Source organism: Paenibacillus sp. FSL P4-0176, assembly GCF_037975265.1.
Lineage (GTDB): Bacteria > Bacillota > Bacilli > Paenibacillales > Paenibacillaceae > Paenibacillus > Paenibacillus amylolyticus.
On sequence record NZ_CP150242.1, the window covers coordinates 6,339,511 to 6,570,196 of the forward strand.

Annotated in this window: 176 protein-coding genes, 14 tRNA genes, 7 rRNA genes, 1 pseudogene and 1 other annotated feature (2 of these 199 running past the window's edge); of the genes and pseudogenes, 13 read left to right on the top strand and 185 right to left on the bottom strand. The window is 46.9% G+C overall.

Going from position 1 to position 230,686, the window contains the following annotated elements; translation table 11 throughout:
- The 14 genes from MKY95_RS29145 to ppc all read right to left on the bottom strand — a co-directional run.
- Positions 1-2,511 carry the 5' end (the start) of a non-ribosomal peptide synthase/polyketide synthase gene (locus MKY95_RS29145; protein ID WP_339195699.1) on the bottom strand. The gene continues 16,383 nt to the left of window position 1, outside the view, so only the first 2,511 of its 18,894 coding nucleotides appear in the window; the start codon lies at positions 2,509-2,511; its stop codon lies beyond the left edge, outside the window.
- 85 nt (positions 2,512-2,596) lie between these two features.
- Positions 2,597-4,330, bottom strand: coding sequence for an ABC transporter ATP-binding protein (locus MKY95_RS29150; protein WP_076320418.1), 1,734 nt, complete (start codon positions 4,328-4,330; stop codon positions 2,597-2,599).
- Entirely contained in the window at positions 4,327-6,153 is a 1,827-nt protein-coding gene (locus tag MKY95_RS29155) for an ABC transporter ATP-binding protein (protein ID WP_076320419.1), read from the bottom strand. The genes MKY95_RS29150 and MKY95_RS29155 overlap by 4 nt, the downstream gene beginning before the upstream one ends.
- Positions 6,143-9,421, bottom strand: a complete 3,279-nt coding sequence (locus MKY95_RS29160) for a non-ribosomal peptide synthetase (RefSeq protein ID WP_339195702.1) — start codon at positions 9,419-9,421, stop codon at positions 6,143-6,145. The genes MKY95_RS29155 and MKY95_RS29160 overlap by 11 nt, the downstream gene beginning before the upstream one ends.
- A gap of 165 nt (positions 9,422-9,586) precedes the next feature.
- Positions 9,587-24,541, bottom strand: a complete 14,955-nt coding sequence (locus MKY95_RS29165) for an amino acid adenylation domain-containing protein (RefSeq protein ID WP_339195705.1) — start codon at positions 24,539-24,541, stop codon at positions 9,587-9,589.
- 208 nt (positions 24,542-24,749) lie between these two features.
- Positions 24,750-24,872 carry a hypothetical protein gene (locus MKY95_RS29170; RefSeq protein WP_256721367.1) on the bottom strand — a complete coding sequence of 41 codons (123 nt, stop codon included), beginning with the start codon at positions 24,870-24,872 and terminating at the stop codon, positions 24,750-24,752.
- Positions 24,873-25,295: 423 nt separating this feature from the next.
- On the bottom strand, positions 25,296-26,579 hold the full coding sequence (gene ectB / locus MKY95_RS29175; RefSeq protein ID WP_036668147.1) for a diaminobutyrate--2-oxoglutarate transaminase: 1,284 nt from the start codon (positions 26,577-26,579) through the stop codon (positions 25,296-25,298).
- Positions 26,580-27,775: 1,196 nt separating this feature from the next.
- A complete protein-coding gene (gene glmS / locus MKY95_RS29180) occupies positions 27,776-29,608 on the bottom strand; it encodes a glutamine--fructose-6-phosphate transaminase (isomerizing) (RefSeq protein ID WP_036668148.1) in 1,833 nt (610 codons plus the stop codon).
- A 922-nt stretch (positions 29,609-30,530) separates the two neighbouring features.
- Positions 30,531-31,871 (bottom strand): phosphoglucosamine mutase, encoded by a 1,341-nt coding sequence (gene glmM / locus MKY95_RS29185; protein ID WP_017692121.1) that lies wholly within the window; start codon positions 31,869-31,871, stop codon positions 30,531-30,533.
- Positions 31,872-31,944: 73 nt separating this feature from the next.
- Positions 31,945-33,438, bottom strand: a complete 1,494-nt coding sequence (locus MKY95_RS29190) for a CdaR family protein (RefSeq protein ID WP_076254977.1) — start codon at positions 33,436-33,438, stop codon at positions 31,945-31,947.
- Positions 33,431-34,267, bottom strand: coding sequence for a diadenylate cyclase CdaA (gene cdaA / locus MKY95_RS29195; RefSeq protein WP_017692119.1), 837 nt, complete (start codon positions 34,265-34,267; stop codon positions 33,431-33,433). The genes MKY95_RS29190 and cdaA overlap by 8 nt, the downstream gene beginning before the upstream one ends.
- A 315-nt stretch (positions 34,268-34,582) precedes the next feature.
- Positions 34,583-35,197 carry a zf-HC2 domain-containing protein gene (locus tag MKY95_RS29200; RefSeq protein WP_036614042.1) on the bottom strand — a complete coding sequence of 205 codons (615 nt, stop codon included), beginning with the start codon at positions 35,195-35,197 and terminating at the stop codon, positions 34,583-34,585.
- 136 nt (positions 35,198-35,333) lie between these two features.
- On the bottom strand, positions 35,334-35,900 hold the full coding sequence (gene sigW / locus MKY95_RS29205; protein WP_036614044.1) for an RNA polymerase sigma factor SigW: 567 nt from the start codon (positions 35,898-35,900) through the stop codon (positions 35,334-35,336).
- 260 nt (positions 35,901-36,160) lie between these two features.
- A complete protein-coding gene (gene ppc, locus MKY95_RS29210) occupies positions 36,161-38,953 on the bottom strand; it encodes a phosphoenolpyruvate carboxylase (RefSeq protein WP_100529907.1) in 2,793 nt (930 codons plus the stop codon).
- Positions 38,954-39,530: 577 nt separating this feature from the next.
- On the opposite strand from ppc, the gene MKY95_RS29215 reads away from it, so the two are divergent.
- Entirely contained in the window at positions 39,531-39,878 is a 348-nt protein-coding gene (locus MKY95_RS29215) for a WGxxGxxG family protein (RefSeq protein ID WP_339195711.1), read from the top strand.
- Between the two features lie 234 nt (positions 39,879-40,112).
- Here the strand turns inward: MKY95_RS29215 and MKY95_RS29220 are convergent.
- The 19 genes from MKY95_RS29220 to MKY95_RS29310 form a co-directional block, all read right to left on the bottom strand.
- Positions 40,113-40,183, bottom strand: a tRNA-Gly gene (locus tag MKY95_RS29220).
- A 10-nt stretch (positions 40,184-40,193) separates the two neighbouring features.
- Positions 40,194-40,267 (bottom strand) — tRNA-Pro (locus tag MKY95_RS29225).
- A gap of 15 nt (positions 40,268-40,282) precedes the next feature.
- Positions 40,283-40,359, bottom strand: a tRNA-Arg gene (locus MKY95_RS29230).
- An 8-nt stretch (positions 40,360-40,367) separates the two neighbouring features.
- Positions 40,368-40,442 (bottom strand) — tRNA-Gly (locus MKY95_RS29235).
- Between the two features lie 10 nt (positions 40,443-40,452).
- A tRNA-Leu gene (locus MKY95_RS29240) sits at positions 40,453-40,533 on the bottom strand.
- A 6-nt stretch (positions 40,534-40,539) separates the two neighbouring features.
- Positions 40,540-40,615: transfer RNA gene (locus MKY95_RS29245), tRNA-Lys, on the bottom strand.
- Between the two features lie 9 nt (positions 40,616-40,624).
- Positions 40,625-40,699: transfer RNA gene (locus tag MKY95_RS29250), tRNA-Gln, on the bottom strand.
- A gap of 9 nt (positions 40,700-40,708) precedes the next feature.
- Positions 40,709-40,784: transfer RNA gene (locus MKY95_RS29255), tRNA-Val, on the bottom strand.
- A gap of 7 nt (positions 40,785-40,791) precedes the next feature.
- Positions 40,792-40,863: transfer RNA gene (locus tag MKY95_RS29260), tRNA-Glu, on the bottom strand.
- Between the two features lie 10 nt (positions 40,864-40,873).
- Positions 40,874-40,946: transfer RNA gene (locus MKY95_RS29265), tRNA-Thr, on the bottom strand.
- A 3-nt stretch (positions 40,947-40,949) separates the two neighbouring features.
- A tRNA-Asn gene (locus MKY95_RS29270) sits at positions 40,950-41,025 on the bottom strand.
- Between the two features lie 84 nt (positions 41,026-41,109).
- Positions 41,110-41,226, bottom strand: a 5S ribosomal RNA gene (gene rrf / locus MKY95_RS29275).
- Positions 41,227-41,371: 145 nt separating this feature from the next.
- Positions 41,372-44,297 (bottom strand): 23S ribosomal RNA (locus tag MKY95_RS29280).
- Positions 44,298-44,503: 206 nt separating this feature from the next.
- Positions 44,504-44,579: transfer RNA gene (locus MKY95_RS29285), tRNA-Ala, on the bottom strand.
- A gap of 22 nt (positions 44,580-44,601) precedes the next feature.
- Positions 44,602-44,678: transfer RNA gene (locus MKY95_RS29290), tRNA-Ile, on the bottom strand.
- Positions 44,679-44,714: 36 nt separating this feature from the next.
- Positions 44,715-44,831, bottom strand: a 5S ribosomal RNA gene (gene rrf, locus MKY95_RS29295).
- Between the two features lie 158 nt (positions 44,832-44,989).
- Positions 44,990-46,542: ribosomal RNA gene (locus MKY95_RS29300) — 16S ribosomal RNA — on the bottom strand.
- The 16S, 23S and 5S rRNA genes sit together here with 13 tRNA genes alongside, the layout of an rRNA operon.
- A 479-nt stretch (positions 46,543-47,021) precedes the next feature.
- Complete coding sequence (locus tag MKY95_RS29305) at positions 47,022-47,252, bottom strand: hypothetical protein (RefSeq protein WP_017692114.1); 231 nt, start codon at positions 47,250-47,252, stop codon at positions 47,022-47,024.
- A gap of 155 nt (positions 47,253-47,407) precedes the next feature.
- On the bottom strand, positions 47,408-48,025 hold the full coding sequence (locus tag MKY95_RS29310; protein WP_036607221.1) for a stage II sporulation protein M: 618 nt from the start codon (positions 48,023-48,025) through the stop codon (positions 47,408-47,410).
- A 122-nt stretch (positions 48,026-48,147) separates the two neighbouring features.
- On the opposite strand from MKY95_RS29310, the gene pdaB reads away from it, so the two are divergent.
- The gene (gene pdaB, locus MKY95_RS29315) at positions 48,148-48,924 is read left to right on the top strand and encodes a polysaccharide deacetylase family sporulation protein PdaB (RefSeq protein WP_036607219.1); all 777 of its coding nucleotides are present in this window, start codon (positions 48,148-48,150) and stop codon (positions 48,922-48,924) included.
- A gap of 98 nt (positions 48,925-49,022) precedes the next feature.
- Here pdaB and MKY95_RS29320 read toward each other — a convergent pair whose 3' ends face one another.
- Positions 49,023-49,655 carry a KinB-signaling pathway activation protein gene (locus tag MKY95_RS29320; protein WP_036607218.1) on the bottom strand — a complete coding sequence of 211 codons (633 nt, stop codon included), beginning with the start codon at positions 49,653-49,655 and terminating at the stop codon, positions 49,023-49,025.
- A 125-nt stretch (positions 49,656-49,780) separates the two neighbouring features.
- Here MKY95_RS29320 and gerD point away from each other — a divergent pair, with 125 nt between their 5' ends.
- On the top strand, positions 49,781-50,530 hold the full coding sequence (gene gerD, locus MKY95_RS29325; RefSeq protein WP_339195714.1) for a spore germination lipoprotein GerD: 750 nt from the start codon (positions 49,781-49,783) through the stop codon (positions 50,528-50,530).
- 88 nt (positions 50,531-50,618) lie between these two features.
- Here gerD and MKY95_RS29330 read toward each other — a convergent pair whose 3' ends face one another.
- The 4 genes from MKY95_RS29330 to MKY95_RS29345 all read right to left on the bottom strand — a co-directional run bounded on the left by MKY95_RS29330 (position 50,619) and on the right by MKY95_RS29345 (position 54,508).
- The gene (locus MKY95_RS29330) at positions 50,619-51,719 is read right to left on the bottom strand and encodes an Mrp/NBP35 family ATP-binding protein (protein WP_282320145.1); all 1,101 of its coding nucleotides are present in this window, start codon (positions 51,717-51,719) and stop codon (positions 50,619-50,621) included.
- 79 nt (positions 51,720-51,798) lie between these two features.
- Positions 51,799-52,554 (bottom strand): N-acetylmuramoyl-L-alanine amidase CwlD, encoded by a 756-nt coding sequence (gene cwlD / locus MKY95_RS29335; RefSeq protein WP_036607212.1) that lies wholly within the window; start codon positions 52,552-52,554, stop codon positions 51,799-51,801.
- A 68-nt stretch (positions 52,555-52,622) separates the two neighbouring features.
- Complete coding sequence (gene sat, locus MKY95_RS29340; RefSeq protein WP_339195719.1) at positions 52,623-53,792, bottom strand: sulfate adenylyltransferase; 1,170 nt, start codon at positions 53,790-53,792, stop codon at positions 52,623-52,625.
- A 23-nt stretch (positions 53,793-53,815) separates the two neighbouring features.
- Positions 53,816-54,508 carry a phosphoadenylyl-sulfate reductase gene (locus tag MKY95_RS29345; RefSeq protein WP_076320297.1) on the bottom strand — a complete coding sequence of 231 codons (693 nt, stop codon included), beginning with the start codon at positions 54,506-54,508 and terminating at the stop codon, positions 53,816-53,818.
- Positions 54,509-54,711: 203 nt separating this feature from the next.
- Between MKY95_RS29345 and MKY95_RS29350 the strand changes: the two genes are divergently transcribed.
- Positions 54,712-54,903 (top strand): hypothetical protein, encoded by a 192-nt coding sequence (locus MKY95_RS29350; protein ID WP_339195723.1) that lies wholly within the window; start codon positions 54,712-54,714, stop codon positions 54,901-54,903.
- A 407-nt stretch (positions 54,904-55,310) separates the two neighbouring features.
- Here the strand turns inward: MKY95_RS29350 and rpsI are convergent, their stop codons facing one another.
- The 59 genes from rpsI to MKY95_RS29645 form a co-directional block, all read right to left on the bottom strand.
- Positions 55,311-55,703: a 30S ribosomal protein S9 gene (rpsI, locus tag MKY95_RS29355; protein ID WP_017692105.1), complete on the bottom strand. Its 393-nt coding sequence runs from the start codon at positions 55,701-55,703 to the stop codon at positions 55,311-55,313.
- Between the two features lie 19 nt (positions 55,704-55,722).
- The gene (gene rplM / locus MKY95_RS29360; RefSeq protein ID WP_024633564.1) at positions 55,723-56,160 is read right to left on the bottom strand and encodes a 50S ribosomal protein L13; all 438 of its coding nucleotides are present in this window, start codon (positions 56,158-56,160) and stop codon (positions 55,723-55,725) included.
- A 205-nt stretch (positions 56,161-56,365) separates the two neighbouring features.
- Positions 56,366-57,139 (bottom strand): tRNA pseudouridine(38-40) synthase TruA, encoded by a 774-nt coding sequence (gene truA, locus MKY95_RS29365; RefSeq protein WP_339191218.1) that lies wholly within the window; start codon positions 57,137-57,139, stop codon positions 56,366-56,368.
- 159 nt (positions 57,140-57,298) lie between these two features.
- Entirely contained in the window at positions 57,299-57,664 is a 366-nt protein-coding gene (gene rplQ, locus MKY95_RS29370) for a 50S ribosomal protein L17 (protein ID WP_017692102.1), read from the bottom strand.
- 34 nt (positions 57,665-57,698) lie between these two features.
- Positions 57,699-58,643, bottom strand: a complete 945-nt coding sequence (locus MKY95_RS29375; RefSeq protein WP_017692101.1) for a DNA-directed RNA polymerase subunit alpha — start codon at positions 58,641-58,643, stop codon at positions 57,699-57,701.
- Positions 58,644-58,779: 136 nt separating this feature from the next.
- Positions 58,780-59,175, bottom strand: coding sequence for a 30S ribosomal protein S11 (gene rpsK / locus MKY95_RS29380; RefSeq protein ID WP_017692100.1), 396 nt, complete (start codon positions 59,173-59,175; stop codon positions 58,780-58,782).
- Positions 59,176-59,194: 19 nt separating this feature from the next.
- Positions 59,195-59,563, bottom strand: a complete 369-nt coding sequence (gene rpsM, locus MKY95_RS29385; protein WP_036607200.1) for a 30S ribosomal protein S13 — start codon at positions 59,561-59,563, stop codon at positions 59,195-59,197.
- Positions 59,564-59,583: 20 nt separating this feature from the next.
- A complete protein-coding gene (gene rpmJ / locus MKY95_RS29390) occupies positions 59,584-59,697 on the bottom strand; it encodes a 50S ribosomal protein L36 (RefSeq protein ID WP_003333770.1) in 114 nt (37 codons plus the stop codon).
- 152 nt (positions 59,698-59,849) lie between these two features.
- Positions 59,850-60,065, bottom strand: a complete 216-nt coding sequence (infA, locus tag MKY95_RS29395; protein ID WP_017692098.1) for a translation initiation factor IF-1 — start codon at positions 60,063-60,065, stop codon at positions 59,850-59,852.
- A gap of 3 nt (positions 60,066-60,068) precedes the next feature.
- Positions 60,069-60,377, bottom strand: coding sequence for a KOW domain-containing RNA-binding protein (locus MKY95_RS29400; RefSeq protein ID WP_036607194.1), 309 nt, complete (start codon positions 60,375-60,377; stop codon positions 60,069-60,071).
- 10 nt (positions 60,378-60,387) lie between these two features.
- Entirely contained in the window at positions 60,388-61,140 is a 753-nt protein-coding gene (map, locus tag MKY95_RS29405) for a type I methionyl aminopeptidase (RefSeq protein ID WP_036607191.1), read from the bottom strand.
- A 3-nt stretch (positions 61,141-61,143) separates the two neighbouring features.
- Complete coding sequence (locus MKY95_RS29410) at positions 61,144-61,788, bottom strand: adenylate kinase (protein ID WP_036607188.1); 645 nt, start codon at positions 61,786-61,788, stop codon at positions 61,144-61,146.
- A gap of 90 nt (positions 61,789-61,878) precedes the next feature.
- Complete coding sequence (secY, locus tag MKY95_RS29415) at positions 61,879-63,177, bottom strand: preprotein translocase subunit SecY (RefSeq protein WP_017692094.1); 1,299 nt, start codon at positions 63,175-63,177, stop codon at positions 61,879-61,881.
- The gene (gene rplO / locus MKY95_RS29420; RefSeq protein ID WP_017692093.1) at positions 63,177-63,617 is read right to left on the bottom strand and encodes a 50S ribosomal protein L15; all 441 of its coding nucleotides are present in this window, start codon (positions 63,615-63,617) and stop codon (positions 63,177-63,179) included. Before rplO ends, secY begins: the two co-directional genes overlap by 1 nt.
- A gap of 43 nt (positions 63,618-63,660) precedes the next feature.
- The gene (gene rpmD, locus MKY95_RS29425; RefSeq protein ID WP_017692092.1) at positions 63,661-63,846 is read right to left on the bottom strand and encodes a 50S ribosomal protein L30; all 186 of its coding nucleotides are present in this window, start codon (positions 63,844-63,846) and stop codon (positions 63,661-63,663) included.
- Positions 63,847-63,859: 13 nt separating this feature from the next.
- A complete protein-coding gene (gene rpsE / locus MKY95_RS29430; protein ID WP_017692091.1) occupies positions 63,860-64,357 on the bottom strand; it encodes a 30S ribosomal protein S5 in 498 nt (165 codons plus the stop codon).
- Positions 64,358-64,384: 27 nt separating this feature from the next.
- A complete protein-coding gene (gene rplR / locus MKY95_RS29435) occupies positions 64,385-64,753 on the bottom strand; it encodes a 50S ribosomal protein L18 (protein WP_017692090.1) in 369 nt (122 codons plus the stop codon).
- 117 nt (positions 64,754-64,870) lie between these two features.
- Positions 64,871-65,413, bottom strand: coding sequence for a 50S ribosomal protein L6 (rplF, locus tag MKY95_RS29440; RefSeq protein ID WP_017692089.1), 543 nt, complete (start codon positions 65,411-65,413; stop codon positions 64,871-64,873).
- 30 nt (positions 65,414-65,443) lie between these two features.
- Positions 65,444-65,842: a 30S ribosomal protein S8 gene (rpsH, locus tag MKY95_RS29445; RefSeq protein ID WP_017692088.1), complete on the bottom strand. Its 399-nt coding sequence runs from the start codon at positions 65,840-65,842 to the stop codon at positions 65,444-65,446.
- 32 nt (positions 65,843-65,874) lie between these two features.
- Complete coding sequence (locus MKY95_RS29450; protein ID WP_013312154.1) at positions 65,875-66,060, bottom strand: type Z 30S ribosomal protein S14; 186 nt, start codon at positions 66,058-66,060, stop codon at positions 65,875-65,877.
- 73 nt (positions 66,061-66,133) lie between these two features.
- A complete protein-coding gene (gene rplE, locus MKY95_RS29455; RefSeq protein WP_017692087.1) occupies positions 66,134-66,676 on the bottom strand; it encodes a 50S ribosomal protein L5 in 543 nt (180 codons plus the stop codon).
- A gap of 32 nt (positions 66,677-66,708) precedes the next feature.
- Positions 66,709-67,062, bottom strand: coding sequence for a 50S ribosomal protein L24 (gene rplX / locus MKY95_RS29460; RefSeq protein WP_017692086.1), 354 nt, complete (start codon positions 67,060-67,062; stop codon positions 66,709-66,711).
- A 39-nt stretch (positions 67,063-67,101) separates the two neighbouring features.
- On the bottom strand, positions 67,102-67,470 hold the full coding sequence (gene rplN / locus MKY95_RS29465) for a 50S ribosomal protein L14 (protein ID WP_017692085.1): 369 nt from the start codon (positions 67,468-67,470) through the stop codon (positions 67,102-67,104).
- Positions 67,471-67,505: 35 nt separating this feature from the next.
- Positions 67,506-67,772 carry a 30S ribosomal protein S17 gene (gene rpsQ / locus MKY95_RS29470; protein ID WP_017692084.1) on the bottom strand — a complete coding sequence of 89 codons (267 nt, stop codon included), beginning with the start codon at positions 67,770-67,772 and terminating at the stop codon, positions 67,506-67,508.
- Between the two features lie 48 nt (positions 67,773-67,820).
- On the bottom strand, positions 67,821-68,018 hold the full coding sequence (gene rpmC, locus MKY95_RS29475) for a 50S ribosomal protein L29 (RefSeq protein ID WP_017692083.1): 198 nt from the start codon (positions 68,016-68,018) through the stop codon (positions 67,821-67,823).
- On the bottom strand, positions 68,008-68,442 hold the full coding sequence (rplP, locus tag MKY95_RS29480; RefSeq protein WP_017692082.1) for a 50S ribosomal protein L16: 435 nt from the start codon (positions 68,440-68,442) through the stop codon (positions 68,008-68,010). The genes rpmC and rplP overlap by 11 nt, the downstream gene beginning before the upstream one ends.
- A 2-nt stretch (positions 68,443-68,444) precedes the next feature.
- On the bottom strand, positions 68,445-69,110 hold the full coding sequence (gene rpsC, locus MKY95_RS29485; protein ID WP_036607182.1) for a 30S ribosomal protein S3: 666 nt from the start codon (positions 69,108-69,110) through the stop codon (positions 68,445-68,447).
- A 15-nt stretch (positions 69,111-69,125) separates the two neighbouring features.
- Positions 69,126-69,458: a 50S ribosomal protein L22 gene (gene rplV / locus MKY95_RS29490; protein WP_036607180.1), complete on the bottom strand. Its 333-nt coding sequence runs from the start codon at positions 69,456-69,458 to the stop codon at positions 69,126-69,128.
- A 35-nt stretch (positions 69,459-69,493) separates the two neighbouring features.
- Positions 69,494-69,772, bottom strand: coding sequence for a 30S ribosomal protein S19 (gene rpsS, locus MKY95_RS29495; protein ID WP_017692079.1), 279 nt, complete (start codon positions 69,770-69,772; stop codon positions 69,494-69,496).
- A gap of 71 nt (positions 69,773-69,843) precedes the next feature.
- Complete coding sequence (gene rplB / locus MKY95_RS29500; protein ID WP_017692078.1) at positions 69,844-70,674, bottom strand: 50S ribosomal protein L2; 831 nt, start codon at positions 70,672-70,674, stop codon at positions 69,844-69,846.
- A gap of 30 nt (positions 70,675-70,704) precedes the next feature.
- On the bottom strand, positions 70,705-70,995 hold the full coding sequence (gene rplW, locus MKY95_RS29505) for a 50S ribosomal protein L23 (protein ID WP_017692077.1): 291 nt from the start codon (positions 70,993-70,995) through the stop codon (positions 70,705-70,707).
- Positions 70,995-71,618 (bottom strand): 50S ribosomal protein L4, encoded by a 624-nt coding sequence (gene rplD / locus MKY95_RS29510; RefSeq protein WP_017692076.1) that lies wholly within the window; start codon positions 71,616-71,618, stop codon positions 70,995-70,997. The genes rplW and rplD overlap by 1 nt, the downstream gene beginning before the upstream one ends.
- A gap of 25 nt (positions 71,619-71,643) precedes the next feature.
- Complete coding sequence (rplC, locus tag MKY95_RS29515) at positions 71,644-72,267, bottom strand: 50S ribosomal protein L3 (RefSeq protein ID WP_017692075.1); 624 nt, start codon at positions 72,265-72,267, stop codon at positions 71,644-71,646.
- A 46-nt stretch (positions 72,268-72,313) separates the two neighbouring features.
- Complete coding sequence (gene rpsJ / locus MKY95_RS29520) at positions 72,314-72,622, bottom strand: 30S ribosomal protein S10 (RefSeq protein ID WP_017692074.1); 309 nt, start codon at positions 72,620-72,622, stop codon at positions 72,314-72,316.
- Positions 72,623-73,058: 436 nt separating this feature from the next.
- Positions 73,059-74,249: an elongation factor Tu gene (gene tuf / locus MKY95_RS29525; RefSeq protein ID WP_017692073.1), complete on the bottom strand. Its 1,191-nt coding sequence runs from the start codon at positions 74,247-74,249 to the stop codon at positions 73,059-73,061.
- Between the two features lie 95 nt (positions 74,250-74,344).
- Positions 74,345-76,423, bottom strand: coding sequence for an elongation factor G (gene fusA, locus MKY95_RS29530; protein WP_036607177.1), 2,079 nt, complete (start codon positions 76,421-76,423; stop codon positions 74,345-74,347).
- A 49-nt stretch (positions 76,424-76,472) separates the two neighbouring features.
- A complete protein-coding gene (gene rpsG / locus MKY95_RS29535; protein WP_017692071.1) occupies positions 76,473-76,943 on the bottom strand; it encodes a 30S ribosomal protein S7 in 471 nt (156 codons plus the stop codon).
- Between the two features lie 87 nt (positions 76,944-77,030).
- Complete coding sequence (gene rpsL / locus MKY95_RS29540) at positions 77,031-77,453, bottom strand: 30S ribosomal protein S12 (protein ID WP_017692070.1); 423 nt, start codon at positions 77,451-77,453, stop codon at positions 77,031-77,033.
- 150 nt (positions 77,454-77,603) lie between these two features.
- Positions 77,604-77,855, bottom strand: a complete 252-nt coding sequence (locus MKY95_RS29545) for a ribosomal L7Ae/L30e/S12e/Gadd45 family protein (protein WP_036607175.1) — start codon at positions 77,853-77,855, stop codon at positions 77,604-77,606.
- A 204-nt stretch (positions 77,856-78,059) separates the two neighbouring features.
- A complete protein-coding gene (gene rpoC / locus MKY95_RS29550) occupies positions 78,060-81,674 on the bottom strand; it encodes a DNA-directed RNA polymerase subunit beta' (protein ID WP_036607173.1) in 3,615 nt (1,204 codons plus the stop codon).
- Positions 81,675-81,787: 113 nt separating this feature from the next.
- A complete protein-coding gene (gene rpoB, locus MKY95_RS29555) occupies positions 81,788-85,333 on the bottom strand; it encodes a DNA-directed RNA polymerase subunit beta (protein ID WP_036607171.1) in 3,546 nt (1,181 codons plus the stop codon).
- Positions 85,334-85,727: 394 nt separating this feature from the next.
- A complete protein-coding gene (locus MKY95_RS29560; RefSeq protein WP_036607169.1) occupies positions 85,728-86,348 on the bottom strand; it encodes a class I SAM-dependent methyltransferase in 621 nt (206 codons plus the stop codon).
- 96 nt (positions 86,349-86,444) lie between these two features.
- Positions 86,445-86,804 (bottom strand): 50S ribosomal protein L7/L12, encoded by a 360-nt coding sequence (gene rplL, locus MKY95_RS29565; RefSeq protein ID WP_017692065.1) that lies wholly within the window; start codon positions 86,802-86,804, stop codon positions 86,445-86,447.
- 72 nt (positions 86,805-86,876) lie between these two features.
- Complete coding sequence (gene rplJ / locus MKY95_RS29570) at positions 86,877-87,380, bottom strand: 50S ribosomal protein L10 (RefSeq protein WP_036607167.1); 504 nt, start codon at positions 87,378-87,380, stop codon at positions 86,877-86,879.
- 23 nt (positions 87,381-87,403) lie between these two features.
- Positions 87,404-87,551: a sequence feature (ribosomal protein L10 leader region), on the bottom strand.
- 68 nt (positions 87,552-87,619) lie between these two features.
- A complete protein-coding gene (gene rplA / locus MKY95_RS29575; RefSeq protein ID WP_017692063.1) occupies positions 87,620-88,312 on the bottom strand; it encodes a 50S ribosomal protein L1 in 693 nt (230 codons plus the stop codon).
- A 94-nt stretch (positions 88,313-88,406) separates the two neighbouring features.
- On the bottom strand, positions 88,407-88,832 hold the full coding sequence (rplK, locus tag MKY95_RS29580) for a 50S ribosomal protein L11 (protein WP_017692062.1): 426 nt from the start codon (positions 88,830-88,832) through the stop codon (positions 88,407-88,409).
- A gap of 68 nt (positions 88,833-88,900) precedes the next feature.
- Positions 88,901-89,434 (bottom strand): transcription termination/antitermination protein NusG, encoded by a 534-nt coding sequence (gene nusG, locus MKY95_RS29585; RefSeq protein ID WP_036607165.1) that lies wholly within the window; start codon positions 89,432-89,434, stop codon positions 88,901-88,903.
- A 21-nt stretch (positions 89,435-89,455) separates the two neighbouring features.
- Positions 89,456-89,647, bottom strand: a complete 192-nt coding sequence (gene secE / locus MKY95_RS29590) for a preprotein translocase subunit SecE (protein WP_017692060.1) — start codon at positions 89,645-89,647, stop codon at positions 89,456-89,458.
- A 17-nt stretch (positions 89,648-89,664) separates the two neighbouring features.
- Positions 89,665-89,814, bottom strand: coding sequence for a 50S ribosomal protein L33 (gene rpmG, locus MKY95_RS29595; RefSeq protein ID WP_072735843.1), 150 nt, complete (start codon positions 89,812-89,814; stop codon positions 89,665-89,667).
- 304 nt (positions 89,815-90,118) lie between these two features.
- Positions 90,119-90,763, bottom strand: a complete 645-nt coding sequence (sigH, locus tag MKY95_RS29600; protein WP_017692059.1) for an RNA polymerase sporulation sigma factor SigH — start codon at positions 90,761-90,763, stop codon at positions 90,119-90,121.
- A gap of 171 nt (positions 90,764-90,934) precedes the next feature.
- Positions 90,935-91,456 carry an NYN domain-containing protein gene (locus tag MKY95_RS29605; protein WP_036607162.1) on the bottom strand — a complete coding sequence of 174 codons (522 nt, stop codon included), beginning with the start codon at positions 91,454-91,456 and terminating at the stop codon, positions 90,935-90,937.
- A gap of 5 nt (positions 91,457-91,461) precedes the next feature.
- Positions 91,462-92,208, bottom strand: coding sequence for a 23S rRNA (guanosine(2251)-2'-O)-methyltransferase RlmB (gene rlmB, locus MKY95_RS29610; RefSeq protein ID WP_017692057.1), 747 nt, complete (start codon positions 92,206-92,208; stop codon positions 91,462-91,464).
- Positions 92,209-92,251: 43 nt separating this feature from the next.
- Entirely contained in the window at positions 92,252-92,731 is a 480-nt protein-coding gene (locus MKY95_RS29615) for a Mini-ribonuclease 3 (RefSeq protein ID WP_339195741.1), read from the bottom strand.
- Complete coding sequence (cysS, locus tag MKY95_RS29620; RefSeq protein ID WP_339195744.1) at positions 92,728-94,128, bottom strand: cysteine--tRNA ligase; 1,401 nt, start codon at positions 94,126-94,128, stop codon at positions 92,728-92,730. Before cysS ends, MKY95_RS29615 begins: the two co-directional genes overlap by 4 nt.
- A 42-nt stretch (positions 94,129-94,170) precedes the next feature.
- Positions 94,171-94,830: a serine O-acetyltransferase gene (gene cysE, locus MKY95_RS29625; protein ID WP_036607155.1), complete on the bottom strand. Its 660-nt coding sequence runs from the start codon at positions 94,828-94,830 to the stop codon at positions 94,171-94,173.
- Between the two features lie 538 nt (positions 94,831-95,368).
- Positions 95,369-96,826, bottom strand: coding sequence for a glutamate--tRNA ligase (gene gltX / locus MKY95_RS29630; protein WP_339195748.1), 1,458 nt, complete (start codon positions 96,824-96,826; stop codon positions 95,369-95,371).
- A 33-nt stretch (positions 96,827-96,859) separates the two neighbouring features.
- Positions 96,860-97,336, bottom strand: coding sequence for a 2-C-methyl-D-erythritol 2,4-cyclodiphosphate synthase (gene ispF / locus MKY95_RS29635; RefSeq protein ID WP_339195750.1), 477 nt, complete (start codon positions 97,334-97,336; stop codon positions 96,860-96,862).
- On the bottom strand, positions 97,333-98,028 hold the full coding sequence (gene ispD, locus MKY95_RS29640; RefSeq protein WP_338707132.1) for a 2-C-methyl-D-erythritol 4-phosphate cytidylyltransferase: 696 nt from the start codon (positions 98,026-98,028) through the stop codon (positions 97,333-97,335). Before ispD ends, ispF begins: the two co-directional genes overlap by 4 nt.
- 82 nt (positions 98,029-98,110) lie before the next feature.
- Positions 98,111-99,196: a PIN/TRAM domain-containing protein gene (locus MKY95_RS29645; RefSeq protein WP_047841132.1), complete on the bottom strand. Its 1,086-nt coding sequence runs from the start codon at positions 99,194-99,196 to the stop codon at positions 98,111-98,113.
- A gap of 173 nt (positions 99,197-99,369) precedes the next feature.
- Between MKY95_RS29645 and MKY95_RS29650 the strand changes: the two genes are divergently transcribed.
- Entirely contained in the window at positions 99,370-99,765 is a 396-nt protein-coding gene (locus MKY95_RS29650; protein WP_017692049.1) for a hypothetical protein, read from the top strand.
- 126 nt (positions 99,766-99,891) lie between these two features.
- On the opposite strand, the gene pssA is transcribed toward MKY95_RS29650, so the two are convergent.
- The 12 genes from pssA to MKY95_RS29710 all read right to left on the bottom strand — a co-directional run bounded on the left by pssA (position 99,892) and on the right by MKY95_RS29710 (position 115,047).
- Positions 99,892-100,623, bottom strand: coding sequence for a CDP-diacylglycerol--serine O-phosphatidyltransferase (gene pssA, locus MKY95_RS29655; RefSeq protein ID WP_017692048.1), 732 nt, complete (start codon positions 100,621-100,623; stop codon positions 99,892-99,894).
- A gap of 45 nt (positions 100,624-100,668) precedes the next feature.
- On the bottom strand, positions 100,669-101,745 hold the full coding sequence (gene disA / locus MKY95_RS29660; protein WP_036607144.1) for a DNA integrity scanning diadenylate cyclase DisA: 1,077 nt from the start codon (positions 101,743-101,745) through the stop codon (positions 100,669-100,671).
- A 13-nt stretch (positions 101,746-101,758) separates the two neighbouring features.
- Complete coding sequence (gene radA, locus MKY95_RS29665) at positions 101,759-103,126, bottom strand: DNA repair protein RadA (RefSeq protein WP_339195754.1); 1,368 nt, start codon at positions 103,124-103,126, stop codon at positions 101,759-101,761.
- A 272-nt stretch (positions 103,127-103,398) separates the two neighbouring features.
- Positions 103,399-105,861: an ATP-dependent Clp protease ATP-binding subunit gene (locus MKY95_RS29670; protein WP_036607223.1), complete on the bottom strand. Its 2,463-nt coding sequence runs from the start codon at positions 105,859-105,861 to the stop codon at positions 103,399-103,401.
- A gap of 185 nt (positions 105,862-106,046) precedes the next feature.
- Positions 106,047-107,117 carry a protein arginine kinase gene (locus MKY95_RS29675; protein ID WP_339195757.1) on the bottom strand — a complete coding sequence of 357 codons (1,071 nt, stop codon included), beginning with the start codon at positions 107,115-107,117 and terminating at the stop codon, positions 106,047-106,049.
- A gap of 28 nt (positions 107,118-107,145) precedes the next feature.
- Positions 107,146-107,670, bottom strand: coding sequence for a UvrB/UvrC motif-containing protein (locus tag MKY95_RS29680; protein ID WP_036607138.1), 525 nt, complete (start codon positions 107,668-107,670; stop codon positions 107,146-107,148).
- Positions 107,671-107,701: 31 nt separating this feature from the next.
- Complete coding sequence (locus MKY95_RS29685) at positions 107,702-108,163, bottom strand: CtsR family transcriptional regulator (RefSeq protein WP_036671579.1); 462 nt, start codon at positions 108,161-108,163, stop codon at positions 107,702-107,704.
- Between the two features lie 461 nt (positions 108,164-108,624).
- A complete protein-coding gene (locus tag MKY95_RS29690) occupies positions 108,625-109,800 on the bottom strand; it encodes a GNAT family N-acetyltransferase (RefSeq protein ID WP_076320296.1) in 1,176 nt (391 codons plus the stop codon).
- 178 nt (positions 109,801-109,978) lie between these two features.
- A 5S ribosomal RNA gene (rrf, locus tag MKY95_RS29695) occupies positions 109,979-110,095 on the bottom strand.
- Between the two features lie 79 nt (positions 110,096-110,174).
- A 23S ribosomal RNA gene (locus MKY95_RS29700) occupies positions 110,175-113,100 on the bottom strand.
- A gap of 210 nt (positions 113,101-113,310) precedes the next feature.
- Positions 113,311-113,386: transfer RNA gene (locus tag MKY95_RS29705), tRNA-Ala, on the bottom strand.
- 108 nt (positions 113,387-113,494) lie between these two features.
- Positions 113,495-115,047 (bottom strand): 16S ribosomal RNA (locus MKY95_RS29710).
- A gap of 712 nt (positions 115,048-115,759) precedes the next feature.
- On the opposite strand from MKY95_RS29710, the gene MKY95_RS29715 reads away from it, so the two are divergent.
- Positions 115,760-117,133, top strand: a complete 1,374-nt coding sequence (locus MKY95_RS29715) for a molybdopterin-dependent oxidoreductase (RefSeq protein ID WP_076319171.1) — start codon at positions 115,760-115,762, stop codon at positions 117,131-117,133.
- Positions 117,134-117,266: 133 nt separating this feature from the next.
- Here MKY95_RS29715 and ligA read toward each other — a convergent pair whose 3' ends face one another.
- From ligA to uvrB, 16 genes and pseudogenes are all read right to left on the bottom strand, one after another.
- Positions 117,267-119,288 carry an NAD-dependent DNA ligase LigA gene (gene ligA, locus MKY95_RS29720; protein ID WP_047840609.1) on the bottom strand — a complete coding sequence of 674 codons (2,022 nt, stop codon included), beginning with the start codon at positions 119,286-119,288 and terminating at the stop codon, positions 117,267-117,269.
- Between the two features lie 211 nt (positions 119,289-119,499).
- Positions 119,500-121,854 carry a DNA helicase PcrA gene (pcrA, locus tag MKY95_RS29725; RefSeq protein WP_036612363.1) on the bottom strand — a complete coding sequence of 785 codons (2,355 nt, stop codon included), beginning with the start codon at positions 121,852-121,854 and terminating at the stop codon, positions 119,500-119,502.
- A 531-nt stretch (positions 121,855-122,385) separates the two neighbouring features.
- Positions 122,386-123,081: a heptaprenylglyceryl phosphate synthase gene (locus tag MKY95_RS29730; protein WP_076319172.1), complete on the bottom strand. Its 696-nt coding sequence runs from the start codon at positions 123,079-123,081 to the stop codon at positions 122,386-122,388.
- Positions 123,082-123,196: 115 nt separating this feature from the next.
- Positions 123,197-124,072 carry a phosphatidylinositol-specific phospholipase C/glycerophosphodiester phosphodiesterase family protein gene (locus MKY95_RS29735; RefSeq protein ID WP_339195764.1) on the bottom strand — a complete coding sequence of 292 codons (876 nt, stop codon included), beginning with the start codon at positions 124,070-124,072 and terminating at the stop codon, positions 123,197-123,199.
- Positions 124,073-124,206: 134 nt separating this feature from the next.
- Positions 124,207-125,088, bottom strand: a complete 882-nt coding sequence (gene rfbD, locus MKY95_RS29740) for a dTDP-4-dehydrorhamnose reductase (protein ID WP_339195766.1) — start codon at positions 125,086-125,088, stop codon at positions 124,207-124,209.
- Positions 125,085-126,110 (bottom strand): dTDP-glucose 4,6-dehydratase, encoded by a 1,026-nt coding sequence (gene rfbB / locus MKY95_RS29745; protein ID WP_339195769.1) that lies wholly within the window; start codon positions 126,108-126,110, stop codon positions 125,085-125,087. The genes rfbD and rfbB overlap by 4 nt, the downstream gene beginning before the upstream one ends.
- Before the next feature lie 54 nt (positions 126,111-126,164).
- Positions 126,165-126,713 carry a dTDP-4-dehydrorhamnose 3,5-epimerase gene (gene rfbC / locus MKY95_RS29750; RefSeq protein WP_127551787.1) on the bottom strand — a complete coding sequence of 183 codons (549 nt, stop codon included), beginning with the start codon at positions 126,711-126,713 and terminating at the stop codon, positions 126,165-126,167.
- A gap of 181 nt (positions 126,714-126,894) precedes the next feature.
- The gene (galU, locus tag MKY95_RS29755) at positions 126,895-127,773 is read right to left on the bottom strand and encodes a UTP--glucose-1-phosphate uridylyltransferase GalU (protein ID WP_076209856.1); all 879 of its coding nucleotides are present in this window, start codon (positions 127,771-127,773) and stop codon (positions 126,895-126,897) included.
- A 296-nt stretch (positions 127,774-128,069) separates the two neighbouring features.
- Positions 128,070-129,653: a DEAD/DEAH box helicase gene (locus MKY95_RS29760; protein WP_339200071.1), complete on the bottom strand. Its 1,584-nt coding sequence runs from the start codon at positions 129,651-129,653 to the stop codon at positions 128,070-128,072.
- A pseudogene (locus MKY95_RS29765) lies at positions 129,648-131,702 on the bottom strand (SNF2 helicase associated domain-containing protein); the annotation flags it as partial. The pseudogene MKY95_RS29765 and the gene MKY95_RS29760, both read right to left, overlap by 6 nt.
- Before the next feature lie 122 nt (positions 131,703-131,824).
- Positions 131,825-134,338 carry a U32 family peptidase gene (locus MKY95_RS29770; protein ID WP_017692029.1) on the bottom strand — a complete coding sequence of 838 codons (2,514 nt, stop codon included), beginning with the start codon at positions 134,336-134,338 and terminating at the stop codon, positions 131,825-131,827.
- Between the two features lie 328 nt (positions 134,339-134,666).
- Positions 134,667-136,562: a stalk domain-containing protein gene (locus MKY95_RS29775; RefSeq protein WP_339195775.1), complete on the bottom strand. Its 1,896-nt coding sequence runs from the start codon at positions 136,560-136,562 to the stop codon at positions 134,667-134,669.
- 43 nt (positions 136,563-136,605) lie between these two features.
- On the bottom strand, positions 136,606-137,775 hold the full coding sequence (locus tag MKY95_RS29780; RefSeq protein ID WP_339195777.1) for a trypsin-like peptidase domain-containing protein: 1,170 nt from the start codon (positions 137,773-137,775) through the stop codon (positions 136,606-136,608).
- Positions 137,776-138,054: 279 nt separating this feature from the next.
- On the bottom strand, positions 138,055-138,267 hold the full coding sequence (locus tag MKY95_RS29785; protein WP_017692026.1) for a hypothetical protein: 213 nt from the start codon (positions 138,265-138,267) through the stop codon (positions 138,055-138,057).
- A 338-nt stretch (positions 138,268-138,605) separates the two neighbouring features.
- A complete protein-coding gene (gene uvrA, locus MKY95_RS29790; RefSeq protein WP_036667714.1) occupies positions 138,606-141,464 on the bottom strand; it encodes an excinuclease ABC subunit UvrA in 2,859 nt (952 codons plus the stop codon).
- A gap of 506 nt (positions 141,465-141,970) precedes the next feature.
- Positions 141,971-143,962, bottom strand: a complete 1,992-nt coding sequence (gene uvrB, locus MKY95_RS29795) for an excinuclease ABC subunit UvrB (protein WP_338707140.1) — start codon at positions 143,960-143,962, stop codon at positions 141,971-141,973.
- A gap of 169 nt (positions 143,963-144,131) precedes the next feature.
- Here uvrB and MKY95_RS29800 point away from each other — a divergent pair, with 169 nt between their 5' ends.
- Both MKY95_RS29800 and MKY95_RS29805 read left to right on the top strand, forming a co-directional pair.
- Positions 144,132-144,929: a flagellar motor protein gene (locus MKY95_RS29800; RefSeq protein ID WP_036612388.1), complete on the top strand. Its 798-nt coding sequence runs from the start codon at positions 144,132-144,134 to the stop codon at positions 144,927-144,929.
- A complete protein-coding gene (locus MKY95_RS29805) occupies positions 144,913-145,755 on the top strand; it encodes a flagellar motor protein MotB (protein ID WP_338707142.1) in 843 nt (280 codons plus the stop codon). Before MKY95_RS29800 ends, MKY95_RS29805 begins: the two co-directional genes overlap by 17 nt.
- 100 nt (positions 145,756-145,855) lie before the next feature.
- Here MKY95_RS29805 and MKY95_RS29810 read toward each other — a convergent pair whose 3' ends face one another.
- Genes MKY95_RS29810 through MKY95_RS29820 form a run of 3 tightly spaced genes read right to left on the bottom strand, consistent with a single transcriptional unit; the run spans position 145,856 to position 149,171 of the window.
- Positions 145,856-147,034, bottom strand: a complete 1,179-nt coding sequence (locus MKY95_RS29810) for an ABC transporter permease (RefSeq protein WP_338707143.1) — start codon at positions 147,032-147,034, stop codon at positions 145,856-145,858.
- Entirely contained in the window at positions 147,027-148,223 is a 1,197-nt protein-coding gene (locus tag MKY95_RS29815; RefSeq protein ID WP_338707144.1) for an ABC transporter permease, read from the bottom strand. Before MKY95_RS29815 ends, MKY95_RS29810 begins: the two co-directional genes overlap by 8 nt.
- Positions 148,224-148,235: 12 nt before the next feature.
- Positions 148,236-149,171 (bottom strand): ABC transporter ATP-binding protein, encoded by a 936-nt coding sequence (locus tag MKY95_RS29820; RefSeq protein ID WP_076319181.1) that lies wholly within the window; start codon positions 149,169-149,171, stop codon positions 148,236-148,238.
- Positions 149,172-149,382: 211 nt separating this feature from the next.
- On the opposite strand from MKY95_RS29820, the gene MKY95_RS29825 reads away from it, so the two are divergent.
- The gene (locus tag MKY95_RS29825) at positions 149,383-150,594 is read left to right on the top strand and encodes a sensor histidine kinase (protein WP_076319182.1); all 1,212 of its coding nucleotides are present in this window, start codon (positions 149,383-149,385) and stop codon (positions 150,592-150,594) included.
- Between the two features lie 21 nt (positions 150,595-150,615).
- Positions 150,616-151,305, top strand: coding sequence for a response regulator transcription factor (locus MKY95_RS29830; RefSeq protein ID WP_076319183.1), 690 nt, complete (start codon positions 150,616-150,618; stop codon positions 151,303-151,305).
- Between the two features lie 94 nt (positions 151,306-151,399).
- Here MKY95_RS29830 and MKY95_RS29835 read toward each other — a convergent pair whose 3' ends face one another.
- From MKY95_RS29835 to ftsE, 5 genes are all read right to left on the bottom strand, one after another.
- Positions 151,400-152,728 carry a PDZ domain-containing protein gene (locus MKY95_RS29835; RefSeq protein ID WP_076319184.1) on the bottom strand — a complete coding sequence of 443 codons (1,329 nt, stop codon included), beginning with the start codon at positions 152,726-152,728 and terminating at the stop codon, positions 151,400-151,402.
- A gap of 64 nt (positions 152,729-152,792) precedes the next feature.
- On the bottom strand, positions 152,793-154,265 hold the full coding sequence (locus MKY95_RS29840; RefSeq protein WP_076254092.1) for a S41 family peptidase: 1,473 nt from the start codon (positions 154,263-154,265) through the stop codon (positions 152,793-152,795).
- Between the two features lie 135 nt (positions 154,266-154,400).
- A complete protein-coding gene (locus tag MKY95_RS29845; RefSeq protein WP_036612408.1) occupies positions 154,401-155,681 on the bottom strand; it encodes a M23 family metallopeptidase in 1,281 nt (426 codons plus the stop codon).
- 187 nt (positions 155,682-155,868) lie between these two features.
- Positions 155,869-156,786, bottom strand: coding sequence for a permease-like cell division protein FtsX (gene ftsX / locus MKY95_RS29850; RefSeq protein ID WP_047840643.1), 918 nt, complete (start codon positions 156,784-156,786; stop codon positions 155,869-155,871).
- Entirely contained in the window at positions 156,776-157,462 is a 687-nt protein-coding gene (ftsE, locus tag MKY95_RS29855; protein WP_024631580.1) for a cell division ATP-binding protein FtsE, read from the bottom strand. The genes ftsX and ftsE overlap by 11 nt, the downstream gene beginning before the upstream one ends.
- Before the next feature lie 254 nt (positions 157,463-157,716).
- Between ftsE and MKY95_RS29860 the strand changes: the two genes are divergently transcribed.
- Entirely contained in the window at positions 157,717-159,150 is a 1,434-nt protein-coding gene (locus MKY95_RS29860; protein WP_076319185.1) for a VanW family protein, read from the top strand.
- A gap of 231 nt (positions 159,151-159,381) precedes the next feature.
- On the opposite strand, the gene MKY95_RS29865 is transcribed toward MKY95_RS29860, so the two are convergent.
- The 4 genes from MKY95_RS29865 to MKY95_RS29880 form a co-directional block, all read right to left on the bottom strand.
- Positions 159,382-160,935 (bottom strand): MDR family MFS transporter, encoded by a 1,554-nt coding sequence (locus MKY95_RS29865; protein ID WP_036667723.1) that lies wholly within the window; start codon positions 160,933-160,935, stop codon positions 159,382-159,384.
- A 72-nt stretch (positions 160,936-161,007) separates the two neighbouring features.
- Positions 161,008-161,691, bottom strand: coding sequence for a hypothetical protein (locus MKY95_RS29870; protein ID WP_076328758.1), 684 nt, complete (start codon positions 161,689-161,691; stop codon positions 161,008-161,010).
- A gap of 34 nt (positions 161,692-161,725) precedes the next feature.
- A complete protein-coding gene (locus MKY95_RS29875) occupies positions 161,726-162,454 on the bottom strand; it encodes a polymer-forming cytoskeletal protein (RefSeq protein WP_076328757.1) in 729 nt (242 codons plus the stop codon).
- A gap of 14 nt (positions 162,455-162,468) precedes the next feature.
- Entirely contained in the window at positions 162,469-163,092 is a 624-nt protein-coding gene (locus MKY95_RS29880; protein WP_074096600.1) for a YhbD family protein, read from the bottom strand.
- A gap of 274 nt (positions 163,093-163,366) precedes the next feature.
- Between MKY95_RS29880 and MKY95_RS29885 the strand changes: the two genes are divergently transcribed.
- Positions 163,367-164,155, top strand: coding sequence for an alpha/beta hydrolase family protein (locus MKY95_RS29885; RefSeq protein ID WP_076328756.1), 789 nt, complete (start codon positions 163,367-163,369; stop codon positions 164,153-164,155).
- A gap of 206 nt (positions 164,156-164,361) precedes the next feature.
- Here MKY95_RS29885 and argH read toward each other — a convergent pair whose 3' ends face one another.
- The 7 genes from argH to argC form a co-directional block, all read right to left on the bottom strand.
- Positions 164,362-165,765 (bottom strand): argininosuccinate lyase, encoded by a 1,404-nt coding sequence (gene argH / locus MKY95_RS29890; protein ID WP_036612430.1) that lies wholly within the window; start codon positions 165,763-165,765, stop codon positions 164,362-164,364.
- Positions 165,766-165,872: 107 nt separating this feature from the next.
- Positions 165,873-167,108, bottom strand: a complete 1,236-nt coding sequence (locus tag MKY95_RS29895) for an argininosuccinate synthase (protein ID WP_017692004.1) — start codon at positions 167,106-167,108, stop codon at positions 165,873-165,875.
- A 325-nt stretch (positions 167,109-167,433) separates the two neighbouring features.
- Positions 167,434-168,399 carry an ornithine carbamoyltransferase gene (argF, locus tag MKY95_RS29900; RefSeq protein ID WP_338707146.1) on the bottom strand — a complete coding sequence of 322 codons (966 nt, stop codon included), beginning with the start codon at positions 168,397-168,399 and terminating at the stop codon, positions 167,434-167,436.
- Between the two features lie 198 nt (positions 168,400-168,597).
- On the bottom strand, positions 168,598-169,851 hold the full coding sequence (locus MKY95_RS29905) for an aspartate aminotransferase family protein (RefSeq protein WP_169479733.1): 1,254 nt from the start codon (positions 169,849-169,851) through the stop codon (positions 168,598-168,600).
- A gap of 371 nt (positions 169,852-170,222) precedes the next feature.
- The gene (gene argB / locus MKY95_RS29910; protein ID WP_017692001.1) at positions 170,223-171,062 is read right to left on the bottom strand and encodes an acetylglutamate kinase; all 840 of its coding nucleotides are present in this window, start codon (positions 171,060-171,062) and stop codon (positions 170,223-170,225) included.
- 336 nt (positions 171,063-171,398) lie between these two features.
- Entirely contained in the window at positions 171,399-172,625 is a 1,227-nt protein-coding gene (gene argJ, locus MKY95_RS29915; RefSeq protein ID WP_339200072.1) for a bifunctional glutamate N-acetyltransferase/amino-acid acetyltransferase ArgJ, read from the bottom strand.
- Between the two features lie 143 nt (positions 172,626-172,768).
- Positions 172,769-173,818, bottom strand: a complete 1,050-nt coding sequence (gene argC / locus MKY95_RS29920) for an N-acetyl-gamma-glutamyl-phosphate reductase (RefSeq protein WP_076319192.1) — start codon at positions 173,816-173,818, stop codon at positions 172,769-172,771.
- Positions 173,819-174,148: 330 nt separating this feature from the next.
- Here argC and cls point away from each other — a divergent pair, with 330 nt between their 5' ends.
- Positions 174,149-175,597, top strand: coding sequence for a cardiolipin synthase (gene cls / locus MKY95_RS29925; protein WP_036612449.1), 1,449 nt, complete (start codon positions 174,149-174,151; stop codon positions 175,595-175,597).
- 280 nt (positions 175,598-175,877) lie between these two features.
- Here the strand turns inward: cls and MKY95_RS29930 are convergent, their stop codons facing one another.
- From MKY95_RS29930 to MKY95_RS30130, 41 genes are all read right to left on the bottom strand, one after another.
- Positions 175,878-176,786, bottom strand: a complete 909-nt coding sequence (locus tag MKY95_RS29930) for a YitT family protein (RefSeq protein ID WP_338707149.1) — start codon at positions 176,784-176,786, stop codon at positions 175,878-175,880.
- 132 nt (positions 176,787-176,918) lie between these two features.
- Positions 176,919-178,032, bottom strand: a protein-coding gene (prfB, locus tag MKY95_RS29935; RefSeq protein WP_101313559.1) for a peptide chain release factor 2 whose coding sequence is annotated in 2 segments (ribosomal slippage) — positions 176,919-177,959 and positions 177,961-178,032 — 1,113 coding nt in all. Because the reading frame shifts where the segments join, the coding sequence is not laid out codon by codon here.
- Between the two features lie 242 nt (positions 178,033-178,274).
- Complete coding sequence (gene secA / locus MKY95_RS29940; protein WP_339195787.1) at positions 178,275-180,779, bottom strand: preprotein translocase subunit SecA; 2,505 nt, start codon at positions 180,777-180,779, stop codon at positions 178,275-178,277.
- Between the two features lie 786 nt (positions 180,780-181,565).
- Complete coding sequence (gene raiA / locus MKY95_RS29945) at positions 181,566-182,129, bottom strand: ribosome-associated translation inhibitor RaiA (RefSeq protein WP_047840659.1); 564 nt, start codon at positions 182,127-182,129, stop codon at positions 181,566-181,568.
- Positions 182,130-182,550: 421 nt separating this feature from the next.
- Complete coding sequence (locus MKY95_RS29950) at positions 182,551-182,748, bottom strand: cold shock domain-containing protein (protein WP_024631599.1); 198 nt, start codon at positions 182,746-182,748, stop codon at positions 182,551-182,553.
- A 192-nt stretch (positions 182,749-182,940) separates the two neighbouring features.
- A complete protein-coding gene (locus tag MKY95_RS29955) occupies positions 182,941-184,125 on the bottom strand; it encodes an aminotransferase class I/II-fold pyridoxal phosphate-dependent enzyme (protein ID WP_338707153.1) in 1,185 nt (394 codons plus the stop codon).
- Between the two features lie 7 nt (positions 184,126-184,132).
- Positions 184,133-184,771: an acetyltransferase gene (locus MKY95_RS29960; RefSeq protein ID WP_192135138.1), complete on the bottom strand. Its 639-nt coding sequence runs from the start codon at positions 184,769-184,771 to the stop codon at positions 184,133-184,135.
- Positions 184,772-184,826: 55 nt separating this feature from the next.
- Positions 184,827-185,966 (bottom strand): UDP-N-acetylglucosamine 2-epimerase, encoded by a 1,140-nt coding sequence (gene neuC / locus MKY95_RS29965; protein WP_192135048.1) that lies wholly within the window; start codon positions 185,964-185,966, stop codon positions 184,827-184,829.
- Positions 185,963-186,991 (bottom strand): N-acetylneuraminate synthase, encoded by a 1,029-nt coding sequence (gene neuB, locus MKY95_RS29970; RefSeq protein ID WP_338707154.1) that lies wholly within the window; start codon positions 186,989-186,991, stop codon positions 185,963-185,965. Before neuB ends, neuC begins: the two co-directional genes overlap by 4 nt.
- Before the next feature lie 50 nt (positions 186,992-187,041).
- The gene (locus tag MKY95_RS29975; protein WP_192135044.1) at positions 187,042-187,743 is read right to left on the bottom strand and encodes an acylneuraminate cytidylyltransferase family protein; all 702 of its coding nucleotides are present in this window, start codon (positions 187,741-187,743) and stop codon (positions 187,042-187,044) included.
- Positions 187,740-188,759, bottom strand: coding sequence for a UDP-N-acetylglucosamine 4,6-dehydratase family protein (locus tag MKY95_RS29980; RefSeq protein ID WP_192135042.1), 1,020 nt, complete (start codon positions 188,757-188,759; stop codon positions 187,740-187,742). Before MKY95_RS29980 ends, MKY95_RS29975 begins: the two co-directional genes overlap by 4 nt.
- A gap of 395 nt (positions 188,760-189,154) precedes the next feature.
- On the bottom strand, positions 189,155-189,427 hold the full coding sequence (locus MKY95_RS29985; protein ID WP_338707155.1) for a hypothetical protein: 273 nt from the start codon (positions 189,425-189,427) through the stop codon (positions 189,155-189,157).
- A gap of 163 nt (positions 189,428-189,590) precedes the next feature.
- Complete coding sequence (locus tag MKY95_RS29990) at positions 189,591-190,061, bottom strand: hypothetical protein (protein ID WP_339195791.1); 471 nt, start codon at positions 190,059-190,061, stop codon at positions 189,591-189,593.
- A gap of 671 nt (positions 190,062-190,732) precedes the next feature.
- Positions 190,733-191,068, bottom strand: coding sequence for a hypothetical protein (locus tag MKY95_RS29995; protein WP_338707157.1), 336 nt, complete (start codon positions 191,066-191,068; stop codon positions 190,733-190,735).
- Positions 191,061-191,456, bottom strand: a complete 396-nt coding sequence (gene fliS / locus MKY95_RS30000; protein WP_338707158.1) for a flagellar export chaperone FliS — start codon at positions 191,454-191,456, stop codon at positions 191,061-191,063. The genes MKY95_RS29995 and fliS overlap by 8 nt, the downstream gene beginning before the upstream one ends.
- A gap of 29 nt (positions 191,457-191,485) precedes the next feature.
- A complete protein-coding gene (gene fliD, locus MKY95_RS30005; RefSeq protein ID WP_338707159.1) occupies positions 191,486-193,042 on the bottom strand; it encodes a flagellar filament capping protein FliD in 1,557 nt (518 codons plus the stop codon).
- Between the two features lie 36 nt (positions 193,043-193,078).
- The gene (locus MKY95_RS30010; RefSeq protein ID WP_338707160.1) at positions 193,079-193,465 is read right to left on the bottom strand and encodes a flagellar protein FlaG; all 387 of its coding nucleotides are present in this window, start codon (positions 193,463-193,465) and stop codon (positions 193,079-193,081) included.
- A 1,153-nt stretch (positions 193,466-194,618) separates the two neighbouring features.
- Positions 194,619-196,436, bottom strand: a complete 1,818-nt coding sequence (locus MKY95_RS30015) for a 6-hydroxymethylpterin diphosphokinase MptE-like protein (protein WP_338707161.1) — start codon at positions 196,434-196,436, stop codon at positions 194,619-194,621.
- 131 nt (positions 196,437-196,567) lie between these two features.
- Positions 196,568-198,235, bottom strand: coding sequence for a flagellin (locus MKY95_RS30020; protein WP_338707162.1), 1,668 nt, complete (start codon positions 198,233-198,235; stop codon positions 196,568-196,570).
- Between the two features lie 145 nt (positions 198,236-198,380).
- Complete coding sequence (gene csrA, locus MKY95_RS30025) at positions 198,381-198,626, bottom strand: carbon storage regulator CsrA (RefSeq protein WP_074096614.1); 246 nt, start codon at positions 198,624-198,626, stop codon at positions 198,381-198,383.
- A 1-nt stretch (position 198,627) separates the two neighbouring features.
- A complete protein-coding gene (gene fliW, locus MKY95_RS30030) occupies positions 198,628-199,110 on the bottom strand; it encodes a flagellar assembly protein FliW (RefSeq protein ID WP_338707163.1) in 483 nt (160 codons plus the stop codon).
- Between the two features lie 51 nt (positions 199,111-199,161).
- The gene (locus MKY95_RS30035) at positions 199,162-199,731 is read right to left on the bottom strand and encodes a DUF6470 family protein (protein ID WP_076254060.1); all 570 of its coding nucleotides are present in this window, start codon (positions 199,729-199,731) and stop codon (positions 199,162-199,164) included.
- Between the two features lie 19 nt (positions 199,732-199,750).
- Positions 199,751-200,671, bottom strand: a complete 921-nt coding sequence (gene flgL / locus MKY95_RS30040) for a flagellar hook-associated protein FlgL (RefSeq protein ID WP_338707164.1) — start codon at positions 200,669-200,671, stop codon at positions 199,751-199,753.
- Positions 200,672-200,694: 23 nt separating this feature from the next.
- Positions 200,695-202,248 (bottom strand): flagellar hook-associated protein FlgK, encoded by a 1,554-nt coding sequence (flgK, locus tag MKY95_RS30045; RefSeq protein ID WP_338707165.1) that lies wholly within the window; start codon positions 202,246-202,248, stop codon positions 200,695-200,697.
- Between the two features lie 19 nt (positions 202,249-202,267).
- Positions 202,268-202,771 carry a flagellar protein FlgN gene (locus tag MKY95_RS30050; RefSeq protein WP_338707166.1) on the bottom strand — a complete coding sequence of 168 codons (504 nt, stop codon included), beginning with the start codon at positions 202,769-202,771 and terminating at the stop codon, positions 202,268-202,270.
- A gap of 11 nt (positions 202,772-202,782) precedes the next feature.
- Complete coding sequence (flgM, locus tag MKY95_RS30055; RefSeq protein ID WP_047840678.1) at positions 202,783-203,067, bottom strand: flagellar biosynthesis anti-sigma factor FlgM; 285 nt, start codon at positions 203,065-203,067, stop codon at positions 202,783-202,785.
- A 174-nt stretch (positions 203,068-203,241) separates the two neighbouring features.
- The gene (locus MKY95_RS30060; RefSeq protein ID WP_076328744.1) at positions 203,242-203,649 is read right to left on the bottom strand and encodes a TIGR03826 family flagellar region protein; all 408 of its coding nucleotides are present in this window, start codon (positions 203,647-203,649) and stop codon (positions 203,242-203,244) included.
- Positions 203,650-203,799: 150 nt separating this feature from the next.
- Complete coding sequence (locus tag MKY95_RS30065; protein WP_338707167.1) at positions 203,800-209,217, bottom strand: fibronectin type III domain-containing protein; 5,418 nt, start codon at positions 209,215-209,217, stop codon at positions 203,800-203,802.
- Between the two features lie 376 nt (positions 209,218-209,593).
- On the bottom strand, positions 209,594-210,400 hold the full coding sequence (locus MKY95_RS30070; protein WP_338707168.1) for a ComF family protein: 807 nt from the start codon (positions 210,398-210,400) through the stop codon (positions 209,594-209,596).
- A 150-nt stretch (positions 210,401-210,550) separates the two neighbouring features.
- Positions 210,551-211,783: a helicase-related protein gene (locus tag MKY95_RS30075; RefSeq protein ID WP_339195798.1), complete on the bottom strand. Its 1,233-nt coding sequence runs from the start codon at positions 211,781-211,783 to the stop codon at positions 210,551-210,553.
- 1,114 nt (positions 211,784-212,897) lie between these two features.
- A complete protein-coding gene (locus MKY95_RS30080; protein WP_143781457.1) occupies positions 212,898-213,302 on the bottom strand; it encodes a hypothetical protein in 405 nt (134 codons plus the stop codon).
- 330 nt (positions 213,303-213,632) lie between these two features.
- Positions 213,633-214,355: a response regulator transcription factor gene (locus MKY95_RS30085; RefSeq protein ID WP_026081439.1), complete on the bottom strand. Its 723-nt coding sequence runs from the start codon at positions 214,353-214,355 to the stop codon at positions 213,633-213,635.
- A 7-nt stretch (positions 214,356-214,362) separates the two neighbouring features.
- A complete protein-coding gene (locus MKY95_RS30090) occupies positions 214,363-215,523 on the bottom strand; it encodes a sensor histidine kinase (RefSeq protein ID WP_076319204.1) in 1,161 nt (386 codons plus the stop codon).
- Positions 215,524-215,570: 47 nt separating this feature from the next.
- Positions 215,571-218,294: a stalk domain-containing protein gene (locus MKY95_RS30095; RefSeq protein ID WP_076319205.1), complete on the bottom strand. Its 2,724-nt coding sequence runs from the start codon at positions 218,292-218,294 to the stop codon at positions 215,571-215,573.
- A gap of 231 nt (positions 218,295-218,525) precedes the next feature.
- Complete coding sequence (locus MKY95_RS30100; RefSeq protein WP_076319206.1) at positions 218,526-219,752, bottom strand: stalk domain-containing protein; 1,227 nt, start codon at positions 219,750-219,752, stop codon at positions 218,526-218,528.
- Positions 219,753-219,868: 116 nt separating this feature from the next.
- A complete protein-coding gene (locus MKY95_RS30105; RefSeq protein ID WP_076319207.1) occupies positions 219,869-223,651 on the bottom strand; it encodes an S-layer homology domain-containing protein in 3,783 nt (1,260 codons plus the stop codon).
- A gap of 209 nt (positions 223,652-223,860) precedes the next feature.
- Positions 223,861-225,063: a methionine adenosyltransferase gene (metK, locus tag MKY95_RS30110; protein ID WP_036612510.1), complete on the bottom strand. Its 1,203-nt coding sequence runs from the start codon at positions 225,061-225,063 to the stop codon at positions 223,861-223,863.
- A gap of 255 nt (positions 225,064-225,318) precedes the next feature.
- Entirely contained in the window at positions 225,319-225,591 is a 273-nt protein-coding gene (locus tag MKY95_RS30115; protein ID WP_017691962.1) for an alpha/beta-type small acid-soluble spore protein, read from the bottom strand.
- A 148-nt stretch (positions 225,592-225,739) separates the two neighbouring features.
- On the bottom strand, positions 225,740-226,333 hold the full coding sequence (locus MKY95_RS30120; RefSeq protein ID WP_339195803.1) for a hypothetical protein: 594 nt from the start codon (positions 226,331-226,333) through the stop codon (positions 225,740-225,742).
- 135 nt (positions 226,334-226,468) lie between these two features.
- On the bottom strand, positions 226,469-229,117 hold the full coding sequence (locus tag MKY95_RS30125) for a hypothetical protein (RefSeq protein ID WP_339195806.1): 2,649 nt from the start codon (positions 229,115-229,117) through the stop codon (positions 226,469-226,471).
- Positions 229,118-229,253: 136 nt separating this feature from the next.
- Positions 229,254-230,686, bottom strand: the 3' portion of a protein-coding gene (locus MKY95_RS30130; protein WP_339195808.1) for an S-layer homology domain-containing protein. 2,107 nt of this gene lie beyond the right edge of the window; the window shows 1,433 of its 3,540 coding nt (coding positions 2,108-3,540); the start codon falls outside the window, past its right edge; the stop codon is at positions 229,254-229,256.

Genomic DNA, 230,686 nt, shown 5'->3' on the forward strand with positions numbered 1-230,686 from the left:
CTCGGTGGTTAGGTCCGGACGGTTCCAATACCCGCGCGCCACCCCGGCGCCGCCGATGACAAGCTCCCCCGGAACCCCTACAGGAACCGGCTTTAACCCGGCATCTACAATGTAAAACCGGGCGTTCAGCCAGGCTTTGCCGATCGGCACATGACCCAACGATGGCAGCTTGTCCAGCGGCTCATCGTAAAAGCTGCTGTCAATGGCCGCTTCGGTAACGCCGTAGCTGTTGATGATGCGGAATTGTCCGCCGAATCTTTCCTGCAGCAATCGGTAATCGGTGACACTGCAAGCATCCGAGCTGGTAATCAGCAAATGCATGGAGCTGATGTCCAGCCCTTCTTCATAAATATGCTGCATGAACGGCAGGATAAGCGCAGGTGTCGATTCAAATACCGTAATGTTTTGGTCCCGAATCCAGCCGTATAAGCGGTTCGGATCAATCCGGTCATCCTTTGGCACAATTACCATCGTTCCTCCGTTATACAGCGTCCGCGCGATGTCTCCAACGAACACGTCAAACGAGAAGCTCGCCAGTTGCAGCAACCGCACCGGGAACTGATCCAACCGGTACTCACGGCGGTACGCATCCGCCGTATTCACGAGACTACCATGCTCGATCATGACGCCTTTTGGGCGTCCCGTCGTACCGGAGGTGTAAATCACATAAGCCAAGTCTTGTGGCGCACTGTCAGCAGATTCAAATTCCACGGCTGAGGTATCCCCGTTATACATCTGTTCATCGTCCATCGCATAGACAACTTGAAGCTTCAGCCGGTCATCGGCCAGCCAACCTCCGGCCCCCTCCAACAGATGACGCTGCGTAAGCAGCACCGATGCCTCGCTATCGCTGAGCATGTACTCAATCCGCTCCGCCGGATAATCGGGGTCCAGCGGTACATAAGCTCCGCCGGCTTTCCATACGGCGAGCACACCGACCAGCAGTTCCACCGAACGCTCCGCCCAGATCCCCGTAATCGACTCCCTTCCCACGCCCTGTTCACGAAGCAGCGCAGCCAGCCGCTCAGCGCGTTTGTTCAATTCGCCGTAAGTCAGCTTTTTGTCCATGTAAACAACTGCCGGGTGATCCGGAATGTCTCGGGCAAACTTTTCGACATACCGATGAAACGCTATTCCCTCGCTCAGTGCTGCCACCGGCGGGTTAAACACGTCCAGAATACGGTGTCTCTCCTCATCGCTCAACAGAGAAATCTCGCTCACCCGCAGTTCGGGAGTCTCAAGAAACTGGTCCAAAACGGTTACATACTGTTCCATAATGCGATCAATCTCGGTCGTCTCGAACAGGCCGGTACGATAGGAAGCATGGAGAATGACATGGCCTTCATTCAGCATATGGTCGAAGCGCAGCAGTAGATCGTCCATCTCGTGTCTAGCAAAGTGAGCCTCCAGACGTACCTTGATTTCTTCGTACTCCACGATTTTCAAAGGTAGATATTCCAGAGACGTGCGGAACAACTCCGAAAGATCGTTGCGGCCGTGTTGTTCGCGTAAATCCTGAATCAATTGGTTATAAGGATATTTCTGATGCCGCAGATCCGCCGTATTTTCCTTGGAAACCGTTTGGATCAAGGAAAGCACGGACCCAACTGGATTCAGACTAATCCGCGTAGCCACGGTGCTGACGAACATACCGATCGTTTCTTTTTCCTTCTTGCTCGTGCGATTGGCAAAAACCGTGCCGACTGGAACATCGGTGCTGTCGGTCAGCTTATACAATAAGACGTACATGGCGGACAAAAATAACGTATATAAACTAACCTGATATTGTTCGCTAAAAGCCAGAATGCGGTCATAGCGGGAACCATCCAAAGTGATGGAACGTTTATTCGATTCGCTACCAATCGAGAATGGCGGAACCGCTTTAATGCCGCTCGTTTCAGGCAAAGTCTTGTACTTGGTTAGCCAATATTCCTTGCCTTTTTGATAACGCTGCGATTGCTCATATTCATGCTCAGTTGAAATATAATCCAGATAGGATGGGGCCTGGTAACTGCTGAAGATGCCATTGCGCAGTTCCAGGTATTTTTCCATCACCGCATGCAACAAAGCAGTGACGGACAAGCCATCGGCGATGATATGATTTATAGTCAAATTAAGCCATACTTGGCCGTTCGCAAAATGGATCATCGTAAATTGATAGAGGTGTTCGTCGAACACACTCGCCGGTTTTTCGGTTACTTCTTTCACCCAAGCATAGAATTGTTCGGTTGTGCCTATTTCGAGGTGGCTTATCCTGGTTTGGACATTCTCCAGCTCTTCGAACCACTGCGTTGGATTTTGCATATCCCCGCTAATGCGGATTCGGAAAGCGTCATAGGTTTTGACAATCTCTGCCGCCGCTTGCTCAAGCAGCTTGGTGTCGATCTCGCCCGTAATCTGGTAGGTCGCGGAAAGCATCGTGATGGATGTGCCCGGATTCATAATTTCCATGAACCATATCCGGCGCTGGGCTTGCGTTAATCCATATTGCTTGTTCGTATTCTCTCTCACATCGACACACTCCCGTATTAGAGATTGTTTGTAGATAGGCTTTATACCTGAATATCAGCAGGAAGCCGCCCGCCGAAAAGCGGGTCTAGCCGTACAGCCGCGCGTAGTAACCTCCGAGCGCCAGCAGTTCCTGATGGCGGCCCCGTTCCACGACCGTTCCTTGATTCATGACCGTAATCAAATCCGCATGTTCCACAGTGCTGAGACGGTGAGCAATCAGAATGGTGGTGCGCCCCTTCATCAATACGTTCAGAGCTTGCTGTACCCAATGCTGGGATTCGTTATCCAATGCAGAAGTCGCTTCGTCCAGCAGTAGAATCGGGGCGTTTTTGAGAATCGCCCGGGCGATCGCAATTCGCTGCCTTTGTCCACCTGACAATGACGCTCCCCTCTCTCCCACTGGCGTTTTATACTGTTCAGGAAGTTCCTGAATAAAATGGTGAGCGTACGCCGCTTTGGCCGCTTCAACCACTTCTTCATCCGTTGCATCCGGGTTGCCATAGCGGATATTTTCCTCAATCGTGCCGGTAAACAAAAACGGTTCCTGCGGAACGTATGCAATCTGCCTGCGGATTTCTTCCAGCGTGTAATGGCCGAAAGGTTTACCCTGAAGCAGGATATCTCCGCTGTCCACAGGATAAAAACCGAGCAACAGCTTAATCAGCGTACTTTTGCCGCTGCCGCTGGCTCCCACGATCGCAGCGACCTGACCAGGAAACACCTGCATGGACATGTCGACAAGCACCTTTTTATCTGCCTGATAGGAAAATTCCACATCGCGAAACTCCACCGCAGCCTCCGATAAAAGCTCGCTACGAGAAGATCCCAAACGCTCCGGTTCCTCTTCCTCACTTAGTACCTCTTGAATCCGGTGAGCGCCCGCGAGCGAATTTTGGGTCATCGACAGAACCATCCCCAGGTTCAACAAGGCGTGCGTCAGATTCACTTGCAAAACTGCCAGAGCGGCGACACTTCCCATTCCCATCAATCCGTAAGCATAAAGAAGACTGCCGATGACGATGATGCCGCAGAACGTGACGTAGCTGATAAAATGGTTCACCGCAGCCTGCATACCGTTCTTCTTCGCCGTTTGCCGAAGCGTTTGCGTCATTTGCTCGTTCAACGCCTCGTACTGGCCGTAAATCGTGCGGATGCGGAACAACTTCACAATTTGAATGCCACCCATAAAATCTTTAAACTTTTCGGTCATTTTACCGAGCGTACGCAAGCCTTGTTCGGACAAAGCGCGGATATCCCGTGCAAATTTCAGGCTGACCAGAGAAGACAGCAGCAGAATGACGAAGGATACGCCAGCAAACCGCCAATCGATCACCGCCATAGAGACAATGGAGCCGATGCAGAAGACAACTTGAAGCAGCAAAACGAAGTAAACCTGCGAGAATGTAAACTCAACGGTCGTTACGTCGTTGTTCACTCGCGACAGCAAGTCCCCATGGTGGTTCTGCTCCAGGAATCTCGGCCGCACCCGGCACAGCTTGTCATAAAGACGTTTGCGGATATTCAGCACAGTCAGCTCGACACTGCGCTGGTATAAGTAAATGAACCAGGGAGAAATTATATTTTCCAGGAACAGGGCCGCGCCCAAAATAACAAAAGCTTCTACCATCAGGGACGTATCTCGGGACACGGCGAAATCAACCAAGTTATGTACGACCAAGCTGAAGGCGATCAGAAACAATGTCTGGGTGAGCGCCGTTACAGCAAGGCCAATCGCGTACTGGGTTTTGCGCTTGCGGTTCATAAACGTCAGCAAGTAGCCGAGTTCTTTCACTTGTGATAGCCTTCCGCCCTTTTTCATGTGTACGACACCTCCCTGCGTTCGGCAGACTCGGTAAACTCCTGGTAATACGACTGGGCGTACAGTCCCTTCCTCTCGAGCAATTGTTCATGAGTGCCCTTTTCGACAATACTTCCTTGTTCCATAACCCAAATTTCATCGGCGTTTTGTACCGTAGAGAGCCGGTGGGCAATAACCATGGTCGTTCTCTTCTTCATCAATACGCCCAACGCTTCCTGAACCGCGCTTTCCGACTCCGGATCAAGTGCCGATGTGGGCTCGTCCAACAGCAGAACGGGAGCATCCTTCAGAAACGCCCGAGCCATTGCAATGCGCTGGCGTTGCCCACCAGACAAAAACCCGCCGCGCTCTCCGACATACGTCTGGTAACCGTCCTCAAGCTGCAAAATGAAAGAATGAGCCTGAGCGGCTTTGGCGGCTTCGATAATCTCGTCCATCGACGCTTCTTGCCGCCCATAGCCGATATTTTCGGCGATCGTACCGCTAAACAAATATGAATCTTGGGTTACCACGGAAAAATGCGACCGAAGCTGCTCCGGATCTGCACCGTGGATCAGGCTTCCGAACACGCGGATCTCGCCCTGATCCTCCGGAAGTGGATAAAAGCCGCATACCAGCTTAAACACCGTACTCTTCCCTCCGCCGCTCGCTCCGACAAGTGCAATCGTCTTGCCTTCTGGCACAGAGAAGCTAACATTCCGCAGAATCGGGGAACTCTCTTCATACCCGAAGGTTACGTTCTGAAACTGGATGGGGGCGGCGCTCGCTTTTGGAAGCAAACGGCCATTTTCCGTTTCGGTCGGCTGCTCGACGATTTCGGAGACCCTTCTCAGGGCACCGGTCATTTCGAACGTGCGCGTGATGAGCTCGGGAATATGCTCCAGCGGCTCCAGACACAGATTAAGCAAGTACAGGAAGGCGATCAGTTCTCCCGCGCCTAGCTGCCCGTTGTAGATCAAATAGCTTCCGTAACTGACGGCGAAAATGATCGGGCTAATCATCAGCGTAGAAAGCAGCGGGTTGACCCAGGCTTCCCGCTTTTTCACGGCCAGCTTTTTTTGAGCCGTCAATTGTAGCAGCACTTGGTAGGAGCGAGATAACATACCGGATAGCAGGTAGCTTTTTACAATAGGCATCCCCCCAAGCGTATCCTGGAGGTTGACGTTCATTCGGCCCATGTTCGCTTGGGCTTCCTCCGTCAACTGTTCCAACTGCTTGCCGATCCATTGGGAAACCAGCAGTGCTACGGGAAATAACAGCAGGCTGTACAGCATCAGCTCCCATTGGAGATACATCAAATAAGCGAAACAGCCGATAAATAATAGCGGATGATAAAACCACTGGGCGAGGTCCCGAATCATAAATTGCTGGATGAGCTGCAGATCGTTGTTGATCCGCGACAACACGTCGCCGGAGTGCTGCTTTTCCAAATAGGGGACCGGGAGTTTGCCGATATGACGCATGACATGGTTGCGGATATCCTGCACCGCAGAGGCACTGCTTCGCTCCACACCAAAGCTCATGAAAAACTTCGCCGGCACACCGATCAAGATGACCACAAAGACCGTGTACACGATCGGCAGAACGATTGGCCCCGCCCCATTCTCGGCCTGTGTGGTCAGCTGCTCGACCAAACGTCCCGTCCATATCTCAATAACAGCGGCGGCAATTGCGGACAGGATACCGACGATCATCCAGCCTTTGTGACGGCTTACATAGGACATCAGCCAGCGGAACGCTTTCCAGGTGGCATAAGCGGTTCGGCGCTTGGAAGGCGCCGCTGTGCCTTGTCCTTGAACAGACGTCTGCCAGTCAGCTCCCATGCAGGACCCCTGCCTCCGCTTCGATCTGCTGCTTGATTTGCACTAAGATGTCACGGATGACAACGGCCGTTTCGTCCACGCGCGTGAGTTCCAGTAACTCCTCGTGTGCGCCCTCCAGCCGGTAATCGGCGTAAGCTTGCGTCGTTGCCCTCTGCCAAGACGGCAACTGGTGCTCCAGGCGGAACGCTTCACTGTCCTTCGCAATCAGTTCGTAAATCCGGGCAGTTATCGTTCCTGAATTAATAAGCTGCGCTTCGTACGTCAATGTGGCTTTGATCTTCCGATGAACACGCTCCCGCACGAGCGGATTGCTCATTAATTCCTTCTCTTCTTCGTCGAAATCCGCAAGCATCTCTTCAAGCTCTTTCTCAGACGTTTCATAAGGTGTGAGTGTGTCCTTAATCCACGAGTCCACCATGAGCATGTCCGTTACGGAGTACCCTCTTCTTTCCATCGATTTGGCTACCTCGAACGTCAGGTTGCCTCCGAAGCAGTAACCGAGCAACACGTAAGGTCCTTCAGGCTGGATACGAACAATCTCATCCACATAACGGTTCAGCATGGCCTCGTAATCGATGATATCGTCGATAAAATCAATGCCGTAAAGCACGAATCGGCCGTCTAGTCTGCTTGCAAGCTCTCGGTAACCGATGCCGAAGCCGCTGCCTGGAGGGAAGCAGAACACGTTCAGATCCCCTGTTTTATTTAGCTTAATGAAGGAGTCTCCCCCTTTATCCAGACCCAGATCCTCCTCTCCAAAAGCCATGGCTTCAACGGTTACATGATGGAATTGGCGATTCAGCGGTATCTCGATGCCCGTTTCATCGTAAACGGCTTGAACAAGCCTAATCAGACTTAAGGAATTGCCTCCCAGCTCAAAAAAGTTATCCTTTACGCCAACCTGTGGAATGCCAAGTGTATCCTGCCAGACACGGACAATCTTCATCTCGAGCAGCGTTCTCGGCGCGACATATTCCGTTCTTCCAGTGGCGGCTTCCTCTGGCGCGGGTAGCGCTTTGCGGTCGATTTTCCCGTTCGGGGTCAGCGGCATCCGCGAAAGCTGCACGAGGTACGAAGGAATCATATATCCCGGAAGCTGCTTAGCGAGCTGCTCCTTGAGTTCATGCGCCGCCAGCCTCGTTTCCGCAACGTAATAAGCAACAAGCTGCTTATGGCCGTTTGCGTCGTCGCGGGCGAGTACCACCGTTTCTTGCATAGCGGCGATCTTCAGCAGCTGCTCTTCAATCTCGCCGATTTCGATCCGGTAGCCGCGGATTTTCACCTGATGATCGATCCGCCCCCGGTATTCGATGTTGCCGTCCGGCAGCCAGCGGGCGAGATCTCCCGTCCGGTAAAGGCGTTCTCCCGGCACAAACGGATGTTCCACAAACTTCTCTGCCGTTAGCTCCAGATGGTTCAGGTAACCTCTCGCAAGCCCTACGCCTGCCACGCATAACTCGCCGTCCACTCCTGGAGGCACAAGCTGCAGGTGGGCATCCAAAATGAAAATCCGGTGATTGGACAGCGGGCGCCCGATCGGAATAACTCTGCGCTCCGGCTGCTGCTCATCTGCATCCCAAAGCGTCGTAACAATCGAAGCTTCGGTAGGCCCGTAAGCATTGAAATAGTGGACCTTCTCCTTCCACTGCTGTACAAATTCGGCCGATACCGCCGAACCTCCCGTTACAAGCTTCGTTAAGCTGGGAAGGTGGTCCGGGTTCAAATATGCGCTGTACGTCGGAGGCAAAATCGCCGCCGTAATCGCATGCTCGTTCATATAACTCTCGAACAGGCGGTTGTCGAGAATCGTCTCGGCCGTCGGGATGTACAAAGTCGCGCCAAAATAGAGCGCTTTGAACACTTCCCAGCAGGACGCGTCGAATGACAGGCTGGCGAATTGAACGATCCGGTCATGCTCCGTGATGCCCAGCCTGTCCGCGAACATCAGCTTCAAGCTGACCAAACCACGATGCTCCAGCATGACCCCTTTGGGTTTGCCCGTCGTACCTGATGTATAGATGACATAAGCCAGATCATTCGGACCGCTGGCCGGCTCCAGATTCGAAGCATCCAGCACACCAGTGGATTCCGCCCCGCTATCGCCCCAAACAAAATTGTCTAATTCAAGGCGTGTTCCTTCAAAGTCGGTCTTCTCGTGCAGATGTTTTTGAATCAGCAATAACGGTGCGCCTGAATCCTCGATCATGAAGCGGATGCGCTCCTCCGGGTAGTCGGGATCGACAGGCACGAAGGCTCCGCCCGCTTTAAGAATTGCCAGAATGCCGACGACCATATCAAGCGAGCGTTCGACCAGAATCGCTACCAGCTGGTCTGCTTCTACTCCTTTTTCCCGCAGCTTCCGCGCAAGGCGGTTGGATCGCTCGTTCAGCTCGCGGTAGGTCAATTGCCGCTCGTTCATGACGACGGCCACGTTATCCGGGCGATGCTCCGCCTGTTCTTCGAACAAGCCATGAATCGTTTTCCCCCGCTCCAACTCGGTTTCGGTGTCATTAAATCCCTTGAGCAGCATCTCCCTCTCGACTGGGAACAGCATATCGACTTGTCCAAGCTCCAGATCCGGCTGAAATAAAAGCATGGACAGCAACCGAACAAGATGGTCGGCCGCCTGCTCCATAAATGCCCGCTCGTACCGCTGTCCGTCAAAGCTTATTTCCAGCTCGATGGAGTCGTTTTGGCGGTCGAAGCGAAAAACGGTATCAGCCGCCACACGGTTACCCAGCAGTCCCGGATGAATCGGGGCGAAGGATGCGATGGTGTTGACGACCGGGAGGCCATGCCCCGTATAGTTCAGATGGAGCGGCTCCACCATTTTTCGAAAAGGCAGGTGCTGATGCTCCAGCGCCTCGCCGATGGAGCCTTTGATGCCCCCAAGCAGCGTTTTCAGCGTAGTCTGGCTGCTTACCGATGTCTTGATCACGAAGATGTCATGCGGCGGCGTCTCGCTCTGGTCTGCGCTATACGAAGGCATGCCGACCAGCACTTGGTCCCGCCCGGTATATTTGAACAGCAGGCTTTTGACTCCTGCCAAAACAATCATGTACAGAGCCAAATCCGAACCGCTGGCGAGGCCAATGATTCTCTCCGAGAGTTCGCTCGGCAGAGTACGGTGAAGCAAGTCCGGCTCTGCCGCAAATTCCCCGCCCTCGAATAATTTGGAGGATTGACTGTAGGGAAGGAAGCTCAGGCTATCATCTGCGTCAAACTTGCCGCTCCAGTACCGTTCTTCCTTTTCAAATAAAGATTTCATTCGTACCTCCCCTAAAAATGAAGTGACCGCATACCCCCACGCAGGTCCGAAAGAGCTTGCTTTCAACCTGCGCGTTTACGGGCTTGATTTACGGACTTGCAAGTTGTTCGCCGTCTTTCTTGGATGCGCACCACTTTCGGTTGACGGCGGAGCGCGCTTGTATTATTAGAACGCGAATTCGATCGTATCGACGGCACTCTTTGCGCCTGCCGCCGGTTTATGACATTCAATCCGGCTTAGCTCAAGTTGTGGATTTTCCACAATTTGAGACAGTACCCGTAGGTAATCCTCAGTCAAGGTACGGATCATCGTTTCTTTGAACAGCTTGGTGGCGTAGAAAAAGCCCCCGCTCAGTGCCCCTTCGTTTTCATACATAAACAGCGTCAGATCAAACTTCGCTTCTTCCAAATGGTCAAGCTCGTAATTCTTCAGGCTGACCCCTTCCAGCTCGGCATCTCGTTCTTCGATATTTTGCAAGTCGAAGACGGCATCGAACAGCGGGAAGCGGCCCGGCTCCCGTTTCACATTCAACCGCTCCACGAGATCCTCGAATGGATAATCCTCGTTCTCAAAAGCACCCAAAGCCGTTTCCTTTACTTCTTCCAGGTAGGACAAGAACGTTTTATCGCCAGACGGACGATTGCGGAGCGCCAGCGTATTAACAAACATGCCGATGACCCGCTCCAAATCGGCGTTAGTTCTTCCAGCCACAGGGGTGCCCACGATCAAGTCCTCCTGACCGCTGTACTTGGACAGCAACACAGTATAGGCCGCAAGCAGCACCATGAACAGTGTGCTTTCACACTCGGCAGCCAATTCGCGTAACTGCGCAGAGAGAGAAGCTTCAACGTCGAACTCCACATGCGCGCCTTCGTAGCTACGAACGGCAGACCGTTCGTAGTCCATCGGCAGGTCCGCCGTGGGCAGCTCGCCTTCGAAGGTATGCAGCCAGTACGCTTCCTGCCGCCCGATTCGCTCTCGGTGGGCCTTCGACTGCTGCCAAACGGCATAATCCTTGTAATGAATGCGCAGGGGTGGCAGGTGTTCTCCGGCGTAGAAACTCGAGAACTCCTCCATCACAATCGCCATCGATACACCGTCGGACACGATATGGTGCATATCGAAAAGGAGAATACGCAGGTGCGGCTCCAGCTCGATGACCCCGGCGCGCAGCAGCGGCGGTTGGCCGAGATCAAACGGACGAACAAAGTTGCGGACGATCTGCTCGATTTGATCTGAATCCTCTGTATCCGCTTGATGATGCTCGATAGCAAAATCGACCTGTGGGTATATCCGCTGAACCACTTCGCCCTTCATCATCTCAAAACCGGTGCGCAGCGATTCATGCCGTGTTATCAATTTTCGCAAGGCGGCTTCCAACCGGTCTAAATCAAACTCACCTTCCACCTGCACCAGTTCCGGCATGTTGTAAAGCTGATCTGCTCCATCCAGCGTGTGCTGAATGAACAGCCGTTTCTGCGCTGAGGACAGAGGGTAGTACTCTCTCTCTTCCGCTTGAGGAATGGCCTCATGCTCCCGCCGTTCCATCCCGGTGATCGCCTCGGCCATCGCCGCAATCGTTGAGTGACGGAATACGTCGCGCAGCGGCAGGTTGACGTTTAATTCCTTAAATACCTTGCCTGCCAGCGTCGTCGCCCGCAGGGAGTGACCGCCGATGTCGAAGAAGTTGTCGTGAACGCCAATCTGCTTCGCAAGCCCCAGCACCTCCTGCCAAATCACCGCTAGCTCCGTTTCCAGCTCATTGCGCGGTGCAACATACTCCGTTCCACTTCCCGCTTCCCCTTCCGGCGAGGGCAGCGCCTTCCGGTCTATTTTCCCGTTCGGTGTCAGAGGCAAGCGATCCAGCTCCACGAAGTACGACGGGATCATGTAACCTGGCAACTCCTGCGCCAGCGCACTGCGCAGATCGTTCACTACCAGCTCAACTCCAGTATCCGGCGTGTAATACGCACATAGCGCTTTCTGCCCGTTCGAGTCACTTCGAACCAGCACCACCGCTTCGCGCACACCTTCCACCCGCAACAGCTGCGACTCGATCTCCCCCGTCTCGATCCGGTAGCCCCGGATTTTTGCCTGATTGTCGATCCGGCCGATGAAGTCCACGTTGCCATCCTCCATCCACCGCGCCAAATCTCCCGTGCGGTACAACCGCTCGCCCGCAGCGAACGGACTGTCTACGAACTTCTCTTCCGTCAGCTCCGGTCGGTTCAAGTACCCACGCGCCACGCCGACGCCGCCGATGACCAGTTCGCCCAGCACGCCGATTGGTACGGGATTCAGATGTGCGTCCACGATGTGAAATTTCGCATTCAGCCACGCTTTGCCGATCGGCACATGGCCTGTATGCGGCAGCTTCGTCAGCGGTTCGTCATAGAAACTGGAGTCGATCGCCGCTTCCGTCACACCGTAGGCGTTGATGATGCGGAACGACGAGCCGAAGCGTTCCTGTAAGGTTCGGTAATCCGCCACACTGCAGCTGTCCGAGCTTGTAATCAACAGCTCCATCCCGCTGAACTCCAACCCCTGTTCATGTACGTATTCCATAAACGGCACGATCAGCGCCGGTGTTGATTCGAAGATCGTCACTCGCTCTCGCTCTATCCAGTAGTGCAGACGAGAAGGATCGATCCGGTCGTCCTTCGGCACAATCACCATCGTGCCTCCGTTGTACAGTGTCCGGGCGATATCGCCCAGGAACACGTCAAACGAGAAGCTGGCGAGTTGCAGCAGTCGCACCGGGAACTGGTCCAACCGGTATTCCCGTCGGTAGCCTGTTGCTGTGTTCACCAGGCTGCGGTGCTCGATCATCACACCTTTTGGCTTGCCCGTCGTTCCCGATGTGTAGATCACGTACGCCAGATCCTGTGGGCGGGCTTCATGGAAGCTGTCCATGCCAACATCATTCAAAACATCCAGATGGTTCCGATCCGCACCGTTCACAGCCCCCGTTAGTTTGCCAGAGTCCCGGCTGGAAGCCATGCTGGAGCCTTGATCAAAGCACATCGGAGCATTTGCCCGATCTTCGCTGTACGACACTTCGTCGTCGAGGTACAGCACCGACATCAGCGCCAGCTCCTCTTCGCGGAGCCAGGCCTCGGCACGTTCTCGCAGCGGCGTTTGTGTCAGCAGTACCTTCGCTCCGCTGTCTTCGAGCATAAACCGCACGCGGTCCGCCGGATAATCCGGGTCGAGGGGTACATACGCCCCGCCGGCTTTCCAGACGGCCAGCACGGCCACCAGCAAGTCCACCGAACGCTCGGCGAGAATGCCAACGATTGACTCCCGGCCGATGCCATTTGCACGCAGCGTGACCGCTAAGCGGTTCGCTCGCTCGTTCAGCTCCACATACGTTAGGCGGTTATTTTCATACACAACGGCCTCCGCTTCCGGCGTACACTCTGCCTGTTTCTCAAACAGACGGTGGAACGTAGCCGCAGGAGCCGCTTCTAGCTGCGCTGGATTAAACGCATTGAGAACTTGTTCTTTTTCCTCTATTGTCAGCAAGTTCAGCTCGGCAATCTTCGCATCTGGACGGTTTACAATTGTCAGGAGCAACTGCTCGTAATGTTTTGCCAGCCGTTCAATCGTCTCCCTTTTGTAAAGAGCTGTCGCATATTCAAAGCTGTAATCCAAGCCGCCGTTATCCTCGCCCACATCCAAGCTGATATCAAACTTCGCAGTATCAAGTACGCTCGGATAAGGAATCAGGCGAAGCCCTTCCAGCTCAAATTGCTCGTTCTCCGTATTCTGCATCGTAAACATCGTGTCGAAGAGCGGATTGCGGCTTAAATCACGGGTGACTTGCACCTTGTCCACCAATTGTTCAAACGGATAGTTCTGATGCTCAAAGGCACGTAGAGTTGTTTCTTTGACTTCGTTCAGATATGACAGGAATGTTTTCTCCGAAGACGGATAACTGCGAATCGCCAGCGTGTTTAGGAAAATCCCGATCAACGGCTGCACATCTCCATGATTCCTTCCGGCAATCGGCGTACCAACGATTACGTCTTCCTGACCTGAATATTTATGCAAAAGCACGTTATACGCCGCAAGCAGCACCATAAACAGCGTCGTGCCCGTTTCCGAAGCCAGCTGTTTCAGGCCGCCGGTTTCTGAAGCGTCGAAGGAAAACTCCAGCGTTTGACCTTCGTAGCTCTGTACAGCCGGACGTGGATAGTCGGTCGGCATTTCCAGCACCGGAAGCTCGCCCTGGAACATGTCCAGCCAATACGCCCCCTGATGCTGAAGCCGTTCCTGCTGCTCCTGCGAATGCTGCCAAACGGTGTAGTCTTTGTACTGAATGCGCAGTGGCTCCAATTGCTCTCCACCATACAAACGCACGAATTCTTCAACAAAGATTTCCATTGAAACGCCGTCAGAAATAATATGATGCATGTCGTACATCAGAATATGGCGTTCCGGAGCCAGCTCAACAAGGCCTACCCTCAACAGCGGTGGCTTAGCCAAGTCAAACGGACGGACGAAACCGTGAACCACCGCTTCGACCTCTTGCTCATCCGCTTGATAGAACTCCACCGCAAAATTCACGTCCTGGTAAACCCGCTGTGATGCTTCTCCATCCACCATTTCGAACCCGGTGCGCAACATTTCATGCCGCGCCACGAGCTTACGGAACGTTTCTTCGAACCTTGCCCGGTCCAAAGCACCCTCCAGCAGCATCGCTTCCGGCATGTTGTAGCTAAGCTCCGCAACTTCCAGCTGATTCAGAATAAAGAGACGTTTTTGAGCAAAAGATTGCGGGTACACCTCTCGGCCATCCGTCACCGGAATGGAAACAAATATCTGCTGATCCAGCCGAGAAATGGCGGTAGCCATGCTCTCGATCGTGGAATGGCGGAACACGTCGCGCAGTGGCAGATCCACGTTCAACTCTTTATGAATCTTGCTGACCAACGTTGTCGCGCGCAGGGAGTGGCCACCGATGTCGAAGAAGTTATCGTGAACACCAATCTCCTTCGCAAGCCCCAGCACCTCCTGCCAAATCACCAGCAGCTTCGTTTCCAGCTCATTGCGCGGTGCGACGTACTCCGTTCCGCTTCCCGCTTCCCCTTCCGGCGCTGGCAGCACCTTCCGGTCTATCTTTCCGTTCGGTGTCAGAGGTAGACGCTCCAGCTCCACAAAGTACGACGGGATCATGTACCCAGGCAACTCCTGTGCCAGCGCCCTGCGCAGATCGTTCACTACCAGCTCAACTCCGGTATCCGGCGTGTAATACGCGCATAGCGCCTTCTGCCCGTTCGCGTCACTTCGGACCAGCACCACCGCTTCGCGCACACCTTCTACCCGCAACAGCTGCGACTCGATCTCCCCCGTCTCGATCCGGTAGCCCCGGATTTTTGCCTGGTTGTCGATCCGGCCGATGAAGTCCACGTTGCCGTCTTCCATCCACCGCGCCAAGTCTCCCGTGCGATACAACCGCTCACCAGCGGTGAAAGGACTGTCTACAAACTTCTCTTCCGTCAGCTCTGGACGGTTCAAGTACCCACGTGCTACCCCAACTCCGCCGATAACCAATTCGCCCAGCACACCGACTGGAACAGGATTTAGATGTGCATCCACGATGTAAAACTTCGCATTCAGCCATGCTTTTCCGATTGGCACATGACCTGTCTGCGGCAGCTTCGCCAACTCCTCGTCATAGAAACTGGAGTCGATCGATGCTTCCGTCACGCCGTAGGCGTTAATAATGCGGAACGATGAGCCAAAGCGCTCCTGCAAGGTCCGGTAATCTGCCACACTGCAGCTGTCCGAGCTTGTGATGAGCAGCTCCATCCCGCTCAACTCCAGCCCTTGCTCGTGCACGTATTCCATAAACGGTACGATCAGTGCTGGTGTTGATTCAAAGATCTTCACTTGCTCCCGCTCTATCCAGTGGTGCAGGCGAGACGGATCAATCCGATCATCCTTCGGTACAATGACCATGGTGCCTCCGTTGTACAACGTCCGCGCGATATCACCCACGAACACGTCAAACGAGAAGCTGGCGAGTTGCAGTAGCCGGACTGGGAACTGATCCAACCGGTATTCCCGCCGGTAGCCCGCTGCCGTGTTCACCAAGCTGCGGTGCTCAATCATTACGCCCTTCGGCTTGCCTGTTGTCCCCGACGTGTAGATCACGTACGCTAGGTCCTCAGGACGAGCTTCATGGAAGCTGTCCAAGCCAGCAACCTTCAGATGACTCGGATCATCGCTGTTCACAGCACCCGTCAGCTCGCCGGAGACTTTACCGGAAACCATGCTGGAGCCAAGCGGTGCATTCTCCCGGTCTTCGCTGTATGACGTTTCGTCGTCGAGGTACAACACCTTTGCAAGTGCCAGTTCCTCTTCGCTGAGCCAAGCTTCGGCACGCTCTCTCAGCAGCGTTTGTGTCAGCAGCACCTTCGCTCCGCTGTCTTCAAGCATAAACCGCACGCGGTCCGCCGGATAATCCGGGTCAAGCGGTACATATGCCCCGCCTGCTTTCCAGACGGCCAGCACGGCCACCAGCAGGTCAACCGAGCGCTCGGCGAGAATGCCAACAATCTCCTCCCGGCCGATTCCACTTGCGCGCAGCGTGGCCGCTAAGCCGTTCGCCCGTACGTTCAGCTCCGCATACGTCAGCCGAACGTTCTCGTAGACAACGGCTTCCGCTTCCGGTGTACGTTCCGCCTGTTCCTCGAACAGTCGGTGGAACGCGGCCACAGGAGCCACTTCCGATTGCATCGGGTGAAACGCGCCGAGAATCTTCTCTTTTTCATCTGCCGTCAACAAGTTCAGCTCAGCGATCTTTGCATTCGGATGGCTTACAATCGCCGCAAGCAAATGTCCAAAATGAATCGACAGCCGCCGGATCGTGCTTTCTTTATAAAGAGCCGTTGCGAATTCAAAGTTGCACTCCAGTCCGCCATTTTCTTCCGTAACATCCACACTCAGGTCGAACTTGGCCATACCATATTCGCTAGGGTACGGGGACAATTTCAGCCCTTCCAGCTCAAACTCTGACTCCTCCAGGTTTTGCAGGGAGAACATTGTGTCAAACAGCGGGTTGCGGCTCAAATCCCGGCTAACCTGCACTTTATCGACGAGTTCTTCGAACGGATAATTCTGATGCTCGTAAGCGCCTAAAGTCGTTTCTTTCACTTCTTCCAAATACGACAGGAAGGTCTTCTCCGAAGCCGGATAATTGCGGATCGCCAGCGTGTTGACGAACATTCCGATCAAAGGCTGCGTGTCGCCGTGCGTTCTGCCCGCAATCGACGTTCCGACAATCAAATCGTCCTGACCTGTGTATTTATGCAAAAGCACGGTATATGCGGTAAGCAACACCATATATAGCGTCGTTCCTCTTTGAGCGGCCAGCTGTTTCAAGCCTTCGTTCGTTGCCTCGTCCACGAAGGACGTCAGCGTATGTCCCTCATAGCTCTGTACAGCAGGACGCGGATAGTCCGTTGGCATTTCCAGAACCGGCAGCTCGCCCCGGTATCGGTCCAGCCAGTAAGCTTCCTCGCGTTTCAATTGAATTTTTTGCTCGTCCGATTGCTGCCATACCGCATAGTCCTTGTACTGAATGCGCAGAGGTTCTAATGACTCGCCGCCATACAGACGTACGAGTTCCTCAACGAACACGTCCATCGAAACCCCGTCGGAGATGATATGGTGCATGTCAAACATCAGTAAATAACGATCGGCGGCCAGCTCTACGAGCTCGGCGCGCAGCAGCGGCGGCTTCGCCAAGTCGAAAGGTCGGATAAAAGCCTGCACGACTGCAGACGCTTCTTCCTCGTTCGCATGTCGACACACGACGGAAAAATCAACGCTCTCGTAAATACGCTGTACCGCTTCGCCTTGTACGACCTCAAATCCGGTTCGCAACGTTTCATGACGTTTGATCAGTCCGCGGAAAGCTTTCTCCAGCAGGCTATGGTCAATTGACCCTTCGAGCAGCAGCACACCCGGCATGTTATAGCTCTGCTCGGCTCCTTCCAGCTGATTCAGGATAAACAGCCGCTTCTGAGCTGAGGAAAGTGGATAATACGCTCTTGCGCCTACCAACGGAATCGACGAGAACGAATGTTCTTCGATCCGGGAGATAGCTAGAGCCATCTGTTCGATCGTCGAGTAGCGGAATACGTCGCGCAGAGGCAACTCGACGTTCAACTCCTGATGCACCTTGCTCACCAGTGTTGTTGCCCGCAGGGAATGGCCGCCCAAGTCAAAGAAGTTGTCATGAACCCCGATGTGCTCCAATCCAAGCACACTTTTCCAAATTTCAGCCAAGCTGGCTTCGAGCGGAGTCCTAGGCAGAGTATGTCCTTCGCCCGGTTGCAAGCTCTCCTCAGGTGCCGGGAGGGAGCGGCGGTCAACCTTGCCATTCGTCGTCAGCGGGAGACGCTCCAACTGGATCAGGTACGTCGGGATCATATAGGCCGGCAGTTCCTGAGACAGCACGCTCTTCAGCTCGGCCGCCGGAAGCTCACAGTCCGCTTCATAATAGGCGCAAAGCTGCTTTTCGCCGGACACGTTTTCCCGCGCAAATACTGTCGTTTTCCGAATTCCCTCCACTTTCTGAAGCTGAGTTTCGATCTCGCCCAGCTCTATGCGGAAGCCACGGATTTTCACTTGGTCGTCCGTTCGTCCCACATATTCAATCGTGCCGTCCGGTAGCCATTTCGCCAAATCCCCCGTCCGGTACATGAGCTCTCCTGACGTAAAAGGATTGTGCACAAATTTCTCCGCCGTCAGTTCCGGCCGGTTATTGTAGCCCCGTACCAAACCTTCTCCGCCGACACATAGCTCCCCGACCACGCCGATCGGCAGCAGCTTATTCCAGCTGTCGACGATATACACCGTTGTATTGCTGATTGGTCGTCCGATAGGAACGGTAAGCGCCGACTCATCAACGAAGTCGACCGGAAGGTACGTGGTAAATATCGTGCTTTCCGTCGGTCCGTAAACATGGTTGAGCCTACCCGCTCCAAGATGGGCGAGTGCTTTACGTACATGACCAACCGAGACACGCTCTCCTCCAAACAAAATCGCCCGGACATCCCGAAAACAATTGACATTCACATCTACAAGCACGTTGAAGAAAGCCGTCGTAATAAACATGACCGATATGCGCTGGCGCTGGATGAGATCCGCCAGTAGACCAATTTCCAGCAACGTCTCGCGGGGAACCAGCACCAGCCGCGCCCCGTTGGTCAAAGCACCAAAAATATCGAAAATCGCTCCGTCGAACGAATAGCTCGAAAGCTGGAGGACATGATCGCGATTGGTGATGTCGATATAATTTGTATTTTGCACAACGCGCACGATGTTGCGGTGCGAAACAAGGTTTCCTTTTGGCTTGCCCGTCGTGCCTGACGTATAGATCACGCAGGCCAGATCTGTCGCTTCAATCCCTTGATTTAGGTTTGTTCCGTCCTCGTGATAGAAAGACTCGTCATCCAGTAAGATCACCGAGTCCAAACCCGCCAGTCGCTCGCGCAAGCGGCTTTGTGTCAGCATGACCTGCGCTCCTGAATCCTCTATCAAGAAACGGATACGCTCCTCTGGATATTCCGGGTCAATCGGTACGTAAGCGGCTCCGGCTTTGTGTGCTGCCAGTATACCTATAACCATTTCAATGGAACGCTCAGCCATAATGGCGACCAGACGTCCTTGGGATATCCCGTGGCTGCGCAAGGTACGGGCAAGGCGGTTGACACGTTCGTTCAGCTCGCGGTAAGTCATCTCTTGCTCATTAAAGGAAATGGCGGCTGCATCCGGGATGTACTCCGCCTGCTCTTCGAACAATTGAATGAGTGTCTTCCCGCGCGGAAATTCCGTCGTGGTGTCGTTAAAACGTCCGAGAAGTTCGGCCTTTTCTGCCTCCGTCACAAGTTCCAGCTCGCCCACGGTAATTTCCGGGTTATCCGTTACCTGCTCCAGCAGATGCACGAGATGCCCCTTGAGCCGCTCGATGCTGTCTTTATCGAACACTTCGGCGTTAAAGTCGAATCGAATTTCGATCTCGGCTCCCGGCACCACAGTCACGTTGAAGTTATAGTTCGTCTGCTCCTCCATCTGAACGTCAGCAATTGTCAGGCCGCCGTGCTGCTGGTCCCCCGCCTGCTCCATCTGCTCGTCCACCGGATAGTTCTCGAAAGCGATGATATGGTTGATCAGATTCTGCTTTTGCACGCTACGAGCTTGAATTTCATACAGCGGATAGTAATCATAACGCCCGGAATCCAGCGCCCTCTCTTGGAGCTTCGCCATCAGGTCGGCGAACACGGTGTCCACTTCGCTATTGACGCGGACCGGCACCGTATTGATGAACAGCCCGATCATAGACTCAATGCCCGGGATTTCCGCCGGTCTTCCGGCAACGACACTGCCGAATACGGCATCGTTTGTTCTGTTATATTTTTGCAGCATCACGCCCCAAACGGCTTGCAGCAGCGTATTGACTGTAACCAGGTGCTGTTTCGCCACCCGGTCCATCCGTTTGCTCAAGTCCTTGCCCAGTTCGACGGTGACGTGATCAGCCGTAAATCTGCCGCTCGGCGCTGGTTCCTTTTGCCCCGGAAGTACGGTTTGCCCTTCGTAGCCTGCCAGGAACGCTGTCCAATAGCCGGATGCCGCCTGATCGTCCTGTTTCTCCAACCATTCGATATAATCGCCATAATCCGATCCTTTACCTCCCGCTGGCTGCTTCCCAGAGGTCAGGGCCGAGTATATCTCAAACAACTCCTGCGTCAGTTGAGCCAGGCACCAGCCGTCCATTAAAATATGCTGGAAACTCCACAGAACGTGATAACTTTGCTCTTCGGTGCGCAGAATCGTAAACCGAACGAGCGCATCATGTTCCATGTCGAAGCCACGAAGCTTGTCCTCCTCGGCCTTTTCATCCAAGTAAGCTTGTTTCTCGTGTACCTGCAAATGAAGCAGCTCTTCATATTCAAAGCCGACTGGCTTATCGCGGTATATGATTTGCAGCGGCTCGCCCGCTGGTCCATTCACAAAATTCGCCCGCAGCACCAGATGACGTTTTGCAAGCTCCATCCAGCTCCTCTCAAAAAGCTGGACGTCGAGCGCTCCCCGCATCGTAAACCGCGTCTGCTCAAAGTAAGCTGCCGTTTGCTGGTCAAGCGCGCTGTGGAACCACATACCCTTTTGCATCGGCGTCAGCGAGTAAATATCTTCGATTTCCCCGAGATGACTCGAGCGCTGGGCGATTTGCTCCAATTCTGTGATGGTCAAGCCTTTAAATTGCACGTCGCTTGGCGTCAATTCGGTGTTCTCTTTGCCTGCACAGTGGGTAATGAGCTCTCGGAGACTTTGCTCAAGCCGCTGAGCGAAGGCTTCCATCGTTTCCTTGCGATACTGCTTCCGGCTGTAGCTGAGATCGAGCGATAAAGCACCGTCCAGCACCATACCGTTGATATCCAGCACAAAGCTGCGCGCCTGCCGGTCGCTAGCCGGGCTGCCACTGGAATAAGAAGATATGCCGATCTCGCCCTGGTTGACATCATCGTCGAACTGGCCGAGATAGTTAAAATTAATTTCCGGCTCTGCGCCCCAAACCAAGCCATCCTCCGATTTCGAAAGATAGCGGCATATGCCGTACCCAAGCCCCTTGTTCGGAATGCGGCGCAAGTTTTCCTTGACCTGTTTAATCTGATAGGTCACATCCCGGTCGGTTTCCGGCTCCAGGACGACCGGAAACTTGGTCGTAAACCAGCCGACTGTACGCGTGATATCGATATCCGTTCCGATCGATTCACGTCCGTGTCCTTCGAGATTTATCCGCACCCGTTCGTGCCCCGTCCATTTGCGTAAGGCTATGCCGAGCGCCGTTACCAAAATATCATTCATTTCGGTGTTGAAGGCACGGTGAACCCGCTTCAGTAGCAGCTCCGTTTCTTCGGGAGCCAAACGGACAAACAGCGATTCGCTGTCCTGCTGCGTCGTAACGTCCGCCTCCATATCCTTCGGCATGGCCAGAACCGCCATTTGTTCAACAGCCTGCCAATAGGCCCGTTCTTTTGCCATCTCCGGGCTTTGCGCGTAAGCAACCAGCTGCTCGGACCAAGTGCGGTACGCATCTGTTTTCGACGGGAAACGAATTTCTTCGCTTTTGCCAATCTGCTCGTAACCTAGAGCGAAATCCTCCATCAAAATGCGCCAAGACACGCCGTCTACCACGGCATGATGAACCGCGAGCAGCAAATGATCTCCATCCTCGCACTGGAACAGTCCCGCCTTCATGAGAGGCCCGTTCTCCAGATCGATGCCTGCTTGAATGTCCGTTGCCTTCGCTTCCACAGCCTGCGTGGGATTCTCCGCATCCTTAAAGTCGAACACGTCCAGCGTGAACAGCCCACCATCCTGAATAGCTCGGGTTAACGCACTAAACCCTTGTTCCGTCTTGCAGAACACCATACGCAAGGCGTCATGATGCTCTGCCAGCTTTTGCAGCACCTGACGTATCATCTCTTCGTCGAAGCGTTCCTTCCGGTACAGCATCACCGACTGGTTGAAATGATGCGGGTCCGCAAAGGAGCTCTCGAAAAACCAATGCTGAATCGGCGTGAGCGCCGTTTCACCCGTAATTTCGCCTTGATCAATGGTACGTCCGATCGGTATCACATGCAGGCTAAGCTGTGAGATCGTCGGATATTTGAACAAATCCCGAATTTCCAGCTTGTACCCGGCTTGATGAAGCCGCGAAGATACTTGAATGGACTTGATCGAATCTCCGCCCAGCTCGAAGAAATGATCCGTTACCCCAACGCGATCGGCGTTCAATACCGCCTGCCACACATCGGCAAGTGTCCGCTCGGCTTCATTGCGTGGAGCTACGTACTCGCCGCCGGTCAGTGCGTTTCCTTCCGGGGCAGGCAAAGCCTTGCGGTCGATTTTGTCGTTCGGGGTGAGCGGCATCTGCGGAAGCTGAACAAAATGTGCCGGAATCATGTAATTCGGCAATTTTTGCGCCAGCGCGCTTCTCAGCTCGCCAAGCGTAAGAGGGAGACTAGCGACCAGGTAAGCGCACAGTTCTTGCCCGCTTTTGCCTTCCCGCGCAATCACAATCGTCTCCTGCACCGAGTCGATCTTCAGAAGCTGCTCTTCAATCTCACCGACCTCGATTCGGAATCCACGGATTTTCACCTGATGGTCGATCCGGCCCAAGTACTCCATATTACCGTCCGGCAGCCAGCGGGCGAGATCTCCTGTCCGATAAAGCCGTTCTCCCGGCGCAAACGGATGTTCCACAAATTTCTCTGCCGTCAGCTCCGGTTGGTTCAGGTAACCTCTCGCAAGTCCCACGCCTGCCACGCACAGCTCGCCGTCCACTCCCGGAGGCACAAGTTGCAGGTGGGCATCCAAAATGAAAATCTGATGATTAGACAGCGGGCGCCCAATCGGAATGACTCTGCGCTCTGGCTGCTGCTCATCCGCATCCCAAAGCGTCGTAACAATCGAAGCTTCGGTAGGCCCGTAAGCATTGAAATAGTGAACCTTCGCTTTCCACTGCTGCACGAATTCGGCCGATACCGCCGAACCTCCCGTTACAAGCTTTGTTAAGCTGGGAAGACGGTCCGGGTTCAAATGAGCGCTGTACGTCGGGGGCAGAATCGCCGCCGTAATCGCATGCTCGTTCATATAACTCTCGAACAGACGAGTGTCGAGAATTGTTTCGGCTGTCGGGATGTACAAAGCCGCGCCAAAATAGAGTGCTTTGAAAACCTCCCAGCAGGATGCATCGAAGGACAAGCTCGCAAATTGAACGATCCGGTCATGCTCCGTGATGCCCAGCCTGTCTGCGAACATCAACTTCAAGCTGACCAAACCACGATGCTCCAGCATGACCCCTTTGGGGTTGCCCGTTGTACCTGACGTATAAATGACATAAGCAAGATCATGTGGACCACTGGCCGCCTCCAGGTTCGAGCCATCGTCGCTATAGGCCTGCTTGTCATCTAGCGCCAATACGCTCCCTTCGAACGGGACTTGCTGTAACAGCTCTCTTTGAGTCAGCAGCAGCTGCGCGTTCGAGTTCTCCAGAATGTAGCGAATACGTTCTTCCGGGTACTCCGGGTCGATCGGCACGTAGGCACCGCCAGCTTTCAGAACCGCCAAAATGCCAATGACCGTCTCCAGCGATCTCCTAACCATCAAGCCTACCAACTGATTGGGCAGCACACCGACCGATCGTAGCGTACGCGCCAGCTGGTTCGCCCGTTCGTTCAACTCTGCGTATGAAAGCCGCTGCCCCTCAAAAACAACCGCCGTCGCCTCGGGCACACGCTTCGCTTGCTCCTCCACAAGCTGATGAATCGTCCGATCACGAGGATAGTCCTTCTCGGTATCGTTGAAGCTTTGTATTAATTGAAATTTTTCGTCCTCCGACAGCATATCCGCTCGCACGATGTCCAGCTCCAACTCATGAAGCCCCACGGACAGTAGGCGATTCAGATGGCCGACGACCCGATTCATGAACTCGGAGTCATATAAGTGCTCGTTATATGACAGCGCTAGCTGTATCGTCCCGCCAACTAAACTGAATTCAAAGGAACAGTCCGTGACCACGTTTTGCCCAATTTCGTCCAGATGCAACTCCTTAAGGGATACTAGCGTATGGACGAAGGGTATCCCTTCTGCATATTGCAGATCCAGCTTCTCCGTCATTTTCAAGAACGGAATATGTTGATGCTGAATGGCTTCCGGCAAGGAAGTCCTCAGTTCGCTCAGAAGCGTCTTAAAAGTTGCCCCCACCGAAAGCGAGTTTTTCAAAATGACCGTATGATTAACGGATCGACGCGTCTCCCCCTTTTTCGGCACAACCGGCATGCCAACCAGAATGTCTGAAGAACCTGTATATTTATGCAAGAGTGCCTGAACACCTGCGAGCAAAATCATAAAAGCAGCCAGCGGAGCACCCTTGCTCATTTGAAGGACCCGCTGCGCCGCTTCCTCCGAAAGCGAACCGCCAACGGTTTTCACATTGGGCACCAGGGAGTTTGGAGCTTTGCTGTAAGGCAACCGCGTCAAGGTATAATCGTCACTACCGAATTTTTCGTTCCAAAACAACGTTTCTTTTTCAAAAGCCATCTGGATCGTTCCCCTCTCTTCATCGGTAAAAGCAATCCGGCAGAGCATATGCCGAAGCAACGCTCCACTCCTTTTCAAACATCTGACAACAATATCAATGGCTTACGCCATGTCACCGCTTGGATTGCCCGGTTGATCGCATACGGCAATCCTCTGCCTAGCAGCTGTACCGCTCGGCTCCCATGCGTAGAGGACAACAAACATCGTTCTACGCAAGAGATGCGGCTACTTCGGACTCCTCTGCTTCAATAAGATTGCTGCGGACGAGCCACCCGAAGACGGGATTTGGTTTAACTTGGGGTTCGGAATTGGATTTGGGGATAGACGACAAGGAATGTTCCTCCTGTCGATGTAAGGCTTGCCGCAGGGTTCCGGCCGTCCAGCAGGAAGTCGATCGTACCTCCTGATTTGGTACCCGAGCTACCTTTGACGAAGCCTATGTTTAAGGGGTATTGATACACTCTATGTACGATTTGATTATTCCCCCACAGCCCTGGTGTGGATAAGTAAAGATTCGGCTGCGGGGTAGTGAGCTTTTCCTGACGATTAAATTTAACGAGGGTACTGCATGAGGCTCAAAGAATGCTCCGTATGGCACGAACGGGACTGCGCTTGGATTGCCGGAGAATTCCATGCTGATTGACGTTACCGCAGGTAGCATGAGGTTAAAGCGCTACCTTAACATCAAGTCCGCACGCCCTCCGGAAGGCACTATCGTGCCTCTTGCCGGGGGCGACCATCGGCTTGGCCAAGCTTAGGTCGTTACTAGTAAATCCTTGGTCTCCTGAGAGATCACCTGCTGCATACTGGACTTGATAATGTCGCAGCCGGCGGCCAGATGCTCCATCGAGACGGTCAGCGGAGGCATGATCTTCAGCACACAATCTCCTCTGCCGGCTCTTTCAATGATGAGCCCGTTCTCGAAGCTGATATCCGCCACCCGCTTCGCCCCGGCTTCATCCATGAACCCCGAGACGTCAATGCCCCAGATCAGGCCGAGTCCGCGGATGGCGATGGACGGATGCAGAGGCTTAATTTCTTGATCAAGGAACGAGCGCACATATTCTTCCTTCTGCTTCACCTGAGCTTCCAGTTCGGTTCTGTCCCGGAACTCGAGAGCAGCCTTCGCGGCCACAAAAGCCAGCTGGTTGCCGCGGAAGGTGCCGTTGTGCTCGCCCGGCGTCCAGATATCCAGTTCGGGCTTCAGCAGCAGGAGGGACATTGGCAGGCCGTACCCGCTGATCGACTTCGACAGGGTAATGAGATCCGGCTCGATCCCCGCACGTTCGAAGGAGAAGAATTCGCCTGTCCGGCCGCATCCTACTTGAATCTCGTCTGTAATGAGCAGAATATCGTGCCTGCGGCAAAGCTGCTGCAGCTCACGTAGCCACTGTGCGTCGACAACGTGAATTCCGCCTTCGGCTTGTACCGTTTCAAGCAGGATCGCGGCCGGCTTGTCGATTCCGGAGTGCGAATCAGTCAGGATATTCTCGATATAACCGAGCGTATCCATTTCTGCGAAAGCCCCGCTCGGGTGCGGCATGAACGTAACTCCGTCCAGAGGAAGCCCCGCCCCTTCTCTCATGGACTTGGAGCTTGTCGCCGACAGACTGCCGAGCGACATGCCGTGGAAGCCACCCATGAATGCGAATATTCCACTTCTCTTCTTCGCCTTGCGTGCGAGCTTCAGGGCCGCTTCCACCGCATTCGTCCCTGTTGGACCGCAGAATTGAAGCTTGTAATTCAGCTTCTTCGGCTCCAGGATCCGCTCGGAGAAGCTCTGGATGAATTCACGCTTGGCCATTGTATACATATCCAGACCGTGCATAATCCGGTCGGAGGTCAAGTAATCGAGAACCCGGTCTTTAATATAATCGTTGTTATGGCCGTAATTGAGTGCCCCGGCACCTGCAAAGAAATCAATATATGCTCTTCCGTCCTCAGAATATAAAAGGTCTCCCTTGGCCCGGTCGAATACCACCGGAAAGCTTCTGCAGTAAGATCTTACGTTGGATTCCAGCTTTTCAAAAATGCTCACTCGCTTCATCCTCCATCGGAATTGGGATAAGGTTGGCTCTATCTATCCGAACCTTCCTTTCTAAACCTTCTGACGTCATGGAGTAACATATTCTAGGCTGTCATTTTCCACAATTGTTGGTCCCCACATGCCGGCTTGTTGGTTAGCCAGTATACTGGTCTCTCGCACACAGCTTGGATGGGTATAAAAAACCCTACAATTCCATTTATTAGAATAATAGGGAATAAGACCTAGGTTGAATTATATCAAAATTTACAAGAATGTATAGTGAAATTTTTGTTAAATATAGTCATTATATTGTTAAATTTGGTTCATAAAACATTATGTGTTAACATTTTTCGTTAAAAAGAGCGAATGTAGAAGAAACGTTGGGAATGATTTGACATCAATCGAGGAATTCGACGAGTGTTGACATTCAGTCATTTAACAGGTAAATTTGGTACATATTCCCTTTAAATATTCTTTGCCGGTGTTCCGATTCCTTGCACTTTGTAATAACTTAACATGATTACCTGACCAATTTCTGAAAGCCTGGCTGGAAACTGGCCACAGCGTCCACACGGATGGTAGCCGACATCGTTTTGTATCACGCCTTCTTCTCTACGCCTCTGTTAGAGTAAAGGGTAAATATATTCTTCTCCTCCTCATCAAACCGTAGGTGAGGTTTTCCCTTATACGCTTTCCGATGTCCTTCACTCATTTACATGCAGATTACAATCGCGTTCTGAGTCCGAATTGAACGGTCAATAATTTTACTTCGCGTAATAAGCTTCTTCATCGAGCGCATTGTTGCTTCTTGGCATACCATTTTGTGAGTTGCTGAAAGATGTACCCGTCACGTTCAGTCATCTTCCTTTACCATTCAAATGATCTTTTATGCCCGATCCGCATCCTTCTTGGGGATATATTTGCACTTACGAGTTGCGAATGTTAAGGACTCTCTTTAAGAAATTGATTACATTCGTGCACGAAGAATATTTCAATGTGAGAATTACAAAAAGTACTCTTCCTAAGGTGCTCTATAATCTGGTGGATTTTCGTTCAATGACTGACCGCAATTTACAATGCAAAAACACAAATAAGGTGGTTCTAATATTCAGAACCACCCTCCTGAAACATCAAAAAAGTCCTGATGACTTAGAGTCATCAGGACCATTATTTTGTCCATACTTTATTAGTTTACTGAATTCCTTACCTTACTCAACCGTTACACTTTTCGCCAGGTTACGTGGTTTATCTACATCATGACCCAGTGCCAGGGAAGCATAGTATGCCAGCAATTGCAGCGCAACTACAGACAAAGCAGGGCTAAGCAGTGGCAGCGTCTTAGGAATCGCAAACGCTTGGTCTACGGATTTCAGCAATGGTGCTACGTGCTCTTCATACGTAATTGCCAATACATCTGCGCCACGTGCTTTTACTTCCTTAATGTTGCTCACTGTTTTCTCAAGTACGTTCTCCTGCGTTGCCAGGGCAATAACAGGGATACCGTCTTCGATCAATGCAAGCGTACCATGTTTCAACTCACCCGCAGCATACGCCTCGGAGTGAATATAAGAGATCTCTTTCAGCTTCAAAGATCCTTCTTGAGCTACTGCATAGTCAAGACCACGGCCAATGAAGAAGAGATGTTCATGTTTGGAGATTTGCTCTGCATATCCTTTGATTGCTTCCGCTTGCTCCAACATGGATTCCACTTGCTCAGGCAATGCTTGCATTGCTGCCAGCGTGTGTTCAATCTCTTCTGCAGATTGAGTACCACGAACTTGTGCAAGGTACAGACCAAGCAAGTTAAACGCGATCAATTGCGAAGTATACGCTTTGGTAGAAGCTACTGCAATTTCAGGACCTGCCAATGTTGCGATAACATCATCTGCATCACGTGCAATGGAGCTGCCCACTACGTTTGTGATTGCCAGTACATGTGCACCATTGGATTGTGCTTCACGCAATGCAGCAAGCGTATCGGCAGTTTCACCGGATTGGCTCACTACAATTACAAGTGTATCTTTGTGCACGATTGGGGAACGGTAACGGTACTCGGAAGCCACATCTGTTTCAACCGGAATACGTACCAATTGCTCAATCACTGTACGTCCAACCAGACCTGCATGGTACGCTGTACCACATGCAATGATTTGAACGTTACGGATATTTTTAATTTGTTCTTCAGTCATTTTCAACTCAGGAAGTTGAACTTTTTTGCCTTCATTATCGATGCGACCCAGCATAGTATCACGATATGCTTTTGGTTGCTCATGAATTTCTTTCAGCATGAAGTGCTCAAATCCGCCTTTTTCTGCGGTTACAGCATCCCAATCGACACGAATCATTTCCCGAGAAATAAAGTTGCCTTCAATCGTCATCAATTCGACAGCATCATGTGTCAATACAGCCATTTCGCCATCATTCAGAATGTACACGTTACGTGTATGTTCCAGAATTGCCGGGATGTCGGAACCAATGAAGTTCTCGCCTTCACCAATACCAATAATCAATGGGCTTGCTTGACGCACTGCTACGAGTTTCTCTGGCTCATGCTCTGTCAATACACCCAGTGCAAATGCGCCACGCAACAACGTGATCACTTTTTGAACTGTTTTGACGATATCACCATTGTATTCACGTGCGATCAAGTGAGAGATAACCTCAGTATCTGTCTCGGAAGTGAACGTGTGACCTTGAGCCATCAATTCGTCCTTCAGATCCAGGTAGTTCTCAATAATACCGTTATGCACAACAGAGAACTTCTGGCTTCCATCTGTGTGTGGATGAGAGTTCTCATCCGATGGTTTACCATGAGTTGCCCAACGTGTGTGTCCGATTCCGGCATTACCTACCAGTGGTGCACCATCCAGCTTGGCTTCAAGGTTCGCAAGACGACCAAGAGCTTTCGTGATTTGCAGACCTTCCGGTGTGAATACTGCGATACCTGCAGAATCATAACCACGATACTCGAGTTTCTTCAATCCTTCAACCAATACCGACTGAGTGTTCTTATTACCAATATATCCAACAATACCGCACATAATTTATTTCCTCCGTTTGTATATGAATACTGTGTCACGAAGAGAAACAGGCAGAGGCGGCATATCGGAAAAATGAGTGATTGCCTAGCGTTTCATGAATACTTGGTACTTATTCAATTATCAATGATCAGAGCGACCTCGTGTCGCCCCGCTGTCATCATAAGCTGTAATGAATGCAATCATGAATGTACATCATTTTCCCGTCCGCGTACTGTTTACGCTCTTCACGCACATTCATTTGAATTTTAGTTTAGCTCTTGCACCTGCACCGGCGCGTTGTGTGGACAGTCACCTATCCATTTTCCGCAATCCGGTTTACGGCTCTGGTGCTTCACCGGGAGGTCCCCGCCGAACAATCCGAACACCTCCACCTCGTCAGCTTGATTGCCGTTGATCTTAATCAGCGTTCTTCAACCTAGAAGAAATCCTGATCAACATCATCCCGCGCAACTCCAAGCTCTGGCGCTTGTATAACTGTAACCTTACGTTCCTCACTTTCTGTGTCTGAATGACGACTCCACTCATTATATGCACGTCAGGTCCATTTTGCAATGGAGCAAAGTACCTGTGACAATTTTAGCATATTTACCTACAATCCCGACCGGATAAACGGACCTATGGTCTCATCAGGCCGGGACGCAGGAATATCCATCTTTAGAGGAAATTCAAAAAGTCCGCTTTTGATTACGAATCATGCCTATTGGCATAATCAGCATCGAATATGAAATTCAGCCGAAATGTCCGTTGCTCACGTAGTTTCCCTACGCTCCGCTACTCCATTTCTATCTTCATTCCATCTTCTCGGTACTGAAAACCAAACTTTTTGAACACGCACTATATGTCCTAAATCCTGTTATATCATACCCTTTATACACAACAATTCCCTTTAGAAAACCGTATGCACATGGGATTTCTTCCGGTCCTATACCAGTTCTTTTTGCACTACATCTGCGATTTGAGACACAAATTGTTCAAGTTCGTCTTTATCTGGTCCTTCCGCCATAACACGGATCAGAGATTCAGTACCTGAAGCACGAACGAGTACACGTCCATTATCCCCGAGTTGCTGTTCTACTGTAGCAATAGCTTGCTCGATTGCAGCATTGCCCTCGTATTTGCTCTTATCTTCAACACGCACATTCACCAATACTTGTGGGTACTGGGTCATTAGCGCTTTTAGTTCACTCAGTTTTTTACCGGAAGCCTTGAGCGTATCCACGAGTTGAATCGCAGTCAGCATACCGTCTCCAGTTGTATTGTAATCCAGGAAAATAACATGGCCAGATTGTTCTCCACCCAAGTTGTAACCGCCACGACGCATTTCCTCCATCACATAACGATCACCTACTGCCGTTTTAGCTGTTTTCAGTGCAAGTTTCTCTGTTGCTTTGTAGAATCCGATGTTACTCATAACGGTCGATACAACAGTACTGTCCTTCAACTTGCCTGCACGATTCATCGCATCACCACAGATACACAGAATGAAGTCTCCATCCACCTCAGCGCCTGTCTCATCAATAGCAATCAGACGATCCGCATCCCCGTCAAAAGCAAGACCCAGATCTGCTTTATGTTTGAGCACTTCTTGTTTCAGGTTCTCTGGATGAGTTGATCCACATTGCTCATTAATATTCAGGCCGTTAGGCTCAGCGCCAATGGCAATGACTTCTGCACCTAGTTCACTGAACAACTTTGGTGCCAGTTCATAAGCTGCTCCGTTTGCACAGTCCAAAACAATTTTAAGTCCAGAGAACGATTCATTTACAGTCGTTTTCAGGAAATCAAGGTAACGATAACGGGATTCTTCATCTGTCGTTACAGTACCCAGCCCGCCACCAACTGGCCGTGGCAATTGATCTGTCTCCGCATCCATCAGTTCTTCAATCCGGTTCTCTGTTTCATCAGACAGCTTGAAGCCATCTCCACCAAAGAACTTGATTCCGTTATCCTCAACTGGATTGTGGGAAGCCGAGATCATCACGCCCGCGTCAGCTTTCAACAAACGTGCAATATACGCCACTCCCGGAGTGGATACAACGCCCAGACGGATCACATCAGCGCCAATGGACAACAGACCTGCAACCAGTGCGGATTCCAACATCAATCCCGAGATACGAGTATCCATGCCGATAACCACTTTTGGTCTTTCCACACCACCTGCAAGCACGTAACCACCACAACGTCCAATGCTGTAAGCCAGCTCTGCCGTTAACTCTTTATTGGCAACCCCTCTTACACCATCTGTACCAAAATATTTCCCCATGATTTAACTCCTTCTATTCGCATCATATACGAGCACTATTATTATTTTTTTGAGAATTTTAAAATTAGAACGTTTACGGATTCGCGCCACTTTTACTGCCAGTACCGCTGTTATTATTATTTAAATTACCTCGACTGCTTGTGCTCCCCTGTTGACCCTGATCCTGAGTATCCGTATTCGATTCCGTTTCTTCTTCATCAGGAACAGGCTCTGTTTCCCCATTTTCAACCTCTGCTGGTGTTGGGTCAGGTGCTACCGTTCCCTCGTCCGTCGGTTCTTCGCCAGGAGTGGTCGTGGTATCTTCAGCCTTTTCGCTAATTTTGACCGTCGCACTCAATGCAGTGGATGATTCATCCAGTTTGGCATAACGGGGCAGGTCGGCTTCAAGCTTGATCTCATGCGTTCCGACCGCAAGTCCAGCAAGATCCCCGGTTAACGTGAGATCATCACTACTCAGACCCTCAAGCATACTTGCTGAGCCTGTAAGTGTGAGGTTCAGACCGCCGCTTCGAGGCGTAACCAGCGTCCCTTCCAGTCCATTCCCCGCACCGGTAAGTGTGATGGGGACGTTCGGAAAGACTTTGGTTGTCTCCTCTGCCTCGTCAAATGGTGATATGGTTACCTTGATCTGAATCGAACTAGGCTCGATTTTCTCAAAACCGGAAGGCGGCGTCAAGTCCACGTTAACTGTCGATGTACCCGACTGATCAAACTGTGTAAGATCAAGGGTTACTTGGTCGTAGGACTGTATACCTGCAAGCGCATCCTCTGATCCATAAACCGAGACTTCTTTCACGTTTGGCTCTACCGTGGAGAGTACCAGGCCTTCCGGAAGCTGTCCCGAATATTTGATTCTTAAGGGTACAGATGTATAGGGCTGATTGACCGGAACTCGGACTTCAACCGTTTGAGGCGTTATAATCGCATTTTCAAGGACCTTGCCTTCAGCATCGTATGCTTGAAGTTTCACTTTTTTCTGTATGACATCTTCCTTGGCATCTTTCACGCTCACACTACCCTGGACCTTCGCTACAGCCTCGAGTTGCCCTTCGGGCAGAGTTACCTTAACCGGCGTCGAAGGTTCAGTTACGGGCGTTCCAGCGCTGTATCCGGCGGATGGTTCCCCTTCGGGTACAATATTCACATTGAAGGATTTGGTGCCCAATTTTTCTACGTTCACCGTAACCATGGAAGGTTCCATGCTGACCACTTCTACCCCGGAAGGCAAATCAGGTACAAGTGGCAGTGTATTGGACCCATCTTTCACCTGACTCAGATCGACCAGTACCTTGTAATCGTCATTCGTAAAAATCGATGTTAGCATCGAGCGCTGTCCTTTAATCTCCAGCCGGACCTCGTCCGTACTTAATGAAGTGAGCACATAGCTGTTGCTGTCTAATCCATAAGGTTGAACAGGCACCGTACGTTCCACAATTTTGTTGGTTGTCCCTGTTGTAATCGTAGGGGTGGTTGGTACTTCATCCAGATGAATCATGAACCAGAGCAGCAGGCTCACCGCAAGCGCAAGTATTTTGGCAAAGTTATTATTGTTAAACCACTTATCCATTGTTACGTCCTCCCTTCCGTTTCCAGAAGGTTGTCCAGCCATTCTTTTTCAGATTGGATGTTGGGCGCAACTCCTCATACAGTTTGGCAATCAGCGATTCTTCCTTAATATCACGAACGACCTGTCCATTCATTGCCAGTGACACTTGTCCTGTCTCCTCGGAGACAACCAAACAGATCGCATCTGCAACTTCGGTAATCCCGATTGCTGCACGGTGACGTGTTCCCAATTCCTTACTAATAAAAGGATTCTCTGATAATGGCAAATAACAAGCTGCCGCCGAAATCTGTTTTCCCTGTATAATAACGGCTCCATCATGGAGCGGTGTATTTGGAATAAAGATGTTAATCATCAGCTCCGAGCTAACCAGAGAGTGCATCTTAATGCCCGATTCCGTGTAATCGTTCAGACCTGTTTCACGTTCAAATACGACCAAAGCGCCAATTTTACGCCGTGACAAATAATTAACTGACTTAATAATCTCACCAATTAACACGGTTAGTTCTTCATCACTCGCTGCCGCTGAACGTCCAAACAGCTTACCGCGTCCCAATTGCTCCAGACCACGACGCAGTTCCGGCTGAAAGATAATGAAGACCGCAACGACACCAAACGTAAACATCTGGTTCATTAACCATTTGAGCGTATACAGGTTTAGCCACGTACTTAATGCCCAGATCAACACAAGGAACAGAATCCCTTTTAGGAGCTGAACCGCACGTGTCCCCCGCACAAGCAAAATCAGTTTGTACATAATATAGGTAACGATCAATATATCGATAACGTCCTTAATGGACTCTGTCCACGTTAAGTCAGCAAAATAATTCATAAGCCAGCCCCCGCTATCCCCATTGATGAGTAAACCCTGATCTCATATTAACCCATTAGGATTTTATATAATCCTTTGTCTCCGCATTTTTGCATTATTTGATTTGTGCAAAATGCTTATCTATATGTAGTAGTATGTTCTCTTTAGTATCTAGGTTATAACGTTAACGTTCAGGTTGCAAGTTACGGCAGTCTCAAACTGCACATAAACATCACATTTACCATGAATTACAAAGTTTGCGTATAAAAAAAGAGTACCCCATGCAATCTGGAGGTACCCTGCTTGGTATATACCATTGAAGAATTTTACCCTGTTCTAGCGATAAGCCACTTCATTTACCATATTGGTTATTTTGTACCAGAACCAGTCCAGCGCCTGATCAATACTTTTCACCTGACCTGAAATATGCGCCGTTGAAGCCTGAAACAGTTGTCCGTCGATAACCGTCAGATTGCCGTTCACATCACCATATACTTGTGCGGTTCCATTTTCTATCGTAAGATCGCCTGCAATTGACTTACCTTCAGGAACAATAACCGTGTTACCCTGAATCACGATCTGGTCCAGATTATTTCCCTTAACAACCATTTCGTTATTCTGATTCCAGAAATTCAAGGCGCTAAAGAGCATCACGACCAAAAAGAAGGCTGCCGCCGTCAGCGCGGGATGTCCTTTGACCCATTTGAGCCATGCTTGCTGTCTCTTGGGCTGGGGCAGAGCATTCATAATTCGATTGGTCAGCTCATCAGAGGCAGACGGTGAATAGTGTTTCATGGCAAAGAGTAACATTTCCGTCTGTTCCAACTCTTTAAAGCGCATGCGACAATCCGGACAGATCACAAGGTGACTTTTCAGTTCAACCTTCTGGGCCGGGGACAACGACTCATCCAAACATTCATGCATTAAAGAGACGGCCGAGTTGCAATCCATATGAGAGCCAATCCTTTCTTAAATCACTTAGTCCATGTGCCATTAAAAAGCACGCATAAGACTTGCATACATTACATACGCATCCGTTTCGGATATGTTTCAAATAATTTCGCCCATATTTAAAGGCGCTTAACATTTATAACTTATACTCCAATTTTTTACGTAGAAAATCACGGCCCCGATGAACGCGTGTCTTGATCGTTGTTACGGGCATACCTGTCACATCACTGATTTCCTGTAGCGACAAGTCCTGTAAATATCTCAGAATCATAACGGACTTATACTTGGCTGGCAAACTGTCAATGGCCTCACGAATGAGTGTCTGCGTTTCTGACAGGAGCGCTTCACTCTCCGGTGTACGATCATCACTCGGGAGCATCGCATAACCATCAGATCCTTCCTGATCATTCAGTTCAGCATCCAATGAGTATGAAGGTTTCTTTCTGCGCAGTCGGTCAATACACAGATTCGTTGCGATCCGGTATATCCAGGTTGAGAACTTCTGGTTCGGATCGTACTTCTCCATATTACGAAACACACGCAAAAACGTCTCCTGCACAACGTCTTCAGCTTCATGACGATTGTTCAGCATCCGGTATGCCAAATGAAATAGCTTGTCCTTATATAGTTCAACGATTTCTGCAAAGGCTCTCTGGTCGCCCTTGAGCACCAGTTTAATAAGCCTATTCTCCAAATTGTCCACCCTTATTCCCCCAGACATGCTGATGGGTCTTCCGTCTTCTGATACCCGTCCACACTTGTAATTCACCAATCAAATCGTAAATCAACTTTGGTCAAAAATCAAGACTGTATGACAAATATCCGCCAAAAACAGTAAAAACGGGAACTCCCGCAGGAGTCCCGTTTCATCTCTTACTCCGTAGAGCAGAGAATAGAGCTTTTTAGTTAACAAAGTAATGGGTACTTTGTTACATATAATCATCATTCACAACAAATTGATAATCAACCTGTATTACGAAGTCCTGCAGCGATTCCATTGATTGTCAGCAACACTTCTCTAAGCAGTTCCGTATCATCCTCACCACGTTCACGCATATCTCTGAGCTCGCTCAGAAGTTGAACCTGCATGTAGGATAACGGATCCACATAAGGGTTACGAAGGCGGATGGATTCTTGAATAACCGGTACATCATCCAGAATTTCAGCTTCTCCGGTAATTTTCAGAATCAGCTCTTTTGTGAGCTTGAATTCGGCTTCAATCTGACCGTAGATGCGATCACGGGCTTCCTTGTTCGAAGTCATGGCTGAATATTCTTTGGCAATGACCAAATCAGCCTTGGCTACGGCCATCTGTACCGTATCAATTAATGTACGGAAGAATGGGAAGCTTGCATACATTTCTTTCAGGACAACCAGATTTTCCTCTTTATCCTGATAGTAACTTTGCAATCCTGTTCCTGCCGCATACCATGCCGGAAGCAGATAACGACTTTGAGTCCAGGCGAATACCCAAGGGATCGCTCTCAGATCTTCAAACTTATCGCTATTTTTACGCTTGGATGGACGAGAACCAATATTCAGCTCACCAACCTCCGGAAGCGGCGTTGATTCTTTGAAGAAGGTGAAGAAGTCTGGATCACGGAAAATCAGATCCTGATATTTCGTCAGAGATACTTCCGAAATCTCTTTGATGATGCTGTCCCAATGACGTTCGGATGCTGACTCTTGCGGCTCAAGCCCATTAAGTGCTGCTGTGATTAGAGCCGAAGTTGCCTGCTCCAGACTGCGGTATGCAATCCCCTGAAGGGAATAACGGGAAGAAATAACCTCTCCCTGCTCCGTAATCTTGATGCCCCCACCAATCGTATGTGGTGGTTGAGCAAGAATACTGCGGTTGAGTGGCATGCCGCCACGTCCAAGAGCCCCGCCACGTCCATGGAAGAACTTCAGCTTAACGCCGTGTTCATTACCTACAGCCGTGATGGCATTCATTGCTACACGCAATTCCCAGTTGGCTGTAACCACGCCGCCATCCTTGTTACTGTCTGAATAACCAAGCATGATTTCATGCAGTTCATTCCGTCCTTTTACGCTTGCGCGGTATACAGGAAGGTTGAACAGCTTCTGCATAATGTCCGAAGCCGCATGTAGATCATCAATCGTTTCAAACAGCGGTACCGCTTGAAGTGTAGATACAACGTCACCGTTGTGACCTTTGGTGAATAAGCCCACTTCTTTGGCAAATACCATAACCTCCAGCAAATCACTTGCGCCCTGCGTCATACTGATCAGGTAACTTGTGATACAGCCGTTCCCAAATTCGTTCTGGGCACGCTTAATGGTACGGAAGACATCCAGACATTCTTTGGTTCCCTCCGTGTATTGGTGATAAGGAGAAGTAAGCGGACGTGGATCATCCAGCAAACGAGCGAGCAGATCGATTTTACCGTCTTCAGTCAGACGCGCATAATCCTCTACAATGTTCATTTTCGCCAAAATCTCAGACATCGCATTTTCATGTTCCTTACTGTGCTGACGCACATCCAATGCTGCGGTATGGAAACCAAACAACTCGACTTGACGAATCATTTTGCGAATGGTCGTATCTGCTACGTAATCGGCAAAATGATGGCGCAGACTTCGATCAATAATCATCAGTTCATCAATCAAATCCTGTGCGCTATGATAACGGTCAGGCTGACCTAATTTGTTCTCATCCAGTACATTGTTCAGTTTGGCAATCATATAGGCCAATTTGATGCGGTATGGCTCTTTTTCATTCCGCCAGATATCCACTTTTTTCAGTGTAACAGAATTACGGTCCTGCTCAATCGACTGCACCAGCTCATCCGATACATGAATGATGTTTGTGCTGAAGCTGAGATGGCCCATAAGTTCAATCATAATCCGTTGGTATTCACGTAAAGCGAGCTTGCGTTGCATCAACAGCGTCTGCCATGTTACATCTGAAGTTACCGAAGGATTTCCATCCCGGTCTCCACCGATCCAGGAACCGAACCGCAAATACGTCGGCACATGCCAGTCATGGTCAGGATAAAATTTGTTCAGGCAGCGTTCCAGCTCCTGATATACATCCGGAAGTACGTGGAACAACGTTTCATGAAAGTAATACATCCCGTTCCGCACTTCATCGAGTACAGTCGGTTTGCGGTCGCGAAGTTCATCTGTCTGCCAGAGTGTAATAACCTCATTCAGCAGCTTCTCACGCAACTGTTCACGTTCACGCAACGTCAGCGTAGGATTATCAAGTGACATGACATCTTCGGATATCCGTTTATGGATGTCCAGAATAACCCGGCGCATAGCTTCGGTTGGGTGAGCTGTCATAACGAGTTCCAACGACAAATCGTCGAGAATCTCTTCCACCTCTGTATGAGACAGTCCACGTTCCTTAAGATCCTGTACTGCTTTCTCAATCGATCCTGGCTGCACAGCGTCCCCAGCAGAACGTTCATAATCCCGTTTACGCCGGATCCGATGGTTTTGTTCAGCAATATTAACTAATTGAAAATAAATAGCGAAAGCCCGAATAACCTGGTGACGATTGTCCGAGTCTAATTCCTGGATCATCGTTTTGAACTCTGCATAGAGTTCTGGCAGAAATTCTGCACGCAACGACTTGCTCGTTTCCCGAATCTTCTCAACGATATCTAGAAGCTCCGTGCCGCCTTGATGGACAAGAACTTCTCCGAGTATATTGCCCAGGAACCGCACGTCTCGCCGAAGCAGGTTGTTGGATTGGCTTTTGCTGGCGGTTACCATAGTTTCAGTCATGCTTATCCTCCCATCTGATCGTTCCATTCGTACACGTAAATTTGACACCTTCATAACATCATACAATAAAATGGTACGAAAATCTTTATTTTTCTACTAGAAAAAATGGGGATTATCCCCGATTTACAGCACAAAAACACGCTTTTTTATTCATTTTCTTGTTCTGCTTCAATTAATGGTCATATACTGTCGCATGATACCTTTTTCACGTACTTTAGATAAATCAAAAGTCTCATACCTATTCTTAAAAACTCATAAATATACAGTTCTTTTAGATATGATCCCATGTACCTGATATTAAGGTTAAACCGCATAATTTCATTGTTTGAGAACAGATGATATACAAAGAAACATGACCGGCAAAGCAAGCTTTTGTATACTTTACCACAGTGACGCAATAAATTAAAGGTGTAATTATAATTTTCTTCCCACTACAGTCTGCTTACTAGGCAAGTTTCTTATGTATGTTGTTATTCAATTGGACTCAAAGGTATATCTTAACAGACTTTTTCTACATATTGTACTTGTCTTCTTGGGCAGATTAATCTGTAGCTCTTACTAAAAAGGAGGAATCCACATGATGAAGAAAGGTACAACAATTATTGCTTCCGTGCTTCTGGTGGCCGCGATGGCTGGCCCTGCTGCTGCTGATGGTCATATGTCCAAAGGAATGGATACAACCGGCTCACGTGTCCGGTCTTATCAGGACACCAACTACATGGACCGCACAAAAACTAATTCTAACATGAATATGAACATGGATGGAAACTACCGCAACAATGGTGACTATCGTACCAACAATGTTCGGGCAAACGCCACAACAACCGACCGTGACAACGGCATGGATTGGGGCTGGCTTGGTTTGTTGGGACTGCTTGGATTAGCAGGCATGCGTAAAAGAGTGACGGACCACAACGAACGTTAAATTGTGCGCTCTTCACTATACAATAGCTGCTACGTCTTAGAGGCAGCTCATCCACAAAGATAAACCGAAGAGCCAAGACCTCCCTATTTGGATAGTAAAGGGGTCTTGGCTCTTTTTTAAATAAACCTGTATTATACTTTACATAAATTATTATATAAAATAACTGCTGATTATTTCGTTAAATACAATAAAAAAGCCTCTGCATCTGCAAAGGCTCTTTCATTGTATTCTGTAAGCGGGTGATGGGAATCGAACCCACGCTATTAGCTTGGAAGGCTAAAGTTCTACCATTGAACTACACCCGCATAACAACAATCGGGATGACACGATTTGAACATGCGACCCCCTGGTCCCAAACCAGGTGCTCTACCAAGCTGAGCTACATCCCGATACTAAAAAAATAATGGCGCGCCCTGAGAGATTCGAACTCCCGGCCTTTTGATTCGTAGTCAAACGCTCTATCCAGCTGAGCTAAGGGCGCAGAAATATTGGAGCGGAAGACGGGAATCGAACCCGCGACCCTCGCCTTGGCAAGGCGATGCTCTACCGCTGAGCCACTTCCGCAAATAAAGGATGCGCGTGGAGGGACTTGAACCCCCACGTCAAAGACGCTAGATCCTAAGTCTAGTGCGTCTGCCAATTCCGCCACACGCGCATATGATGGTGAGTCATGAAGGGCTCGAACCTTCGACACCCTGATTAAAAGTCAGGTGCTCTACCAACTGAGCTAATGACTCATACTAAAATGGCTGGGGATATAGGATTTGAACCTATGCATGACGGAGTCAAAGTCCGTTGCCTTACCGCTTGGCTAATCCCCAATAAAAATATGGTGGAGGCTGAGGGGATCGAACCCCCGACCCTCTGCTTGTAAGGCAGATGCTCTCCCAGCTGAGCTAAGCCTCCAACTATATGACCCGTAGGGGATTCGAACCCCTGTTACCTCCGTGAAAGGGAGGTGTCTTAACCCCTTGACCAACGGGCCCCATTTCCAAAGCTCTCAACCGGGATCGAACCGGTGACCTCATCCTTACCATGGATGCACTCTACCTACTGAGCTATGAGAGCAAATGGCTCCCCGAACAGGGCTCGAACCTGTGACAACTCGATTAACAGTCGAGTGCTCTACCAACTGAGCTATCAGGGAATAATATGCATTTGCAGGGCAAATGCAATTCATCGTACAACGTCCACATGCAGAGCCTGTTTTCTATGTATGATGAAAGAGTTCGCTTGGCGGCGTCCTACTCTCCCAGGACCCTGCGGTCCAAGTACCATCGGCGCTAGAGGGCTTAACGGTCGTGTTCGGGATGGGTACGTGTGGAACCCCTCCGCCATCGCCACCAAACGCGATTTGTCGAAGCATAGCTTCTTAAAATCAGATATGGAACTGAAAATCATACACACGTTCTGTGATGTACCAATTTTCATTTCAGAGTTGTTGTTCTCTGAAAACTAGATTCGAAACGAAACACGCGAATTACAACTTGCTATTGGATAAGCCCTCGACCGATTAGTACTGGTCAGCTCCATGCATTGCTGCACTTCCACCCCCAGCCTATCTACCTCGTCGTCTTCAAGGGGTCTTACATACTGGGAAATCTCATCTTGAGGGGGGCTTCACGCTTAGATGCTTTCAGCGTTTATCCCGTCCGTACATAGCTACCCAGCGGTGCTCCTGGCGGAACAACTGGTACACCAGCGGTACGTCCATCCCGGTCCTCTCGTACTAAGGACAGCTCCTCTCAAATTTCCTACGCCCACGACAGATAGGGACCGAACTGTCTCACGACGTTCTGAACCCAGCTCGCGTACCGCTTTAATGGGCGAACAGCCCAACCCTTGGGACCTACTTCAGCCCCAGGATGCGATGAGCCGACATCGAGGTGCCAAACCTCCCCGTCGATGTGGACTCTTGGGGGAGATAAGCCTGTTATCCCCAGGGTAGCTTTTATCCGTTGAGCGATGGCCCTTCCATGCGGTACCACCGGATCACTAAGCCCGACTTTCGTCCCTGCTCGACTTGTAGGTCTCGCAGTCAAGCTCCCTTATGCCTTTGCACTCTTCGAATGATTTCCAACCATTCTGAGGGAACCTTTGGGCGCCTCCGTTACTCTTTAGGAGGCGACCGCCCCAGTCAAACTGCCCACCTGACACTGTCCCCGCACCGGATTACGGTACCAGGTTAGAACCTAGATACGATCAGGGTGGTATCCCAACGTTGCCTCCACGCAAGCTGGCGCTCACGTTTCAAAGGCTCCCACCTATCCTGTACAGATCGTACCCAAATTCAATATCAAGCTGCAGTAAAGCTCCATGGGGTCTTTCCGTCTTGTCGCGGGTAACCTGCATCTTCACAGGTATTAAAATTTCACCGGATCTCTCGTTGAGACAGCGCCCAAGTCGTTACGCCATTCGTGCGGGTCAGAATTTACCTGACAAGGAATTTCGCTACCTTAGGACCGTTATAGTTACGGCCGCCGTTTACTGGGGCTTCGGTTCACAGCTTCGGATTGCTCCTAACCACTCCCCTTAACCTTCCAGCACCGGGCAGGCGTCAGCCCGTATACTTCGCCTTACGGCTTCGCACAGACCTGTGTTTTTGCTAAACAGTCGCTTGGGCCTTTTCACTGCGGCCCCCTCGTGCTATTCACACTACCGGGGCACCCCTTCTCCCGAAGTTACGGGGTCATTTTGCCGAGTTCCTTAACGAGAGTTCTTCCGCGCGCCTTAGAATACTCTTCTCGCCTACCTGTGTCGGTTTGCGGTACGGGCACCATCACCTGGCTAGAGGCTTTTCTTGGCAGTGTGAGATCATGACCTTCGCTACTATAATTTTCGCTCCCCATCACAGCTCAGCCTTACAATGTGCGGATTTGCCTACACATCAGCCTTACTGCTTAGACGGACATCCATCAGTCCGCGTCACTACCCTACTGCGTCCCCCCATTGCTCATAACGGCTTACGGTGGTACAGGAATTTCGACCTGTTGTCCTTCGACTACGCCTTTCGGCCTCGCCTTAGGTCCCGACTTACCCTGAGCGGACGAGCCTTCCTCAGGAACCCTTAGGCTTTCGGCGGATCAGATTCTCACTGATCTTTTCGTTACTCATACCGGCATTCTCACTTGTATAATGTCCAGCGCTCCTTACGGTACACCTTCAACCCTTATACAACGCTCCCCTACCCCTGATGCAAAGCATCAAGCCATAGCTTCGGTGGTGTGTTTAGCCCCGTTACATTTTCGGCGCAGAGTCACTCGACCAGTGAGCTATTACGCACTCTTTCAATGATGGCTGCTTCTAAGCCAACATCCTGGTTGTCTGTGCAACTCCACATCCTTTCCCACTTAACACACACTTGGGGACCTTAGCTGATGGTCTGGGCTGTTTCCCTTTTGACAATGGATCTTAGCACTCACTGTCTGACTCCCGGAAGTAAGTCTATGGCATTCGGAGTTTGACTGAGCTTGGTAACCCTTGCGGGCCCCGCACCCAATCAGTGCTCTACCTCCACGACTCTGTTTTCCGAGGCTAGCCCTAAAGCTATTTCGGGGAGAACCAGCTATCTCCGAGTTCGATTGGAATTTCTCCGCTACCCCCACCTCATCCCCGCATTTTTCAACATGCGTGGGTTCGGGCCTCCAGTGCGTGTTACCGCACCTTCACCCTGGACAGGGGTAGATCACCCGGTTTCGGGTCTACGTCCACGTACTAAGTCGCCCTATTCAGACTCGCTTTCGCTGCGGCTCCGGCTCTTCACCTTAACCTTGCACGGGAACGTAACTCGCCGGTTCATTCTACAAAAGGCACGCCATCACCCCTAAAACGGGCTCTGACTTTTTGTAAGCACACGGTTTCAGGTTCTATTTCACTCCCCTTCCGGGGTGCTTTTCACCTTTCCCTCACGGTACTGCTTCACTATCGGTCGCTAGGAAGTATTTAGCCTTGGCAGATGGTCCTGCCGGATTCATACGGGGTTTCACGTGCCCCGCACTACTCGGGATCCGTCTCGGAGGGAACAGACTTTCAACTACAGGGCTTTTACCTTCTTTGGCGGGCCTTTCCAGACCTCTTCGCTTAACCGGTTCCTTTGTAACTCCATGTGAGACGTCCCACAACCCCAAAGAGCAAGCTCTCTGGTTTGGGCTTCTCCGCGTTCGCTCGCCGCTACTGACGGAATCACTATTGTTTTCTCTTCCTCAGGGTACTTAGATGTTTCAGTTCCCCTGGTATGCCTCTACACAACCTATGTATTCAGTTGTGAGTAACTGGAAATTACCCCAGCTGGGTTTCCCCATTCGGACACCCCCGGATCAAAGCTTGCTTACAGCTCCCCGAGGCAGTTTCGTTGTTCGCCACGTCCTTCATCGGCTCCTAGCGCCTAGGCATCCTCCGTGTGCTCTTAGTAGCTTAACCATTTTGTTCCGGTTTCGGTCGCTCGCTTCCCTTGTTTTGCTTGCGCAAAGCCAAAAGTCGCTCTCACCCGATACCCTCACAAAAGCAATTTAACTACCTTTATACACTTGACTTGTTTGCACAAGTTCAGCTTAAAGGAATGTTCTAATTCGCGTTTGTTTCGTTTCGATATCTAGTTTTCAAAGAACAAACTTGTAAAACTTTTTTGGTGGAGCCAAGCGGGATCGAACCGCTGACCTCCTGCTTGCAAGGCAGGCGCTCTCCCAGCTGAGCTATGGCCCCATATAAAGTTTAAAGGTATATATGGTGGGCCCTGGTGGACTCGAACCACCGGCCTCACCCTTATCAGAGGTGCGCTCTAACCAACTGAGCTAAGGGCCCACATTACATATACTATTTGAACCCAAAATGGGTTACGCTTGGCGGCGTTCTACTCTCCCAGGACCCTGCGGTCCAAGTACCATCGACGCTGAAGGGCTTAACGGTCGTGTTCGGGATGGGAACGTGTGGAACCCCTTCGCTATCGCCACCAAACGTTTGAGAGTTTGAGCTCTCAAAACTGAGCAACGAGTGAGTTGCTTGTGCTCTTCAGTTCATCCACACCGAAGTGACGGACCGAAATGAATCGCTGTTGCAGGTTCTAAGAACCTGCGTATTTGAATGTTTCCGTTGCAGGAAACGATTCTCCATAGAAAGGAGGTGATCCAGCCGCACCTTCCGATACGGCTACCTTGTTACGACTTCACCCCAATCATCTATCCCACCTTCGGCGGCTGGCTCCTTGCGGTTACCCCACCGACTTCGGGTGTTATAAACTCTCGTGGTGTGACGGGCGGTGTGTACAAGACCCGGGAACGTATTCACCGCGGCATGCTGATCCGCGATTACTAGCAATTCCGACTTCATGCAGGCGAGTTGCAGCCTGCAATCCGAACTGAGACCGGCTTTGTTGGGATTGGCTCCATCTCGCGATTTCGCAGCCCGTTGTACCGGCCATTGTAGTACGTGTGTAGCCCAGGTCATAAGGGGCATGATGATTTGACGTCATCCCCACCTTCCTCCGGTTTGTCACCGGCAGTCTATCTAGAGTGCCCACCCGAAGTGCTGGCAACTAAATATAAGGGTTGCGCTCGTTGCGGGACTTAACCCAACATCTCACGACACGAGCTGACGACAACCATGCACCACCTGTCTCCTCTGTCCCGAAGGAAAGATACATCTCTGCATCGATCAGAGGGATGTCAAGACCTGGTAAGGTTCTTCGCGTTGCTTCGAATTAAACCACATACTCCACTGCTTGTGCGGGTCCCCGTCAATTCCTTTGAGTTTCAGTCTTGCGACCGTACTCCCCAGGCGGAGTGCTTAATGTGTTAACTTCGGCACCAAGGGTATCGAAACCCCTAACACCTAGCACTCATCGTTTACGGCGTGGACTACCAGGGTATCTAATCCTGTTTGCTCCCCACGCTTTCGCGCCTCAGCGTCAGTTACAGCCCAGAGAGTCGCCTTCGCCACTGGTGTTCCTCCACATATCTACGCATTTCACCGCTACACGTGGAATTCCACTCTCCTCTTCTGCACTCAAGTCACCCAGTTTCCAGTGCGATCCGGGGTTGAGCCCCGGGATTAAACACCAGACTTAAATGACCGCCTGCGCGCGCTTTACGCCCAATAATTCCGGACAACGCTTGCCCCCTACGTATTACCGCGGCTGCTGGCACGTAGTTAGCCGGGGCTTTCTTCTCAGGTACCGTCACCTTGAGAGCAGTTACTCTCCCAAGCGTTCTTCCCTGGCAACAGAGCTTTACGATCCGAAAACCTTCATCACTCACGCGGCATTGCTCCGTCAGGCTTTCGCCCATTGCGGAAGATTCCCTACTGCTGCCTCCCGTAGGAGTCTGGGCCGTGTCTCAGTCCCAGTGTGGCCGATCACCCTCTCAGGTCGGCTACGCATCGTCGCCTTGGTGAGCCGTTACCTCACCAACTAGCTAATGCGCCGCAGGCCCATCCCCAAGTGACAGATTGCTCCGTCTTTCCAGTTTCCTTCAGGCGAAGAAAACAATTATTCGGTATTAGCTACCGTTTCCGGTAGTTGTCCCAAACTTGAGGGCAGGTTGCCTACGTGTTACTCACCCGTCCGCCGCTAACCATCAGAGAAGCAAGCTTCTCTTCAAGTCCGCTCGACTTGCATGTATTAGGCATGCCGCCAGCGTTCGTCCTGAGCCAGGATCAAACTCTCCAATAAAGTATTGAAAAGAGCGATAAGCTCATTTTGAATCTGACGAGATTAAAAATCTCATTTGTGCTCCAGTCGATTCAAGCTAAGGCTTGTTTCAAACTTTCGCGTTCATTCTGCAAGCAGAATGTTTACTCACTCGTTGTTCAGTTTTCAAAGATCAAACATTCAATTTAGTGCTGTTTTTCATGTTGTCGTCGTTTCAGCGGCGACTTTTATAATATATCATGTTGAAGTTCTCTTTGCAAGCATTATTTTTTCGATTATTTTCAATCGCTTTATTTTCATGCTTGTTTCCGTGAACCGCTCCTAAAAAAGGAACGAAAATTAATTTACCATATGAAATTAGAAAGGTCAACCCTTTTTCGACAAAAAGTATGAACCCCTCAGCAATTTCACATTCTCATAGTTCAGAGGTACAGCACCCGCTATGAAGAGCCGCACCTCCCTTCCACTACTGTAAATCGAATATATGACCAGCTTCAGCATTATGGCTTCGACTTTTTCAGCTTCCCACCTCTGGCGTACTTGGACAACTCTTTTGGCGGGGCAAAGCGTGCATACATGCGGAACACAGTCTTATATCGGCTCGCGATAGCATATTTGATCTCTTGGTCAAGACGATTATCACTTAGATCGAAAAGCATCTCATCTAATTCTTTACGCAGCACATAGTCTAGTTCCTTGCATTCCTTCTCGTTAAACAACATACCCAGCATTAGAGTTCTCCTTTTTGTGCATAGCCTCTTTATCACACTTACACAAGTTTCATGCAACACCCCGTGCATTCTCGCTTTTGTGGGTGCTGCTGAAACCCGTTTTATTGTTATGGTCAACTTTCTGAAAATTTATGAATGCCAACCATCACAAAATTTTATCCTCTCACCAGAGTATACGTAAGTGTGCTTTCGATGATTGCTGCAACAAGAAGCAAGATGACAACCCAAAAGGATGCCGTTAGCGTCCTATTCATGAATGCTCTCCACCGGGTACCCATCGTATTTCGCTTGTCACTTCCAAGTTGTGCAAGGCTTTTGATAACCAGACCACCAAACTTCAGTCCGAAGGCGCAAGCAATGATAATGACCGGAATCTCAATAATGCCATGCGGAAGTAAACCTTTAACCACAATGTCATAGAAGCTTGCTCCATAATTCATCGTGGTGTGCACCACAAATCCAAGGACCATCCCATTGATCAGCAGGAAGATGACAGGCAGAATTCCGAAGAATATACCGGCATAGATGACAAGTACACTTTTGATGGCATTATTGAAAAAGATAAACAGAAAGAAGTTCCATTGCACATTGCCCCCCTGCTCCAGCCGTTCACTGACTTCACGTAATCCTCCGATTTGGTTCAACAACAGTTCTTCCAGTGGCCCTGTACTCACCCATCCTGCCCCTATACCAACAGCAAACAAAACTACGGACCAGATTAATGCACTACGGATGGAACCAAGATCTTTAAGAAATGTACTGAATTTTAACATAATAACCTCCTGTAGAATCTAAAATGATGGACAAACAAGGATCAGTGACGAATAACTGGGCAGTACGAGCATACATTGGAGAGTAAACAAGCATTTCTTATGGGAGAGGGGCGCTTATTGAAATGAACTCGTTCTATGTATTTAGCGGCAAAAAGATTAAACGGTACCTGATTGTCCTCGTTGCTGCCATCTTTGCGATCGGTATTATCTATCTGGAGAGAGGCAATGTCTCCGTATTCTCGGAGGAAGCACCATCCGCCGTCTACAGCGTTCCAACCGAGAAGAAGGTAATCGCACTTACCTTTGACATTAGCTGGGGGGATAAACGGACAGAGCCGATTCTGAAAGTTCTTCAGGAGAATAAAGTGCAGAAGGCAACCTTTTTCCTTTCCTCCCCCTGGAGCAAGACACACCCCGAAATTGTTACTGCCATCAAAGAGGCAGGATATGAAATTGGCAGCCATGGTCACAGACATGAGAACTACAGCAGCCTGACTGAAGAAGAAATTCGCAAAGAAATTTCGACAGCTCATAGCATTTTAACCGATTTAACGGGAAAAGAACCGAAATTACTACGTCTGCCCAACGGGGACTTTGACAAGCGAGTGCTTCAGGTAGCCAATAGTCTGAATTATCAGGTTGTGCAGTGGGATACCGACTCCTTGGATTGGAAAAACCCTGGTGTACAGACCATTGTTGATCGCGTAGTAAGCAAGGCACATCCAGGGGACATCGTACTGCTGCATGCAAGCGATTCCTCCAAACAAACGCATGAAGCACTCCCTGTAATTATCGACAAGTTGAAAAATCAGGGCTATGAATTTGTTACCGTGTCTGAGTTGCTCAACCATTCCAGTGTGGAAGGTAAGGAAGTTCGTGACCAAGCCAGCGGTCAATGATTACTCAATTATGAGCTATAGCTCAAATAGGTGCTTAAAAGTTGAAAAGAGCTAACCAGGTTAGCTCTTTTTGGTATGTTTTTTGTGCAAAATGAATTCTATGCTCGGCTTTCTTTCAACTGTTCTGCCTTTCCACTTACACTCCGGTTCGTCGATACATCCACCAGCCTGTGCAATATCAGCATTTGGTATGCATTACATAGGAGCAAGGGAACCACAATAAATATGGTTGCAGCATTCACATCAATACGTAATACGCCGATCGTCTCCACTATGGTGACGGCAATCATGAAAAAGAGTGTAGGTACAAGCGCGGAGATATGAGTCAGCTTTACTTTAACGTAAGCGGTAACAATTGCAGCTGCCAAAATAATGATACCTAACACAATATCCGATATGCGTTCCCGGTCTCCCCCAACAAACAGGCGTAAAAACATCACGTCAAGCAGGGCTAACACCGTTAGTACAATCTGCACGATCTGCCAACCGCGCTTTGGAAATACACCTTTACCCATATAATTCAATATCAGATATGCAAAGAAACCCATTTGTGAATACACGCTGATCATAACCCCTGATCCAAATAAGATCAAAAGATACAGAAGAAAATCATTCAATCCATTTGTTTTCTCCCCGTTCACCAGCATCATAATCAATCCTGTACCCAATGCTCCCGCGGCCCCAATAAGCAAGGCTGTCCAAAACAGGAAAAACCATTTACGTAAATTCAAAAGTTTTCCACCCCCGAGTGTTTATTTTACCAACCTTCTCAGCAAAAAACCATCATTGCTCAACATATTTCCCCCTTTCCCATCACATACTACATCCAGTATCTAATCAAGGAGGGATTGTACACATGAAACGGCCTTTGTGGCAGCTATGCTGTGTCGTACTGGGGCTATCCGTCATGCTTGCCGGCTGCGGTTCAGATCAGAGTTCTTCGCCTCCTCAGGGCAGTTATAAAGAGATGAAAACAATGGTTGTAGATATCTTAAAAAGTGATGAAGGCAAGAAAGCGGTGGAGGAAGCTCTTACAGGTCAAAGCTCATCCAGCGGAAGCAGCGGTTCTGAAGAAGGCGGCGGTTCGGGTGGTGCTTCGGGATCCATTGGTATGAAAATGTTAATGCCTGTGCAATCTTCGGAACAAATACGTATTGCAGTAAAAGATACCATCACAGCTCCCGAATATAAGAAGGAATTCGAAAAGATCATGACCGATCCGCAGTTTGCGGGTGAATTTGCCAAAGTGATCAACGCACAAAGTAAACAGCTTCATATGCAATTGATTAAAGATCCCACATATCAAAAGTCTGTTGAAGACATCATGAAGTCACCTGAGGTATCCAAGATGTTCATGGATATGACGAAGACTCCGGATTATCGTAAACAGACGATGACTGTCATGCAGGAAGTGATGCAAAACCCGTTGTTCCGCATGGAAGTACTCACTTTGCTCAAGAAGGTAGTACAGGACGAATTGCAACCCAAAGTGGAAAGTGGCGGAAAACAGGGGGAAGAGCAAGGCGGACAGCAAGACGGTCAGGGCGAAGGTGGTGGTGATGGCGGAGATGGTGGAAGCAGTGGAGATTCGGGCGGCGGATCATAAACAGTAGGTGTTAATACGCACCACAGATACTGAAAAGCCTGCATCCAAATGGACGCAGGCTTTATTTGTATTTATAACACTCATACCATTAGAATTTGGATTCAATGGACCGGGCAACTTCATCGTAGATAGCCCCTATACGGGAATCAGCTTTGTATACAGATGGTGAGAAATCAGGCTCGGAAGGATGATTATCCGGCGTGCCTAATGGAATCTGGGCAAGCAGGCTTGTATGCAGACTTTCTGCAAGTCTTCCCCCGCCTCCACGACCAAAGACATAATCCTTCTCTCCGCAACTGCCGCACTCATAATAAGCCATATTCTCAACCACACCAAGTAACTCATGATCGGTCTGAATAGCCATTGCACCCGCACGTGCTGCGACAAAAGCTGCCGTTGCATGCGGCGTGGTAACGATGATTTCCTTACTCTGTGGCAACATCTGATGCACATCCAAAGCAACATCTCCCGTACCTGGTGGCAAATCCAGTAATACATAATCCAATTCGCCCCACTGGACATCCGTAAAGAATTGACGAAGCATCCGACCTAGCATGGGTCCACGCCAGATTACCGGGTTGTTCTCCCGAATAAAGAAGCCCATCGACATGACTTTGACGCCAAAACGTTCAACCGGTTGAATAACACCATCTTCAACGACCGGATATTCTTCAATCCCCATCATGTCGGGTACACTGAAGCCATAGATATCCGCATCAATTAAGCCCACTTTCTTGCCTTGACGTGCCAAGGCTGCAGCCAGATTAACGGTTACCGTTGATTTACCAACGCCACCTTTACCACTGGCCACAGCAATAAAACGAACACCTGATTCAGGACTTAACAGCTCATGTCCATCCAGACCCGCTGCGTGACCTTTTACGAGCACTTCGTCCCGATCTGGCTCATTATCGGGTTGTCCCATATTCAGGCTCTCACGATCATGCTCAGAAGCTGCACGCACACGAATATGTACATCCTTCAGTCCGTGCTGGGACAACAGATTACGCGCTGCATCACTCAAAGCTGTTGTATCCTCAGGTCGATTTTCGAGTGTCACTATGGTCAGAGCCACATGATTTTCTTTCACCATAATATCTCGAAACCATTCCAGTTCGGTCAGACTTACTCCCAATTGCGGTTCTTGTAATGGCTGTAATAGTTCAAGTATCTGTTCTTTTGATAACATCAGACAGCACCTCAGCTTTATCTATTGGCATGTAATTAGGTATGCTGATCCAATTATATCATTACCTTTCTTGTTCTGACTAACTTTTAGGCCGTTCTCCTGAGGAATATCTGAGAATTCCATTATAGATCGATGCAGCTACCTTGCGTTGATAAGCTTCGTCAGCAAGCATACGTGCCTCTTCCGGATGAGAAAGGAAACCCACTTCTACCAGCGCTGAAGGGATCTTCAGAGCCTGTAACAGATAAACCGTATTCACCGTTTTGGCGATTCGATCTGTATTCTCCAGATTACGAACCATCTCTTGTTGAAGCAGATTAGCCAAACCTTCGTTATCCGGATGGTTCGTTGTATAGAAAACCTGCGCTCCACTCCATCGGTTGGATGGGACACTGTTCATGTGAATGCTGATAAAGAGATCTGCTTGCTTATCCTCTATCCGTCGTACTCTTTGTTTCAGATCTTCCGTCTTGCGTTTGGAGTACCCCTTGGTGTCCGATTCCGCCAAATCAGTGTCTATTTCTCGTGTCATAACCACTAAGGCCCCTGCCTGTTGCAAATAATCTCTCACATACAGGGCGATAGACAGGTTGATATCTTTTTCAATAACCCCCTGTTTACTTACCGCTCCTCCATCTGGACCTCCGTGTCCTGCATCAATGGCAATGACTTTACCCGCCATCGGCAAACTCCAATAACCTGACGTCTTAGCGGAAGGCAGTTCATAGGACATTACCGCCACTAACATGGCCAGTAGACAGAGACTCAACATGACCCTTTTGATTGTTTTTAGCCTAATCCAGACTACAAAGTGTTTCCCCATATTTTTACGCATAAAAAAACCACCTCGTCCCTATAAATGACTCTAATCATCTATATGGGACAAGATGGACAATTATACCGCTAGGAGCGGACTTGCTCCGCCATTCCTTCAATCAGCACCTCAGCTACCTCAGGACGTGTAAATTCAGGTGGAGGGCACTGGCCGTCACGGAGCAACCCGCGTACTTTGGTGCCGGAAAGCGCCATATGATGTTCTTTATCATGTGGGCAAGTTTTGCTGGATGCCATGTTTCCACATTTGGTACAGAAGAAACTATGTTCGAAGAACAACGGAGTAATCCCCAGTTCCTCTGCTGTAAAGTTAGTAAAGATCTCCTGTGCTTCATATGTTCCATAATAATCACCAACACCCGCATGGTCACGACCAACAATAAAGTGGGTACACCCGTAATTTTTGCGAACCATCGCATGGAAAATAGCTTCACGTGGACCGGCATACCGCATGGCTGCGGGGAACACACCAAGAAACGCACGATCAGCCGGGTAATAGTTCTCCAGTAATACCAGATAACTCTTCATCCGAACATCTGCAGGTACATCGTCCGACTTCGTCTCTCCAACAAGCGGATTCAGGAAGAGTGCATCTACAATCTCCATAGCGCTCTTCTGAATGTATTCATGAGCCCGATGGACCGGATTACGTGTCTGAAAACCAACTACGGTCTTCCAACCCTTCTCCTGAAAAATCTTCCGGGTATCTGCAGGATCATAATAGAATTCCTCAAATTTCGAAGGTTTTGGACGGTTCAACACTTGGATTGGACCTCCTACGTATGTTGCAGGACGCTCCAAAAGTTTTTTAACGCCCGGGTGCTCGGGATCATCTGTTTTGAATACACGCCGGGCTTCTTCACCCTGATCCACCTGGTATACACTTTGGACTTCGAGCAATCCATAAGTGACTCCATCTTGATCACCAACAAGTTTCACACGTTCACCAATCTGGAGGGATGCGGCTTGTTTATCGTCAACAGCAAGTGTAATCGGTATACTCCAGACTGTTCCATCGGCGAGACGCATGCGAGACACCACCGAAAGGTAATCTTCCTCATTCAAGAAACCTTGAAGTGGTGAGAACGCACCTACACCAATTAGATCCAAATCTGATATTGTCCAGGTATTAATACGCAAAGAGGATAAGTTTTTACTGTCTTGCAACAATTGCTCCCGTTCTTCTCCTTGTACGATACGCTGAACCAGCGTACCTCCATGAGGCAGAATCGATGTCATCTTGTCAGCTCCTTGTATATCTATTATTTATGAAGGCCACATTCCGTTTTATCATTACCAGACCAGCGTCCGGCACGTGGGTCCTCGCCAGGCATAACTTGACGTGTGCAATGCTCACAACCAATACTTGGGTAGTTCTGATCATGAAGAGGGTTATATACAACGTTATTGTCACGAATATATTGCCATACATCCTCAGTCGTCCAGTGCGCAATCGGATTAAACTTCATCAGGCCAAATTTGGAATCATATTCAACCTTCTTTGAGTTTGCACGAGTTGGTGCTTGATCTCTGCGGATACCTGTAATCCATGCATCATACTGAGAAAGAATGCGTGTTAACGGTTCGACTTTGCGAATGTTACAGCACCCATTGGGATCAGACTTCCACAACTCTTCACCGTGCTCAGCTGCCTGCTCTTCTGGAGTAATCTTAGGTGACACACGTACAAATTCAAGGTTGTAGTTCTCCTGCATCTTATCACGTGTTTCGTATGTTTCTTTAAAGTGAAAATCTGTATCCAGATAAAAAATATCTGTGGATGGGCTGATTTTCTGCACCATATCTACAAGTACAACATCTTCTGCACCAAAGCTACATGCAAAAGTGATATTTGGGAATGTTTCAATAGCATACCGAATAATATCCTCTGGACTAGCATGTTCCAGTTCCTCTGCCTTCGTCCGTGCCAAATCTTCTTTCTCCAACAAGTTCATCTGTGAATTTCCCCCATTCTGCAATTCAATACATCTTAAAGCCGACTAATCTAATATGAATTATGTTTAGTATAAATCTTTCATTGGGGATGTCAATGCCTGCCATATGGTAAAATAAATCAGTTTTTGACCCTTTTTGATTGCCGCTCTCACACAATATTTTGGTTCAATTTATCCATTTCTCTGTTAATGAGATAAAAACAATGATATTGGCCCAGGTCATTAGACAGGTAAAAATACATCTCTTAGCCTGGGAAACCTTTGCTGTTACTGGGTTTGGACAGTTCTTGTCGTCAAGAACAACATCAAAAAATCACTGGGCGATTGAAGTTGAAGGAAGAAAAGCTAAAGTTTTAAGGGGAGCAACGTTGCGAATTTTAGCTGTTGATATGTAAGAGACTTTTATCGTTTCCATAAGAAATACTGATAAGGTTTGCACCAAAGAATTAAGTACAAAAACAGTAAGCCGAGTGCATTCAAGAAATCCCTCGTGAGTTCTAATCGATGACTTTATAGGAGCTGTTATAAAATGTGTGGTGAGCGATGGGTGAGAGCGTAAGAGCAAATTCAATGATATAAACGATTAGAGAGGTTCAGTAAGATGTAGATGTATCAACGTACATATTATAGGACTGTATTGAGGGACATTAAGAGCACAATGAAAAGGCAATGAAGGAAAAATGCAGAAGCATGGGGAGAGACATCAGAGATATAAGAGCTATCGAATAAACTAATATAATATATGGCGTAATAGTTATGAATATATAAAAAAGCCTTTGACCGAGGCCAAAGGCTTTTAATATTAACGTTTGGAGAACTGAGGTGCGCGACGAGCCGCTTTAAGACCGTATTTTTTACGCTCTTTCATACGTGGGTCACGAGTCAGGAATCCTGCTTTTTTCAGGGATGCACGGTATTCCGGATCTGCTTTGAGCAGAGCGCGGGAGATACCATGACGGATTGCGCCGGCTTGACCGGAGATTCCGCCACCATGAGCAATAACAAGAACGTCATAGTTGTTGAGCGTTTCTGTCAAGTTCAGTGGTTGTTTTACGATCAGTTTGAGTGTTTCCAAACCGAAGTATTCATTAATATCACGTTTATTGATGACAATGCGTCCTTCACCCGGTACAAGGCGAACACGTGCTACCGAATGTTTACGACGACCTGTCCCATAGTATTGTACTTGTGCCATGAAACTGTCCTCCTTTTAATTAACCGCGAAGTTCGTAAACTTCTGGTTTTTGTGCTGCATGTGGATGCTCAGTGCCTCTGTACGCTTTAAGTCTCAACTTCATTTTCTCGCCCATGCGAGTTTTAGGAAGCATACCGCGAACAGCCAATTCCAACATACGCTCAGGTTTGTTTTTAACCATCTCTTCAGCTGTAGTTACTTTCAAACCACCTGGGTGCATTGAGTGACGGTAGTATTTTTTACCTTGCATTTTCTTACCAGTCAATACGATTTTCTCAGCATTGATGATAACAACGAAATCGCCAGTGTCCACATGTGGAGTGAATTGTGGCTTGTGTTTGCCGCGAATCAAAGCTGCTGCTTCGCTCGCCAAACGTCCGAGGGTTTTGCCTTCAGCATCAATGATGTGCCATTGGCGCTCAACTTCGTTAGGCTTCGCCATGTACGTAGTACGCATGAAAAGTTCCTCCTTAAAATGTTCAAAATCATCATTTTCATTTATCTTCGTTCGTTAAGTTATAACTTTAGGTGTTGATGGATTGTAAATTTGATGTGAAACTCTTAATTGGGGCTGTGGGAAAGCCATTAAGAAAACACAACTTTTATATTACATGATAGGCGATTAAATCGCAAGTGTTAATTAAGCTTTTCACTCACCAAATTTAATCTTTTTTGTATTCAAGATCCCAGAGCATTAAACCGCAGCTAACTGCAGTAGGTCCTGCAGCAGATCGATTACATGCAGCAATCATTTTTGGTACATCAGAGGCTTTCCGTTTGCCCTCTCCGATCTCCAGCAGTGTCCCTACAATGATACGAACCATATGCTGCAAAAAGCCGTTACCACTCACATAAATGTGAATGACACCCTGATCGCGCGGATGGTCTCTGCACATTGATCGGTCCACTTCCATCCATGCTTCGTACACCGAACGGACATGATTCTCTTTCTGAGACTTGCGTGAAGCAAAAGAAGTGAAATCATACGTCCCTATGAAATGTCGTAAGCCCTCCTGCATTGCCATAATATCAAGCTTCGCATGATGATGATATTGCAGTCTTCTGTTAAATACATCCGGAAATTGATTCGCATTGACTGTATAACGATACGTTTTCTTTTTCGCTGCATAGCGAGAATGAAAATCAGCCGAAACTTCAATCGCATCAATAACGACAATATCGGAGGGTAATCTGGAGTTGAGTGCAATACACCAACGTTCAATCGGGATCTGGGACTCCGTAGGAAAATTGAAGATTTGCCTGCGGGCGTGAACACCTGCATCTGTTCGGCCTGAACCTGTAATTTTAACCTTCTCACCGGTTAAAGCACGAATCGCATCTTCAAGATGATCCTGAATGGTATTCCCACCCGGCTGTACTTGGAAGCCGTAATAGGCAGTGCCATCATAAGTTAACGTCATACATAAGTTCCGCATTATTACCACACCTTTGTTCCATACTATACATATCCCTATCCCGAACAGCAAAAGAAGCCCCTTACGGAGCTTCTATTACAGCACGAATTCCGAAATGAAGAGAAAAAAAGGGTTAATCCAGAATCGTTGATTCTGTCCCCTTTCCTCATCTCATCTGTTTTACGCGCGGTCTACCAGTTCCAAGTAAACCATTGGCGCTGCGTCACCACGACGAGGTCCCAGTTTCAAGATACGAGTGTATCCACCTGGACGCTCAGCGTAACGACCGGACAATTCGCTAAACAGTTTTTGGATTGCATCTTGCTCACCATCGATAGTTTCGCGGCGAACATAAGCTGCCACTTGGCGACGGGCATGAAGATCTCCCTTTTTCGCTTTAGTGATCAGTTTTTCAGCAATAGAGCGAACCTCTTTTGCTTTCGCTTCAGTTGTCTGAATGCGTTCGTATAAGAACAGGTCGGTTACCAGGTCACGGAACAAAGCTTTACGTGCGCTGGAATTACGGCCCAACTTTTGGTATGCCATTGTTTTCCCTCCTTCACTTCAAGCACTCGGCTGTCTATTCTTCTGTACGTAGTCCCAAACCAAGTTCCTCAAGCTTCTCTTGAACTTCTTCCAAAGACTTGCGTCCGAGGTTACGGACTTTCATCATGTCTTCTTCCGTTTTCGTAGTCAGCTCTTGCACGGTATTAATACCGGCACGTTTGAGGCAGTTGTAGGAACGAACAGAGAGATCCAGCTCTTCGATCGTCATTTCGAGTACTTTTTCTTTTTTGTCTTCTTCTTTTTCGACCATGATCTCTGCATCTTTCGCTTCGTCTGTAAGACCCACGAAGAGCATCAAATGCTCAGTCAAAATTTTAGCGCCAAGGCTTACAGCCTCTTCAGGACGAATACTTCCATCAGTCCAAACTTCCAACGTGAGCTTGTCATAGTTGGTCACTTGACCGACACGCGTATTTTCCACAGCGTAGTTAACGCGACTGATCGGGGTGAAGATGGAATCGACTGGGATGACGCCGATCGGCTGGTCATCGCGTTTATTCCGATCTGCCTGGACGTAGCCGCGACCGCGATTGGCAAAAATACGCATGTGAAGTCTCGAACCTGGTCCGAGCGTAGCAATGTGCAAATCCGGGTTAAGGATTTCCACATCGGAGTCAGCACGGATATCTCCAGCCGTAATTGCTCCTTCGCCTTCAGCATCAATCTCGAGCACTTTCTCCTCGTCTGAATGAATCTTAAGCGACAAAGCTTTCAGGTTAAGAATAACCTCCGTTACATCTTCCATTACGCCAGGAACTGTAGCAAATTCATGCAGAACGCCATCGATTTGAACCGAAGACACTGCCGCACCCGGCAGTGACGAGAGCAAGATTCGGCGAAGCGAGTTTCCAAGCGTCGTACCGTATCCGCGCTCAAGCGGTTCTACTACGAATTTCCCATAGGTGCCATCATCGTTGACGTCTACCGTCTCAATTTTCGGCTTTTCGATTTCAATCACTGCAATACCCCTCCTTCAAAACGTCGGTCCTCTATGAAACATTTACCTTCTCTTGCGAAAACATGTAGTAGTATGCCTAAACAACCATTATTAGCAGATTGTGCCGGAAATATACCACACGCAGGGGCAAATCTCATTAGACACGACGACGTTTTGGAGGACGGCATCCGTTATGCGGGACTGGAGTTACGTCTTTGATCAGGTTAACTTCAAGACCAGCAGCTTGCAAAGAGCGGATCGCTGCTTCACGGCCTGCGCCTGGTCCTTTAACCATAACCTCAACGGCTTTCATCCCATGTTCCATTGCAGCTTTGGCAGCAGTCTCAGCAGCCATTTGTGCAGCAAACGGAGTCGATTTACGGGAACCTCTGAATCCGAGGCCGCCGGAGCTTGCCCACGAAATTGCGTTTCCGTGAGGATCCGTAATAGTAACGATAGTGTTATTGAAAGTGGAACGGATATGCGCCACGCCAGATTCAATATTCTTACGGTCACGACGTTTAGTACGTACGACTTTTTTCGGTTTAGCCATTTTCTCTTATCCCCCCTTATTATTTCTTCTTGTTCGCTACTGTACGACGAGGACCTTTACGAGTACGAGCATTCGTTTTCGTACGTTGTCCACGAACAGGCAGACCACGACGATGACGAACTCCACGGTAACAACCGATCTCCGTCAAACGTTTAATATTCAAAGAGATTTCTCGACGCAGGTCACCTTCTACTTTGACCTCTTTATCGATACTTTCACGCAATTTGCTGACTTCATCTTCCGTCAAATCACGAACACGAGTGTCCGGATTGATGCCTGTTGTGCTCAGAATTTTCTGGGAAGTCGTTTTACCGATTCCGAAAATATAAGTCAAGGCGATCTCAACGCGCTTATCACGTGGCAAATCCACACCAGATATACGTGCCATTTTACGCTACACCCCCTTCTTTAACCTTGTTTTTGTTTGTGTTTCGGATTTTCACAGATAACCATAACATTCCCTTTGCGGCGAATGACTTTGCACTTTTCGCAAATCGGCTTGACCGAAGGTCTTACCTTCATGTGAATTACCTCCTCAAAGTTTTGCTAAGCAAAACCCTCTTCGTAAGCATTGACCTTGTTCTACTATTGTAAAACCGGCTTCGAAGCTTTCGCAAGTTTTGCCGGGCAAAACCCGCTACATAAGCTTCACAGTTCATTGCAACTGTCTACTACTATTTACGGTAAGTTATGCGACCTTTTGTTAAATCATAAGGCGACAACTGAACAACTACTTTGTCTCCAGTCAGGATACGGATAAAGTGCATCCGCAGTTTTCCGGAAACGTGAGCGAGAATTTGATGACCGTTCTCAAGCTCAACCTTGAATGTTGCATTCGGTAGCGGTTCGAGAACCGTACCTTCCACTTCAATGACATCTTCCTTAGCCATTAGTCAGTCTCCTTTCTCTTCAGCTTGAATGTTGGTGGATTCCAGAAATGAATGAACCGCGTAACGGAGCTTTCCATTTGTCACCCGACCACTCTCGTTTAAACTGTTCACAACCTCGCTGCTAATCATGGGCTGGAGCTCAAGATGAAGAAGATTCTTCTTCTTTGGTTGATCAAACTTACGTTTGTCTCCATCCGCAATATATACGAACTTACCGTCCGCTATAGCAACAATTACTGCGGCTTGGTCCGCATTGCGGCCTTTACGGATCTTCACAAGTTGACCGAGCTGCGGATTAGACTGACTGTTCATGCCTCATCACCTACGCATTCAGTTTTGTGAAAATTTCCATACCATCTGGTGTAACTGCTACGGTGTGTTCAAAGTGTGCACATAACTTACCATCAACCGTGACGACAGTCCAGTTATCTTCCAACGTTTTCACATACCGTCTACCTACGTTAACCATCGGCTCTATGGCCAGCACCATGCCCGCTTTAAGCCGTGGTCCCCGATCGGGAAGACCATAGTTCGGAATCTGTGGTTCTTCATGCAGATCTGCGCCTATGCCGTGACCGACATATTCACGAACTACGGAGAACCCTTCATCTTCAATATATTTCTGAATCGCATGAGATATTGTAAACAAGCGAACGTCCGGTTTTACCAGCGCCAGACCTGCGTATAACGAAGCCTCGGTAACGTCCAGAAGACGACGGGCTTCTTCGGAAATACGGCCGACCGGATAAGTCCAGGCGGAATCTCCATGATACCCCTGGTACTGCGCGCCAATGTCAAACGTAACGATATCGCCCTCGTTCAACTTGCGTTTGCCGGGAAATCCATGTACCAACTCTTCATTGACTGAAGCGCACACACTGGCAGGGAAACCGTTATAACCTTTGAAAGACGGCACAGCTCCTTGACTGCGGATATATTGATCAGCCATATGGTCAAGTTCTCCAGTCGTAATACCGGGAGCGATATGCTCTGCCAAGAGACGATGCGTTTCCGCAACAATTCTCCCTGCTTCCCTCATCAAGCCCAGTTCCGTTTCGGACTTACCAATGATCATCAATTAACCTCTCAGTAAGGACACGATTTCTTGAGAAACTTGATCGATATCCTGTTCTCCGTTCATTTGACGAAGAAGACCTTTAGTCTCATAGAACGTGAGGAGTGGTGCTGTTTTGTTGATATACTCGTCCAGTCGTGTACCTACACTCTCTTCATTATCATCAGAGCGTTGATACAACTCACCAGCGCATTTATCACAAATACCTTCCTGCTTAGGCGGATTGAATACCACATGATAAGTGGAACCACAGTTTTTACAAATTCGACGACCCGTCAAACGAGCGAGTAATTTGTTGCGATCCACTTTCAGGTTGATTACATGATCGAGACCTGAGTTCAATCGATCCAGAATGCCATCGAGCGCTTCTGCTTGCGAAAGGGTTCTTGGAAATCCGTCCAAGAGGAAACCTTCTCTGCAGTCAGGCTGCTGCAAACGTTCTTCAACGATGCCAATGGTTACATCATCTGGTACAAGCAATCCTTGATCCATATATTCCTTGGCTTTCATGCCAATGGGAGTTCCCTGTTTGATCGCGAGACGAAATGCATCGCCTGTTGAAATATGGGGAATACCGAACTCTTTCACGATGACGTCTGCTTGCGTTCCTTTTCCTGCCCCCGGAGGGCCCATGAATAGGATGTTCACGTTATGTCACTCCCTCCAAGACTACCCTACATCAACAAACAGCACAATAGGTGCCGGCAAGTAAATCTTCACTCGACCGGTACCTATTGCCTATTTATTGATAAAACCTTTGTAGTGGCGTTTGATCAATTGGCTTTCGATTTGCTTCATCGTATCCAGCGCAACACCGATAACGATCAGGAGGGATGTTCCTCCAATTTGCGCAGATTGAGGCAAACCAGACAGTGCCCCCAAGATTACAGGCAGAACGGAAATGACTGCCAAGAACATGGCACCGGCCATTGTCAAACGAGTCATGACACGGGTCAGATATTTCTCGGTTGCTTTACCCGGGCGAATGCCTGGGATGTAACCGCCGTTCTTTTTCATATTATCAGCCATCTGCTGTGGATTCATCTGTACGAAAGTATAGAAGAATGTGAAACCGAAGATCATCACGACATACAACAACATACCCAGAGGTTTGTGTGTAGTCAGGTTCTGTCCGATCCACTGTGCCCAAAGGCGATCTGCCCAGAAGTTGGCGATGATCGTCGGGAACATCAACAACGATGATGCGAAGATGACAGGGATAACACCTGCTGCATTAATTTTCAGCGGGATATGTGTATTCTGTCCACCGTACATTTTGTTACCTACGACACGTTTAGCGTACTGTACCGGAATTTTCCGAATCGCCTGCTGAATGTAAATGACCCCTATGATGATCAACACAATAACAATTGCGATGATAACACCTTTAAGAATATTCATAAACAGTTGGTCAGGTTGAATGAAGTCGGATTCGATCGTTTGTTTGATAATGTTAGGCACCGTAGATAGGATACCCGCAAAGATCAAGATCGAAATCCCGTTTCCTATGCCCTTCTCGGTGATCTGCTCACCAAGCCACATCAGGAATGAAGTACCGGCCGTAAGTACAATCGCGATCAAGATATAATCTGCAAATGTAGCGTTAGGAATCATGTCTGTATTGTACAAGCGGTTGAATCCGATCGACGTACCAAACGCTTGAATCAATGCCAGGCCAATCGTTAAATAACGGGTCAATTGTGCAGATTTCTTCTTACCTTGTTCACCTTGCTTTGCCCACTCCGCTAATTTAGGAATAACGTCCATGGAAAGCAACTGTACTATGATAGACGCAGTGATGTAAGGCACGATCCCGAGCGCAAATATCGAGAACTGGAAGAGCGCTCCACCCGAGAACGTATTGAGAAGTCCAAAAACTTCTTTACCCGCAGAATTTGTCGCTTCGAACACGTCTTTGTTAACTCCCGGTACGGGAACAAAGGAGCCGATGCGGTAAATGATCAGTACAAAAAGGGTAAATAATACCCTTTTGCGCAGATCTTCAACCCGCCAGATATTCTTTAGGGTCTTGAACATTAAATCACCTCGGTTGTACCGCCGGCAGCTTCAATTTTCTCAATAGCAGATTGAGAAAACTTGTTAGCTTTAACAGTCAGCTTCACAGTGACATCACCGTTACCCAGGATTTTGATTCCGGATTTAGCGTTTTTAACTACGCCGTTCGTCATCAAGAATTCTGGAGTTACTTCAGTACCCGCAGCAAAACTGTTCAGGTCTTCAGTATTCACAACTGCATATTCTTTGCGAGTTGGGTTTACAAAACCACGTTTTGGCAAGCGACGATACAATGGATTTTGTCCACCTTCGAAGCCTGGACGTACTCCACCGCCAGAACGAGAATTTTGTCCTTTGTGACCGCGACCTGATGTTTTACCTGTACCACTACTTGGACCGCGACCAAGACGTTTACGTTCTTTGCGGGATCCAGGAGATGGTGAAAGCTCATGTAACTTCATCGTTCGTTGCACCTCCTTAAAGATTTGTGGGATTAACCCGATATTAAGCTTCTACTTCTTTAACAGCAACCAAGTGGCTTACTTTGTTAATCATACCACGGATGGCAGGATTATCGTTTTGTACCACTTTGCTATTGATTTTGCGCAAACCCAATGTTTTCACAGTTGTTCTTTGCGTCTCCGGACGTCCGATCAAGCTGCGGACGAGGGTAATTTCTAATTTAGCCATGAGAATTCCCTCCTTAACCCAGAAGCTCTTCGACGGATTTTCCGCGCAGTTTAGCCACGTCTTCAGCACGCTTCAAACGGGACAAACCTTCCAAAGTCGCATTGACCATGTTCATGGAATTCGAAGAACCCAGAGATTTTGTCAAAATGTCACCTACACCAGCAAGTTCGAGAACCGCACGTACAGGACCACCAGCGATAACACCAGTACCTTCAGATGCTGGTTTCAACAGCACGCGTCCTGCGCCGAACTTACCTGTTACCAAGTGAGGAATCGATGTTCCTACGAGTGGAACGTGTACAAGGTTTTTCTTAGCGTCTTCAATACCTTTGCGAATTGCATCAGGTACTTCGCCCGCTTTACCGATACCAGCTCCAACCCAGCCGTTGCCGTCGCCGACTACAACCAGTGCGCTAAAGCTGAAACGGCGTCCGCCTTTTACTACTTTAGCTACGCGATTAATATTTACAACTCTTTCAGTCAGTTCCAAAGTATTCGGATCTACACGCAAGTCGTTAACCTCCTTTTGAAAAATATCTTAAAACTCAAGTCCTGCTTCACGAGCCGCTTCAGCCAATGCTGCGATACGACCATGGTACAGATAACCGCTACGGTCAAATACGATGTTGGAAACACCTTTGTCTTTCGCACGTTTAGCAACGAGTTCGCCAACTTTACGAGCTGATTCAACAGATGCACCATTTTTGATGTCAGTGCTCAATTCTTTGTCTACGGTAGACGCGGAAGCGATTGTTACACCAGCAACATCATCGATGATTTGAGCATACATATGTTTACCAGAACGGAATACGTTCAAACGAGGACGTGCTGCCGTTCCTTGGATTTTCTTACGAACACGAAGGTGTCTTTTCAGACGAGCCTTATTTTTATCTGGTTTCGTAATCATCTCAAAGATTCACTCCTTTCAGGTTACCTCGCTGGCTTCAAAGCAGAAGCCACGGGGTATATTAGAAACACACGAAGCAAGCAAGCCGAAAGCCGCGCAAAGGCGGTAAGAGAAATCTTATTTCTTCTTACCGGCTTTACCTTCCTTACGGATGATACGCTCGCCTTCATATTTAATACCTTTACCTTTGTACGGCTCAGGTTCACGTACGGAACGGATTTTAGCAGCGTAAGCACCTACACGCTCTTTGTCAATTCCGCGAACGATGATTTTTGTATTCGAAGGTACTTCGAATTCGATTCCCGCTTCCGGTGTAATTTCAACCGGGTGAGAGTAACCAACGTTCAGAACGATTTTATCTCCGGATTTGCTTGCACGATATCCGACCCCAACCAATTCCAGAGATTTCGCGAATCCTTCAGTAACGCCGCTCACCATATTGTTTACAACGCTACGCGTTGTGCCGTGCAAAGAACGGTGAGTTTTGTTATCGGAAGGACGCACAACTGTGATTTCGTTATTTTCAACTGTAACCTTCATGTCTTTATGAAGCTCACGAGTCAAAGTTCCTTTAGGTCCTTTTACCGTAATAACGGTGTTGTCCAGGGTGATGTCTACACCACTTGGTACTGTGATTGGTTTGCGACCAATACGAGACATATGTTGCACCTCCTATCTTGTGACGTTATATTACCAAACGTAGCAAACGACTTCTCCGCCGGATTTCGATTGACGAGCTTCTTTGTCCGTCATGATACCTTTAGATGTCGAGATGATCGCGATTCCCAGGCCACCAAGTACACGAGGTACTTCGTTGCTTTTCGTGTAAACACGAAGACCAGGTTTACTGATTCTTTTCAGACCAGTGATAACGCGCTCGTTATTTTGACCGTATTTCAGGAAAACACGGATAATCCCTTGTTTGTTATCATCGATAACTTCAGCGTCACGGATGAAACCTTCACGCTTCAGGATATCGGCGATTTGTTTTTTCATTGTTGAAGCAGGCATTTCTACCGTTTCGTGACGAACAGTGTTCGCGTTACGAATACGAGTAAGCATATCTGCAATTGGATCAGACATAGTCATTGTGAGTTAACCTCCTTCCCGTTCAGGACTTTTTACCAGCTTGCTTTTTTCACGCCAGGGATCTGGCCTTTATAAGCTAATTCACGGAAACAAATTCTGCAAATTTTGAACTTTTGCAGGACCGAATGTGGACGTCCGCAACGCTCACAGCGTGTATATGCACGTACTTTAAACTTAGGTGTACGTTGTTGTTTAACTTTCATCGAAGTTTTTGCCACTTAGCCTGACACCTCCTAAATAATTTCGGAGAAAAGGGAGTCTTTCCAGACACCCGGAAACGTTATGCCAACATTACTTAACGAAAGGCATTCCCATTTGCGTAAGCAATTCACGGGACTCTTCGTCTGTTTTCGCCGTTGTTACAATGACAATATCCATACCGCGGACTTTATCAACTTTATCGTATTCGATCTCCGGGAAGATCAATTGCTCTTTCAGACCCAGTGTATAGTTACCACGTCCATCAAAAGCATTACTCGATACACCGCGGAAGTCGCGGACACGAGGAAGCGTTACGTTGAGCAGCTTATCTAGGAAGAAGTACATACGCTCACCGCGTAATGTAACTTTCGCACCGATAGGCATATTCTCACGCAGTTTGAAACCTGCGATAGATTTTTTAGCACGAGTGATTACAGGTTTTTGACCCGCGATCAGTTGCAAATCGTTTACTGCAGAATCCAACACTTTAGAGTTTTGGACAGCATCGCCCACACCCATGTTGATAACGATTTTCTCGATTTTCGGCACTTGCATTACCGTTGTATAGTTAAACTTCTGCATCAAAGCAGGAGCGATTTCTTGCAGGTAACGTTCTTTCATTCTTGATGCCATGAATCATAGCCCTCCTTTCTCATTCGGTTCAATTAGTCGATAATTTCTCCGGAACGTTTAGCAACGCGCACTTTCTTACCGTTATCCAAAACTTTGTAACCTACACGGGTTACTTTTCCGCTCTTCGGATCGATGTGCATTACGTTGGAAACGTGAATCGGAGCTTCCTTCTCGATAATGCCGCCTTGCGGATTTTGCTGGTTAGGCTTCTGGTGTTTTTTCACCATGTTAACACCTTCCACAAGGACGCGGTTCTCACGAGGATAAGCAGCGATGACACGGCCTTTTTTACCTTTGTCTTTACCGCTGATCACCATAACCGTATCTTCCTTTTTAACGTGAAGTTTGTTGTTATGGGATTCCAGAACTTTTTTCACTCTTGGCATTTCGTACACCTCCTGTTTCTAACATCACGAGATTAAGCTTTAGATAACTTCTGGAGCCAAGGAAACGATTTTCATGAAGTCTTTATCGCGAAGTTCGCGAGCAACTGGTCCGAAAATACGTGTTCCACGTGGGCTTCTGTCGTCTTTTACAACAACCGCTGCATTTTCATCAAAACCGATGTAGGAACCGTCTTTACGACGTACAGAACGTTTCGTACGAACGACAACCGCTCTAACTACATCACCTTTTTTGACAACGCCGCCTGGTGTTGCTTGTTTAACAGAACAAACGATCAGATCACCGATTTGAGCTGTACGACGTCCCGTACCGCCGAGTACGCGGATACACATCAGTTCCTTCGCACCGGAGTTGTCGGCCACAGTCAAACGTGTAAATGGTTGAATCATTTAGTATTCCTCCTTTCAGCAATGCTGCTGATGCATTAGATGATAACCGCTTTTTCTACGATTTCAGTAAGTCTCCAGCGTTTATCTTTCGAAAGCGGACGAGTCTCCATGATTTTCACCGTGTCACCGATTTTCGCAGTGTTTTCTTCGTCATGCGCTTTGAATTTTTTAGTAACCTTAATGCGTTTATGGTACAAGTTGTGTTTTTTGTAAGTTTCTACAGCAACAACAATCGTTTTGTCCATTTTATCGCTGACCACTTTACCAGTTTGCACTTTACGTGCGTTACGTTCTTCGCTCATTGTTGGCCTCCTTCCTGATTACGGACGGATTGTCCATCCTATCCCTAATTAACCGATTCCCAATTCTCTCTCACGGATAATGGTTTTAGCACGAGCTATTTCTTTCCGCACATCACGGATGCGAGTCGGGTTATCCAGCTGACCGGTAGCTAATTGAAAGCGGAGGTTAAAGAGTTCTTCTTTAAATCCGGCAATCTTTTGCTCGATTTCAGCAGAGGTTAGGTTGCGAAATTCACTAGCTTTCATTTGCTTCACCACCCAATTCTTCACGTTTCACGAACTTCGTTTTGATTGGCAGTTTGTGAGCGGCAAGACGCATTGCTTCGCGTGCAATTTCCTCCGGTACACCAGCAAGTTCAAACATGATCTTACCTGGTTTCACTACTGCAACCCATTTTTCTACGTTACCTTTACCGCTACCCATCCGAACCTCGAGAGGCTTTTGAGTGATTGGTTTGTCTGGAAAAATTTTGATCCAAACTTTACCACCACGTTTGATGTAACGAGTCATCGCAATACGAGCCGCTTCGATTTGACGGTTCGTAATCCAAGCCGGTTCCGTAGCTTGCAGACCGTATTCGCCAAAGTTCAGAGTCGTTCCGCCTTTAGCTTGGCCTTTCATATGTCCACGTTGTTGCTTACGGTGTTTTACGCGTTTTGGTACCAACATGATTAGTTGCCTCCTTCCTTAGCAGCTTGTTTCTTAGCCGTAGGAAGAACCTCTCCACGATAGATCCATACTTTTACGCCGATAAGTCCGTAAGTAGTATGAGCCTCTGCTGTACCGTAGTCAATGTCAGCACGCAGTGTGTGCAGTGGAACAGTTCCTTCGCTGTAGCCTTCAGAACGTGCGATCTCAGCACCGCCAAGACGTCCGCCTACTTGAGTTTTGATACCTTTAGCACCGGAGCGCATAGTTCTTTGAATTGCTTGTTTCAGAGCACGACGGAAAGAAACACGACGTTCCAATTGTTGTGCAATGCTTTCAGCTACAAGAACAGCGTCCAAGTCTTGGTTCTTAATTTCAGAAATGTTGATGTGTACTTTTTTACCGCCAGCAATTTTCGTAATTTGGTTACGAAGATTTTCAACTTCCGAACCACCCTTACCAATAACCATACCTGGTTTAGCAGTGTGAATCGTTACGTTTACGCGGTTAGCCGCTCTCTCAATTTCTACACGAGATAAAGCGGAGTCTTTCAATTTATTTTTCAGGAATTCACGAATTCTCACGTCTTCCATCAAAAGATCACCGAAGTCTTTGCCTGCATACCACTTAGATTCCCAGTCACGGATAATTCCGACACGGAGTCCGACTGGATTTACCTTTTGGCCCACACATTTCCCCTCCTTCTACTTCTCAGATACCACCAAAGTAATGTGGCTAGTACGTTTGTTAATACGACTTGCACGTCCCATTGCACGAGGGCGGAAACGTTTCATTGTCGGTCCTTGGTTCACGTAAGCTTGCGAGATAACCAATTTGTTAACATCCAAAGAATAGTTATGTTCCGCATTCGCAATAGCGGAGTTAAGCAACTTCTCAACGATTGGAGAAGCAGATTTCGGAGTGTGACGGAGAATGGCAACCGCCTCACCTACTTGCTTGCCTCGAATCAAGTCAACAACGAGTTGAGCTTTACGAGGAGCAATCCGGATAAACTTAGCATGTGCTTTTGCTTCCATTGTGTAACCTCCTTTCAAACATTAAAGATATTCATTTATCTTCTTGTTTTCTTATCATCAGCAGTATGGCCTTTGTACGTACGGGTTGGAGCGAACTCACCCAGTTTGTGTCCGACCATGTCCTCAGTTACATACACTGGCACGTGTTTACGACCATCGTAAACGCCAAATGTGTGTCCGATGAATTGCGGGAAAATTGTAGAACGACGGGACCAGGTTTTGATCACATTCTTCTTACCTGAAGCTTCCATCTCTTCTACCTTTTTAAGCATGTAGCCATCAATGAATGGCCCTTTTTTCAAACTGCGACCCATGTGGAGATCCTCCCTTCAAACATAGCTATTATGCATCCGCAGATGCCTCACGAAGTTATGCACAGTGTGTATTACTTCGTGCGGCGGCGAATGATGTATTTATCAGAAGCTTTATTTTTCTTACGCGTTTTGTAACCAAGTGTAGGTTTACCCCATGGTGACATTGGCGATTTACGTCCGATTGGAGCACGACCTTCACCACCACCGTGTGGGTGATCGTTAGGGTTCATTACTACACCACGAACCTCAGGACGTTTACCCAACCAACGGCTACGACCGGCTTTACCGATTTTGATGAGCTCGTGGTCTTGGTTACCTACAGATCCGATTGTCGCGCGGCAAACTTTCAAAATACGACGAACTTCTCCGGAAGAGAGACGAACGGAAACGTATTTTTCTTCTTTACCAAGCAATTGAGCTTCTGTACCAGCAGCACGAACCAATTGTCCGCCTTTGCCTGGTTTCAACTCGATGTTGTGGATAACGGTACCTACTGGAATGTTTTCGAGTGGCAGTGCGTTACCGATTTTGATGTCTGATTCAGGTCCGGAGAACACTTGATCTCCAACTTTCAAACCTTTAGGAGCGATGATATAACGCTTTTCACCATCAGCATAGTGAATCAGAGCGATGTTGGATGTACGGTTCGGGTCATACTCAATCGTAGCAACGCGGCCCGGTATTCCATCTTTAGTACGTTTAAAGTCAATGATACGGTATTTACGTTTGTGTCCACCACCATGGTGACGAACTGTAATTTTACCTTGGTTGTTGCGGCCTGCTTGTTTGCTCAACGGGGCCAACAACGATTTCTCCGGCTGATTTGTGGTGATTTCCTCAAATGTAGAAACGGACATGTTCCGTCTTGCCGGGGATGTTGGTTTATACTTTTTGATTGGCACTGGGTTTCCCTCCTTACTTCAAAAATTCAATTATACAGTTTCAAAGAACTCAAGCGTTTTGCTGTCTTTTGTCAACGTTACAAACGCTTTTTTCCATTCGCTAGTATATCCGGAATAACGTCCGTACCGTTTCGGCTTAGCTGGAACACGAAGCGTGTTCACGTTTTTCACTTTTACATTGAAAATAGCTTCTACTGCCTTTTTGATCTCGGTTTTGTTTGCACGGATATCGACTTCAAATACATATTTCAAGTCGTTCATCATGTCAGCAGTACGTTCCGTAATAATCGGACGTTTTACAATATCACGAGGATCCTTCATTACGCGAGCACCTCCTCTACCTTCTGAACTGCTTCTTTCGTAATGATCAATTTGTCGTGCGAAAGCACGTCAAGAACATTAATACCGTCAGCAGCTACGAATTTCACGCCTGGAATATTCCGTGCGGAAAGAGCTACATTATCATCATAGCTAGGAGCTACGATCAAAGCTTTACGTCCCACTTTGAGGTTACTCAAGATGGCTGCAAATTCTTTAGTTTTAGGCGTGCTCAACGTGAGAGCGTCCAAAACGATAATGTCATTGTCAAGCACTTTGGATGAAAGGGCTGATTTGATCGCCAAGCGGCGAACTTTCTTAGGCAGTTTATACGCATAGCTCCGTGGTGTTGGACCAAATACGATACCGCCGCCTTTCCATTGTGGTGAACGAATTGAACCTTGACGAGCGCGACCTGTACCTTTTTGTTTCCAAGGCTTACGTCCACCGCCACGAACTTCAGAACGTCCTTTTACTTTGTGGGTACCTTGACGAAGGGAAGCGCGTTGCATAAGAACTGCATCGTACAGAACGTGTTGGTTCGGCTCAATTCCGAAAACCGCATCGTTCAATTCAACTTCGCCTACTTGGCTACCATCTACATTGTAAACTGATACTTTTGGCATTTTGTGTTCCTCCTTTCTTCAGTGGTTATTTTTTCACCGTTTCTTTAACTCTAATGAGACTGTTTTTCGGTCCAGGAATGGAACCTTTCACGAGCAACACGTTACGCTCAGCGTCTACTTTAACTACTTCAAGACGTTGGATTGTAATAGTATCATGTCCCATGTGTCCTGGCAGGCGTTTGCCTTTAGGAACGCGGTTAGCTTGGATCGAACCCATTGAACCAGGGCCACGGTGGTAACGCGAACCGTGTGACATAGGTCCAGTGCTTTGTCCCCAACGTTTGATAACGCCGGCAAAACCTTTACCTTTAGAAATACCCGTTACGTCAACGAATTCGCCTTCAGCGAAAATGTCAGCTTTCAGTTCTTGGCCAACTTCATATTCTGCGATGTTGATACCGCGAACTTCACGAACGTAGCGCTTAGGGGCAGTGTTCGCTTTTTTAGCGTGACCTGCTTCTGGCTTGTTAGCATTTTTCTCTTTCTTATCGGAGTAACCGATTTGAATTGCTTCGTAGCCATCGTTCTCAATGTCTTTCTTTTGCAAAACAACACAAGGGCCTGCTTCGATAACCGTTACTGGAACGACGTTACCTTCAGGAGTAAATACTTGAGTCATTCCGAGTTTTTTTCCTAAGATTGCTTTCATGTTGACACCTCTTTTCCTTTATACATGGTCTTTGTTGTAGCTTGTATTACAATTTAATTTCGATATCTACACCGGACGGCAGATCCAAGCGCATCAAGGCATCCACAGTTTGTGGAGTCGGGTTAACGATGTCGATCAAACGTTTATGTGTACGTTGTTCGAATTGTTCCCGAGAATCCTTGTACTTGTGCACCGCACGAAGAATAGTAATGATTTGTTTTTCAGTAGGAAGCGGAATCGGACCGGATACACCAGCACCCGAACGTTTTGCTGTTTCAACAATTTTCTCCGCGGATTGATCAAGAATTCTGTGGTCGTAAGCTTTCAAACGAATACGAATTTTTTGCTTTGCCATTTTAGTCCCTCCTTCTATCGCCCAATTTTTTATCGGACATACTCCGTGAAAATTTTCTAGCCACTCTCCCATGGCAAAGGGGCCGGGTGTGCCAGTAACCTCTCACATCATCGCAACGTCACAGAACAACATTCATTATTATATAGAAAAGATAGGCGTATTGCAAGCATATTTAAGAAAAACATTTAAACTTATCTTTTCTGATGAAATGACTTCGTTTATTGCAGTGTTAATCTTCAATATCCAGGCTGCCTTGCCAATCCTTCTAAACACGTAAATGATGTTCATTTCGTATGACGCAGGTTCCGAACTTTAAACATAATAAAAGAGTTCTCTATCCGATGTCGGATAAAGAACTCTTCCGAAGCTTCGTTACAATACAATGTTACTCGTTCCAGTACACTGTTACATATGCTTTATTCAGCGTTAAGCCAAATTATTTTTGGATAGATGCTACGGAACCGGCACCTACTGTACGTCCGCCTTCACGAATGGAGAATTTAGTTCCTTCTTCAATCGCGATTGGGGAGATCAGGGAAACAGTAACAGTGATGTTATCACCAGGCATTACCATTTCAGTACCTTCAGGCAAGTTGATGATGCCTGTTACGTCAGTTGTACGGAAGTAGAACTGTGGACGGTAACCAGTGAAGAATGGTTTGTGACGTCCGCCCTCTTCTTTAGTCAGAACGTAGATTTGAGCTGTGAATTCTGTGTGTGGCTTAACAGAACCTGGTTTTGCAAGTACTTGACCACGCTCGATTTGAGTACGGTCAACACCACGCAACAATGCACCGATGTTGTCACCCGCTTGAGCGGAATCCAACAATTTACGGAACATCTCAACGCCTGTTACAACGGATTTTTTAGTTTCTTCAGTGATACCAACGATTTCGATCTCTTCGCCGACTTTAACAGTACCACGCTCTACACGGCCAGTAGCAACAGTACCACGACCAGTGATGGAGAATACGTCCTCGACAGGCATCAAGAAAGGCTTGTCAGTTTGACGCTCAGGCAGTGGGATGTAAGTGTCGATCTCTTTGAACATCTCAACGATTTTTTGAGCCCATTCGCCATCTGGGTTTGCCAGAGCTTCACGAGCGGATCCACGAGTGATTGGAGTATCGTCACCTGGGAACTCATATTCGTTAAGAAGGTCGCGAACTTCCATCTCAACCAATTCCAACAACTCTTCGTCTTCAACCATGTCACATTTGTTCAAGAACACAACAATGTAAGGTACGCCTACTTGACGGGAGAGCAAGATGTGCTCACGAGTTTGTGGCATTGGGCCGTCTGCTGCGGATACTACCAAGATAGCTCCATCCATTTGAGCCGCGCCAGTGATCATGTTTTTAACATAGTCGGCGTGACCAGGGCAGTCAACGTGAGCGTAGTGACGAGTGTCAGTTTCGTACTCAACGTGTGATGTGGAGATTGTGATACCGCGTTCGCGCTCTTCTGGAGCTTTGTCGATTTGGTCGAATGCAATTGCAGCACCACCGTAAGTTTTGGACAATACAGTTGTGATTGCAGCAGTCAGAGTTGTTTTACCGTGATCGACGTGACCAATAGTACCGATGTTAACGTGGGGTTTATTACGTTCGTATTTAGCCTTTGCCATTTGAACGTGGCCTCCTTAAAATTATAATTTTATGTTTTCACTGAATGAAGTGCTCCGAATTTAATTCTTATGCACTTGCATCCAGTGTGAGAAAACTACTCGGTGCCTTTTGTTTTGGCAACGATTTCTTCAGCGATGCTCTTAGGAACTTCTTCATAGTGAGAGAGTTCCATGGAGAATACGCCGCGTCCTTGAGTACCGGAACGAAGAGTTGTAGAGTAACCAAACATTTCAGACAGAGGTACCTTAGCACGGATGATTTGAGCTCCACTACGGGAATCCATACCTTCGATGCGGCCACGACGGGAGTTCAACATACCCATTACGTCACCCATGTACTCTTCTGGAACAGTTACTTCTACTTTCATGATAGGCTCAAGCAGAACTGGTTTACACTTGTCTTTAGCCGCTTTAAGCGCCATAGATCCGGCAATTTTAAATGCCATCTCATTGGAATCGACATCATGGTAAGATCCGTCTACGATTGTAGCCTTAACGTCAACAAGCGGGAAGCCTGCAATAACGCCGTTTTTCATTTGCTCTTCAATCCCTGACAGTGCAGGTTGAATGTATTCTCTTGGTACGGAACCACCGACAACCTTACTTTCGAACTGGCTGCCTGTACCCGGCTCGAGAGGTTCGAATTCAACCCATACGTGACCGTATTGACCACGACCACCGGATTGACGTACGAATTTACCTTCAACGCGCGCTGGAGCACGGAATGTTTCACGGTAAGCTACTTGTGGTTTACCCACAGTAGTTTCAACCTTGAACTCACGACGCATACGGTCGATGATGATATCAAGGTGAAGCTCACCCATACCTGCCAAGATCGTTTGGCCTGTTTCTTCGTCAGTATGAGCACGAAGAGTTGGATCCTCTTCAGTCAACTTACCGAGAGCAACACCCAGTTTATCCTGGTCAGCTTTGGTTTTAGGTTCAACAGCGATTTCGATAACCGGATCAGGGAAGTTCATTGACTCCAGGATAACCGGATTTTTCTCATCACATAGTGTATCACCTGTACCTGTATCTTTCAAACCTACGGCAGCTGCAATATCACCGGAGTAAACTACAGTGATTTCTTGACGGCTGTTCGCATGCATTTGAAGGATACGACCGATACGCTCACGTTTGTTTTTAGTGGCATTCAATACATATGATCCGGATTGAAGAACACCAGAGTATACGCGGAAGAATGTCAATTTACCAACGTAAGGGTCAGTCATAATTTTGAATGCCAATGCGGAGAATGGCTCTTCATCGGATGACTTACGAATTGCTTCAGTTCCATCTTCAAGATGTCCCGTGATCGATGCAACATCTGTTGGAGCTGGCAAGTAGTCGATAACAGCATCCAACATCAGTTGAACACCTTTGTTACGATATGAGGATCCACAGATAACTGGGAAGATCTTAACATCTACAACACCTTTACGGAGTACGGTTTTGATCTCATCAATTGTGATCTCTTCGCCTTCCAGGTATTTCATTGTCAAATCTTCATCCAGTTCAGCAACGCGTTCAATCAACTCATTGCGAAGTTCTTCAACTTGATCTGCAAACTCTGCAGGAATGTCGGTTTCTTCGATATCTTGACCAAGGTCATCTTTGTACATATGAGCTCTTTGTGCAACGATATCGATGATACCTTTGAAATCATTTTCAGCGCCGATTGGAAGTTGAATCGCAACAGCGTTCGCTTGAAGGCGATCACGCATGTCAGATACAACGTTCAGGAAGTCAGCACCGATGATATCCATTTTGTTTACATATGCGATACGAGGTACGCCGTACTTGTCAGCCTGTCTCCATACGGTTTCGGACTGAGGCTCAACGCCTTCTTTCGCACTGAATACACCAACTGCTCCGTCCAATACACGAAGGGAACGTTCAACTTCAACAGTGAAGTCAACGTGTCCCGGGGTATCAATAATATTAACGCGGTGGCCTTTCCAAGCAGCGGTAGTTGCAGCGGAAGTAATCGTAATTCCGCGCTCCTGTTCCTGTTCCATCCAGTCCATTGTCGCAGCGCCTTCGTGTACTTCACCGATTTTGTGCGTACGTCCTGTGTAAAACAGGATCCGCTCAGTTGTCGTGGTTTTACCCGCATCAATATGAGCCATGATCCCGATATTACGTGTATTTTTTAAGGAGAACTCTCTAGCCATGAAATGGGTCTCCCTTCAAAATTGAAGTTTTTTTATTGTGAACTGAATCCTACCAACGGTAGTGAGCAAACGCTTTGTTCGCTTCAGCCATTTTGTGCGTATCTTCACGTTTTTTAACGGAAGCGCCTGTGTTGTTGGAAGCGTCGATGATCTCAGCCGCCAAACGCTCTTCCATTGTTTTCTCACCGCGGTTGCGGGAGTAGTTCACGAGCCAACGTAATCCCAGAGCAGTACGTCTCTCTGGTTTCACCTCGATTGGTACTTGGTAGTTGGCACCGCCGACACGGCGAGCTTTAACTTCCAGGACTGGCATGATGTTCTTGATTGCTGCTTCAAATACTTCCATAGGGTCATTACCCGTACGTTCTTGAATCAACTTGAACGCATTATACAGAATGCTTTGAGCAACACCGCGTTTTCCGCCGATCATGATGCGGTTGATTAAACGAGTAACCAACTTGCTGTTATATAACGGATCAGGCAGAACGTCTCTTTTCGTAACTGGACCTTTGCGTGGCATGGATATCCCCCTTTCTTTCTTGTTCAGCAGATCCTGTACCTTCCAGACTTAGACCAGAAGGCTTTCAGGCTATCTGCCTATAATAGTTTAGGCTTTTTTAGCTTTTGGACGCTTAGCGCCGTATTTCGAACGAGCTTGCATACGGTTGTTTACACCAGCAGTATCGAGAGCTCCACGAACGATGTGATAACGAACTCCTGCAAGGTCTTTAACTTTACCTCCGCGGATCAATACCACACTGTGCTCTTGAAGGTTATGTCCGATTCCCGGGATATAAGCAGTAACCTCGAGACGGTTCGTCAAACGAACACGGGCATACTTACGAAGTGCAGAGTTTGGTTTACGTGGAGTCATTGTACCTACACGAGTGCAGACACCACGTTTTTGTGGGGCACTGATGTTAGTAGATTCACGTTTCAAAGCGTTGAATCCTTTTTGCAAAGCTGGAGATTTTGACTTCTCAACTTTTGCTTGACGTCCTTTACGAACCAGTTGGTTAATAGTTGGCATGTGATTGCCACCCCCTTCCTCAAATATTCATGTTTCTTTACAAACCTCTTTGCACTAAGTCCACAGACCCAGGCGGTTCATAAAAAGACAAATGAAAAGTTTTTGCCTTGGAGAATTCTTAAAAGTTCTCGGACAAAAACGTTCCTTACCCTATGATTTTACGACAGCAGCCATAGCTGCTCCTACTCCAATCCCGCAAGCCTTGCCGAGATTTTTCATTGTATCCACTTTCGTGCATTTTACATTGTGTTGTTCACACAAAGCAATGATTTTGGAAGTAAGCTGCGGATCACTATCTTCTGCGACATAGACTTCAGAAGCCATACCTGTCTGCACCATCCGCATGGTCTGTTTGGTACCTATTTTGACATGAGCATCTTGCAAGGCTTTTTCATTAGACATTGTGTATTCCTCCGAATAGAACCATGTACAATCAGCTGCCCACGCACCTTTGATATATTAGCATCTAGCGCAAGCATTGTCAATGCTAATCCTAAAACATTTTTTAAAAGTTTACGTACATCAGGATTCGTCCGCCTGTATCATACAAACGTCCGTCTCCTGACGCACAAAACTTTCACTCTCCTCTAATGAGGAGAAATATATTTAATCAACCGAAACTGGCTCAAGTTCTTCTACTGAAGATTGGCCATCTTCTGGCTCAGCAAATTTGATGCTGCGGTAACGGTGCATACCTGTACCTGCAGGAATCAATTTACCGATGATTACATTTTCCTTCAGACCGAGCAACTGATCGACTTTACCTTTGATCGCTGCATCTGTCAATACACGTGTAGTTTCTTGGAACGAAGCCGCCGAGAGGAAGGAGTCTGTTTCCAGGGATGCTTTCGTAATACCGAGCAGGATTGGTTTAGCAACCGCCGGCTCTTTATCACTAAGAATCGCAATTTTGTTAGCTCTTTCGTACTCATGCATATCCACGAACGATCCTGGCAACAGCGTTGTATCTCCTGCATCTACGATACGGATTTTACGCAGCATTTGACGGATCATAACTTCAACGTGCTTATCGTTAATTTCTACGCCTTGGTTACGATATACGCGTTGTACTTCCTGCAGAATGTAGTTTTGTACACCACGTATACCTTTAATCCGTAACATCTCTTTTGGATCAATGGAACCGTCTGTCAACTCGTCACCCGCTTCAACTTCCGCGCCTTCGCTTACGCGCACACGGGAACCGTAGGTAACGGCGTATACTTTGGATTCCGCTTCACCTTGAATTTCGATTTCACGACGATCTTTCGCTTCGCGAATCTCTTTAACCACACCATCGATTTCACTGATCGTTGCTTGACCCTTAGGATTACGAGCTTCGAACAACTCCTGGATACGTGGCAAACCTTGCGTAATATCGTCTCCGGCTACACCACCGGTATGGAACGTACGCATTGTAAGCTGTGTTCCTGGCTCACCAATGGACTGTGCTGCGATAATACCAACTGCTTCACCGATCTCCACGTGTTTACCAGTCGCGAGGTTGCGACCATAACACTTCTTGCAGACACCATGACTTGCACGGCAGCTGAGGACGGAGCGGATTTGCAATTTAGTAATACCTGCTTTGATAATCGCTTCTGCTTTATCGGAGTCAATCAATTCATTGCGACCTACAATGATTTCTTTCGTTTCCGGATGACGAAGTGTCTCGAAGCAGTATCTGCCTTCAATACGGTCGTAGAGATCTTCGATAACCTCTTTACCATCCTGGATACGACTTACCGTAAAGCCTTTATCTGTACCACAATCATCATCACGCACGATTACGTCTTGGGCTACGTCTACGAGACGACGAGTCAGGTAACCTGAATCGGCTGTACGCAGGGCTGTATCCGCCAAACCTTTACGCGCTCCGTGAGTGGAGATAAAGTACTCGAGTACCGTCAGACCTTCACGGAAGTTCGATTTGATTGGGAGTTCGATAATTCGACCAGATGGGTTGGCCATCAGACCACGCATACCGCCCAATTGGGTGATTTGCGATTTGTTACCCCGTGCTTTGGAGTCTACCATCATCATGATCGAGTTGTAACGATCCATGGACTTCATCAGAATCTCAGTGATGTCATCTTTGGATTTTGACCAGATATCAATGATACGGTCATAGCGCTCCTCATTCGTAATCAGACCACGACGGTACTGATTCGTAACGATTTGTGCTTTTTCCTCAGATTGTCTAAGAATTTCAAACTTCTCAGGAGGAACGATAACATCAGATACCGCAACCGTAATACCGGCACGTGTAGAGTATGTGAAACCAAGTTGTTTGATTTTATCCAAAATAACGGCTGTTTCCGTTGTGTGATAAATTTCAAAACAACGTGCAATGATGGAGCCGAGGTATTCTTTACCGACACCGCCAGCCAGAGGAGCATTCATAATAGCTTCTCTGAGATCAGCACCTTTTTCATATACAAATGAGTGATCTGCAGTACCTTGGTACAGGTTAGCACGAGTCGCATCATTGATATACGGGAAGCTTGCCGGGAAAATTTCATTGAAGATAATTTTACCGACAGTTGTCAGCAACATTCCTTCTTGTTGTTCTTCCGTGAAGCTTGTTTTACCAAGCGCCTTAACCGGAATAGCTACACGCGCATGCAGACCAGCAGTACCACGTTGGTATGCCGATACAGCTTCGTTAACTGTACGCAAGATCATACCTGTGCCCTTTTCTTCCTTGTTATCCATAGTGAGGTAGTAAGAACCAAGCACCATATCCTGGGAAGGAGTAACAACCGGTTTACCGTCTTTAGGGTTCAAAATGTTACCCGATGCAAGCATCAGGATACGTGCTTCCGCTTGAGCTTCAGCGGACAAGGGAACGTGCACGGCCATTTGGTCACCGTCAAAGTCGGCATTGTATGCCGTACATACGAGCGGGTGAAGACGAATTGCTTTACCTTCAACGAGAATCGGTTCAAATGCTTGAATACCGAGTCTGTGAAGCGTAGGGGCACGGTTCAACAGAACCGGATGCTCCTTGATTACTTCTTCAAGAACATCCCATACTTCAGGACTTACACGCTCAACTTTACGTTTTGCGCTCTTGATGTTGTGGGCAAGCCCTTTATTTACAAGCTCTTTCATAACAAAAGGCTTGAACAATTCAAGTGCCATATCTTTTGGCAGACCACACTGATACATTTTCAGGTAAGGTCCAACAACGATAACGGAACGACCAGAATAGTCAACCCGTTTACCGAGCAAGTTTTGACGGAAACGTCCTTGTTTACCTTTCAGCATGTGGCTGAGAGATTTCAATGGACGGTTACCAGGACCCGTTACCGGGCGGCCACGACGACCATTATCGATCAATGCGTCAACAGCTTCCTGCAACATCCGTTTTTCATTTTGCACGATAATATCTGGCGCGCCCAGATCAAGCAGACGTTTCAGACGGTTGTTCCGGTTGATTACACGGCGGTACAAGTCATTCAGGTCAGACGTTGCAAAACGTCCACCATCCAACTGTACCATTGGACGAAGTTCCGGCGGGATAACAGGAAGTACATCCATGATCATCCACTCTGGCTTGTTGCCGGAGTTGCGGAATGCTTCGATAACTTCCAGACGTTTGATTGCACGATTACGACGTTGTCCTTGCGCAGTCCGGAGCTCTTCTTTCAGGAACTCAAGCTCTTTGTCTATGTCAAGGTCTTGAAGCAATTTTTTAACCGCTTCTGCGCCCATGCCAGCATGGAAACCATAACCGTATTTTTCACGGTAGCTGCGGTATTCTTTCTCGGACAACAGCTGTTTTTTCTCCAGTGGAGTTTCTCCTGGATCAGTTACAACATATGATGCAAAATAAATAATCTCTTCAAGAGATCTTGGAGACATATCCAGAGCAAGACCCATACGGCTCGGAATACCTTTGAAGTACCAGATATGCGATACCGGAGCAGCGAGCTCAATGTGGCCCATCCGTTCGCGGCGTACTTTCGCACGTGTTACTTCAACGCCACAACGATCACAGACAACGCCTTTATAACGGACGCGTTTGTATTTACCGCAATGACATTCCCAGTCTTTTGTAGGGCCAAAAATCTTTTCGCAGAACAGCCCTTCTTTTTCCGGTTTCAACGTACGATAGTTGATCGTTTCCGGTTTTTTCACTTCTCCGCGGGACCAAGAACGAATTTTCTCTGGGGAAGCAAGCCCGATCTTCATGTATTCGAAATTGTTGACGTCCAACAAGGAGCAACCCTCCTTAACCAATTCCTGTAATCTAGGTTACGCCCACTCCGGACGAAGCCGGAGCAAGACGTGAGCCTGATGAAAAACGCCGGTCATCATGCGCTCGAAGCGGTTTATTCCGCTCCGACCTCTGTACCCTCAAGGTTGAGGCTGAGCTTATCGCTCGCAGCGTCATCTTCATCGTCCATTTCTCTCATTTCAATCTCTTGCTCATCTTCACTCAAAATCTTAACGTCCATACCCAAGCTTTGCAGCTCTTTGATCAATACTTTGAATGATTCAGGAACACCTGGTTCCGGAACATTCTCACCTTTGACAATGGATTCATACGTTTTAACCCGACCAACAACGTCATCGGATTTAACAGTTAAGATTTCTTGCAGTGTATAAGCAGCACCGTATGCCTCAAGCGCCCATACTTCCATCTCCCCGAAACGCTGTCCACCAAATTGAGCTTTACCACCCAATGGCTGTTGCGTAACAAGTGAGTAAGGACCCGTGGAACGGGCATGGATTTTATCATCAACCATGTGTGCCAATTTGATCATGTGCATGACACCTACGGTAACTTCACGTTCAAACTCTTCACCTGTACGACCATCATACAGGACAGTTTTACCATTACGCTGCATACCTGCTTCTTCCATCGTATCGAAGACGTCATACTCCTTCGCTCCGTCGAATACAGGAGTTGCTACGTGAATACCCAGTTGCATCGCCGCCATACCCAAGTGAACCTCGAGTACTTGACCGATATTCATCCGGGAAGGTACGCCCAGTGGGTTAAGAACGATCTGAACCGGTGTACCGTCTGGCAGGAAAGGCATATCTTCTTCCGGCAAGATGCGGGCCACGACCCCTTTGTTACCGTGACGTCCGGCCATTTTATCACCCTCGGAAATTTTCCGTTTTTGAGCGATATATACACGAACGAGTTGGTTAACACCTGGAGGCAGCTCATCACCGTTTTCACGGGTAAATACTTTCACGTCTACTACGATACCGTCAGTACCATGTGGTACACGCAAGGAAGTATCACGTACTTCACGTGCTTTCTCACCAAAGATCGCATGCAAGAGACGTTCTTCTGCTGTCAGCTCTGTTACACCCTTAGGTGTTACTTTACCAACCAGAATGTCGCCAGCACTGATCTCAGCACCGATGCGGATAATACCGCGCTCATCCAAGTTACGCAACGCTTCTTCCCCAACGTTAGGGATATCACGTGTGATCTCTTCAGGTCCAAGCTTGGTATCACGTGCTTCTGACTCATACTCCTCGATATGGATGGATGTATATACATCTTCCTTAACGAGTTTTTCACTGAGCAAGATCGCATCCTCGTAGTTGTAACCTTCCCAAGTCATGAAGGCAACAACAACGTTACGTCCCAGAGCCAATTCACCCATTTCCGTTGAAGGACCATCAGCGAGGATATCACCAGCTTTGACAGCGACACCTCTTTTGACAATCGGACGTTGGTTAATGCATGTTCCTTGGTTCGAACGCATAAATTTGTGTAATTTATATTTAACGATATCGCCTTTAACTTCCTGACCGTCCACTTCTTCAACACGACGGACCCAAATCTCGTTCGCAGTAGATCGTTCAATAATTCCGTCATAATCGGAGACAATACATACACCGGAATCTTTCGCGGCTTTGTGTTCCATACCTGTTCCCACAAGTGGTGCTTTAGGAATCAAAAGTGGAACGGCCTGCCGCTGCATGTTTGATCCCATGAGCGCACGGTTGGAGTCATCGTTCTCAAGGAACGGAATAAGCGCTGTAGCGACGGATACAACTTGCTTAGGAGATACGTCCATGTAGTCAACGCGCTCACTCGGCATCGTAAGGATGTTATCCGACTGTTTGTTATAACGTACAATGATCGCTTCTTCTTCAAATGTACTATCTTCATTCAGCTTCGCATTCGCTTGCGCGATAACATAGTTGTCCTCTTCGTCCGCTGTCAGGTAATCAATTTGCTCGGTTACAATACCTGTCTTCGGATCAACCCAACGATATGGAGCTTCAATGAAGCCATATTCATTCACACGGGCGAATGTAGACAAGGAGTTGATCAAACCGATGTTTGGTCCCTCTGGCGTCTCGATTGGACACATACGGCCATAGTGGGATGGATGGACGTCACGCACTTCCATACCTGCGCGCTCACGTGTCAAACCACCGGGTCCGAGTGCGGACAAACGACGTTTATGTGTCAACTCACCCAGCGGGTTCGTTTGATCCATAAATTGTGACAACTGAGAGCTACCAAAGAACTCTTTAATCGATGCAATAACAGGACGTATGTTGATCAATGCCTGTGGTGTAATTACGTTAGCATCCTGAATGGACATTCTCTCACGAACCACACGCTCCATACGGGACAAACCGATACGGAACTGATTCTGCAGGAGTTCACCCACCGAACGCAAACGACGGTTACCCAGATGGTCAATATCATCCGTGCTACCAATTCCCTGCAGAAGGTTAAGGAAATAACTGATGGACGAAATGATATCCGCCGGCGTCACGTTTTTAACGGACTTGTCAATAATTCCATTGGCAATCAGTTTGACTACTTTACCATCTTCTGTTGGTGAAAATACATCGATCGTTTGCATAGGAACATCATTAGCATCCAGAACACCGTTACCCACGTGATACGTGCGGAAACCAACGCTCTTCTCCAGATACGGCATGATTTCATCCAACAAGCGACGATCCACCATTTGACCTGCTTCAGCAATAATCTCGCCTGTTTCAGCGTCAACAAGTGATTCAGCCAAACGCTGGTTAAACAAACGGTTTTTGATGTGAAGCTTTTTGTTCATTTTGTAACGACCTACATTAGCCAGGTCATAACGTTTTGGATCAAAGAAACGTGCTACGAGCAAGCTTTTCGCATTATCCAGCGTTGGCGGCTCGCCCGGACGAAGACGCTCATAGATCTCAATGAGTGCTTTCTCCGTGGAATCCGTGTTGTCTTTGTCCAGTGTGTTGCGGATATATTCGTCATTACCGAGCAGATCCAGAATCTCAGCATCTGTGCCAAAACCAAGTGAACGCAGGAGAACCGTAACCGGTATTTTACGTGTACGGTCGATCCGGACATAAACAACATCCTTCGCGTCCATCTCCAGTTCCAACCAAGCGCCGCGGTTAGGAATAACTGTAGCGGTATACGTTTTTTTGGCGTTTTTATCTACTTTGGTACTGAAGTAAACGCTAGGAGAGCGAACCAACTGGCTGACAATAACCCGTTCCGCACCATTAATAATAAATGTGCCCGTGTTGGTCATCAGCGGGAAATCTCCCATGAATACTTCCTGCTCTTTGACTTCGCCGGTTTCCTTATTAATGAGCCGGACTTTGACCCGAAGCGGTGCTGCATACGTAACGTCACGCTCTTTTGCGTCGTCTACTGTATACTTCGGTTCACCGAGACTGTAATCGATAAATTCCAAAATCAAGTTACCTGTAAAATCCTGGATCGGCGAGATATCCTGGAACATTTCGCGCAACCCTTCCTCCAAAAACCAATCATAGGATTTTTGTTGGATTTCAATCAGGTTCGGAACTTCGAGTATCTCGTTAATTCGTGCATAACTGCGCCGAGTGCGTCGACCATATTGAACAAGATGTCCTGCCAACTTAAACTCACCCCTCAATGTCTACTCACTTTAAAAATTTCGTTGCGAACCTCTGTTTGTAACCTTATAATGGTACACATACAGAGCAAAGCAATGCATCCACAAATAAAGAAAAGCCCTTACTCGAAATGTCGTTCGAAAAAAGAGCAACTTTGATCGGCGGATGTCTTTCCAAATCATTCTTATCCCCAGTTTGCCCAAAATGTACATATTATACGCCAAACGTAGGCATAATAAGCCCGTTCGGCGTAAAAAAAGGTTGACATTTTTAGTTAGCTAAAGCCAAGTAGGGCATCTTAATACTGACATTTTACAACTATACCACGACCTGAATTTCAAGTCAATAGTCCTATTGCAAAAAAAATGATCCCCTGCTTACTTTACAAACTCGGATTCAGCTTTTAGTAGATACCTCTTCCGATTTCACCGCTTTGAAAATCCGATAGCCTTTATCCTTCGTCACTTCTTCCACTCTTCCAAACAAAGATTCCAATTTTGCTTTCGCTGACGGGGCTCCTTGTTTCTTCTGAATGACAATCCACAACGAACCGCCTACCTTCAGATGGCGATGTGCCTGTTCGAAAATAGTATGAACCGTCTCTTTCCCAGCCCGTATAGGCGGGTTGGTTAGGATAACGTCAAAATCTTGCTTTTTTACTTCAGCCAGTAGATTACTTTGCAATACCGTAACATTGTTAATTCCGTTCGCTTTTGCATTTTCCCTGGAAAGTTCAACGGCTCTCTCGTTGATATCGATCATGGTGACATGCCCATCCGGTACAAGTTTGGCTGCTGTAAGACCCATTGGCCCGTATCCACAGCCCACATCGAGAACATGAGCCCCTGATGGCAACTCTATCGCATCAATCAATACTCTGCTGCCATAATCGATTCCGTTTTTGGAAAACACACCGGCATCCGTCACGAATCGCAGACTGAATCCGCGAAGAACCGCTTCAGTTGCTCTGCGATCATGCGCCACTTGTGGTTTGTCCGAATAATAATGATTGGACATGCCCTCACTCACTTTCCATTTACAATTACAGCAACAAACCCCTTGATATAAGTCAAGGGGTTTGTTGTTTTGTTCATTTAGCTTGTAATAGCTAAATTATTTAACTTCAACTGAAGCGCCTGCTTCTTCAAGCTTAGCTTTAACCGCTTCTGCTTCTTCTTTAGCAACTTTTTCTTTCAATGCTTTTGGAGCGTTGTCAACCAATTCTTTTGCTTCTTTCAGGCCAAGACCTGTGATTTCGCGAACTGCTTTGATAACGTTGATTTTGGAAGCACCAGCGCTAGTCAAGATTACGTCGAACTCGGATTGCTCAGCTTCAGCAGAAGCTACTGCACCTGCAGCAGCTACTGGAGCTGCAGCAGTTACGCCGAATTCTTCTTCGATTGCTTTAACAAGATCGTTCAATTCCAGTACAGTCATGCCTTTGATTGCTTCCAAGATTTGCTCTTTACTCATGAGTGAACCTCCATATATAATATTATTTTTTTTAATTCATTTGCCGCCTAAGCAGCATTCAGATCAAATTGCTTACGCGCCTTGTTCTTCTTTTTCTGCAACTGCTTTAACCGCAAGCGCGAAGTTGCGCACTGGCGCTTGAAGCACGCTGAGGAGCATGGAGAGGAGTCCATCGCGGGATGGCAGTTCTGCCAATGCCTTAACTTCTTCTACTCCGATTACGCGACCTTCTACGACTGCACCTTTCAATTCCAGTGCATCGTTCTTTTTCGCGAAGTCGTTCAGAATTTTAGCTGGAGCCACAACGTCATTTACGCTGAATGCAATTGCAGTAGGACCTGTAAGAACATTTTCAAGTTCTGTCAGTTCTGCTGCTGCAGCTGCACGGCGAAGCAACGAGTTTTTCAGCACTTGGAATTCGATCCCTGCTTCACGAAGTTGCTTACGCAACTCAGTTACTTGGGCAACGTTCAATCCGCGATAGTCAACAACAACAGTTGTAACGCTCTCGCGCAATTTTGCTGTTACTGCATCAACGGATTCTTGTTTTGCTTGAATCACTTTTGCGTTTGCCAATCTGTACACCTCCTGATCAAATTTATCCCATTAAGAAAAGCCTCCGTAGAATCACGAAGGCTTGATATATACTCATCATCGATTTGCATCGTTCTAAGTTCTATAATCACACCTCGGCAGGAAATTAAGCCAAATGGCACCTACTGTCTACGGCAAGCATATTCAAATGTCAACGGTCAGTCACTCGGACTCACAACTTTTATATCTTATCAAAAACAGGACAAGCCTGTCAAGAGATATTATCTAAAAGCTGCTGCGTTCACGCGTGCGCCAGGGCCCATCGTGGAAGAAAGACTAACATTCTTCAGATAAACACCTTTTGCTGCCGCTGGTTTAGCACGATTCAGAGCTTCCATGAGAGCTTTGAAGTTCTCATTAAGTTGCTCAGAAGAGAAAGAAGCTTTACCAATCGGTGCATGAATTTGACCTGCACGATCCAGACGATATTCGATTTTACCGGCTTTAATTTCTTGAACAGCCTTAGTTACATCGAAAGTTACCGTTCCGGCTTTAGGGTTAGGCATCAGACCTTTACCGCCAAGCAGTCGGCCCAATTTACCTACTTCACTCATCATATCTGGTGTCGCTACGCAGACGTCGAATTCGAACCAGCCTTGTTGGATTTTGTTGATCATGTCTGCATCACCAACATAGTCCGCGCCAGCCGCTTCCGCTTCTTTCGCTTTGTCACCTTTTGCAAATACCAATACGCGTTGTGTTTTACCTGTGCCGTGTGGCAAGACAACAACACCACGTACAGCCTGGTCTTGCTTACGAGGGTCTACGCCCAAACGAACTGCTGCTTCGATTGTTTCATCGAATTTTGCAGTAGCTGCCTTTTTCACAAGCTCTACAGCTTCTGAAGGCTCGTAAGTTGCTTCGCTGTCAATCAGCTTAGCAGCTTCCAGGTATTTTTTACCGTGTTTAGCCATGTTTTATTCCTCCTTTGTGGTGTTAGCGGATATACCTCCCACATCAACCGGTCGCGAATCGACCGGTTTTACGAAGCCATGTTTCTTATGAAAATTAGTCTTCGATGGTGATACCCATGCTGCGGGCAGTACCTTCGACCATACGCATTGCGGACTCAACGTCTGCTGCATTCAGGTCAGGCATTTTTGTTTCTGCGATTTGACGTACCGCATCACGTTTAACAGTAGCAACTTTTTTCTTGTTCGGTTCGCCGGATCCTTTTTCAACTTTAGCTGCCACTTTCAACAGAACTGCTGCTGGTGGAGTTTTAGTGATGAAAGTAAAGGAACGGTCCTCGAATACAGAAATTTCAACTGGAATAATCAATCCCGCTTGATCAGCTGTACGAGCGTTGAATTCTTTACAGAATGCCATGATGTTGACACCTGCTTGACCCAAAGCTGGACCTACTGGTGGTGCCGGGTTTGCTTTACCTGCTGGAATCTGCAGTTTTACCATTTTAATAACTTTTTTCGCCATGATTGACACCTCCTTGCAAAATAGTGGTTAACGGGTTTTTCAACCCTCCCACAAGAAACTTGAAGAAACTAGATCTTCTCCACTTGTGTGTATTCCAACTCAAGCGGCGTTTCCCGTCCAAACATGTTCACGTGAACTTTCAACTTGCTTTTCTCTACCAAAATTTCTTCCACGGAGCCTACGAAATTCGCAAAAGGACCGACTTTAATACGCACGGATTCCTTAATATCGAACTCAATTTTCGGCTTAGGCTCAACCATTCCCATGTGCTTCAGAATTTGTTCCACTTCTTCAGGCAACAATGCAGTTGGTTTGGACCCAGAACCTGTCGAACCGACAAATCCTGTAACCCCTGGTGTGTTGCGAACAACATACCAAGAATCATCCGTCTGTACCATTTCCACCAAGACATAACCGGGGTAAACTTTACGCATAACGGTTTTTTTCTTACCGTCCTTGTTTACCACTTCTTCTTCCATAGGAACAAGAACGCGGAATATCTTGTCTTCCATGCCCATAGACTCTACGCGTTTTTCCAAATTGGCTTTGACCTTGTTCTCATACCCTGAATAGGTATGAACGACGTACCATCTTTTTTCCATATCAAGCCACCGGAACCCTTCTTAAATAATCGCTTCGATCACAAAGGAGATGCCAATGTCAATGACCCAAAAAAACAGCGTCATAACCACAACAGTACCAAGTACGATCAATGTGTAGTTGGTCAGCTCTTTACGATTAGGCCAGCGAACTTTTTTAAGTTCAGCCCAGCTTTCTGAGAAAAAGGAAATCAGAGATTTGAAACTTCGTTTCACGCCGACACCTCCAAAAACTATCTGGTTTCGCGATGAGAAGTCTGCTCGTTACAAAACTTGCAAAATTTCTTCATCTCCATGCGGTCGGGGTGATTACGCTTGTTTTTTGTCGTAGTGTAATTTCTTTGTTTGCAGTTAGTACAAGCCAAAGTAATAATTACCCGCATGATGTACACCTCCCGAAGACTTCCACATTCAAGCAGAGTCTCTAAATTGATCCTGAAAAAAAGCCATAAATTTAGGCCTACCTAAAACACTTTATCACAAGGGTATAACCATGTCAATGAAAGAATAGTCTTTCATTCATTGGGTATTACTTCCGTACAACGTACATTCGTTTCTCATCTCTGTTTTTCTCTTCTCCTGCTTGGACCGAGCGATTACTAGTATAAACATTCTTAGATTTTATAAACTTGAGACACTAAAAAAAGACTCAAACACCGAGCCTTTTCCGTCAACGACAACATGTGTTTAATTATCTCGAACTTCCAGGTACTTTTCAAGTTTGCGCTTGACGCGCTGAAGTGCATTATCAATGGACTTCACATGTCTGTCCAAATCTACTGCAATCTCTTGATAAGATCTCCCGTCCAGATACAACATCAATACTTTACGTTCCAGATCACTCAGAATCTCGGACATTTTATCTTCCAGGCCCACAAACTCTTCCTGATTGATGATAAGTTCTTCCGGATCACTGACCTGGGTTCCACAAATCACATCGAGTAACGTACGATCAGACTCTTCGTCATAAATAGGCTTGTCCAGAGATACATAAGAATTAAGCGGAATATGCTTCTGACGTGTTGCTGTCTTAATCGCCGTGATGATCTGTCTTGTAATACACAGTTCGGCAAAAGCCTTGAACGAAGCCAACTTGTCCCCTTTGAAATCTCGAATGGATTTGTAGAGGCCAATCATTCCTTCTTGAATAATATCTTCCCGGTCTGCCCCAATCAGAAAATAAGATCTTGCCTTGGCGCGTACAAAGTTACGATATTTGTTAATTAGAAACTCTAACGCTTCGCTTTCGCCTTCACGGAAAGCTTCGACAATGTCTTCGTCACTTTGGTAATCATACTTAGATAACATGATATCTTTGAGGTCGACACTCACAGACAATCCCTCCGGCTGCAACGCAAGGTACCCCGTTACTCTACTCTATGAAATATAGGATCAGTATATATGATGGTACCTCACACCGTCAACCACGCTCTGCCTAAAAAAGAACATCAATAACATAAATGTCAAGAGTTTCAATATTCTAAATTTTGTAAAAACGTGCTGTTATTCCCGGCGCCATCGCTCAAACTCTTTCAATACATCGGGACTTAACTTACCCCCGAGTGTGTTACGCGTGGTCTTCGCCTGATCTTCTTCCAGTCGTTTTTTTAATTCTTTTTCGTTCTGCTCAACTTCAATTAGCAACTCCCTTGCAGATACACGTAGCGCTCCCTGTCCAAAAATGACATGTTGCTCTACCATATCGCTCGTAGCCACATAGATTTGGCGTCTTCGCATGCTTAGTTCCCGAACGAGTCTCTCAATGCATTCGTCTGCCGTCTCTTTTTCCTTTGTAAAATAGATCTGCACTTTGCTCTGAGTAAAGGATTTACCGAGTCCAGGCACGAGGTAGGCGTCAAACACAACAATGACTCGACGGCCGGAGAAAGCCTGGTAGTCTGCAAGACGAAAGAGAAGCCTGTTACGTGCCTCTTCGAGCCCACTTTCCGCCAGTTTGGTTAATTCCGGCCAGTCGCCAATCATGTTGTACCCGTCTACAAGAAGCACATCACGGGAATCAGCCATACCTTCTATTCCTGCGCTTGACGCGAGCGGAGCACTTCGTACATGACAACCCCGGCTGCCACGGAAGCATTCAGGGAATTAATCTGACCTTGCATTGGTAGTTTGATCAGCACATCACATTTCTCACGAATAAGTCGTCCCATTCCCTTGTTCTCATTTCCGATTACCAATGCCACAGGGCCAGTAAAGACTCCATTACCAAAGACACCTTCGTGAGCGGTGACATCTGTCCCTACAACCCATACACCTTCCTCTTTGAGGCGATCGATGGTCTGACCAAGATTACTTACACGAGCCACTGGCACGTACTCCACAGCACCTGCTGATGTTTTGGATACTGTCACGGTTACCGCTGCCGAGCGACGTTTCGGTACAATGACGCCATGCGCACCCGTGCAATCTGCTGTCCGCAAAATAGACCCCAGGTTATGAGGATCTTCAATCTCATCCAGCAGAATCAGGAAAGGATGCTCATTCTTCGCTTTTGCTGCGGCAAGAATGTCTTCTACCTCCACATAAGCGTAAGGTGCTGCTTGAGCAACTACCCCCTGATGCTGAATGCCTGGTACCGTTTGATCCAGCTTACGCTTGTCCACGTGTTGAATGACAATACCTAGTTTTTTAGCTTCCGAGATAATAGGTTGAGTCAGATGTTTCTGTGCTGTATCGGCAATCCATATTTTATTAATGGTCCGGCCTGAACGCAGCGCCTCCGTCACGGAGTGTTTACCGGCGATCCATTCTTCTTCCATCGTTGTTCGATCCTCTCTGTAATGCATTGTTTTGTTGAAATTTCTATTTTTTTGTCGACGATGGCGATTGTTGTTCCGCGTGCTCAATGCCAAGCCCGATCAGTTCAATCATGCGATCATGATGACCACTGCTATAGAGGTAACCAATGAGACATTCAAAAGCCGTAGCATGTCTGTACTCCAATACATCTGCATTTTTGGGTACACTACCCGACTTGGCATTCCGCCCTTGCCGGACGATATCCCGTTCTTCCTCTGTCAGTTCATCCTCAATCGTTGTAAGTATGCGGCTCTGTGCCTTCGCTGATACCAACCCGGTTGCACTACGGTGCAAATGATTGGGACGCATGTTTGCCTTCGACAACAGATATTGACGAACAGCTACCTCATATACCGCATCACCAATATAGGCCAGTGCAATAGGTGGAATCAACCTCGCAGGTCTGGAAGGAGGATAAGGGAACCACCCTCCCTCTGTGACCTGGTCCTGTTGTTTTGGTGTATTTGGATGTCCTTCGCTCATTTGCGCCGCCATCTCATGCCCTGCGCCGTATCTTCAAGCAGAATGCCACGTGCAGACAATTCATCGCGAATTTCATCCGCTCTTGCCCAGTTTTTGGACTTGCGCGCTTCTACACGCTCTTCAATCAGACGTTCTACTTCCTCATCCAGAAGTTCTGGCTCTGCGTCAGTATAAATGCGCAGTACAGCATTCAATTCACTGAACAACTCGAGGAGTGCGCGAATGTCTGCCGCATTAACCACTTCTTGTTGCAACAGTTGGTTGGCTTCCCCTGCCCACTCAAACATCGCAGTAATTGCATCAGGAGTATTGAAATCATCCTGCATCTTCTCGTGATACTGCTGACGAATTTGGTCGAGTCTTGCCGCAAACTCTGCTGTGATGTCCTGATCAACAGTTACTGCATTCAGACGATGGTTCAGGTTACCTACCGCATTTGTAATCCGGTCCACACTGTTCTGTGCCTGCTCCATCGTATCATCCGTGAAGTTCAATGGATTGCGATAGTGGGTAGACAACATGAAATAACGAATCGCTTCGCGTTTATATTGATTCCGCAAGTCTTTAACCAGAACACCATTACCGAGTGATTTCGACATCTTCTCGTTATCAATCCGGATGAATCCATTATGCATCCAGTAGTTCGCAAGTGGTTTACCTGTTAATACCTCGGATTGGGCGCATTCGCACTCATGGTGCGGGAACTGCAAATCCTGTCCACCCCCGTGAATGTCCAGTGTATCCCCAAGGTACTCCCTAGCCATGGCGGAGCACTCAATATGCCACCCTGGTCGACCATCGCCCCAAGGACTGGACCAATAGATTTCACCTGGTTTTGCAGCCTTCCAGAGCACAAAATCTTCGGGATGCTCTTTGCGCTCGTCCACACCCACACGGATTCCAAATTGCAGCTCCTGCAGGTTTTGTTTCGAAAGTTTGCCATATTCGCTGAATTTGCCTGTGCGATAATAGACGTCACCGCCATTTTCATACGCAAATCCTTTTTCAACCAGCTCACGGATAAAATCAATGATCAGCGGCATGTTTTCCGTTACTCTCGGATTGCTGCTTGCCTTGGGAATACCCAATCCCTCAATGTCTTCATAATAGGCAGCTATAAATTTCTCAGCCACGTGAGGAACGTCTGTTCCAAGTTGTTCTGCTTTGCGAATCAACTTATCGTCCACATCCGTGAAGTTCACCACATAGTTCACATCATGTCCTGTCTGTTCCAGGTATCCACGAACCGTGTCGAAAAAGATAACCGGGCGTGCATTCCCGATATGAATGTAGTCATATACCGTTGGTCCGCAGACATACATTTTCACTTTCCCTGGCTCTTGGGGAACAAATTTCTCTTTGGTACGACTCATCGTATTATAAATCTGAAGCGTCATGGTCACTTATCCTTTCATCCTATACTGCCTTTATTTATTGTATCACGTATCACGCACAGTCTCATTTTCACGGGCATTTTGCAGTGTACGTACTTCTTCCTGCAATCGTTCGAGTTCTTTTTGCATACCGCGCAAGGAGTCAACGACCGGATCGGGCAATTGCTGACTGAGGCGATCTACCCGTCGGCCATCCTGTTTAACAATCCTGCCCGGTATACCTACTACGGTACTATTGGAAGGGACCTCCTTAAGCACAACGGAGTTCGCACCAATGTTACATTGATCTCCCACGCTAAATGAACCCAACACCTTGGCTCCGGATGAGATAACCACATTATTACCAATGGTCGGATGTCTCTTCCCTTTTTCTTTCCCTGTTCCGCCCAGGGTAACCCCCTGATAGATAACGACATCATCGCCAATCTCACATGTTTCTCCAATAACGACGCCCATTCCGTGGTCAATAAACAACCGATTTCCGATCGTAGCTCCAGGATGTATCTCGATTCCTGTCATAAAACGGCTAACCTGCGAAATGAACCGGGCAACCGAGAACCATCTTCGCTTGTATAAAAAATGAGCGATCCGGTGTGCCCATATCGCATGCAGCCCTGAGTAGGTGAATACCACCTCAAACCAACCTCGGGCCGCCGGATCGTTTTCAAACACCGCCTGGATATCTGATCTGATCTTCTTGAACATGCTCGTTCCCCTCTTGTTCAGGTTCCCGTCCTCCGGCTTACCGGACGGCGCGTTCCTTGGTAGTGTACTGCACACTCGCCTAAACAAAAAAACGCCCCTGCAGCATTTAGCTGCAGAGGCGTTTATCGCGGTCCCACTCTGCTCGGTCCATTCTTAAATAGAATGAGCCCTCAAGCGGTTTGGTAACGGAAACCAATCGTCACAACCTATCCTAACGTTTTCCCATGTCATGATCGACAAAGGCGGGGCCGGATTCGGCTGTGCAGCTCACGGGCGCATTTCGACTGATGGACAGTGGATGGTTCACAGCCACCGCATCCAAAGAAATCTCTCTTTGCTGCGGGACCATCCTCTCTGAATCTGTCCGGGTCAGTCTACTCCTCCCGATCTTTGCTGTTCTATTAGATACATCATATCAATTATTCGTTGTGTTGTTATTATAGCGAAAAGGCCTCAGACTGACAACAGCCTCCCACGTAATCTATCCATCGTAGGACTGCGTTCAGATTCCAAATAAACGGAATGTCTTCGACTAAGATTATTTTACTTGTGCAAGCAAACGTTCGATCACCGTATCACGACCCAGAAGCACGATCGTTTGGTTCAGATCCCGTCCATGCGTCTGTCCAGTCAAGGCTACACGAATTGGCATAAAGAGCTGTTTGCCCTTAAAGCCGGTTTCTTTCTGTACTTCCTTGATCAATGCAGCCATTTTACTTGGAGTAAACTCTTCGCTCGCCTGTACTTTATCCGCAAATGCCTTCAGTACAGTTGGCACCTGCTCCTCCGCAAGCACTGCTTCTCCTTCACTTTCAAGCTCCAGATTGGAACGGAAGAATACTTCCGACAATTCGACAATATCGGAGGCAGAATTCATTTGCTCTTGGTACAGGTGTACCAGCGTATAAGCCCATTCTTTTTGTTCAGCAGACAGCTCGGAAGAAATACGTCCAGCCTTTTGCAGATGCGGAATGGCCATTTCGGCAATGCGTTCCGGGTCAGCATGTTTGATATAGTGGTTGTTCAAGTGAGCCAGCTTGTGGGTATCAAATACCGCCGGGCTCTTGGACAGACGTTTCGTATCAAAAATGGAGATCAGTTGCTCTTGCGAGAAGATCTCTTCTTCCCCTTCCGGCGACCAGCCGAGTAAGGAAATAAAGTTAAACATCGCTTCAGGCAAATAGCCGAGCTGATCATACTGCTCAATAAACTGGATAACGGACTCATCCCGTTTACTCAGCTTCTTGTGATTTTCATTCACGATCAACGTCATATGACCGAATTGCGGTGGCTCCCAGCCAAGCGCTTCATAGATCATCAGTTGACGCGGCGTGTTCGAGATGTGATCTTCCCCACGCAGGACGTGGGAGATCTTCATCAAGTGATCATCCACAGCAACGGCATAGTTGTATGTGGGAATGCCGTCTTTTTTCACAATGACGAAATCACCGGATTCCTTGCTGTTGAACGAGATTGTGCCTTTAACCATATCATCAAACGTATATGTGCGCTCTTCCGGCACACGGAAACGAATACTCGCTACGCGGCCTTCCGCTTCAAACGCACTAATTTGCTCTGGAGTCAGGTCACGGTGTTTGCCAGAATAACGCGGTGTTTCTCCACGTGCTGACTGTTCCTCGCGCTCTTGCTCCAATTCTTCTTCCGTGCAGAAGCAACGGTAAGCCAGACCTTTATCCAGCAATTCCTGCGTATATTTACGATAGAGGTCCAGACGTTCCGTTTGACGGTATGGTCCGTATTCTCCGCCCACGTCAATACTTTCGTCCCACTCAATTCCGAGCCATTTCAGGTATTTCAGTTGGCTTTCTTCACCACCGGGAATATTCCGTTTCACGTCCGTATCTTCAATACGAATAATGAATTTACCGTTATTATGTTTGGCATATAAATAGTTAAACAACGCCGTACGGGCATTCCCGATATGCAGGTGTCCCGTTGGGCTCGGCGCGTAACGCACACGAATATCCGTGCTCATATGATCCCCTCCGTCACTAATTGATTGATGATATCACACACGTACAAGGCAAACAACGGATTGAGCGGCAATGCCCTCTCCCCGTCCCGGGAATCCCAGTTGCTCTGTCGTTGTTGCTTTCACGTTCACCTGTGTTACATCCGCTTCCAGTGCCTTGGCAATAACCTCAGCCATCTGTGGGATATAAGGAGCCATCTTTGGCTTCTGGGCAATAATCGTTGAATCGATATTCCCTAGCTTATACCCGTGATCCTTCACAAGCTGCCATACATGCTCCAGCAACTTCAGACTGTCGGCATCTTTGAATTCCGGATCGGTATCTGGGAAGTGCTTGCCAATATCCCCAAGTGCCAGCGCACCCAAAATGGCATCACTAATCGCGTGCAACAGTACGTCTGCGTCCGAGTGACCCAGCAGTCCTTTTTCATAAGGAATCGTTACTCCGCCAATAATACACGGGCGTCCCTCTACCAGCTGATGTACATCAAATCCCTGTCCTACACGTATCATCGCTTCTTCTCTCCCCCCAGCAAAAACGCAGCATATTTCAAATCTTCCGGCGTTGTTAATTTGATATTGGTATAATTGCCTTCCACAACCTTGACCGACATTCCCTGACGTTCAGCCAGCATAGCATCATCTGTCCCCAGAAATCCGTCCTGCTCGGCTGATTCGTAGGCGGAGAGCAGGGAAGAAAGACGAAAAGCCTGCGGGGTTTGAATGCTCCACAGACTGCTGCGGTCTGGCGTCGCCGTAACGACACCTTCCGCATTCACTTGTTTGATCGTATCCTTCACGGGAACCGCCAGTACAGCTGCTCCACCACCGGCTATGGCGGCCGCCATGCATCCCTTGATCTGCTCATGGTTCACAAAAGGACGTACCCCGTCGTGAACGAGAACCCAATCCGTCCCAAGTGCCTCAAGGCCTTTATGGACAGAATGTTGTCTCTCTTTCCCTCCGGGGATAACACGGACACGTGAAGCCAATTGGTATTCTTTTACCCAATCCTGGCAGCGTTCAACATCTGCGGTTCCTGTGACCAGCACCATCTCGCGGATCTCGTCCAGCACAGCAAATACCTCAAGCGTATGTATGAAAACGGGCTTGTCCTGCAGCAACAGAAACTGTTTGCTCTCGGTCGTCCCCATCCGGGTTCCGCGACCTGCTGCCACAATGACAACGCCCCACCCTTTATCCATGCCGCAATCCCTGCCTTGTCTGTCAGTTTATCGTCCAAAGATATACAATATCATTCAACGATACACTACCCATCATACCGCTTTATTGGGCTTTTTCCAACAGTTTCGGCTTGGCAAAAATCATTCGTCCCGCTGAAGTCTGCAACACACTGGTCACCAGCACTTCCATCATCATGCCGATATACTCGCGTCCGCCCTCCACAACGATCATTGTGCCATCATCCAGATAGGCTACACCTTGACCATGCTCCTTGCCATCCTTGATGATCTGCACCATGATCTCCTCACCTGGCAGAACAACCGGCTTAACCGCATTGGCGAGATCATTAATGTTCAACACAGATACACCCTGGAGTTCGCACACTTTGTTCAGGTTAAAGTCATTGGTGACCACTTTACCCTGAAGCACTTTAGCCAGTTTAACCAGTTTGCTGTCCACCTCGGAGATTTCCTCGAAATCCCCCTCGTAGATCAGGACTTTTACATCAAGTTCCTTCTGAATTTTGTTCAAAATGTCCAGTCCACGCCGTCCTCTGTTCCGCTTGAGCAGATCCGATGAATCGGCAATATGCTGTAACTCCTCCAGAACAAATTCCGGAATTACGATCGTGCCTTCAATAAATCCGGTTTTGCATATATCAGCGATACGCCCATCGATAATAACACTGGTATCCAGAATTTTATGTTCTTCCATCCGTCTATCCTCGTCCACCTCGGGATGACCCCATCGTCCAGACATCCAGAAGGCCCCCAGATCGTCTTTCTTCGCCATGGCAAGGGTATAACCGGAATAAGCACTAATCACCGTCAGCGCTACTTGCAGCACTTCTCCTGCCGTCCCCATCCATCCCACAACAGGGTAAAGTAACAAGGCCACGAGCAATCCTGCAACGGTACCTGCAGCACCTGCAGCCAATTCGTTCATAGGTACTTTTGCCAATGAATCAATTCCACTATGCAGCCTGTCTGCCATCAATGTTCCACCAATATTACATACAGCCATAAACATTACAGCTCCCAGCAGCGTCGATATACCAGCTCCCAGTAATCCTGCTGACTGAATCCACTCCGCCATCCATGGGACCGATTTTCCTGCCAGATGATATGCCGTGTAGCCGAACCATGCACCGCACAATCCTGTAAAAGTTAAAATGCCTTTTTTCCACATTAGTCCCTGCACCTCCTTCAATGTATCTTGATCTTTATATCCAGTATGATCCAATTCCTGAATTGCTAATCCCATCTGGAAGAACTTTTTGGAAATGTTGCAATCGTCAGTTGAAAGTAGGTAAATTATTGGCATATAATGAATTCAATTCATATCCCGAGGTGATTGGCAAAATGAGTACGCTAAGTTTACAGGCTTTCCAGGATCAAGTTTCTGAACTGTTGTTGCGTCATCGCAGCCTGATTGATGTACTGTCCAAAACGGGACAAGCCGGAGCGTCTGTTAACCGTGCCGTGTCCAAAGCCATTACCGAATGCGGCTGCATCGAGCTGCACGCCACCAAGCAGAAATATGCCCCGGAGAGCGATATCGCTCAAACCAAGGGCCTGCTGGAAACGCATGTGGAAGGTGAGTTGTGTGAGAACTGCAGAGAGGTCATCAGCTCTGAGCTAGGGAGGAACCTGTTCTACATGTCGGCTCTCTGCAATCTGCTGGACATTAACATGGAAGAGGTCGTAAATCACGAATCACAGAAGTGTTCAACGTTAGGGATGTTTAATCTGTCGTAAGAAGATATGTATGTCGTCCGTAAGGGTTTCTTTTACCGTAAATAGATCTGAATAAACAAAAAGCACGCATTCTCCAGTTCAGGAGAGTACGTGCTTTCTTTGTATAGTGTCTGTCCCCAAGGCGACTTAACGATCGGAAGGACGGGAAGATTTCTCATCCTTGCGCTTTTTCGCCCGACTACGCGAGGCCGCTGTTCGCACATTATGCTTCATTCCATACAAGGCGTATAACACCAGCGGAATAAAGATCAATTTGGATAACTGCTCTGGGAAAATAACGGCTACAGCTATGGCAAATAACACAACCCATGGTGCAATCCAGATTGCCTTGCGTGGCAAACCGACCTTTTTGAAATTGGGATATTTAAGCGAACTCACCATCAGATACGATAACAGCAACGTAGCAATCATCATGCTAACCGGGCCAATATCCTTATTGAACAAGGACAGTGTGGCCAGTACCCCGCCGGCTGCCGGTATCGGCAGACCTGTGAAGTATCCAGGAATACCCGGACGAACGTTAAACCGCGCAAGACGAATGGCTCCACAGATCGGAAAAGCCGCTGTTGCAATCCAGGCGAGGATCGGCATCGAATCTTGAAACGACACCATAAATATGATCAGGGCTGGTGCTGCACCAAAGGAAACCATGTCAGACAAGGAATCAAGTTCCTTACCGAATTCACTTTGAGCATTGAGTGCACGTGCCACTCGGCCATCCAGACCATCCAGCAGCATCGCTACAATGACCATAATGGCAGCCAAACTGTAATTTCCATCAATCGCAAGCAAAATTGCCATCATTCCAAGAAACAGATTACCCAGGGTAAAGAGATTCGGAATGAATCTGGTTAGCATCGTTGTTTCACCTCATCCATTTCAAGCCTTTATATAGGCAAACCCTTACATCTGTCTGTCGATAAACATTTGCTCCTGCAAACGTTTGAGGCCTTCCTTAATGGTCCGGGCACGAACTTCACCAATACCGTCCACTTCGTCCAGTTCTTCAATTGTAGCCATAATAACATGAGGCAATTGTTCGAATTGATCCACCAGATTATGGATAATGACATTGGGCAGGCGGGGGATCTTATTTAATACCCGGAATCCACGAGGGGCAACCGAATCCTCAGAAGTAGCCGCTGATGATGGATAGCCGAGAAGACGGACAATATGATGTGCATCCAGCAACTCATCGTCCGACAATCTTTTCAGTCCCACGATAATTTCACGGATTTTGTCATCACTGTCGTCACGGGCATAGTCTTTATACAATAACCAGGCTTCTTCTTCCGTTGTACCCACAAGTTCTTCCATTTGCATGGAAATGAGTCGTCCCTCATTCCCGAGTTCATGAATGTACCGTTGGATTTCCGTTTTGATCCGCATCACCATTTCGGTACGCTGAATCACATTAACCACTTCAGGAATCGTTACTAATTCCTCAAATTCCGAAGCACTCAGATTCGTAAGGGACTGTGTTAATACCGCTTTGTATTTCTCCAGGGTTTGGATCGCTTGATTCGCTTTGGTCAAAATAACCCCGATTTCCTTGAGGGAATAACGAAGTGTTCCCTGATACAAGGTAATGATATTCCGGCGCTGTGATATGGATACGACCAATTTACCCGTTTGCTTTGCTACACGCTCTGCCGTCCGGTGACGAATCCCCGTCTCTGATGAAGAGATCGAAGAGTCCGGGATTAACTGGGTATTGGCGTAAAGAATACGCTTCAAATCCTCACTAAGAATAATGGCTCCATCCATCTTGGCGAGTTCATACAGATAGTTCGGGGAGAAATCACAGTTAATCGAGAATCCCCCATCCACCACTTCCATTACTTCAGGGCTGTATCCTACAACAAGCAGTGCGCCCGTCTTGGCGCGCAGCACATTTTCCAGACCTTCGCGGAAAGGTGTACCTGGTGCGATCAGCCTTAACAACTCATTCATATTATCCAGTTGGCTCATATCTTTCATCTTGTTATGCCCCCTAATCTAAAGCAACCGCTAGTGCATCTGCCACGGTATTCACACCGATCAGTTGTATCCCGCGAGGATGTTTCCAGCCCTTTAAGCTTTTTTCTGGTAAAATGACTCGTTTGAAGCCCAGCTTTGCGGCTTCCTTCACTCGTTGTTCGGCCCGTGATACGGCTCGAACTTCACCTGTCAGACCGATCTCGCCAAAGATGACGTCGTCTGGCTTGGTCGGTACATCTCTCAAACTGGATGCAATGCTGACAGCAACCGCCAAGTCTACAGCGGGCTCATCCAACCGTACTCCACCAGCTACATTTAAGTATGCATCCTGGGTCTGTAAAAACATCCCCATCCGTTTCTCCAGCACTGCAATGATCAGATTTAATCGATGCAGATCTACCCCTGTTGCCATACGGCGGGGAGAAGGGAAATGGGTGGTTGAGATCAACGCCTGTAATTCCACGAGCAGAGGACGTGTCCCCTCCATACTGGCAACTACCGTTGAACCTGCTACACCCAGTGGACGTTCCGACAAAAAGAGTTCGGACGGATTGCCCACCTCACGAAGTCCATCCTCGCCCATTTCAAAAATACCAATCTCATTGGTGGAACCAAAACGGTTCTTCACCGCACGCAACAGGCGATACGTATGATGCCGTTCTCCTTCAAAATAAAGCACGCAATCCACCATATGTTCTAACATACGTGGACCGGCAATAGCACCTTCTTTGGTAACATGCCCCACAAGAACCGTTGCAATGCCTCTGCCTTTGGCAATCCGCATGAACCTTGACGTACATTCCCTTACCTGTGCTACACTACCCGGCGCACTGGTAACTTCGGGAAGATATACCGTCTGAATGGAGTCGATGACCAGAAAATGCGGCTGGATCTGATCCACCGCTTCCTCTACACGTTCCATATTCGTTTCACACAGTACATACAACTCGGCAGAGAGTGCCCCGAGACGGTCTGCCCGCAATTTGGTTTGCTTGACTGATTCCTCACCGGAAACATATAACACACGCAAACCCGAATGCGTCAAAGCATGAGACGTCTGCAACATCAACGTTGATTTACCAATACCCGGATCTCCGCCCACCAGAACGAGTGAACCCGGAACGATTCCGCCACCCAATACCCGGTTCAACTCTCCGATTCCAGTCTGTACACGCGGTTCCTGACCGCTATCTATATCTATGATAGGAAGCGGTTTATCTTTACTGTCAAACAGAGGAGATTTTCTCCCTTGTGTTTTGACCACCGTCTCTGTTTCTTCCACCATTGAATTCCATGACTGACAACCCGGACACTTACCGTACCACTTGGGGGCTTCATAGCCGCATTCCGTACATTGAAACTTGGTTTTAACTTTGGCCACTTCAGCACTCCTATAATTTAATTTTATAACAGCATTTTGCATTATTCGACGAATTTCACCCAAACTCCCTGACGTGCAGGGTTACTAAAAGTTTACCATTGTTTGAGATTTTTCGTAAAGGATTATCGCAAACTTTACACATGTTCCTGACATAATCATGTCCGTCTTCTGTCCAAATTGCAAAAAATCCTCCCCGGCCGAAGCCGAGAAGGATTTGATTAAGGATTATGGATCAATACAAGCTGAAGTTTAACTCCAAAGCTTGCTAAATATTATTTAGTTTCGATTTCCTCATTGGACGGAACGACCACGTCTTTTTTCGTAACAGACAGTGCACCGTTCTCTTCGTCGATGAGCAATGAATCCCCTTTGGTTACGTTACCTGTGAGCAACTCTTCGGACAATTTGTCCTCGATATGCTTCTGGATCGCCCGACGAAGCGGACGCGCACCGTAAGCTGGATCAAAGCCTGACTTCGCAAGGAAAGACTTGGCATTATCAGTGAGTTCGAAATCGACCTCATGTTCGAGCAGTCGTTTACGAAGTTCTTCACTCATAAGCGTAACAATTTCAGCGATGTGTTTTTCTTCGAGTGAGTGGAACACGATAATTTCATCAATCCGGTTAAGGAACTCTGGACGGAAGCTTTTCTTCAGCTCATCCATCACTTTCCCCTTCATGTTGTCATAATCTGCTCCTGCATCTACAACTGCAGTGAAGCCCAGTGTAGAGTTACGTTTGATCGCTTCGGCACCCACGTTGGATGTTAGAATGATCAGCGTATTACGGAAGTCAACGACGCGACCTTTTGAATCCGTCAGTCGACCATCCTCAAGCACTTGTAACAAGATATTGAATACTTCTGGATGTGCTTTCTCGATTTCATCGAGCAGGACTACGGAATATGGTTTGCGACGAACTTTCTCTGTCAGCTGGCCACCTTCTTCGTACCCAACATATCCTGGAGGCGCTCCGACAAGTCGGGAAGTCGAGTGCTTCTCACCATACTCGGACATATCAATCCGGATTACTGCATTTTCATCGCCGAACATCGCTTCAGCCAGAGCACGAGCAAGTTCTGTTTTACCTACCCCTGTAGGGCCGAGGAAAATGAATGAACCCATCGGACGTTTTGGATCTTTAAGTCCCGCACGAGCACGACGAACCGCACGGCTGACAGACTTCACTGCCTCATCCTGACCGATGACACGTTCATGTAGAATAGACTCCAGATTCATCAGACGCTGTGTCTCTTCTTCTTTCAGTTGGTTCACAGGAATTCCTGTCCAGCTGGCTACCACTTGTGCGATATCCTCAGGAGTAACCTCGGAATCGGTGCGACCTTGTTTCTCTTTCCACTGGTTCTTCGTTACATCCAGCTCTTCACGGATTTTTTGTTCCGTATCACGCAGAGCTGCTGCTTTTTCGAACTCCTGACTTTGAACTGCAGCGTCTTTTTCCTTACGGATATCTTCCAGACGGCTTTCCAGTTGTTTCAGGTTTGGTGGGATCGTGTAAGAGTTCAATCTTACTTTGGAACCCGCTTCATCAATCAGGTCAATCGCTTTATCTGGCAGGAAACGGTCTGTAATGTAACGGTCAGACAGTTTAACCGCCTGCACAATTGCTTCGTCCGTAATTTTCACGCGGTGATGCGCCTCATAACGGTCACGCAAACCGTGCAAGATTTGAATCGCTTCTTCCGGAGAAGGCTGATCTACAGTAATCGGTTGGAAACGACGCTCAAGCGCTGCATCCTTCTCGATGTATTTACGATACTCATCCAGCGTTGTTGCACCAATGCACTGCAATTCTCCACGGGCCAGAGCCGGTTTCAAAATGTTAGAAGCATCGATGGCACCTTCAGCTCCGCCTGCGCCAATCAAGGTATGCAATTCGTCGATAAACAGGACAATGTTACCTGCTTGGCGAATCTCATCCATGATTTTTTTCAGACGATCTTCGAACTCACCACGATATTTGGTTCCAGCGACTACAGAACCCATATCCAGGGTCATTACACGTTTGTCGCGCAATGTTTCCGGAATCTCATTTGCGATGATTTTTTGTGCAAGGCCTTCAGCAATCGCTGTTTTACCTACACCTGGCTCACCGATCAATACCGGGTTGTTCTTCGTACGACGGCTGAGCACCTGGATGACACGTTCAATTTCTTTACTACGTCCAATGACCGGGTCAAGGTTATTCTCTCTGGCGTATGCCGTGAGGTCACGTGCCAGACTGTCCAGCGTTGGTGTGCTGACATTGGCAGGTGTGCCATTATGGCTGGATACAGCTTCACTGCTGCCAAGCAATTGCAGCACTTGTTGACGTGCTTTGTTCAGGCTAATCCCTAGGTTATTGAGCACACGTGCTGCAACACCCTCGCCTTCACGAATCAATCCGAGCAGGATATGCTCTGTGCCTACATAAGTGTGGCCCAATTTACGAGCTTCATCCATAGACAGTTCAATTACTTTTTTCGCACGTGGCGTATATGCAATGTTGGTAGGTTGCTCTTGGCCACGGCCAATTAGCGTTTCTACTTCATCCTGAATTTTTTCCAATCCGAGTCCCAGGCCGATCAGTGCTTTGGCTGCGATGCCTTCGCCTTCACGAATGAGGCCGAGCAAAATATGCTCAGTACCGATGTTATTATGACCGAGACGGACAGCTTCTTCCTGCGCGAGTGCGAGCACCTTTTGGGCCCGTTCCGTAAATCTTCCAAACATCATATCTCCTGCACCTCCATGGTTTTGGATAAAACGAGGGTCATATAATGAAATAACCGTCGTATTCTTCATATCATTTTTGTTTGCAGCCATGCTGCGAATAAAGTCATTCGGCATTTGTACATGCCTTATTATATAAAAGCCGCAATGCGGCATGAAACCATAATTCAATACTATATCAGGCTAAACTAGGACTGCTTCGCTGCATTGATCGTATCACGAATCAACTGAGCACGGTATATGTCACGCTCATCTGTGCGCATATCTTCCCCGAATGTTTTCTGCAAAAATCCCGGCTGTGTCATCACATTCAATTCATTCATTACCGTGATGGACAGTCCATCCAACAATCCGAGATCCACGCCAAGGCGTACATCCGATAAGCGCTGTGCAGCTTCCTTGGAATCAACAATAGCTGCATGAGACAATATGCCATAAGAACGCATGACCCGATCCGTAATCCGAAGTCTGGAGTCGGTAATTAACCGTTCTCTCGCTGTACGTTCATGACCAATCATCTGTAACACAACACCATGCAGGTTCTCGATGACTTCCTGTTCGGTCTGTCCCAAAGTAATCTGGTTCGAGATCTGGAACAGGTTACCCATTGCCTCGCTACCTTCACCGTATATCCCTCTTACCGTCAATCCCACTTGGGAAACTGCGGTTAGAATACGGCCAATCTGTTGTGTCATCACCAGGGCAGGCAAGTGCATCATGACCGATGCTCTGACACCTGTACCTACATTGGTAGGGCAGCTAGTTAAGTATCCTCTGCGATCATCAAAAGCATAATCCACGTGCGCTTCAAAAGCATCATCTATTGCGGAAGCTTTCTCCCAGGCTTCTTTCACCTGGAACCCCGGATAGAGGCACTGGATACGAAGATGATCCTCTTCATTAATCATAATACTGACAGACTCATCCTCACTGAGAATAACCGCACCATTCCTGGATTCATTCGCAAGACTTGGACTGATGAGATGTTTCTCCACCAGCACCCGTTTGTCGAGTTCGTCAATATCGATCAGATCCAACGTATGAAAATCCCCAAAGGCATGAACGTCATCGTATTGAAGTACTTCGCTCAGCTTATTCAGCACCTCTTCCGATTGCTCATTGGAAGCCAGCATCGGAAACGGAACATGCTGAAGGTTGCGTGCAATCCGGACACGGCTGCTAATGACAATTTCGGAATCAGCCGCATCACTGCGCATCCAGTCGCTGAGCGCCTTATCTGTAAAGCGCAGATTAGGCATTACGCATCCCTCCTACTCATGACAAACTTTACTCCTGAGCTATTCCTTTTTCAAGTCCTCTGATCTGGTCACGGATCTGGGCCGCCTCTTCAAATTCCTCTTGTGCGATGCTCTCTTGTAGCTCACGCTTCAGATCAGCAATTTGCCGTTTCACCTTGATGCGACCACCAGCTCGTGCAGGCACTTTGCCTACATGGGACGTATTACCATGAACCCGCTTGAACAAAGGATCTAGACGACTGTCAAAATATTTATAACATGAACTGCAGCCGAACCGGCCTATCTTACTAAATTGTGCGTACGTCATACCACACTCTTCACATTGAAGAGCTTTTGCAGGTGGTGTTCCTGCCGATCCACTTTTGCCGGCTGGATCAAAATCAAGCAATCCGGACAACAAGTTGTGAATGGAAAACCCACCTGCTGTTCCAGGGATCATTTCCCCTTTTTCACGGGCACATGACTCACAAATATGGAATTCCGTCTTCTCTCCATTTACGATCTTCGTAAAATGAAGTGTCGCCGGACGTTTATTGCATTCTTGGCACAGCATATTGATGTACCTCCTTTGACCCCGATAGTTTTCATTTACCGAGCAAAGATATTAACATCGCCTTCAACATTCTGGCACGAATTTGATCCCGGTAAGGAAGTTTGACCAATATAACCTCTCTAGATACAGCAGCTCGCATCAACCCGGCTTCCCGCTTGTTCAAGAAGCGCGCTTCTTCCAATTGATAGATCAGACCTTCGGCAGCTGTCTGCCCGATCTCTTCACCAATACTATGGTGCAAATGATTATGCAGAGCTGATTGGGCCGGTAATTCAATGCGCTGTATGCGAACATAACCACCACCGCCGCGTTTACTCTCTACCAGGTATCCCTTCTCGAGTGTAAAACGTGTGCTGATGACATAGTTGATCTGGGAAGGTACACATGAGAATTGATCTGCCAGATCATTACGCTGAATTTCAACCATTCCTTCGGGACTTTCATGCAAAATACTCTTCAGATATCGTTCGATAATATCAGAGATATTACGCATCCAATCATCCTCCACTGTCTGAAACGTTAAGTCAATAAGGACCCACACGCCCCCACAGAGTACACCTTCTCTACCCATTTAACCAATCAGGGAAACAGCGAATCTTGCTTCCACAGGTGTCAACAGGAGAGCGAAGGAAGCACGAAGGTCCTTTAATATTCCCTTGATCCTCCGATGAAATGAATCCCGTATATTGGCGATCATGCATCAGATTGTAGAAAGAAAGCTACTTAAGTATTAAACCTTTAGTTGACTTTGACTTTCTTTGACTTTATAACCATTATAGCATATTTTGTGGTTTTGCCAAGTGGGGTCACTATTCATTTTTTACGATTTTACACGAAATATTCCCCGGACACAAAAAAACCTCCCCAAAATTGCTGGAGAAGTCCATTTGTCTTTCAATCACGCCGTATTTCTATATAAGCTAATCAAGTTAAATGGAGCAGTGGGAATAGTCATCAGAAGAAATCGAGCAAATAGGTTTCCCGTTCAGGAATCGCTTGTTCCAAAGCCTTGATTGCTGTGTTCGGTCCGTGAATTCTTCCGATTCGTGCCATTTCCGTGGGTCTGCGATATCCCATCAGCACCGCGGTAAGGGATTGAATATCCACCTTAATGATCTGATCATCAGTAATTGGCTCCGATGTTTTCCATATGGACGCTGTTCCGTTCATTGCCACGTTTAATTGCCATACCCCTTCATTCCATGGAGCGTGGGCATCCTCTACCTGAAGTACAATCTGCACCGGTGAGTCCTGGCTTGCAAATGGATACTGGGATATAAACTGCTCTACACTAACGATACGCGCCATAAAATAAGGTAGAATCTCCTGCTGAATCCGTGGGTTATCCAATTGGAAGGCAAGCGTGTCACTGGCAGGCGCCTGCAACGTAACTTCCTGGATCATGGAATCATGGTTAGCAATGAAGGTCCACAGCCCTTGCCTAGCCTCTTCATTCAGATAGATGATCTCTTTAATGGTAAACTTATTTTCCTTAACCTCATATAAAAGATAACCTTGTGCTGCATCAGCTTCATCGTAATATACAGCCTTCTGGCTGGCCCCATTAACAAGAACTGAATTCTCCCACCTTGCATCATCTCGAACCAGAGTTCCGTTATAACGCTCAGCATAAGCACTGTATACTTCCTTTAATATGCTGAGGCCCGGATCCCCACGCCGAATTGTTCCAGGTGTCTCTTTTTTCTGAGGCAAATGAGCTGTAGGTACTTTATAACGTTTAAATTCAACATACGTCTCCCATCCATACTTCCGATAGAAACCAAAAGAGAATGGATGCAAGAATGATATGCTCTGTTTGTTACGATTCATTTCTTCCAACGCATGCTTCAGCAGACCCGCTACCCAGCCTTTGCGTCTATACTCTGGCCAGGTGGCTACACCCGCAATACCGCCCATCTCGAACGATCTGCCATGAATATAGGTTTGAAAAGGAATGATGTGAAGTTTGGCTCCTAGCTGCCCGTCCTCATATACACCCCATATATCCTGTGACGAAAATTGACTGCGCCGTTTTTCTTTCTGTTCTTCACTCATTACTACTTGAAAAGCATATTCGGAGAGTGCCATCGCCGGTTCAAAATCATCTACCGTCAATTTCTGAATTTCCATGTTGTCCTACACCCCATTCGCTAGAGTTATATCAATCCAAATCATGGCCTGATATCTGATATATGTACCCCTTAGAGTGTGTCAGAGGATTCTTACAAAGTCAAATAAGAGATGCTTCCGCATCCCCTAAAATAAACAAATAAAAACCACCACCGAATAACATCGGCAGTGGTTCTTCGCTTGGCGGCGTCCTACTCTCCCAGGACCCTGCGGTCCAAGTACCATCGGCGCTAGAGGGCTTAACGGTCGTGTTCGGGATGGGTACGTGTGGAACCCCTCCGCCATCGCCACCAAACGCATAGCATAGCTTACATTCAGAGATCGTTCTCTGAAAACTAGATTCGAAACGAAACATGCGAATTACAACTTGCTAATTGGATAAGCCCTCGACCGATTAGTACTGGTCAGCTCCATGCATTGCTGCACTTCCACCCCCAGCCTATCTACCTCGTCGTCTTCAAGGGGTCTTACATACTGGGAAATCTCATCTTGAGGGGGGCTTCACGCTTAGATGCTTTCAGCGTTTATCCCGTCCGTACATAGCTACCCAGCGGTGCTCCTGGCGGAACAACTGGTACACCAGCGGTACGTCCATCCCGGTCCTCTCGTACTAAGGACAGCTCCTCTCAAATTTCCTACGCCCACGACAGATAGGGACCGAACTGTCTCACGACGTTCTGAACCCAGCTCGCGTACCGCTTTAATGGGCGAACAGCCCAACCCTTGGGACCTACTTCAGCCCCAGGATGCGATGAGCCGACATCGAGGTGCCAAACCTCCCCGTCGATGTGGACTCTTGGGGGAGATAAGCCTGTTATCCCCAGGGTAGCTTTTATCCGTTGAGCGATGGCCCTTCCATGCGGTACCACCGGATCACTAAGCCCGACTTTCGTCCCTGCTCGACTTGTAGGTCTCGCAGTCAAGCTCCCTTATGCCTTTGCACTCTTCGAATGATTTCCAACCATTCTGAGGGAACCTTTGGGCGCCTCCGTTACTCTTTAGGAGGCGACCGCCCCAGTCAAACTGCCCACCTGACACTGTCCCCGCACCGGATTACGGTACCAGGTTAGAACCTAGATACGATCAGGGTGGTATCCCAACGTTGCCTCCACGCAAGCTGGCGCTCACGTTTCAAAGGCTCCCACCTATCCTGTACAGATCGTACCCAAATTCAATATCAAGCTGCAGTAAAGCTCCATGGGGTCTTTCCGTCTTGTCGCGGGTAACCTGCATCTTCACAGGTATTAAAATTTCACCGGATCTCTCGTTGAGACAGCGCCCAAGTCGTTACGCCATTCGTGCGGGTCAGAATTTACCTGACAAGGAATTTCGCTACCTTAGGACCGTTATAGTTACGGCCGCCGTTTACTGGGGCTTCGGTTCACAGCTTCGGATTGCTCCTAACCACTCCCCTTAACCTTCCAGCACCGGGCAGGCGTCAGCCCGTATACTTCGCCTTACGGCTTCGCACAGACCTGTGTTTTTGCTAAACAGTCGCTTGGGCCTTTTCACTGCGGCCCCCTCGTGCTATTCACACTACCGGGGCACCCCTTCTCCCGAAGTTACGGGGTCATTTTGCCGAGTTCCTTAACGAGAGTTCTTCCGCGCGCCTTAGAATACTCTTCTCGCCTACCTGTGTCGGTTTGCGGTACGGGCACCATCACCTGGCTAGAGGCTTTTCTTGGCAGTGTGAGATCATGACCTTCGCTACTATAATTTTCGCTCCCCATCACAGCTCAGCCTTACAATGTGCGGATTTGCCTACACATCAGCCTTACTGCTTAGACGGACATCCATCAGTCCGCGTCACTACCCTACTGCGTCCCCCCATTGCTCATAACGGCTTACGGTGGTACAGGAATTTCGACCTGTTGTCCTTCGACTACGCCTTTCGGCCTCGCCTTAGGTCCCGACTTACCCTGAGCGGACGAGCCTTCCTCAGGAACCCTTAGGCTTTCGGCGGATCAGATTCTCACTGATCTTTTCGTTACTCATACCGGCATTCTCACTTGTATAATGTCCAGCGCTCCTTACGGTACACCTTCAACCCTTATACAACGCTCCCCTACCCCTGATGCAAAGCATCAAGCCATAGCTTCGGTGGTGTGTTTAGCCCCGTTACATTTTCGGCGCAGAGTCACTCGACCAGTGAGCTATTACGCACTCTTTCAATGGTGGCTGCTTCTAAGCCAACATCCTGGTTGTCTGTGCAACTCCACATCCTTTCCCACTTAACACACACTTGGGGACCTTAGCTGATGGTCTGGGCTGTTTCCCTTTTGACAATGGATCTTAGCACTCACTGTCTGACTCCCGGAAGTAAGTCTATGGCATTCGGAGTTTGACTGAGCTTGGTAACCCTTGCGGGCCCCGCACCCAATCAGTGCTCTACCTCCACGACTCTGTTTTCCGAGGCTAGCCCTAAAGCTATTTCGGGGAGAACCAGCTATCTCCGAGTTCGATTGGAATTTCTCCGCTACCCCCACCTCATCCCCGCATTTTTCAACATGCGTGGGTTCGGGCCTCCAGTGCGTGTTACCGCACCTTCACCCTGGACAGGGGTAGATCACCCGGTTTCGGGTCTACGTCCACGTACTCATTCGCCCTATTCAGACTCGCTTTCGCTGCGGCTCCGGCTCTTCACCTTAACCTTGCACGGGAACGTAACTCGCCGGTTCATTCTACAAAAGGCACGCCATCACCCCTAAAACGGGCTCTGACTTTTTGTAAGCACACGGTTTCAGGTTCTATTTCACTCCCCTTCCGGGGTGCTTTTCACCTTTCCCTCACGGTACTGCTTCACTATCGGTCGCTAGGAAGTATTTAGCCTTGGCAGATGGTCCTGCCGGATTCATACGGGGTTTCACGTGCCCCGCACTACTCGGGATCCGTCTCGGAGGGAACCAACTTTCAACTACAGGGCTTTTACCTTCTTTGGCGGGCCTTTCCAGACCTCTTCGCTTAACCGGTTCCTTTGTAACTCCATGTGAGACGTCCCACAACCCCAAAGAGCAAGCTCTCTGGTTTGGGCTTCTCCGCGTTCGCTCGCCGCTACTGACGGAATCACTATTGTTTTCTCTTCCTCAGGGTACTTAGATGTTTCAGTTCCCCTGGTATGCCTCTGCATAACCTATGTATTCAGTTATGAGTAACTGGAAATTACCCCAGCTGGGTTTCCCCATTCGGACACCCCCGGATCAAAGCTTGCTTACAGCTCCCCGAGGCAGTTTCGTTGTTCGCCACGTCCTTCATCGGCTCCTAGCGCCTAGGCATCCTCCGTGTGCTCTTAGTAGCTTAACCATTTTGTTCCGGTTTCGGTCGCTCGCTTCCCTTGTTTTGCTTGCGCAAAGCCAAAAGTCGCTCTCACCCGATACCCTCACAAAAGCAATTTAACTACCTTTATACACTTGACTTGTTTGCACAAGTTCAGCTTAAAGGAATGTTCTAATTCGCGTTTGTTTCGTTTCGATATCTAGTTTTCAAAGAACAAGCCAAATAGATGAAATTGTTTGGTGGAGCCAAGCGGGATCGAACCGCTGACCTCCTGCTTGCAAGGCAGGCGCTCTCCCAGCTGAGCTATGGCCCCTCAAATTCCATCAAAACTGAACAAATGGATAAGTAACTGTGTTGCTGTTGCAGGTTCTAAGAACCTGCATATTTGAATGTTTCCGTTGCAGGAAACGATTCTCCATAGAAAGGAGGTGATCCAGCCGCACCTTCCGATACGGCTACCTTGTTACGACTTCACCCCAATCATCTATCCCACCTTCGGCGGCTGGCTCCTTGCGGTTACCCCACCGACTTCGGGTGTTATAAACTCTCGTGGTGTGACGGGCGGTGTGTACAAGACCCGGGAACGTATTCACCGCGGCATGCTGATCCGCGATTACTAGCAATTCCGACTTCATGCAGGCGAGTTGCAGCCTGCAATCCGAACTGAGACCGGCTTTGTTGGGATTGGCTCCATCTCGCGATTTCGCAGCCCGTTGTACCGGCCATTGTAGTACGTGTGTAGCCCAGGTCATAAGGGGCATGATGATTTGACGTCATCCCCACCTTCCTCCGGTTTGTCACCGGCAGTCTATCTAGAGTGCCCATCCGAAATGCTGGCAACTAAATATAAGGGTTGCGCTCGTTGCGGGACTTAACCCAACATCTCACGACACGAGCTGACGACAACCATGCACCACCTGTCTCCTCTGTCCCGAAGGAAAGATACATCTCTGCATCGATCAGAGGGATGTCAAGACCTGGTAAGGTTCTTCGCGTTGCTTCGAATTAAACCACATACTCCACTGCTTGTGCGGGTCCCCGTCAATTCCTTTGAGTTTCAGTCTTGCGACCGTACTCCCCAGGCGGAGTGCTTAATGTGTTAACTTCGGCACCAAGGGTATCGAAACCCCTAACACCTAGCACTCATCGTTTACGGCGTGGACTACCAGGGTATCTAATCCTGTTTGCTCCCCACGCTTTCGCGCCTCAGCGTCAGTTACAGCCCAGAGAGTCGCCTTCGCCACTGGTGTTCCTCCACATATCTACGCATTTCACCGCTACACGTGGAATTCCACTCTCCTCTTCTGCACTCAAGTCACCCAGTTTCCAGTGCGATCCGGGGTTGAGCCCCGGGATTAAACACCAGACTTAAATGACCGCCTGCGCGCGCTTTACGCCCAATAATTCCGGACAACGCTTGCCCCCTACGTATTACCGCGGCTGCTGGCACGTAGTTAGCCGGGGCTTTCTTCTCAGGTACCGTCACCTTGAGAGCAGTTACTCTCCCAAGCGTTCTTCCCTGGCAACAGAGCTTTACGATCCGAAAACCTTCATCACTCACGCGGCATTGCTCCGTCAGGCTTTCGCCCATTGCGGAAGATTCCCTACTGCTGCCTCCCGTAGGAGTCTGGGCCGTGTCTCAGTCCCAGTGTGGCCGATCACCCTCTCAGGTCGGCTACGCATCGTCGCCTTGGTGAGCCGTTACCTCACCAACTAGCTAATGCGCCGCAGGCCCATCCCCAAGTGACAGATTGCTCCGTCTTTCCAGTTTCCTTCAGGCGAAGAAAACAATTATTCGGTATTAGCTACCGTTTCCGGTAGTTGTCCCAAACTTGAGGGCAGGTTGCCTACGTGTTACTCACCCGTCCGCCGCTAAGTATCAAGGAAGCAAGCTTCCTATCAACTCCGCTCGACTTGCATGTATTAGGCATGCCGCCAGCGTTCGTCCTGAGCCAGGATCAAACTCTCCAATAAAGTATTGAAAAGAGCGATAAGCTCATTTTGAATCTGACGATTCATTGTGAATCAAAAGTTACTATCCATTTGTTCAGTTTTCAAGGAACTTGTATGTCCGTTTATGTTGACGTTTGTCAACCGGACAGGAATCTTATCATATCATGTTAACTAACTTACTGTCAACACTTTGTTTTCGTCATCTTTCAAATGATTATGACAATCATTCGTTTGAAGCGACAAGAAATAATATATCACGTAGTGATTTATTTAGCAAGCATTTTTAATCAACCTTCTGATATCATGATATCTTCATCTACGGTGTCTTGTTTCCAACCTGTATTCGACAGATTAGCACATGCTCTGAACAAGTGAAAGGCTACCCTTAAAGTGCATTACATATAAAAGAAATAACTCATTTCTATAAATACTCCCTTTTATAACCACAAGTAATAATGATCTAGATGAGTTTTAGTTAGAGTACCGATCGGGATAACGATCCCTGCCCTTCTGATGGTTTGAAGAAAGTGATCCAAAAACTCTATAATAAGGTATATAGATATAGAGATAAGGTTAAGCAGTCAAGTGTACTACTTTCATAAGTAGCCTATGAACAATCGTATATCCATCTCGCATTGCACCTTTACACAGATCACGTACTCCATTCACAGCTAGCTATTACATATCAAAGTTCTGAATAAACTCATTACTAACCTATATGGGGTGATCGCACTTGAAGCAATGGTTGAAGAACAGACGCAAAGGTTACGGCAAAAAGTTGGTTTCCATCCATGCGTGGAATGCCTGGATTGTTGTGATCCTTGCTATAACAGGTCTTATGCTGGTAGGCGGCTTTTGGCGCGAGATACTCGGAATTGGACGTGTCTGGTTAAAATGGCTACACATCATCGTTGGGCTAGCTATGCTGGCACCCGTAGTATATTACTTGATTTTGGCCGGAAAACACTGGAAACAACTTCGAAATAGGCCTTGGCAAAGGGTAAACACTATCTTTGTTCTTGCGCTGCTGGTAGGCTGGCTACTCTCGGGTATTGTATTATGGCAGTTCAAGCTAGCTGGACCTCGATGGTCGAATGCTGCACTTTTGATCCATGACCTGCTGACTTGGGTGGGCTTACCTTATATTATCTATCACTCCATCACTCGGACCAAATGGTTAAAGGATCCTGCACGTCGTGCGGTTAAAACCACTACAACTTCAACACGAACTCAAAATACAGCTGACCCATCTGATTCAATATCGGATGAAAAAGAAACTCCGGCTGCTATATCTTCTTCCCAGTTTGATCGCAGTTCCGAGAGAGATCCCCTCAAATCAGAGGAGCGACCTCAACCGTTGTATACACGACGAGCTTTCATCCGTTCTGCTGTGGGGGTTGGTCTCGCCGTGACTCTTGGTCCTACTTTTATATCCTGGGTAGGACGAAATCTCAAGATCGATAACAGTATTGATAGTATGCTGGAGAACGACCCTAACCGTATGGTTCCTCTGCCACAACCGCTGTCTGCCTCTTCACCTCCCATTGGAGGCGGAGCTGAAGGTCATTTCCGCGTATATACGGTTACGCCTATACCGTCCTTCTCCAATGCTAACTGGTCTTTCCGAATTGATGGACTGGTTGAACGGGCACAGGTCTGGAATTGGGAACAATTCGTGAAGCTGACGCGCACCGTACAGGTTAGTGATTTTCACTGTGTAACGGGCTGGTCTGTATATAAGAATACCTGGGAAGGTATCTCTCTTGCACAGCTTTTGAAACAAGCCGGGGTCAAACAGGAAGCTCACAGTGTGAAATTTTATTCCGGTGATGGTGTGTATACGGATGCCATTACGATGGATCAAGCGCAAATGGATGATATTATGGTCGCTGTCATGCATGATGGCAAACCTATCCCTGCTGATCTTGGCGGTCCGGTACGGCTCGTTATTCCTCAGATGTATGCCTATAAATCAGTAAAATGGTTGAATCGCATTGAACTCATCGACAGCGAACATATCGGTTACTGGGAAGAACGAGGATATGATAAGGATGCATGGCTTACAGGCGCATCTCAGCGCATCCCTAACAATTTAAGTGGATCATGATGAGATAAGATAAGATTGGTGAGCGTTCTTTCGTTGTAAAAATAATTCAATAAATAGCAAAAGCCCCCGATCACATATTCGTGTCTTCGGGGGCCTTTTTCTTTTTCCTCATTATGAACTCTCTGATTACACTTTAACCCTGTGGGTTCAAAAGACGTACAAGTTCATCCTCATCCTCAATCGTTGGAATACCGAGATCATGAGCTTTGGTTAGTTTACTACCTGCCTTCTCTCCGGCAATAACCAAATCTGTCTTTTTCGACACACTGCCAGTCACCTTCGCTCCGAGCGCTTCCAGTCTTTGCGTTGCCTCTTCCCGCGTCAATTGATGCAGCGTTCCGGTCAAGACGACCGTTTTACCACTGAAGAAGGAATCTTCCACAACAGCAACGGCTGGTGCCTCAGGTGCCTGAGCTTTCACACCCAAGTTGAGCATTTTCTCAATTGCAGCCTGTGTAAACGGATCTGCAAAAAAGTTTACGATGCTCTCTGCCACAATACCACCGACGTCGGGTAGTTCAACCAGTTCTTCCACGGTTGCATTCATAATGGCGTGCAGATCTCGATAATGATCAGCGAGCATGCGCGTTGTCGATTTACCTGTGTTCGGAATACCCAGTGAGTATAAGAAGGAAGCCAAGTCTCTATCTTTACTAAGCTCAAGCGCAGCGATAAGGTTGTTCGCTTTCTTTTCCCCAAACCGCTCCAGCTTCACCAGATCATCAAACTGTAACGTATACAGGTCGGCAGGCTCACGTACGTTCAATTCATCATACAACTGAATCGCTGTTTTCTCACTGAACGTCTCGATGTCCATAGCATCACGGGAAGCAAAATGGGAAATACGTGCCACCGTTTGTGGTTTACACGCAAGTCTATTGTTACAGAACAGATGCGCTCCGCGTTGCTCCAGTGGGAATCCACATGCAGGACACTGCTCAGGGAAGACGATCTCCTCACCATCACTCTCCTCCGTCACTTTACCCAGAATCTCAGGAATGACGTCGTTGGAGCGACGGATAAAGACCCGTGTGCCCAGAGCAAACTTCAGATTTTTGCGCTCAATATCGCCGACATTGTTCAGAGTACAGTTCTGTACCGTTACCCCGGCAAGTTCAACCGGTTCTACGCGTGCCAGCGGAGTTACTTTGCCAGTACGGCCCACATTCCATACCACAGCGTTAAGAACCGTCGTGGTCTCTTCAGCCTCGAATTTATATGCCACCGCCCAGCGAGGGAATTTATCGGTATAACCCAACACCTCGCGGGTGCGCATGTCCGTAATTTTGATAACAGCTCCATCGATCAGATAGTCTAGCTGCCCTCGGTTCTCCTGAATCGCGGCCAGTTGTTCCATCACATCATCAAACTCATGGAAATAAGTAATCGATGGATTAACTTTGAAGCGGTTCTCACGCAGGAAATCCATCATCTGCTGATGATTGGCAAACTGAATGTCATCCGAATAACCTACATTATAAAAATAAGCATTCAACCGACGCTCAGCCGTCGCCTTCGGATTCAGGTTGCGGAGCGCTCCTGCTGCTGCATTACGCGCATTCTTGAGTGGCTCTGCCGCTGTCTCATTGTATCGGTCCAAGACAGACAGATTCATGATGCCTTCACCCTGTACTTCAATCGTACCGCTTGTGTAAGGAATTTTGAGCGGAACGGATCGGATCGTTCTTACCTGTGCCAAAATACCTTCACCTACGGTACCGTTCCCTCGTGTAGAGGCTTGCACCAACTCACCGTTGGTGTATGTCAGGTTCAGCGTCAATCCGTCAAACTTCAACTCAATGACATAACCTGGTTCCGGTAAAGGCGTATCGGGATTTTTACTGTTATAGTCATTAATCAGTTTTAGTACACGGGTATTCCAGCTCCGAAGCTGCTCAATATTCTGTGCTTTGTCCAGACTCCATAAGGAGGATAAGTGGCGATGCGGGGTAAACCCCTTGAGCAGTTCGCCACCCACACGCTGTGTTGGAGAATCAGGCAGAACCATGCCGCTTTCCTGTTCCAGCGTAACCAGTTCATCGTACAGAAGATCATACTCCTTATCGCTGATCTGTGGCTGATCCATCGTGTAGTACTGATAATTATGCTGGTTCAGCTCGGTAACGAGTTGCTCCATCCGGTGCATCGGGTCCATACAGGGCCATCCCTCCGTTAATTTGATCTATGTAGAACGAACACTCCTATTGCACGTGAACTCCCATAACAGAATAACTTTCTGATCGCTGTTATCCCCGGACTTCTTTTAATCCATTTTAAAAGGTGGAAATCCGGGGATAAAGGCGAACGCTATGCTTCTTCAAGTTATTTCTGTTCTCTCTGTTATCGTACAAAAGGAGGTTTCGTTCTTATTCTACTTTTGTAATTGGGGCAAATCCGGCAAGCAAACGTTTCACACCCACCGGAGCCGGGAAGGCAATCTGCAGTTCGGTATCATTACCTGTCCCTTTGACCGCAACAATGGTGCCTGTCCCCCATTTGCCATGCTGCACTTTATCTCCTGCCTTGAATCCTGCTTCACCATCAGAAGCTACCGGCTTGGAAGCAGAGGATGGCGTAGAATATGTTGGGCGGGAGACACTTGTGGTCACACGCGAAGTTGGCGTGGATGAGGTAGCAGATGAACCGCTTTTACTTTGGTGATCGAACAGCTTGGTGCCACCACCGAAGTTACTTCCTCCACTAGAGCCTAACCCACGTCCACCATATGAGCCTCCTCCGCTACTGCCACGGCGGTAACGATCACGAGCCATGGAGGTGTCTTCCTTCAGCTCATCCGGAATTTCATCCAGGAAGCGGGAAGGCGGGTTCGCTGTTGTACGTCCAAACAACGTCCGCATCTGTGCACAAGACAGGAACAGTTGCTCTTCCGCACGGGTGATCCCTACATAAGCAAGTCGGCGTTCTTCTTCCAATTCTTCATTGTCCATAAAGGCACGGCTATGCGGGAAGACCCCTTCCTCCATACCCACGATAAAGACAACCGGGAACTCCAAACCTTTGGCGCTGTGCATGGTCATCAGGGTAACCGCGTCGCTCTGATCCTCTTCATCATCGTTCATGCTGTCGATGTCAGCAATCAATGCAAGATCGGTGAGGAACGACACGAGCGTTTTATCTTCATTATTTTTCTCAAATTCCATCGTTACCGACAGGAACTCTTCAATGTTCTCCAGCCGTGCACGGGATTCGAGTGTGTTTTCATTTTGCATCTCAAGACGGTATTGGCTCATCTCAAGAATCTTCTCGGTCAATTCAGTTACAGACAGATACTCTACCATCTGATGCAACGCAGCGATCATGTCATAGAACTCCACCAGCGCATTCCGCGTACGACCAGCAAAACCAAGATCATCTACGACCTGAAGTACACGGAAAATAGAAATTCCACGCTCTCCTGCCGCAGCCGCGAGCTTCGCTACTGTTGTATCACCAATGCTACGTTTTGGTACATTAATGATCCGTGTAAGACTGATATCATCGTCGGGGTTGGATAACAGGCGCAGATACGCCAGAATGTCCTTGATCTCTTTACGATCATAGAACTTGATGCCGCCGACAATCTGATACGGAATATCAGACTTGATCAGAATTTCCTCTATAACCCGGGACTGAGCGTTGGTACGGTACAAAATGGCATGGTTCTGATAGGATTTGCCGTTCTTCACATTTTTACTAATCTCAGAGGTAACAAAATACCCCTCATCATGCTCGGAATCCGCACGGTACACCTTGATCTTCGAACCACCCTCTTTGTCCGTCCACAGTTTCTTCGGTTTACGCCCTGTATTCAGGCCGATCACTTCATTCGCTGCATTCAGGATATTGGAAGTTGAACGATAGTTCTGCTCCAGCAAAATCGTACTTGCTTCAGGGTAATCTTTCTCAAAGTTCAGGATATTGCTGATATCCGCCCCACGCCAGCGATAGATCGACTGGTCACTATCCCCTACAACGCAGATGTGGTGGTGGCTGTCAGCGAGCATGCGGCACAGCATGTACTGTGCACGGTTCGTATCCTGATACTCGTCCACGTGAATGTATTGGAATTTCTTTTGGTAAAAGTCGAGAACTTCCGGCACTTCTTTGAACAGTTGAATGGTCTGCATAATGAGATCGTCGAAATCAAGTGAGTTGTTGGCTCTTAACTTTTTCTGATACATCTTATATACCTTCGCCACAATACCCTCGAAATAGTCTCCCGACTGCTTCTCATATTGCTCCGGACTGATCAGTTCATTCTTGGCCGTGCTCATCATGGATTGAACTGCTTTGGGCTCGAATTTCTTGGTATCGATATTCTGATCTTTCATACAGCTACGAATTACAGATAATTGGTCCGATGAGTCCAAAATACTGAAGTTGGAGGTAAAGCCAATACGTTCAATGTCACGGCGCAAAATACGCACGCACATGGAGTGGAACGTGGATACCCATATGTCGCGGCCCTGAGATCCACCTACGAGTTGGGATACACGGTCTTGCATCTCACGGGCGGCTTTGTTCGTAAATGTAATCGCTAAAATGCCCCACGGGGGCGCTTTCCGTGTTGCAATGAGGTAGGCAATCCGGTGTGTCAGCACCCGCGTCTTGCCGGAGCCGGCTCCGGCCATAATCAGCAGCGGGCCATCCGTCGCCTCGACGGCTTGCCGTTGAGGGGTGTTAAGCCGTGCAACGGCATCATGTATATTTACAGGTTGCATGCATGCATGCTCCTTTCGTTGGTTGGTCTATAAAGCAAAATTAATAGGTTACACTCGCCACTCCGATGACAGAATAATCTTCCGATCGCTGTTATTCCCGGATTTTTCGATCTACTTTTTCAAAGGTAAAAATCCGGTAATAAAGGCGAACGCTCCGCTTCTCCAGCTTATTTCTGTCCTCTTCGTTCTCGTGTAAATTTAGTTTAGCTTATATCTAAGGGTAGTGAAATCACAAGAGAGAACACTGCGTTTCTTCAGAGTGCTTCTGCACTCTCCGTTTCTGTGTAAACATAGTCCTTGTATACGAATTTCTTAGTAAAAAAAGAACAAAATCAGGTAATAGAAGTATGCTTAGGATTTAGCTTTCTTACAGAAAGCTTTTAACGAGCATTTCGTTTCTCCAGCTCACTTCTCTCATCTTCATTCTCGTGTAAACGACATTAAGCTCATATAACTTCTTTATTTAGCAAGGGCAAAGTTCTATTTTAACAGATCATAAGGGGAAAATGGGGGAATGGTAAACTAAACCGATTAAATGGTTCCTTTTACAGCCAACACCGTCTCAAGTGCCTTAGTTAAATCGCTGTACACAATGTTACCTACCACGACAGTATCTGCCACCTGGGCAGCTTGCGCGGCTTTCTCCGAATCATCAATTCCGCCGCCGTAGATAAGGTGTGCCCGCTCCAATTGTCTGTGTGTCTCACCAACAAGCTCCATATCTCCGAACGTTCCGCTGTACTCCATGTACACGATTGGAAGATTGAGCAGACGCTCCGCAGCCTGGGCGTATGCCACCGCAGCTCCTGTCGTCAGATCCGTATCTGCACCAGTCAACCGAGCTACCGTGGAGTTTGCATTCAGGACAATATAACCTTCGGCAATCAACAGATCCCAAGGGATAAGATAACCGTAACGCTCTATGGCTTGCTGGTGGTGCCCAATCATCCATTTGCTGTCCGTTGCATTCAGGACCATTGGGATCAAATATCCGTCAAACCCGGGAACAACAGCCTCCAGATCGGATACTTCAAGCACACATGGCAACTCATAACGACGCACACGGGACATCAGGTCTACCGTGTTATCATAGGTAATCCCCGAAGATCCGCCAACGATAATTGCATCTGTCCCCGACATGCAGACCAGATCGAGTTCTTCGTCCGTAATCTCCCGGTCCGGGTCAAGCTTAAATACATGTCTCCACTGCTTAATCATGTCTATCAACGAACATTCCTCCAGAGGTTCTTCTGCATCCTAGAAAGCTTGTAAACTAAGTCTAAGTCAGCAGACAGTGAGTGTCAATGTTCGTATAAAAAGGGGAACAGAAAAACATGAATTTTTACGGTTTCCAGGCAAAACGTGTATTCATCTCATCCAGTTCTTGCTCTGTCAGCACGTCCGAGTAGACCCCGTACACGCCCCATTTCTCATAATTAGCCACTTGTTCAGTGTCATTGATGGTATGCACGTATGTGACTGAGCCTGCACTATTCAGCTTGGCCACGAAATTCTGGTTTACTTTATATTCCGGCATAGTCACGGCATCAATATCATTCTTTTGCACAAAATCAACAACCTGAGCTTCTGTATCCTGTGTGGCATATAACGTATAGATAATGGAAGGGAATGCATAGACTTCTTTCACCGTTTCGAGCATCGGTTCGTTATAGATCTGTACAACCACCCGGTCCAGCACGGATGGGTCATGTTCTTTGGCTGCATCCACGAGGGATCTTAACACCTGCTGAATATCCTCATCCTTCTGTTCCTTGGTGTCAGTTACGATATACATATCCGGATACTCGGCCAGTACATCTATAATGCCATCGGCATCCATGGGTTGATACATGCCTAAAATAGGCGTATTCATAAATTCATCATGTGTCAGTGCCCCGGCTTGTTTATCCTCCGGAAGCTCTTCGTCTTGTCCTAGCATTTTGCTCATATTAGCGGTCCATTCATGTCTGGCTACGGCTTTGCGATCCGATGTTAACATAAAGTCGATCTCAAATACACGTGTGCCTTTCTCGTAATTGGCAATCATCGCTTCATAGGCGTTGGTATATGGTTGATCACGAATGCTGCCCATCGCATGGGCGATTAATCTATAAGCGGTAAATCCGTCCCGTTGTTCCTCACTCTCGCTTTCATAGGCGAAAAAGAGTGTGCCCACGGTAACGATCAGTAGTATTAACACGGCGGCAATGCGTTTCATATCACATTCACATCCTCAGTACCTTTTTGTTAGCTAACTACCCGAATTGATGAGGTGTAAAACAAAATAGCCGCCCGAGGCGGCTGTTAAATGGTGGGTGCAGTTTGGGAATAAAGCACGGACCCTCCACATGCTCAGTCCTTTTGCTGTACACTCAACTCTTTCAAAAACGCAATCAGTGCCTCACGCCAAGGTCTCAGAGGTTCCAGACCGTTCGTTCGAATCGCCAGATGATCCATCACCGAGTATGCAGGACGAGGGGCTGGACGCGGAAACTGATCGGTTGTGCATGGCGTAAGTTCGGCTGCAGGCTCGAACCCACTCTGCTTATTAGCTTCTTCTTTTATTGCCTCTGCAAACTCGTACCATGTGCAAGTCCCTGAATTGGAGGCATGATAGATGCCATACTTTTCACTTATGGAAAGGATATGAATGAATCGGGCAAGATCCACCGTATAGGTAGGCGAACCTTGTTGGTCATGAACAACTTGCAGTTGTGGACGTTTCTCCATAAGTTCCAGCATGGTTTTGACAAAATTATTGCCATACACGCCAAACACCCATGATGTTCGAATAATAAACCATTGCGTACACAAACTTTGAACCAGCCGTTCCCCAGCAAGCTTCGACTTGCCGTATACACTCTGCGGATTCGTTACATCGTACTCGCGGTAAGGTGTACTCCCGCTCCCATCAAATACATAATCGGTACTGATATATACCAGTTTTGCTTTCACTTTCTCGGCGGCAACCGCGATATTTCTAGTACCTGATGCATTAATTGCGTATGCTGTATCCTCATCTACCTCAGCCTGATCGACCGCCGTGTAAGCAGCGCAGTGAATAATGATGTGAGGCCGGAAGGTTGTAATCATATCTGTGCACTGCTGTTGATCGGTAATATCCATCTGGTTTTTGGCACAGGCCAATACCTGATGACCCTCTGCTTGAAAGGTCTTCACCACATCATAACCCAGCTGTCCTGCCGCGCCAGTCACCATAACTCTATAGTTCATTTGGACGAATCACCCATCCGCTTACCGTACTGAAGCTGAACATAGTCCTGATATGTGCCTGATTGAATTCTCGTCCACCAATCTTGATGTTTCAGATACCATTGGATCGTCTCCTTGATCCCTGTTTCAAAATTGTGTGCAGGTTGCCATCCGAGCTCTGTACGTATCTTGGTAGGATCTATACCATAACGTCGGTCATGTCCCAATCGATCCTGCACATATTGAATCAAACTCGCTGGTTTACCCAGTTGTTCCAATACGCTCTCCACAATGTAAATATTAGTACGTTCATTATTACCACCAATGTTGTATACCTCTCCAGATTGACCATTATGAATCACCAAATCAATCGCGCTGCAGTGATCCTCGACATAAAGCCAGTCACGAATATTGAGGCCGTCACCATATACTGGAATGGCTTCATCATTTAATGCACGGGATATAATCAGCGGAATCAGTTTCTCCGGGAATTGAAAAGGTCCGTAGTTATTGGAGCAACGTGTAATATTTACAGGCAATCCAAAGGTTTCATGATAGGCTCTTACGAGCAGATCCCCGCCAGCTTTACTTGCAGAGTAAGGACTGTTTGGCATCAGAGGTGTATCTTCAGTAAATAACCCTGTTGCACCCAATGATCCATATACCTCATCCGTCGATACCTGAACAAATTTGGTGACCTGATACTTCTTTGCCGCATCCAGCAGAACCTGAGTACCCATCGCATTGGTACGCACAAAGATATCCGGGGACAGAATACTTCGATCCACATGAGACTCGGCAGCGAAATTCACAACCACATCGATGCCTTGGGAAAAAACAGCTTCCATCTGCTGTACATCTGCAATATCTGCCTTGATGAAGGTATATCGGGGATTGGACTCTACCATATGCAAGTTCTCCAAGTTCCCTGCATACGTTAATGCATCCACATTGATAATTTCATAACTTGGATGTTCACGAAGCATATATAACACAAAGTTGCTGCCGATAAATCCGGCCCCACCCGTAACCAGTAGTTTCATGCTGTCTCTCTCCCTCTGCCTCCAGATACCGAAGTATCTGAAAAGTCTGATTAATTAGTCGAAATTCAGTTCAGCATCTTTCAGTAAAGGATGCTTCTGATCCTTCTCCGATAATATAGGTTTCGTCACAGGCCAATCAATGGCGAGCGCCGGATCGTTCCACAGAATTCCACGATCATGTTCAGGCGAATAATAGGCGTCTACCTTATAAGTTACCAAGGAATTAGGCACCAAGGTACAAAATCCATGAGCAAATCCTTGAGGAACAAGCAGTTGCCGCTGGTTGTACTCACTTAGAATGACACTTTTCCATCGGCCAAAAGTAGGGGATGAGGTTCGGACATCCACAATCACATCATATATAGCCCCTGATATAACCCTCACCAATTTAGTCTGTGCTTTGGGCTGAAGCTGGTAATGAAGCCCACGCAGAACACCTGCTTCAGCCGACAAGGATTGATTGTCCTGAATAAAGACGTGCTGTATCCCCTGTTCATGCAGAACCTGCTCATTATAACTCTCCATAAAATATCCACGGTGATCACCATAAACCTTGGGTTCCAATATGGCAGCGCCATCCATAAACAGCGGAAGTACCTTCATGACATCCCTCCGTTTTGCTGTTGACATCATTTCTTCATATTGACTATGTATATGTAAAGTGTCGGGTATGTGTTTGTTCATTGGCCTGTATAACCCTTATATTTGCTCTTCCATAAAATAAATTAAAGCCCAGCCGCGATAACATTCTTCGGCTGGACTTCAAGGGCATGCGGAAAACCATTTATTGATCCTTTACGACCTGTTCCAAATACTTTAAGAGATCTTTCCGTAGATCCGGGCGTTGCAATGCGTAGTGAATAGATGTCTCAATAAAGCCCAACTTCTCACCAACATCATGACGCAGTCCGTCAAAATGATATGCGAGAATCTGCCGCTGTTCATTCAATCGGGACAAGGCATCCGTGAGCTGGATTTCTCCCCCGACACCAGCAGATTGTTGACCTAGTATCTCAAAGATATCCGGTGTAAGAATATAACGTCCCATAATAGCAAGGTTCGAAGGGGAATCTTCGGTCTTTGGTTTCTCAATTAAGCGGCGGGCCCGAAAAACACGATCATCGGTAGGAGTCAGCAATTCTCCGTCTACAATCCCGTAGCGGGATACCTCGCTCCAATCAACAGGCTGTACACCAACAATCGGAGATTGCAGTTCATCATAGACATCGATCATCTGCTTCAGGCAGGGATGTTCCGCTTCCACAATATCATCCCCTAACAGGACGGCAAAAGGCTCGTTGCCGATAAACTTGCGGGCACACCAAATGGCGTGACCAAGTCCCTTCGGTTCCTTTTGACGGATATAATGAATATCTGCCATCTCGGAGGGTTTGCGTACTTCGTTAAGCAAGTCCCACTTCTGTTTATCCGCCAGATTCTGCTCCAGCTCAAAAGAATAATCGAAGTGATCTTCAATGGCCCGTTTCCCTTTACCTGTCACAATAATGATATCTTCAATGCCTGAAGCTACGGCTTCTTCAATAATGTACTGAATCGTTGGCTTGTCCACGATGGGCAGCATTTCCTTAGGCATCGCCTTGGTGGCAGGCAGAAACCGGGTACCCAGCCCTGCGGCTGGAATAATCGCTTTGCGAATACGCACACGAACCCACTCCTTTTGCTAGATAAGTTGAACTAAAAATTATTTACACTGACACTACGATGACAGAACAACCTTCCAATCGCTGTTATCCCCAGATTTTTTTTATTCCCTTTTTTAAAGGGGAAAATCCGGGGATAGCGTATGCTTCCGATGCAGCTTTCTTTCAGAAAGCTTTTAGGCGAACGCTTCGCTTTTTCAGGTTATTTCTGTCCTCTCCGTTATCATGTAAATGATTAGTCCATCTTGTATAGATTCATATATTTAATGATTCTTATTGCTAGGATGCTTGGACTTCATTATACCATCAACAATTCGCGGATATCCTGTTCGGATAAGGTCGTCGATCCCCCGTCTCCCGGTTCGATTACTTCGGCAATCAAGTCCTTCTTGCGCTGCTGGAGTTCCAAAATCTTCTCTTCGATCGTACCTTCGGTCACCAGGCGGATGACTTGCACGACTTGTTTCTGTCCCATGCGATGGGCACGGCCAATGGCCTGTTCTTCCACGGCGGGATTCCACCATAGATCATATAATATAACGGTATCTGCACCCGTTAAGTTTAGTCCTGTACCTCCAGCTTTCAGGGAGATTAAGAACAATTCCGCTTCGCCCTCATTAAATCTATGACACATCTCGACCCGGCTCTGAGCAGGCGTCTGACCATCGAGGTAAAACAGGTTTTTTCCCTGTGCCGCAAGGGTCTGACGAATCAGGTTCAACATGCTTGCAAATTGGGAGAAGATAAGAATTCGTTTGCCTGAAGCCAAACAATCCTCGACCGTTTCAAGCAACTGTTCCATTTTCCCGGAATCGCCTTGATATCCTTCCACAAAGAGGGCCGGATGACAACACAACTGACGCAAACGGGTGATGCCTGCCAGAATTTTGATACGATTCTTCTGGAATCCGTTATCCTCCATGTCCTTCGATGCTTCATCCTGAAGCTGGGAGAGATATGCGGCGTACAGTTTCTTCTGTTCAACCGTAAGCTCTGACCGCTGTACCGTTTCAATTCGATCAGGCAATTCTTCCAACACATCCTTCTTCAGGCGGCGCAGAATAAACGGACGCACCATCCGCGAGATCCGTTCCGGAGGAAGGTCGCGGAATCTTCTGTAACTTGGAAACAACCCAGGGAATACCGCTTCAAAAATGGACCACAATTCATCCAGTGAGTTCTCTACAGGCGTTCCTGTGAGTGCAAAACGACGCGGAGCCTGAATTTGTTTCACTGCCTGCGCGGTTTGAGAAGAAGCATTTTTGATTGCCTGAGCTTCATCCAAAATGAGCGTATGGAAGGTTCGGCCGAGATAGGTGTCCAAATCCCGTCGCAACAGAGGATACGACGTCACAATTACATCTGCCTCATCCATGCCTGAAAGCATGCTGGCTCGTTCTTCTTTCTGACCTGCGGCAATCAGTACGTTCAGATGCGGGGCGAACCGCGCAAACTCATTGGCCCAGTTATAGGTTAGCGAGGCAGGCGCCACGACAAGTACCGGAGGGTGAATGACCCTCGTTCGGATCGTCAGTCCATCCTGCTGCATCGTGGACCATAGGCCATCCCTATTCTCTGAGGCCATCTTTTCCAATGGGAGACCAGTTTCGGGGTCGATGTCGGAAGTCGTTAACGTTTCACCGCCCCATAGCGATCCGCTCTCCCGGTATTTTTCACCGCCCGTATTGTCCATATTGTGCTCGGGCTTTTCCTGAAGCACCGCTGTAATATAGGCGATGCTTTGCAACGTTTTTCCAAGTCCCATATCATCCGCCAGAATGCCGCCAAAACGATAATAAGCGAGGGTTCGCAGCCACTGGTATCCGCTGTTCTGATAATCCCGCAGGATGGGGGTCAGTGATCCCGGCAATGCAAAATCCATCCTTTCGGGATCTCTGAGATCATCGAGGAAACGTTTCAGAGAGCCTCCCCACTTCACATGACCAGAAACTTCATCCCTGCCTGGCAATTGTAACGCCCGAACAGCTGGCAGCAGGATATGGCTGCTCTTGATGTCATCTGCTCCCAGTCCAAGTGAATCGGCCATGTGAGCGAAACTGTCTGCACCTTCATTTTCAAGTGAGAGAAAGACACCGCTCTTCAGACGGAAATACGGTTTCTTTTCCACAATACGACGCATGAGTTCTTGAAGCTCCTGCTCGTCCACACCTTCCATCTCGAATGAAATCTCCAGCCAGTCCAGTCCTCTCCCCAAATCTGCTCGTACTTTCGGCGGTGTGGGATAGGATTGCACCATCGCCTTCACGGCGTTTGGCATATAGACTTCTACCTGTTTCTCAAGCTCAGGCAACAGATGATACATGACATCATAGATGGCATCTTCCCGTTCGCTCGCCCAAACACTACCATCCCTTTCGAGAAAGGATCGATCAAGCCGTTCAATCAGATTCCGCTCTTTGTATCGATCACGCACCAAAATAACCTTTTTCTCTTCTTCATCTATTAAATACTCGGCAAGCGGATTAATAACCATGACCTCATAGTCGAATTCCAGACGCGCTGTAATACGTTCACGATAGAAGTCAATGTACAGCTTCGGTGAAAGTTCCGGTTCCGCGATCTGTTCACGCACCTGCGAATCAATGGACAGATGTCCAAGCGTACGCAGTTCTGGCACGACATGCTGTACGAATTCATCCACCTGCTGAATCGAAATATCGATGCTTTCCTTGATTCCATACGACGTGAGCGCCCCACTCAAGTCCTCCAGACTTCGCATCTGCATCGGCTCCAACATATGCAACTGTCCTTCCACCACGGCGGCATCATAAGCAGGAAGAAGAATCAGCTCACGCAGTCCCGAAATTTCAAGCTGATACCCTTCATTCGCTCCCTGGGCGATCCGGTAAAATAAAGGAAGTACCCCTTCCCCTAGTGTGAGTGGCCCATTGGCAAATCCCGTGCCCTCCATCCGACTGTCGGCCTGTAGTAGTAATTCCAGCAATGGCTTCCATACGAGCGGAGCAATCAGTATATCCCGTCCGTCCGAAGCTCCCAGATAACCGGAGATGGATTGGCGATAGGCCTCCTCACTCTGTCTCATTCGAATAAGCATCGAGAGAATGGCCTGATCCTGCGGAGTGAAAACATGCATCAATGGATCATAGTGGAACAGCTTGGTAAATGACATTGGCTCGCCCTTCTCGATACAGTTTAGGAATTGCTTCACTTTCTGCACCACATACAGACGTTTGTTACCTACTTTCAGTTCAAGAGCAAGTTTCCCACCACCCTTGTGAACCTGTGTCAGCTTGCATATAAACTGAACCTGCAATTCTTCCCGCAGGGAGGAACGGCTGACAGGGGCAGTGTATTTACGATCATTTCCATGCAGCGGTCTCCGATCCTTGGCAAACATGGACAGAATCTGATCCGCCGTACGGTAAGAAGGTTTATCTGCCGAGCGGCCCCACCCCGAAGCTGAGCTTGGACGACCTGCTTGGGCAAAGTGAACGGGCGGACGCTCTGGGGCATCATTCAGTTGCTCTCGTTGTGAAGCGGACTGTGGTCGCTCCCATATGTTTTCTTCGACCAACGTCCCAACCCTGGACTTGGAACCTGAGCTGGAACTGGTATTGGCTCCTTGGCCTGTAGCAGGTTGAGGAGCCTTCCCAGAAGCAATCGTGGCATTACGCTCCTGCTGCTCACCCCATTCGTGAATAGCCAACAGGACAGCAGCGACATGTTTGCAATAGTCATAATGCCTGCCGTCACCCGGACAACTGCAGCCTGCCACAATCTCACCTGATCCATCTACATCCACCGTAACCTGATAACGCTCCGATCCACGTACCTGAGCTTCATAATGAAGCTCATCCTCACCGACCACCAGATTGGTCACCCTGCCAGATTGGTTATAATCTTCTCCGCGCTTGAATGCCGTGACCCCGCACAGCAATTTGATATCCATAATTGTGAATGGCGCCACGCTTCTTCGCCTCCTGTGTCATGATGTAAAAAAACCCCAAGAGCTCCTTAAAGCAGAGATTGGGGTTCCTTCATGCTTGTAACTGTTGTTGTACCATACAATCGTTATTTCACCAATTGACCACGTGTAACGCCCAGTTGGTTCGTTGCTTTGAGTGTTTTCCACACTTGTGTACCACTGATCTCGCCGCGCAGTGCACGGTTGTACAGATCGATAACTTCGCGTACCTGCTCCGGTGTCTCTTCCAGGAATTCCACACGGTAACGGGATACACCCAGATCCATAAAGTTGGTTAGATACTCGGCACCCGACTGTTCGACTGCGTTGTATACCGTATTACGGCAACCTTCATCCACACGTACCGGGTGGGACATACCGATCCGGTCTTGCAGGGATGCACGCTGTTCCTCACAAGGACGTCCACAGTTCGTAAAGTCCGTTCCTTCACTCATGAATGTACAATACACACAGTGCTCGGTGTGGAACATCGGCAGATGCTGATGGATAACCACTTCAGTCTGACTTGTACGGGAGTGGCCCAGCAAATCAACCATTTGTTGAATGTTCAGGTCATAGGATGGAGTAATCCAGTCACATCCAGCTTCCAGGAACAATTCAACTGCTTTGTGATTGGCGATGTTCAATGAGAAGTCGCCGATCAGTTCCGGGTGCTTCGCATCCGGGTTTTCCATCCGGTGACGCAGGTAGAAGTACAGTGCGCCTGTATTACGTACCAATACCGCATCCGGCTTCAGACGCAAGATGTTGTTATGATATCCGTTCTCCCCAGGCATATGAATACGCGGTGTTGCCAGCGCGATCTTGCGACCAGCGGCATGCACAGCTTCCACGGCTGCCGGGAACTGTTTGATAAACTCGAAGTCGGCATAGATCATACCGATTCCTGCTTCAATCGCTGCCTCCACTTGTGGCAGGCTACGGCAGAGTGCGGTCAGTTCTGCTTGACCGCGAGCGACTGGTGATGCCGGTTTAACCGAATCGCCGTACACATCTACCGCGCGTTTCACGTAGACGGGCGGTTTAGGACGCTCACCCGCGAGTTGTTCTACCGCCTGACGACGAATGTTATTCAACTCGCGCATTGGGATGATGACGTCACCGTGCAGGTTGACGTCCATTCCTTCCAACTGGAACACGGTGCCTCCCAGACGTCCGAACTGCTCTTCGAGCAATTCATGTGTCATTGGACGTTTCTGCGCGATGTCCAGTTCCATCTCGGAATCAATACGGACGGTCGTGCCTTTCTGTACGTCTGTCCACCATGTGCTAAGCGGCTGCCCCGGGCTGCCGATGACCTTCACCTTCACCGGGAATACACGGTACGGCTTCTCGGTCTCGAAGCTTTGACGCAGACGTTTATCCAGCGCCGGGTCATTTGTTTTCCACACTTTGTCGCCAACTTTCACGCGGCGCAGATCTACGTCACTGCGGCCTGGCACAACGTCAACGATCCAGCCCTCTTCGGCTTCGCCTTCGAGTTTTACACCTTTGCGACGCACATCGTATACCCGTCCGCCTTCTTCCTTCTGAGTCGGGTCTCCGGCGTCAAATACAATTCCGTCTCCACGTTTCACAGGTGCATCCAGCTTCAGGACCACACCATCGCGCAACACTTGATCTACACGACCAAGGTAGACACCACGGCTTTTCGGGAACGTTCCATCCACCAGTTCTTTGTTGTTTGTACCGCTCAGGAAACCATGTGTGAATCCACGGGAGAAGCTTTGCTGCAATTCGCGAACTTCTTCCTTGCTTGGCGGTGTGTTATCTCCATCAAAATAACGGTCAATCGCTTTACGATATTTGCTTACTACGTTTGCTACGTATTCTGGCGTTTTGAGACGTCCTTCAATTTTGAAAGAAGTTACTCCTGCTTCGATCAGTTCCGGCATCAGATCAATCGCTGCCAGATCCTTCGGAGACAACAGATAAGCTACATCACCCATCGGTTTATGCACCCCATCCACCATCAGATCGTATGGAAGACGACAAGCTTGTGCGCACTCTCCGCGGTTCGCCGAACGTCCTCCCCACATTTCGGAAGTGAGACATTGACCCGAGTAGGATACACACAGCGCACCGTGCACAAATACTTCCATTGGAAGTTTCGCCTGCTCACCGATCTTCTGGATCTGCTTCAGGTTGTTCTCCCGTCCCAGAACGACACGTTCCATATCAAACGGCTTCGTAAACTCGACCGCTTCCGGGGACGTAATCGTCATCTGTGTAGAACCGTGAATCGGGAAATCCGGCGAGATTTCGCGGATCATCTTCACCAAACCCAAATCCTGAACAATTACAGCGTCCACACCTGCATCGACACAAGCGTCAATCAGTTCTTTGGCATCCGTCAATTCATTTTCAAAAATCAATATATTAAAGGTCAAAAAACCTTTTACGCCATAACTGTGCAAAAACGCCATTATCTCCGGCAGCTCGTCCATACGGAAATTGTTCGCCCGTGCCCGTGCATTAAACTTTTCGACTCCGAAGAAAATTGCATCTGCGCCATTAGCTACCGCCGAACGCATACAATCCCAGTCACCAGCCGGTGCCAGAAGTTCAACGTCTTCTCTTCGTATTGTTGCTGTTTTCATGTAGATCCTCCCCATAACCGGCTATCCGCCGGATTTCATCCCTATATCCCTAAACGTCTGAACATACTAAGCCTAAGACTGCACCTTATCGGGTACACCTGCATTGTCACGGTATTACAATATCTATCTATTATGTCTGTATTGCCTGAACTCCAAGCTTACAGTCATTCCTATTCATCAGATCAGTAGTCATAACTCCTGAACTAGTATAGTGTACCACTTCTGCACCGACTCTTCTACGTTTTCCTGAAAAAACCGTTTACCATTTTCATTTCCAGTACAACGAAAAAAACCGAAAGGTCTTTCGACCCTCCGGCATGCATCAATATTATTTAATAAAAGTAAATGAGTTCACTGCTTTCTCCAATGCTGCCGCCTGAACTTCTGTCTTGTTGGCATCATTCAGCCCACTTGTGATGGTATAGGTTGTTCCGTCCTTTTCAAACACGATCTGGCGACCAGCATATGGCACGCCTTTGTCCAGCTCATGATACGTAAAGGAAAATGCAGGCACACCCGCAAACGTCAGCTCTTCACTGCCAAGCAACTTGAAGTTCTTACGGGTTTTGGTGGCTTCGGCATAGGCTTCTCTCAATTGGCTGACCGTCATCTCGATCGACTTGTCTTCGCTCGCCGCAATGGAGAATTCTCCGCCAGTAAAGGTGTACACCACAGGTGAATATTCGAATCGATCACTATACGGCGTCCAGTAACGCGGAATATCTACACTGTATTTATAACGTTTGGACGTACGTGTAAGTGTCTTCGTTTTGTCTGTCAAATAAGGATCTTCATCCAGCTGACCGAAATTATCGGCAACCGTATCAAAATCAATCTCCACACTCTTCATAATCCGTTCAAACCATGCCCGATCTGCAATCTGCTCCTCAGGGAACGTATACTCTGCATAATATCGATACCCATTCTTCTGCAAAAGAACATCAAACTCGGTCTGCCAGCCCCCACCAAAGTTATAACGGAATTCATTCACCTCAGCAGTCTCTCCCGAGATATCCATCGTATATGAACCAATTGGCTCGTAACTCTCTGGTGTAAATGTCTCGCGCATCCACTTATCCAGTTGGCCGCTCCAGTCTTTTACCGTTGTACCTGCCTTCGCCGAAGTGACACGCCATTGCAGATACGCACCATCCTTGGCTTCATAGATCATCTGATTGTTATCCATCGACCAGCCGGCTGGAATCTTCAATTCAATACCATAGTCATCGTTCCACGCGGAGCGCATGCCATTATCTACGGTGGACAGATCCTTAATCGTTCGATCCGACTCTGCATAGGTTGGCTGGAATGAATTGAGTAGCGCTGCACGTTTGCCTAGATCTTTATAATTCAGGGCTTCGTAATCCGCGAGGTACACATCATATTGACGGCCTTCGCTCAGATACTGACGCATCTCCCATAACATGCCGTCTACATCCTTCACGATAATCCGTGCATAAGGTGTTTTGCCTTTCGACACCGCTTGACGATCCAGCACCGTATCTCCCGATTGTTTGGCCTCCTGGACGAGTTGCTGCAACAAATCATCCGCATCCAGAGCCACATCCTGATCGCTGACATACACTTCAAGATAATAACTGTTGTCCGCAGTGCCGAAAGTCATCATACGCTCCTGCTCACCGGTCTGGAAAACTATAAGGTCTGCCGGGTAGTTAATGGACCAACCGTAAAAACTGTTACCAATTCTGGTTTTGCCTTCATCCGGATGAATGCCATCCTCGTCATCCACCGAATCATCGGTTTGCAACAGACGAATGACCATTTCTCCGGAGCTAGTCGGAGCTAGCGTCGCCCCGATACCGGCAGCAACCGGACGAAGTGGAACCATAAGTACACCATTCACCATCTTGGGAGCGGCACCCATCTCATGTTTTACACCATCCACCCAGGCAATTGAACTGCCAATCGTTAGGGTAACCGTGTGTGGACCTTCCTTGATTTTGACGACATCATTTTTCTCCAGCCGGATTTCACTGCCAAATGCTTTCTTGAACACTCCCACAGGCACCATCGTAACACCCTTGAACTTGTAAGGTTTGGCTATGGCCTGCTTATCGCCGTTGATGTAGGCGCTCGTGCTCCCCGCTTTCACCCGTAGTTCACTTGTCGTCAGATCAGATGCCCATACAGGCAATGCCGCGCCAATGGTCAGCATCCCGGTTAATACACCTGTGCTTAGCACACGTATCCATGACTTTTTCATTCCGTTCTTTCGTCCTCTCTCCATCCGGGCTGATCGCCGGGCTTTATTGTTCTTCATCTGCAAGGAACGCTTCATCTTCCTCGTCTACGATGTTTGCGCGATCAGCAAGCACCAACGTGCGGGTGACGATATCGCCATCCGATTGCATCAACAGCTTTACCTTTTGCCCAGGCAGATACTTTTTGAGCAACTCATTGATATCCACTACTGAAGAGACACGTGTGCCCGCAACACTGTATAGGACATCGCCCTCTTTGATTTTGGCTTTCTTGGCTTCTGGAGACAGTACGCCCGTAATCGTTAAGGGATCATCTGTAGGCAGGCCCACAATCGCAGACCAACTTTCCTCCAGCTGTAGCCCCAGACTTGCACGTTTTATTTTTCCATATTTAAAAAACTGATCGATGATATATTGAACGGTATCCACGGGAATCGAAAATCCCAAACTCTCTACGCCGACCGCAGAAAATTTCATGGAATTGATACCAACCACTTCACCCTTCAGGTTGACCAGCGGTCCTCCGCTATTTCCTGGGTTAATGGCCGTGTCGGTCTGAATCAACCGGTAGGTCGCCTCAACACCACGATTCAAGCCGCTAATTACCCCTACCGTTGCCGAGTTGCGCAGAGAAAAGGAAATCGGCGTACCCAAGGCAATCACCGTTTCTCCAACAGTAGTTTGTGAAGCTTTGGCAAAGCTCGCCGGTTTGAGTGATTTGGCATTGATTTTGATTAGCGCCAGATCACTTAGTGCATCACTGTATGTTTTCGTAATTTTGTATGTATTGCCATCCGTCGTTACGACCACGGGGTTCGTTAATCCGTCGACCACGTGAGCATTCGTTACAATCCATCCGTTCGACCGGATAATGACACCTGTACCATGTGCAAGATTATAACGGTCGTCTGATGTTGCACCGTCCTGCGCTTCGGTAGATTTCCCAATAATTCCTACGACGGAAGGAGATACCTTTTCGATCACTTTGGGAATGGCTTCACTTCCCTTGTACGTGTACGTTCCGGATTTGGCATCATATTGTCCACTTCCACCAACTGCCTTGAGCAGATCCTTGGTGTTCACATAGACTTGACCGTCTACCACTTTCGCTTGCATCGCCGCTTTGGATTCAGCTGCACCGGCCGTTGCCGCTACACTAATCGAGAGTACAGCAGCCATCAGAATGGCTATCCCCTTTTTACCCAACACGCTCATATTCTCACCTGACCCTCTCTATACATCCTTCTTGCGCGACTCGACATCGGATTCATCGCTGAATCTATTCTCTCTTTCTCTCATCTGCAATTCCGGTATCCCTCAATGTATCATACAGAATCTGGATATACAATTGTTTTAAGTCCTATTTTAGTAGAGAAGATAGAATCTTGTTCAATCGCTCGATATAAACGAAAAAAAAACACCCTCCATGTCTCTCGTGGAAAGTGTTCGTCTGTAACTCTTTTGGCTTAAATCCCATTCACTTCAGCAGCATTCCTACTGAGCAAACCAACCCGTTATCATCGCATAGTCTGTCATCAGAAATACCAGTAGGCTGACTACTGCAAATCCGATCGCAAACAGATTCTTCTTCGGTGCCCGAAGAAGCCGAACAACTCCGATGAAAATCAGGATCGTAAATAAGATGACAAAAATATCAAATGCATTAAAATTCGATGTACTCGCCGTGGCAGCTTCTGCAAACAGCATGGATAGACAGACCTCCTTACCATAGTTGAACAGCTAACGCATACCCTAATATCTTCCTCTATGTTATCTGTACCCTGCTTGTAATGCAAGCCCTATCATCCATAAAAATGAAAAAAAGACAATTTGGCCGAATATTCCTGTAACGTTCGTCGCAATGCATATGTAAACACTTTCACCAAATAACCTTAGTCCGAAGGAAACACCGTGCATAACTCAAAATGAAAAACCCTTCTTCTCGGAAGTAGAGCACATCAGATCGTAATCCAACGTCTTTACCTTTTCGAAAAGAAGGGCCAATACTGCCACTTCATATTGATATAACTACTGGTTAGAGGACCTTAGTCTACTAATTGCAGTGCCTTGCTCCGCTCGGTATCCCGCTCCAGAACCGGCTTCAAGTACTTGCCTGTATAGGAAGCTTCCACTTTGATGATATCCTCAGGTGTTCCAGTTGCAACAATGGTTCCTCCACCGCTACCGCCTTCTGGACCCAGATCAACAACATAGTCTGCCGTTTTGATCACATCCAGGTTATGCTCAATCACCAACACCGATTCCCCGGAATCAACCAGACGGTGTAATACGTTCAGCAAACGGTCGATATCATCGACATGCAAACCGGTAGTCGGCTCATCGAGGATGTAGATGGTTTTCCCTGTACTGCGGCGATACAGCTCGGAAGCGAGCTTCACACGCTGGGCTTCACCACCAGACAATGTGGTTGCAGGTTGTCCCAGGTTGATATAACCCAATCCCACATCCATCAGCGTCTGCATTTTGCGATGGATCTTCGGAATGTTCTCGAAGAATTGGGTTGCATCTTCAACCGTCATTTCCAGCACATCGGAAATATTTCTGTTTTTATATTTCACTTCAAGTGTTTCCCGGTTGTATCGTTTGCCTTTGCAGACTTCACAAGGGACATAAACGTCCGGCAAGAAGTGCATCTCGATTTTGATAATACCGTCTCCACGGCAGGCTTCACAACGTCCACCTTTGATATTAAAGCTGAATCGGCCTTTCTTGTATCCACGTACTTTGGCTTCGTTCGTCTGAGCAAACAGATCCCGAATATCATCAAAGACACCTGTGTACGTAGCCGGGTTGGAACGTGGTGTCCGCCCGATTGGCGACTGGTCAATATCGATAACTTTATCGATATGTTCCAGACCACGAATCTCTTTATGTTGACCCGGGCGCACCCGAGCACGGTTCAGATCACGTGCCAGCGTTTTGTAGAGGATCTCATTGATCAATGTGGATTTACCTGAGCCAGACACACCTGTTACCGCAGTAAATACACCTACAGGAATCTTCACATTCAGATTCTTCAGGTTATTTTCTTTGGCTCCGCGTACTTCCAACCAGCGGTCTCCTACACTTCTACGTTCTGCACGAATAGGAATGAATTTGCGACCACTCAGATATTGACCGGTTAATGAGTTCTCATCGTTCATGATCTCCTCCGGTGTACCCTGTGACATAATGGTACCTCCGTGGATACCTGCACCCGGGCCAATATCAATAATATAGTCGGCAGCCATCATCGTGTCCTCATCATGTTCAACCACGATCAATGTGTTACCAATATCCCGCATATGCGCAAGGGTTGAAATCAGGCGGTCATTATCCCGTTGATGCAGACCGATACTTGGCTCATCCAGAATATACAGCACACCCATCAGGCTGGAACCAATCTGTGTAGCCAGTCTGATCCGCTGGGCTTCCCCACCGGACAATGTTCCGGCAGCACGACTCAGTGTAAGGTAATCCAGACCGACATTCACGAGGAAGCCTAGACGGCTGTTGATTTCTTTCAGAATAAGTTTGGCAATCGTCTGCTCTTTCTCACTCAATTCCAATGAATCGAAGAATCGGCCAGCTTCACCAATGGACAAACTAGTCACATACGCCATGTTGTGATCATTAATCGTAACTGCGAGACTTTCCCGTTTCAGACGCTGACCTTTACATGTACCACAAGGCTTCGCACTCATGTAACCCTCAATAAACTCACGGATACCTTCAGATGCTGTATCCCGGTAGCGACGCTCCAGGTTATTCACGATACCTTCAAAGGTAACCAGTGCTTCCTTACGTTGTCCAAAATCATTCTCATAGCGGAAACGGATTTTCTCCGTACCTGTACCCTGCAACAACTTGTTCATCTGCTCAGCTGGCAGATCTTCGACAGGTACATTTTGCGGAATGTTGAAGTGCTCACATACCGACTTCAGGAACTGCGGATAATAGGTGGATGTACCACCTGTCCAAGCATCAAAAGCTCCATCTTCGATGGTCTTAGTCCGATCTGGTACCAGCAGATCAGGGTCAACGATCATTTTGACACCTAACCCATCACAATCCGGGCAAGCCCCGAAAGGACTGTTAAATGAGAACATCCGTGGTGCAAGCTCTTCAATACTGAATCCGCACACCGGGCAGGCAAAGTTGGAACTGAAGCGCAGCTCTTCTTCGCCCATAATGTCCACAAGGAGTTGTCCACCAGACAGATTTAGTGCTGTTTCAATAGAGTCGGCCAGACGCGCCTGTACATCATCTTTAACAACAATCCGGTCAACAACGACTTCAATGGTATGCTTTTTATTTTTCTCCAATTGAATATCTTCTGACAGGTCACGCAGTTCCCCGTTCACCCGTACACGGACAAAGCCCTGCTTGGATACATCAGCAAATACACTTTTGTGCTCACCCTTACGGCCCGAGATAATGGGTGCCAAAATCTGCAACCGGGTACGCTCTGGATATTGCATAATGCGGTCAACCATTTGTTCTACGGTTTGGGAGCTGATCTCCACGCCATGGTCCGGACAATGTGGATGGCCCACACGTGCAAACAACAGACGCAGGTAATCATAAATTTCGGTCACGGTTCCTACTGTGGAACGTGGGTTACGGCTTGTTGTTTTCTGATCTATTGAAATGGCAGGAGATAATCCTTCGATGGAATCCACATCCGGTTTCTCCATCTGTCCCAGAAACTGCCGTGCGTAAGCTGACAATGATTCTACATAACGCCGCTGTCCTTCGGCATAGATCGTGTCAAAAGCCAGCGAGGACTTGCCTGAGCCACTCAGGCCGGTCAATACAACAAAGCGGTCACGTGGGATGGTAATGTCTATATTTTTCAGGTTATGCGCTCGTGCGCCTTTAATGACAATGTTATCGCTCGCCAATAGTATTCATCCTCTCAGTGTGTTAATCCAAACCTTTAAAGGCCTTTCGATCCCTCCCAAACCCTCCCTTCCAAGGGAGGGCCCCAGAGGGCGCAGCCCTCTGGACACCCGAAACAAGCGGTGCAACGGTGAGGGGTCGGGTCTTGCTATGTGAAGGGTGGTCGTGTGCCCGCGGCTCCGTATAAGGTTCCGGCTCATTGCCGGAACCTTATACGGCCGCTCTACTGCGAGGGTGCGCTCTCGGCTTCGCCCTGGTCGCGTCAGGTCGCCATTGCCTTCGGCTCGGCTCCGAGGTCAACACTGGGGCACTCTCGACTCCCAATTGCTTTCCTATAAACCTTTTAACCAATTTCAACATTTCTATCAGTATAGACTTGATTTCAAGATTTCAACATCTCTTATTATCGGTAGATATCAACGATTTCCTTACTCAACAAGAGAACGGCCAATTGGCCGTTCTCTTGTTACAGATCCATCTTAACTGGAGCATATGAATGAGCAGTATCTTATTCAGCGCGAAGTTCCAGCAACGCATCGCGAAGCTCGGCAGCACGCTCAAACTGCAGGTTTTTGGCTGCGTCTTTCATCTCTACCTCTAGGCGCTGAATAAGTGCCTGGCGATCTTTCTTCGACATCTTCTCGGCTGCGCCTGTGAGATAGTCTTTCTTGGATTCGGCAACTTTGGTTGCCTCTATTACATCACGCACTTTTTTACGAATCGTCTGTGGTGTAATCCCATGTTTCTCGTTGTACTCGATCTGGATTGCACGACGACGCTCTGTTTCCTTTATTGCTTTATCCATCGAATCCGTCACTTTGTCACCGTATAGAATAACGCGACCCTCGCTGTTCCGTGCCGCACGACCAATCGTTTGGATCAGTGAGCGTTCGGAACGCAGGAATCCTTCCTTATCGGCATCCAATATAGCGACGAGGGATACTTCCGGCAGATCGAGACCTTCCCGGAGCAAGTTGATTCCGATCAGGACATGGAACACGCCCAACCTTAAATCACGTAAAATCGCCATCCGTTCCAACGTCTTGATCTCAGAGTGCAGATAACGAACCTTGATGCCAACTTCCTTCAGATAATCCGTCAGGTCCTCGGACATCTTCTTCGTTAATGTTGTAATCAACACACGCTCGTCTTTTGCAATCCGGTCGTTAATCTCACCGATCAAGTCATCGATCTGTCCCTTTGTTGGACGCAGTTCGATAATTGGATCAAGCAGACCGGTTGGACGGATAATCTGTTGCACCATCGTATCGGTATGCTCGATCTCATACGGGCCTGGTGTAGCCGATACATAGATGATCTGATCCATCTTGCCTTCGAATTCTTCGAATTTGAGTGGACGATTATCCAGCGCTGATGGCAGACGGAAACCGTGCTCAACCAATACCGTCTTCCGCGCTTGGTCACCATTATACATCGCACGGATCTGTGGCAGAGTCACGTGAGACTCATCAACCACGATCAACATGTCATCCGGGAAGTAATCCATCAGTGTGTATGGGGTATCGCCACGTTCGCGGAAAGTCAGCGGACCGGAATAGTTCTCAATCCCCGAACAGAATCCAACTTCCTTCATCATCTCGATATCGTACCGTGTGCGCTGCTCCAGTCGCTGAGCCTCCAGCAGTTTCCCCTGTTCACGCAACACCTCAAGACGCTCCTCGAGTTCACGCTCAATGTTCACCAGCGCAACCTTCATCGTCTCTTCTTGCGTTACGAAGTGAGACGCCGGGAAGATGGCAATATGTTCACGTTCACCAATCAGTTCTCCGGTTAACACATCAATCTCCGTAATTTTCTCGATCTCATCACCAAACAATTCAACCCGAATTGCATGTTCACCCTTCGAGGCAGGGAAAATCTCAACAACATCCCCACGAACACGGAACGTACCCCGCACAAAGTTAATATCGTTCCGCTGATACTGGATCTCTACCAGACGAGACAAAATCTGATTGCGCGGTTTCTCCATGCCTACCCGAAGTGACAGCAACATGCTTGAATACGAGTGCGGTGAACCCAAACCATAAATGCAGGAAACACTCGCTACAATGATGACGTCCCTGCGCTCAAACAACGAACTTGTCGCTGCGTGCCGCAGTTTGTCGATCTCTTCATTAATACTTGAATCCTTCTCGATATACGTATCGGAGGACGGGATATATGCTTCTGGCTGAAAATAATCGTAATAACTGACGAAATACTCAACCATGTTATTAGGAAAAAAATCTTTGAACTCACTTGCAAGCTGCGCTGCCAACGTTTTATTGTGTGCAATAATCAGCGTCGGACGTTGCAGTTGGGCTATCGTCTGGGCTATCGTAAACGTCTTACCCGTACCCGTTGCACCCAGCAGTGTCTGGTATCTCTTCCCCTCCTGAACACCCTTCACCAATTCTATAATGGCTGCAGGCTGATCACCTTGGGGAGAAAACTCTGACTCGATTTCGAACGTTTTGTCGCTCATTATAATATCGCTCATTGCCGTATCTCACCCTATCGTCTAAAATAATAGTCACTATATATTGTCGAAGTTCCCCGAATTTTCATATGGGAAAACTTATAGTAATAGGAATATTTGTTCCCGTTTAATTATACCTCGTTCGTTTTAGTGATGCAAACGTGAAATGAAGATAGGAGTGGGTTAATTTATGGATATTGCGACACTTATCGGTATTATTGCCGGAATTGCCGCAGTCATTAGCGGTTTTTTGTGGGAAGGCGGCCAATTGTCTGGTCTCCTGCAAAAAACGGCTGCTTTAATTGTATTCGGTGGAACGATTGCTGCTGTGGTTGCCAGTTTCCCGGCGCATCGCCTTCGTACGATTCCAGCTGCCCTGCGTATGGCTTTTGGACGTAACAATAATGATTCAGGCTTGTGGGTTGAAGAACTGGTGGAGATGTCTTCAATCGCACGCCGCTCAGGTGTACTTGCATTGGAACGCAAGGTTATGGATCATCCGCATCCATTTTTGCAAGACGGTATCCAGATGGTTGTTGATGGTACCGATCAGGATGTGGTTCGCCAGATCCTGGAGATGGAGATTGATTCCATTGAACAAAAACATGAGGGTTACGCCAAAATATTTGAATCCGCTGGTGGGTACGCTCCAACCATGGGGATCATCGGAACCGTGATGGGACTTATTCAGGTACTTGGCAGTTTGACCGATCCAACCGGACTCGGACCTGCCATTGCTGTTGCCTTTACCGCAACCCTGTATGGGGTCGCCAGTGCCAATCTTATCTTTTTGCCCATTGCCTCTAAGATCAAATCCAGAGGTGCCGATGAAGTACAGACCATGGAAATGCTTCTCGAAGGTGTACTTGCCATTCAGAACGGTGAGAATCCTCAGCTTGTACGCAAAAGACTGGAGTCCTTCACCCTTACGCATCGTCAGCATATACGCCCCCTAGCAAAGGAGGGATTGGATGAGTCGGCGCAGTAAACGGCGCGGAAAACGTGAAACTATCGATCATCGGGATCGCTGGATGATTACTTATGCCGATCTCATAACTCTGCTTTTGATCTTTTTTGTCATCATGTATGCCATGAGCAATCTGGATTCCGGTAAATATGACGTCGTTACTCAATCGTTACAAAATACATTTAATGCGTCCGACTCAATCCTTGAGCTTGGTGAGGGACTCGGTGAGAAACCCGGTCAAACGATTACAGAGACTCCACCATCCGAGGTGCAGGGTGAAGATCCTTCAGATGGTGAAGGAAACCCTTCCGATTCCGGGACTGCAACACCAGATAATGACAACAAGCCCCTCACAGAACGGGAAGAACAGTTCAGATCACAGGAGCAGGAATTGCAAAATCTGTTCAATGTGATTACCCAATATATCGAGGATAATAAACTGGAAAATCAGATTTTTGTTGCGGACAAGCCACAGGGCCTATCCATTACACTTAGTGACCGCTTCCTGTTTGATCAGGGACAGGCCGCTCTAAAGGACGGTGCAGCACCAACGCTAAGTAAACTTGCCAGCCTGTTCCGTGATCTGAACACCGTTGTCAGCATTGAGGGTCACACCGATAATGTTCCTGTGGGAGCAAACTCCGCCTATACCGATAACTGGCAGCTTTCCGGGGAACGTGCACTGTCTGTATTACGATTTTTTCTGGATACAGAGAAACTTAACCCGGACGGATTCCAGTATGCCGGATATGCGGATACTCGCCCAACGGGTGACAACACCACAGCGGCCGGAAGACAAAAGAACCGTCGGGTTGAAATAACGGTCCTGCGTCAACTCCAACCTTAATCATCAATATCTCACATAATGCATCATTCCTTATGCAAAGAAAGCACGCTCTAACTGAATTCAATTCAGCAGAGCGTGCTTTCTTTTATGTCGTATTACCTTATGCCTCTACTCCTGGCTGGCTAGGGCGTAGAATCGCAGAGCCAACAGTCAGTAAAATGGTAGCCATGCCAAACAAAATCAATAGTGGCAATGTGATATCCGACAATGTACCGCCAGCAGAGATCGTCTCCACTGCCTGAATGGCCCATTTCTGTGGAACAAAGTTGGCGAGCTTTTGCATATAATCCGGCATCAACGAGATCGGCCAGAAACAACCACCTATCATGCAGGTTGGCATAATGACAAGTGAATTCAGCATGTTGGCATTTTTGGGATTACGGATTAAACCTGCCACGGTACTCGCGATCCCCATGGAAACCAGCATGAATGCGGCCAAGATGATGAAATGAATGCCAAAAGGAATACCGGCATCATAATGCAGTAGCCACCTGCTGACTCCCAAAACGAGAACAATCTGAATCATGCCAATGACAAAGCTACCGAGGAAGTTACCAAGCGCAATCTCATATGCACGGACGGGTGCCGTATATACTCTGGCCATCGTACGTTTCCTGCGATCTTCCATTATCATAGCCACTGCACTGGTCAACAGCCCCATCATAAACATGATTGTAAATCCAGTCACATTGTTCAGGCCTGGCTTGGGATAGATCTGCAGATCGGTGACTTCACCAGCGACTTGATGTTTTCCTATCTCCTGTAAAAGCCGTTCAAATGGCTTCTGTGTACTCGATAGTATATCTGTCTCACTTGAGACAGGACCTGTTGCCACCTTAACAGCTGAAGCAGATTGTAACAATCCGCTCGTCAAACCTTCAACTGCTGCTCGTAGGGTATAGGAACTTTCACTCATACGCAGTTCCACCAATTGAATTTCGGTTGGCTTTCCTTGTAACAGATCCTCCGTATAATGTGCCGGAATGATGATGCCAGAACTTCCTTTTTGCTGAGCGATGGCTTCCTTCACTTCTGCTTCGTTTGTCATCGGTTTGAGCAGATACTCCTCCTTGTCAGCAAGTTCATGAATCATCCATGTCCCCGCCACCCCTCCATCCTCATTCACATAGGGAATAACAGTACGTGCAATCTGCTCGCTTCCAAAAAGAGCAACCGCTCCTGTAACCACCAGGCAAGGCAGAAGCAGAAACGTAATGAAGCCCATTTTACGGCCAAGTGTACGTCTAATCATCAACCAGGCGATGTGTAGACTATTCATATCGGTATCCTGCCTTTCTATAGATCAATCCTGAGATGAGCAGTAATACAGCGCATACTACGCCTAACATTAGAATGTTATACAGGATCTCAGCTACAGGTGCATCCAGCATCATTCTCAGAAAACTTTGGAGCGCCCAGTGGTTAACCGTAAATTGGCTAAGCCGTTGTACAAAATCAATCGGAATGGGCATGAACCCACCGCTGATGAATGTCATGGCAACGATGATACCTTGTAAGGTTGCACTGGCCGATGCTGTGCTTTTGCATACCAATGCCACGATTACGCCAAGAGTCATGGATGCCAATGTGATGCATACACAAGTCAGCACAATATACCAAGGATGGGTTCCCCAATCCACACCGTAGAGCCAATATGTCATAAGGATGATCGTTGTTGCTTGTAAGAAAGCGAGCAGACTATTACCTGCAATTTTGCCAGCGAAAATAACTCCATTACCTATAGGCGCAGCCTGAAGGCGAATTAACGTTTTGTTATCACGCTCTCCAAAAAGGCTGGTACTGGTTGTCATGCCTGAGTACAACATGAACATTGCCAGCATGGAAGCTGCATAGTATTGGGAGGCACTATACGCCGTACCTGTCTTACCGGGATTAGTGACAGCAATGGAGGTTGAATTCGCCGTACCAGACTCCGAAGCAGAGGACATGGCAGCAATTACTTCCGGACCGAGCACTTTGGTAATCGCCATCTGTCGATTCCATTCATCCGTAAAACGTGTGAACAAAGTTTCACCCAAGGTATTAAGTGTGTTGTCCTTTCCTCGTATCCACTGTAACCTGGCCTCTTTCCCCATCATCACGTTTTGCTCAAAATCCGAAGGAATCATTACAGCAAAGTCCAGCTTGTCGGTACGCAGCGAATGAACGGCCTCTTCTTCAGTTGTAAAGTTCTGCACCTTGACCATCTCAGCCACTTCCGGGGATTCAACGAATGAATCCAGTGCTTGATTAACCGTACTTGATCCTCCACCAGATTCAGTACTCAAATGGATGATTCCCACACGTACAGTATCTGGAATAACATCATCCGCCGTACCCATCGTACTGGAAAGTGCCGTGCCCAATATAAAAATCAGTAACAACGGCAAAATAAACAGGTTTAACACCACAGATCGAATCTTAAGAATACGCCTTAATTCAAAGATGCAAATATGCCATATATTCATCTATTGTTCCCCCTAGTCCCGAAGCGTACGCCCGGTCAGATTGAGGAACAATGTTTCCAGATCTGGCTCTTCGACCTTGAGCGACTGAATGGCTACTTCATGTTTGCTGCAAATGAAGAGCAGATCCTGCAGATCCTGCTGTGCCGAAGGCAGCGTAATGGTCAGTGTATTCTCTGAAACGTCTACCATCCGTACGCGGGGGTGAAGTTTCAGTTCTTCCACGACGTCGGGACCGATACCGGAAGTGGAAAGCACTACTTTTTCCTCCGATGCTACCCGTTCTCTCAGCTCTGCTTCAGTCCCATAGGCAATGATTCGTCCCTGATCCATAATCGCAACCCGGTGACTAATCGCCGCCACTTCCTCCATGTAATGACTTGTATATATGATCGTTGAACCCATCTTGTTGAGTGTCCGTACCGATTCAAGAATATGATTCCGAGATTGCGGATCAATCCCAACTGTAGGTTCATCCATAATAATGAGATCCGGGCGATGTGTAATCGCACATGCGATGTTTAACCTGCGTTTCATACCGCCAGAGAAAGTCGAGGGGGCATCTTTTGCTTTATCCTGCAACCCTACAAATTCAAGGGACTCCTGCACTCTTTCCTTAAGCAATTTTCCACGCAGTCCATACAGTCTGGCAAAAAAGGTCACATTCTCCGCAGCAGACATGGTTTCGTATAAAGCCAGATCCTGCGGAACGAGTCCGATCTTGCGCTTTACTTCAAGCGGTCGCTCCTTGACCGAGATCCCATCTAATCTGATCTCACCCTGATCCATATTAAGGAGCCCTGCAATCATGCTAATGGTGGTACTTTTTCCTGCTCCATTGGGACCAAGCAATCCAAAAATCTCGCCTTTGCCAACACTAAGGTTCAAATGATCCACGGACAGCTTGCTGCCGTATCGTTTTACTACATGATCTACTTCAAGTATGCCCATCCCTTTTACGCCCCTTTTCCGTTTCGGCCTTCGCCGCTGGATTTCATAATTTTATTGTAACGGATCGCAATCTGTAGCGAAGGTACAAAAAGTCATGAATCGAAGGTGACTTAAGTCATCTCCTGATTCGAATGTTGCTTATGGTATAATCAAGGGCGCATTACCAAGAGATTTTCTACTCCACTTTTTATATAAAGGATGTCACAACCATATGCCGATGCGGTTTCTGCAATACGGATTAATTATCGTTCCAGCAGTACTGTACCTATTGATGCTGCCCTTGGAAAACGAAGCCGTCTACACCCTGTATATCATCATTGCGCTTGGACTCTCCGTGTGGAAAGATTTTAACCGTTCAAGTACACAGCAATGGCTGTTGCTTCTGGCCGAAATACTCTGGAGCTGCTGGCTGATTGCTTCGTATGGACCATTTATGTTTTTCCTCTCTCTATCCGTGCTCTACGTGTATATATACAGACTGGAGGGAAGTCGCAGATGGTTGATGTTTGCAATTCAGCTTGTCGCTAACAATCTCGCTTTGCATTGGCATTATTTTGACCCACAGGCACCGCAGCCAGGGTTAACCACACTAAATACAACCGCCACTACATTACTCTCCCCAGAGACAACTGCGATGGTTCTTGGCAACCTGCTTCTGCTCATCACAGCGGCTCTGTCCTGGCAGGGATCAAGAACGGCGAGCAGCCGCGGACAACTGGAACAAGTCTATGACGAACTTCGCAGCAAACATTACGAGCTACAAGAAACTCGTGCGCAGCTGCTGTTATTTACAAAGCAACTTGAAGGAGTGGCTCAGGCAGAGGAACGTACCCGTATCTCCAGACAGCTTCATGATGATATCGGGCATCGACTGATCCGCACCAAAATGATGTCGGAAGCCGCCCTGCTGACCCTTCCCCTGAATATGGAACAAGGAACGGAAATGGTGAGACAGATTCGCGATCAATTGGCCGATAGTATGGATGATATGCGCAGCACACTACACAAACTGCAACCTAATTCCTATGCATCCGAAGCCTACGCCCTGGATCGTCTCCTAGAGGAAGTGGGCAGAGATACCGGCGTGAAGACAAATTATGAAGTTCATGGCCCATCCCATGTGCTGTATCCCAGCATACAAATTGTTTTGTTCAAAAATGCCAAAGAAGCCTTGACCAATGCCCTGCGACACGGAAATGCTTCTTCAATCACAGTAGAGCTGGTATTTGGGGATCAGGAAGTCCGTATGAGTGTAAGTAATGATGGCAAAATCAATCCTCATTCTTCCAAGCGAAACGGCATAGGACAGGAAGGGATGCTTCTGCGCACACAAATGGTGGGAGGAGTCCTGGAGATTCAATCGGCTTATCCGTATACAGTGATTACACGCATTCCAATAACGAACCAGATGGATATACTCTGAAAAAAGGAAGTGAATATTCTCATGTCCGAACGTAATGATGTGAACAACAAGAATGATTCAGGCCAGCTCCCACTTATTCGGCTGATTCTCGCAGACGATGATTACTTCATTCGTGAGAGCCTGAAAGTGTTGCTTGGACTGGACTCTGGCATTTTCGTTACAGGCACGGCCTCAAATGGGCAGGAAGCGTTGGAATTGCTTGAATCAGGGACGTCTGCGGACGTGGTTTTAATGGATATTCGGATGCCGGAATGTGACGGAGTTGAAGGTACCAAACGCATCAAGTCACGTTTTCCTGAAATCCAGGTGCTCATGCTAACTACTTTTGACGACGATGAGTATATTATTCAAGCATTACAGAATGGAGCAAGCGGTTATTTGCTCAAAAACGTCCCCCCCGAACGGATAATTCAAGGCATCAAGACCGTACATAACGGCGATATGTTAATCCATCCGGATATAGCCCGCAAATTGGCAGGCCTTCTTCGTCCTGCTGCGATTCCCCTGACACAGAACCCAATCGAAGCCTATGGACTGACTCGTATGGAGCTGGCGGTTGCCGAGGCCATATCGGAGGGGTTGTCCAATAAGGAAATTGCCGCCAAACTGTTCCTCAGTGAAGGCACCGTCAAAAACTATGTCACGGATATTCTCGGTAAGTTGAGCTTGCGTGATCGGACCCAAATCGCCATCTTTATGTTAAAACAGTAACAAAAAAGGTATTTCCCTTGCCTGTGACGGCGCTCGGAAATACCTTTTTCATTGCTTGATTTATGCAACATACTTCATCACGTATGCTTAGTTGTTACATCTCTATGGACCCTTTATCACTGCCCACAGGGGCTGGCGGTAACGCCAAGAGAGCTTCGTCCCTTTGTGGTTTTTTCAGACGGGCAAACAATTTGAGGTTGATGATATGGAACAACGTCAGTGGACGTAACCGAATCGCCCAAACCTCGTGATTGTCCGGTGCCATAATGACCCCAAGCTGATGATGCTCCCCTTCATAGATCGCTCGTTGCATGAACTTGCTTTCACCCTGGTGATTGCGAACCTCTAGTTTGCAAAAAGCCGGGTTCATCCGCAGGGCACGATGTAACTCTTCCGGTGAATGAACCAACTTACCATTCACCTTGTACAATGTCTCACCTGCTTCAATCCCCAAATCTGCAGCAGGACTCTCCGGAATAACAGCCAATACCTTCAACCCATGCTGCGGATGGACAAATACCGGACTGCGGTTTTGCTCTTCAAACGCGCTGTACCATACCAGAAATTCATGTCCAATAAATGCAATCAGCGCAGCAACCACCATGAGTGGAGACCACCATGCAGCAAGCAAACTGAACACAAGCAAAGTTGCCCCGTATATCATCAACCGCTTGGATGAGATCTGTACCTTTTGTCCCGGAAGCATACTCTGCGTTATCTCACCAAATCCGAGCATAATCGGCAACGCAACCAGCATGTAACTATGACCTGCATTCATCAGTGGATTCCATGCCAGCTCCGCGCCACCTCCTGTGACTGGAACAAGAATCAGTAGAGGAATGGCCCAGAACTGCTGCAGTTGATATCCCCCAACCAGTTTCCCGCGTTTTCCCTCGAAGAGAAGTGGTGATGCCATCGATACCCCCTGCATGCGTACCAACAAGGCTTCACCCATATGTAGAAGGGCAGCCAGGACAAGCAGTGCAGGCATATCCAGGGTACGTAGCGTTTCCGTGATAGTGCCCATCCAACCCGATGGTTGCCAACCTGAAGCCAGATTCAAACCAAATTGCAACACACCCAGTAACCCGGCCGCATAAGCAAAGCACAGATACCGGATACGGAATAAGGATAGAATTAATGTTGCAGCCCATATGCATATCAGGCTTCCCAGTGTAAGATGTGCACCGAGGAATAGGGACACAATCGAGACGATGGTACCAATGAGTATGCCTCCGAGCACCGCCCGAATCGTCTGTGTTATCGAGCTTTGCAAACGAACATGGAACAATTTACGCTCCTGCAGTAATTGACGATGATAGATCAGCGCAATCAGGATCACCGCAATATAATAAAACGGCTGAATAAACAACTGCAACAAAGCTTCCCCTAATGTAGTTAACCACGGCCATACCCATTCCATTGTGGTCGGTCACCCCTCTCTTTCAGCCGGTTCAGAAAAAAAGAAGGCTGAAAATCAGCCTTCTTTATGGCTTCGACACAGCGGACGAAATATCCTTCGAGACATTTTCGATCGCGCGTTTCAGCTGTGCATCATATTGAGGATTAGCAATACGTTCAATCAGAGCCGCTTCCAGTGATTCAGCGGTTTTCTCGTCAATCTGGCCTGTAGCCTGAATGCCTTTTTGCTTCTGGAATGCCTTGACCGCTTCTTCCGTCTTCTGGTCGTAGTATCCATCCACACGATCCGGTTTGAAATCGAGTCCTCTCAGCATCGTCTGCGCACTTTTCACATCCGAGCTATTGCTGTCATATTTCAGTGGTAACTTCTCTTTGTTAATCGGTGCCACCGAGAAATAATCCGGCTGGTCTACCGCAATATCCGGTTTGATTCCTTTTTCATGAATCCAGTCTCCGTTCGGAGTGAGCCACTTGGCAATGGTGATCTTCAGCAAGCTGCCGTCACCCATCTGCTTGTCATAACTCGTCTGTACGGTTCCTTTACCAAAGGAGTTTTCACCAATCAACTTAGCACCTGCTGATTGTTGTAATGCACCGGCCAAAATCTCCGACGCACTCGCACTGCCTTTGTTCATCAGGACTGTGACTGGGTAAGCTTTGGCTGATCCATTGGACTTGCTTTGTTCCTTTTTGCCGTTCTTGTCTTCAACTTGCACAATAACCTTGCCTTTAGGAACAAACTGTTCAGCAATATCAATAACAACTTGCAATACACCGCCTGGGTCATTCCGTACGTCGATGACCAGACCTTTCATGTTCTGCTTCTCAAGCTTCGCCAACTCTTCCTTGAAGCGATCACCTGTATTCAAAGAGAATTGAGTAATGGCAATAACGCCAATTCCGCCATCCTCCATGTGAGCATATACGGTCTCCAGATCAATATCATCACGTACAATCACAAAATCAATCAGCTCGGAAGATCCAGCACGTTTAACTTGTACCTTCGCTTCACTGCCCTTGGGACCTCTGATTTTGTTAACAGCCTTGTTCAGTTCCAAACCTTGCAAGGATTCGCCGTTGACCGACATAATCATGTCTTTTGCACGAATACCCGCTTTCTCGGCAGGAGATCCTTTGATTGGGGAAACAACAACAACGTTTCCATCCTGTGAGGATACCTCTGCGCCAATACCGGTAAATGAACCTTCGATCGACTCTTCAAACTGAGCAGCTGTTTCCTGCCCCATATAGTTGGAGTACGGATCACCAAGGGATTCCATCATGCCGTTGATCGCACCGTCAATCAATTTGGTCTGATCCACATCTTTATAATAGTTGCTTGAGATCAAATCCATCGCGGTTTCAATCTTCTTCAAATCGTTCTTCTGCTGTGTATTACCGGTTACACTGGCCAGCAAACCTTCGCCCGGTGTGGCCTGGCTCGCTATTCCCGGATACGTCATTAATACCAGGGTTAGTAAACTACCGCCAAGGAGACCCACAATGACAAGCAGTAGCGCCGATCTTTTCTTCATCATCCGTTTGTCACCGCCTTTAGTTTTGAAGCGTGTCAGATTCCATTGTTGCCAGAATCCATTCCCTAAACATGCCAGCTTAGTATATGTCTAGCTTGTACGGAATATGTTTTTTCCATTCGAACGATGGAGCAATAATTACAAATAGTTCATCGGATTTACAGCGGTACCGTTGTCTCTCACTTCAAAGTGCAAGTGAGGTCCAGTAGAGTTCCCTGTATTTCCTGACTCCGCAATGGTATCCCCTTTGCTTACTGTATCTCCCTTGCTGACTTTGAATCCACCTTCGCGCAAGTGACCATATAACGTCCATAGTCCACCGCCGTGGTCCACAATAACCGTATAACCATAACCGCTATACCATTCAGCCATGATCACGATTCCGCCAGAAGCAGCATGAACCGAAGTTCCCTGAGGAACAGCAAAATCGACACCGGCATGCATTTTACCCACTACGCCCGTAATCGGATGGGTACGGGGGCCGAATCCAGAAGAAATACGTCCTCCAGATACCGGTCTTGAGAAGATACCATTACCGGATGAATACGTGACCTCACTGCTACTATCCGAACTCACTCTAGTAGGCGCCTTGGCTGCAGCTTTCGCCCGAGCCGCTGCTGCGGCTTTTGCTTTGGCTGCGGCAGCCGCCTGCTGTTCACGCAATTTATTTTTCTCTTGAAGAAGTGCCGAACGTTTGCTGGCAATCTGCATTAATACATCTTCCTGCTCTTGTGTCAGCTCTTCTGACTCTTCAATTTTAGCATCATATGAAGCGAGAAGCACTTGCTTTTCCGCTTCTTTTTCATTCAATTGGGACTTACGCTGTTTCTTCTGTGCATACAGGCTCTTGGCTTCCGCATATTGCACATCCAATTCTGCCTTTTTGTCCACGACAAGTTGCTTGTCCGCTTTGTGCTCATCCAGCAGATGCTGATCCTGATCCACAATCGTTTTGAGTGAATCCGCACGGGTCAGGAAGTCAGTGAAGCTAGTAGAGGACAACAATACATCCAGATAGGATACAGCACCGTCCGTATACATCAGGCGCACGCGTGACTCCAACAATTTTTCCCTTGCAACAATGCGTTCTTCTGCCGCTTGCAGATCTTTTTTCGTTGTACGAAGATCTTCCTCCGTGTTCTCGATCTGCAAGGATACACTCGCCAGTTCATCACTAACGACATTGATCTGTTCCATAACAACCTTCAGATAAGCGTTGGTTTTGTTCTTGTAATGCTGTGCTTCCTTTTTGTTGGAAGCCGCTTTTTTTTGCTCCTGCTTGGCAGAAGCCGCCTTGCTCTCCAGTTGCTGAATCTGTTGGTCAATATCGCTGATGCTACTCTTGGCATATCCGTCAGAAGGTTGAAGCGTCAAACTGGCCAATAACGTAAAGGCCAGCAGCGAAGCGGTTTTTTTCAAAATGATGATCCCCCATCCTATGATTTCACAAGAAAGCAACCTGCACAGGTGGTGAACAGCATGTTCTTTGCTTTCTTCAATCTTAAAAGACTCCGTCTTTCCTACATATCGTCAAACAGCGTCCATTAATGAACCTGCTTTACCATTCTTTTCGACATATTCTGCAATTCGATCGTTGAAAACAAAATTAAACGTTGAGTGATTTCCGAATGGACAGTGTACTTCCCAAAATACCTACCAGCACACCAAGTCCGATCAACAGTGTTCCAAACAGCCCCCAGATTTCGCCGAGCGGAATCAAGTTAAGCATCTGCATGAAGACATCCTGACCAATCGTCTTCATCAACTGGCTGTACCCAACAAACAACACACCAACCGTAATGACCGAGCCAATAAATCCAATGAGTGCACCTTCAATAAAGAAAGGCCAGCGAATAAAGGTATTTGTTGCGCCAACCAGCTTCATAATTCCGATCTCCCGGCGACGTGCCAGAATCGTTACGCGAATCGTATTCGAGATCAGGAACATGGACATGAGACCCAGTCCCCCGACAAAAATAAATCCGATATTACGAACAAGCTTCGTAAATTTGAACAACACTTCCACCGTTTCCTTGCCGTAATTCACTTTCATGATCGGCTTCTCCGGGTGTTTTTCGTTCAAAGCTTCGATTTTTTGCGCCACAAAAGTGACGGTTTCCGGTTCAATGACCTCAACTTCAATGGTCTCCGGCAGTGGGTTGTTGTCCACATCGAAACCGCTAAGCACGTTATCTGCACTCTCTCCAAGACGCTCACGGAACTCCTTGAGTCCTTCTTCCTTGGAAACAAAACGAATCTCACTTACTTCAGGCATCGCGCTGATTTCTTTCTCCAGTGTGTTACGCAGGTTCTCGTCCACATTCAGTTCGAGGAACGTGCTGATCTCCACTTGGCTATCAACCTGATTCGCCATGGAGTTCACATTGAGCACCAGTAACATAAACACACCAAGAATCAATAGCGACACAATGATGGACATGATGGAGGCCACGGACATCCAGCCGTTGCGGAATACGTTTTTGAATCCCTCCCGCAGATGGCGCAAGAGAGTACTAAAATTCATAACCGTATTCCCCTCTCATCTGATCCCGTACAATCTGTCCACGTTCAATCGCGATTACCCGTTTACGCATCGTATTCACGATATCTTTGTTGTGGGTTGCCATAACAATGGTTGTTCCCCGGAAATTAATCTCATCCAGCAGTTGCATAATGCCCCACGACGTCTCCGGATCGAGGTTACCTGTAGGTTCATCCGCGATAATAACCGACGGGTTATTGACGATAGCCCGTGCAATAGCAATACGCTGCTGTTCTCCACCCGAGAGCTGTGAAGGTTCACGATTTGCCTTACTCCGCAGTCCCACCAAGTCGAGCACTTCCATCACCCGTTTTTTGATATGACGCTTCGGCGCTTCAATAACTTCCATCGCAAATGCCACATTCTCAAATGCTGTCATCCGTGGCAACAGACGAAAATCCTGGAACACAACGCCGATGTTACGACGCACATAAGGAATCTTTCTTGGCTTCAACTTACCAATATTAAATCCGTTAATGGATATTTGTCCTTTGGTCGGAACTTCTTCTCTGTACATCAATTTCATAAATGTCGATTTACCTGCTCCGGACGGACCGACGATATAAACAAATTCATTGCGGTCGATCTTCACCGACACCCCTTGTAATGCGTGGGTCCCATTGGCGTAGGTCTTCCACACGTCCTGCATTTCTATCACATCATCACTTCCTGCTCGCATAGTTAGCCATTATCATTTCGACACAATCCCGGCATTTCCTTTAAAAAGACCTGAATTTCATCAGGGAAAAATCCACTTCGTTCCTGTTTCAATGGTGAAGCATGGATGCATATGAAGTTTATTGTAACAAATTTGTTACCTATTGAGTACCCGAAAGTTTTCCTGCATTGGATCATATATATAGAAAGTGTTACAAAGTCGGGAACAACCGAAGTATAAAGGAGCGTACGGTTATGAAAAAAATACATTTGACGGTCATTGTTCTATTCTCCATCCTCTTGATCGGCTCCGCGTCTTATGGATTGTTGTACATGTACGTGAATCAACCTGCCCTGCCCAAAAACGTTCATGTTGGCGAGATGCTGGTGGAGGGGAAGAATCGTAAGAACGTATTGCATGAATTGGATGAACAGATCCAAAAGCTGGAGGACTGGCCTGTCACCTTTGAAGTGACTGAACCCAACCCCCAGACGATGTCGTATACCGCAGCTCAGGTGGGGGTGAGTTACAACGTTAACAGCTTGGAGTCCGCAATACAGCAGCTGGAGGAAGGTAACCTGTGGGAACGCGCTTATGCACGTTATCATTTTCCGAAAGAGTTCTCTCTCGATATGACCTATAACTCAAGACCACTCCAAGGACATCTCAGCCCTGCCTGGGAAAAAGAAACCTTTGGTACACCTGCGGACGCTGTTCGCCGCATTACCACAAGTGACAAAGTCCAGTATATCCCGGAAAAGGGCGTCCGCCGCATTGATTGGGATACACTCACAAGTATCATTCAGACGAAGCTGCACAGGGATTTCAGTGTACTGAACCGGGATGAGAAACCCGCCCCATTGCTGATCCAGGTACCACTGTATACGCTGAAACCCGAAGTAACTCTTGATTCGCTGCGCCGGGAAGGCATTGACCGAAAGATCATCCAGTTCTCCACGGGTCTGGGCAATAGTAGTGAAGGCCGGATACATAATGTCAGTGCAGCAGCGGAAGCGATTAACGGCATGATCTTGCCACCAGATGCCACATTTGATTATGAGAAGGTCGTCCGTCAAGCTGAAAAGGAGTATGGGTTTCGTGAGGCCCCGGTCATTGTTAATGGAAGACTCACCCCCGGAATTGGCGGGGGAATCTGCCAGGTATCCAGTACGGTGTATAATGCAGCGCTGTTGACGGGTCTTGATATTATTGAGCGCCGCAACCATTCCCTGCCGGTCAAATATTTGCCCAAAGGACTGGATGCCACCTTTGCCTCGGGAGCCATCAATTTTCGCTTCAAGAATAATACTGGAAAATCCTTACTCATTCATGCAGAGGTGAAGAATCACCAATTGATGGTGAAATTTTTCGGCACCTTCCCCGAGAATGTCAGCTATGCACTTGAATCTCGCACCATTGAAACATTAAGTGTTCCGGTAAAGTATGTGTCCAGTACGGTACTGCCTGATGGTGCACAGCAGGTGCTGCAAGACGGACAGCCTGGATATATTGTGGAGACGGTAAGAACCAAGAGGCTGGACGGTAAAGTGGTCGAATCCAAAACGATTACAAGGGACACGTACAAAGCTCAGAATCGCCTGATTGCCCGCTCCGGTCATAGCAGCCTGCCTGACCCACAAGGGCCTTCTGTGGTCGAGGACGGGATTAGCGATACGAAACAGCCTTAATTTTTTTTCAAAGCAACCGACAACTTACAGATCACGGAATGGTACAAACAAGGTCCTGCCGTAATTCATGGATAAACATAAGCTGATCACACGAAAACAAAAAGACACACTTCACGTCCCTTTTGGGGATAAGCGAGAAGTGTGTCTCTACATTTTCAAGAAAAGTTATTCGAGTTTTACCAAGCTGAGATTAGCTTTACTACCGTAACTTACGGTTTACTGCATTACGGTTTAGTGACCGCCGGTGTATTCGCCTTGCTCTTCGCCTACAACCATCTTCTCTCTTCCCATGAAGAAGGAAGCGACCAACGCGAGTGCAGCCGGAATGACAGCCCAGGCAAATAACTGCACGATGGAAGAAGACAAGGCATGTGTGATGGTATCCAGCACCTGAGGCGGAATCGCCTGTCTGAGTTCTGGTGAGAGTAACGCATGCGGATCGGTCAGGTCCACTCCCTGCGGCACGCCACCCGCTGAAGCACCGCCTGCTTCCGCAGCTGAACCAGCGAGAGCATCGTTCATTTTACGCGTAAATACCTGGCTCTGTACGATACCAAAGATCGTAATGCCCATCGTCATGCCGAGGGACCGCAAAAAGTTAAGTGTGGAGCTTGCTGCTCCGCGCCTTTGCGGTTCAAATGCGTTCATGGCTGCATTGCTAAGTACAGAGAACGACGCACCGACACCCAGACCAACCATCACCATGTAGATACGTATCGTCCAAAGGGAAGAATTCTCATCCAGTGTGGTCAGCAATCCAAGTCCAATGACAAGTAAAGCTAACGTAGGGATCATGATATTACGATACTTGATTTTGGTCATCAGCACCCCGCCCAAGGATGCCGTCACAACGGACCCAAGCATCATGGGTAGCAGCACAAGACCGGAGTTGGTCGCTTTACCACCAAGTACCCCCTGTATGAAGATCGGAATGTACACGGATGCTGTAATGAACGCCGCACCACTGAACATACCAATAACGTTACTGGACCAGTAGACCCGGTTGCGGAACATGCTGAAGGAGATGATTGGTTCTTTGGCTTTTGTCTCTGCAAAAAGGAAGAGCAGGGCTAATGCTATAAATCCGGCAAACAAGCCAAGAATCTGCCACGAATCCCAGGCAAATGTTTTGCCACCCAGTTCCAGACCAAAGATCAGGCACACAACAGCACCGATCAGTGTTACAGCACCCAGCCAGTCGATCTGTTGGGATTGATGCTGATGGGATTCTTTATAGAAGAACGCAATAAACACAAATGCAATCAAGCCTAGCGGCAGGTTGATATAGAATACCCATTCCCATGTCGCATACTGGGTAATGTAAGCACCGAGCAGAGGTCCGAATACGCTGGAGAGGCCAAAGACGGCTCCAAACAATCCACCCAATTTACCACGAGATTCTGGTGCAACGACATCAAACATGATCGTAAAGGCAATCGGTACCAGGGCCCCCGCGCCAATACCTTGAATCGCTCTGTACATCGTCAATTCCACAATAGACGTTGCCGTTCCGCACAGCGCTGAGCCAAGCATAAACACAATAATACCAAATACAAAAAACTTCTTCCGTCCATACATATCGGATAACTTACCGAAGATCGGCATCCCTGCCATCTCAGCCACCATGTACGCGGAGGTAACCCAGACGAACTTGTCGAGCCCACCCAGCTTCCCGACAATATCCCCCATAGCTGTTGCCACGATGGTATTATCCATCGAAGCCATTAGTATGCTGAGCAGTAACCCTGCCAGCACCAATCCAATACTGTTTTTACGTGCAGCCATTGTACTCAATCTCTCCATTCACGCTCTATTCATATGACTGCATTAGTATATCCGAAAAGAAGTCTGCGTTAATCAGTCCAAGGACCGATTGCTTTGCAGCAAAACTTCCGATTGCGGATGAATTTGCAGAGATGAACGGTATTCCACTGTACCAATCAGGCAGCCAGGACCAATTTTTATTTTATCGCCACGGACAATCTCGGCCTCCGTATTCTCTAATTCAATGTCATCACCTTCGATAATCTGTGCCTTGAGAATTGATTTATTCCCCGTAAACAAGTCATTCAAACGGCCACTCTTCACCGAGATGATGGAACCACCCATTTCCTTGACCTCGGATGGACCCATGATTTTGAGCGTCATGTGTTCAGCGCTGAGCATTCCCGCTATCGTCAAACGCCCGTTCAGCTTGATATTTTCCGCCTGACAATCCCCTGACAGATGAAGTTCACCTACCACTTTTATATGCTCAGCTTTGGTATGCAGGCCAGATGCCTGGATTCCAACCTCACCATCGTTGCTGGTCTCTCGCTCTTTTAGAGTCAGGGTTCCGGTAATTTTAATATCTGTGGATTCAAGCGATCCGTATATGACCGATGTACCCGTACATTTGAATCGATCACAAGATAGATTGTCGTTAAAGGACGCGTCCCCTACAACCTTGATCTTGCCGTACACGCCACCAGAAGAACTGCCATCACCAACGATGCTGATATCCATTTTTTTGTCCAATGAACGCCCAGGATTGTTATTCATGTCGATCCCATCCCTTTCTCTCCATATCCAAACTTTAAATTCGCTGACTGCTGCCCACCTTGGCATCCTGATCTACCTCAAGTTCACCTGAATACTCAACCAGTCTGATGTTACAGCCGCGACCGATAAAAATGTTACTCCCCCGAACAATGTCAGCTTCGGTATCTTCCAGCACAATCTCATCACCCTCAATTAAGGATGTCTTAAATGAAGGGGTCCCGCCCAAACCAATACTTTTCCAAAAGCCATTCTGTTGTTCTTTGCGACGAATATCGATACGCTCTCCGCCAATCTCTTTAGCCGAAGAAGATGTATACAGCCTGATCTCCACTGTTCCCGCATTCAGTAATCCGCTGATCTTAATATTGCCCCGTACATTCAGGGACTCACATTGGACATCCCCTTCAATATCGATCACACCGCCAATATCAATTCGTTCCCCATCTACTCTTCCACGTACGGTACACTTTCCGTTCACTTCAAGTTCAGGGCTATGGAGATCTCCGTTAATCGTCGTCATGCCATCCACCCGAACACGAGAACTGGTCAGAGGTCCATTCAACGTGCACATGCCGTTAATCGCTGCACTCTCGGAGGTCAAAGCGCCGTGCATCTTCAATGTTCCATTCACTTCCATAGAGGTGCAGTCCAGGTTGCCGTTCACCTTAGCCATGCCATCAATAGATACACGGTGAAAATTCCCGCCTGCCGTTTGACTTATGCCCGCCACATTCAGATCATTCCGCTTATTCCGCTCTTCCATAGATGATCCTCTCCTTATCCTAATTTGAGTTTTAATTCTTCCATAAATGTTCCCATCGGCTGCCTAAGAACCACTTTCACACCATTGTCAAAATAAAACTCCGTTCCTGCTGTTACCAGCATGAATGAAGGAACACCCATCTTACGAATAAGCACGAGTTCGCTGGGTTTGCCTGTAAAACGATAATAATGTTCGGACATCACTTCGATCAGCAACGCACCCTCTTGCCGAGTAATATCTCCGCTCATTAACAGCTTATCAAGGACGTAGAGCATCATAATCTGCTCCAAAGCATACAGCGATTGTTCTCGACCTGCTTCTTTTAACAGATCCAGCGATATTTGTGAAACAATGTTTCGCTCTAACAATTGCTCTGCAGACATCTCCACTTCACCCAACGTAGGTGAAAACACGTCTGCCAGCTCATCCAGCGATAATCCGTCTTTCATATTGAGAATCTTGTCAATGCGCAGTAAAATCTGTTGTTTGGGAAAAAAAGTCTCTTGTCCGGTGTAGGACGACTTCCGAATGAACCATTCTTCCGGAATGAGATTTTTCCGCTTCCAACGGTATAACTGGCCGTATGAGATTCCTGTCAGGTCCAACAATTCTTTCTTGGAGATCAAATCATCCGTCATATATGGTCCCCCTTTTTATTGAAATGAGTGTAACATAACATTGTTACGTTGTAAACCAGATTGAAAAATCAATGATCAGATTACAGATTTCCACTTTAACCACTGGTGTGAAATTCTTTGTTTTCTACTGTAGATCTTGTTATTGCAATGGAAGCGTAATGCGTATAACCTGTTACATATAAACACTTTGGAGGCTCAGGCATCCGATTTCCATCCCATCGTCTCATGTCAGAACACGTGGTTAACGAACTTATGAAAGGGGTTTCTTATACTCATGGCACTTATTAAATGTGATTTTTACTCGGATACGCTCGGGCTTAGCACCAGCATGCATGTCATTCTGCCGCAACAAACCCACAATCAGATCGGTATGGAGAATGTGACTGGCAAAGGACTGCACCCAACCCTGTACCTGCTGCACGGTCTGTCTGATGATGATTCCATCTGGCTGCGCCGGACTTCCATCGAACGTTATGTGGCCAACCTCGGGATCGCCGTTGTTATGCCACAGGTTCACCGCAGCTTCTATACAGATATGGTAGAAGGCGGACGTTATTGGAGCTTTATCAGTGAAGAACTCCCGGCACTTGCTCGTTCTTTCTTCCCGCTCTCAGACCAACGGGAGGACAATTTCGTTGCCGGATTATCCATGGGTGGCTATGGGGCGTTCAAGCTGGCCCTTCGTAAACCAGATCAATATGCTGCAGCTGCCAGTTTGTCTGGAGCACTCGATATGTCTGCACATATGGATAGAAACGCATCCTCAGCATTGCAACAGACGGAGTTACAACGTATTTTCGGACCAGAGGTGGCGGGTACAGAGAACGATCTGATTCATCTGTTAAAAGAAAGCCAATCTAGCGAAAGTCCTCGACCTTTGCTCTACCAATGCTGCGGAACGGAAGATTTCCTGTATGAGGATAATCAAACCTTCCGTCAAGCCTGTGAACAGACGAACTTCGAACTGACATACGAGGAAGGGCCTGGTGAACATGAGTGGGGCTACTGGGATGCCAAGATTCAGGATGTATTGAAATGGTTGCCTTTACAAAAGCGCGATTAGTGGAGAATTACAATGGAGCTACCGCGATTAACTAAACTGGTACTCCGATAGTAGAACAACCTACCTTCCGTTCGCGGTTGAGTTCAATATATCTAGAGCACATCGCTGTACAACACAAAGAAGCAGGCCGTTGAGAACAAAGTTCTCTGGCCTGCTTCTTTGTTGTACTGTTGTATCTGTAAGGGTACCTTATAGTAGCGGTGGTATTAACCGCGGTTCGTAATCCATTGCTCGGTGATCTCCAGTACCTTCTCACTGCGTCCAATCGCTTCAGCGACTTGACCCGAAGCAGTTCCGCCGTAAACATTACGAGCGTTAACTACCGCTTCCGGTTGCAGCACATCATAGATCCGGTCATCAAACAGTGGTGAGAACTGACGGAATTCATCAATCGTCAGATCCAGCAAATACTTGCTGTTCTGGATGCAGTACAGTACCGTTTTACCAATCACTTCATGCGCCTGACGGAAAGGCAAGCCTTCGCCCACGAGGAAGTCGGCAATATCCGTAGCGTTGGAGAAATCCTGGTTGACCGCTTGACGCATGCGATCCTTGTTCACTGTCATTGTCGCGATCATTGGAGCAAACAGTTGCAGTGCACCCTCCAGCGTCGCTACTGTATCAAACATGCCTTCTTTGTCTTCCTGCATGTCTTTGTTGTATGCCAGCGGAAGAGATTTCAGTACTGTCAGCAAACCGATCAGGTTACCGTACACACGTCCTGTTTTACCACGAACGAGTTCAGGAACGTCTGGGTTTTTCTTCTGAGGCATAATGCTGCTGCCTGTACAGAACGCATCGTCCAGTTCAACGAATCCAAACTCTGTGCTGCTCCACAGGACCAACTCTTCACTCAGACGGGACAAGTGAGTCATGATCAGCGAAGCGGCTGCCAGGAACTCAACGATAAAGTCACGGTCGCTTACTGCGTCCAGACTGTTCTCGTAAACCCCATCAAAGCCCAGTTGTTCCGCCACAAAATGACGGTCAATCGGGAATGTTGTGCCCGCGAGCGCACCTGCGCCCAGTGGCAGGATGTTAATGCGTTTGTAGCTGTCCATTAGACGCTCGGCATCCCGTTGGAACATGGATACATACGCCATCAGGTGATGAGCGAACAGGATCGGCTGTGCCCGTTGAAGATGCGTATAACCCGGTACAATCGTATCGAGGTTATCTTTCGCTTGTCCAATCAGTGCTTCCTGCAAGGAATGCAGCATGCCTACAAATCCAACCACGCGTTCGCGCAGGTATAGGTGCATATCCGTTGCTACCTGGTCATTCCGGCTACGGCCTGTATGTAATTTGCCGCCTACAGGGCCAATCGTCTCGATCAGGTTTTTCTCAATATTCATGTGGATGTCTTCATCCGATACGGAGAATTCCACTTCGCCCGCACGGATTTTGTGCAGAACGGTGATCAATCCTTCTTTGATGGTCTCTACATCTTCCGCTGGCAGAATGCCGCATTTGCCCAGCATCGTTACATGAGCCAGACTTCCTTGAATATCTTCCTCAGCCAAAGCCTTGTCAAAATTGATCGATGCCGTATATTCCTCAACCAAATGATTGGTTTGTTTTGTAAAACGTCCTCCCCACAGCTTGCTCACGGTGAGTACTCCCCTTTCGCTCATGGACAAAGCCGCTCCTGCCAGATGTGCAAGAACGGCCTGCCTTGTCATTTATATTGATATAGCTCTATAGATGCAGGTTGAAATTAGTTTTTGTTTTGCTCCACGCCGGAGTTTACTTTCAAACGCAGTGCATTCAGGCGGATAAAGCCTGTTGCATCACCTTGATCGTAGGCTTGCGTTGGATCAGCTTCCATCGTTGCGATGTCCGGATTGTAGAGGCTGACAGGACTTTTCACGCCTGCGCCGATGATGTTGCCTTTATACAGTTTCACACGAACTGTACCTGTAACGTTCTTCTGGCTTTCAGTCACCAGTGCTTGCAGCGCCAGACGTTCCGGTGCGAACCAGAAGCCGTTGTAAACGAGTGTGCTGTAACGTGTGATCAGGCTATCACGCAGGTTCATCACTTCACGGTCCATCGTGATGGACTCCATTTTGCGATGTGCGGTGAACAAGATTGTTCCACCTGGTGTTTCGTATACGCCACGGCTCTTCATACCAACAAAACGGTTCTCAACCATATCTACACGGCCAATACCATGTTTGCCACCCAGCTCGTTCAGTTGCTCCATCACTTGCAGTGGGCTCAAGCGCTCACCGTTCAGTGCAACACAGTCACCTTGTTCGAATTCCAGTTCAACATATTCCGCTTGATCTGGTGCATCTTCAGGTGCACTGCTCAGCAGGAACATGTCTTTGTTCTCGTCCGCGCTTGGATCGAACCAAGGATCTTCGAGCACACCGCTCTCATAGCTGATATGCAGCAAGTTACGGTCTGTGGAGTATGGTTTAGCCGCAGAAGCGGTTACCGGAATACCATGTTTCTCAGCGTACGCGATCATCTCGGCACGTCCCGGGAATTGGTTACGGAATTCTTCCAGACGCCAAGGTGCAATTACGTTAATGTCTGGTGTCAGTGCAGCCGCGTTCAACTCAAACCGAACTTGGTCATTTCCTTTACCTGTAGCGCCGTGAGCGATGGCTGTAGCACCTTCTGCACGAGCGATGTCCACCATACGTTTAGCGATCAGTGGACGAGCAATACTTGTGCCAAGCAGGTATTGTCCTTCATAGAGGGCACCTGCCTGGAACATCGGATAAATGAAATCTTTTGCGAATTCATCGCGTAGATCGTCGATGTATACTTTGGAAGCGCCTGTTGCCAGTGCTTTTTCCTCCAAACCGTCCAATTCATCCTTTTGTCCAATATCCGCTGTGAAAGCGATAATCTCTGCATCATATGTTTCTTTCAACCATTTCAAAATTACAGATGTGTCCAACCCGCCTGAATATGCGAGTACAATTTTTTCCTTAGCCATGTTCGATGGTCCTCCCCAAGATCAGTTAAGTTAAACAGAGCCTTCATACACTGAATCCTACGAGCCAGAAAATCCTTCCGATCACTGTTATCCCCAGATTTTTTTCATCCCTTTATGACAAAGGGTAAAATCCGGGGATAGCCTATGCTTCCGATGCAGCTTTCTTTCAAAAAGCTTTCAGGTGCACGCTTCGCTTCTTCAGGCTTTTTCTGTCTCTCCGTGTTTGTGTATGCTTCTTATTTAATTAACTTTTTAAAGTACATTATAGATGAATCTATCATCGCGAAATCTGCGCCTAAAATCAACCCATAAAGGCAAATAGCATCTATTCGCTCATTAATGCAGCCATTAAGGCTTTCTGTGCATGCAAGCGATTCTCCGCCTGATCAAAGATCAGGGAGTTCGGTCCGTCAATTACACCGGCACTCACTTCTTCGCCGCGGTGTGCTGGCAGACAATGCAAGAACATGTAGTCCGCCTTCGCGCCTTTCATCAGTTCCTCGTCCACTTGATATGCCGCAAATGCCTGCTCCCGAATCTTCTGCTCTTCTTCAAAGCCCATGCTCGCCCATACATCCGTATACACGATATCTGCATCTTTCGCAGCTTCCTGTGCACTGTAGGTTACAGTCACTTCAGAACCGCTCTCCTGTGCGATAATGCGTGCCTGCTCCACAACTGCGCTATCCGGCTCATAACCTTCTGGCGTTGCTACAGCAACATGCATACCCATCTTCGCTGCACCGAGCATCAGGGAGTGTGCCATGTTGTTGCCATCTCCGATGTAGGCCATTTTCAGACCTGCCAGCTTGCCTTTGTGCTCCAGCACCGTTTGGAAGTCTGCCAGTACCTGACAAGGATGCGCTGCATCGCTCAGGCCGTTAATAACTGGAACATCCGCATGCTCTGCCAGTTCAGTTACATTATGGTGTCCAAAGGTACGGATCATGATGCCGTCCAGGTAACGGGACAATACTTTGGCTGTATCATGTGTTGTTTCCCCGCGACCCAGCTGGATATCATTTTTGCTCAGGAAGAGCGCGTGTCCGCCCAATTGGAACATACCCACTTCAAAGGATACACGCGTACGTGTGGATGATTTTTCAAAAATAAGTCCGATCGTTTTGCCTTTCAACGGTTGAAAAGGTACACCGCTTTTTTGTTTGCCTTTAATCTCAATTGCGAGATCAAGCAGATAACGAATTTCCTCTGCTGTGTAGTCCGTGAATTCGATAAAATCCCGGCCTCTCAGATCAATCTTCTGAATCTTTTCCGTCTGTTGTGCTGTCATGTATAATGTCCTCCTTATTTCCGGTTCCCTGCACCCGCATGGGCAGAAGAGAGAGCACATTGACACTTTGTCTTGGTGCTTCTCAAGTTTATTCTTTTCCGCCTTCTGCAAGTTCACCGCGCGGCTACAGGGATTCATCATCTCGTTCTGCTTCGAGGCCGGGAATGGCCCCGAGACAGAAAGGTTATCATTTTTATGTTAGGCTTTCGCCGCTACGTGCTCTTCGATCAATGTGGCTACCAAGGATACCGCCTCGTCAATCTCTTCTTTGCTCACATACAGGTTTGGAAGCAAACGAATCACATTAGGTCCTGCAGAGACGAACAAAATACCGCGTTTTTGCCCAGCAAGCACAATATCACCTACCGGCTCAGCACATTCGATGCCGACCAACAATCCCAAGCCACGAACTTCCTTCACAAAGGAATTACCCGCTAAACGATTCCGCAGGGAGCTCATCAGGTATTCACCCATCTCCGCTGCACGCTCTGGCAAGCGATCTTCCAGCATCGTTTCAATTGTTGCTATCACAACGGATGAAGCAAGTGGTGTTCCGCCAAATGTTGTCGCATGGCTACCTGGCGTGAACGCATCCCGCAGGAAACCTTTACCCAGCATTGCGCCTACAGGGAAACCACTGCCGATACCTTTGGCAACGGTGAACACGTCTGGCTCAATGCCATAATGTTCGTGTGCGAATAGTTTGCCTGTACGTCCCATTCCGGTCTGTACTTCATCAACAATGAGCAACAACCCATGCTCGTCACACAATTTCCGTACATGTTTGACGAATTCCGGCTCAACCGGATATACACCACCCTCGGCCTGAACCATTTCCAGCATAATAGCTGCTGTGTTGGGTCCAATTGCCGCTTCAAGGGCAGGGATATCATGCAAAGGTACAGTTACAAATCCGGCTGGCAATGGCAAAAATCCTTCTTTCACCTTATCCTGTCCGGTTGCTGTCAGTGTAGCGAGTGTCCGTCCATGGAAGGACTGAGCAAATGTGATCACTTCATAGCGATCTGTACCCTTCACCTTCTGGTGATAACGACGTGCTACTTTAATAGCTGCTTCGTTCGCTTCGGCTCCACTGTTACAGAAAAACACTGCGTCAGCACATGTATTGGCTGTCAGCAATGCTGCTGCTTTCTCCTGGCCCGGAATCTGGAACAGGTTGGACACATGCCACAACTCATCAATCTGAGCTTTCAGCTTGGCTCCAACTTTCTCCGGTGCATGGCCCAGGCTAGTTACAGCGAGTCCGCACATGAAATCGAGATAACGGTTGCCCTGGTCATCCCACAACCAGCTGCCTTTACCTTTGACCAGACTGATTGGATAACGTGCATACGTTTGGAAAAGCGAGCTTTCCGTCTGTGCCGCTGCACCTGTTGCTGTTGCGCCCGCTACCGCTGTGCCAGAACCTGGCTGTTCGTTGCCTTTTGCCATGACCCTATCACTCCTTATTGGTTGGTGCAACGGCAATTATATAAGAGCTCTTATTTACACTAGATCACTCCGATTGCGGAACCATCTTCCGAACGTATGCATACTCCTCTTCGATGACAGAACAACCTTCCGATCGCTGTTATCCCTGGATTTTTTTTATTCCCCTTCAATGGGGAAAATCCTGTGATAAAGGCGCACGCTCCGCTTCTTCAGGTTATTTCTGTCCTCTCCGTTATGCATTTTTATTCTTCAGACTGGTTCTGCACCCTACGATATGTGAGTGTAATATTAGATTTCTTATATAAAAAAGCCGTGCACATATTTTTTTATTTAATATAAGGCTATTAAGACCCTAGCGCATCGAGAGCAAATTATTGCATACGGATGATTCTTGTTCCGATGATTTCTCCGCCGAGCACTCGGCTCAGGATCTGGGGTTCGCTGCCGTCTACGATGACGACCTCACGTACTTGACCATGGATACAAGCGATAGCTGCACGCACTTTGGGAATCATACCGCCATAGATTTCTCCGGTCTGGATCATGTCCTCAATCTCTTGTACAGATACGGATGGCAGTACTTTTTTCTCGCCGCCTACGTTCTTCATGATGCCAGGAACGTCTGTCACGACAATCATCCGGCTTACGCCGAGATGAGATGCCACTGCACCCGCAGCTGTATCTGCGTTAATGTTGTAGCGTTGTCCAGTTGCATCTACGCCAACCGGTGCGATAACTGGCATGTAACCCATGTTCACTATACCTTGAATAATCTCTGCGTTCACCCCAGTGACATCGCCTACCCAACCGATCTCTGCGTGGTTTGTAACAGGTTTAGCCTGGATCAGACCCCCGTCCACGCCGGACAAGCCTAGTGCACGACCACCAACACGTTGAATCAGACGTACGATCTGTTTGTTGATACTGCCCGCAAGCACCATCTCCACTACGTCCAGCACAGGTTCAGTCGTTTTGCGCAGGCCATTAACGAATTCGGTTTCGATACCAAGCTTCGCCAGGTTATCCGAGATCGCAGGACCTCCGCCATGCACGATTACCGGCTGCGTGCCCTGAGACTGCAGATCACGCAGATCCGCAAAGAAAGACTCGGGCAATGCCGCCAGCGTGCTGCCTCCACATTTCATGACAAACATCTGTTTCTCTGTGCTCGCTTCCGTTGCGGTACTCTCGTTTGGCATTGTTGAATTCATGAGGGCAAGCTCCTATCATAGTAAAAATTATATTCAAAAAAATATAACACTTTTATAAGGTCATAAAGGCTGGTAGGAGTCCATTCCGAATTCGGATTGTTCTTTCAATCGCTGTTGTCTCCAGGTTTCTTGAATTATCCCTATATAGGGGAACACCCGGAGACAAAGGCGACCGCTCCGCTTCTGCAGAATCAATTCCGTCTTCTCCATTACTATCGCTATATGTCCAACACCAAACAACAAGTTTAAATTTCATTGATAATTTTTGAAACATCTCACGAAACAGCTTCACAATAGAAGACAGCTGTTTCGCAAAACCTTTACCCCAAAGGTTTATTACGTGCGGTATGCTGCGTTAATTCGGACGTAGTCATACGTCAGGTCACAGCCCCAGGCTGTTGCTGTTCCTTCGCCGTGGTGCAAATCCACCACGATGCGAACTGTATCAGTCTGCAAATAGGCCAATGCCGCTTCTTCGTCAAACACGACTGGGCGGGACTGCGCAAGTACCGAAATATCTCCCAAACGGATATCTACGGTATCCGGGTTCACCGGCTGTCCTGCACGCCCTACGGCTGCAATAATCCGTCCCCAATTGGCGTCAGCGCCAAACATGGCTGATTTCACAAGACTCGAACCGATGACAGTTTTCGCGATTGCTTGCGCGGATTCATCACTTACCGCACCTGTAACTTCTACCTCAACCAGTTTGGTTGCTCCTTCACCATCACGAGCAATAGCTTTAGCCAGCACTTGGCATACATAGGTAAATCCAGCTGCAAAAGCGTCCCAATCCGGGTGCTCCATCGTCAGCTCTTCATTGCCTGCATAACCACTGGACATAGCTACCAGCATGTCGTTTGTACTTGTATCCCCATCAACGGTAATCATGTTAAATGTATGATTGGTTGCCTGGCGCAGCAAGCGCTGCAACGCTTCTGCACCAATGACCGCGTCAGAGGTCATGAAAGCGAGCATTGTCGCCATATTCGGATGAATCATACCCGAGCCTTTGGCGGCTCCCGCAATCGTAACCGTCTTACCGTTAACTATAACGGAGACGCAAGCTTCCTTTTTCACCAAATCCGTTGTCAGAATCGCTTGTGAAAATTGTTCCGCCTCATTCGATTCCTTACCCATATGCGCTGGAAGTCCGGTGATGCCTGAATGTACAGCATCCATTTTGAGCAATTCCCCAATGACACCTGTGGATGCCACAGCCACGTCTTCTTCTGCCACACCCAACTCACGCGCAGCCGCCGAACGCATCGCATAAGCATCTTCTTCCCCTTGTTGCCCTGTACATGCATTGGCATTACCACTGTTAACGATAACAGCCTGAAGGCGTCCGTTGCTCAAGCTTTCGCGCGTTACTTTGAGTGGTGCCGCCTGAAACACGTTCGTTGTGTATACAGCAGCAGATGTAGCCGGTACATCACAGCGGATCGCTCCGATGTCATTACGAGATGTCTTTTTCAATCCGCAGTGAAGTCCACCAGCAGTGAATCCCCCAGGGGTTACAATTGTTCCGTTCTCAACCACGGTAAAAGTATGTTGCTCCACATTCGTTCCCATATCATATCCCCCGTATGCGTTCAGCTATATGCTGATGATCCGCCTGCTTAACCTGATCCGTTCTCCCTAGAAGACTCTGAGAGAGCACTCTTACACCGAATGTCCCAGTGCTCCTCCTGAATTCCAATCCCTTATGGATATACCGGTGTCATGTTCAGCCCGAGGTTCTCCTCCCATCCCATCATCAGGTTCATATTTTGAATCGCTTGCCCGGAAGCACCCTTCACCAGGTTGTCGATGACCGAAATAATCGTTAAACGCCCTGTGCGAGAATCCACCGCAAATCCGATATCACAATAGTTGGATCCGTACACTTCTTTGGTCGAAGGCCAGATGCCCGGTTCACGTACACGTACGAAAGGTCGGTTCTCATAATATTTGCGGTACAAATCCACGATCTCCCGGTCGCTGTGTTCCCCAACGAGGTTTGCATACATCGTACTCATAATTCCACGTGTCATTGGCACCAGATGTGTTGTGAAAGTAACCGTAACAGGCGTTCCCGTTATACTGCCAAGCACTTGTTCGATCTCGGGAATATGTTGATGTTTATTCAGTTTATAGGCTTTTAAATTCTCATTCATCTCTGCATAATGATTTGTCAGACTTGTTCCGCGTCCTGCTCCAGATACGCCTGATTTGGCATCAATTATAATAGTAGAAGGATCAATCCAGCCTGCCTCTACTGCAGGGATCAGTCCAAGAAGTGTAGCCGTTGGATAACAACCTGGGTTGGATATAAAATTCTGCCCCTTCACTTCTTCGCCATACACCTCAGCCATGCCGTATACCGCTTGTTCCAGCAAATCAGCTGGAGGCGCCGGATGTTTGTACCACTCTTCGTACACTGTTCCATCCTTAAGTCTGAAATCGCCAGACAGGTCAATCACCTTAAGTCCTGCTGCCAGCAGGCTTGGTACGAGCTTAGCACTTACGCCGGACGGGGTCGCTGTGAATACCAGATCCGCACGACTCGCAATTTCAGCCGGATCTACACCGTCGAGTGGCCTGTGAATCACGCCCGTCAAATGCGGAAATCCATCTGCGATGGACTCACCACTGCTCGATGATGAGATCACCGATGTGATTTCAACCAGCGGATGGTTCTGGAAAAAACGAATCAGCTCCACCCCGCCGTAGCCGGTGGAACCGACGATTGCTACTTTTAATTTGTTATTCACTCTCGCTCCCCCAATCTCGATGTATGCGCTACTTGTGCTATGTCCTTGCCTGAAGGATACTTGAACACAGCAATTCCGTCGCTTATATGCATATTTGTGTATTATTATACGACTCTGGTTATATAAATACAACACTCTATCATCAATTTCACATGGATTTTCATCCAATCCGAACATATCTTTTTTTCTCATCCGGGACGAATAGGTATACATCTGTTAAAATACGTATTAGTAGGAAACATTACAATCAGGGTCTCATTCATAACTAACCTGCTATCAAGGACATATGAATAGATTCATGATGGTCATTATGAGACGTGGGGGACTATAGTGCATATCGAATCCATTTTACTTATTGTACTCCTTGGCCTGAATATTATTTTTGCCGCAGCAGTCGTTTTCTTCGAACGGAAGGATGCCAGCGCTTCCTGGGCTTGGCTGCTCGTCTTGAACTTTATTCCGGTGTTTGGGTTTGTACTTTATCTTTTAACCGGTCAGAACCTGACCCGATATCGGCTTTTCCAGTGGAAAGAACGTAAGAAGCTCGGTCTTGAGGAACGTATTGAAGCCCAGCTCATGCAGCTACACGATAATCGCACCCCTTTCCGCAACCAAGCAACCGAGACTAGCCAGGATATGATCTATATGAACCTGAAGCAGAACGGAGCTCTGGTGACGGAAGATAATGCGGTCGAGATCATTACGGATGGAACAGATAAATTCCAGCGGCTCTTGGACGACATCGAAGCGGCTCAGGATCACGTGCACGTACAATACTACATTTATAGAGGCGACCGTCTGGGCAAAAGAATTCGAGATGCACTCATCCGCAAAGCGCGGGAAGGCATCAAAGTTCGTTTACTGTATGACGCGCTCGGATCACGGCGGGTATCAAAACGCTTTTTCAAAGAATTGCGCGAAGCAGGCGGTTTGGTTGAAGTCTTTTTCCCATCCAAATTCAGTCTGATCAACTTACGTATGAACTACCGGAACCACCGTAAGATTGTCATCATCGATGGTAACTTGGGGTACACGGGCGGATTTAACGTTGGAGATGAGTATCTTGGCTTGAACTCGAAATTCGGTTACTGGCGTGACACACATCTGCGTATTCAGGGGAATGCCGTTCATGCGCTGCAGACCCGTTTTCTCTTGGATTGGAATGAAGCGTCCAAGCAACACGACACACCTTATGTTCCGGCGCATTTCCCTCATATTGAGGGTACAGGAAAGATTGCCATGCAGATTGTCTCCAGTGGACCGGATGCAGAGACTGAACATATCAAGAACAGTTATCTTAAGATGATTAACGGGGCCAAACAATCGATTCTGATTCAAACGCCTTATTTTATCCCGGATGCCAGTGTATTCGAAGCTATTCGTCTCGCGTGTCTGTCCGGCATAGATGTTCGCATCATGATTCCAAATAAACCCGACCACGCCTTTGTATATTGGGCTACGTTATCTTATATTGGTGAGTTGCTAAAAGTGGGCGCCAAAGTATTTATATATGATAATGGCTTCATTCATGCCAAAACACTTATCATTGACAGTTTGGTTGCATCCGTGGGAACCGCCAATATTGACTACCGCAGTTTCCGGTTAAACTTTGAGGTTAACGCCTTTATGTATGATGAAGCGATTGCGACAGCACTTGTACAAACCTTTGAGCACGACCTGCATGTATCGCGGGAAATGACGCTCGATGAATACCAAAAACGTAGTCTCATTATCCGCTTCAAAGAAGCCATTTCCCGTCTGCTATCTCCGATTTTGTAGTGGTGGCACTCCGATGACAGAACATCCTTCCGATCGCTGTTATCCCCAGATTTTTTTGATTCCCTATTCTAAAGGGGAAAATCCGGGGATAAAGGCGAACGTTCCACTTCTTCAGGATATTTCTGTCCTCTCCGTTATGTGAAATGTTAAGTTGAACTTTTAATAATAGAAAAGCAGGTACTCCCTCTCCGTTATTTCAGAGGAGGGCGTACCTGCTTTTTTTCTTAAATTTTCAAACTTATGAGCCTATATTGGCTCACTCATTATATTTCCAACCAGTTCACACATGCTCTCCCCGCTTAAAGCCTTCGCCGAGCACTTCGTGCGCGTTACTGATAATGACAAATGCTCCCGGGTCCACAGACCGGATCAACGCTTTAAGTCTTGGTACCTCATTCTGTCCAACCACGACCATCAGTACCGTTCGTTGATCATCGGTGTAACCGCCTTTGGCTTCCAGCTTTGTTAATCCGCGATCCAAGTCATCCAGAATCACTTTGCTAATCGCTTCGGTCTGGTTGGAGATAATATAAGCCACCTTTGAAAAGCCCAGCCCCATCTCAACAGCATCGATCACTTTACCAGTAACATACAACCCAATCAGCGCATAGAGGGACTGCTCCAACGACAATACAAAAGCAGCCATAATAATAACCGTAGCATCCATGATGACTACACACAGCGAGTAACTCAATCCACTGTATTTCTGTACGATTCTGGCAAGAATGCTCATGCCACCTGTTGATCCTCTACCTCGGTATACAATTCCAATCCCTAAACCAACACCAATCCCACCATACAGTGAACCAAGTAGCGGATTCGTTGTTGGAATGGTCCAATCCTTCGTGAGATAAACTAACAGTGGCAGGACAATACTGCCCAATACCGAGCGAACACCATACTGCTTGCCAATGAGCAGGAAACCCGCAATCAAAAGTGGGATATTAATTGCCCATTGGGTATATGCCGGCTCCCAATTAAGCCATTCCTTGCCCAGAATTGATAACCCGGACACCCCACCCGAAGCGATCTGATTTGGTAATAAAAATAAATTAAAGGCCACTGCAATTAAAAACGAACCTACAATGATAGATACCGTATCCACGACGTTTCTCCATGGACCATTGAGTGGAATGAGGCTAGTTATCCTCTTTTTGCGATTATTGTGAAGTTGTGATCGTTGTTGCATGTTCTCGCGCTCTCCTTTTATGTGACTGATCAGTTGTTCGCTCATTTTTTCTATCCTATAAAATTATTCAAAAAAAAGCTCCCGTATACACCAGCATACGCCTACACGTATGGGTCCATACAGGAACTTATATTAATCGGTTTCTACTTTAATCTGGCTACGCAAATAACCATCGATGAATGCATCGAGGTCGCCGTCCATTACTGCCCCTGTATTTCCAGTCTCTACGCTTGTACGGTGATCCTTTACCATACTATAGGGATGGAACACATAGGAGCGAATCTGGCTACCCCATGAAATATCCGACTGATCTCCTCGGATTTCATCCAGCTGTTGTTTTTGCTCTTCAATTTTACGCTCATACAATTTCGAACGAAGCATCTTCATCGCCCGCTCACGGTTCTTGATCTGTGAACGTTCATTCTGACACGTTACAACTACACCTGTCGGAAGGTGGGTAATCCGCACGGCTGAGTCGGTGGTATTGATATGCTGTCCACCCGCGCCACTCGCACGGTAGGTATCAATCTTGAGATCCTCTGTTCGAATGTCCAATTCAATCGTATCATCAATCTCAGGAACCACATCACATGATACGAAGGACGTATGTCTACGGCCCGATGAGTCAAAAGGAGAGATCCGCACCAGTCGGTGTACACCCTTCTCGGCTTTCAGATAACCATAAGCATTGTGCCCCTTGATCGATAGCGTGACGCTCTTGATCCCCGCCTCATCTCCTGGCAGATAATCCAGCACCTCAACCTTGAAGCCACGCTTCTCGGACCAACGTGTGTACATCCGCAGTAACATTTGTCCCCAGTCCTGTGACTCGGTACCACCTGCGCCCGGATGAAGCTCTAGAATGGCATCCATCTTATCATACGGCTGGTTCAGGAGCAGCTGAAGTTCGAACTCTGCCACCTTGCTCACGATCGCTGTGACGCTTCTACCGATCTCTGCAGCGAGGTCTTCGTCGCCTTCCTCGTCAGCCAGTTCTACCATCATCACCGCATCATCATAATCCTGTTGGAGTTTGGTGTATTGATCCACAGATCCCTTCACCGCATTTAGCTCAGCGATTACGGATTGCGCCTTGTCACTGTCATCCCAGAAATCGGGGGCAGACATCTTCACTTCGAAGTTGCCAATCATCTCTTGCTTCAGATCTAAGTCAAAGAGACCCCCTAAGGTTGGTTAGTTTCTTGCCTATTTCACGCAGGTCATGCTTCACGTTTGGATCGATCATGTGCAATTCCTCTTTTCATTAAGATAAGCTCCCCGCATCCAGGGCATTCCTCCAGATCAAGTATCCGATGCGTTACCCTGGTGTTGAGACTACTGTTGTATCAGTATATCTCTTCCCCGTGATCATGGTCATATTATTATAACTATGCACCATTAATCGGTTTTGCATCCTTCACTTCATCCTATGGAATACCCGGCTGCAAGGAGCCATTCATGTCATTCGTGTATAAATGAACCCTTTAACTACTCTTGACCGTGGCAGTGTTTGAACTTCTTACCACTACCGCATGGGCATGGATCGTTACGTCCGATTTGGTCAGAAACCTTCACTGGACGTTTCTCAGCAGGTTCACCGCTTGTCGAGATCTGACTTTCCTCTACAACCGCTTGACGCTCCTGATTGCTCTCGATCTGTGCTCTCATCACATAAGTCGCTACTTCTTCTTGAATCGAAGCGATCATTTGATGGAACATTTCGAAGCCTTCGAACTGGTATTCACGCAGTGGATCTGTACCGCCGTAGGCACGAAGGTGGATTCCTTGACGCAATTGATCCATTGCATCAATATGATCCATCCACTTGCTGTCTACTGCACGGAGCACAACCACTTTCTCGAACTCACGAACCATCTCTTCGCCAATTCGCTCTTCACGTGCATTGTACTTGTTCTGAACTTTCGTGAACAGGAACTCGATGATCTCTTCTGCTTCCTTACCCCACAGATCATCTTTAGTTATGGAACCATCGTCCAGCAATTTGCTGTTCATGTAATCAGCAACTTCCTGAAGCTCCCAGTTTTCCGGGATATCGTCACTACAATGTGCTTCAACGATACGTTCAATGGAAGGCTTGATCATATCCATAACGATCTGTTTGATATTTTCGGACTCCAGTACCTCGCGGCGCTGTTTATATATAATTTCACGTTGTTGGTTCATTACATCATCATATTGGAGAACGACTTTACGCACGTCAAAGTTGTTACCTTCAACACGCTTCTGCGCTGATTCTACTGCACGGGTAATCATCCGGCTCTCGATCGGTTGGTCTTCTTCAAAACCAAGGCGCTCCATCATGTTCAATACATTATCTGCACCGAAACGTCTCATCAATTCATCACCCAGTGACAGGTAGAATTGTGTTGAACCCGGGTCACCTTGACGTCCTGCACGACCACGCAGCTGATTATCAATCCGGCGTGATTCGTGACGCTCAGTACCGATGATATGAAGGCCGCCTACTTCAGCTACACCTTCACCCAAGATAATATCCGTACCCCGTCCAGCCATGTTGGTTGCAATCGTTACTGCACCCGCTTGTCCAGCTCCTGTGATGATCTCTGCTTCTTCCGCGTGGTACTTGGCGTTCAGTACTTGGTGTTTGACACCACGGCGCTTAAGCATGTCAGACAGGCGTTCAGAGTTCTCAATGGACACTGTACCTACCAGAATCGGTTGATTCTTACTGTGGCGTGCCACGATCTCTTCTACAACGGCATTGAACTTGCCATCGATGCTCTTGTACACGACATCTGCCATGTCATCCCGCTTGTTTGGGCGGTTGGTTGGAATTTGCAGTACTTCGAGACCGTAGATTTTTTTAAACTCTTCTTCCTCGGTTTTCGCTGTACCCGTCATACCCGCAAGTTTACGGTACATCCGGAAATAGTTCTGGAAGGTAATCGTAGCAAGCGTCATGCTCTCGTTTTGTACTTCAATGCCTTCTTTGGCTTCAATCGCTTGGTGCAATCCATCACTGTAACGACGTCCAGACATCAGACGACCTGTGAATTCATCGACGATCATGACTTCCTCATCACTGACCACATAATCCACGTCACGACGCATGATTGCATTTGCTTTCAAGCCCTGTACAATGTGATGGTTGAGAGTTACATTGGCATGATCATACAAGTTCTCGATACCAAATGCTTTCTCTGCTTTTGCCACGCCCGCCTCAGTCAACGCTACGGATTTCACCTTAATGTCTACCGTAAAGTCTTCTTCCGGCACCAAACGTTTCACAAAACGATCTGCTGCATAGTACATATCCGTCGACTTCTGAGCTTGTCCAGAGATAATGAGTGGCGTACGCGCCTCATCGACCAGGATGGAGTCTACTTCATCAATGATACAGAAGAACAATGGACGTTGTACCATTTGCTCTTTGTACAGAACCATGTTGTCACGCAGATAGTCAAATCCAAACTCGTTGTTCGTTCCGTACGTAATATCACATGCATATGCATGTTGTTTCAAAGCATGGTCCATACCGCTCAGGTTAACCCCTACCGACATGCCCATGAATTCATAGATTTGTCCCATTTCCTGGCTATCCCGCTGTGCCAAGTAGTCATTGACCGTGACCACGTGAACACCTTTGGACATCAACGCGTTCAGATATACCGGAAGTGTTCCTACCAGCGTTTTACCTTCACCCGTTTTCATCTCGGAAATACGGCCTTCATGCAGAGCGATACCACCCAGCATCTGTACATCGTAGTGGCGTTTGCCCAGTACACGGCGTGAAGCCTCACGTACGGTTGCAAATGCCTCTGGAAGAAGCTCATCTGTTGTTTCTCCCTTTTCAATACGAGCACGGTATTCGTCCGTTTTACCTTTCAGTTGTTCATCAGACAACGCCTGAAATTGTGGTTCCAGTTTATTGATCACATCGACCGTCTTCATCAGACGTTTAACATCACGTTCATTCATGTCGCCGAAGATCTTTTTGACAAGTCCTAGCATGGTATACCCCTTTCGTGCAAAACAGAATAGACCCCCTGTTGCCGCCACGCGACACCATCGGATGGATATTGCATCCACTTGCCCGGGGGTGACAAACAATATAAAAAGTAATATGGATGAATCAACTCCAGGCTTGCCAAGGGTTCTCATGAAGCTGATTCGGTATTCAAACGGATTCGGTTATTAAAAATCTAGCCGAAGCCCGAGCCTTGCGAATCATGTTCATGGTGCTGTGCCTGTCATTGATTATGATTAGCGATCATTCGTTGACAATTCCTCATCAGGACAATGATTCTCTTTGCATAAATTGTAACAGTTTGTAAGAGCCGCCGCAACACGCCACGGCACACTTCTTTGAACTTCTGAGACATATCAAACCGAGTTTAAGTGCAAAAAATCATAGTCGTTAGCGGAAGCGTCCGATTGTCATGTTTCGTTTTGCAGGATAGACAGCTCTGTCAACGAATTTTGATGGTAAATTTGGATGGAAATCTCATATCCAGTTCTCAAATGTAGGCGTACGAATATTTTCGTGAACATCCGAATCTGGTGATAAACTTGTACCAATTATGATTATTCTTACTATCTATTAGACGCAGCAGCATAGGGAATAGTTTCACCATTTTATTTCCAAAGGTCATTTCCCAGCTCCTCTACGCACAAAAGAGCCCCATCCCTAAGGGATGGAAGCTCTTGTTAAGTCTAATCCAGGGAACTACAGTCCCTGTCTTCATTATTATCAGATATTCATATGCAAGTTCGATCCGGTGATCCTGTACGTTAAGATTAACCTTGTTCGATCAATCCGTACTTACCATCGTTCCGTTTGTAAACAACGCTAACTTCTTCACTGTCAATGTTGGAGAATACGAAGAAATTGTGACCAACCATGTTCATTTGGAGGATGGCCTCTTCCACGTCCATTGGTTTCAACATAAAGCGTTTCGTACGTACAACTTCCAGATCATCGTCATCCGTGTCCGCATCCAGTTCAGCTGTAGCTACAGTACCTGTTGGATCTTCAACGAAGAGTGTCTTCAGGCTACCTTCCTGGCGGAACTTACGGTTAATTTTTGTTTTGTGTTTGCGGATCTGACGTTCCAGCTTGTCCACCACGGAGTCAATGGATGCGTACATATCGTCGCTCTCATCCTCGGCGCGGAGCACAATGCCTTTCAAAGGGATCGTCACCTCTACCGTATGCAAACCTCTCGTCGTGCTCAATGTAACAGCACCGTCAGAGTTAAGGGGTGCATCGAAATACTTCTCGAGTCTACTCAACTTTTTGTCGACATAATCCTTCAAAGCATCAGTAACCTCGATTTGTTGACCTCGAATACTTAAATTCATAGGGCACTCCTCCTTTTTCCTTTGCCACTTCATTATAACACGAATGTAAGCGCCATGTAAAAACTCCCGGTGACCGAATAATGACATCTGTTCAAGCCACATCTGCCAACGTAGGCATAACGCCATATTTCGCGATATTTCATCATATTCAGCCATAATCGAATATTTACTTGGTATGAATTATTAGGCGCTTGATGATGTATTTAACCGTTTTTGGGCCAGCTCAATCTAATATGTAAAATGAACTTCAATCTATCTATTGAATCTATTAAATTCAATAGAAAAATGTTACTCGGATGATTCTCAAATCTCTAATCTATTGAAACAAAAAAAGACCCCGGAAAGTACCGGAGTCTGATGCTAGCGATAATTCAATTTGGTAACCATCTAACCATATATGTAGGTCGGATTGTCCGGATGATTATAATTTGATTACGTTAGCTGCTTGCGGTCCACGCGCGCCTTCGACGATGTCGAATTCTACGGATTGACCTTCTTCCAAAGTTTTGAATCCTTCGGATTGAATTGCGGAGAAATGTACGAATACGTCGCCGCCGTCTTCAGTCTCAATGAAACCGTAACCTTTTTCTGCGTTGAACCATTTTACTTTACCTTGCATGCACTAACATTCCCTTCGTCATCAAATGAAGTGAAGCTTTCGGCCTTAACCTCTGCCCACAATTCAGATAATACCATCCAAAGTTATCCATTGTCAATTGGAAACGTAAATGTTTTCTTGGAATTTTTTGTAGATTAATTGGGGATTTTGGGGAATGGTTAGATCTCTAAAATGTTAGGTTTGGAGAATCATTCACGAACCTTTCACAGAGAAACTGTCGTACTCGGTTTGAAAACCCGTCATCTTTTTAATTTGATCTATAACCAAGTATTGATTTTCCTCTCCCATATTGGTATCAGAAGGCAGACAAATCCCATGGTTAAATAACATTTTACTCACATCTTCATTATCGTAATGACAGTAATAATCGGTCCCCTCAAAAATCGGCTGCAGATGAAGTGGCTTCCACACAGGACGGGACTCAATATTGTTTTCTTCCAAATGATTAATGATTGATTCAATATTATCGTTTTGTTTATCGTTATAGACCAAAGCTGTTGTTAACCAACGCGTTGAATTTCCATAACTAGCTTCTGGCATAAAATTAAAACTACCACTATCAGAGAGACTTCTAAAGTATCGGTCAAAAATCGTTCTTTTCTGTTCAATTCGCTGGTTTAGTACTTGAAGCTGGCCACGTCCAATACCTGCGAGCACATTGCTCAACCGATAATTGTAACCAATCTGACTATGTTGATAATGCTTAGCTATGTCCCTTGCTTGAGTAGCATAATATTTTGCTTTATTCAAGCTCTCAACATCATCTGAAACAAGCATTCCACCACCTGAGGTGGTTATGATTTTATTACCGTTAAACGAGTACACGCCAAACTTACCAATCGTTCCGCTCATTCGCCCCTTATATGTAGCTCCAAGCGATTCAGCAGCATCTTCAATAATAGGCACACCGTACCCATCGCATATTTTTTTTAGTGAATCGTAGTCTGCGCTTTGCCCATACAAGTTCACTATAATGACCGCTCTTGGTTTTTGACCTTTATCTGCATAAACCTTCATGGCACGCTCCAGAGCCAGTGGAGACATATTCCAGCTACCAGGTTCAGAATCAATAAATACAGGCGTTGCTTTCTGGTATAAGATTGGATTGGCACTGGCAACAAAGGTCAAAGAAGAACAAAAAACAATGTCTCCTGCTTGTACATTAAGCAGAACTAAAGCCAAGTGGATAGCAGCTGTTCCGGAACTTAAAGCAACGGCTCCTGCACTACCAACATAATCAGCCAGTTCCTGTTCAAAAGCATCTACGTTGGGTCCGAGCGGTGCAACCCAGTTACTCGTAAATGCTTCATTGATATATCGTTGTTCCAACCCGCTCATATGGGGAGAGGCCAAATAAATACGATTACGCTCTGACATGTGCTTTTCATCCCTTGCTTTTGAAATATTTATTGATTTTCGCTGGGCACCCTACAGCCAATACTTGCTCAGGAAGACTTTGAATAACAGCAGCTCCTGCACCCACAATAGTCCCTCTACCAACCTTAACTTGTGGAACTATACTCGCACCAACCCCAACATGAGCAGAATAACCGATCTCCACACCACCAGCCAGATGAACACCAGGTGACAAGTGGACGAAATCACCTATAAGACAATCGTGATCAACCGTAGCAGCCGTATTCACAATAACATGTCTACCTATGTGAGCATCAGCATTAATTACTGTATTAGCCATAATAACGGCTCCATCGCCTATGACAACATTAGATCCTATAATCGCAGTTGAGTGTATCGCTTTTCCAAATTGAACATTGCTCTGTTCAAAAATGTTAGCTAGTTTGACTCTTGTAGCATTATGCCCAATTGCTATGATATAGAGGCTTTGTGGATACTTAAGGTTAATCTTTTCTAGCCGGTCTAATCCACCGAGCAACGGGATTCCCCTCCAATCAGTCCCTCTCATATGATCATCCATAACTCCAATGATTTTTTCACCACATGAATGTAGGTTATCCAACACTACCTTTCCGTGACCACCCGCACCAAAGATAATATAGCCCAGAAAAAGACCTCCTTATTCATGCTAAAATACAAATACCACGGAGTGCCATTCACAATTAATACGTAATTGTTTTCTGAATCAGTTGTTCAGACCAACTAATATTCTTGAGAATATTGACGATGAGACTGCTTGTATTCTCTTTAGCATATACATTTTTTGTTTCAGAGATATCCTTCTGAAAGTCTGGTGATATTGCTTTTTCCAGTGCCATTTGAAGCTCAATATCGTCCTCTTGAATGTCAATCACGTTAGAAGAACGTTCTCTGTGCCCTTGTCGAACACCAATGTTAATAACTGGTTTATTAAATGAGGCGGCTTCAATGATTCCTGAGGATGAGTTCCCTACTAAAATCTCTGCATGCTTCAGCATCACCAGATAATCCAACGGCTCAAAATTGGTTATAAGATGCACACCAAGATTTCCAACAAACTGATTATAAATATCAACTAGTGCATCTGATCCTGCATCTGAGTTGGGCATAATACATATAATCTCGTATCCCTGGTTCAACAACACCTGCAGCATCCTAGCCAACATCTGCAAATTTGTTGATTGGGTAGTGACAGGATGATATGCAAATAAAACATATTTACTTTTTAGGTGAATATTGTATTTATTTGCGGTTTGCTCATAGTTAGGAAGTACAGTATTCATTATCGTTTCGATTCTGGGGGCGCCTACGACTTGAATTCTCCATGGATCCTCACCGAGTCTAATTAATCTTTCTTCACTCTTTTCGGTAGCGACCAGATGTATATGTGCCAATTTACTGATCGCGTGGCGAACGGATTCATCAATAGTGCCTGTCACTTCCCCCCCGTGCAGGTGGACGAGGGGAATATTAGTATGAGAAGCCACGATAGCTGCTGCAAGCATTTCTCCCCGATCTCCCAGCACTACAACCACATCTGGCTGAATGGTTTCCAACGCTTGAGTCATTCCGATAATAGCCAATCCTATAGAACGAGACATGTTGGCATGTGAGGAGCCTTGCAGCAGACAATCCACCTGTGCTGAGATTTGAAATCCATCTTGTCTTATCTGTTCCACGGTATTACCAAACTGTGGAGACAAATGCATGCCCGTTACTAAAAGATGCAGATCAAGGGTTTCTTCTGCATTAATCGCTTTTAAAACAGGATAATAAATGCCATAGTCGGCTCGAGTTCCGGTAACCACTACAATTTTTTTCATCGAAAATCTTCCCATGATAATAATTGATCTTCAACAATATCCTTGGTGAGTTTCTTACCAATAAATTCAGTATAAAATTTAGGTTCAATTCCTGTTCCAGGACGCTTAATATGAATATCTTTTTCTTGAAGTGTATCACCAGCTTGTAATGATCGGCCTGCAACAAGACTTTTCCTTGCAACTGCCTTAGTGTTTTCTTCAGATGGCATACAACGCTTAATTCCATTACCCAGTACCTTTTCCACTCTTCGAATGGCCTCGATCATAGTAGAGAACTCTGATGGTTCCAAAGATGCTAGGTGATCCGGGCCAGGAAGGCTACGATCCAATGTAAAGTGCTTTTCTATAATCTTTGCACCCATTGCTACAGCAGCAACAGCCACTTCAATACCATCTGTATGGTCGGAGTAACCAATGATTCTGCCAAATTCATCCGCCATTGCTTTCATTGCAAGTAGGTTAACGTCCTCTAAAGGAGCAGGGTAATCTGATGTACAATGGAGCAAAGAAACATTACTTTTTGTAAAAATTTTTATTGATTCCCTTATCTCATTCATATCAGACATACCAGTAGAAAGTATAATTGGTCGGCCATACTGATTAAGTTGCTGGAGAAAGGGAGTATTATTTAAATCGCCAGAGCTGACTTTAAAAGCATCCACTTCAATAGAATCTAAAAATTGAGCACTTTCCTCATCAAAAGGGGTTGAAAGAAAATCAATTCCTTTCTTGTCACAGTAATTTTTGATATCTATAAATTCGGAATGACTTAACTCCAATTTTTGTAGCATCTCCAATTGGCTGCCTGAAATCCCTGTGTTTTCAGCTTGGTATTCTGCCTTTTGAGCATGCCTAGTTACTAGTTTTTTGCTGTCAAACGTTTGGAACTTAACTGCGTCTGCCCCACATATCGCAGCTTGATCCACACACTGAAGCGCACGTTCCAAAGTTCCGTTGTGATTCACCCCTACTTCTGCAATAATATACACCGAACCAGCGTTAATTTTTGATAAATATTTGCCCATTCATGTATACTTCCTCTCTATCAAATTGATACATCGTTATATGAATTATATTACACTCGATTTTGCATAAGAAATTCTGCCCACTTTAAATCCATTTCATCATCAATATCTACAGATCGTTCTTTTGGCATGACATAGCCGATATTCTTTGGACCTATCATCAAGTTTTCAATCATCAGCAGATCTCTTTTAATTATATATATTGCTCCATTTAACATGTAAAGGTCAGGCAACTCCTGCCTTCTAAGGTTTTCGACTTGATCTTTCAAATAAGGTTGAATTATTCCCTGATTCCATTCCCTTAAAAGATAGGGATGGGTATCGGCTAACGTAACACTTTGTAATGAATCCGCCTTTTGGGTTATAAATAAATTATAGGCCTCACGGATATCGTAATCATTTCGTAACGGAGAGGTAGGCTGAAGCAACATAATATATTGGAAATGAAGATTCAGTTTAAGCTCATAAAAATGAACTGCATGTTGTAAAACATCAATACTCGCTGCTTGGTCAGTAGCCAGCTCCTCCGGACGAAGAAAAGGAACATCAGCCCCAGCCAACTTCGCTATGCTCGCTATTTCATTGTTATCTGTGGATACAACTACTCCATCCATACATCTGCTTTTAAGAGCAGCTTCAATGGTATATTTGATTAACGGATTTCCGCCAAGAATTCTTATATTTTTTCGAAGCAATCCTTTCGATCCCCCCCGTGCAGGGATCACTGCCAGACATTTAGCTGTTTTATTCATAGCACAACTTTTGAGAAACCTAGACCACTAGCTTCAATAAGTTCTCTAATTTCTGCTGTATAAATTTGTTTGGCTGTTTTGGAAGAATATTCTTGATGCTCTGCTTTTCTAAAACCTTCATAGTGATATTCGTTCGCCAGGAATAGAGACGGAATAATAAACATTTGTTCATTCTCTAAAGCTCTTTCCGATTCTTCCAGGGTCATAAGCTCTTCATATAATTTTTCTCCAGGTCGAATACCCGTTTCAATCATCTCACCGGAATAACTTAGAGTTCCCGCTTGTTCATATGAATCAATCAGACACTTTGCCAGATCCGTAATTTTAAGGATTGGCATTTTGAGTACAAATACCTCACCGCCTTGAGAATATTTTGCAGCATCGATGACCAATTGAGCAGCTTGTGGAATGGACATCATAAACCGCGTCATTTCCGCGTGCGTAACCGTTAGAGGTCTACCCTCAACAATCTGATTCCTGAACAAAGGAATCACCGACCCTCTCGAACCCATTACATTTCCAAAACGAACACATGCAAATATGGTTCGTTTGCTACCCTTGTAGAAACTCGCAGCCGAGATCAGTTTTTCAGACAATAGTTTGGTCGCACCCATTGTACTTGTCGGGTTTACAACTTTATCTGTACTTATAGCAATGACCTTCTCAACATTGTGCTCAATAGCTGTTTCGATTATATTTTGTACACCTATAACATTCGTTTTGATGGCTTCCATCGGATTATACTCACAAGAAGGAACATGTTTTAAGGCAGCTGCATGAAAAATAAGATCAACATCTTCCATCGCATACCCAAGCCTTTGTTTATCCCTAATATCACCAATTAAATATCTTATATTATCAAATTCTTTAAGCTCCTGTTGTAAGTCAAATTGCTTACTTTCATCTCTACTGAAAATCCGTATTGCTTTTGGACGATAGGTCAATAAACTCCGCACAATTTCGCTACCTATTGATCCAGTTCCCCCAGTAATTAATATTATTTTGTTATTAAACATACTACATAACCTCCAGTCCATTCACATGCTATTCATCATTTTCTTTTATATTGGTACTAATTTTCCTGAGCTCGTCAATCTTACAAAGTTCCATTATTAAAGATATCTATTTATTTTAGATACATTCAGACTAATTCTTATATATTAAAATGTGGTGAACATTCAATGCCATACACATGAAGCTTTTTTTATTACACCAGCAAAGTGCCCAACTTCGGCCTACAATTCATAAGCTTAAATAATCTACTTTACTATCATATATCGGTTTATAACAAGCTTCAATGAATCCTTAGAGCAAAAAAAACAACTTAGTGTATTGTGGTCAAATCTCCATTTTGTAGACATTGAAAAAGACCTTATTCGTTCGGATATCATAAAGGTAGAGACTTTCCGTTTTAAGATGCGAGAAAGAAGCTCTCCATAGAGGCGTTGCCATAACAATTCCCTCGGCTAGACATGTTGATTTGGACGCCAACCTTTGGCAGAATGCCAGGGTAAGCATGTGACGTGTACTGATCCTCGCGTGAACGATCAGTCCGGTTACGTCTTTTTTGCTTTGCAAATGCTTTGATGAAAGTACGGAGCAATAGTTCATTGTCGCTACGTTTGCCAATTTCGCAGGCCACAATTTCGTCATTTAACAGATCCTTTATGGCTGAAAGGTACACTCAGCGCTCTCCAATCCGATACTGGGTAATGTCGTTTACACATTCTAATTTAGTTTTTTCGTAAAGGTGCCTTGCTTCAACTGGTTTTCTGCTACACGCTGAGCAGGTGCACACGAACTACTGGAGCGTCGTTTACGACGAATTCGGGGGGGGGGGGGGGGGATTAAATACCGAACGTTTGCATGATCCGAAGCATCTCTTTGTGGCTCATCCAAATCCCATGGTCCTGCCAAAGGGACAACTGAAGCTGCCGATAGCCATATTTCCCTTCATCTCGCTGATACGTTTGAAGCACCTGTCTCTTCGACATTACATCGGGATCTATTCGTTTACATTTTAAATAGGCATACACCTCTCTCGGGGACACGCCAAACACGTAGCAGAGTTTCTGTATATCTCCGTAGGTAGCTGCCTTTTCCATGACCTGATTTCTTTCTTTCTTTCTTGTTTGCTTCCCCCTTTCAGGTTTACCAGGCACTTTTTTAGCAACCAATTCTCCCGTTTCAGGTTTTGCACATATCGGTCTTGATCCAAGTATTCTTTCCATCGATCTCGCTGGTCCATTAGTCCGAACTCGCCTTGTTCCCGGTATTTTCGCATCCAACGCTTCATTCGCCTGGGGCCATGAATCCACAAATGGTTATTAATTCTAGTTAAGTCCACCCCTCAACAGTATTCAAACGAGTCGTCTCTTTTTAACCTTCTCCAAATACGCTTTGAACTTTTGTCCCTTAATAACGATATAAAAATGCACCCCCTAGAATTTCATCGGTTAAACCATGAGGTTTTCCCAATGTCTATTCTAAGGGGTGCAATCCATATAAACTAAATATTTTTCTCGCTCTCCTCCTATTGGATGAGTGAGACAGAGTAGAATGGTTTAATAGATCAGCTACGCATTGAAAGATTTTATGATTTTTTTCAAAATGCAGCACACAGGTCTAGCTACTCTATGCCCCACAAGGCATGGTATACGCACTTTGTTCGGCACCATATTGATAATCCAATGAGTTTGTTCACAATACGCTAACCACGAACTCGTCGTTTGGATGCTTCACAAGGCTGTCAAGCCCTTTTAAACATACTATTTAATATTGGTCATTCGACAGTGAGTCCTTATTCAATAAAATATACTATATTATCTAAATCACTACAAAACGTATTTTTTTAGTATGCAGTCCCATCTCATCCTTCTCACATATCGGTGTCTATAACGATATGCAAGATTGTCCGCACCTCTTGCATAAATAGCTTAAAATGCGAGAATAACCCTTTTAGATATCTCACATTCCTCTATAATATGCTTTAGTATCTCTTAGTGTCTACAATAATACTGTCCACTGCGTAAGACGTCTCATATGCATTCTTTTGTACTTTAGCGTGCTTGCGTTGAATGAGCCAGTCCTTGGCTTCGATCTTCAAACTGTTCATGCGCATCAGAATGGTTTGATCATTATCCATAATCCTCTTAAGCCTTGCTTGTTGAGATATTGAAGCTTCACGCTGATCCTGCTTTAAAATAGAATCAATAATGTTCTGACGCTTGTCCACAAATAGTTCCAATTCATCTGAACTCACTTCATCAATCTGAAGCATAATATCTTGCGTTAGCTGCTCTAGCTCCTTAATCAAATCATCCATGAACGGCTCCAAGCTCAGATGAGGATACCATTTTGCTTGCCTGAACCCAGGTCTCTTTCAACTCTTTCAAATAACCCAAAGCTTCCTCAGCTGGCTCAGCAACCTTCTTCGTATTAGCATCAATAAGAAGATAATTAATATATTCATACAGAGCATTAAGATTCTCTGCAATATCAGAAGATCGATCCAATGTAACTGATAACTCACTAACAATAGTTTGTGCTTTACCGAGATTCAAACTAACCTTCTGATAATCCTTGGCACCCAATCCATCAATCGCTGTCCGTACAAAACGAATAGCCCCATCATACAACATTATCAACAACTGACCCGGTGAAGAGGTCTGAACGGACGACTGACGATATTGATCATATGGAGACTTAATCATATTTACACCCTTTCAATCTTTAAGTTAACTTAGCTGGAGAAGAAACTGGATAAGCTTGAAGACTGACTTTGATACTTACTCATAGCCGTTTCCATAGCCGTGAATTGTTTGTAGTAACGATTTTCAAGAGCACTCAAGCGTTTTTCCAAGGCTGTGATCTGAGTATTATAGCCTTTAAGCGTTTTACCCATGACGCTCTCTTCCTTGAATAGACTGTTAATATCACCGCTAAATTTAGTTGTACCGGCACGTTCTGCAACTTTGCTCATTGCTGTATCCATCTCTTTATACATCTTGCCAAAAATGGAGCTATCGGCACCAGCACCCGTACCTTGTAATAAATCAGAAACCTGCTGAGGATTATCAAGGATGGCTTTTTTAAACTTATCCTCATCCAAGTATATTTTTCCATTTTCATAATACTTACCGCCTGTTATTCCAATACTACTTAGTTCTCCCATTTTCTCGCCCATAATGTTTCTCAGCGTTGAAGCTAAGTTCGTAAGGATATCATCATTCTTAAGAAGACCACTTTTGGCTTTCTCTTCCCACAACTTAATGTCACTTTCTGACATAGCGCTACGTTGTTCTGTAGTTAACGGTTGGAAACTACGATACTTCTCTTCACTAACCTTGGTGTTTAACAAATCTAGCATTTTATTATAATCTTCTATAAATGACTTAACCGTTGTAAGAGCCTTATCAGGATCATTTTGTGTATTAATTGTAAAAGGTTTATCACCATTCAGTGTAATTGCACCATTATTCTCCGTAAATGAACTTGCAGTTGTTGAAAGCAAATTCATTTGCACTCCATTGTAAGTGATCACATTACTTGTAGGTGGGGGATCTAACTTCATACCATTGATTAGAACAATAGCATCCTTCGCCGCAACTTCAGTGATCACTGCAGTAGAGTTTTGTCCAAATAGATCCATTAGCGAATTATTCCCAGCGCCTGGTGCCTCAACTTTAAGGGTGCCTTTACTGCCCAGATCTTTAGAGGCAATGGTAAACTTTCCTGTAAGTTCATCAAAACTAGCTTTTACGTTTAAGTCTGTTTTACTATTGATTTTTGCAATAATAGAAGAGACTGTGTCCTGCCCCGTAAAAGTCATTTCTACGTCATTAATTTTGACCTTGTATTCTTTTGTATTATCGCTTGTACCTATACTTGTCGTTGGTTGTCCGAATTTTATGCCATTTGCTAATTCAGCTAGCGACTGTCTTGAACTATAACCTTGGCCCTTCCCATCGGTTTCTTGAGCTTTTGCAGTAGCAAGCTGTGCAACCGAGACTTCCATTTTAATACCATTAGCTGCCGCACCTGCTTCTGCTTTAACCGCATCTGTGTTGCCTGTTACAACTGCCTTTTGTGTATTAAGCGCTGTTGACTGTCTGTATGTCTGTTGTAGCTTGGTATTACGGAACTCATACATCTTACTATTTAATTCACGATAACTGTCACGTTGCCATTCCAGTGACGTCTTTTTTTGGTTCAATTTATCTAGCGGGGCCCTTTTGGCTGTCATCATTTCCTTGACCATAAGATCGATGTCCATACCAGAAAATCCGTTAATACGCATAAATTCACTCCTCGCTCGTTAAGTTACTTTGTACCTTTATACTTTCTCGTCGATCAGGATGCCCGCTATCTCCATCATCTTGGCTACCAAATCCAGTGTCTTCTCAGGCGGTATCTCGCGAAGCACTTCTCCCGTTTCCTTGTTTAGCACCTTGACCATGATATCATGTGTCTTCTCGTGGATGCTGATGTCCAGCGTGGTCTCCGGACCTTGTAGTGCTTTCACTGCTCGGTCAATATTACGGATCAGTAGTTCTTCTCCCATAGATAGATTTAATCCCTGCTTTTCTTTACTATAGGCTTCTTTCGCTGTCCTGATGTTTGCTGTGTCGGTTCCCGCTTGAGAAGCGCCTGCCGGGTGCTGCACCTCTATAGCAGGATTACTTGCAGATGAGGCAGCAGATAAGGAAAATTGAATGTTCACCCTTGAACGACCTCCAACTATTTCGCATTTATAGTATATATCGGCGTAGTACCAGGAATTTTTTAGGGTTTGAGGCAAAGTCAAATGAAATGAAGAGAGTCTCCTTGATGACCTACTTTGGAGCTTCCCTAATCCTTACTGAAATGTGGAGTGAAATTTTTGATAAACGAACTTGGTGAATGTCAGTTTAAACAAATAGGCGAAGAATTGGGTTATATAAAAGGCATGGATGAAGGAGCTTGGACAAACGTATGGCAATACGTGGTGGTATAGCCAACCGGACATTACTGATTGTCGCTCGTGGCATATCTTCTAGAACAAAGTATTCAGATTGTTTTAGTGAATTTGCATCATGTCAGCAAGACAAAAAACTTTAGGGCAACTTACAGAGAAAAAGCGACTATAAAGATGCCATGGTCATCTCAGTCCTCGTTCGAAATGAGAAATACTCGGAAGCCACTTTAACTGGATGACTGGTCTTTTCCAGAGTATGTCGATGTCTTTAAGGACTGGGTCGGTAAAGCTTTGCTCATGACGATGAGGGAGATCCCGCTTACGGTTGCTTTTGTTCCGGGCAGTCCTACCGCTAGTGGCTAAGAATGTAGCCTTTAAGTCACTCACAAGCATTATAAGGAGCGAAGCCAAAACCCCATCGTTTTGCATTATTCACAAGTGAACAACGAAGACAACTGAGACGCCGAAGAAATCGTAGCATAACGTTCCATACGGATAACGAACCTTTAAAGGAGCACAGAATCGGCCCCCCCTTAGATGTAGAACGAAGGAATGTAAGGACATAGACCCAGGTTGACATGGGAGGGTAACAGCCAAAGAACGAAATCTGAAGATCCTTCGTGCGATCACAACCACTATCTCACAGTTATGGAACCCGACTATCCTTAACTCTGTTCCCACCTAAACTTTCAAAGAAAATGTTGGTGCAAATCACCACCTCCACCTACACCCTCTTGAATTGCGCAAGGTAAAACACTATGAATCAGCGAGAAAACAAAAGCAAGGTAAAAATCACTCCATAGTGGAAATTATAGTTAACAAATGCGTTGACGTCATTTCCCCGTTAAATGAGAGCCAATAAAACCATCAGCACCCTTTTTTCTTACTGTGCAACAAATATTCGCTCAACGAATTAACCCTATTCCCCCAAACTTTCACCCACTTCTGCTAACAAAGACGTAATTTCATTCAGGGTATACACAGCAATGTCCAAGAAACCGAGATTAATATGCTGAGCTTTAATAACATTATCAGAAATAATGACGCGCTCAATATCATATAAATTCCAAACAGAATTAATCATTGCTGGCTGTAAGCAATGGCGCAGTAACCAATTATCCAGAACGATCTTAAAAAAGTCTTCTGTCCGATCAATCTTCTTTAGCGCTTCCTTTAATTCAGCTTTGGAGAAATTTTTATTTATTTTAAGACGTCTGACCTGTTTTTGCTGTTTTTCAAATTGTAGTTTAATATCTAAAAAATATTTATACTGCTCTCTCATAGCTTGCTTCATTTGCTGTATCTCAAGAGGATAGTTATCAATTTCCTGCAATATTTCCGGTACAGGTTTTATTCTGGAATTGCAATATTTCCGTCCCACTTCTGCTAAACTCAACTGCTGAGCATAGGCAATCTTTGCTCCACCTTCTGTTGCGTTAATCACATCTAGCTTCTTAGTAGCAATTTCTATCTCAAACCAAGTACGGAAAGTATTCCAAGTTTCTGTCGTAGGAACCGTACCTCCATAGTAACCCTCAGTTTCCAACTCATCAATTTTTGAAAACATACTGCTGGTCAGTTCTTTATCATCATAAATAGTTCCTCCTGCATGTGTTTCTCCAACCGATTCTCCATATGCCAGATCTTGTCCCAACAAGATAATGGGTGATGCTCCAATATGCTCAGCAATGCCAAAGGCCACATGAGCACAAGATAGACCAATACTGATAGAACTGTCGCCATTTAGTCCAAGAACATCTTTTAGCCAGATAAATTCGCCTACATTTCCCCGCATAGGTATTATTAGTTCTCCAGGGTGCTCTTCAAAAATCTCAGGATAAAGAACAAGCGGAGCAACTAGTGTGGAATGTACAGGATAAGTCTTACCTTCGTAAAAGTACGTATATGTTTCAATTCCTCGTTCAATAGAACATATAAAGTCGGGAATGATTCCTTCATCGCAAAGACGTTGAGCAATCGTGTCCACAGCAATAATGATTACGTTATCTTTTAAATCATGCAATTGTTCAAGATTTTTATTTAAAGACGGACCAGCAGCAACAACAACAGCTGGTACATCGCGCATTTTGTTCTTAAGTAGAGACACATCCTTAGAACGAGTGAGATGCTTAAGATTCATCATATGATGCTTCAACCCAATCAAACTATCCTCTACAGAGTTGCCATATAACATCGTTTTATAGTTTACAATCTCTTTTATTACTCTTATTATTGCTAAACTTGACTGAATGTCTTGTTCACGATAAAAGTGTGTAAAATAAAATTTTATAGTTTTCATGTAAAAGATAGCATTCATCGATAGAAATTTATCTAGAAATAATGATAAGTTGCTGATCTTATCGGCAAATAAAACGGCTCCAGTTGTTGTATGAAGAAAAGAAAGATCTTTCTGATTCAATGAGTAATTAAATAGTGAACCATTAGGTTCAATAATGACTAATAAAGACTCATTCCCCATCAATTCAATAACCTTATTAATTTCCTCAACAGATTGTATGCCAACAACAAAAATAAGCTCTCTTTTTAATGGATTGGGTCGATTTGAAGCATCGAAATCACTTTTCAAAGTAAAAACTTTATTCCCATCCAAAAATAATTCTTTTCCCTCACTATCCACTTCAACAGAAGATTGTTTTAGTTCATTTTCATCTGGCGCCCCAATCCAATGGTCGGGGTTAGCCGATAGAATTTCAATATTACGATTCAATAAATTCATTATCCTTGTCCCCTTATGCAAATTTCATCTTATATCTGCAATAAAACTATAACAAGAAAGCCCCACCAAGTGGGGCTTTCTCTTTAAATGATTAGGAATGCACTTAAAATAAACTTCTGCTAAAGTTTTAATTATCTCAGCAATTGCAGTACACCTTGAGGTGCCTGATTTGCTTGAGCCAACATTGCTTGAGCTGCTTGAGCCAGGATGTTGTTTTTCGTTTGGCTCATCATTTCTTTCGCCATGTCAACGTCACGGATACGGGACTCAGCAGCTGTCAAGTTCTCGGAAGCAGTTCCCAAGTTGTTAATTGTGTGCTCCAAACGGTTTTGAACAGCACCCAGCTTAGCGCGCTCGCTGGAAACCAAGGAAGTTGCTTTGTCCAAAACTGCAATTGCTTTGGAAGCATCTTCACGAGTGGAAATGTTCAAAGCTGCTTCAGCTTTGATATCGTTAGAACCGTTAGTAACGGCATTATCTTTCGTGAAACCAGCTTGTCCAGCGTTACCTGTGATACCCAGTGCTGATGCACGGACATCGTTAATTTGCAAGGACATGGATTGACCTGTATTTGCACCAATTTGGAACTTAGTTGAGAAGCCCACACCTTGTGCACCAGCACCAACGACTTGATCAATATTACCAATAGTTGCTGCATTGCTAAGTCCTACGCCTGCTGCAGGTGTAGTGCCTAGTTTGATATCTTTTCCTGTTTCCGAGATGAATTGGATTTTGTTATCCTTCGACAAGGAAGCAGTGATCTTGCTATCCAATCCAGCTGATTGCAGAGATGCATTGAGATCTTTAATCAGGCTATCCATAGCAGCTTTAGCTACATTTGCATCAGCATTAGTAGTGTCATAGGTTTTTGGAAGAGTTCCACTGTTAAGGTTGACCGTAACTTCACTTTCAGAACCAACTGTAAATTTCAACGTTGCCCCTACTGCAAAGTTTGCTGCTCCTGCTGTAAGTGAATTACCACCCTCAATTCCAGCACGTTCTACCGTTGATGGATCACCTGTATTAGTAGCAGCCGCAGCTACACCCAGAGCTCCTGCACCAGCAAACTCTATTTTACTTGTGGAACCTGAAGACTTAGCAGTAAATTCAAGTACATTGCCCGCTCCTACTTTGATGTCTACCAATTCAGACAATTTAACTCCACCAGAAGTCACATCATCCAAAGCTGTTTTCAAAGCTTTAGCATTGTCTGCTGCTACAGCACCTGTAGAACCAACGGCTACATCTGAAAGATCAAATGTGATGTCGTCAACAGTAATCTTTGCTCCGGTGAGAGTAATCGCACCCCCGGCATTTGCTACAGAAGCTGTAATTTTAGCGCTTGTGGCTTGTGTCAACTTACCACTGTCTCCAGAACCAATACCACCGTTAAGCAATTTTTGAGTATTGAACTCAGTAGTGTTACCGATACGGTTGATCTCGGAAGTCAGTTGGTTCATTTCGTCTTGCAGAGCTTGACGATCGGAATCAGTGTTTGTTCCGTTAGCGGATTGGTTAGCAATCTCACGTTGACGTTGCAGAATGGAGTGAGTTTCGTTCAAAGCACCCTCAGCTGTTTGGATCAAAGAGATACCATCTTGAGCGTTACGGGAAGCTTGATCCAAACCACGGATTTGGCCGCGCATTTTTTCGGAAATTGCCAGACCTGCAGCATCGTCACCTGCACGGTTGATACGAAGACCGGAAGACAATTTTTCGATGTTTTTATTAGTGTTACCTGTGTTGATGGACAATTGGCGGTGAGTGTTCAACGCTGGTACGTTATGGTTGATAATCATTAGAGTATTTCCTCCCTGAAAATAAATTAGTTCCACATCCATGTGGTAAACGCCGCGACATTAAGGTCGGCCGCCCTGCCGAAGCAGCGTCTAAATTATATATCGACGGAAGGTGAGCAACTGTTTATAGCAAATTGGAATATTTTTAATCTTTTTTATTTTCTGTTTTTCTTAAACGTTCCATAAACGCTTCAATATTGGCTGCGAGAGGTGTAGCAGACTCCCGATTCGCTTCCTGAATGGACGCGTATATCTCCTGCCGAAAAATATCTATATGCTTAGGTGCAGAAATACCAATTCGCACGGTATCCCCCTCTACAGCAAGTACGGTCACCTCAATATGATCCTGAATAACAATGGATTCACCCTTTTTTCGTGATAATACCAGCATGTTAGACTCCACCCTTCACTGAGTTTGCTTCTTCGTCTTCTGACCAGATTAGATGGCGCGTTTCATAGATCGACTGATGGAGTATAACTTGCTTGCCTAGACGCTTTTCCGGATTGAGCACAACAGGTGCAAGAAGGTTCATTGTGGAATGATTCGTCTGGGAATGAATTGTGACCAGCGAGTATACAGATACTTGCTCTACAATCTCCAATTCTTCCTTATCCACTTCGCTTAACTCAAAACTATAATCCGTAACAAACGTAAATGGACTTACCAATAAGAAAGACAAATCCTTTTCTCGAACAGATTGTAAATAACTAAAAGACGTGTCTTCCCATGGGATTAGCGCGAACTCAGTCTCCTCTTCAAATCCAGGTAACCCTTTTGGAAATTGATATATATCTCTCTCCTGAACCTCTACTTCTCCCCACATGCTTGTCTGAATATGAATAATAAACGCCTCCTTGGCGATGAATTTATACAAAAAGAGCCATAGAGGGCTGCGTCCGAGACCGTCTATAGCTCACATTATAACTTATAACTCCATATCTATGGCTGGTGGAGTGTATTGTACTGATGCGTACTGTTTCACATAAATGTCCAGCTTACCTCTCTGATACTCAATCTCTGGCTTATTCACGATAACGTTCATCTCAGAGACCGCGGGATCATAGCTGATATCTGGAGGTCTTGTGTTGATACGAATATCCACATTATCAAAAGAAGCAGGGGTTCTCGTCTCAGGAAAAGGTTGCGGCTTCCAGTCGGTACCCACAATATTAGCAATCGTATTTCCCGGTTTATGAATAGCCGCTAACTGATTACCCTGCTCCACACGCGAAGCTATGTTTTGCAGAAATTTCTGTTGGATCCCCGAATAAATACGAGCGTTCATATCAATCATGTTGCCACCAGTATATGCAGAGAATGCCCTGCTTTGATCAACATTCAGCTCAATTGGATGGCTTTGTACAGTCAGTTTTGCAGGTTTGGTATGAAGTTGAACCTCCGCCTTAGGTTGACGAATGGAGTACTGTCCAGGGTCAGCATCCATGTTTAATATAGATGGAGTAGTTCGAATCTGAACAACAGGAAGAGTGTTCATAACATAACTCCTCCTTATATTATCTCAGGAAGTCCACCAGAGATGGCGAGATGATTTTGGCACCTGCTGAAAGAGAAGCATTATAGATATTTTCTTGAATTTTAGATTGTAAGGATAGCTCTGCGTAATCCGCATCTTCCACCTTGGATTGCAGATCTGTCAGGTTAATACCGAGATCCTCCAAACGACCCATCATCAGGTCAACACGGTTAGTCTTTGCGCCGATTTCAGATCGAATCGACAACATTTTACCCATTCGACTATCGATGTTGTCCAGCTGATCAGATAGCTCTTTCTGATCACCTTCCATCAAAGCTTGCATGATCGTATTCATGATGACAAAAAGATTGTCTTCTTCCGTCTCTGTTCCAAATACTTCATTACCACTCACATTAATAGGCAATTGAACACTTTCACCTACAATGAAGTTAATTTTTCCTTTATCAGTAACAACAGAAGCAGCATTCGTTGTATCCAAAGTACCATCTGGATTTGCAGGGAAATCATATGGCTTCACATCATAGGTCTCACCATTGAATACATATTTGCCGTTAAGCTTACTATTGGAAATATCAATTAACTGTTCATTAAGCTGTTTTACCTCTTCATTGATACTGTCCAGCGCGGACTGAGGATTCGTTCCTGTCGAAGCTTGTACCGTCAACTCACGTAGACGCTGCACGACATTCCCCGCCTGATTCATAACAGTATCGTTAAACTCAAGCCAGGAAACTGCACTATCTACGTTTTTCTGATACTGCTCATTGGATGAAAGTTCTGCCCGATAACGAAGGGAGTATGTGATCCCTACCGGATCATCCGAAGGTTTGTTAATTTTACGGCCTGTTGCCAGTTGAGTCTGAGTATTGTTCATCTGCTGTGCATTCCGGTTCAAGTTCAAGAGCAATTGTGAACTAAGCATGTTATTCGTGATTCTCATGGTTGTTAGGTCACTCCCTTCTATTATCTGCCTACCATGCCTGTAGAGTTAATCAATTTATCGAGAAGTTGATCATATGTGGTCATGAAACGTGCAGAAGCACTGTATGCATGTTGAAACTTGATCATGTTCGCCATTTCTTCATCCAGTGATACACCACTCACAGATTGACGACGGGTATCCACTTGCTCCACCAAGAACTCCGAGTTGGATGTCTGACGAGCTGCCTCCTGGGACTGCACCCCCAGTTGTCCCACAATCGCACTGAATTGCGCACCAATCGTGGCATTACGTAAACCGTCCGCTGATTTCATCGGCGTATCTTTCAGATTCGCAAGTAAAATGGCAAGTGTATTGTTACCTTTTATTACAGTTTCAGTGCCAGAAGCATCCGTTGTGCGGAGCGAAGTAGCAATCTTATTTGGATCAGCCAAAATCTCTGCGTTTAATGAGATATTGCCAGCTGTAATAGCTGTCCCGCCATCCGCTGCTGTAAAGAACGGTAATCCTCCCGTATTTGTCCCATCCATGCTGTATCCAAGCTGATGTAGTCCGTTCAGACCTTTGACCGTAACCTTGAGATCTGTAGCTAGTGTCCGTGCTGCACCCGTGTATGTAACACCATCCAGGATAGTATTATCCGGCAAGACAGAACCCGCAGGAAGAGTAATATCAATATCACCGTTGGCAAGCGTATTAGCTAAGTCATCCATTTGTTTCTGGTAATCACTTACCAACGTGTCTCTGGACTTAATCATGCCGTGGACTTCACCATTAGTGAGCGTGCCTGCTGTATACGCGGCATTCAGAAAAGCAGGATCTACTGCAACCTGCACTGCTCCGCCTGTAACAAGTGCTTGTCCATTCATTTGAATCTGATATCCTTGTGGAGAATCCGTAACAGTAACATTCATGATTTTAGACAGCTTGTCCGTCATCAGATCACGTTGGTCACGTAAATCGTTGGCATTGTCGCCAAGAGACTCTACTTTCACAATAGCACTGTTAAGGTTCGCAATGTTACCCAGGTAACCTTGGATCTCATTACCTTTGACCGCGATGTTGCTATCCAAATCCTGACTAAGCGAACCCAGTTGGCGGCTAATCTGGTTCATCGCATCTGTCAGCGCCAGAGTCGTTTCTTTCACGATCCGACGTGCTGTAACATCCTCAGGATTCTTACTCAGATCTGACCATGATTTGTAGAAGTTATCCATAACGGTCCGAAATCCGGTGTTTGATGGTTCATTCACAATAGCTTCAAGTTTCTCAAGCGTGTCTCGTTGAATGGACCAACTCCCGAAGTTGGTATTTTCATTGCGATACTGGTCATCCAGAAATTTCTCACGCACACGTGTAATGGAGTCAAATTCTACCCCTGTACCGAGCTGTCCTGGTGTTGTACTATGCAGAAATGCAAATGGCTCCATTGGAATGGAGGCCTGCATGTTTACCTTTTGGCGTGAGTACCCTTCCGTGTTGGCATTGGCTACGTTATGACCTGTTGTGCTAAGAGCCGTCGTCTGTGTGAACAAACTGCGTTTAGCCGTTTCGATTGAATGAAATGTAGATGTCACCTGGTTTCCCCCTAATTAATCAGGCACGCGTGTCAAACAGACCGATTCGCCCTGGATTACCGTTCTTATCAGCAGGATGCTGATATGTGGCATCCTGTTCTGGTCGAGAAGCAAAGATGTCCATAGATAAGTCAATAAACATCAGCGATTGCTCGATCAACTTTTGATTCAGTTGATTGATTTCCTTTAATTCATGCAGTGTTTCCGCCAGCTTTTTCTGGACTTCAAGCAATCGCAGTTTGTCAGCCGGATCAAAAATCAGTTTGGAGATCTCCGTAATGTTCAGGTTCAGCATGGACTTGATCCCACGCTCCTGAAGCAATTCGTGAACTGCGCTCTGCCTTTCAATCTCCAATGGCTCCTGTTGTTTCATGAAACGGGATTCTTTGTTCAGAATGGCAATGAGTTCATCCACATCGTTTTTGACAATGACCTGTCTCTTGACCTCACTGAGTGCCAGCATATCGCGGTGACTTTGTTCCATTTGCTGCAAAACTGCAATCAATCTGTCCAGTGCTGCCATTACGTGATCACCTATTCCTTATCAAAAGACTTAAAATACGGCAGCAGCTTGTCAGCAAGCTTGCTACTATCTACCTGATACGTTCCCGAACTCACCTGTTCTTTCAGTTCCTGTATCCGTTGTATGCGTCCTGCATCCTGTGTACGACTTTGTTCCTCAAGCATCTTCATCGCCTCCGGAGAAATGGATACTTCGTCCTTACGGCGGCTCTTCTTGGCATCAGCCTGCTGATTGGATTCAACGTTCCTTTGATATGAATTGATTGCTCCAATTCTACTCGGTTCATTGATTTTCATTCAAAATACACTTCCTTCCATGATTAGGAGTTTATGTTGATATACGTTTTTCTTACTTTATCTTTATGTTATCGAAATGATTAGGATAATAAAAAAAACCGATAATCTTTAATAAGTTTATCGGTACGTTTCAAAACATTTGTTATAGCAAGATCTGTATTTAAGACCTCGTTCCTATGAATCGCGTAGTTTGTCGACAGCATTGTAGGTTCGTCCGCCTATATTGCCGTTATCCTTCTGACCTACATCACGAGCTGCACTAGCTAAGTCTTTCGTCAAGCGATGACGACAAGAGTCACACATATGACCTTCACGAATCAATGTTCCGCATACTTCACAAGGATACATCATATTCGGGGCATTTTCGATGGAAATCCGTCCCTCACGGATGAACTTGGTAATGGTTTTGATCGAAACTTCTGTTGCATCAGATAGTTCCTGTATATTGGTGCCTTTGTTTTCGCGCAAATAATCTACACAGATCTGATATTCCTGTTCCATTTCTTTAATACAATTCGAGCATACATCTCGAAAATTCAACGCATATAATTTACCACAGCGAGGACAATTGCCTAGATTCATCGCTAAAACGCCCCTCTCAAACTTCCATTTCCGAATAGATAATAACTATAGATTACCTTATTTTCTCTGATGAAGCCATAGTCTATTTGCAAAACAAAAGAAGGGAGCAGGATGCACATATACGCAACCCTGCTCCCAAATTTTATATCCCTAATTCAATGTTCTAATACTTAATACAGGAGACCATGCACTTGTGTTCTGATCGTTGAATGCCCGAATGCCATATTTATGCAAACTGGACGGTAACAGGTCAGAATGAATAAACGTTGTGTCATTGACAGTCGCCACAATTTGCCCATCTGCTTCAATTTCGTAAGACGAAGCACCCATAGCCGCCTCCCATGTCAGAATAACGTTTGTTTTGTCCGAAGTTCCCTTCAGCACAGATGTAGTTAATTGAGTCATTCCCGTTATGATCTCACTCCAAGCTCCCGCACCAGAAGCATTTTTGGCACGAATCCGGAAAGTATGCTCCGTATTTGGTGCAAGTCCGCTCTTCGTATAAGCTACTCCACTCACGGCAACCACCGTACCATCAATCTCCAGATCATACCCGGTAGCTCCAGTTACAGCACTCCATCTCAGCGCAATAGCCGCTGTGGTTGCAGAGTTAATACTTAAACCGGAGACACTGGCAGGTAACGTAGTTTGCGACAATATTGCTGTCCATGCACTCACATTGGTGTCGGTCAGGGCACGAATACGATATTTATGAATGGTTCCACCAAGTACTCCATTATGGACATACAAGAGATCACTTACAGTAGCAACCACTATGCCATCTGCCTCAATCTCATATTTTGTTGCACCAACAACTTCATTCCATGTCAGCGTAACTGCGGTTTCTTCAGGTACAGCTTTCAGCGTTGTTGGTACATTTAATTGGGTCGAGGCGGTTACAATCTCACTCCAGCTACCAATGCCAGCAGCATTTTTGGCACGAATGCGGAAGGTATGCTCTGTATTGGCTAGAAGTGCTGTTTTGGTATAAGCCAAAGCGGTTACTGCGACTATTTTACCGTCAATTTCCAGATCATATCCTGTTGCTCCCGTAACTGCATTCCACTTCATAGCAATGGCTACTGTTGTTGCAGAATTCATACTCAATCCGGTCACACTGCCTGGTATAGTGCTTTGAGTCAAGACCGTAGACCAAGCGCTGCTGTTCTTATCCGTTAATGCACGCACACGATAGGTGTGCGATGTTCCTGCAAGCAAATCACTATGAACATATGAGGGATCGGTTACTGTAGAAACAATTGCTCCATCTGCCTCAATTTCATAACTGGTTGCATCTTTGATATCAAGCCAATTCAAAGTAATAGCTGTTTCCTCTGATGTTGCTTTCAGAGCAGGTGTGTTTAACTGGGTTGTAACATCTGTTACATCTCCCCAAGCCCCAGCCCCAGCAGTATTCTTGGAACGAATACGGAATGTATGATCCGTATTGGCGATAAGTCCCGTTTTGGTGTAAACCACTCCACTAACAGGTACCACCGTGCCATCAATTTCAAGGTCATATCCCGTCGCTCCTGAGACTGCGTTCCACTTCAGAGCAACAGCTGTGTTCGTTACACTTGTTACCGTTAGCCCGGTCACAGAACCAGGCAACGTATTTTGTGTCAAGACCGCAGTCCAAGCTCCAACATTGGTTTCGGTCAGAGCGCGTACGCGGTATTTATGTGCTGTTCCAGCTATCAGATTATTGTGAGTATAAGTAGGCACCTTAACAGTACCCACTAAGACTCCATCCGCTTCAATCTCATATTTGGTTGCATCTTTAACTTCAGGCCATGTCAAGGTGACCGCTTGTTCCTCAGAAGAAGCCTTTAGCACAGGTGTGTTAAGTAAAGTTGTGCCATCTACAATCTCACTCCATATACTTGCACCTGCTGTATTTTTAGAACGAATACGGAACGTGTGATCCGTATTTGTCACAAGCCCACTCTTCGTATAAGCTACTCCCGTTACTGGTACAACTGTACCATCGATCTCAAGATCATATCCTGTTGCTCCCGTTACTGCCGTCCATTTCAATGCAATGGCTACGTTCGTAGCCGAGCTAATACTTAAACCAGTAACTGAAGCAGGTATCGTACTTTGCGTCACCACTGCAGTCCAGGCACCTGTATTAGAGTCCGTCAGTGCACGTACACGATATTTATGCGCCGTTCCTGGAAGCAAACTAGTGTGCACATATTTCGGTTCGCTAATTGTACCAGTAACGACTCCATCTGCTTCAATCTCATACTTGGTTGCATCTGTTACATCTGCCCATGTCAATGTAATCGCAGTGTCTTCCGAGGAAGCTTTTAGAACAGGGGTATTTAATAATGTTGTACCACTTACCTCATCACTCCATGCTCCGGCACCTGCCGCATTTTTGGAGCGAACGCGAAACGTATGATCCGTATTAGCCGCAAGTCCGGTCTTGTTGTAGCTTAATCCAGTAGCAGCTACAACTGTGCCATCAATTTCAAGTTCATAACCTGTTGCTCCGGTTACAGCATTCCATTTCAAAGCCATTGTTGTGTTCGTTACAGAGGTAATGCCCAATCCAGTAACTGAACCTGGTAGTGTATTTTGATTTAAGACAGCAGTCCAAGCCCCGTTGTTTGTATCTGCCAGTGCTCGTACACGATACTTATGCACTGTTCCTGGCTGAAGACTTGAATGCACATATTTCGGCTCATTAACTGTTGCAACAATTGAGCCATCTGCTTCAATCTCATACTTGATCGCATCTGATACATCTGCCCATGTTACTGTAATAGCAGTCTCTTCCGAGGAAGCTTTTAAAACAGGGGTATTCAACAATGTCGTACCGTCAATGATATCACTCCATACTCCGGCACCTGCCGTATTTTTGGAGCGAACCCGGAACGTATGATTCGTATTGGCTGCAAGACCTGTCTTGTTGTATGTTAATCCACTTACAGCTACTACCGTGCCATCAATCTCCAAGTCGTAACCCGTTGCTCCAATTACGGCATTCCACTTAAGCGCGATAGCGACATTGGTTGCAGAGGTTACACTCAATCCTGTGACTGAACCCGGTAAAGTATTCTGAGTGAGAAGTGCAGTCCAAGGGCTAACGTTCATCTCCGTCAGGGCTCGTACACGATACTTATGCGTTGTTCCTGGAGTCAAACTCTCGTGCGTATAGACTGGCGCCGTAACCGTAGCTACAACAATACCATCTGCCTCCACTTCATATTTGGTTGCATCAGTAACATCTGCCCAAGTTACTGTAATTGCATCTTCTTGGGAAGATGCTTTCAGAACAGGCGTATTGAGTTGAGTCATGCCACTTACTACGTCACTCCACACACCCACACCTGCAGTATTCTTGGAACGGATACGGAACGTATGGTCCGTATTCGCTGTAAGACCACTCTTCGTATATGTTAAACCAGTAACTGGAACTACCACTCCATCAATCTCCAAGTCATATCCAGAGCTACCGGTCACTGCACTCCATTTCAAGGCAATTGTGGTGTTTGTTGTGGATGTTAAACTGAGACCTGATACTATTGCAGGCAATGTACTCTGCGTCAGGATTGCTGTCCATGCACTTGTATTGGTATCCGTCAACGCACGAATGCGATACTTATGGGCTGTTCCTGGCAGCAATGCTGTATGGCTATAACTAGGTTCTTCTACTGTTGACACTACTGCTCCATCAGCCTCAATTTCATATTTCGTTGCGTCCGCTACATCATCCCATGTCAGATTGATTGCATTTTCTTCTGATGTTGCTTTCAAGATAGGTGTGTTCAACTGCGTTATTCCGCTGATCAGATCACTCCATGCCCCTGCACCAGCGGCATTCTTTGAGCGAATACGGAAGGTATGATCTGTATTTGCTGCGAGACCATTCTTCGTGTAGGTTACTCCTGTTACAGGGACAACTGTTCCATCGATCTCGAGATCATAACCTGTGGCTCCGGTTACTGCTGTCCATTTCACAGTTACAGCTGCATTGGTCGCTGCACTGACCACCAATCCATTAACGGAATCAGGCAACGTATTCTGTGATTTTACTGCCGACCATGCGCTAACGTTATTGTCACTTATAGCTCGTACACGATACTTATGGGCCGTTCCAGATTTGAGCCCTGTGTGCGTATAGATTGAATCTGATATATCTCCAACGACAACGCCATCTGCCTCAACTTCATATGACGTTGCACCATCAACTGGTGACCAGATGAGAACAACTTCTTCTTGTGAAGGGTTGGACTGAATAACGGGTGTACTCATCTGGGTGATTCCTGTAGTTACATCACTCCAGCTTCCTGCACCACCAGCATTTTTAGGTCTGATTCTAAAAGTGTACTCTGTATTAGCTACAAGGCCAGTTTTACTATAAGTGGTGCCTGTTACAGCAACATTAGTGCCATCAATCTCCAAATCATATCCTGTAGCACCCTTTACCGCAGTCCAAGCTACCGTTAATTTATTGAATGTGGCATCAGTAACCGTCAGCCCGTTGGTACGATCAGGTACTGTTAACTGACTCACCATTTTACTCCACGCACTCTCATTGTTAGCCGAGAAGGCTTTTAGCACATAGGTATGCGTTGAATTAGCTTCAAGCCCTTCATGTACATAGGAAGTTACGTTTCCTAATTCAAATGGTGTACCACCATCAATCTGCAACTGGTAGCGATCTGCAGACTCAACCGCCATCCACTGAATCGTATTCTTGCCTTCCTCTGGCGTTACGGCCAAAACAGGTTTCTCAAGCAAGGTTGTTATTGCAACCGGCTCACTCCACTCACTAGCTCCTAGTCTGTTAATTCCACGTACTCTATAGGTGTATGTAGTATTGGGTGTAAGTGAAGAACGTGTATAATTGATTCCGTAAAAAGGCCCTTTGACTACGCCATTCTCTTCAATCTCATATTGAACAGCTTGTGGAGCAGCAGACCAATTGAGATTAATAGCTACATCACTGGCATCAGCCGCCAAATTAGCTGGAACAGCAGGATTTGTAGTAATAGGCTGTGTTGTCCCCGGCTCTTTTACAAAACTGAATGATTCTGCTTTCCGTATGTAATACGGATTCAGGTTAGATACAAAATCTACTACCGCTCCTGTATCGGCATTAATCACAAGACTTAACTGTGTAGCCTCATAGCTTTGCACATATCTTGGCGTAGTCATTCCAAATTCATCAACGGTGGAATTATTCCATACTCCAACACTGGTTCCGGATTGTCTGTATTCCATAGTCGTGTAATACTCCCATACCTCAGCAAAGTCGATGATAAAGGCATTGGTAACTTTACCGGCATAAGTAGATGTATAGGAGCCAAATGAAATCTTGGTTATGTCCTCAACTGCTCCATTAATCGATTGGCTTCTCCTAAAAGAATATCCTGATGTTGAAATCTCATATGATCTCACCCAACCCAGCTTAACTGATTTTTGATTCACCTGTAATTGGCCGTTGTTGTTGGTCAACACATATTGGTAATCATTACTTGATGAGACTATCCCACTTCCTACGGCTGCATGTGCCCGGTTCCCCCCGTACACGCCAAACTGTCCGAATACCAGCATGAATACTAGTAGACGGACAGTCCATAAGTAAAATCCATTTTTTCTTTTTCCTGCGACCACTTTTGTTCTCCCCTTCAACAGATATGTTGTGCCACTCCCTATGCTGTCACCTGTGGTGAACGGCAAAACTATCTATTCTGCGCGAGAAAATCAATTCCTCTTTTTTACATGTAAAAAATTTCTTGTTACGCTTTCATTATAATTTCATCAAACAACTATATCTTAAATGGTATATATGGAAAAAAGACACACATTAACATACCAATACTTAATAAAAGAATATATTTTCCTGTCTACTATTAATCTTAGAGTATAGATCACCCACCTAAAGTGGCTGAAGAATGCTGGGCCGTCATTTATTACTTGAATTTACTTTCTAGGATCTTGCCAGTGTCAGCGTGTAAATCTCGACCGGAATCTCCATGTGGAAGCCAGCATTTAGAATAACCCGCCCACAAGCGTCCAAGGTGCTGCCTGTTGTATAGATATCATCAATCAGCAGTAACTGTATGGGTTTGGCATGCGATATGCCCATATGTGTTGGCAGATGAGATCCCTTGTATAGCTCTTCAATTAACTTCGTGCCATCCGGGTTGATGGAAAAAGCGTTCTTCATCGTTTCAATACGCTCACCGCGTGATTTGAAGCTTTGTTTGGTGGTGTTGATCTGGCGCTGCAACAGATCCACGATGGGTAGGCGGCAGGCGGTGGCGAGCCCAGCAGCCAGCCGCTCCGCCTGATTGAAGCCACGCTCGGCAAGCCGCTCGCTGCTCACCGGGACATAGGTGACCGCGTCAGGCCGCCATTGTGGCTTCGTTTGTTGAGCATGTGTGGCGGAATGAGCCACGGGGGCTGGGGGTTCTTTTGCCAAAGCAGAATTTCGTTCTTCGCTCATCGCTTGAAAGGCTTGAATCAACAGCGCGGTTAGGAGCGGCGCGTATCTTTCATGGCCTCGAAATTTGTACATTCCAATCCATTCTCTCATAAGAGCGTTGTACTGTACGGCGCTGCGGTTGGCGATAAAAGAACGGTTTTGCATGTGTGGACGAGCACAGTCCGGGCACCCAACACCCCGACCACAACGCAGGCAACGGATGGAACGGATCCATGGAATTTGCTTCACACAACGTGGGCATATGCCTGGATAAGTTGAAGACAGAATCGCTCGAGTGCCACATGTCAAACAAGTCGCTCCCGGTGGGGCGAGCAGGTGATGGAGACGCTGGGTCAGGTGTTGCGCGTGATCGGTTATGTTGCTGAGCCAGTTGAACATAGGGGGCATACCTCCAGTCTCGGGAATGTATTGTGATATGTGGATACGAACTGGGCAAAATTATGTCTTGGATGGTGGATGCAGGTAGCCTTTGCGACGAGCGATAGCGTTCATTTTCCGAATCTGGGCAACGGCCTTCACCTGTGAACGTGTCCGACGAGATGATGCAAAAACCACTCTACCCGCCGGGTCATCCATGGAACGCCCTGCTCTACCCGCCATCTGGACCAGTGACGCTTCATCAAAGAGACCATTGTCTGCATCCAATATAAAAACATCACTGCGCGGAATGGTAACGCCACGCTCCAGAATTGTTGTCGTTACGAGCAAACGAATTGTGCGTTCACGAAAGGCTGTAACTTTGCTAGCGCGATCAGGATCCTGAGATGAAGTTCCTTCGATATGGATTCCGGGAAAGGTACGACGCATCAGGTTCACAAACGCCTCAATCTGGGCAATACGTGTCACAAAGACAAATACCTGGGCGTCACGCTTCAATGAAATTTGGATGTTAGTCCTCAAGGCAGAAGGAAGATTTCGTTTCTTAATACATTCAGCAACGGTAACCATTTTTACCAATCTTGGCACGGGCAAAGGATGACGGTGGAAACGTACTGGAACTTTGGCATGATTGAGTTTCCCCCGTGCTGCTTCCCTCTGGAGCCGAGCAGGTGGTGTGGCAGATAGATAGACAAAATTCCCGTCCGGCTTACAGGAGGATGCTGCCGCGTGAGCGAGCATGGGATCGTTGTGATAGGGAAAAGCATCCAATTCGTCGATGATAACAAGATCAAACCCCTGATAAAAACGCATCAGTTGATGTGTGGTCGCAAGCGTGAGCTGAGCATCTTTCCAGCGTTCCTCACTGCCTCCGTAAAGGGTAGCGAGTGAGGTGTCCGGAAAAGCTTTGGCCAGACGCGGGGCTAGCTCCAGCACCACATCCCTGCGCGGCGTAGCGACCAGTGCTCGTCCACCGCGGTCCAATGTATGTTGGAGCAGGGGGAAAATCATCTCCGTCTTGCCGGCCCCGGTCACGGCCCACAGCAAGAACCGCCCCGGCCCATCCCCTGCGGGCGGCCGGGCCAAAAACGCAAGCGCCGCGGCTGCTGCCGCGCTCTGCGCTGCGCTAAGCCCCCACCGGGCGAGCCCGCCGCCGGTGGGGGCCAAGGCCGTGCCACGCGGTGCTTCGCCGCGTCGTGGCACGGCCCCTTGCGGTGCGCTGCGTAGCAGCAGCGCACAAGCACGGCTGCGCCCCAGCGCGAGGCAAGCCTCGCAGTAGGCGCACGCCGTCAAGCCGCAGGCAGCGCAGGGCACGCGCTGCCTGGCTTCGCTGCCACAACGGTGGCAGCGGGGCGCGCTCTGCGCGCGTCCTAGCCACGCGTGCCGACGGCGCGTGGCAGGCCCTTCGAGGGCGGCTGTGATACTCAGCCGCCCGTGCAAGCGCGCGAGCTGCGCAGCCGCGCGCCACTCCCTTGGCGGCTGGGCGGTGTCCGCCAGCAATGCCTCCGCCTCGGCCGCCAGTAATTGGCGGCCGCTGATCCGCTCAGCCAGCAGGGCCGCGTCCCGCTCCAGCTGAGCCCACTGCACGGCGGGATACGGCTCTGGCATCCCGCCTACCAACGCACCACGCGCAGCGGCACTCCCCGCTTTGCCTGCTATACCTTTTCTGGCCTCTGTTTCCCCAGAGGCCAATTCATACACATCCAGCTTCCGTGCAAGATAACTCTGCCATTCGTGCTGGCCCCACTGATCCATACCTCGCTCCATCTCAAAATGTTCAACCAACCAGGATGCCTGACTTAACGGCAACGCCGTATCTAACAGCAACCAGCGCAGCACATGTCGCCCACTTCCTTCCTCTAGCCACCAAACCACATCCACTCGAATATCGAGTGATAACATCATGTTCCACCCTTCCCCTACACGGCACATATACAAAGCAACCTTCATTTACTCTCCTCCCCCATCGTACTTTCTCCTGAACGCAAAAAAAGCACATGCCAATCCGGCTGTTCGCCGGAGCATGTGCTTCATGTCCATATTCCATCTTCGTATGATCAATCTTACTTATCACTATACCAATTGAACCTTTACATCACAAGGTTAGTTACACAACATGATTCCATCATACAATTCTGCTAATAACCAGAATCTTTCTTTAAAATTGCGAAACTTTTTCCAATCTGAATCGTCTATACTTTTAAATTAAGAGTTCTGACTTCGAAAAGTTTATTTTAATACTCTTGAACTCGTCAAAACCCAGACAATAACCATAGATTGCATAAAAACCCATTTTTAATTTAAAAGCAGACTTGGCTACAATTACAAAAAAAGACTACAGCTTCTGCTGTAATCTTTTCACTGTAGATCTGTGCAATGTTAATCCCATTTCCGTTCACATGATGATTTATTGCTCTGACTCACGCAAATCAATCAGGCGAAACGTGTGATCGGTCTGTGCTACCCGTTCAATATCAGCAGGGACAGCAGGCAGATAAGATGTCTCCATGCCTTGCCTTTGCATAAGCTTTTCAATAATCGTAATCGTTTCCGCTTCTGTACGATCAGCAACAACGGTTAATCTGAAGCTCTTACCACGGTATAATAATTCCCGGCAAAGTTCTCTTACAATGCCTTCGATCCGCCCTGCCTGATTGGAAGGGATGAGCAGGATCTGCTCGAAACCTTCAGATTCGGGACGGGAAAGATGGCGCTGGTGCATGGCATGAACGGCCATTGCCGCCAGGAAGTATATGAGCAGAATCATAGTCAGATGAGCAACCATGGCAACTGCACCTCCTCGGAAGGTCATGCTCACCCATGGCGAACATCCCTGTATACAACAAGTATATGCTGTACTTCCTGAAGGGTTACACTCGCATTTCCTATCACTCATATTCCACGCTGATCGACACCGGACGAAGAAAGACAGGCCAGGTCATTCATTCACGCCTAAGCTTGAACATATGTTCCGCACAGCCTTACGCTTTGCTCATTTGCAGTGATAAAGTCCATTAACCCGCAGACCAATCCAACATTCTGGAAAGGGCGCGAGTGAACACCAATCTATACTTCGTCAAGGTTTAATCAACCAATGGACTGACTTACCGTAAGAATACTGCTTTACGAAAAACATAAGGTATTAGAGCGTAACCCAACCATATTTGATCGAATTGATAACAGCTTGCGTACGGTCGTCCACTTCCATCTTCTGCAGAATACTGCTGACATGGTTTTTTACTGTTTTTTCACTGATGAACAGGAATTCACCAATCATTTTATTGCTCTTACCTTCTGCCATCAAGCGAAGCACTTCAGCCTCACGACGTGTGAGCGGGTTATTGTCGCCAGCGACAAATTTAACACCGGCTTCCTTCGAAGCTCCTTCACTCATTGCCCCTGTTTCATTAAGATACGTCATACGACGCAGCTGCATGATCAGTTTGCCTGTTACTTTCGGATGTATGAACGCATGTCCTTCATGCACGGAACGAATCGCATTGATCAGAGACTCTGCCTCCATATCCTTCAGCAAGTATCCGTTAGCCCCTTTACGAAGCGTCTCAAATACATAACTTTCATCATCATGAATGGACAAGATAATTACTTTGACATCAGGGAACAGCTCACGTAATTTCTCCGTTGCCTCAACCCCGTTTTCGATCGGCATGTTGATATCCATCAATACGATATCAGGTTTATCCTGATTGCAGAATTCGAGCACTTGAATACCATCGCCGCATTCACCGATGACCTCAATGTCGTCCTCCATATTTAAAATGCGTTTCAGTCCCTCACGGAACAGCTGATGATCATCAGCCAAAAGAACTTTAATCGATGCTTTACCAGTATCACGGTTTTCCATCATCCTGCTACTCCTTTCCCTTATCCACGTTTGTCGGGATATGAATCACTATTTTGGTTCCTTGATTTTCTGCGGATTCAATCTCTATTCTTCCTTCTAACAGTTCAACCCGTTCTCTCATCCCAATCAGACCGAAGTGGGTATGATCCTTGCTTTTCTTGGCAAGAAGCTCCGGTTTGAACCCAAGCCCATTGTCCTGAACGACAATTTTGACGAGCTGAGCCTGGTATGTAATTTCCACTACAACATAAGTGGGATAAGCATGCTTTGCAGCATTCGACAGACCTTCCTGCACGAGGCGGTAGATTGCAGCCTCCATGGCTGAAGATAAACGATGTTCCTTACCTCTTGTTTCAAAAAGCGACCGGATTTTCGTTTTTACCTCAAAATCCTGCACATACTTCCGAAGCGTTGGAATCAGTCCCAGATCATCCAGTGCCATAGGACGCAGATTGAAAATAACTTTTCTCATTTCTTCAAGACTGGAACGAACCTGGCCTTTCAAATCTACTATTTCGGCCTGGACCATCTTAAAATCCTGCTTAATGAGCATTCTTTCTACAATTTCCGTCCTAAGCACTAGATTGGCGAGCATCTGGGCAGGCCCGTCATGAATTTCACGAGCAATACGTTTCCGCTCTTCTTCCTGGGCCAAAATTATTTTCAAACCAATCATTTGTCGATTTTTGGCATTTTCAATGATCCGGGTCACTTGACCTAGTTCACCTGACAGGTATTCGAGTACAACACCCATCTGCGAACCGATGGTCTCGGCACGCTCCACAGAAGCTTCCACATTTTTGGCACGCTTCTGTAGGTCATCCCGACGGGCCTTCAGATACATTTCCTTCTCACGATAAATCATCAGATCCAGCTGCAGCTGTGTTGCTTTCTCATATGCCTGCTTGATATCATGCTCGGAATAACGGACAAAGTCGCGGCTAACCTCAGTCAGCCGGATCCGGGAACGGCGGTAGTTCAGCTCCAACTGATCTACTTTCTCGATCGTTTCCGCCGTCTCCTTCAACACCGACTTCAACTCCTCGTTGAGTGTTTTCAGCTCATCGCGAGTCGAGTCCATGATTTCGAACATTTGATATTTGCTGTTTTCCATGACTTGTATGGCGTTTTTAATGACGCGGTCTATGGCATCGGCTTGTAAATCCACGTTTGTTCGACTCCATTTCTATCGTTTCCGGTATATATCATACCATATCACGATGAGATGGTAACGGTCTTCGTTTTCTGTTCCCATTTTACAGTGAGACCAAGTTGCTCGGAAACGAGTCTGAGCGGGACTAAAGTCCTACCACCCGTTACGTATGGTGCAACAGTTGCGCTCTGTCTTTTACCATTCAGAATGAATTCTTTCTGCCCTACAACCAGATCAATCAGCTTGCCACCACGTAATACCGTGATCCGCTGATTTTTGCTATCCCAGCTTGCCTGACCACCAAAAGCGTCCAAAACATGTTTGATTGGCACATACGTTGTACCATTTTTCAGGACCGGTGCTGCATCAATCACTTTTTTCGTTCCGTTCACCGTCATCGATTTCTGTCCAAGCACAAGCGAAGCTGTACCCGTAGGCAATCCGACTTCACTGGACTTGGAAGGCATCGTGAATGCGATATTGTCAAAAGCAACCGTACCTGATTTCGCACGCTCATCCTGACCTTCTTCCACGTTCACCACATAGACCCGCTTCAGCTTCGCCGGATAGGCGATGTTCAGTCCGTTTAGGTCCACGCTCAGCTTCTTCCACCCGTTCCAGTCAATCGCCTTGGCGAGATCGGCATATACCGTTTTGCCATTGGCATCTGTGAATTCGGCACGTAACCAGTTCAGGCTCTTATCTCCCATAACATCCATCGACATCGACGTAGCCGCTGCAGATACCTCTCTGCCAGTAGAACCATTCAGTTGTGCATAAGCGTACATTTTGCCTGTTCCAGCAGTCATATCATAACCGAGTTGCAGTACATTGGAGCCGGCTTTTTCACCAGTTCCTGCTGTGACTGTTGCCGTACCAGTTACACCCGCTGCGTTCGTTGTGAAGTTAATCGGATAATTCACGTTTTCGAAGTTCTCCCAGATCGTTTCACTTGCAGAAGCCGAGAGTACTACGACTGTGCTGTAACCATCATAACGACCAATCGCATATCCTACTTGTGCACCAGAATTAACGGAAGATACCGTTAATTGGTCAGCAGTAACTTTACCTTTGAACCCGATAAATTCCCATGTCAGCGAGTCTGCCGGAACCGTCACACTTTGTCCGCTCTTCGTTGTTGCCGTTACAGGAATGGACATCGTTGTGCCTGCTTGGAGCGAACCGAGACCCGATCCTGCTGTCAGGGAAGCCAATTCACTTCCACCCAATACCGATACTTTAATCGAGGATGAAGCTCCATTGCTCGTTGCCGTCAGCGTTGCTGTGCCTGGCTTCACGCCTTTGATTGTACCGTTGCTGACACTCACGATGCTGTTGTTGCTGGACTTCCAGGACATGCTGATATCGCCTGTTGCGATCGGGTTGTAGTAGGTGTCATATCCTTTGGCTGTGTACTTGCCCTCTTGACCCACCAGCAACGTTTGGCTACCACTCACGGCAAAGCCCTTCAGTTTACCTACAGGAGCCGTAGAGAACACACCTAGCGTGTTTACAACCTGACGTTGCTCGGTGCCATACTCTGTGTTGAACGTCAGACCAGCGGTTTGCTCACCCAACGGACGTGTTACCATGGTTGTGGAGCCGCCTCCATCCAGGTTCATGCCTTTCCAGACACCCACACTGGTCATAAAGGATTGCAGTTCCGTCAGCGACATCCCGCTGCTGTTACTGTTTTTCTCCGCTGCGATGATGTAGACATACCGACCATCCTGGGAGTATCCTACTGCCGTTCTGGCACGAATGCCACCAATGCCGGAAGATGCGATATCACGGGAAAAGGAAGCTGCCTTTCCACCGTTCACCAAAATGGTATGACCGCCAATCATCATCTCCAGGTTACTAGGATCAACCGATTGCCCGGTTGTTTTGGCTTTTAGCTTGTAATCCGCATCCAAGGTTTGCCCAACGGATAGATGGCTCATGATCCATGTCGCCGCTGTTCCATGCGCACGCAAAATGTACCCATCCTTCGGCACCGTCATGTTTAACGCTTTTTTATCCGAGATTTGGGTAATTACTCCGTTCTGCACGAGAACCTCTGTTGGCGTTGTGGAAGGATCATTTGGTCGTTTGCTCGATGTCCATGCCGGTGTATAAATATACATCGAGTTGGCATGACTATACTTCACCGCACCCGACTCTACCGTATAATCCTCTTTATTTATCCCACGCAAAGCAAAAGTTGAACCATCCTGTGCCTTCACTGTTCCGTCAAAGGAATACTCGTCGATCATCGGTTTACCATCCTTGGTCACCGTCAGGGCATACATGCCTGACAGCTCAGAAGGTGTGGAGACCAGCACGCCATCGGAGACCTGTCCACCAATGGGTGCGAGCTCGCCGGATACATTGAAGTAATCGCCATTTACAGCAGCTACTGCACCGTTTTCCTTGGCCATGGCACCTGTGCTCTGTTTACTGTTCAGATTACCGCCCTTGCCTGTCATTACATCCAGCTTCACATACGGGTTCTGCAGATCCACCTGGACTACATCCGCCAGTACGTTGACCTTGGAACCGGAACGTGTTGTTGTATATCTGTATTTCATGAGCTTCGCACCCGAAGTCAGAATTTCTTCACTCAACTTGCTTGTATTTGTAGATGCTGCTGCGGCCACCGATTTCCACGAAGTGCCTGACCACATCTGCCCGCCTGCGCTCATCACCGGTGCAATCCAGATTACACCCGCCAGCGTCACAATTGCCCATTTCTTCACCTTACTGCCCTTAACGTCTTCCAGCTGTTTCTCATGTTTCCCCAGCATGTCTGAAACGTCTCTCCCATCTTGTATATCAATCTTAGACATCACGAACACTGCCAAGTAGGCAGCCGATAGCGAGATCTCTAGTATACTCTTCTATTAATAGACTGCTTTTTGTGGAAAAAGTTACGCCCCCAGCTAACTTTGAGGGGATTCTTGGCAAAAAGAAACCCATGTATGCAATTAGCTACTCATACATGGGAATTTATCTGTATACTGATATTCGTTATATTTTCAATTTAACTCTGGGAAATGAATTTCGGGTAACATTCGATTGGGGTCCTCTTCGTTCTCACTAATGTCATGATCATAACTATAATTCCAGTGCCCATTGGCGTAATCGAGGTAGATCAGCGCTTCATATATAGAATGGTTCTGCTCTATGTTCTCTGAGATGTAGCTCCATTCCAAGGTTGCATGAACAACAGCTTGGTTCTCCCCAAGAAACACGACTCGTTCATTAGACATATGATACGTAGTGTCTCCATACTCAAAGGAAGCTCTTGTAATGTGCTCCCATGTTCTCCATTCATCAACTGCATTTGCGTTCATTCGTTCAATATCAAATGGCGAAGTATATTTATACGTTAAATCAAAGTCTTTCTGATTAAACGCTCTATAATATTGCCTGAGGTCAGATAGGACATTTTGTTGCTTCTCATTAAAATTCTCTTTTATCGTATGTACAGATTTATCGATATCTTCTGGAAGCGTAGTATTGCTGGAAAGATATCGATCCTGAAGTATTTTCCACTGATTGTTCTCCTTTATAATTCGAAACACGACTTCATGTTGGTCGTTTATTACCTGACTATTATGAATATAAGTAACGTACAATAATGCCTGATTCGCAGATTCGTATGTAATGCTTGTTATATCAACATTGTAGATTCGATCAGGGATTTCGCTCACTTGGGGTGCAATCTTACTATCCGTCAGATAGGATCTCTGCATATGATCTGAAGCAAGGAGCTTTACAGTGAAAGCTCTATCATATGTTGTTATCAAATCAAGTATCTCTTTCTCTTGACCATACCCATACTGCACCATCCACGCCGTATTCGACTTTTTATCATACTTAACCGCATGCTTGGTTAACCAGGCGGCATAACGGATAGGTAAAAAGAATTTTCCATCAATCTGAATACCTGGCCTTTGTAATTCGTAGTAATCTCCCGATCCACTAATGTAACCATCGTCCGGTAGAAAGATAAATTTTGATTTCCCGATCTTAACTGAAATCTCTCGATCTACCACTGAGTAATCCGCTTGGTACCCCATTAGTTGAATAAACTCTCGAAACGGAACATACACCGTTCCTGATTTTGTCATCAGTTTAATATTTGTTGGCTTTTCATTTACGTACAGTTGTATGGATTCTTTATTATCTTGAGCATACGCCAGTGATGGTATAGATATTAACCCCAGAACGAGGACAAAAACTAGCATTTTTTTAAGCAAATTTACACCCTCTATCCATGAAATTTATGACTTTATAATATAAAGAAGCGAAACCAACCAGTTGAACTTATTCCCCTGATCGATTTCGCTTCACTAAGATAAAGAGCTAATTACTATTACAGATATCCTAACTTATCCAGGACACGTTTCAACATGACTGCTGCCTGTGCACGAGTTGCATTTCCCTGAGGTTCAAATGTTCTGGCTGTCATGCCTTGAATGATTCCCTCTTGCACCGCTTTGGCAACAGAATCCTTGGACTGAATTTTGTTGCTGTCCTTGAACTTGGATAGAGTGGCAGTAGCCGAAGATTGAAGAGAGACTGTTTTCCCACCGTAGTTCATCGCACGTACCATCATAAGCGCCATCTGCTCACGCGTAATGGGGCGATCCGGCTTAAACGTGCCATCGGTATTCCCCGTAATGATCCCCGCTTCAGCGGCAGCCCCGATATAGGCACTTGTCATACTTCCACTGCGAACGTCCCTGAAACGACTCGCTGCAGTTGGTTCTCCATTTAAACCCAGACCTCTGGCGACCAATTCAGCGAATTCTGCACGTGATATATTCTCATTTGGTCGATAGTAAGAACCATTTGGTGCATTAATAATCCATTTGGCAGAGAGTTCCTTAATAACTGCACTAGCCCAGTGTGATGTGGTGTCCGGATAATTAACAATATGGTTGACCGGAACTACCGATTGATTCCCATTCAGTTGTCCTTGGACAACTACACTTCCTGGTGTATTTTTAAACGAGCTAGGTACGTTTGATAACATGAAGGTAACTGGATCAATATAAGTGAATCCAGATGTTACTGTAGAAGTACCTACTGGTAATTGCATGGATAACTGACTTTTCACTTTCTGCTCCACACGTTGATCGGTCGTACCATTACTTGCAAACAGGTACACATCCGTATAATTCGCAAGTTTCTGCGCTCCTGCACCTGCAATCAAGCCTTCCATCGTCCCCGATGAAGACACTGGTACCGTCTCTAACTGAACGTATAAGGATGGAACTGCTGCTCCTGTCGTTGTACTTGTGTTTGACGTTCCTACACTCCGACTCATAGCCGCCATATCTAAATTAGACAGTGGCATCGTCCAGAGAAGATCGCCATATTTCACACCAATAGTACCTGTTCGATAACTTGCAGCAATCTGAGTCAGTGCATTGAATGGGAATCCAACATACGCAGCCGATTCACTGTCCGGAATCTCGAATACCACCGGCTGAGTCAATTTCCCGTTTGCTCCAGCGTATTCAAAGGACTGAATCAACTTGGTTGCATCCACGTTGAATTGACGAGTCGGGCGATTATAGTGGGACATCGCAGATACAGCAGAAGCCGTAGTGTTATTCATCACAAGTAAAGACTGACCATAGCTCGTTGCATCCAATTCCGACAACCAGGAAGGACGGTTTCCCGACTGATTATTGTTCGAACTATTATTCGTCTGTTGTAACGTAAGTGGACCAAATGCTGTTATCGTGACATTCGACGCATCCCGTAACGGCACTGCCCCAGGTACATAACTCACCGTTCCCGTCTGAGTAGCTGTCGATGTTACTGCTGAAGTATCCACTTTCAACGTCACCACAGAGCCAGAAGCTGAAGCAGACAATACAGTTGTGGTTGAATTACCAATCACTACACTGAACTGAGATGCTGTTAGTGCAGCCTGGGACTGGATTGAATCACGGAAATTAATCTGAACCGTGTCTCCCTGAAGCGTAGCCGACAGGATTTTGCCATTTCCATATGTGTACGTTACTGGAGTCAGATTGAGATATCCTGCTGGGTTATTGTTCAGATCCGTTAATCGCAATGCTCCAGGTACATATGATAACGATATATTTTGTGTATCCTTCACCGCTGAAGCCAGCGTTAACGTAACCAGATCATTTTCGATCTCAGAATCATTAACGAAGACTGGCTTACCATCGACCAGAACAGAATATTGGCTGTTGAGCGGTTTATTCGTCGTGTTCAGTGGTTCATTGTAACGCATCCATAACTTGTTACCACTCACCTCAGCACTCTTAAACTCAGGTGGTTTGGTATCAATTGAATTGCGGACATAGAAGCCGCTGAATCCAGCAAGAGCCTGTCCACGTGTATCTTTTACAGGCCATGAACCTGGCGTGTATGCGACCCGCACGACTTCACCATCCGTAATGGATCGACTAAGATTCAACGTCACCACAGAGCTGCCATTGATCGATATGCTATTGATGCCTACAGCATATTGATCCGCAGTTACACTGAATTGTCTTGCTGCATCACTTGAAGTGATATATACCGTCTCAGGATAGTACAACGTCATTGTACTGTAATACACGTTACCTTCTCGCGGCTTGGACATAACAGAATCTAAACCGTTCTCCACATCTCTTGCGCCAAAAGCAGCCGCAGCATTGGAAGATTGATCTGTAAGACGATTACCTGTAGTACCGGGTGTATATGAAATCCGCACAACTTGTCCTACCGCTACACCCGTATCCAAGACAACATATACACTGTCACCTGAGATATAAGTGGAGCTGACATTCCTCTTTTCACCATTTACAGTTACAGCATAAGTACTACTCAGCGAATTAGTGCTGTACAGCCACTCATCATACGTCAGGCGAATGGTGTTATTGCTATGCATCTTAGCATTTTTCAACACAGGTGCAGTTGTATCTGCACTTAATGTTTTAAAGGCCCATGATGTAGACCCATTAAGACCTGTAAATGTATTTCCTGCTTTATCACGAAACGTATTGGCTGGAATGTCTACCACGTAATTTGTGTTGCTATCCAATGCGTTCGTAGGTGTAATAAGCAATTGTCTATTGTTTGCACTATTAATGACTGTCTTAGATGAAACAGTTGCTCCATTTGTTTTTTTGAGCGTTACATTCTGAATGTAATTCGGATCAAGTTCTTTGTTGAACGTAACTGTTAAATTTCCCGTTAAAGGTGCATTGGTTGTACCGTTTGCGGGAGATACAGTAGATACCATTAGGGACGTCGGATCGGATATGACATTGAATCCCCAAACATTCCCACTAATTGCACTGATATCATTCTCATTTCTATCCCTCAAAAAACCTTCTGGCATTACGATGTAATATGTAGTGTTGTTGTTCCAGTTATTCGTGGGAACGATCGTAATCGTATTGGTTCCAAAACCTGTAATTCGAGGTGTTCCTGCATTTACTGGAATCTGCTCAAATACAGTACCACCAACTCTTCCCTGATAAATAATGAGATTCCCTCTACCTGCAGTTACCGGCTTATCAAATGTCATCACTACCGTAGTTGAAGGGGATACCATTGCTGCGTTATCAGGAATTCTACTCACAAGGGAAGTTGAGCCTAGCCCCAGTGTGCTGAAGGTCCACTCTTTGTTAGTCAGTCCCGGAAATGGAGTATTGTCCGCGTAAACAAATGATTTATTATCTATCTCTACGTAGTATGTTGCTCCCGGTAGAGTCTTGCCCAGTGTAATCGTCACTCGTAGGCCAATAGCTGGTACTGGCGTATTGTCTCCCGCATCCGGTGTCGTTGGGTCTGTAATCGGTGGTGTGGGATCAATTACAACTTGGTCACTGGATACCAGCACCGAACCCATCGTTGTATTATCATCCAAACGCTTAATCAAGATTGAACTTTGTGTACCCGGTGCCTTCTGAACAGATTTATCAAAATCAATAACGAATGGTACTGAACTATCCACATTCGTTCCTTTCACGGCAGGAACAGTGTTCGTTATTCCATTTGCACTTAATTCATTGGCCGCATATGCTCCCTGCTCGACTCCACTCCAACCCGTAAGCCAACCTTGAGCCGTCAGCATAACAATTAAGATTCCGAGCATGCCTTTTCTTGCAATTCTCTTCAATTCCACTGATCTTCCCCCTTATCTGCATTTCTTCTCCTGTCTGATGTACAGACCTCATTATGTATTTCGGTTAGAGAAGGGATTTCATTTAGTTATTTGGGGATTTATTCCATAATTTTTCCTTTGTCCATGACAAGGCAGTTAAATCGATGGAAGCACAAAAAAGCCCTTAATTCCTTAACGGAATCAAGGGCTTCATTACTATTACACCTAAATTACAGACCTGCTTGAGTTTTCAAAAGGTCTACTTTATCCACTTGTTCCCAAGGTACATCCAGATCTGTACGGCCGAAGTGACCATAAGCAGCCGTTTGTTTGTAGATTGGGCGACGCAGATCCAGCATACGAATAATGCCAGCCGGACGAAGATCAAAGTTGTTACGCACAAGCTCAACCAATTTCTCTTCGCTGACTTTGCCAGTTCCGTATGTATCCACGTTGATCGATACCGGGTTGGCTACACCAATCGCGTAAGCGAGCTGGATTTCAACTTTGTCTGCAAGACCTGCAGCTACAAGGTTTTTCGCTACGTAACGTGCCGCATATGCTGCGGAGCGGTCCACTTTTGTCGGATCTTTACCAGAGAACGCACCACCGCCATGACGTGCATAACCGCCGTAAGTATCTACGATGATTTTACGTCCAGTAAGGCCTGCATCTCCCTGAGGTCCGCCAATAACGAAGCGTCCTGTTGGGTTGATGAAATATTTAGTCTGCTCATCCAGCAATCCAGCTGGAACGACAGGCAAGATTACATGTTCTTTGATGTCTTTTTGGATCTGCTCCAGCGTAGTCTCCTCAGCGTGCTGAGTAGACACAACGATTGTATCCACACGTACCGGTTTGTCACCGTCGTATTCAATCGTTACTTGCGTTTTACCATCCGGACGAAGATATTCCAATGTACCGTTCTTACGCACTTCCGCCAGACGGCGTGCGATACGGTGGGACAGAGCGATTGGCAAAGGCATGAGTTCTGGTGTTTCGTTCGTTGCAAAACCGAACATCAGACCTTGGTCACCTGCACCAATGTTCTCTGTTTCACGAGCGACTTGTTCCGGGTCACGGTTCTCAAGCGCTGCGTTCACGCCTTGGGCAATATCAGCGGACTGCTCATTCAGAGAAGTCAGAACTGCACAAGTGTTATAATCAAAACCGAACTTGGCACGTGTGTAGCCAATATCCTTAATTGTATTACGAACGATGGACGGAATGTCCACGTATTCAGAAGCTGAACTGATTTCACCGATGACCAGCACTAAGCCTGTGGCTACGGAAACTTCGCAAGCTACGCGAGCATTGGGATCGTTCGCCAGGAACGCGTCCAATACGGCGTCTGAGATCTGATCGCAGATTTTATCCGGATGTCCTTCAGTTACAGACTCCGATGTAAATAGATGCCGGCCTTTAACAGACATGAAGTTTCAACCTCCCATAACTAGTAGTATGGCGATTGCCCGAACAAAACATGACAGCGATTCGTTCACTGTACCCTCGAAGCTTTCCAAAATGGAATAAGGACGCAGAGTCCGCAGTACCGAAGATAAGGATTTTTCAGGTAATTGCCTCAAACGAAAATCAACCTTTCCCTAGTGGAAAAGGTTGCATACCTCAAGTGCCATCTTAACGTATTTGTCAAGACGTGTCAAACGAAATGGGGTAAGGAAAATGCCCTATAAGTGCTGTTCTGCCTGGCGAATTAGCCTTTTGGTGATCTCTCCACCAACCGATCCATTCTCGCGGGAAGTCAGATGTCCCCACCCTTTGTATTGCCCATAGGAGTGATCACTCACTTCACCCAGTTCAGATCCAAATTCTGTATCCGCACCAGCTAAACCTCTGCCACCATAACCTACATTGAGACCAAACTCTGCAGCAATCTCATACTTCATCTGATCCAGCATTTGACGACTTTCGGGTACCACTTTGCGATTGCTTCTAGCCATGATTCCTGCACCTCCATTAATTGATTGTCAACAGTTATAGAGTGAGCAGGAACAAGGCTGGCTAGCCGTATTAATGTTTGTTAGAAATGGGTAATCTGAGCAAATGAAAAGTAAGACTAATGAATAATTCCTTTTACAGCTACAAAAACTATTTCAGAGTATATCCACCACGAACCATTACAGTTAAGCTGTATTTGTTTCCTTCCAATACCGTGATCCCCCGTCCATCCCTTGGAAAAGAGAGCAGGTGATTGGTGGGCGCTGCCTGTCCATTCGTCAGGTCAATCCCGTCCGTCAGATCAGCTACGCCATTCGTACCTTCACTGACGATCACAGCTTTGCCGCTACGTACAATGAACTCCGCACCAGACTTACCGATCAGCTGTTGACCCGGCTTCACCGTTACGATCTCAACGGCATCAGAAGCGCCTGAGACCAGTGGAGGAAGTGATGTGTCTCCACCTGTGCTACCGGAGTTCCCGGACCCTGTAGGGCCAGAGTTGTTACCATTTCCTGCATTGCTGTCTGTTCCTGTATTGGTACTACCGTTTCCAGTCGGAATCTTACCGCCCAAAGCCTGTTGGATCTGCTGATCTACATAACTCTTTGTTACAACCGGATCATCTGCTGTTCCTGGCTGGCTTGTACCTGCACCGATGGCTGTATTACTGTATACCGACCCAACCCAGACGCCAACACCAATGGCGAGCGCAGCGAGGGATACTTTCATATAAGGTTTCATGTGAATCATTTTCCTCCTCTGGTAATCTATTAACTTTAACTATAGAGAATAAATAGACATGCGACAAGCAAAACCTCACTTCCGTAGATGTGGAAGCGAGGTCTTAACTTTAAAATATCTTAGTTTTCGTACAAATTACCGATTATTATTGGGATTATTAGAACCCTCTTCCGGGAACTCCGGGATGATCGGTTCTTCTTTAGGCAGTTTGGATACATCGTAACTATAGCCTTGTTCTGCAAGACGAATTCGTTGACCTTCGAAAACATCATACAAGGCAACACGATATGAGCCACCACGTATTTTATCAAATACCGTATCATCAATACTCCAGTTAAGCGTCTGATTAATACCTGTCTTCAGATCAGTTCCTGGTGTGAGCTCTTTATCAAACACTTTTCCTGACCCATCAGTTATAGATAGAATCAGCTTGTGTCCATACTCTCCACTATCCACAGCTTCCTCCTGTGTTAAGGAGTAGATCATCTCGATCTGTACTGCCGTTCCACCTGTAAGGTAAGCTTTAATATTGCTGCCCGAGAATTTGAACGGATACAAGTCGATATCATTCAGAGAAGATAGAACAGATAATGATTTCGGCTGTACTTCAAATGACATGGCATTAACATAAGCCGTTGCATCACCTTCACCGGTTACAAACTTGTTATCAGCAACTCCTTCACCTACAATCAGACGCATATCAGATAATGTTTTTACACTCTTCGGCACTTTGGCCCAGAACGTAACGATACTCTTCTGACCTGGTCCCGGTACACGGTTTGCCTGCTTAGCTGTTGCTTTGTAATATTGACCATCTGCTGTTTTGTAGTATCCTACCAACTTCGCAAGGCCACTCTGACGCAGAGACTTATTCGTCATCTCGAATTCGGTGTATACAATATCGGACGAAGATCCCGGATATACATATGTTCTGCGTATGCCCAGCTCTGTTTCTTTATCTGCAGTTCCTTGAGTATAGGTTTTCCCTTCGCCTACATAAGAGAGGGGCTGAATTAAACCGGACGTACTAAGAGTAATCCAATCGTTCTTTTCTTCTTCACTTACTTTCTCCTGCAAAGTTAATTCCAGACGGCTCATATTGAGTTCAGATGGAATCTTCGTCAAGAGATAAGCTTCGGTGACCATACCAGAACCTAGTAACTTGCCACCTTCTGCACGAATCAGCTTCGTATCTCCATCAATACGTGCAGAATCGATTGTGAACATCGCTTCCAGCTCAGGCAATTGAACCGTTTTGGTCGATGCATTACGGATGGTGACCTTGGCAGCAATAATATCACTGTCTGTCCATGGGAGCCGTTGCAAGGAGCCTACAGATACACCGAATGTACCTTTACTATTTTTAATTACCGTTTCTGTCGTAAGTCCATCTCCACTTGTTACGGATTCAGGAATAGCATAGATGCCAACCGGATAGGAGAACTCAAAGCCACTTGTACCTCCACCAGACGTTTCCCCTTCTTTGCTCTCATCTTTGGTTGTAGGTGTCATCGCATATAATTTGATTTTGCTGGTATCCCCATTCCCTTGGATCGTAGAGTTCAGTTTGATCGTTTTAGTCGCACCTGGCTTCAACTTCAGATCATCTAATGCCTTCGTCTCGATCGGATAAGAAGTACCATCTTCTGTACGGATCTCTAATGCGTATTTGGGAACCTTAACTTCTTTTTTCCCTTGGTTCTTAATGACCCACTGCATCGTTAGATCAAACTCTTCATCCTCACCACGGACACGAGCAGATTCCAGAAGAGTCGATACAGGTTGTCCATCAATCGAGATAATGTTCGGTTGATTCGCTACTACGTTTACATTCGTTTGGCTAGCTTCAGGAAGCTGTAGTGCTGCAACTGGCAGAGCAGTCTTCTCTTCACCTTGTTCTTCCACTAGCAATAATTCTGACTTTTCCAGTTTCAACGCTGTAGGCAATGAAGCCATTAAATTTAACATTTTGTTGGCCTGTGCCTGAATACTGACACCTGCACTATCTTTATCCGGGGTCAATGGATAATTCGTACCACCTGGTGTACGTAGAATCCACTTGATGTTTGGATTATCCAATAGCTTATAGCTGATATTATTCAGGTTCACGCCAACTTTGACGTATTGTTTTTTATTCTCCCCTGGATACACTTTAATACCAGAGACTTTAACCTTGACGGCTGAATCACTCAGACGAACCGTCTTCGTTTTGCCTACAGGTGTAGTAATGCTATATGATGCGGGAACATTGAATTTCCCCAGCGTGCTTTCATAATTCGGTTTACTGAAATCCCATTTTACAATCAGGAAGTTCAGATCACTTAATTTCACTTCACGTCCAACCTTCATAACGTATGTGAGATCCACCGTGGAACCCGGTGATACCGTCTTCTTCTCTTGATCCTTAGCGATCAGCTTTGGAGAGAAGCTTGTTCCACCTTTTGTTTTCACTTTGCTCCAATAATCGAGCATCATCATCGGTGTACTGTCATTATTTTTATACGTCAGTGTATACGTCACTGTATTCCCGTCGTCTTGGGACAAGATATTAACGTCGGTTAGCTTCACGGTACTCCGCGCAGTTACTTTGACCGCAGGTACCTTAGCCAGGGTATGTACGACTTTGTTCGTGGTTGTTGTCTGTTGCTTCTTTGTTGTAGTGCTGTTATTGGTAGCAGGTTTACCTGAGTTAGCTGGTGTACTTGCGGCAGCTACTAAGCCTCCACTTGAACTGATGAATAACATACTAGTTATCAAAGTCGTTATGACCTTTTTATGATCCACTTCCAAACCTCCCATAAGTTGCTTGTTGCTTTATAGTATAAACGTTTGGGATGGAGAGAAAGTTACGATGTTGTTGGTATTTATAACAAAAAACAAGCCAGAGATTCGTCTCTGGCTTGTTTTTAAAAATTTAATCTTAGTTTGCTGCAACGATGGAACTCACAGTAATTGGCAAGTTGTTAGCATCAGTACCAGTAACAACTGCTGTTTTACCAGCTACAGAATCAGTATCAATATCAACAAGAATTGTTGATTTGCTAGTACCAGCGAAGTTAGCTGTGTAAGGCGCTCCACCAATTTTTACTTCTGTAATAGAAGTGATAGCTTTGTTCAATGTGATTGTAACTTCACCTTCAGTTGCATTGGCACCATTAGCAAGTGCAAAGTCTGCTGTAGGTACAGTTTCATTTACTTTTGTAGCCGCAGCGTAAGGGATAGAAGCATCAGTAGCTTTTGCATTAACAGCAGCGATAATATCATCTACTGTTACAGCAGCAGCAGCGTCAAAAGTAATCTTGTTAGCTGTTACTACAATTGGAGAACCTACTAAACCAGTATTATCAATTTCAACAGCAATTGCGTTACCTGCTGCCCCAGCTGTTTTAGCTTCCAATTTCAGACCACCTACAGTATTAGATGCTTTGATAGCAGCTACAGGAGCAGTTGTTACAGCTGCTGTACCAGTTACAGTATCAGATGCAACAGAGTTACCTGATGTTCTGTACTCAGCAGATTTACCTGCTACTTTAGAAGTATCAGCTGCATTACGGATGAATGTTGCATTATCTTTCACGCTAACGATATAAACAACATCATCATCATTATCATCGAGGAATGTAACAACAACAGTATTATCTTCAACTACTGTAGTGTAATCCTGTTTTGGTTTAAGCTCATCACCAGAATTAGGTTTATCAGCTCTCTTAACGAGCAAGTTAGTTGCAACGTCTGCTTCGTTAGTATCATCCAAAGTAGTTGTGAATGGAATTACAACTTTTCTGTTAACTTGATTCAGAACTTTATTGCTAGGCAATAGGCTCTCATCAACTGCCGGGCTAACATTTCCAACAGCAGTTACAGGTGTTGCAGCAATTCTCTTACCAGCAAATGTTTGAATTCCGTTGCCAGCAAGGATATTCACTGCACTTCCAGCAGCAATATCAGAATTAGTTTTCAATGTAACCTTGTTACCATCAATGGATACTGAAGATACTGAAGTTCCTGCAACACTGAAGTCACTAGCAGATGCATTAGCAATTGTTTTGTTGAATACAACTTCAATTGTTCTAGCATCTTTACGTGTTCCAGAGTTAACACTCAGGTTATTTAGATCAGCAGTAGCGATAGAGTTAGTTGTAACCCATCCTGTTGCTTGACCAGTTTTAGATTTCAAACCTGCGATACTTACAGAATCAACAGAAGTTGGGAAGGATACGTTTGTACCTTCAATTGTTTCTGGGAATACCAGAACTACAGTTTTACCATTGTTGGATACATTAACACCAACATCAGAAGGAAGGGAAATATTTTGTACTACTCCAGCAGCTGTTTTCTTGAAGCCAATGTAGT

What these genes read in the sequence shown, in the direction of transcription:
- MKY95_RS29150 (WP_076320418.1), bottom strand. Translation starts at nt 4,330, where the DNA reads ATGAAAAAGGGCGGAAGGCTATCACAAGTGAAAGAACTCGGCTACTTG.
- rplK (WP_017692062.1), bottom strand. Translation starts at nt 88,832, where the DNA reads ATGGCGAAAAAAGTTATTAAAATGGTAAAACTGCAGATTCCAGCAGGT.
- MKY95_RS29670 (WP_036607223.1), bottom strand. Translation starts at nt 105,861, where the DNA reads ATGATGTTTGGAAGATTTACGGAACGGGCCCAAAAGGTGCTCGCACTC.
- MKY95_RS30020 (WP_338707162.1), bottom strand. Translation starts at nt 198,235, where the DNA reads ATGATTATCAACCATAACGTACCAGCGTTGAACACTCACCGCCAATTG.
- gerD (WP_339195714.1), top strand. Translation starts at nt 49,781, where the DNA reads ATGAAACGGCCTTTGTGGCAGCTATGCTGTGTCGTACTGGGGCTATCC.
- MKY95_RS29820 (WP_076319181.1), bottom strand. Translation starts at nt 149,171, where the DNA reads ATGGGCATACTTGAAGTAGATCATGTAGTAAAACGATACGGCAGCAAG.
- rpmD (WP_017692092.1), bottom strand. Translation starts at nt 63,846, where the DNA reads ATGGCTAAATTAGAAATTACCCTCGTCCGCAGCTTGATCGGACGTCCG.
- uvrB (WP_338707140.1), bottom strand. Translation starts at nt 143,962, where the DNA reads ATGAGCGATATTATAATGAGCGACAAAACGTTCGAAATCGAGTCAGAG.
- csrA (WP_074096614.1), bottom strand. Translation starts at nt 198,626, where the DNA reads ATGCTGGTATTATCACGAAAAAAGGGTGAATCCATTGTTATTCAGGAT.
- MKY95_RS29215 (WP_339195711.1), top strand. Translation starts at nt 39,531, where the DNA reads ATGATGAAGAAAGGTACAACAATTATTGCTTCCGTGCTTCTGGTGGCC.
- MKY95_RS30060 (WP_076328744.1), bottom strand. Translation starts at nt 203,649, where the DNA reads ATGAATCTAGGCAATTGTCCTCGCTGTGGTAAATTATATGCGTTGAAT.
- MKY95_RS30085 (WP_026081439.1), bottom strand. Translation starts at nt 214,355, where the DNA reads ATGGAAAACCGTGATACTGGTAAAGCATCGATTAAAGTTCTTTTGGCT.
- MKY95_RS30115 (WP_017691962.1), bottom strand. Translation starts at nt 225,591, where the DNA reads ATGGCTAGAAGCAATCGCAAAGTGGTACCCGAAAGTCGTCAAATGCTG.
- sat (WP_339195719.1), bottom strand. Translation starts at nt 53,792, where the DNA reads ATGACATCGATTCTGCCTCATGGAGGTACGCTGGTTCAGCGTATCGTA.
- MKY95_RS29675 (WP_339195757.1), bottom strand. Translation starts at nt 107,117, where the DNA reads ATGCCTAATCTGCGCTTTACAGATAAGGCGCTCAGCGACTGGATGCGC.
- MKY95_RS29800 (WP_036612388.1), top strand. Translation starts at nt 144,132, where the DNA reads ATGGATATTGCGACACTTATCGGTATTATTGCCGGAATTGCCGCAGTC.
- cysE (WP_036607155.1), bottom strand. Translation starts at nt 94,830, where the DNA reads ATGTTCAAGAAGATCAGATCAGATATCCAGGCGGTGTTTGAAAACGAT.
- rpsJ (WP_017692074.1), bottom strand. Translation starts at nt 72,622, where the DNA reads ATGGCAAAGCAAAAAATTCGTATTCGTTTGAAAGCTTACGACCACAGA.
- MKY95_RS29865 (WP_036667723.1), bottom strand. Translation starts at nt 160,935, where the DNA reads ATGGCTGCACGTAAAAACAGTATTGGATTGGTGCTGGCAGGGTTACTG.
- MKY95_RS30065 (WP_338707167.1), bottom strand. Translation starts at nt 209,217, where the DNA reads ATGCTGGTATTCGGACAGTTTGGCGTGTACGGGGGGAACCGGGCACAT.
- MKY95_RS30050 (WP_338707166.1), bottom strand. Translation starts at nt 202,771, where the DNA reads ATGGCAGCACTGGACAGATTGATTGCAGTTTTGCAGCAAATGGAACAA.
- ligA (WP_047840609.1), bottom strand. Translation starts at nt 119,288, where the DNA reads ATGGACCCGATGCACCGGATGGAGCAACTCGTTACCGAGCTGAACCAG.
- MKY95_RS29330 (WP_282320145.1), bottom strand. Translation starts at nt 51,719, where the DNA reads ATGTTATCAAAAGAACAGATACTTGAACTATTACAGCCATTACAAGAA.
- MKY95_RS29650 (WP_017692049.1), top strand. Translation starts at nt 99,370, where the DNA reads ATGAGTACGCTAAGTTTACAGGCTTTCCAGGATCAAGTTTCTGAACTG.
- MKY95_RS29615 (WP_339195741.1), bottom strand. Translation starts at nt 92,731, where the DNA reads ATGAGCGAAGGACATCCAAATACACCAAAACAACAGGACCAGGTCACA.
- neuB (WP_338707154.1), bottom strand. Translation starts at nt 186,991, where the DNA reads ATGGGCAAATATTTATCAAAAATTAACGCTGGTTCGGTGTATATTATT.
- rplW (WP_017692077.1), bottom strand. Translation starts at nt 70,995, where the DNA reads ATGAAGGATCCTCGTGATATTGTAAAACGTCCGATTATTACGGAACGT.
- MKY95_RS29645 (WP_047841132.1), bottom strand. Translation starts at nt 99,196, where the DNA reads ATGTGGAAAAAAGGCATTTTAACTTTTACAGGATTGTGCGGTGCATGG.
- MKY95_RS29995 (WP_338707157.1), bottom strand. Translation starts at nt 191,068, where the DNA reads ATGGATGATTTGATTAAGGAGCTAGAGCAGCTAACGCAAGATATTATG.
- MKY95_RS29545 (WP_036607175.1), bottom strand. Translation starts at nt 77,855, where the DNA reads ATGTCTAATGAAAAAGCCTTGCAAGATGCTCATGTCAAAATAGGTACC.
- MKY95_RS30035 (WP_076254060.1), bottom strand. Translation starts at nt 199,731, where the DNA reads ATGAACACTCTTCCTGTTGTTCAGATTCGAACTACTCCATCTATATTA.
- rplE (WP_017692087.1), bottom strand. Translation starts at nt 66,676, where the DNA reads ATGGCATCAAGAATGAAAGAACGTTACCTGCAAGAAATCGCTCCTGCT.
- rpsH (WP_017692088.1), bottom strand. Translation starts at nt 65,842, where the DNA reads ATGACTATGTCTGATCCAATTGCAGATATGCTTACTCGTATTCGTAAC.
- fliS (WP_338707158.1), bottom strand. Translation starts at nt 191,456, where the DNA reads ATGATTAAGTCTCCATATGATCAATATCGTCAGTCGTCCGTTCAGACC.
- gltX (WP_339195748.1), bottom strand. Translation starts at nt 96,826, where the DNA reads ATGAGCACGGATATTCGTGTGCGTTACGCGCCGAGCCCAACGGGACAC.
- MKY95_RS29975 (WP_192135044.1), bottom strand. Translation starts at nt 187,743, where the DNA reads ATGAATAAAACAGCTAAATGTCTGGCAGTGATCCCTGCACGGGGGGGA.
- rpmJ (WP_003333770.1), bottom strand. Translation starts at nt 59,697, where the DNA reads ATGAAGGTAAGACCTTCGGTCAAGCCGATTTGCGAAAAGTGCAAAGTC.
- cysS (WP_339195744.1), bottom strand. Translation starts at nt 94,128, where the DNA reads ATGACGCTTCAGATTTATAATACGATGAGTCGTACCAAAGAGAAATTT.
- MKY95_RS29930 (WP_338707149.1), bottom strand. Translation starts at nt 176,786, where the DNA reads ATGCAACAACGATCACAACTTCACAATAATCGCAAAAAGAGGATAACT.
- rplA (WP_017692063.1), bottom strand. Translation starts at nt 88,312, where the DNA reads ATGGCTAAACACGGTAAAAAATACCTGGAAGCTGCTAAGCTGATTGAC.
- MKY95_RS29860 (WP_076319185.1), top strand. Translation starts at nt 157,717, where the DNA reads ATGAAAAAAATACATTTGACGGTCATTGTTCTATTCTCCATCCTCTTG.
- MKY95_RS29605 (WP_036607162.1), bottom strand. Translation starts at nt 91,456, where the DNA reads ATGGCTGATTCCCGTGATGTGCTTCTTGTAGACGGGTACAACATGATT.
- rplR (WP_017692090.1), bottom strand. Translation starts at nt 64,753, where the DNA reads ATGATTACGAAACCAGATAAAAATAAGGCTCGTCTGAAAAGACACCTT.
- rplX (WP_017692086.1), bottom strand. Translation starts at nt 67,062, where the DNA reads ATGCCAAGAGTGAAAAAAGTTCTGGAATCCCATAACAACAAACTTCAC.
- MKY95_RS29685 (WP_036671579.1), bottom strand. Translation starts at nt 108,163, where the DNA reads ATGCGTAATATCTCTGATATTATCGAACGATATCTGAAGAGTATTTTG.
- MKY95_RS30095 (WP_076319205.1), bottom strand. Translation starts at nt 218,294, where the DNA reads ATGCTGGGGAAACATGAGAAACAGCTGGAAGACGTTAAGGGCAGTAAG.
- MKY95_RS29785 (WP_017692026.1), bottom strand. Translation starts at nt 138,267, where the DNA reads ATGCTGTTTGCAGAAGCTGCCACGGCGAGTACATCGAATTTTAATGCA.
- MKY95_RS29955 (WP_338707153.1), bottom strand. Translation starts at nt 184,125, where the DNA reads ATGTCAGAGCGTAATCGTATTTATTTGGCCTCTCCCCATATGAGCGGG.
- map (WP_036607191.1), bottom strand. Translation starts at nt 61,140, where the DNA reads ATGATCATTGGTAAGTCCGAAACGGAACTGGGCTTGATGAGGGAAGCA.
- rlmB (WP_017692057.1), bottom strand. Translation starts at nt 92,208, where the DNA reads ATGGAAGAAGAATGGATCGCCGGTAAACACTCCGTGACGGAGGCGCTG.
- MKY95_RS29950 (WP_024631599.1), bottom strand. Translation starts at nt 182,748, where the DNA reads ATGCAAGGTAAAGTAAAATGGTTCAACGCAGAAAAAGGTTACGGTTTC.
- rpmG (WP_072735843.1), bottom strand. Translation starts at nt 89,814, where the DNA reads ATGCGGGTAATTATTACTTTGGCTTGTACTAACTGCAAACAAAGAAAT.
- MKY95_RS29350 (WP_339195723.1), top strand. Translation starts at nt 54,712, where the DNA reads ATGATATTGGCCCAGGTCATTAGACAGGTAAAAATACATCTCTTAGCC.
- MKY95_RS29155 (WP_076320419.1), bottom strand. Translation starts at nt 6,153, where the DNA reads ATGGGAGCTGACTGGCAGACGTCTGTTCAAGGACAAGGCACAGCGGCG.
- tuf (WP_017692073.1), bottom strand. Translation starts at nt 74,249, where the DNA reads ATGGCAAAGGCTAAATACGAACGTAATAAACCCCACGTTAACATCGGT.
- rplM (WP_024633564.1), bottom strand. Translation starts at nt 56,160, where the DNA reads ATGCGTACTACGTACATGGCGAAGCCTAACGAAGTTGAGCGCCAATGG.
- MKY95_RS29830 (WP_076319183.1), top strand. Translation starts at nt 150,616, where the DNA reads ATGTCCGAACGTAATGATGTGAACAACAAGAATGATTCAGGCCAGCTC.
- MKY95_RS29905 (WP_169479733.1), bottom strand. Translation starts at nt 169,851, where the DNA reads ATGGCAAAAGGCAACGAACAGCCAGGTTCTGGCACAGCGGTAGCGGGC.
- neuC (WP_192135048.1), bottom strand. Translation starts at nt 185,966, where the DNA reads ATGAAAAAAATTGTAGTGGTTACCGGAACTCGAGCCGACTATGGCATT.
- MKY95_RS29885 (WP_076328756.1), top strand. Translation starts at nt 163,367, where the DNA reads ATGGCACTTATTAAATGTGATTTTTACTCGGATACGCTCGGGCTTAGC.
- rpmC (WP_017692083.1), bottom strand. Translation starts at nt 68,018, where the DNA reads ATGAAAGCTAGTGAATTTCGCAACCTAACCTCTGCTGAAATCGAGCAA.
- MKY95_RS29680 (WP_036607138.1), bottom strand. Translation starts at nt 107,670, where the DNA reads ATGCTGTGCCAAGAATGCAATAAACGTCCGGCGACACTTCATTTTACG.
- rpsS (WP_017692079.1), bottom strand. Translation starts at nt 69,772, where the DNA reads ATGGGTCGCAGTTTGAAAAAAGGGCCATTCATTGATGGCTACATGCTT.
- MKY95_RS30120 (WP_339195803.1), bottom strand. Translation starts at nt 226,333, where the DNA reads ATGAAACCTTATATGAAAGTATCCCTCGCTGCGCTCGCCATTGGTGTT.
- pcrA (WP_036612363.1), bottom strand. Translation starts at nt 121,854, where the DNA reads ATGCAACCTGTAAATATACATGATGCCGTTGCACGGCTTAACACCCCT.
- rplF (WP_017692089.1), bottom strand. Translation starts at nt 65,413, where the DNA reads ATGTCTCGTATTGGTCGCAAACCAATCACAGTACCAAGTGGTGTAGAC.
- rfbC (WP_127551787.1), bottom strand. Translation starts at nt 126,713, where the DNA reads ATGAAGGTACTTCCGCTGTTTATGGATGGCGCTGCCATATTGGAACCC.
- rpsG (WP_017692071.1), bottom strand. Translation starts at nt 76,943, where the DNA reads ATGCCACGCAAAGGTCCAGTTACGAAAAGAGACGTTCTGCCTGATCCG.
- rplO (WP_017692093.1), bottom strand. Translation starts at nt 63,617, where the DNA reads ATGAAGTTACATGAGCTTTCACCATCTCCTGGATCCCGCAAAGAACGT.
- rpsI (WP_017692105.1), bottom strand. Translation starts at nt 55,703, where the DNA reads ATGGCACAAGTACAATACTATGGGACAGGTCGTCGTAAACATTCGGTA.
- secY (WP_017692094.1), bottom strand. Translation starts at nt 63,177, where the DNA reads ATGTTCAAGACCCTAAAGAATATCTGGCGGGTTGAAGATCTGCGCAAA.
- cdaA (WP_017692119.1), bottom strand. Translation starts at nt 34,267, where the DNA reads ATGAATTATTTTGCTGACTTAACGTGGACAGAGTCCATTAAGGACGTT.
- pdaB (WP_036607219.1), top strand. Translation starts at nt 48,148, where the DNA reads ATGAACTCGTTCTATGTATTTAGCGGCAAAAAGATTAAACGGTACCTG.
- cwlD (WP_036607212.1), bottom strand. Translation starts at nt 52,554, where the DNA reads ATGCGTAAAAATATGGGGAAACACTTTGTAGTCTGGATTAGGCTAAAA.
- MKY95_RS29825 (WP_076319182.1), top strand. Translation starts at nt 149,383, where the DNA reads ATGCCGATGCGGTTTCTGCAATACGGATTAATTATCGTTCCAGCAGTA.
- MKY95_RS29190 (WP_076254977.1), bottom strand. Translation starts at nt 33,438, where the DNA reads ATGGATAAGTGGTTTAACAATAATAACTTTGCCAAAATACTTGCGCTT.
- nusG (WP_036607165.1), bottom strand. Translation starts at nt 89,434, where the DNA reads ATGGAAAAAAGATGGTACGTCGTTCATACCTATTCAGGGTATGAGAAC.
- MKY95_RS29160 (WP_339195702.1), bottom strand. Translation starts at nt 9,421, where the DNA reads ATGAAATCTTTATTTGAAAAGGAAGAACGGTACTGGAGCGGCAAGTTT.
- rplL (WP_017692065.1), bottom strand. Translation starts at nt 86,804, where the DNA reads ATGAGTAAAGAGCAAATCTTGGAAGCAATCAAAGGCATGACTGTACTG.
- MKY95_RS29560 (WP_036607169.1), bottom strand. Translation starts at nt 86,348, where the DNA reads ATGTCCAATCATTATTATTCGGACAAACCACAAGTGGCGCATGATCGC.
- MKY95_RS30015 (WP_338707161.1), bottom strand. Translation starts at nt 196,436, where the DNA reads ATGAATTTATTGAATCGTAATATTGAAATTCTATCGGCTAACCCCGAC.
- argF (WP_338707146.1), bottom strand. Translation starts at nt 168,399, where the DNA reads ATGACAGCACAACAGACGGAAAAGATTCAGAAGATTGATCTGAGAGGC.
- rpsL (WP_017692070.1), bottom strand. Translation starts at nt 77,453, where the DNA reads ATGCCAACTATTAACCAACTGGTTCGTAAAGGACGTCAAGCAAAAGTT.
- argB (WP_017692001.1), bottom strand. Translation starts at nt 171,062, where the DNA reads ATGAATTCAACAATGCCAAACGAGAGTACCGCAACGGAAGCGAGCACA.
- rfbB (WP_339195769.1), bottom strand. Translation starts at nt 126,110, where the DNA reads ATGAAACTACTGGTTACGGGTGGGGCCGGATTTATCGGCAGCAACTTT.
- metK (WP_036612510.1), bottom strand. Translation starts at nt 225,063, where the DNA reads ATGTCTGTTAAAGGCCGGCATCTATTTACATCGGAGTCTGTAACTGAA.
- MKY95_RS29165 (WP_339195705.1), bottom strand. Translation starts at nt 24,541, where the DNA reads ATGGCTTTTGAAAAAGAAACGTTGTTTTGGAACGAAAAATTCGGTAGT.
- rpsQ (WP_017692084.1), bottom strand. Translation starts at nt 67,772, where the DNA reads ATGAGCGAAGAACGTAACGCACGTAAAGTGCAAACTGGTAAAGTGGTC.
- MKY95_RS29200 (WP_036614042.1), bottom strand. Translation starts at nt 35,197, where the DNA reads ATGGATTGCAACTCGGCCGTCTCTTTAATGCATGAATGTTTGGATGAG.
- rfbD (WP_339195766.1), bottom strand. Translation starts at nt 125,088, where the DNA reads ATGAACTATAGAGTTATGGTGACTGGCGCGGCAGGACAGCTGGGTTAT.
- MKY95_RS30080 (WP_143781457.1), bottom strand. Translation starts at nt 213,302, where the DNA reads ATGACCTTCCGAGGAGGTGCAGTTGCCATGGTTGCTCATCTGACTATG.
- MKY95_RS29400 (WP_036607194.1), bottom strand. Translation starts at nt 60,377, where the DNA reads ATGAACAGTCAGTCTAATCCGCAGCTCGGTCAACTTGTGAAGATCCGT.
- infA (WP_017692098.1), bottom strand. Translation starts at nt 60,065, where the DNA reads ATGGCTAAGGAAGATGTCATTGAAGTGGAAGGTACGGTTCTCGAACCG.
- glmM (WP_017692121.1), bottom strand. Translation starts at nt 31,871, where the DNA reads ATGGGGAAATATTTTGGTACAGATGGTGTAAGAGGGGTTGCCAATAAA.
- MKY95_RS29815 (WP_338707144.1), bottom strand. Translation starts at nt 148,223, where the DNA reads ATGAATATATGGCATATTTGCATCTTTGAATTAAGGCGTATTCTTAAG.
- MKY95_RS29835 (WP_076319184.1), bottom strand. Translation starts at nt 152,728, where the DNA reads ATGGAATGGGTATGGCCGTGGTTAACTACATTAGGGGAAGCTTTGTTG.
- MKY95_RS29770 (WP_017692029.1), bottom strand. Translation starts at nt 134,338, where the DNA reads ATGAAAACAGCAACAATACGAAGAGAAGACGTTGAACTTCTGGCACCG.
- rpsM (WP_036607200.1), bottom strand. Translation starts at nt 59,563, where the DNA reads ATGGCACGTATATCTGGTGTGGATTTGCCACGTGATAAGCGCGTTGAG.
- MKY95_RS29880 (WP_074096600.1), bottom strand. Translation starts at nt 163,092, where the DNA reads ATGACGGATGATTTGATCTCCAAGAAAGAATTGTTGGACCTGACAGGA.
- raiA (WP_047840659.1), bottom strand. Translation starts at nt 182,129, where the DNA reads ATGAATTTAAGTATTCGAGGTCAACAAATCGAGGTTACTGATGCTTTG.
- MKY95_RS29345 (WP_076320297.1), bottom strand. Translation starts at nt 54,508, where the DNA reads ATGAACTTGTTGGAGAAAGAAGATTTGGCACGGACGAAGGCAGAGGAA.
- MKY95_RS29875 (WP_076328757.1), bottom strand. Translation starts at nt 162,454, where the DNA reads ATGGAAGAGCGGAATAAGCGGAATGATCTGAATGTGGCGGGCATAAGT.
- rplC (WP_017692075.1), bottom strand. Translation starts at nt 72,267, where the DNA reads ATGAAAGCAATCTTAGGAAAAAAACTCGGAATGACTCAAGTATTTACT.
- truA (WP_339191218.1), bottom strand. Translation starts at nt 57,139, where the DNA reads ATGCGGAACTTATGTATGACGTTAACTTATGATGGCACTGCCTATTAC.
- MKY95_RS29895 (WP_017692004.1), bottom strand. Translation starts at nt 167,108, where the DNA reads ATGGCTAAGGAAAAAATTGTACTCGCATATTCAGGCGGGTTGGACACA.
- fliD (WP_338707159.1), bottom strand. Translation starts at nt 193,042, where the DNA reads ATGCGTATTAACGGATTTTCTGGTATGGACATCGATCTTATGGTCAAG.
- MKY95_RS29870 (WP_076328758.1), bottom strand. Translation starts at nt 161,691, where the DNA reads ATGAATAACAATCCTGGGCGTTCATTGGACAAAAAAATGGATATCAGC.
- rplN (WP_017692085.1), bottom strand. Translation starts at nt 67,470, where the DNA reads ATGATTCAACCATTTACACGTTTGACTGTGGCCGACAACTCCGGTGCG.
- rplV (WP_036607180.1), bottom strand. Translation starts at nt 69,458, where the DNA reads ATGGAAGCAAAAGCACATGCTAAGTTTATCCGGATTGCTCCTCGTAAA.
- fusA (WP_036607177.1), bottom strand. Translation starts at nt 76,423, where the DNA reads ATGGCTAGAGAGTTCTCCTTAAAAAATACACGTAATATCGGGATCATG.
- MKY95_RS29690 (WP_076320296.1), bottom strand. Translation starts at nt 109,800, where the DNA reads ATGGAAATTCAGAAATTGACGGTAGATGATTTTGAACCGGCGATGGCA.
- MKY95_RS29980 (WP_192135042.1), bottom strand. Translation starts at nt 188,759, where the DNA reads ATGTTTAATAACAAAATAATATTAATTACTGGGGGAACTGGATCAATA.
- flgL (WP_338707164.1), bottom strand. Translation starts at nt 200,671, where the DNA reads ATGAGAATCACGAATAACATGCTTAGTTCACAATTGCTCTTGAACTTG.
- rplP (WP_017692082.1), bottom strand. Translation starts at nt 68,442, where the DNA reads ATGTTGGTACCAAAACGCGTAAAACACCGTAAGCAACAACGTGGACAT.
- MKY95_RS29805 (WP_338707142.1), top strand. Translation starts at nt 144,913, where the DNA reads ATGAGTCGGCGCAGTAAACGGCGCGGAAAACGTGAAACTATCGATCAT.
- MKY95_RS29780 (WP_339195777.1), bottom strand. Translation starts at nt 137,775, where the DNA reads ATGAGCGTGTTGGGTAAAAAGGGGATAGCCATTCTGATGGCTGCTGTA.
- MKY95_RS29760 (WP_339200071.1), bottom strand. Translation starts at nt 129,653, where the DNA reads ATGGATTTTGCATTGCCGGGATCACTGACCCCCATCCTGCGGGATTAT.
- glmS (WP_036668148.1), bottom strand. Translation starts at nt 29,608, where the DNA reads ATGTGCGGTATTGTTGGATATATTGGTAATAAGAACACTCAGTCGGTA.
- ppc (WP_100529907.1), bottom strand. Translation starts at nt 38,953, where the DNA reads ATGACTGAAACTATGGTAACCGCCAGCAAAAGCCAATCCAACAACCTG.
- rplQ (WP_017692102.1), bottom strand. Translation starts at nt 57,664, where the DNA reads ATGGCATACCAAAAGTTGGGCCGTAATTCCAGCGCACGTAAAGCTTTG.
- ispF (WP_339195750.1), bottom strand. Translation starts at nt 97,336, where the DNA reads ATGATACGTGTAGGACAGGGATTTGATGTACATCAGCTGGTAGAGGGA.
- pssA (WP_017692048.1), bottom strand. Translation starts at nt 100,623, where the DNA reads ATGCTAACCAGATTCATTCCGAATCTCTTTACCCTGGGTAATCTGTTT.
- secA (WP_339195787.1), bottom strand. Translation starts at nt 180,779, where the DNA reads ATGCTAGGACTTGTCAAAAAGATCTTCGGCGACATGAATGAACGTGAT.
- MKY95_RS29810 (WP_338707143.1), bottom strand. Translation starts at nt 147,034, where the DNA reads ATGAATAGTCTACACATCGCCTGGTTGATGATTAGACGTACACTTGGC.
- rplD (WP_017692076.1), bottom strand. Translation starts at nt 71,618, where the DNA reads ATGCCAAAAGTATCAGTTTACAATGTAGATGGTAGCCAAGTAGGCGAA.
- MKY95_RS29840 (WP_076254092.1), bottom strand. Translation starts at nt 154,265, where the DNA reads ATGATGAAGAAAAGATCGGCGCTACTGCTTGTCATTGTGGGTCTCCTT.
- MKY95_RS29305 (WP_017692114.1), bottom strand. Translation starts at nt 47,252, where the DNA reads ATGCTGGGTATGTTGTTTAACGAGAAGGAATGCAAGGAACTAGACTAT.
- ispD (WP_338707132.1), bottom strand. Translation starts at nt 98,028, where the DNA reads ATGGATAAAGGGTGGGGCGTTGTCATTGTGGCAGCAGGTCGCGGAACC.
- rpsK (WP_017692100.1), bottom strand. Translation starts at nt 59,175, where the DNA reads ATGGCTAAACCGAAAAAAGTCGTACGTACTAAACGTCGTGACCGTAAG.
- disA (WP_036607144.1), bottom strand. Translation starts at nt 101,745, where the DNA reads ATGAAAGATATGAGCCAACTGGATAATATGAATGAGTTGTTAAGGCTG.
- flgM (WP_047840678.1), bottom strand. Translation starts at nt 203,067, where the DNA reads ATGAAAATCAATGAACCGAGTAGAATTGGAGCAATCAATTCATATCAA.
- ftsX (WP_047840643.1), bottom strand. Translation starts at nt 156,786, where the DNA reads ATGAATTTTAGTACTCTCTTGCGCCATCTGCGGGAGGGATTCAAAAAC.
- MKY95_RS29310 (WP_036607221.1), bottom strand. Translation starts at nt 48,025, where the DNA reads ATGTTAAAATTCAGTACATTTCTTAAAGATCTTGGTTCCATCCGTAGT.
- MKY95_RS29735 (WP_339195764.1), bottom strand. Translation starts at nt 124,072, where the DNA reads ATGAAACGCATTGCCGCCGTGTTAATACTACTGATCGTTACCGTGGGC.
- MKY95_RS29775 (WP_339195775.1), bottom strand. Translation starts at nt 136,562, where the DNA reads ATGAAAAAGTCATGGATACGTGTGCTAAGCACAGGTGTATTAACCGGG.